Raw genomic sequence first — 172405 nt, forward strand, 5'->3', positions numbered from 1 at the left:
GGCGGCCTGCGCGGGCGGCCTGCGCGGGCGGCCTGCGCGGGCGGCCTGCGCGGGCGGCCTGGCTTTCGCCATGCGCCGCAGTCCTTAAACGGCTGCGGGCGTGCCCTTCTCGCGGTCGGCGAGTTCGGACTTCCAGGCGCGGAAGCCTTCCTCGGTGCGGCCGCGACGCCAGTAGCCGGAGATCGAGGACGCCCACTCGGCCGGGACGCCACGCTCCTTGCGGATGTACGGGCGCAGATCGTGCATGACCGCCCGGGCTTCGCCGTGGATGAAGACCTGAACCAGGCCGTCACGCCACGGCGCATTGCGGACTGCTGCGGCCAGCCGCTCCCCCGGGTCGGCGTCGCCGCGGTGAATCCAGGTGAGGTGCACGCCCTCCGGATGTGCGAAGGCGATCTCGTCGGCGGGACCGAGGACCTCCACGAACACCTGCCCCACCGCGTCGGCGGGCAGGGCCGCGCACGCGACGGCGATCGCGGGTAGGGCGGATTCGTCACCGGCCAGCAGATGCCAGTCGGCGTCGGCGCGCGGGGCGTAGCCGCCACCGGGGCCGAACAGGTCGATGGTGTCGCCCGGCTGGGCGGCCGCGGCCCAGGGCCCGGCCACGCCTTCATCGCCGTGGTGGACGAAGTCGATGGCGATCTCCTGGGCGGCACGATCCACCTCGCGCACGGTGTAGGTGCGCATGATGTCGCCGTCGGCGGACGGGAAGATCAGTTTGACGTAGGAGTCGGTGCTGTCGCTGGGCTGGAAGGCCGCGAAGCCAGGGCCGCCGAGCCGGACCCGGATCAGGTGATCGGTCAGCCGGATCGTGTTCTGAACCACAAGCGTGATGCGTGTACGCGCCAAAGGACACCTCCATAATTAGGATTACCTAACTGACGCTAGCAGACACTCCGATAGGTCGTCGATAACATTTCGATAGGTCGTTGGTCACTGGACCCCGGCGATGAGCGCGGCCAGTACGGCGGCCAGCCGATCGAGCCCGGGGCCTGCCGGACCGCCAGGTTCGGCCATATAGAGATCGCGGCGGATCTCCACCATCAACGCGGTGACCCGGGGCTCGCGGCCGTAGAAGTCCAGCGGCACATAGGCGCCCGCGAACGGGCTGTTCACGCCGACGCCGAAGTCGGCGAAGACGCCGGCGGCATGCTCGACCAGATCCGGCGGCGTATGAAAAGCATCCACGCCCAGGCAGATCGGCGGACGCGGGCCGTCACCGTGCAGTTCGTAGGGCAGACGCTGGGCCGGATACGAGTGCACGTCGATGATCAATACCCGGCCCACAGCCGAAAGCCGTTCGGCCACCAGATCGGTCATGGCCAGCGCGTAGGGGTGGAAGTAGCGATCCAACAAGGGCGCGGGATCGAAATCCGGCCGCCGCAACGCCATCCGGTCAGTAGTGGCGGTGTACACCGCGCCCATCCCGGCCGCCAGCATCTCCTCCCGCTCGTCGGGAAACCGCTCCGGGTCAACGACCAGACGCGACAGCCGATTCACGAATTGCCATGGCCGAGTGGGCGACACCTCCGCAGCCACCGCAGCCAGCCGCGCGGTGTGCGCGTCGGTGATGGCATCCAGCTCACGCTCGAGCGCCCGGTCGTCGAGCAGCAGCTCCGCCCGCACGCGTGCGGGAATCGCGCGCGCGGAATGCGGAACATGCAGCACCACAGGCGAATCGGCAGCCCCCTGCAAGAGCCGCACCGAATCCGGGACGGACCTCGGGGCCAACGGCAATGCCGCCGGCCCGGCGACCGTAGGCCATGCCGTGTGCCCGGAGGCCGAAAACGGTGCCGTGTGCCCGGAGGGCGAAGGCGGTGCCACAGGACCGAGGGCCGAAGGCGGTGCCGCGGATGTGGGAGCGGAAGGCGGCGCCGCTGGCCTGAGGGGCGAAGGCAGCGCCACCGACCTGGCGGCCGAAGGCGGTGCCGCGGGGCTGGGAGTCGAAGGTGGCGTCGCGGGGTTGCCGGGCCGGGCGGTCACGCGCGGGGGTGAGCTTGGTCGTGGACCTTCTTGAGGCGGTCGATGGAGACGTGGGTGTAGAGCTGGGTGGTGGCCATGCTGGCGTGCCCGAGGATCTCCTGCACCACTCGCAGATCGGCCCCGCCCTCCAGCAGGTGGGTGGCCGCGGTGTGGCGGAATCCGTGCGGGCCCATGTCGGGTGCGCCCGGAATCGCGGAAACCACTTCGTGCACCACGGTTCTGGCCTGGCGCGGATCGATCCGGCGGCCGCGGCGGCCGAGTAGCAGCGCCCGCCCCGAATCCGGGGTGGCCAGCGCGGCACGACCGAATCGCAGCCAAGCCTCCAATGCCTGTTCGGCGGGCCCGCCGAAGGGAACGGCCCGCTCCTTGTTGCCCTTGCCCAGCACCCGCACCAGCCGCCGCTCCCGATCCACGTCCTCGATGTCGAGCCCGCACAGTTCGCTGACTCGGATCCCGGTGGCATACAACATCTCGACGATCAGCCGATCCCGCAGCGCCATCGGATCCTGCTGCGCCGCCCCCGATTCCGCCGCCTCCATCGCCGCCCGCGCCTGTTCCTTCCCCAACACCGACGGCAACACCCGATGCGCCCGAGCCGACCCCAGCCGCGGCCCCGGATCCACCCCCAGCCGCCCCGTATGCGTCAGCCACGCGGTGAACGTCCGCGCCGACGACGCCCGTCGAGCCATGGTCGTCCGAGCCGCTCCCCCCGCCGCCTGCGCCGCCAGCCACGACCGCAACAACGCCAAATCCACTTCCCCCACACCGGAATCCACCGCCCGCCCCAGCAAATGCTCCAGCAACCCGCGCGCATCCCCCACATACGCCCGCACCGTGTGCTCGGACCGATTCCGCCCCAACCGCAAATGCCGCCCATACTCGGCCAGCAACGCTTCCAAATCCTCGGGCAGCCCACTCATCCCCCCACGCTGACCCCATTCCGCCCCTATTTCAAGCACCACGCCACCCGAGCCCCTCACACCGGCCAGGCGGCGGTCTAGGTGGGCGAGGGCGGGTGCATGCGGTACCAGCCGTTGCTGTCACACGCGACCAGGCCCGCGATCTCGAGCGCCGACAGGGTGGCACGGACCGTTGGCAGCGGGAGGCCGGTATCGGTGACCACGGCGCGGGGCAGGCGGGAACCGGTGCCGGGGAGTGAGGCGAAGACGAGGGCCTCGTCGCCGGACAGGTTGTCCTCGGGGTTCGGCGGGACCGCACCCGGCAGGGAGAGTCGCAATGGGCCCGCCTCGTCGAGGATGTCCTCGGCGCGGGTGACGATGAATGCCTCCCCCTCACGGATCATGCGATGGCACCCGACCGATGCGGCCGAGGTGATCGGGCCCGGCACCGCCATTGCTGGACGTCCGAGTCGGCGACACCATTTCACGGTGTTGCGGGCGCCGCTGCGGACACCGGCCTCGACCACGACGACACCGTCCGCGAGACCGGCTATGAGTCGATTCCGGGCCAGGAAGTGGTGCTTGCGCGGCGATGTGCCGGGTGGGTACTCGGTGACGACCAGACCGCGCTCGGCGATCTCGCCCAGCAGGTGGTCGTGCTGCACCGGATACGGGCGATCGGGCCCGCAGGCGAGCACCGCGATGGTCATCCCGCCTACCGCCAGCGCGGCCCTATGGGCCATGCCGTCAATTCCGAACGCTGCCCCGGAAACAATCGTCCAACCACGCGCGGCCAACTCCCCCGCGATCTCCCCGGTCGCGTGGTTCCCGTACCCGGTGCTGCACCGAGCCCCCACCACGGCGATCGACCGCTCGGTCGCCTCCACCAGCGACCGCTTCCCTCGCACCCACAACACCAGCGGCACAGCCGCATCCGCGTCATGCCCCGGATCCAGCTGCCCCAACCCGAGCATCCGCCAAGCCGGCCACTCCGCATCGTCGGGCGTCACCACCCGCCCGCCCAACCGCTCGATCTGCGCCAGGTCCGCTTCCGCCCGATCAACCCCGCGCCGCAGCTCCGTCGGCCCCCGCAACACCTCCGGCAACGCACATTCCCGCACCGCCCGAGCCGCCTCCAGCACCCCCACCGACTCGATCAACCCAGACAACGCCGCACACGGCCCCTCCACCACCCGCGACAAATAGACCCAAGCCAACCGCCGCGCATCCGCGTCACCGCCGCCGAGCGAACCCGAAGCACGCGTTCCATTCCCGTGCGACAGCCCGGTCCAGCCGGAGCCACGGCCGTGTTCGGGACGGTCGGCCGCACGCCTCCCGTCGGCACCGACCCCGTGGTCGATCGCCACGCCGGACTCGAACTCAGGCAGTACACCGCCCGGCCCGAGCAGGGCAGTATTGTCCGACCGCGGCACAGTCGCCTCGGTATCTCCGGCGTCACCCGCCGCTGGGGCGGGTCGGGGTGTCGTATCGATTGGGAGCGAAGCAGATTCGTCGGGTTCGGCCGTGCACCGTGCCGGGCTCGGTCCACTCGTGATGTCGCTCATGCTCCACCTCGCTGTCGGAAGCTCAAGGCCTGCAGGACATCCTGGGCGTTGGGGATGTCGCCACCGCGGAGGTCGCTGACCGTCCAGGCGACTCGGATGGCGCGGTCCGCGCCGCGGGCGGACATACGACCGTGCTGAAGAGCATTCTCGACGGGGGCCAGCGCCTCGCGGGGCAGGCGGAAGCGTTGGCGGAGAACGTGGCCGGGAACTTCCGCATTCGTGCTCATCCCCAGGTCGGCCCATCGTTTCGCGGCTGCCGCGCGGGCGGCGGTGACGCGGGCGCGGACAACCTCGCTGCTCTCCACCTCGTCGCCGGTGAAGGCCCCTGCCGCTTGGGCGTGCATTTGCACCGCGATATCGATGCGGTCCATGAGCGGGCCCGACAGCTTACCCAGGTAGCGGCGGCGGGCCAGGGGCGCGCAGATGCAGTCGATGTCCCGGGCGGGGGCACACGGGCACGGGTTGGCCGCGAGAACGAGTTGGAAGCGGGCCGGGAAGCGGGATACGCCGTCGCGGCGCGCGATGCGAACCTCGCCCTCCTCCAAGGGAGTTCGCAGGGCCTCGAGGACTTTCGTACCGAGTTCCGCGCATTCATCGAGGAACAGAACACCGCGGTGGGCACAGCTCACCGCCCCCGGTCGCGCGGAACCCGAACCGCCGCCGATCATCGCCGTCACCGATGACGAGTGATGGGGAGCCACGAACGGTGGGGCGGTGATCAGCGGAGCATCACCGGACAACGTGCCCGCCACCGAGTGAATCGCGGTCACTTCCAAGGAATCCCGCTCCCGCAGCGGCGGCAGCAGGCCCGGGAGACGTTGCGCCAGCATCGTTTTCCCGATCCCGGGCGGACCGGTCAGCAGCAGGTGGTGGGCGCCGGCGGCGGCCACTTCCAGGGCCCAGCGCGCCTCGTCCTGGCCCACCACCTCGCGCAAGTCCCCGATCGACGGTGCGACCACCGGCTCGACCAGATCGGGGAGGGTGAGTTCACCGCCGCCGCGCAGCCAGTCCAACAGTTCGAGCAGGGTTGCGGCGCCGAGCACGCGGATTCCGTCCACCAGGCCCGCCTCCGGCAAGGCCGCGGTCGGGACGATCACCGTGCGGCGGCCCGCGGTGCGGGCAGCCAGGACCGCGGGCAGGATGCCTCGAACACGGCGGATCCGGCCATCCAACGCCAGTTCGCCGAGCAGGACGGATTCGGACAAGCGGTTCGAGGGGATCGCACCTGCGGCGTCGAGGACCGCTCCGGCCAGTGCCAAGTCGTAGACGCTCCCGACTTTCGGGAGGGTGGCCGGGGACAGGGCCAGGATCACTCGGCCGTCGGGCCATTTCTCTCCGGTGTTGGAGACGGCGGCTCGGACTCGGTCGCGGGATTCCTGGAGGGTGGTGTCGGGGCGGCCGACCAGGTGGACGGAGGGGAGGCCTTGGCCGATGTCGGCTTCGATCTCCACGAGTTGGCCCTCGACGCCGTTGACGGCGACGGAGTAGGCCCGGCCCAGCGGCATGTCAGAACGCCGCCTTCAGGTGCAGGATCTCCGGTGGGCGGCCGGGGCGCAGGATGATGGACACCACGTCGAAGCGGACGCGCTGGAACGGGCCGGGATGCTCGTGCAGCCAGCGGCGGGCCAGGGCGCGGATGCGTTGCTGTTTGAGGAAGGTGACGGCCTCCTCGGGCCGGCCGCAGGTCAGGTTGCGGCGGGTTTTGACTTCGATGAAAGCGGTGATGTCGCCTTCGCGGGCGATGACGTCGAGCTCCCCGAAGCGGCATCGCCAATTGCGGGCGATGATGTCCAGCCCGGCCGTGCGGAGGTAGTCCGCGGCCAGGTTCTCCCCCTGCGCTCCCAGCGCCAGATGCTGTGCCATTCAGCCAGCATGGCCGTGCCCGTACCGGACCCGGCCATGCCGAACTGGGAAAACGGCAAGGCTGTGGATAACCTCGGGCCTGTGGATCAGTCGGGAAGCCGCAGGTCGGTCTTCTCCAGTTCTTCGATATTCACGTCTTTGAAGGTGATCACGCGAACGTGCTTCACGAAGCGGGCCGGCCGGTACATGTCCCACACCCATGCATCCGACATCCGCACCTCGAAGTACACCTCGCCATCGGCGTTCTGCGGTCGCAGTTCGACGGAATTGGCGAGGTAGAAGCGACGTTCGGTCTCCACCACGTACGAGAATTGCCCGACGATGTCCTTGTACTCGCGGTACAGGGATAGCTCCATCTCGGTTTCGTACTTCTCGAGGTCCTCGGCGCTCATCGGGTGGAACGTCCTCCTTGTCGCCCAACTGGGTGTAGAGACATCATCCCGCATACGCCGTGTCGGTAGCCACTCGGCCGGTCTCCCGGACGTTTCGCCACGATCGACGGTGCTCCGGAGTGATGCCGAGGCGGGTCAGCGCCTCATTGTGCTCGGGGGTGTTGTAGCCCTTGTGGGCGGCGAAACCATACCCGGGATACTCCCGGTCCATTTCGACCATCATGCGGTCGCGGGTCACCTTGGCCAGCACACTGGCCGCGGCGATGCAGGCGGCCGACGCGTCGCCGCCGATCACCGGCAGCGACGGCACCGGAATGCCCGGCACCCGGAAACCGTCGGTGAGGACGTAGCCGGGCACCGGATCGAGACCGGCCACCGCGCGGCGCATGCCCTCGATATTGGCGACGTGAATGCCGATGGCGTCGATCTCCCACGCCGGGATCACCACCACCGACCAGGCCAGCGCCACCCGCTTGATGACGGGAAACAGCTGTTCGCGGGCGTTCTCGGTGAGCCGCTTGGAGTCGTCGAGACCGGCGAGCGAGGTGTAGGCCTTGGGCGGTAGCAGGCAGGAGGCGACGACCAGCGGGCCCGCCGCGCAGCCCCGCCCGGCCTCGTCGACGCCCGCGACCGGGCCCAGACCGCTGCGGATCAGCGCGGCTTCGAGCGTGCGTAGCCCGCCCGCCGGGCGCATGACCACGCGCGGCGGCCAGTCACCGCGGTCGATCCGCTGAATCTTCTTGCCGCCGCTTACCTTCCGGCCCGCGCCGGCGACACCGCTCGCCATCTTCCCCACCGGTCGATTATCCCGCTGTTCTCAGTTCGTCTGGGGGTCCTGCGAGCGGACCGGTCCGATCCGGCTCGGCGGCCAGATCTTGAACACCGCCTTGCCGCGCACATCCTTGACCGGGACGGTGCCGTTGAGCTCGTCCTTCATGTGGTAGCGGGAGTCCGCGGATTCGGCGCGGTTGTCGCCCATCACCCACAGGTTGCCGTCCGGCACCTTGACCTCGGGGAAGGCGCGTCCGCCGGCATTGAACTGGATGTCGGGGTTCTGCTCGCTGAACGGGTTGTTGTGCAGCACGTACGGCTCGTCGAGCGGCTTCCACTCCGAACCCGGTGCGCTGTCCTTGACCAGGATCCGGCCTTGCGCGTCACAGCATTTCACCGACTGGCCGCCGGTCGCGATGACTCGCTTGACCAGATCGTTCTCGTCCGGCGGCACCAGGCCGAAGAAGGACAGGAAGTTCTGGACGCCGCGGCCCACGGTGTTGGTCGAACGGATCGACTTGTAGTGGCGGTTCCAGTCGTCGGTCGGGCCGACGAACACCACCACGTCACCGGGCTTCGGATCACCGAAGTAGTAGCTCAGCTTCTGCACGTAGATGCGGTCGCCGGTACAGCCCGCGCAACCATGCAACGTCGGTTCCATGGACTGCGACGGAATCACATAGGGCCGGCCGATGAAGGTCACCAGCAGCGCCACGATCAACGCCGCGAAGCCGATCAGGATGGGCAGCTCTTGCCAGAACGGGCGCTGCTTCTTCTTCGGCTTCGGCTGGGGGGTCTCGGGCGTCTCGGACCCATTGTCATCGCCCGACCCGGACATCGTCACCGACTCGCTCTCGTCTGCCACCGGAACAGAGTAGCCCGGCACCGCGAAGAACCATGCGGTGCCGGGCTACTCGGCGTCGGCGAGCCGACAATGAAGCATTGTGGCGAGCCGACAATGGAGCATTGTGGCGAGCCGACAGTGATGCTCTGTGAGAACCGATCCCCGACAAGGTCGGGGCGGTTGCTACCTCAGCGCTTTTCCTTGATCTTGGCGGCCTTGCCGCGCAGATCGCGCAGGTAGTACAGCTTGGCGCGACGCACGTCACCGCGGGTCACGACCTCGATCTTGTCGAGGTTGGGGCTGTGCACCGGGAAGGTGCGCTCCACGCCGACACCGAACGACACCTTGCGCACGGTGAAGGTCTCGCGGATGCCACCGTTCTGGCGGCGGATGACGACGCCCTTGAAGACCTGGACTCGCTCCTTGTTGCCTTCAATAACCTTCACGTGCACGTTGACGGTGTCACCCGGGCGGAAGTCCGGGATGTCGTTGCGCAGCGAGCTTGCGTCGACGAAGTCGAGGGTGTTCATGTCCGTCCTTATTGGTTTTCGCGCGAACAGAGGAACCTGGCGGCTACCCCCGGAGGGATGCTCTACCGGTTCGTGCTCCGGATAATGGGCGGTGCCCCGGCGCAGAGCGCGCAAGGCAACCTGAGCATTGTGCCAGACGACGCGGCCCGGGCGGGAATCGGGGTCATGCCGGATGCGCCGGAAACCCGGCAGCCGCGCGCCGAAATACCTCCATAGCCGCCCGCAATCTATTGGCTATCGACGTGCTCGGTCGGGCGGTCGACGGGCTTGCGGACCGGGAGCAGATGGATGTGGGTCGGGGGCGGGGCGGGCGGGGCCGGGACGACGGTGCGGCTCAACTCCTCCTCGGCGGCGCGCAGCACGTGGGCGGTGTCGGGTTTCCCGGCGAGCAGATCCTGGACGAAGATCTTGGCGCGGATCATCGGACGGCGGTAGCGACGCTCACGAATGATGGCGCGGCGCATGAGACCCGAGCGGGAGCCGTAGCGCCAGCGGGCCCAGGGCGCGCCGGGACGGCTCAGGCGCAGCGCGCCGATGAACAGCAGCGGCGGGAAGAACATGCCGAACAGACCGGTCCAAATCTTGCCCTTGGCAATGACGATCGCCGCGAGCAGCAGGTTCATCAACGCGAACGCGATGGTGAACAACCGCTCGGGCACATTCGGATCGGCACGTAGTTCCCGCACATCGCCGATGTCGAGCAGCCACAGCGGATGGAATCCGAGCAGCAGCAGTCCGGTCACCGCGAGCGCCACGAAGACCGCGTCCACCGAAGTGCGGCCCTGCTCCTCCCAATAGACGTCACGCAGGTAATAGATGAGCGCGAACTCGTCGAGCACCAGGGCGGCGCCGAGCCCGAAAACCGCTGCGAGCGCACTGATCACGCCGACGGTGCTCTGATACAGCGCCACCAGCCCCATCCCGGAGCCGAGCACCAGCACCACCCCGAAGACCATGTGATGAATGTGCACGTCCCCGGCGCGGACATTGCCCGGCCACCACCGCACCTGCTTGCGGATGAGCCGCACACTGATGCGGATCAGTACGAATCCGACGATGAACCCCAGCAGCAGGCATGCCAGCGGCAATCGGCCGTGCGCCACCACGACATCTTCCCACCACCGCCGCACATGCATGCCCGTGTCGCCTCCGGAATCCTCGCGCGAACCACAACCCCCGCCACGCTACCCGCGTCCAAGATCGGCACGCCGAGATCACAATCTCCCCGCAGCCCGATCGAGCAACCGACCAGTCAACCCGGCCGCGACTACCCTGACCACCATGCGACTGAGTACACGAAACCAACTCGATGGAACGGTCACCCAGGTCACCCGCGGCGAGGCCATGGCCGTCGTCCGCATCCGCCTCGCCGGCGGTGACGAGATCACCTCCTCCATCACCCGCGACGCCGCCGACGACCTCGGCCTCGCCGACGGCACCCCCGTCAAGGTCCTGATCAAGTCGACCGAAGTCTCCCTCGGCGTCGAATAGCCGCCCTGGACCGGCCGAGACGGACCCCGGATTGCCCTCGGCCGCTCCACTTTTCACCATCGTTCGGCTGTGCGGCCCCCTTTCCCGGCCACCTGATATCCCGGCCGATACCCACCGCGCCTCCGCGAATTCCCCTACGTCGACTCCGCGGCACCCTGCACCGAGTCGACTCCCGCTCCCCCGCCGGCGACTCTCGACCCGTGAGCATTCGCCGCGGGCGGCTTTGCGCAGGCGGGGCGCCACGGATACGTTGGAGGGATGACGACACCTCACCATGCCTCGACGGTGAGTTGACGGACGGCAATCCTGCCGTTGTTTCCGGTCGCCTTCGTGCGATCGATCCTCAGAATCACAGTCCCGTTGTGTTCGTCGGTGTCTGTACCGGTTGATATGCGCTTCTCTCCCGCGCGCCACCGGTCGGCAGGTCGCGAGTTTCCGGGCTGGTCATGGAACGGGAACGGACCGTCATGTTCGAACATCTTTCGGCGCAGCCGTGCTCGCGCGCGGCCACCCACACCATCGAGACCACCGTGCGGTGGGTCGAGGACGATGAATGCTGGAGTGCCCTGTGGCGCTCCGCGAACGGGACGCCGCCACCGGCGGAGGTGGTCGCCGTGGACGACCGGCTCACCGCCGATGCGGCGCTACGACTCGCGATGGCCGGGAAGGCCATGCTGTGGCGCGGCGACTTCCACGGCGCGAACCAGCTGCTCAACGCCCTCGACCGGCGACTCGACCGGGGTGACGCCCGACGACCGGTCACCGATTTCCACGCCCACCGGCAGCGCCAGGCACGGCGGGCACGGATTCTCGGCATGGTGCTGGTGCCCTTGGATCCCGGGCACACCGTGCCGCTGCGTCGAGCGCCCGATGTGCGGCAGGCGTGTCTGGATGCCTACGGCGAGGCGGCCGATCCGGCGGTGGTGTCGCTGCGCGAATTGCGTGGTGTGACAAGCGCATACGAGTGGCGGCGCACGGGGGTCGCGGTGCGGGCGCTGGGGGCCCGCATCCATCCGCACTACGGCGTGTTCGCACCGGTGCGTGACGAGTACGTCGACCTGGTCGCCGACGCGCCGCTGCCCTCGACCCGGCTGGCCTTCGACATCGGGACCGGATCGGGGGTGCTGGCCGCGGTGCTGGCCCGGCGCGGGGTGGCGTCGATCGTCGCGACCGACGACGATCCGCGGGCCCTGGCGTGCGCCCGCGAGAATCTGGACCGGCTCGGCTACGGCGACCGCGTCGAGCTGCTGCGCACCGATCTCTATCCGCCGGGGCGGGCTCCGCTGGTGGTCTGCAATCCGCCGTGGCTGCCCGCGAAGCCACGATCACCACTCGACCATGCGGTGTACGACCCGGGCGGGCGGGTCCTGCGCGCCGTGCTCGACCGCATGGCCAAGCACCTCACCGCTGACGGCGAAGGCTGGCTGGTCATCTCCGACCTCGCCGAACGGCTGGCCCTGCGCGCACCCGGCGAGCTGCGGGCGGCCTTCGACTCGGCGGGACTGCGGGTGCTCGACCGGATCGATACGCTGCCCCGCCATCCGCGGGTCCACGATGCCGAGGATCCACTGCATGCAGCGCGGGCCGGCGAGATCACCTCGCTGTGGCGGCTCGCTCCGAACTGACCGGCGAACAGCCCGAAAAACCGTGCAGGCCCCGGAGATTCCGGGGCCTGCACGTCGGTATTACTTGCCGAAGCCGGCGCGGCGCAGCGCGTCGGCCATCGAGCCGCTCGCGGCGGGCTGGTTGCGGCGGTCCTGGTTGCGGTTGCCGCCGCCCTGACCGTTGCCGCCCTGACGGCCGCCGTTGTCACGGCCGCCACGCTGGCCGCCGCCCTGGTTGTTGCGGGGGCCGCGGTCGCCGCGCTCCTGCTTGGGCTTACCGGGCTCGTCGTCGAGACGCAGGGACAGGCCGATGCGCTGACGCTGGACGTCGACCTCGAGCACCTTGACCTTCACCACGTCGCCGGACTTCACGACCTCGCGGGGGTCCTTGACGAAGTTGTGGGACAGCGCCGAGACGTGGACCAGACCGTCCTGGTGGACGCCGACATCGACGAAAGCACCGAAGGCGGCCACATTGGTGACGACGCCCTCGAGCACCATGCCGGGCTTCAGGTCGGCGACCTTCTCGATACCCGCTGCGAATTCGGCGGTCTTGAACTCGGGGCGCGGGTCACGGCCGGGCTTCTCGAGCTCGGCGATGATGTCGGTCACCGTGGGCACACCGAACTGCTCATCGGTGTAGTCGGCGGGGCGCAGGGCGCGCAGGGCCGAGGTGTTGCCGATGATCTCCTTGATGCCCTTGCCGCTGCCGTCGAGGATGCGCCGCACCACGGGGTACGCCTCGGGGTGCACGCCGGAGGTGTCGAGCGGATCGTCGCCCTCGCGGATGCGCAGGAAGCCGGCGCACTGCTCGAAGGCCTTGGGGCCCAGGCGCGGAACATTCTTGAGTCCGGCGCGGCTGCGGAACGGGCCGTTGGCATCGCGGTGCGCCACAATGCTTTCCGCGATCGAATTGGAAATGCCCGACACTCGCGACAGCAGCGGCACCGAGGCGATGTTCACGTCCACGCCGACCGCGTTCACCGCGTCCTCGACCACCGCGCCCAGCGAGCGGGCCAGCAGGGTTTCGGAGATGTCGTGCTGGTACTGCCCGACGCCGATGGACTTCGGGTCGATCTTCACCAGTTCGGCGAGCGGGTCCTGCAGGCGGCGGGCGATGGAGACCGCGCCGCGCAGCGACACGTCCATGTCGGGCAGTTCCGCCGAGGCGTACGCCGAGGCCGAGTACACCGACGCGCCCGCCTCGGACACCACGATCTTGGTGGGCTTGTTCTCGGGGATGCGCGAGATCAGTTCGGTGGCAAGGGCGTCGGTCTCTCGGGAGGCGGTGCCGTTGCCGATGGCGATGAGCTCCACATTGAAGCGGGCGACCAGTGCGCCCAGCACCGCGAGAGACTTCTCGGTCTGCCCCTGCGGCTTGTGCGGGTAGATGACCTCGGTGGCGACGGCCTTACCGGTGGAGTCGACCACGGCCACCTTCACACCGGTGCGGTAGCCCGGGTCCAGGCCCATGGTGGTGCGGGTGCCGGCGGGCGCGGCCAGCAGCAGGTCGCGCAGGTTGGCGGCGAACACGTCGACGGCGTCGCGTTCGGCGGACTGCCGCAACCGCATCCGAGTGTCGATGCCCAGGCTCACCTGCAGCTTGGTCCGCCACGCCCAGCGCACGGTGTCCAGCAGCCAGGAGTCGGCGGCGCGGCCCCGGTCGGCGATATCGAACTTGACGGCGATGCGGCCCTCGTAGATCGAGCGCTGCCCGTCCGCGAGCTCCTCGGTGTCGGGTTCCAGGTGCAGGTTGAGCACCTCTTCCTTCTCACCGCGCAGCAGCGCCAGGATGCGGTGCGAGGGCAGTTTGCTGAACGGCTCGGAGAATTCGAAGTAGTCGGCGAACTTCGCGCCCGCCTCCTCCTTGCCGGCGCGCACCGACGAGGACACCTGGCCGCGCTCCCACATGAGTTCACGCAGTTCACCGACCAGGTCGGCGTCCTCGGCGAAACGCTCCACCAGGATCGAGCGCGCACCGTCGAGCTGTTCGGCGTTGTACTGCGCGGGATCGGTGGTCGGGTCACCCAGCAACGCATCGGCGACCGGCTCGTGCCCGGCCTCGCGCGCGATCTGCGCCTTGGTGCGCCGCTTGGGCTTGTAGGGCAGGTAGATGTCCTCGAGGCGGGCCTTGGTGTCGGCGAGCATGATCTGCGCGTGCAGCGCGTCATCCAATTTGCCCTGGCCACGGATGGATTCGATGATCGAGCCCCGGCGGTCGTCGAGTTCGCGCAGGTAGCTGAGGCGTTCGTCGAGGGTGCGTAGCTGCGCGTCGTCGAGCCCGCCGGTGACTTCCTTGCGGTATCGGGCGATGAACGGCACGGTCGAGCCGGCGTCCAGGAGTTCGACGGCGGAGCGCACCTGCTCCTCGCGCACGCCCAGCTCGTCGGCGATACGCCGGCCGACGCTGGCGAGGCGAACGGTGCCGGTGGCACCTGCGGATGCTGCGCTGACGGTTTCGGAGGCTGTCGTCACGCCCGCAGACACTACCGCCGCCGCCCGACACCCGATGCAACCCCCACACGCGATTCGGTCCGTTCTGTCCCGCGAGTCTCAGATCGGCGCGCCGCGAGGCCGGTGGCAGGATCGCCCCGTGCCGATCCCGACTCTGCGCGAACGTGTTCCACGTCGAGTGTTCCGGGCCTGCGCCCGCGTCGCCCTCGCGGCGGGGCTGACGGCGGCCGCGGCGGGCTGTGGTTCGAGTGGATCCGCCTCTATCGCCGAGGTATCCACGGTGCCCGCCCTGGACCTGAGCGCGGTCAAGATGCTGCCGCTGGGCCCGAACGAATCCTTCGGCGTCATGTCCACGGGGGTATACGCCCTGGCCGACGACGGGATCACCCGCGTGGATATCCGTACCGGACTACAGCTTTGGAAGATCGCGTCGACCGGCGCTCCGCCCGAGCAGGGCAAGATCCAGGTACTCGACCGCGGACATGTGCTGCTGGCCGGATGGCAGGGCACCCCGGGACTGACCGCCTACGACACCACCTCCGGCAAGCGGATGTGGGACACCCAGGCCGAGCAGTGGTTCGAGTCGGATTCCGCCACCGGGCAATTCGTCCACTTCGATCCGCGCACCGGCGAGCAGCGATGGTCGGTCGATCCGGCAACGCTCGGTTGCGCCACACCGCTGCCGAAAGATCTTCCGGCTCTGTTCGATTCGGATGTGCCCAGCCTGGCCGAAGGACCCGGCGTGGTCGTGTTCCGCTGCGCCGCGCCGGACAGCCGGACAATCGTCGGCGGACTCGATCGCACTACCGGATCCACCGTCTGGCATCGCGACCTCCCCGAGAAGGGGAACTTCCTACGCGGGCCCGGCCGGATGGCCATCGTGATGACAGAGGGCACCGTCGACACCGTCGACATGGCCGACGGCGCCTCACTCGGCACCCGGAAAGCCGCCTCCGACAAGGAATTCCGCGCACTGCTCGCCGACGGTTCATCACTCACGATGGACAGCTACGTCATCGCCGACAACACGGACATGCGGCTGCAAGCGCCAGACGGCACCGTCCGCTGGAGCGTGCCGCTGGACGCGACCAAGGAGGAGATGCAGCCGCTGATGGTGAGCAGCCGCAACGCGGTCTTCCTGCTCATGCGGGAGAACAGCGGCGCCAAGGTGTGGCTGGTGGCCTACGACACCAAGAGCGGTAAACGCACCGTCGTCATCGGTCCGGGCCCGACCGCGGCGGGCGAAAAGCCCAGCCTCACCATGAATCTGGATATCTCACGCACGCGGCTCTACCCCGCGCCGTGGGGCCTGCTCGTCACCGGCCCGGACAACGGTTACGCGACGATCCCGAAACGCTGACGCCGCACGGGGTCAGGCCGGTTCGGTCTGCTCCGGCAGCAGGTCAGGGCGGCGTTCGGCCGTGCGAGTCAAGGACTGCTCGTGCCGCCACTGCGCGATCTTGGCGTGATTGCCGGACAACAGGATGTCGGGCACGTCGAGCCCGCGCCAGCTCACCGGGCGGGTGTAGGACGGGCCTTCGAGCAGGCCGTCGGAGAAGGAATCCTGTTCGTGGGACTGCTGATTGCCGAGCACGCCCGGGATCAACCGGACGAACGCCTCGGTCATCACCAGCACGGCGGCCTCACCACCGATGAGGACGTAATCGCCGATGCTGACCTCTTCGACACGCACCCGCCGCGACGCGTCATCGAAGACGCGCTGGTCGATGCCCTCGTAGCGGCCGCACGCGAACACGATGTGCTGTTCGCCGGACCACCGTTGCGCGGTCTCCTGCGTGAACGGGACACCCGCCGGGGTGGGCACCACCAGCAGCGCGTCGTCCGGGCACACCGCGTCGAGGGCGTCGCCCCAGACGGTCGGCTTCATGACCATGCCCGGACCGCCACCGTAAGGGGTGTCGTCCACGGATTTGTGCACGTCGTGGGTCCAGCCACGCAGGTCGTGCACCTCGACCTCGAGCAGGCCCTTGTCGATCGCCTTGCCCAGCAAGGCCGCTCGCATCGGCTCGAGATACTCGGGAAAAATGGTGACCACGTCGATACGCATGCCGCTACTCCGGGTCCAGCAGACCTTCGGGCGGGTCGATGACGATCAGCCCGTCGGCGACCGACACCGTCGGCACCATGGACAGCACGAACGGCACCAGCAGTTCGCGGCCCGCGGGCGGGAACGCGTCCCCGGCCTTGATCGACAGCAGTTCTCCCGCAGCCGAATGCAGCACTTCGTTGACGACGCCGACGAGCGTGCCGTCGGTGAGTTCGACGCGCAGCCCTTCGAGCTCGTGGTCGTAGTACTCGTCCGGATCCTGCGACGGCGGCAGATCCGCGGTGTCGACGACGAACAGCATGCCCCGCAACGCGTCCGCGGCCGTGCGGTCGTTCAGACCCACCAGACGCAGCAGAAGCCGGCCCGAGTGCTCCCGGGCCGACTCCACTACGAATTCCTGCGTCTGCTTCGCGCGCGGCAGCTTCCCCTCGAGGACGCTGCCGGGCGCGAACCGCAAGTCCGGTTCGTCGGTGCGGACATCTACGACGAGTTCGCCGCGCACACCGTGCGACTTGGCGACCCGCCCGACGACCAGTTCCATCTACTGATCCGTGTCGACCACGTCGACGCGGATGCCCTTGCCGCCGATGCCGGCGACGAGGGTGCGCAGCGCGGTCGCGGTGCGACCGCCGCGACCGATCACCTTGCCCAGATCGTCGGGGTGCACGTGCACCTCGACGGTCCGGCCACGACGACTGGTGATCAGCTCGACGCTGACGTCGTCAGGATTGGCGACGATGCCGCGAACCAGGTGTTCGACGGCATCAGCCACGACGGCGCTCATTACTCGGCAGCTTCGGTGGTGGCCTCAGCGGTCTCGGCCTCGGCGGCCTCGTCCTTCTTGGCGGCCTTCTTCTTGGGGGTGACGGCCTCGGCGACCGGCTCGTTCTCGGCGGCGGCCAGCGCGGCGTTGAACAGGTCCAGCTTGGACGGCTTCGGGGCCGCGACCTTCAGGGTGCCCTCGGCGCCCGGCAGGCCCTTGAACTTCTGCCAGTCGCCGGTGATCTCCAGCAGACGCTGCACGGACTCGGTCGGCTGCGCGCCGACACCCAGCCAGTACTGAGCGCGCTCGGAATCGATCTGGATGAGCGAGGGCTCCTGCTTCGGCTGGTAGATGCCGATGGACTCGATCGCGCGGCCGTCACGACGGGTACGGGCGTCGGCAACGACGACGCGGTACTGCGGGTTGCGGATCTTGCCCAGACGGGTCAGCTTGATACGAACAGCCATGAGCTGCTTCCTTTCAAAGGTTGGTCACGTCGCAATTCAGCGACCCACGCGAGGTGGGCCCGGTTTTGCGTCAAGTGCTGTGACCGCCGCGCGGTACGTAACCGGAGACGGGCTGACACTGTCCTCGATGAGGACGGTCGTTCATTCTGCCAGACGGCCCGTCACCGGAAGAAATCGCCCCGAATCCCCCGGGAAAGGCGACAGCCCACCGGGGATTCCCCGATGGGCTGTGACCGTACCCCGAGCTCAGTTCGGGTTCGGCCCCGAGCTACCGGCGGTCAGCAGCTTTACGATCAGTCCGGCCAGCACGCTGATAGCCAGGGCTTCGATGGAACCCACGGTCGTCTCCTCATCGGGTCGAGATATGAAACGTGTGAAGCATGCACGATTCACTATCCCGGCGCAGGGGAATCGACAGAACAGTCCTAACGGAGACGCATACAGATGGTGAGACCGGCGGTAGTGCCGGGGCTGTAGCCGAGGCTGAGCCTGGTACCGGGCGGGCACACGTTGTCGTTCGAGTCGTGACGGTCGGTGACCTGATACTCGGCCCTGGGGTCCGAACAGTCGACCCGATGGGTGTCAGCAGCCGCACCACGGACGTTGTTGTCGACGATGCAGTCACCGACGACCGCGTACCGCGAATCACTGAGATCCGCCGGGCCCATGCAGACCACCAACACCAGATCCGTCTTGTCGTTGCCGCGCGTGAACACCGCATTCGCACCCAGATCATCCGGGCACTCCGGGTGCGCGGGCTTGCCGAACGCGGTCCGCACCGACAACACCCGCTGCGAGGCGTTCGGATCTGTGCACGCCACCTTCTTCATGGTGTTGCGGTCACCGCAGTCACCCAGCTTCGCGGTCCCCATCGACGACGCGTCGATGTCATTGGTGCACACCACGATCGCCCGGCCACCCAGCGACGACTGCGCGAACGCCATCCGCGCCGCCGGATGCTGCTTGCACGCCTGATCGGTCACCGGCAGCTTGGTGTGCAGTTCGACGCCGACAACCTTGGCGGGCGACGACGGCGCGGCACAGTCGACACGAGTCATGGTCTCGCCCGCATTCTTCACATCGACACAGTCCTCGGCCCGCAGCGCACCCGGGTCGGTGGTGTTGAACCGGGTCGGAGCCAGACACAGGATCGTGCCCGACTTCTCGCCGTTCCCAGCCGGATCGGTCACCGCCCGCGTCGCATCCGGATACTTCGCGCACGCCCCGTCCACCGGGAACACCAAACCCTCCCGCCCCACGATCGAGAACAGCGACTTCCCGTCACCGCACCCGTACACCACCGGCTGACCCGGGACCTCGAGCGAAACACACGCACCGACCGGGAAAGCCGCCGGATCCGGCCGCGTCAGCACCCACCCGAACAACCCCGCGGCAGCCCCGACGATCACCACCGTGAACACCACGAACCACACCCACCACCTGCGCTTCCGCGGCGCCGGTACGGGAATCCCCGCCGCGCCCTCCGGCGGCAGCGCTCCCCCCGGCGGTGGCGGATACCCGTTCGATTCCGGCGCAACCGGCTGCCCCCAGCCGGGATTCGGCTGAGCCTCCGGCGGGGACGCTACGGGGGTGGCGGGTTCGGATGGTTCGAGCATGGTGTCCCTCCCACGAACTGCTGCGGAAATGCTCCGCGACAAAACAGGAGGTGATCGTAAAATCCGGCAATTCGAGTGGCGGGGTGCGGATTCGGTTACCGATACGCGGTGACCGGGTCGCGGCGGTCGTAGACGCGGCCGCGGAGGACGACCCAGGATGGGGTGGTGAGGATGCGGAGGTCTAGGCGGGGGTCGGACTGGTAGACAACGAAATCGGCGGGGGCGCCGGGGGTGATGCCGGGATGGGAGAGCCAGGTGCGGGCGTTCCAGGCGGAGGCGCCCAGGGCGTCGTGGGGGGTGAAGCCGGCGTCGGTGAGGGCGAGGATTTCGTCGGCGATGCGGCCGTGGCGGATAGAGCCGCCGGCGTCGGTGCCGGTGTAGACGGGGACGCCCGCTTCGTGGGCTTTGGCGACGGTGTCGCGGGAGCGGCGGTGCAGGTCGCGCATGTGGGCCGCGTAGGTGGGGAATTTGGTTGCGCCGTCGGCGATTCCGGGGAAGGTGTCGATGTTGATGAGGGTGGGGACCAGGACCGTGCCTTGGGCGGCCATGGTGGCGATGGTGTCGTCGGTGAGGCCGGTGCCGTGTTCGATGCAGTCGATGCCCGCGGCGAGCAGGCCGGGTAGGGCGTCCTCGCCGAAGACGTGGGCGGTGACGCGGGCGCCTTCGCGGTGGGCGGCGTCGATCGCGGCCTTCAGGACCGGGTCGGACCAGAGCGGTGCGAGGTCGCCGACGGTGCGGTCGATCCAGTCGCCGATGATCTTGACCCAGCCGTCGCCGCGGCGCGCCTGTTCGGCCACGATCTCGGGCAGGTCGCGCTCGTCGTCGACTTCGATGCCGAGCTCACGGATATAGCGTTTCGGGCGGGCGATGTGGCGGCCGGCGCGGATGATGCGCGGAAGGTCCTCACGCTCGTCGAGGAAACGGGTGTCGATGGGCGAGCCCGCGTCGCGCAGCAGCAGCGCCCCGGCGTCGCGCTCCACCTCGGCCTGCGCGATCGCCCCATCGGAATCCTCGTGCCCGCCACCGTGTTTGATGCCGACATGGCAGTGCGCGTCGACCAGGCCGGGCACGATCCAGCCGCCGGCGTGCACGGTTTCCGCGCCGGGAATCGGCTCCTCGGAGATGACGCCGTCGCGGACCCACAGATCGCGGAGTTCGCCATCGGGCAGGATCACGCCCCGGAAATGCAGCCCCATGCCGGCCTCCTCTGCGGACGGAGTGTCTCGGCACAAAACTAGCGCACGGTCACCGCATCGATCGGTTCCGAAGCAGCGCCCCGCGGGACTCTCATGACCGCGCGAAAGCGTCCAGCAGCGCGGGCAGATCCTTCCGAATCGGCAGTCCGTGTCCGGGCACGAGCACCTCAGCCCCCAGCGTGGCCAGGCCGCGCGCACTGTCCAGCGTCCCGTCCTCGTCATGGTTGAACACACCCGGCAGCAATTGCACACCGGTCCCACACACGATGGGGTGCCCGGTGACCAAGGCATCACCGGAGAACAACACCCCCTCCGACGGCATGAAATACGCGGTGTGACCGTTCGTGTGACCGGGCGTCGGAACCGCCACCAACCCACCCGGCAACGCCGCCAGCGTCTCCGCGTCGGCAGCCTCGGCCATCGGAACACTCATCCCGATATGCCCCGCCACCGCCCGCAACGTCTGCGCCACCCACACCGCTCCGCGCCGAGACCCCAACAACCGCACCATCTGCACCGGCGTGATCTGCTGCAAATACTCCCGCTTGGCGTGCCGAACCTCCTCGGCCCCGGTATACACCGGCACCCCGAGCTTCTCGACCAACGCCGGAATAGCCCCGATGTGATCCAGATGCGCGTGCGTCACCACAACCGCCACGACATCACCGAGCTCATGCCCGATCTGAGCCACCGAACTCAGCACCGAAGCGGTATCGGCCGGATACCCCGCGTCCACCACGGTCACACCGCGATCATCACTGACCAACGCCCAGTTGACATTCGTCCCCGCCACGACATACACGGAGTCGGAAACCTGATCGATTTTCACGCCCGAACCGTACCCACGATCCGGGCGGCGCACCCGCCGAGCCGGTCCGAACGGCCTGGCGGTGGCAGGCGACCTCCGATGACCTGACCCGCAACGCAGTTCGGCCCCGCCCGGGTGGGCGAGGCCGAATCGGATAGCGGCGGGTCAGTTCTTGGGGAAGTTCAGCTTCGAGAGGTCGAAACCTTCGAGGCCGGGCGGCAGTTCGTTGAGGCCTGCCGGGAGGTTGGAGAGGTCGGGCATGCCGCCGGGCATGCCGCCCGGGAGGGCGGGCATGCCGGGGAAGCCGCCGCGCATCTTCGGCGGGGTCGGGCCGCGGCCGCCCTTCTTGCCCTTCTTGCCACCCTTTTTCGTGTTCTTGCCGCCGCGGCCGGAGCCGGGCAGGCCGAACTGGCGGCTCATCGCGCCCATCATCTTCTTGGCTTCGAAGAAGCGGTCGACGAGCTGGTTGACGTCGGAGACCTGGACGCCGGAACCGTTGGCGATGCGCAGGCGGCGGGAGGCGTTGATGATCTTCGGGTTCGCCCGCTCGGCGGGGGTCATGCCGCGGATGATGGCCTGCACGCGGTCGAGCTGCTTGTCGTCGACCTGGGCGAGCACGTCCTTCATCTGGCCCGCGCCCGGCAGCATGCCGAGCAGGTTGCCGATCGGGCCCATCTTGCGGATGGCCAGCATCTGCTCGAGGAAGTCCTCCAGGGTCAGCTCGCCCGAACCGATCTTGCGGGCGGCCTCCTCGGCCTGCTTGGCGTCGTAGACCTGTTCGGCCTGCTCGATCAGGGTGAGCAGGTCACCCATGCCGAGGATGCGCGAAGCCATGCGGTCGGGGTGGAAGACGTCGAAGTCCTCGAGCTTCTCGCCGGTGGAGGCGAAAAGGATGGGCTGGCCGGTGATCTCACGCACCGACAGCGCCGCACCACCGCGGGCATCACCGTCGAGCTTGGTGAGCACGACACCGGTGAAGCCGACGCCGTCGCGGAAGGCCTGCGCGGTGGAGACCGCGTCCTGACCGATCATGGCGTCGAGGACGAACAGGGTCTCGTCGGGGTTGACGGCGTCGCGGATGCCCGCGGCCTGCCGCATCAGTTCCTCGTCGATGCCGAGGCGGCCGGCGGTGTCGACGATGACGACGTCGTACTGCTTGGCCTTCGCCTCTTCGATACCGGCGCGCGCGACGTCGACCGGGTCGGACGCCGAGACGCCGAGCGGGTTCTCGCCGCCGCCGATGGAGGTGCCCGGGTGCGGCGCGAAGACCGGCACCCCGGCCCGTTCGCCGACCACCTGCAGCTGGGTGACCGCGCCGGGACGCTGGAGGTCACAGGCCACCAGCAGCGGCGTGTGTCCCTGTCCCTTCAGGTATTTGGCGAGCTTGCCCGCGAGGGTGGTCTTACCGGCACCCTGCAGACCGGCCAGCATGATGACCGTGGGCGGGTTCTTGGCCAGCCGCAGTCGCCTGGTCTCGCCGCCGAGGATGGTGATGAGTTCCTCGTTGACGATCTTCACGACCTGCTGGGCCGGGTTCAGCGCCGCGGAGACCTCGGCGCCCTTGGCGCGCTCCTTGACCTTGGCGACGAAGCCGCGCACGACGGGCAGCGCGACGTCGGCCTCGAGCAGGGCCAGGCGGATCTCCCGGGCGGTGGAGTCGATGTCCGCCGGCGACAGGCGTCCCTTGCCACGCAGATCCTTGAGGGCACCGGCCAACCGGTCGGAAAGGGATTCGAACACCGATGCTCCTGATCTCGAGGGACGTCACTCGAGATACCAGGGTAGTGGTTATTCGAGCGACCGCGGCCGGGGGCCGGGGCGGTGCAGGTCGTGCGTCTCGATGGCAACCATGCCGAGCGCCTCGCGGGCGGTGAGTCCCAGCTCGAGGGCGAGCCCGTCGAGGATCGCCCATTGGGCGTCCGAGGGCGCCTGGCCGGTGCCCGCGGAGGCGATGGTCATGGCGGTCACGGCCTGCTGGCCGCTGAGCGTGCGGCCGGGCAGCCAGGAAACCACCCAGCGGTCACCGCCGACACAGCGGGCGATGTGTGAGGTCAGATCGCTTGTCATCATCGACGCGGAAACGACTTCGATTGCCACCGACGTGCTCCCCTCGTGCTCGCGACTCGTGCATGACACGTGCACGCGAATACTAGGATGTGACCCCGATCACTCGACCGCTATTGCAGCAAATCTCCTGCAACATTCTGATCAACTGCCGAACATATGGTTTGCCGGTTAATCCCAACCCCTGGCGATTAATCGGAAAACAGCTGGAAGAACCAATTCAGCTGTCCGATTCGAGAGGTTTCTTCGGTTGTTGCGGCGGAACCACCGCCAACACCGACGCAGCGATCTCCGCGCGGCGTCCGGGCGTGTCGGAAGCCCCCAGATCCAGGCAGAACGTATCGATGACCGCCGAACCCATGGTCATCACCTTCGCCCAGGAGACATTCACCCCGGATTCCGCGAGCGCCGCCGCCAGCCGATTCAACAATCCGATCCGGTCCTCCGCGCGCAATTCCAGCAGCACCCGCCCCGGCTCGGCGGTTTCGTGCCAGAACACCCGCGGTTGCGCCTGCGCGAAAGGACTCGGCTGCGTCCCGACCGCGTCACGTTCCTTGCGCGCCAGCACCGAAGCCAGATCCAGATCGCCATTGATGGCACGGATCAATTCCTGACGCAGCAGACCCGGGTCCGGCGGATCACCGAAACGCGGTGCCACCACGAAGGTGTCGATGGCCGCGGCGCCCACACTCGCCAGCTCGGCCGAGAGCACCCGCAGCGAATGCACCGCCAGCACGCCCGCCGCCTCGGACAGCAGACCCGGACTGTCGGGGGCGACCACGGTCACCACATGGTGGTAGCGCCCCTCCCCCGGCTTCAGATCCACGTGCACGCCACCGGATTCGGCGCGGGTGCGCAGCTCGTCGGGAATCGGGGTCGGCTCGGGCAGCTCGTCCCCGGCCATGGCGGTCCGGCAGTTGCGGACCAATTCGCCGATCAGCGAGGCCTTCCAGTCGTTCCACACGCCCGGCCCGGTGGCCAGCGCGTCGGCCTCGGCCAGCGCGGCCAGCAGATCCAGCAGGTGCTGATCACCGTCGAGGGCTTCGATCACCATCTTCACGGTGTCGGAGTCGGAGGTGTCGCGGCGGGTGGCGGTGTCGGGCAGCAGCAGGTGGTGGCGCACCATGGCGGCCAGGGTCTGCACATCGGAAGGCCACAGCCCCAAGCGATTTCCGATCGACACGGCCAGTTCCGCGCCGACCACGCTGTGATCCTCGGTGCGTCCCTTGCCGATATCGTGCAGCAACGCGCCCAGCAACAGCAGGTCCGGGCGGGCGACCCGGGTGGCCAGCGCCCCGGCCTGGGCGACCGTCTCCATCAGGTGACGGTCCACTGTCCAGGTGTGCATGGCGTCGCGCGGCGGCAGGTCCCGCACCACGCCCCATTCCGGAAACAGCCTGCCCCACAAGCCCGTTCGATCCAGCGCCTCGACCGCGTCGACGGCGCCGCGGCCCGCGCCCAGCAACACCAGCAGGTCGTTGAGCGCTTCCTTGGGCCACGGCTCACGCAGTTCGGGCGCGTCCTCACCGAGCCGGTTGAGCGTGGTCGCCGACATCGGCAGCCCGGTCTGCGCGGAGGCCGCGGCCACCCGCAGGATCAGGCCGGGATCGCGCTGCGGGCGGGCGTCGCGGGCGAGTACCACTTCTCCGGAGTGCTCGACCACCCCCTCATCGAGTGGTCGGCGCACCGGAACGCGGCGCAAGCGCGCGAGCCCGCGCCGGGGCAGCGCGTTCCCGGCGGTCCGCAGCCCGACATCGGTGGAGTAACCGATGGTGCGGGCCGCGTCACTGAGCGTGCGGGCCAGATCGAAACGGTCTCCGATCCGCAGGGCCGCCCCGATCTCGTCGGCGTCCTGGGCCCGCAGCTGATCGCGGGCGCGGCCCGCCACCCGATGCAGCTCGGTGCGTACATCGAGCAGGCGGCGGTGCGCCTGCTTCAGCCCGCCGCCCGGCACTTCCGGACCGAGCCCCGGCATGGCGTCGGTCAGTTGTGCGATGGCGAGGGCGTCCAGCAGTTGGATGTCCCGGAGCCCGCCGCGCCCGTTCTTGAGATCGGGTTCGGCGCGGTGGGCCACGTCCCCGCTTCGGCGCCAGCGGGTTTGGGTCTGCTCGATGAGACCGTCGAAGCGGGACCGGATTCCGGCCCGCCAGTCCCGGCGGACACCGCCGATGAGCAGGGTGCTCAAGTTCTCGTCACCGACGATGTGCCGGGCCTCGAGCATGCCGAGGGCGGCGGTCAGATCGTCGGCGGCGACCCGCAGCGCCTGCGGGACGGTGCGCACGCTGTGATCGAGCTTGATGTGGGCGTCCCACAGCGGATACCAGAGCTGATCGGCGACCTCGGCGACCCGGGCGGGGTCGACGTCGTCGTAGAGCAGCACCAGATCCAGATCGGAGTAGGGCAGCATTTCCCGGCGGCCCAGGCCGCCCACGGCGACCAGGGCGAGCCCGCTGTCGGCGGTGATGCCAACCTCGTGGCCCTTGGTGGTCAGCCACAGGTCGTAGAGATCGACCAGGGCCTCGCGCAGAGCTTCGGCGTCGAGCCGGGCGGCGCGGCCGTGCGCACTGTGCTCGGCGAGCAGTTGGTCGCGGGCCCGGACCAGGTCCGAGGCTCCATCGGAGACCTTCTCGGCCTTGGCATCACTGCCGCCGGCCTTGTCGTCGCGTGCCTGCTGGAAACCCACAACCGCCCCTCTCGATTCACTTTGCCGCGATTCACCGCCCCGACACGGGGACGGCCCCGCCACCGCCGGTTCGACACCGACGGGGCCGGGGCCGCCACGGGGATCCCGCTCGAATTACAGAGCGTCGGAACCGCGTTCGCCGGTGCGCACCCGGACGATGGCGTCGACCGGGGTGACCCAGACCTTGCCGTCGCCGATCTTGCCGGTGCGAGCGGCTTCCACGATGACCTCGACGACCTTGTCGACGGAGGCGTCGTCCACCACAACCTCGACCCGAACCTTCGGGACGAAGTCGACCGAGTACTCGGCACCGCGGTAGACCTCGGTGTGGCCCTTCTGACGGCCGTAGCCCTGCACTTCGCTGACGGTCATGCCGAGCACGCCCGCCTGCTCCAGGCCGGTCTTCACGTCCTCCAGGGTGAACGGCTTCACGATCGCAGTGATCAGTTTCATGTTCGTCATGCCTCCTTGACGGCGGTAGTGCGCGCCGCACCACCCACAGCAGCGAAATCGTATGCCGATTCTGCGTGCTCGGACTCATCCAAGCCCGTGAACTCGGATTCTTCGTTGGCGCGCAGGCCGATCGTGAACTTGATGGCGAGAGCGATGATCAAGGTCAGGATGCCCGAATAGGCAAGCACCGCACCGGCTCCCACGGCCTGCTTGATCAGCTGATCGAAGCCACCGCCATAGAACAGGCCCTTTACCGCGGCGGGGGCCTCGGGCGCGGCGACCAGACCGACCATCAGGGTGCCCGCGATACCGCCGACCAGGTGGACGCCGACCACGTCGAGCGAGTCGTCGAAGCCGAACTTGAACTTCAGGCCCACCGCCAGGGCGCAGAGCACGCCGGCGACCACACCGATGGCCAGTGCGCCGACCACGTTGACCGAGGAGCAGGAGGGGGTGATGGCAACCAGACCGGCCACGATGCCCGAGGCGGCGCCGAGCGAGGTGGCGTGGCCGTCACGGATCTTCTCGACCAGCAGCCAGGCCAGCATGGCCGCACCGGTGGCGACAGTGGTGGTGACGAAGGTGGTACCCGCGATGCCGTTGGAGCCGACGGCGGAACCGGCGTTGAAGCCGTACCAGCCGAACCACAGCAGGCCGGCGCCGAGCATGACGAAGGGCAGGTTGTGCGGACGCATCGGAGTCTGGGGCCAGCCCTTGCGCTTGCCGAGCACGATCGCCAGCACCAGACCGGCGATACCGGCGTTGATGTGGACCGCGGTACCACCGGCGAAGTCGATGGCCTTGAGCTTGTTGGCGATCCAGCCGCCGTGCTCACCGGTGACGCCGTCGAAGGCGAAGACCCAGTGCGCGACCGGGAAGTAGACCACGGTGACCCAGATGGCCGAGAACAGCATCCACGCGCCGAACTTCAGGCGGTCGGCGACCGCACCGGAGATCAGGGCGACCGTGATGATCGCGAACATCAGCTGGAATGCCACGAAGACCGTAGCGGGCACGGTGCCGGCCAAGGGAATCGCCGACTTGATCGACGGGTCCGTGGTGCTGGCCAGATAGGTGCCGCCGAACAGCGTCTTCAATCCGAAGTACTGCGTCGGGTCTCCGATCAGGTTCTTCTTGTCGTCACCGAACGACGTCGAAAAGCCGTACAGCACCCATAGGACGGTTACCACGCCCATCGAGCTGATGCTCATCATGATCATGTTGAGCACGTTCTTCGAGCGGACCATACCGCCATAGAAGAATGCGAGCCCGGGTGTCATCAGAAGCACGAGTGCTGAACTGGCCAGCATCCATGCGGTGTCGCCGGTGTCGGCTGCACCGATTACAGGAAACGCCACCTTTTGTCCTCCTCATCGTCAGCCCCGCAGCAACCTGCGCTAAGCCTGCAATGAGATTCACCAGTCGGTGTTTCCTCCGTGATCCTGCGGCGTTTCGCGTAGGTGAACGGATGAGATTGCAGTGTTGCGGTCACGTTTCCGAAACCGCACCACGGTTACGGCGACCCGGTGAGGACGGTGTTGATTTCGATATCGGCGCAGGTCAGCGTGGGTTAACCGAGCAGCGCGTCGACGAATGCGCCGGGTTCGAAGGGAGCAAGATCATCCGCGCCCTCACCCAAACCGACCAGTTTGACTGGAACGCCGAGCTCATGCTGAACCTGGAACACGATGCCGCCCTTGGCGGTTCCGTCCAGCTTGGTCAGCGCCACCCCGGTGATGTCCACGACGTCGGCGAAGACCCGCGCCTGCATCAGACCGTTCTGGCCGACCGTCGAATCCAGCACCAGGATCACCTCGTCCACGGCGGCCCTCTTCTCCACCACGCGCTTGACCTTGCCCAGCTCGTCCATCAGGCCGGTCTTGGTGTGCAACCGGCCCGCGGTGTCGATGAGCACGACATCCACGCCACGCTCGATACCGGCGGACACCGCGTCGAACGCGACGGCCGCGGGATCCGCGCCCTCCTTGCCGCGCACAGTTTCCGCGCCCACCCGCTCGCCCCAGGTCTGGAGCTGATCGGCGGCCGCGGCCCGGAAGGTGTCGGCGGCGCCCAGCAGCACGCGGCGGCCGTCGGCCACCAGCACGCGCGCCAATTTGCCGGTGGTGGTGGTCTTTCCGGTGCCGTTCACGCCCACGACCAGCAGGATCGACGGGTGATCGGCGTGCGGTAGCGCACGGATGGAACGGTCCAGCTCGGGCCGCAGCGCGTCGATCAGCACCTCCCGTAGCACAGCTCGCGCCTCGGCGGCGGTGCGGACGCTGCGCCCGGCCATCTCCTCGCGCAGGCGCTCGACGATGGCGGCGGTGCTGCCGGTGCCCAGGTCGGCCATGACGAGGGTGTCCTCGATCTCCTCCCAGGAGTCCTCGTCGAGATCGCCGCCGCCGAGCAGGCCCAGCAGGGACTTGCCGACGGCGGTCTGGGAACGGGACAGCCGCCCGCGCAGCTTGGTGAGGCGGCCCGCGGTGGGCTCGATCTCGGCGATTCCGGGCACGACCGGAGCCGTGGCCTCGGGGGCGGCGGCGTGGGCGCCGGCGTGGGCGGCGACCGCGGCCTCGGCACCGGCGGCGATCTCGGCGGCGGCGACCGCGGCCTCGGCGGCTTCCTCGGCCGCGGCCTCCTGTGCGGCGGGCTGGGCGGCGACATCGGCCGCTGCCTTGCCGGCGGCGATCTCCGCGGCCTCTTCGGCGGCCTCGACGGCCTCGGCGCGCGCCTGGTCGTCGTCCGACACGGCGGTGTCGGGAGCGGGAGCAGGCGAAGCGGAGTCACCCGCGGCCGCGCCGGTACCGGCCGCGCCGGTACCGGCCTCGCCGGTCACGGCAGCCTCGCCCGCCGGGGCGGTGGCGTCCGTCGTGGCGGCCTCGTCGACGGCCGCGGCGATGTCTGCCGGGGCGGACGCGGCAGCGGTGTCCGTCGCGGCGGTCGCGTCGGTCGCGGCGGCGCTCTCGGCGGGCGTGACGGTCTCCGCGGCCGGGGCGGGTTCGGGGCCCTGGACAGGATCGGGCAGGCGCACATCGTGGATGCTGCGCTTGCCCGCGTCGCGCGGGATGGCGGCATCGTCGCCGATGTGGGGCTGGCCCTCGTCGTCGGTGCGCTCGGGCGGGAGCGGCACCGGTTTGGCCTTGGTGGCCGGGACCTTCTCGCGTTCGGCGGTGGCCGCGCCCTGGCTGAAGCTGAATCCGCTCGAGGCCTGGTATCCGCCGGAGCGGTCGGTGACCTCCTTGGTCTCGGTGACCTCCGGGGTCAGCGAGATCCGGCGGCGCTTGTTCAGGGCATATCCGGCAACCAGCGCCACGAGCAGCACCGCCGCGATGGCGGCGAGGAGAATCCAAACTTCTGCAGTCGTCACCTCCCCATCCTTTCAGAGGTGCTTGCCATGTCGGATTCACGCACCTACCGTCGCGTCGGGGGCCGTGGCCGATATCACAGAGTTTGGTCGTGTAATGCAGCGACACGCCGGGATGTGGCCTGAAAATCCGACCAACTACCAACCGGTCTGCTCGACTACGTGCCACAGTGCGGAAGGAGCGGCGAATGCGACACCGAGACAATAGGATCGGCGACGTGACCGATCGAAATGTGCTTGGGGGACCGCTGGAGGAGTGTGGCACCGATCCTCTCACCGGCTTCTACCGGGACGGATGCTGCAGCACCGGTCCCGAGGATTTGGGCAGCCACACCGTCTGCACGGTGGTGACGGCGGAGTTCCTGGAGCACCAGAAATCGATCGGCAACGATCTCGTCACCCCGCGGCCGGAGAACAACTTCCCCGGCCTGCAACCGGGCGACCGCTGGTGTGTGGTGGCCGTGCGCTGGCTGCACGCCCACGAGGACGGGGTGGCCGCACCGGTGGTGCTGGCGGCCACCCACGAGAACGCGCTCGAGGTGGTGCCCATGGAGACCTTGCGGAAATACGCGGTCGACGTCCCCGACGACGTCAGCGACCTGCTCTAGTCATTCACGCCGCCCTTGCGCAGCAAAGCCTCGGTGGCGCTGCGCAATTCGACGCGGGCCGCGCACAGTTGCGGGTCGGAGGCGAACGCCACCCGGTCCGCGCCGGCGTGCAGCGGGCCGTTGAGCACCTGCAGCCCGATGGCGGCGGCGATGGCGCCGAAGAACAAGGCCACCAAGGCGGGTCGCTCCCCCGCCAGGGTCAGGGTGAGCGCGGCCTGACCGCCGAAGACGGCCGCGGTGGCCGCCGAGAGGACCAGCGAGTGCGTCATGTCGGCGCGCAGCTCCTCCCCCTCGTCGTAGGCGTCGAGCACCGCGATGCCCAGACCCAGCACCACCAGGTCGGCGGCGGTCACCGACAGCATGGCGGTGCGCGGCAGCACATTCAGGCCGAGCAGGATCAGCGCCGAGCTGAGCCCGAGCAGTAGCGCGCCGACGGTGAGCAGTCCGGCCGCGGAACGTCGTGCGTCCTCGGCCCATTCGGCGTGCTGGCCGAGCATGCCCAGCATGGTGCCGAGCAGCGCGAGCAGGGTGATCGCCCCGAGCAGGTAGCCGGCGGGCAGGAAGCCGCCCGCGGCGGGCAGCGCCAGCAGCGCGCACAGCGGTAGCAGTCCGGCCCGCCACCAGCGGTCGACGCGTTCGACCCCGGCGGGCAGCAGCCGCACGAAGACTCCGCTGAAGGCCAGGACCGGCGCGCACACCAGCACGATGCGCACTCCGTCGAACCACGGATCCGCGCCGGCCATCCGGTCGGCCACCACCGCCACCGCGAAGGCCAGCAGCCCCGTCGCCGCTCTGCGTAACAACAGCTTTCGCGGATCCCGCGCGAGCAGATACAAACCGAGCCACCATGCGGCACCGAACGCCGCGGCCGACACCCAAACCACGCAGGGAGCGTACTGCCCCGCTACCGGTTCGCGGGTCCATACCGAAACGTCGTATATGGCCTTCTATCAGCATTTTTCGCCAATTCCGGGCCTCGTCACACCTTCGCATCCGTTCGGACACACCCAGGTCACGAAGTGCCCCAACGGCTTTCATCGGGGAGTCGATTAGGGGGTCATACGGGGATAGCGTGGCGACGTCGGTGAGCCTTCTGCCGACAGGCGGCTGAGCAGTAGCGGGCGGGCCGCCCGGTTCCGGTCGGGTGGATCGGGGTGGTGCAGATCGGGCAGCGCGGGGTGGGAGTTTCGTTACCGGGGGCGCTTTCGTCACGCGGGGTAGTTGCGTTCCGGTGTTTCGTTACGGGTCGTCCGGGGTGGTGGGAGCGCATCGCGTCGAGGATCAGGGCCGCGGGGCGCGCCAGCTCGTGATCGGGGGCCTGTCGTTGGATCGCAACGCATCCGGTGAACAGGGCGAGGACGTCGGGCACGGTGAGGTCGGCGCGGACCGTGCCCTGCCGCTGGGCGTTGGCGAGCAGGTCGCCGAGCGCGGTGTGGAAGCGGGCGCCGGCGTCGCGGACCAGTTCACGCGGCCAGCCGTCGTTGCTGACCATGTCGCACACGGCCTGGTTGCGGTGGCTGGAGGTGATCACCTCGGCGCAGAAGCTGAAGAAGGCGACGCCCGGGTCGGGGGCGTCGCGCAGGCGGTGGGCCAGGCCGGTGAGGCGGTCGATGCGTTGCTGCATAACGGCTTCCAGCAGCGCGGTCTTGGTGGGGAAATGGCGGTACACGGTGCCCGCGCCGACACCGGCGCGGCGGGCCACCTCGGCCAGTGAGACCGCGAGTCCGCCTTCGGCGAGGGCACGTTGCGCGGCGGCCAGGACCAGGGCGCGGTTGCGGCGCGCGTCGGCCCGGCCGTTCGGGGTGCTGCGGATGCTGGTCGGCGTCGACATTTCGTTACGCGGGTCCTTTCCGGTGCTGGCCAACGGAAACGGAGCGGTTCTAGCGTTCGTATCCGGGTCGACCGACCCGAATACTACCGAACGAACGGGTGACAATGTCTTCTCGTAACGACCTGATCCTGGTTACCGGCGCGACCGGCAAGCAGGGTGGCGTGACAGCGCGCCGACTGCTCGACACCGGCCGGTCGGTGCGCGCGCTGGTCCGCGATCCGGAATCGGCTGCGGCGCAGGAACTCGCGGCGGCGGGCGCGGAGCTGGCGGTCGGAGATTTCGACCGGCCCGCGACCATCGCCGCGGCGCTCGACGGCGTGGGCTCGGCCTTCCTGGTGCCGCCGGCCACCTTCGGCCCCCAGGGCTGGGACGTCGAATTGGAGGTGGAACGCGGAGTCCGGTTCATCGAAGCCGCCCGCGCCGCCGGGGTGGAATTCATCGTCTTCACGACCGTCGCCTCCCTGACCGAGGACGGCAAGTGGGGCGCCCAGGGCAAGCGGCGCGTCGAGGACGCGCTGCGCACCAGCGGACTGCACTGGACGATTCTGCGCCCGGCCCGGTTCATGGAGAACTACTTGATGCGGGGATTCCCGGTGGACGGCATCACCGACGGCGTCCACCGGCATCTGTTCCCGGCGGACAAGCCGATCCAGTCCATCGCCCTGGCCGATATCGCGGTCTTCGCGCAGTTGGCCTTCGACGATCCGGCCCGCTTCCACGGCGAGGTCCTCGAGCTGGCCGGTGACGATCTCACCATGGCCGCGGCCGCGACCGCCATCACCGCCGCGACCGGTCACCCGGTGCGCTATGTGGAGGCGACGCGGGACGAGGCCGAGGCGATGGGGCCCGAGGTCGGGGTGGTCTGGCAGCTGTCGCGGTCGGGCCGGGGCTGGAACGCCGATATCGCCGCGCTCCGCGAAATCCATCCCGGCCTGCGGACTTTCGAGGAGTGGCTCGCCGAATCCGGTGCGGCGCGGTTGAAGTCGCTGGTGGATTCCGCACAGTGAACCACCCCGGCGGTTCCGCCGTATCCCGTCGGTAAGGACTACACGATCGGGGGGACCGCCATGCCGGCTCCAGTCTCGCGTCCGCTGCGGCTCGGTGGCGCGCTCGCCGCGGCGGCGCTCGCCGTGCTGCTCTCCGCGTGCACGGACCCGAGCACCACGCCCGCGGCGGGCACCAGCACCGGTGCCGCCGCGGCCCCGATTTCGAGCCCGAGCATCGGGATCACGGGCACCGGCAACCTGACCTTCGCGGGCAGTGTGGACGAGGGCCGGGTCAAGGCGTACGCGTTCGGCGTGACGGAGGGCCGGACCATCGCGTTCACCGTGACCTCCACCGCCGGCGACGCCCGGATCTCGGTCATCGATCCGGACGGCAGCACCCGTGCGACGGAGGAGGTCTCGGCGACGTTCGAGAAGGCCACCGCGGGTGCGTGGACCTTCCATGTCACTTCGCGTGCGGGGACCGCTCGCTACCAGCTGAACATCACGGTCGGATGAGGATCAGTTCAGCGCGCCGTTGTAGTCGGGCAGCTTGAAGGTCTGCTGCGCGTGGCCGCCGGAGAGGTCGGAGGCGCTGTTGCCGATATTGGCGACGATGGTGTAGCCCTGGGCCTCGATGGCGGCCCGGGTGGAGGTCTTGTAGTCGGCCAGGGCGCCCGCGCCGCTGGAGCCGGTGGTGAGGCCGCCGCCGTAGAGGCCGTCGACGGGGTAGCCGACCGCGCCGAGGTTGAGCTGGGTGTAGAGGTTCATGACCGAGGGGCGGCCGGTCACGAAGATGATCGCCGCGCCTTGGCTTTTCGCCCATTTTGCCAGCGCCAGCATGGGCGGGATGGCCGGGGTGATGGGGGCGGCGTGGTAGCTGGTCTCGAGCGAGGTGTTGTCGATGTCGAGGACGATGGCGGGCTTGGTGGCGCCCGGCAGCGCGGTGGTCAGGTAGGCCTGGGCGGCGTTGGCGACGGTGGTGACGTCGCTGATCCACTGGCTGTAGGGCGGCAGGTTGCTGTTGCCGCCGCCCGAGCCGGACAGGGAGCCGGAGGCCGATCCGGATCCGAGGCCGGAGGATCCGGTGTCGGCCAGGGCGAACGGGACCGGGGCGGCGAGACCGACGGCGAGTCCGGCGGCCAGGACGGCGATGGAGCGCTTCATGGGGCCGGACGCTAGCGGCTGCTTAATGGGACGCGCAGGTGTTTCACTCCGACATCGAGATGAATTCCCGCTGAGCGGGACGCGCGAGGATCGAAGCCGCTCGCACGGCCCGCGACCGGACTACGGTGTCGCGCCGACCAGATTCTCCCCGCGCATGCGCTGCGAGATCACCTGGGTGATGCCGTCCCCGCGCATGCTGACGCCGTAGAGCGCGTCGGCGATCTCCATGGTCGGCTTCTGGTGGGTGATCACGATGAGCTGGCTCTTCTCGCGCAGCTGCTCGAACAGGCCGATGAGCCGGCGCAGGTTGGTGTCGTCGAGAGCGGCCTCGACCTCGTCCATCACGTAGAAGGGCGAGGGCCGGGCGCGGAAGATCGACACCAGGAAAGCGACCGCGGCCAAGGACTTCTCGCCGCCGGAGAGCAGCGAGAGCCGCTTGACCTTCTTGCCCGGCGGGCGGGCCTCGACCTCGACGCCGGTGGTGAGCATGTCGGCGGGGTTGGTGAGCAGCAGCCGTCCCTCACCGCCGGGGAACAGGCGGCCGAAGACGCCGGTGAACTCGCGCTCCACGTCCTCGTAGGCCTCGGTGAAGACCTGCAGGATGCGCTCGTCGACCTCGGCGACCACGTCGAGCAGGTCCTGGCGGGCCTTCTTGACGTCCTCGAGCTGGGTGTTGAGGAAGGTGTAGCGCTCCTCGAGGGCCGCGAACTCCTCCAGCGCAAGGGGATTCACCTTGCCGAGGGTGACCAGGTCCTTCTCGGCGCGTTTGGCGCGGCGTTCCTGGGTGGCGCGGTCGTAGGGCATGGGCTGGGGTTCGCTGACGGCTTCGCCGCGTTCGCGGGCCTGCTCGTATTCGATCATCTCCAGCGCGGTGGGCGGCATGGGGACGTCGGGGCCGTATTCGGCGATGAGGTCGTCGAGGCTGATGCCGAACTGTTCGGAGATGGTGGTCTCGACCTGTTCGATGCGCAGCGCGGCCTGTGCGCGGGCCACTTCGTCGCGGTGCACGGCGTCGGTGAGCTGGGCGAGCTGGGTGTTCAGCGCGCGCGAACGCTCCTTGGTCTGTTCGACCCGGGCGGCGAATTCGGTGCGGCGGCGCACCAATTCGTCGCGGCGGGTGGCGGCCTGGGCGACCACCTGCTCGAGTTCGGCGGCGATCTTCTCCGCGGAAGCGGCGACCACGGCGGCCAGCGCGGAGGCTTGACGGCGAGCGGCCTGGGCGCGTTCGGCGCGGGCCCGGTTGTCGCGTTCGGCGCGGGCGGCGCGGCGCAGCGAATCCGCTTTGCCGCGTACCGATTCCGCGCGTTCCTCGGCGGTGCGGACGGCGAGGCGGGCCTCGACCTCCATGGAGCGGACCTCGGCGAGGGCGGCGGCGGCTTCTTCCCGGGCGTAGCCGGCGGTCTCGGTACCGGCGGCTTCGGGGTCCATATCGGCCTGTTCGAGTTCGGCATTGCGCAGCCGGTCCTCGAGTTCGGCGAGCTTGGACAGGGTTTCCTCGCGGCCGGTTTCGGCGTCGGCGCGCTGGGCGAGCAGGCGGTCGCATTCGCGTTGCGCGCCGCGGGCGGAGTGGCCGAGCCGGCCCAGGCGGTCGTAGATGGCGACCAGGGCCTGGTCGGATTCGTGCAGGGCGAGCAGGGCGTGGTCGACGGCTTCCTTGCGGTCGGACTGCTCGGCGAGCGCACCGGCCAGCGCGGCTTCGAGTTCCTCGGCCTGTCGCTGCCAGGACGCGAGTTCCGCGGTGGCGGAATCGATGTCGGCCTGTACCTCGAGCAGGCTGGGGGCGCGGTCGGAGCCGCCGAGCAGCCAGCCGCTGCCGGTGACGTCGCCGTCGCGGGTGACGACCCGCAGTTCGGGGCGGGCGGCGATGACCTGGGCGGCGGCGGTGAGATCGTCGGCGACGGCGATGCCCGCGGTGAGGGCGGTGATCGCGCCGCGCAGGTTGGCCGGGCAGTCGACCACGTCGGCGAGCCAGCGGGCCGTGCCGGGCAGCGTCGAATCTGCCTGTGCGGCAGGGAGGTTCGCGGCATCGGCGTAGACGAGGGCGACGCGGCCGCCGTCGGTCTCCTTGAGCGCGCGCACGGCGGCGTGCGCGGCGGGACCGGTGTCGGCGGCCACGGCGTCGGCCAGCGGGCCCAGCGCGGCGGCGACCGCGGACTCGAATCCGCCGTGCACGCGGATCAATCCGGACAGCGGGCCGAGTAGTCCGTCGGCGCGGTGTTCGAGCAGCCAGGCCGCACCGTCCTTGCGGCGCAGACCCATGCCGAGGGCTTCGATGCGGGCGGTGAGGGAGGCGACGCGTTTGCCGGCTTCGCGGTCCTTCTCGCGCAGTTCGGTGACGCGCGCGTCGGCCAGTTCGAGGGCTTGGGCGGCGTGTTCGTAGGCGTGGTCGAGGCCTTCCTCGCCCGCGTCGAGTTCGTCGAGTTCGCCTTGGACGGCCTCGAATTCGGCGTTGGCCTCCTCGCCGCGGCGGCGGGCCTCGGTGATGCCGGCGGACATGCGGGCGACCTCGCCGTCCACCGATTGCGCGCGAATGCGCAGGGAGTCGACCTGGCCGGAGAGCCGGGCGAGTCCTTCGCGGCGGTCGGCGACGGCACGCACGGCGGCCAGGTGGGCCTGCTCGGCGGCCTTGGCGGCCTGCTCGCGTTCGTAGAGTTGCTCGCGGGCGGCTTCCAGGGTTTCGGTGGCCATTTCGACGGCTTCGCGCAGTTCGGCCTCTTCGGCCTCGACCCGATCAGCTTCGCGCTCCAGTTGTTCGGGGTCGCGGCCGGCGCCGGTGGGTTGCTCGATGGTGAGGTTGCGGGCGCGGTCGCGCGCGATGCGGATGGTGGCGTTGACGCGTTCGGTGAGCGCGGAGAGCTGGAACCAGGTCTGGGCGGCGGCCTCGGCGCTGGGGGTCAGCTTGGACAGCTCGAATTCCTGCTGTGCCAGCGCGGCATTGGCGGCATCGAGTTCGGCTTGCACGGTGACGTGCTGTTCACGCGCGTAGGCCTCTTTGCTCTGCTGGCTCTCGAGTTCGCGGCGGCGGGTCACCAGATCGTCGGCGGCGAGCCGCAATCGGGAGTCACGCAGTTCGGATTGGACGGTCGCGGCCCGGCGTGCGACCTCGGCCTGCCGCCCGAGCGGCTTCAACTGCCTGCGCAGTTCGGTGGTGAGGTCGGTGAGGCGGGCCAGGTTGGCCTGCATGGCGTCCAGTTTGCGGACGGCCTTCTCCTTGCGCCGCCGGTGCTTGAGCACGCCCGCGGCCTCTTCGATGAAGGCCCGCCGATCCTCGGGCCGCGATTCCAGGATCGCCGACAACCGCCCCTGACCGACGATGACGTGCATCTCGCGGCCGATGCCGGAGTCGCTGAGCAACTCCTGCACATCCATCAACCGGCAGGAGTTGCCGTTGATCTCGTATTCGCCCGCGCCGTCGCGGAACATGCGGCGGGTGATCGACACTTCTGAATACTCGATGGGCAGCAGCCCATCGGAATTGTCGATGGTCAGCGTGACTTCGGCACGACCGAGCGGGGCGCGGCCCGCGGTCCCGGCGAAGATGACGTCCTCCATCTTCCCGCCCCGCAGCGCTTTCGCGCCCTGCTCACCCATCACCCAGGTGAGCGCGTCGACGACATTCGATTTCCCCGACCCGTTGGGCCCCACCACACAGGTGATCCCCGGCTCTAATCGCAGCGTCGTCGAGGACGCGAAGGACTTGAACCCCTTCAACGTCAGACTCTTCAGGTGCACAGCGGCTCAGACTACCCGCTCCCCCAGGATTGCCCCGAGTATGCCAACCCCGCGTCCCTTCTGCGCCAACGCCCGCGTCGCGCTTGACTCTCCAGCAAGGGGAAGCACGAAGGTTGACGCATGGACGACGAAACGCTCTACCCGATCGGGGCGCTGGCCGAGCGCACCGGACTGACGGTCAAGACCATCCGGTTCTACTCCGACAAGGGGATCGTTCCGCCGACCACCTACAGCCCCGGCGGCTACCGGCTCTACGACCTCGAGGCGCTGGCCCGACTGGAACTGGTTCGCACGCTCCGGGAACTGGGCATGGATCTGGCGACCGTCCGCCGCATCCTGACCCGCGAGGCCTCCCTGCCGGAGGTTGCCGCCGCCCACGCGGAAGCGATCGACATTCAGATCCGCGTCCTGCGGCTACGCCGCGCGGTCCTGCGGACGGTGGCGAGCCGGGGCTCCGATCAGAAGGAGATGGGATTCATGCACAAACTGGTGCAACTGTCCGAAGCCGAACGCGACCGCATCATCCACGACTTCATCGACGACACCTTCGGAGCGGTCGAGGGCAATCCGGCGGTGCTCGAGCTGCTCCGCTCGAGCATGCCCGAACTTCCCGACGACCCCACCCCCGAACAGGTGAGTGCGTGGATGGAGCTGGTGGAACTGGTGCGGGACAAGGAGTTCCGCGACGCCGTCCGGCGCATGGCCGAGTATCAGGCCCGGGAACGCGCGGCGGGTGACGACACCGGCCTGCATCACGACCTGACCGAGGCCGTCCGGGACGGGGTGGGCGCGGCCCTGGCCGAGGGCATCGCCCCGGACAGTCCCGGCGCGGCCGGAATCCTCGACGACCTGACGGCCCGCTACGCGGCAACCTTCGCCAGGCTCGACGATGCGGCCCTGCGCCACTGGATCCTGGACCGCCTGGAGGTCGCGAACGATCCTCGTACGGAACGTTATTGGCAGCTGGTCGCGACCATCAACGGCTGGCCCCCGCTGCCCGACCTCGGCCCCACCTTCGCGTGGTTCTCCGCGGCACTGCGCGTGACGCTCGGCCGGTGATCGCACGGGGAGGCGCGTTGACCGCCTCCCCGGCTCAGCGAGCGTGGTAGCGGTTCCAGGCGGTGGATTCCCAGCCCATGACGACACGGAAGACCAGGACCGCGCCCCAGGGGGCGATGACCCAGATCGGCCAGGGGTAGGTGAATTCGCCTGCGGCGAGGGAGATCGCGGCCCAGATGAACAGGGTCAGCAGGCTGACGCCGAGCCAGGCGCTGCCCTCGATCCGCTGCCAGATGGGCAGGCGGGTGCGGGAAGTGGACTGGGCCGCAGCGGTCTTCGGGAGTTTCGGGAGGTCGCCGAGGACCAGCTGGAGCTCTTCGCGGGTGGCGGTGGCGTAGACGCTGGTCAGGCGGTCGTTGTATTCGGCGAGGTCGAGGCGGCCTTCGGTCAGGTGGCGGCCGAGGAGGTCGGCGATCTGCGCGCGTTCGGCGTCGGAGGCGCGGGTGCCGGTGGTGATGTCCATGTCGATCCTTAACGGTCGGGCACTGCCGGATATTCCATTGTGGAATGTAAGTCCAGGATAAACCTCCACATTGGAATGTCAAGAACATCGAAGTGAGGGCAGGTGCCAGCACATTTGCCAGCAGGGGGTATGCGGTGAGATGGTTGATGCCAGTTCTCGGACAAGGAGTCATCGTGGACCTTGACTGGTCGCCTGCTGATCTGGCGTTTCGTGATGAAGTGCGCAGCTTTCTCGACGAAAAGTTAACCGAAGATCTACGCCGAGCGGGACGGTTGGCGACCAGCGTCTACCCGGACCACGAAGCCAGCATGGAGTGGCAGCACATCCTGCACGAACGCGGCTGGGCCGCTCCGGCGTGGCCGGTGAAGTACGGCGGCTGCGACTGGAGCCTCACCCAGCACTACATCTTCGGCCGCGAATGCACCCTGGCGGGCGCACCGAACCTGTCCCCCATGGGGATTCGCATGGTCTCGCACGCCATCATGGCGTTCGGCACCAGGGAGCAGAAGGACTACTTCCTGCCCGGCATCCTCACCGGCGAGGTGTTCTTCTGCCAGGGCTATTCGGAGCCCGAGGCCGGTTCGGACCTGGCCTCGCTGTCCATGGCCGCGGTCGCCGACGGCGAGGACCTGGTGGTCACCGGCTCCAAGATCTGGACCACCCACGCCACCGAGGCCAACTGGATCTTCGCCCTGGTCCGCACCTCCAAGCAGGCCAAGAAGCAGCAGGGCATCACCTTCCTGTTGATCGACATGCGCGCCCCGGGCATCGAGATCCGCCCGCTGGTCATGACCTCCGGCGAGCAGGTGCAGAACCAGGTGTTCTTCGACCAGGTGCGGGTGCCGAAGGCGAATGTGCTGGGGCAGATCGACGACGGCTGGACCGTCGCCAAGTTCCTGCTCAACTTCGAGCGTGGTGGCGGCGCGGTGTCCCCCGCACTGCAGGTCATGGCCGAGGAGCTGGCGCAGGCCGCGACCGAGCAGGTGGCCCCCGATGGCGGTGCGCTGATCGACGATCCGGCTTTCGCCGCCAAACTGGCCGACGCCCGCCTGCGCGCGGACGTGCTGGAGATCCTCGAATACCGCACCCTCGCACTGGTTTCCAGCGGCAAGGACCCGGGTCCGGCCGCGTCCACCCTCAAGATCCTGGGCACCGAGCTGAGCCAGGCGCTCACCGAGCTCGCGCTGGAGGCGGCCGGTCCGCGCGGCCGCGCCTATCAGCCGCACGCCGCCATGCCGGGCGGTCCGATCGCCGACTTCACCCCGCCCGCAGACGGTTTCGTCGCGGGCGAGGACTGGCAGGCGGTCGCCCCGCTGCGGTACTTCAACCACCGCGCCGGCTCGATCTACGCCGGCAGCAACGAGATTCAGCGCAACATCATCGCCAAAGCCACCCTGGGACTGTAGCCATGGACTTCACTTTCACCGCCGAGCAAGAACTGCTGCGCGACACCGTCACCGAGTTCCTCGCGGCCCGTTATCCGCTGGAGCCGAGCCTGGCCGCGGCGCGGACCGGGGCCGGGTGGCAGCCGGAGATCTGGCGCGGACTGGCCGAGGAGGTCGGGATTCTCGGGGCGAGCCTGCCGGAGTCGGCGGGCGGGATCGGGGGCGGCCCGGTCGAAACCATGATCATCGCCGAGGCCCTGGGCGCGGCGCTGGTGCTGGAGCCGTACGTGGACACCGTGGTGGTGGGCGGCGGGCTGCTGCGCCGCGCCACCGGCAAGCGCGCCGAGGATCTGTTGTCGGGCATCGCCGCCGGTGAGGTGGTGACCGGATTCGCCGCGCTGGAACCGCGATCCGGCTACGACTACACCGCGGTCAGGACCGGCGCGGTGCGCGACGGCGACGACTGGCTGATCACCGGTGAGAAGACGGTGGTGACCGCCGCGCCGCTGGCCACCCACCTGCTGGTGACCGCGGTCGCGGACGGCGAGAGCGCGCTGTTCGTGGTCGATGCCGACACCGCCGGGCTGACCATGCGCACGTACCGCACCATCGACGAGCGTCAAGCCGCCGACCTCACCTTCGACGCGGTGCGGGTGCCCGCCGATGCCCTGCTGCTCGCACAGGCCGGTGAGGCCGTCGCCGCGACCGTCGACGAGGCCATCGCCGCGGTGTGCGCCGAGGCGGTCGGGGCGATGCGCAAGGTGGTCGACGACACCGTGGCCTACGCCAAGCAGCGTCGGCAGTTCGGTGTCGCGATCGGCAGCTTCCAAGCCTTGCAGCACCGCATGGTGGACATGCTGCTGGAGCTCGAACAGGCCGTGGCCGCAACGTATCTGGTGACGTTGAAGCTGGACGCCCCGGCTGCCGAGCGGTCCCGTGCGGCGTCGGCCGCCAAGGCCACGATCGGCCGCGCGGCGCGGCGGATCGGCCAGGAGTCGGTGCAGTTGCACGGCGCCATGGGCATGACCGAGGAGCTGGCCATCGGCCACTTCTTCAAGCGTCTGACGGCCGTCCAGTATGAATTCGGTACCACTGACCAGCACATTGCTCGCTACGCCGCACTGACGCGGCCGTAGCGAGCCCCGCGAGCGTGCCGGCTCAACGGTGACCGGCGCCGGACCAGGTTCCGGTGGATCCCCGCGCGGATCCGCCGGGACCAGGTTCACCCCCGCCACGCCGGAGTTCGGTCGCGACATGCCGGGTGGACCCGCGCACGGCGAATACGATTACCAGCGCCAATGCGGGTCCGGTGACGAAGCACAAGAGCCCCAGCGCGATCAGCAGAACTGTTCCCACGTGCGGATTATTGTCTGCTATGGGGTGTTTCAGCGAATTGCGGCAAATGCAAGGCTAAGGCCGCGCGGAGGCGCCCCGGCGGGCGTGATCGAGGACACATCGCGCGCCCGTCACGTCCCCGGCACCTGTCTCGTCCAAGGGTTATCCACGATCCGAGGAAGGACGACACCATGTCGCGATTGACCATGCACGAAGCCGCTCCCGAGGTCTACCAGGCCTGGCTGGCCGCCGAGACCGCGATCCGGCGCGGCCCGCTCGACGCCACCGTGCGGGAACTGGTGAAGATCCGCGTCTCCCAGATCAACGGCTGCCTGTTCTGCATCGACATGCACTCCACCGAGGCGCGCAAGCTGGGCGAGACCGAACGGCGGCTCTGGCACCTCAACGCCTGGCGGGAGTCGGAGCTGTTCACCCCGGCCGAGCGGGCCGCACTCGAATATGCCGAGGCCACAACGACTCTCGGCGCGCACGGGGTGAGCGATGAGATCTGGGCGGAGGTCGAGAAGAACTTCGACGACGGCCGGCGGGCAGGCCTGGTCGCGGTGACCGCCCAGATCAACCTGTGGAACCGCATCGGCGTCCCGCTGCGGCTGGAGCCGCTGGGCGACTAGGCCGGTCGGACCGGGCGACCCCCAGCCGCCCGGGGCCGGGTGACCCGACCCGCGCGACGATCGGACCCGCCGCGACGGCCCGGAGTCGGCAATGGCTCGTGATCCATGGCGGGATCGGGTCCGGCCTCCAGTCCGTGAGTGACACGGCCGCCGTGAGCGCACGGCCCGAATAGCGTTGACACGCCCTGAGGTCGTCTGGCTTGCTGACGGTATGGGCCGTGCCGGGACGAACCGTGGCGAGCGCGATCCCGGACGCGTCCGGGTCGCGGCAGTCGGCGATCTGCACCTGCGCGAGAGCCTGCGTGGTCGGTTCCGGCCCGCCCTGCTGGAGTTGGGCGAACGCGCGGATGTGCTGCTGCTGGCCGGTGATCTGACCAACGGCGGCACGCTGCGCGATACCGAGGTGCTCTGCGCGGAGCTCGACGAGCTGCCCGTCCCGGTGGTCGCGGTGCTCGGCAATCACGATCACGACCGTCGGCTCGGTTTCCGGATCGCGGTGCGGCTCACCGAGATCGGCATCCACGTCCTGGACGGCACCGCGATCACCCTGCCCGTCAACGGGGTTCGCCTGGGTGTCGCCGGAGTCATGGGCGGCAGCGGCGGATTCCCCGGCCACCCCGGCACTCCCGACGAGGGCAGCGTCGAGCACCGGGCCCTTCACCGCCGCGGCCCCGCCGACGCCGCCCGCCTGCGGGCCGCCCTCGAATCCCTCGACTGCGACCTGCGGGTCGCGCTCATGCACTTCTCGCCCGTGGTCGACACCCTGGTGGGCGAGGCGCCCAAGATCTTTCCGGGCCTGGGCTGTTCCGAGCTGGCCGACGCGGTGGAGGCGGGCGGCGCGGAGCTCGCGATTCACGGGCACGCCCACGGCGGCACCGAATTCGGCCGCACGCCGGGCGGCGTGGAGGTGCGCAATGTGTCGTACCCGGTGATCCGCGCCGCGTACCGGATCTACGAACTGACACATCCGCGCGAGGCCTGAGACCGTTCCCGGTATCCTTTACGCAATCTCTACTCATGGCGTGCCGGGAAGTCTGGTCGGCCGGTCCGAAACCTCGGGCCGTATGGTCCGACCTGGGAGTTTCGATGCGGCGCCAGTTTTCGATCTTGACGTATATTGCTGCGGTGACCGCTCGGCGATCCGCCGTATCCTGCACTTATGCATGCTGCTCAGATTGCCGAGGAATACCCGGTGATCGACCTGGACTCCGACGCGATCGACGCCGCGCGACTGCTGGCCGAGCATCGGCTGCCGGGCATCCTGGTGACCGACGCGAACGGTTCACCGCATTCGGTGCTGCCCGCCTCGCAGGTGGTGTTGTTCATCGTCCCGAAGTACGTGCAGGACGATCCGTCGCTGGCCGGGGTGCTGAACGAGTCGATGTGCGGCCAGGTGGCGAAGCGGTTGCGCGGCAAGAAGGTCCGCGACGTCATTCCCGAGCGGCTCACCAAGATCCCAGCCGCCAAGGCCGACGACAATATCGTCGAGGTCGCGGCGCTGATGGCGAAGTACAAGTCGCCGCTGGTGGCGGTGCAGGACGGCACGACGCTGCTGGGCGTGATCACCTCCTCGCGATTGCTCGAAGTGGCGCTCGCGAACTGAGCCCGCCGGGGCTGCGGCCGTGAACGTCGCCATCGCGATCACGGTCTTCGCGATCGCCTACGGGCTGATCGCCTCCGAACGCGTCCACAAGACCGTCGCCGCGCTGGTCGGCGCGGGCGTGGTCATCGCGGTCGGCATCATGGATTCCGACGATGTCTTCTTCTCGCACGAGACCGGCATCGACTGGAACGTCATCTACCTGCTGCTCGGCATGATGATCATCGTCGGGGTGCTGCGGCAGACCGGCATCTTCGAATACGTGGCGATCTGGGCGGCCAAGCGCGCCAAGGGTTCGGCGCTACGGGTGATGATCCTGCTGGTCCTCATCACCGCCACCGCGTCCGGCTTTCTGGACAACGTCACCACCGTGCTGCTCATCGCCCCGGTCACGCTGCTGGTGTGCGAGCGGTTGGAGGTGTCGCCGACGCCGTTCCTGATCGCCGAGGTGCTGGCCTCCAATATCGGTGGCGCGGCCACCCTGATCGGTGATCCGCCCAACATCATCATCGGCAGCCGGGCGGGGTTGTCGTTCAACGACTTCTTCCTGAATCTGACCCCCATCGTGCTGATCGAGCTGGCGGTGTTCACGCTGCTGCTGCCGCGCCTGTTCCGGGGTTCGTTCGACGTCGATCCCGAGCGCGCGGCCGACATCATGGCCTTGAACGAGCGGGAGGCGATTCGCGATCCGAAACTGCTGATCAAGTGCGGAATTGTGCTGGCGGCCGTTTTCGCGGGATTCTTCGGCCACCCGGTTTTCCATGTGGAGCCGGCGCTGGTGGCATTGCTCGGCGCGGGCGCGCTGGTGCTGATTTCCGGTCTGCCGCAACGCGATTACCTGTCCGCGGTGGAATGGGAGACGCTGCTGTTCTTCGCGGGTCTGTTCGTGATGATCGGGGCGCTGGTGAAAACCGGTGTGATCGGCCGGTTGGCGAAATTCGCGACCGAACTCACCGGCGGAAACGCGCTCGTGGCAACCATGCTGATACTGGTCGTGTCGGCGTTGCTGTCGGGTGTCATCGACAACATCCCGTACGTGGCGACGATGAGCCCACTGGTGGCGGAGCTGGTGGAGCACGTGGATCAGCCGGGGCGGGCGGACGCGCTGTGGTGGGCGCTGGCGCTGGGCGCGGATTTCGGCGGCAACCTCACAGCAGTCGGGGCCAGCGCGAACGTGGTGATGCTGGGAATCGCCCGGCGTTCGGACCATCCGATCTCGTTCTGGGAATTCACCCGCAAGGGCATTCTGGTGACCGCAGTCACCATTGTGGTGGCCGCTCCCTATCTCTGGCTGCGCTATTTCGTATTCGCCTGACCTGCACAAATTGGTGCATTCCGGACACCTTCTGTGTGGCGATTGGCGATTTTCACGGCCCCTGACCGACAATGGCAGCCGCCATGTCCATATCCAGTACCGATCATCCGACCGCGCCCGACAGCGACCGCAAGGCGGCGCCGGGCGCCCCCGTCAGGCCCGGCGCGTACCGGCACGATCTGGACGGACTGCGGGGCGTGGCTATCGCCCTGGTGGTCGCCTTCCACATCTGGGCCGGGCGGGTGTCCGGCGGTGTGGACGTGTTCCTGGTGCTGTCGGGCTTCTTCTTCACCGGCATGCTGGTGCGGCGCGGCGAGGGCGGCTCGGTGGGTGTGCTCGCCACGGTGCGGCGCACGCTGCGCCGGCTGCTACCCGCCATGGTGGTGGTGCTGGCCGCGGTGGTGGTGACGGCGGTGCTGCTGCTCCCCCACACCCGCTGGTCCGGTATCGCGAGCCAGACGCTGGCTTCGCTGTTCTATTACCAGAACTGGTATCTGGCGCTGTCCTGGTCGGACTATCTGGCCGCCGATCCCTCGGTGAGCCCGCTGCAGCACCTGTGGTCGATGTCGGTGCAGGGGCAGATGTATCTGGCGTTGCTGCTGGGGGTCGCGCTGGTGGCGTTCGTGCTGCGCCGCGTCGAATCCTGGAAACCGCTGGCCGAGCACCCCTTCGTGCGTCGCGCGGGCCGTGGCGGCCTGCTGCGGCTGACCTTGGCCGTGGTGTTCGCGGCGGTCGCGATCGCCTCGTTCCGTCATGCCACCGAGGGTGTTTCGACCCAGCAGGGCTGGAACTACTACGACACCTACGCGCGCGCCTGGGAGCCCCTCGCCGGTGGTTTGCTGGCGCTGGTCGCACCGTGGGTCCGGTTGCCCGGACCGACGCGGGAAGCGCTGGCCTGGATGGGAATCGCGGTCATCGGCTGCTGCGGCTGGCTGGTGAACGGCGCGCTGGTGTTCCCTGGCCCGGCCGCACTGATTCCGGTATCGGCCGCGGTCGCACTGATTCTCGCGGGCGCGGGCCGCGACACCGCCGCGCAGCCGGTGGTGAACCGGCTGCTGGCCACCGCTCCGATCGTGCAGCTGGGCAGTTTCGCGTACGCGTTGTACCTGTGGCACTGGCCGATTCTCATCTTCTACCTGGGTGAGCAGCATCAGCGCCGGGCGGGAGCCTTGGACGGACTGGTCATCATCGTGGTGTCGCTGGTGCTGGCCTTCGCCACTCATCATCTGGTGGAGGAGCCGCTGCGGGAGCGCTCCAAGCCGGTGGCCGCGCGGGTGCGCCGCCGGGCGCGCACCGCTCCCGGCCGTCTGCTGTCCGGTCCGGTCCGTCTGCTCGCCGACCGTCGCCGCCTGCTCACCGGTATCGCGGTGTCGATTGTCGGTGTGCTGCTGCTGGGTTCGACGGTGGCCTGGCAGTGGGACAACAGCGCGAAGGCGCACGCGGTCGGCCAGCTGGATCCCACGAAGTATCCGGGCGCGGCGGCGCTCACCGATCACGCGCTGGTGCCGCGCGCCCCCATGCGCCCCACCACCGAGGAAGCCCCCGCCGATATCGCCTACCCCACCCGCGACGGCTGCATCTCCGATTTCGACACCCGCGCGGTCATCACCTGCACCTACGGTGACCCCAATGCGCACCGCACCATCGCGGTGGTCGGCAATTCCCATGCCGAGCACTGGATTCCGGCGCTGCAACTACTCGGCGAGCAGTACCGTTTCCGCGTCGTCGTGTATTTGAAGATGGGTTGTCCGCTGACGGTCGCCGAGGAGCCCATGTACAAGGGCCAGCAAAATCCGGACTGCAAGGACTGGTCGGCGGAGGTGATCGACCGCCTCGGCGTGGAGCGCCCCGACTTCGTCTTCACCACCGTCACCCGCCCCAGCGACAACGGCGGCGACGAAACCCCCCAGGACTACGTGGACGTCTGGTCGGCACTGTCCGACCGCAACCTGCAGATCATCGGCATCCGCGACACCCCGTGGTTGCGCCGCAACGGCATCCGCTACCGCGCCATCGACTGCCTGGCCGGCGGCGGCGACCGAATCAACTGCGGCCTGGACCGCTCCGAGGCCCTCTCCCCCCAGAACCCCGCCGAGCCCCCCGCCTCGGTCTTCCCCAACATGCACCTGATCGACCCCAACGACGCCGTCTGCGAACCCCAGCACTGCGCCGTCGTCGAGGGCAACATCCTCGTCTACCACGACGAACACCATTTGACCGCAAGCTATTCACGCTCCCTGGCCCCCGAACTCGGCCGCGAGCTCCGCCCCATCCTGGACTGGTGGTGATCCCGCTTCAGCAGAGCGCGGCGGCCGTGGCCCGCACGGCCTCGGCGACCGCGTGGAAGTCCTTGGCCAGGATCTTGGAGTGATTGCTCGCGACCTTCGCGGTGACCGTCAGATTCGGGTTGGTGACCAGCAACGGTTCGAGCGAGGCCCGCACCGTCTCGATCTCTTCCTCGGACGCACCGAGATTGGCGCCGGTGGCCAGCACGTACCGCACCGGACAGCCGATCCGATCGAGCACCGGCCCCAAGGCCGCGCACAACTGGTTGAGCTCGACATTGACCTCGGCGTGCTGTTCGGCGCTCATCCGCGCGGCCAGACCCAGCGGGCGCAGCAGCGGCATCATCGGCCCCATCTTGCGAAACATCACCCGAATCCGCTCGAGGTTCTCCGGATCGGTGTAGCCCCACGGCATCGCGCCGTCGGCCGACACCACACCGGCGATCCGATCGGGATTCCGGTCGGCCCAGTGCACCGCGACCAGCGCACCGTAGGACCAGCCCACCAGAATCGGCTTCTGCTCCACCCCGCGCGCCGCGAGCACGGCATCGACATCACGCACGCAGGCGTCGAACGAGTAGTCCGCCGACTGCCCCGACTTGCCCCGCGCCCGCTCGTCGAAGCTGATGTGCCGGAAGCCGGGACCCAGATCGGCGATCACCTTCTTCCAGTTCTTCCGGGTGGCGTAGGAGCCGTTCAGGTACACGACGGGAATGCCGGTCCCGCCGGTGTCGGTGACCGCCAGCGCCGTGTCCTCCACCGGGACCATGCCGGTCCAGGTCGAATCTGTTTGGGAGATGCGGTTGTTCGTCATGGCGGGTTACTCCTTGGTCTGCTCCTGCCGGCCGCTTCGACCGGTGCACACGACAAGAATCACCGGCCCGCCTGCCATGGACCTGATACCGACCTGACACGGCACTCGCGGTGAGAGTTCCCGTCCGTCAGCGGATCTCGGTGAGCGATGCGGCCGGCCGGTGGGGTGACACCGTCAAGGAATCGAAAATCCGGAATGCGCTGCGGTTATGGATGTGTAAAAAGCCGCCGGGCGTGCCCGGTCCCGGAGGTTGAATCGAGGTTCGAGTCGAGAACCAGTAGAAGAGGCAACGATCATGGGCATCATCGACACGGATGTCTGCCTGTCGTCTTTCCAGGTGTTCCGGGCGCCCTCGGACGGCGCCTTCATCGCCCTGTCCGACCGATATCCGGGTCTGGTCGCACGCAACGAGTTCTCCTCGCTGGCGGCAGTCGACGAGCTGATCGAGATGATCGAACGGCAACGGCGGCACGACCATTCGGCCGGTCGGCCCGCCGCCTGAAGGCCTACACCTCGATCCATGAGCCCATGGTGACCGTGCGGTCCCGGGGCAGGGCGAAGTGTTCGGCGGCGTCGGAGGTGATGTGGGAGGTGGCGATGAACAGGCGTTTGCGCCACAGCGCCATGGTGGGTTCGTCGCCGCGCCGCAGTTCGATCTTGGACAGGAAGAACGACGCGTGGTCCAGGTCGAGAACGCCTTCGGTTTCGGCGGGGTCGAGGAGTCGTAGCGCTGCGGGGACGTCGGGTGTGTCCATGTATCCGTAGCTCGCGGTGACGTGGATGATGCCGTCGTCGGCGTAGCCGAGGTGGTCGATCGAGATGCGTTGCGCCGCAGGGACGCGCGGCACCAGGCCGGTATGGATGGTCAGGATGACGACCTGGCGGTGGCGGACGTGATTGTGTTCGACGTTGGCGCGCATGGCCAGTGGCGCGGTCTCCTTGCCGCGATTGAGGAAGATCGCGGTGCCGGGGACGGTGGCCACGGTCGCGTGATCGGCGCGCACCCGGTCCACGAATTCGCGCAGGGAGCCTTCGCGGCGTTCGCGTTCGGCGGTGACCACCTCGCGGCCGCGCTGCCAGGTGGTCATGATGGTGAACGCGACGACGGCGATCAGCAGCGGCAGCCACGCGCCGTGCACCAGCTTGGTCAAGTTCGCGGTGAAGAACAGCAGGTCCACCGTGAGCAGCGGGATCGCGCCGAGCGCGATCAACCACAGCGGGGTCCCCCACTTCGCCCGCGCCACATAGAAGAACAGCAGGGTGGTGATGGTGATGGTGCCGGTCACCGCCATGCCGAAGGCGTAGGCCAGGGCCGCGGACGTGCGGAAGGCGAAGACCAGGGTCAGGACCGAGACCAGCAGCAGCCAGTTGATCCACGGCACGTAGATCTGGCCGATGGTGGATTCGGAGGTGTGCGCGACCCGCAGTCGCGGCAGGTAGCCGAGCTGTGCGGCCTGCGCCGTGACCGAGAACGCTCCGGTGATGACCGCCTGGGAGGCGATGACGGTGGCCGCGGTGGCCAGCAGCACGATGGCCAGCCGACCCCAGCCGGGCGTGAGCAGGAAGAACGGGGCGCTGATATTGGCGGGGTCGTCGAGGATCAGCGCGCCCTGCCCCAGGTAGCTCAGGACGCAGGCGGGGAAGACGAGCGCCAGCCAGGCGCGGGTGATCGAGCTGCGGCCGAAGTGCCCCATATCGGCGTAGAGCGCCTCGGCGCCGGTGACCGCGAGGACGATGGCGGCCAGCGCGAAGAAGGCGATTCCGAAGTGCCCGACCATGAATCCGAGTGCGTAAGTGGGTGAGAGCGCCTTCAGGATCTCCGGATGTTTCGTGATGCCCCCGACGCCGCAGGCGCCGATCACCAGGAACCAGCCGATCATGATCGGGCCGAACACCCGCCCGACCGCGGCCGTACCGCGCCGCTGCACGAGGAACAGCACCAGGATGATCACGGCGGTGACCGGCACGATGAAATCGTCCATCCCGGACGAAACGGTCTTCATGCCCTCGACCGCCGACAGCACCGAGATCGCGGGCGTGATCATGCTGTCGCCCAGGAACAGTGACGCGCCGAAGATGCCCAACGCCGCCAGCATCATCGCGGTCCGCCGCCCACCCGGCAACGTCCACCGCCGCAGCAGCGTGATGAGCGCCATGATGCCGCCCTCACCGTCGTTGTCGGCGCGCATGGCCAGCAGCACGTAGGTGACGGTCACGATGATCATCACGGACCAGAAGATCAGCGACACGATGCCGAAGATGTTGTCCCGGCTGACCGGAACCGGATGCGGGTCATCGGGATTGAAAACGGTCTGCAGGGTGTAGATCGGGCTGGTCCCGATATCCCCGAACACCACCCCGAGCGCCCCGACCGTCAGGGTGAGACGGGTTCCGGCATGCCCACCGGAGACCGGCGCCGCCGATAGGTTGTCCGCCATCGTGCCCGGGGAATCCGCCACGCCCATCCTCCTCCGCGCGGATCAGAACGGGTGCCCGCGCATCGATCCGGACAGTACCGGTCGATCGCGCGCCGTCTGGGAGGGCATGCCGATCAGCGTGGACGGTTCAGCGGTCGCGAGCCGGGTCCTGCTGCTCGTAGAGCGCTTCCCAGACCGCGAAGCTGGACAGCAATTCGACGGTGCGCCAGCCGCTTCCGGTCAGCCGAACGGGACCGCTGATCGCCGATGTCTCGTCCCAGCTGCCCTCCACCTCGACGGTGACCAGTCGGTAGGCCGCCAGCAGCCTCAGCACGCGCGACACCCCGGGCCGGCGCAGTCCGACCTCGCCCCGCAATTCCCGCACCGTGCGCGGGCTGCGGGCGAGCAGGTCGAGCACTTCGACCACGCCACGGTGGTTCACCAGCTGACGCAGAGCGGACAGCTCGTCCGCCGGGTTCTCCATGGCACCGACGCTAGGCGTGCGATGCATCCCGGACGGCCTACCTTGACGGCACCTGTTCGCCACGCCCCGGCTTCTTTACCGATTCCTGACGCCTCTACCCTCGACCGGCAAGGCTGGAAGACAACAGAATTCGGGGTTTTCGGTGAACGGTTTTCCCCTCGAGATCATGCTGGCCATCATCGGCATCGCGGTGCCGATCATGGCTTTCGTCTGGGAATTCGCGCTGGTGGGGCGGAAACGGCTCGGGTATCGGGTACAGATGGACACGCCGGTGACCGGTGAGATCGAATCGGTGTTCCCGGGTGTGCTGCCGCAACTACGGCCCGAAGGTGACGGGGCGGCGCCCGAGTTGCAGGACCTATCGGTGGTCCTGGTGCGGATCGAGAACAACGGTCTGACCGACGTGGACGGCACGGATTACGCCTCTCCGGCCAGTGATCAGGTCGGATTGCACATCCATTTCCCGCATCGACGCGTAATCGGGATGGCGGTGACCGAACTGTCCGACGATGCCTTGGGTGACAGCCTGAAACCTGGAACCGGCATCGGGAGCCGCGAGGACGCTCAACATCGCGTCGGGATCGTCGATCTGCCGAAGGTGCCGATGGATCGCGGCGATCACTACAAGATCCTGGTGATCCTGCAGCGGACGGCCGGGGCGGGCGAGTATCCCGCGCCGATGGTTCGGGCCAAGCTGAAGGGCGGACGGGTCTCGGAGACCCGTAGCCGCAGCGGGGTGTCGCCGAAACTGCTGGGGCTCATCGGTTTCCTGGTGGCGGTCATCGCGGTGCAATTCGTGGTCGGCCTGAACGACCAGGACGCGCCCGATGCCGCCGACTGCGGGTCCGGCAAGCTGACCCTGGTGGGTTCCACCGCGTTCGAGCCCGCGGTTCGCGATGCCGCGACCGCCTACGCGAAGCACTGTTCCAGCACGGCGTTCACCTTCGAATTCGATGGCAGCGACCGGGGTTTGAGCCGGGTGGACGAGGACGGTAAGAACGATCCCGGGTTGCTCGCCATCACCGACGGCCCCAAAGGCGTCGGCTACCCGAATCTGCTCCCCCGCGCCCTGGCCCTGTCGCTGTTTACGGTGATCGTCAACCCGGGCGTGGGCGTCCACGACCTGTCCGCCCAGCAGATTCGCGATATCTACGCGGGCCGGGTCGACAACTGGCAGCTGGTCGGCGGCCCGGATCTGCCGGTGCGCGTGGTGCATCGGGCCCTCGGCTCGGGCACCCGCGAAACCTTCCGCAAGCACGTACTCGGTGACGACCAGCCCCCTGCGCCGGCCGCCACGAGCTGCCGAACGCTCGCGGCCACCAATCCGCCCGGAGCCTCCTTCTGCGAGGCCCCGGTCACCAACGACATGCTGAAAACCATTGCCGACCTGCCCGGTTCGATCGGCTACAGCGAATACTCCGACGCCGCCAAGACTCCCGGGGTCAAGACGGTGACCATCGACGGACACCGGCCCGCCCGAGACCAGGTACTCGACCGCACCTACCCGTTCTGGAGCGTCGAATACGCCTACAGCAACGGCGAACTCCCGGCCGACTCACCGGCCGCGGCGTTCCTGCGCTTCCTTACCGGCGGCACCGGCAAGGATGTGCTGCGTTCACACGGCAACACCCCGTGCGGCGAACTGCCCAACCCGACATCATGCTCGCCGGAGAAGTAATAGCCCGGGACATGCCAAGGGGCCCGGTCGCCTTCGTGAGCGAAGCGACCGGACCCCAGTAATCGGCTGATCAGCCCTTGAACGGGTACTTGCTGTCCAAGTCGTAGTTCAGCTCGACGACATTGACCGTGGGCTCACCCATGAAGCCCAGGGCCCGCCCGCTCTTGTGGGCATCGACCACGGCCTTGATCTGGTCGACGGACACGTTGCGCGCCTTGGCGACTCGCGCCACCTGGATGGCCGCGTACTCCGGGGAGATCTGCGGATCCAGGCCGGAGGCCGAGGCGGTGACGGCGTCGGCCGGGACGGGGGTGTCGACCGGCGCGGCGCCCCGGATCGGCACGATCTGGCCGGCCGAGTAGTCCTCGCCGCGCTTGGCGCACTCCACCTTCACGCCCTCGTACGCCTCCTGGAACGGGGTGGTCGCGTGCTTCGGGTCGGTGGAGCAGGGCTCGTTGACGCTGATCACCCGGGTCGGGTGGGTGACCAGGCCGTGCGCGTCACGCTCGCCCATGACTGCCAGCACCGAGCCTACGCCGCCGGAGGTGCAGTAGGGCCGGCTGCCGTCCACGCCCTCGAGGGCGGCGACCGCCTGGCTGCGCGCGCAGACGGTGGAGAGCAGGCTGTGCTTGTCCTTGCTCGCGTCCGCCGCGTCCAGGGTGTCCACCACGGACTCTGGGCCGCCGTTGCCGAAGGCGGAGTTGCCCGGGTCGTAGCCGTCGGGGATGCTGCCGTCGGTCGGGGCGGAGTTGGACGGGCGGGTCTGGAAGTACTGCACCAGCGCGTTGCCCTTGCCGTCGGTGAACGCCTGCCCGATCAGGCTGGAGCCCACCAGCTTTCCGTCCTTGGTGATCAGCGAGCCGTCGGCCTTGTCCTTCAGTCCCGGCAGCTGCGAGACACCGAGAACCACGGCGGGATAGACGATTCCGGTGATCACGGTGAGCACCAGCAGCGCTCGCAGCGCCGCGATGTGTTGCCTGATCCAGGCTGACATACGCATTAGGACATCCCGGGGAAGAATTGAATGACAAGGTCGATGAGCTTGATCCCGATGAACGGCGCGATGATGCCACCGAGTCCGTACACATAGAGATTGCGGCTCAACAGTTTCGACGCGCTGGACGGCCGGTAGTTCACGCCGCGCAGCGACAGCGGGATCAGCGCCACGATGACCACGGCGTTGAAGATGACCGCCGACAGGATCGCCGACTGCGGCGAGTGCAGCCGCATGATGTTCAGCAGATCCAGGCCCGGGAAGATAGACACGAACAACGCGGGAATGATCGCGAAGTACTTGGCGATGTCGTTGGCGATCGAGAACGTGGTCAGCGCGCCCCGCGTGATCAGCAACTGCTTGCCGATCTCGACGATCTCGATCAGCTTGGTCGGGTCGGAATCCAGATCGACCATGTTGCCCGCTTCTTTCGCGGCGGACGTACCGGTGTTCATGGCGACACCCACGTCGGCCTGCGCGAGCGCGGGCGCGTCGTTGGTGCCGTCACCGGTCATGGCGACCATGCGGCCACCGGCCTGTTCCTTCTTGATGAGCGCGAGTTTGTCCTCGGGGGTCGCCTCCGCGAGGAAGTCGTCCACGCCCGCCTCGTCGGCAATGGCCTTGGCGGTCAACGGGTTGTCGCCGGTGATCATGACGGTGCGGATGCCCATGCGGCGCATCTCGTCGAAGCGCTCCCGCATGCCCTGCTTGACGACGTCCTTGAGGTGGATGACGCCCAGCAGCGCGGCGGTACCCTTCTTGATCTCCGCGACCACCAGCGGGGTGCCGCCGGAGGCGGAGATGCCGTCGACGGTCACGCCGACCTCGTTCGGAATCTTGCCGCCATTGGCGCGCACCCATTCGGTGACCGCGCTGGCCGCGCCCTTGCGCAACTGGTGCCCGTCGGCCAGGTCCACACCCGACATGCGGGTCTGGGCGGTGAATTCCACCCAGGTCGCCCCGGTGAGCTCACCGGGGGTGCGCTCCCGCTTGTTGTACGCCTGCTTGGCGTACACCACGATGGAGCGGCCCTCGGGGGTCTCGTCCGCGAGGCTGGAAAGCTGTGCGGCGTCGGCCAGTTCGTCGGCGGTGACGCCCGGCATCGGCACGAAGTCCGAGGCCTGGCGGTTGCCCAGGGTGATGGTGCCGGTCTTGTCCAGCAGCAGCGTGTTCACGTCGCCCGCCGCCTCGACGGCGCGACCGGACATGGCCAGCACATTGCGCTGCACCAGACGGTCCATGCCGGCGATGCCGATGGCCGACAGCAGCGCGCCGATGGTGGTCGGGATCAGGCAGACCAGCAGCGAGACCAGCACGATGCCGGTGACGCCGTTGCCGTCGAGCGCCAGATTGTCCAGCACGCCAGGGTTGTTCGACTTGGCGAAGATGGCCAACGGCTGCAGCGTCGCCACCGCGAAGACGAAGATGATGGTGAGCGCGGCCAGCAGGATGTTGAGCGCGATCTCGTTCGGCGTCTTCTGCCGCGAGGCGCCCTCGACCAGCGCGATCATCTTGTCGATGAACGAGCCGCCCGGCTCCTGGGTGATCTTGACGACGATGCGGTCCGACAGCACCGTGGTGCCGCCGGTCACCGCCGAACGGTCACCGCCGGATTCGCGGATGACAGGTGCGGATTCACCGGTGATGGCCGATTCGTCCACGGAGGCAATGCCTTCCACGACATCACCGTCACCGGGGATCACCTGCCCAGCCTCGACGACCACGAAGTCGCCGCGCTGGAGTTCGGGAGCGGCCACCCGCTCCTCGACCACCCGCGCACCCGGCGACCAGTTGGCGAGCCGGCGAGCGACGGTGTCCGTCTTTGCTTTACGCAGGGTGTCCGCCTGCGCCTTGCCGCGACCCTCGGCCACCGCCTCGGCCAGGTTGGCGAAAATGACCGTCAGCCACAGCCATACGACGATCGCCCAGGCGAAGAACGTCGGATGCGCGATCGCCAGGATCGTGGTCCAAACCGCGCCGATCTCGACGATCAGCATCACCGGATTGCGCCACATGACGCGCGGATCCAGCTTCTTCAACGCGTCCGGCAGCGACTTGATCAGCATCTTGGGGTCGAACAACCCGGCCGAGACACCGCGTTTCGGGTTGCTGTGCGCCTGTTTCACCGGCGCCGAGTCCAGGGTGGTCATGAGTGGATTCCTTCAGCGAGCGGGCCGAGCGCCAGCATCGGCAGGAAGGTGAGCGCGACCAGGATGACGGTGACGCCGGCGACCATGCCGACGAACTGCGGCCGATGCGTCGGCAGCGTGCCCTCGGAGGCGGGGGTGTGACCCTGCGCCGCCAGCGAACCGGCCAGGGCCAGCACGAAGATCATGGGGATGAAGCGGCCGAAGACCATGGCCAGGCCGAGTGCGGTGTTCCACCACACGGTGTTGCCGGACAGACCGGCGAAGGCCGAACCATTGTTGTTGGCCGCGGAAGTGAAGGCGTACAACACTTCCGAGAGCCCGTGCGGGCCCGAGTTGGCCATGCCCGCGCGTTCACCCGGCAGGGCCATGGCGACGGCGGTGCCGGTCAGCACGATCAGCGGCGTCACCAGGAAGTACGCGGCGGCGAGCTTGATCTCCTTCGGGGTGATCTTCTTGCCCAGGTACTCCGGGGTGCGGCCGACCATCAGGCCCGCCACGAACACCGTGATGATCGCGAGGATCAGCATGCCGTACAGGCCCGAACCGGTACCGCCGGGCGCGACCTCACCGAGCTGCATGTTGAACATGGTCATCATGCCGCCGAGGCTGGTGTACGAATCGTGCGCCGAGTCCACCGCACCGGTCGAGGTGAGTGTGGTCGCGGAGGCGAAGGTCGCCGAATTCGATACGCCGAAGCGGGTTTCCACGCCTTCCATGGAAGCTCCGATGGCACTGGGGACGGTGCCGTGGTGCTGCAGCTGGAAGAGGTTCATCACGGTGACGCTGAGCACGGCCAGGGTCGCCATGACGGCGGCGATGGCCAGGCCCTGCTTGTTCGAGCCGATCATCCGGCCGAAGGTGCGCGGCAGCGAGAAGCTGATCACCAGCAGCATGAAGATCTCGACCCAGTTGGTCCACGCGGCCGGATTCTCGAACGGGTGCGCCGAGTTCACGTTGTAGAAGCCGCCGCCATTGGTGCCGAGCAGCTTGATCGCTTCCTGACTGGCAACGGGTCCACCCGGCAGGGTTTGTGAACCGGTGTTGCCCACCGTCTGGGCGATCTGGTCGTACACGTGCAGGTTCTGGATGACGCCGCCCGCGACGAGCACGAGGGCGAAGAACACGGCCAGCGGCAACAGGATTCGGGTGGTTCCCCTCACCAGATCCACCCAGAAGTTGCCCAGCTCGCCGGTCCGGCGCCGGATGAACCCTCGCACCAGCGCGACCGCCACCGCCATGCCCACGGCCGCCGACACGAAGTTCTGCACGCTCAGGCCGACAGCCTGGACGACATGCCCCATAGTCGACTCACCGGCATAGTTCTGCCAGTTCGTGTTGGTGACGAAGCTGATGGCGGTGTTCCACGCCAGATCCGCGGTCATCTTGGTGCCCGGATCGTTCAGGTGCCACGGCAGCGCACCCTGAATCAGCTGCAGGAAGAACAGCAGCAGCACGCTGATGGCCGAGAAGGCCAGCACGCTGCGCGCGTAGACGGCCCAGGTCATCTCGACGCCCGGCTGCACGCCGATCAGTCGATAGATGCCCTTCTCGGCCTTGGAATGCTTCTCGCTGCTGTAGACGCGGTACATGTAGTCGCCCAGGGGCACATGCACGGCGGCCAGCGCGATGATCAGGGATACGACGAAGAGGATCCCCGCGACAGTCGTGCTCACTCAGAACCTCTCCGGATACAGCAGCGCCGCCACCAGATAAATGGCGATACCGACGGCCAGGACCAGACCGATAACGTTCTGCGTCACAGCCGTTCCACCCCGCGTTGGATCAAGCCGAACAGCGCGAAGAGCGCCACCGTCAGCACCGTGAACACCACGACGGACATCACTCGAAACCTCTCTCTAAGCGGCACGTCCCAAGACGCGCCGGAGTGAGTCAAGCGCCCGATAAGCCCATATTCGAGGTCCTTTACGCCTTCTTAGCGTCCCAGGCGGCCGCGTTGACGCTCCGCTTACAGCGTCGCGCCGTGTGTCGTACCGATGTCGTCCACATCCCGCCCGAATCCATCAGGAAACCGTCAGGACCTGCTGTTTCGGGCAGCCGGAACGTCCGAAGACCCCGGAGAGGCATGCTCTTCGGGGTCTTCGCGGGCGACGGGTCAGCCCAGCGCGTCCGCCGTCTCCGGTGCCGGGACCGCCACCGACACCGTCGTGCGGTGACCGAGCAACAGGCAGGCCCCGATGCCGACGATCAGCACCGCAGAGGGCAGCACCATCGTTTGCGCCAGTGCGGCGCTGAACGCGGACCGCATCGGTCCGGACAGTGCGGCGCCCTCGACGGACGGGATGCCGTGCGCGGCAAGCCGGGCCGGGATCAGCGCGCCGATACCCGCGCTACCGAGCACCAGACCCACCTGGCGCGCGGTGTTGTAGACACCCGCACCCACCCCGGCCTGATGCATGGGCAGCCCGTAGGTGGCGATGGCCGCCAGCGGCGACCACACGCACGCGTTGGCGACGCCCATGCACACCAGTGGCAGCAGCAATTGCCACAACGGGGTGTCGGGCTTCATCACCAACCCGAACCAGGCGATACCGAGAGCGAATCCGGCGAACCCGACCGTCGGCACCAACCTCGGATGAACCCGATCGACCAGCTTGCCGACGATCGGCGAGAACAGCGCGGTGAGGAACGCCATCACGATCCACACCGTCGCGGCCCGGGTCGGCGACATGCCGCGCACATTCTCCAGATAGAAGTAGCCCGGCAACATCATGCCCGTGGTGGCGACCCCCATCGCGGTCATGGCCAGCGTGCTCAACGCGAAGTTCCGATCCCGGAACAGCGACAGCGGCACCAGCGGCTCGCCGGAGTCGCGGGCCTGTACCGCGAGGAAGGCGAGCAGCAGGATCACCCCCGCCCCGATGCACAGCCAGATCCGCCCCGACCAATGCTCGGCATTCCCCTGCTGAATTCCGAAGACCAGCAAGAACATTCCGCCCACACTGAGCGCCACCGACGGCAGATCGAACCGGTGCCGATGCGTCGGCAACGACGGCACGAACACCACCGCCAGCACGAACGCCACCACCCCGATGGGCACATTGACCAGGAAGATCCACTTCCACCCCAGCCCGTCCACCAGCACACCGCCGATGATCGGACCGATCAGCGAGGCCACCCCCGCCACCGACCCCCACGCGCCCATCGCAGCACCGCGCTTGTCGGCCGGGAAGATCCGGGTGATGACCGCCATGGTCTGCGGCGTCATCAGCGCCGCCCCGATCCCCTGCACCGCCCGCGCCGCGATCAGCATCGTGACGCTGGTGGACAAACCACACCCCAGCGAGGCGAGGGTGAACACCGTCAGCCCCACCAGATAGATCACCTTGGGCCCGAACTGATCCCCGAGCCGCCCGGTCACCAGCAACGGCACCGCGTAGGCGAGCAGGTAAGCACTCGTCACCCACACGACGGTCGAGACGCCGGTATGCAATTCGGCCATGATCGCCGGATTCGCCACCGCCACAATGGTCATGTCGACCAGCAGCATGAAGAATCCGAAACACAAGGCCCCCAGCGTCGCCCACGGGCTCCGTTCGGTCTGGGTGGTCATACGATGCCAACTCCTTCTACCCGGGCGGGGCTCAATTCGCAGATGAGCACCGGCACTTCACGTTCGGCCCACCGCTGCATCCAGGCGAACTCCTGGTTCTTGCGTGCCAGCAGGGACCAGGTGTGCTTGCGTTCGTCGGATCCGGGCTCGAGAATCCGCGCCCTGGTCTCGTACTTGTCACCGGCGATCTGCACGGTGACATCCGGATTCCGCTGAATGTTGCGGAACCAGTTCGGTAGCGTCTCCTGTCCGCAATGCGATGCGGCGAAAGCGATTCGGTCATCCTCGAGCGGCAGATAGACCACCGCGACCGTCCGCGGCACGCCGGATTTGCGCCCGACCGTGGTCAGGACCGCGATGGGCAGCGGGTCCTTGCGGAAACTGCCGAAGAAGTCCCACTGCGCGGCCCGGCGGCCGTCGGTCTTGACGTAGATCCAGGTGTTGAGCCGGGTGACGACCTTGAGAATGCGCGCGTAGGCGCGGGTGTTCAGCCAGAAGGGTGTGAATCTCATTTCGCGCGCCCCCGCATCATCATCGGCAGACCGTTGTCGGGCCCCAGCACGCCGCGCATCCGCCACTGCGGCCGGTAATTCGGCACCGTCACCGGCGCGAACCTGCGGGCCAGCAGGATCACCAGCAGGTGGGTCTCCATGAAGGTGAAGTTCTTTCCGATGCACACCCGGTTGCCACCGGCGAAGGGGTGGTAGGCATACGGGTGCATGCCGTACTCGGCGTCGTTCATCCAGCGCTGCGGGTCGAATTTCTCCGGATCCGACCAGAAGTCGCGATGCCGGTGCGTGAAGTACGGCGCGACCAGCACGGTCGAGCCCGCCTTCACCGTGTAGGGCCCGAACTGGTCGTCCGCGACGACATCACGCAGGTAGATCGGCGCCGGCGGGTACAGCCGCAGCGTCTCCTTGATCACCCCGAGCGTGTAGGGCGCGTCCTTCAGATCCTCGAGCGAAATGTCCTGCGGCAGTGCGTCGACCTCGTCGTGCAGGGTGGCCGCCACCTCCGGATTGGTGGCCAGGACGTACCAGACGAACGCCAGGGTGCGCGCGGTGCTCTCGTGCCCCGCGATCAGCATGGTGACGCACTGATCGCGCAGCAGCTTGTCACTGAGCGTGGTCTCGCTCGACATGATCTGCGACAGCAGATCCGCGGGCCGCTGATCGGCCGGCAGCTTGCGGCGTTCGGCGATCACGTGCAGGACGAACTCGTCCAACCGCTGCCGCGCCACCTCGTACTCGTGACGCGCCGGGGTCGGTACCCACTCGGGCGGGCGGAAGCGGTTGAGCTGCCGGCCGGAAGTGTACTGGATCATGGTCTCCACCGCGTCCTGCAACTGCTCACGGACGTCCTGGGCGGTGGTGCTGAACAGGCTCTTCAGAATGATCGACGCGGTCAGAGCCGCCATCTCCGAAAGCATTTCGACCGGCTCGTGGCTACCGGCCCGGCCTTCCCACCGGCGCGCGAACCACTCGGCATCCTCCATCATCAGCGGCGCGTACCCGCGGACCGCCTTGGGAGTGAAGAAGGGCGACAGCATCTTTCGCTGCTCCTTCCACTCCCGGCCGACGCTGGTCACCAGACCGTCACCGATCAGCAGCGTGCGCGCGCCGTCGTAACTGGGGCCCTTGGTGTATTTGTCCATGCGTTCGACGTTCACCGCGCGGGCGTGGTCGGGATGCGCCAGCACCACAATGCGTTTGGCGGCGACGCGCAGTTCGGAGATGTCACCGTGCTCACGCCACATGCGTTCGATGATCTCCAGAATTCCATTGCGCTGGAAATCGATCGCGGTACGAATACCGATGCGGTCGTAATTTCCGGGAATCGGACGAGATTCCCCGGACCCGATATCCGTCGCCGCGCTCCCGTGCGCGACCGGGCATTCGTTGACGCTAGTCATCTGCTCCACCATTCTCGATGTCACGAACAAAGCTGGCGACAGCGGCAGCGACAGTGCGTGGTTGTTTTCTCCAGGAGAAGTGCCCGAGCCCCTCGTCGATGACGCGGCGGCGAATCGCCGCGCTGCGGAACTTGCTCAACAGGACGTCGGTCTGCCAGGCGGGGACATTGCGGTCCCCGGTGAAAGTGATCGCGAGCATCGGTGTCTCGCTGTCGGCCATACCGGCCTCGTAGTCGTAATCGGCGCCCCCGAGCTCGTATCGCCCGGTCTTGGCGATGCGCACGATATCGAGCACGAGTCCCCGGGTCGGCGCGCCGAGCAGTTTGGTGCGCGGCACCACCCCGATCGCACCGACGAGCTCCAGCACGAGCTTCGTGAGCACCGTGCGGAAAACGGTCACGTTCCGCATCTGGTCGACCGGGGCGGTACCCGAGGCGACCAGCACCAGCCCCGCGATGTTCTTCTCACGCGCCGCGTAGCAGGCCGCCAGCTGACCGCCGAAGCTGTGTCCGAGGACGTACAGCGAGGAGCCCGGGAACAGCCCACGCGCTCGTTCGGCGACCAGGTGGTAGTCGTTGATCACTTGGTCGTGCATGCCGTAGCGGCTCGTCCGGGCCGGCTCGGGCCGGGATTCACCCTGGCCGTGCAACTCGCCCACAACAACCGTGTAACCGAGTGCACACAATTCACCGGCGAATTGATGGTATTGCGCTCCCCGCGCACCAATTCCGGGCCACACCACGATGACCGGCGCGTCCGCGTTCTCGGCGCGAAGCACTTCCAGTTCGGTGCGGACACCGTCCGGCATTTCGACAGTCCCCGACCGGTTTTCACCAGGATCCATCATTGCCCCCATTCACGAAATTCGGGATATCTCGATCCCTTTCCGACCATAAGGGCCACCCGGTCCGCGGAAAAGTTCCACCGAGCGCGGTCCGTTACCACCGACAGCGGCCACCGGGGGCGAATTCCACGATTTCGCAGGTCATCCGGGTGCACCGGACGCGGCGACGCTGTTACGAAATGTCCCGCCCCAGGCCAGAACTGCGTAACGAAACGTTGAATTCGTAACACGACCGTCCGGATAGGCGACTCGCATCGCTTTCCTTGTGTGGCCGAGGCTTCCGGAGCGTGAGAGCATCGGAGAAACCCGACCTGCGACCCAGGAAGGTCAGCGCACGCCATGTCAGCCCGACAGACACGCACCGCCACCGTGCCGCGGCTCGCCCAGCGCTCGGAGGCACGAGCCACCTATGCCCGGATCCTCGACGCCGCACAGCACGCGTTCGCGGAACAGGGCCCCTCGGTGTCGCTGGCCGAGATCGCCCGCCGCGCCGGGGTAGGCGCCGGAACGGTCTACCGCTGCTTTCCGACCAAGGCCGGGCTACTGGAAGCCGTTCTGGAACAACGGATCGAACGGCTCAACGCGCTGGCCGCCAATCATCTCAAACATCGCGATCCGGGCGTGGCGTTCTTCGATTTCTGCATCGAGGTCGTGTCGTCGGCACCCGTCGAGGAGACGCCCTGCGATCTGCTGACCCTCGGCGACGGCTGGCCCCGCGCCCGGGTGCACGGCGCGGGCATGCGGTTCCACCAGGGCCTGACCCTGCTGCTGGCCGCGGCCCAGCACAACGGCGCGGTACGCACCGACATCTCGGTCTCCGACGTGCTCGGCCTCTTCACCGCATGCGTGGCCGCCCAGCGTCTCCCCGGCCAGGCCGCGCCGATCGGGCGGACCGCCGCCCTGATCCTGGATTCACTTCGGGCCGACCGGAATTCGACCGCGACCCTCACCACCGCCTCCGGCCGAGACGAGCGGGACGGCGATCGCGACGGGCACGGCTGCCACATGTGCGGCAGCGTGCTGTCGCAGTCGGGAACCGGCCGACGGGCGCGATACTGCTCCCCCGCGTGCCGGCAGAAGGCGCACCGCGAGCGGACCCGGCTCGCGGGGCCCTCCTCGACGGTGGCATGAGCGCCGTCGGCTACCTCACGTAGGTCCGCCGACCTAGTGGCCCATCACCCTGAGGATGGTGCCGTCCAGGGCCGCAATGACGTAGCCGCCGTCGTGGTATTCGTTTGAGATGTAGACGCGGAAGACCTGTTGGCCGTCGCTGAAGGTGCCGCGGGTGTCGACGATGATGTAGCGGCTCGTCGGGTTGGAGACCTTCAGTTGCTGGGCGGCGGTGGCCAGCAGATTGGGGATAATGTCCCAGTTGATGGAGCTCAGGTCGATGGTGTGGCCGGTGAGCTGGCCGCCTACGCTGTCGCGTTTGGCGGCGCCGGCGCGGTAGATGTAGTTGTCGTAGTGGTTGGGCTGGTTCGCGACGGGGGCGCCCGTGGACACGTGTTCGGGGTAGATAGTGGTTTCGGTGAATTGCTTTCCGCCCGTAGCCTCCTCCAAGGCAGCGACGGCCTTGCGTACTCCCTCGGGGGTCAGCAGGTCGGCGGTGGGGTCGCCGTTGGCGGTGGTCGGCGCGATGACAGTGGGCAGGGCTACATCGCTGCTCAGGATGATGCCGGTGGGCGGAACCGGGGCGGTGGGCAGGCTCGATCCGCCTTGGTTGCCGGAAGAGGGCCACAGGGCGATGGCGGCGACGACAGCGACGGCCAGACCGGCGCCGACGACGGCCAGAATCCACGGGCGCGTATTGCGTTGCGGCACAGCCGGTGTGGGATTCGGCGGCATTGGCACGAACGCCTGGGGCGCGGTGAACCCGCCGGGATGCTGAATGGTCGTCGCGAATCCCTGGGGCGGCATCTGCGGGAATGACTGCGGCTGGGCCACCGTCGCGAACCCCTGCGCGGATTGGGACCCGGTCGCGAATCCCTGTGCAGGCTCGGCCGCGGTCGCGAATCCCTGCGCGGACTGGACTGTCGCAAACCCCTGGGGCGGCTGGACTGCGGTCCCGTACCCCTGTGGCGCGTGGAAGGGCTGCGGGGGCGGGGTCAGGTCCTGGGGCGAGGTGGTCGTGCGGAATGAGTCCGACAGCTGTTGGTGGGCAAGCTGTTCCGGGGCGGTGTCGCCGGTGGCGATGGCCTGGGCGAGCATGCGGTCGACCTGGTCGGCGGGTGGGCGGTGGCCGGGGTTGGGGACCAGGAGGGCTTGGATGACGGGGCTCAGGGCGCCCGCTTGGCGTGGGGGCGGGACCGAGCCCATGAGGACGGCGGCGAGGGTGGCTACGTCGGTGTCGCGGCGCATGGGCTGGTAACCCTCGACGGCGGCGAACATTACGAGGCCGAGGGACCAGAGGTCGGAGGCGGGGTTGCCTTCGTGGCCTTGCAGGCGTTCAGGGGCGACGTAGGGCAGGGAGCCGACGACGCTGCCGGTGGACGTGAGGCCGGTCAGGTCGTTGACGGCGGCGATGCCGAAGTCGGTGAGGACGGGGGAACCGTCGGTGCGCAGCAGGACATTCGGGGGTTTCACGTCGCGGTGCAGGACGCCGACGGCGTGCGCGGCGCGCAGGCCGGCGAGGATGCCGCGGCCGACCCAGGCGGCCTGGGCCGGGGTCATGGGGCCGTCGTCGAGGCGGTCCGCGAGCGAGCCGCCGGCGACCAGTTCCATGACGATCCACGGATGTTTCTCGGCCGGGGTGTCCACGATGTGGTGAATGGCCACCACATTCGGGTGGGCGATGCGGGCCAGTGCGCGCGCTTCGCGCAGCACGCGTTCGCGCTGCACCTCGGCCGCGGTCGCTTCGCCGTCGGCCTTCACCTCTTTCAGCGCCACTTCGCGGTGCAGTGCGACGTCGTACGCCCGCCACACCGTGCCCATGCCACCGCTGCCGAGGGGCTCGATCAACTCGAAACGCCCGTCGACCATTGACCGCCCGGAATTCACGGACGTCAGCTTAGGGTTCCCACACTGCCTACGCGAGATCTGGTACCGGTCGGCCTTTTCCGGCCCGGGTCAGCGGTGGCGGTCGCTGCCTCAGCCGCCCTGCAAAGCGTTGCCGAGCCCGGTGGCCGCGCCGAGCTCGTAACCGACAGCCGCGCCGATGGCGCCGATGGTGACACCGGCCACGATCGCACTGAGCACAGCGCCTATCACGGCACCGATGCCGGCCCCCGCGAGGGCGCCACCCCCGGCCCCGATAGGCGCACCCACTCCCAGGGTCGGAACGCCCATGGCGAGACCACCCGCTACCCCGCCGATGGCCGCACCGACCGCAGCCCCGACGAGCGCCCCTGGCACGGCCCCGATCACCGCGCCCGATACCGTCCCCACGACCGCGCCGATGATGAGACCGGCGGCGCCGCTGCCCACGATCAGGTTGGTGGTGTTCTGCGAGTAGTTGCTGTCGACAGGGACCGTGGGCAGTCCGTCGCCGACGGCGGCCTGGGCGGCGGCCGCGGCGTTCTTCACCTGATCGAGGACTGCGGCGGGAATCGCCGGCACGCCGGGCTGCACCGGGCCGGCCTGAATCTGTTGGAAGAGCGCGGCGGCCGGGTCGCTGGGCTGCGCCGCGGCCTCGGCCGTGGCGACGGAGCAGGTCACGGCGACGGCCAGTGGTATCGCGCCGACAATCGGCAACAAGGCGCGTCGCGACGCGCTGGTCCGGGATCCTCCATACCGACGAGCCATTCGACCACCCTCTCGCTGGATTCGACTTGGGAATCTGCTGCAGCAGGCGAGAATGCTCCCCTGGCTACCGGTGATACGACGCGTGCGTCACGAATGGTAGCTGATCAGTAGCTATTTTCGGCCGAAGGACATGGCCCATCTCGGATCCTGCCCGCGCGACCAGGTCACGATGCCCCCGGGACCGCTCGGATCCTGTCAACAACACCGGACACGGCCGTAAAGAAACCGTCAGGACCGCCGACCTGACCAGCATCGGAGGTAAGAAGTGGGAACCCGGCCACGCGCCCGCGCGCGGCCGGATGCACCTGTCCATATCCAAGGAGAAGCCGTGCCACACATCGCCGTCACCCTGATGGTGATCTTCGGGTTCCTCGGTTGCGCCCTCATGCTGCGCATGCTGGCCAACGCCGAAACCACCCGCGAACCCGTCCGCACGGCGCAGCAGGGCATCCGCGCACCGCGCGCGATGATGGACGAGTGAAACGCGGCGAGGGCGAGCGCCGTGCCCGGGCTCGCCGCAACGGCGGACGCCTCCTCAGGCCTCGTCCGGGTGCCGGGTGAGCAGCCGCTCGGTGGCGTCGTACTCGTAGAGTTCGGCATAGCGTCCCCAGTCGATGGCGATCCGCAGTTGTCGCCGCGCGGCGTGCTCGGTGAAGCCCCGCCGCAGCAGGTCGAGGAAGAAGCCGTCGCGCAGCCGCTGGTTGCGCGCACCGGCCAGCGCGTGGTCGATCGCCGCGACCAGAGGCGCCTTGGCCCGCGCCAGCCGCGCGAAAATGGCCTTGGCACTGTCGATATCGGCCTCGGTGAACAGGGTGCCGTCGAGGGTGAGCTCGATATCCCCGTCGGCGGTGGTGGCCAACCCCAGCATGGTGGCGGCGTCGACCAGCGGCATCAGATCGTCGACCTCGAAGCGCAACCCGCCCGCCAGATCCGGCAGGTCGGCCCGCCCGCCTCGGGCGGCAACAAAATCCAGCATGCCGCCGATTCCGTCCACCCCGGCATCGGGCAGCGGCCGGGTAGTGGGGCTGGGGGTGATGCTCGGCCAGCTGCCATCGAAGGTGACGTCGGTGAGCATCCGATAGGCCTGGTCCACCAGCGCCTGGAACCCCGCGCCGCGCGGGTCTCGCGGCTGCGGGAGACGCACCTGGATCTCACCCTTGATTCGCCCGGGATTGTTGTCCAGCACCAGGATTCGGTCGGCCAGCTGCACGGCCTCCTCGATGTTGTGGGTGACCATCAGCATGGTCTTGGTCGGGAAGGCAGTCTCCGCCCGCAGTCGCATGAGCTCGCCGCGCAGGTTCTCGGCGGTCAAGACGTCCAGCGCCGAGAACGGCTCGTCCATCAGCAATACCTCCGGCTGCACCACCAGGGCGCGGGCGAATCCCACCCGCTGGCGCATGCCGCCGGAAAGCTCCTTGGGATAGGCGTTCTCGAAACCGTCCAGGCCGATCATGTCGATGGCGTCGGTGACCCGCTCGCCGCGCTCCCAGGCCGAAATCCCTTGGGCGCGAAGGCCGAGTTCGACGTTCTGCCGCACAGTCAGCCACGGCAGCAACGCGAAGGTCTGGAACACCATGGCGGTATCGGCATTCGGCTCGGTGATCTCGGTCTGCCGGATGCGCGCGGACCCCGCAGAGGGGAGCGTCAGGCCCGCGATGATCCGCAGCAGCGTGGACTTGCCGGAGCCGGATTTGCCCAGCAGCGCGACGATTTCGCCCTCGCGCAGCTCGAGGCAGACATCCGAGAGCACAGGCAGCTGCTCGCCGGAGGGGTTGGTGAAGTTCTTGGTGACACGATCGACGGTGATGATGGGGGCGGACACGATGGGTCCTCCTTTCGAAAAGTGTTTCAGCTCAGCGAGAATCGCCGTTCGGCGGTGCGCTGCAGGCGTCGCCACAACAGGCGGTTGATCGTCACCGTGACCACGCTCATCACCACGGTGCCGAGCAGCACCCTGGCGAAGACGTCGTCGGTGGTGGCGTTGGTGATGTACGCGCCCAGGCCGTAGGCCTCCATACGCGTGTTCCCGGCCTCCACGACCTCGCCGACCAGCGTGGCGTTCCACGCGCCGCCGAACGCGGTGATCGCGCCGACCACGTAGCCGGGGGCGATCGCGGGCAATATCAACGACTTCCAGCGCTGCACGCTGTGCACGCCGAGATCGTCCATGGCCTCGCGCAGGTCCGTCGGGATCTGCCCGGCCGCCGCGATCACGTTGAACAGCACGTACCACTGCGCACCCAGCGCCATCAGCACGATGCCGCCGACATTCAGTGAGATGCCGGTGTAGGTGAGCGCCGCGATGACGAAGATGAACAAGAACTGGGCCGGGAAACTGGCCAGCACCTGCACCACCGGCTGAGCGAACCGGCAGACGCGCGGATTCATCCCGATCCACACGCCGACCGGCACCCACACGATGGTGGAGACCACCAGCAGCACTATCACGCGGCCGAGGCTGGCTAGCCCCATCAGCGAGGTCGGCCCGAATTCGGCCAGGCCAACGGTTCGTTCGAAGTAGGAGGCGAGTGCCCAGGTGCCCCAGGCGAGCGCGGCGAAGAGCAGTCCGAAGAAGAGCACATCGCCGATGCGGCTGCCCGCGCGCTCGTCGTAGGCGGAACGGGTGCTGCGCCCGAAGACCCGCATGAGGCGATCGACGTGCTCACCGACCGGTCGTAGGACCCGTGCCAGCCGGCCCGGCACCGTGCTGCGGCGCAGCAGGTCGAGCACCAGACTCCTCGGGGCCTGCGCACTTTCGGTGTGCTCCACCCGGAATCGCTCCGACCACGCCGTGAGCGGCCGCCAGAACACCACGTTCACCAGGACGATGGTGAGCACCATGACCAGCGCACCCACGATGAGATTGCCGACCTGAGCCTCCGAGGTGGCCGCCGCGATGAAGCTACCCATGCCGGGCAACGCTTCGTCCCGGCCGGATACCGTGATGACCTCCGAGGCCGCGAGCATGAACCACGCGCCGCCGAAGCTCATCATGCCGTTCCAGATCATCGGCACCATCGCCGTCGGCACCTCCAGCTGCCACAGCCGCTGCCAGCGGGTGAGCCGCATCATGCGGGCCGAATCATCCAGCTCCCGGGGCATATTGCGCAGCGCCTGGTAGTAGGCGAAGGTCATGTTCCAGGCCTGCGCGGTGAAGATGGCGAAGATGCACGCCGCCTCCGCGCCCAGATACGAGCCGTGGAACAGGCCCACGAACGCGGTGACCGTGATCGAAACCAGCGCCAGCACCGGCACCGACTGCAGCACGTCGAGGGCCGGGATGAGCACCTTCTCGGCTCGCCGCGAGCGTGCCGCCCACTGGCCGACGATCAGTGTGAAGAGGATGGACGCCGCCAGGCCGATGAACATGCGCAGCGTGGTGCGGGCCGCGTAATAGGGCAGATTCGCGGGATCGGTCGATACGGCCTCGGTTCCGGTATCCGGCGTCCAGGGCACCGACATGTCCCGAAACAGCCGCAGCACCAGCAGGATCAGCAGCACGCCCGCGCCGATGATCAGGTAGTCCACCGCTCGGAGCCGGCCGCGTACCCGCGGTACCTCGGGAGTCGTCTTGGGGCGGTCCGGAATTGTCAATTCAAGAGTCATTGCTGTTCACCTCGCTCCGAGCGGCTTCGTCGCAACTCAGTTGGTCGATTCGGCGGCGACCGCGGGCGGTGCGGTCATGACGTTGTAGGCGTGGACGGCCGAGGCCAGCACCGCCGGTACGCCGACGAGCAGGTTGAAAACCACGACGCCCATTCCGGCCCCGACCACCGCGCCTTCCAGACAGCCGGTGATGGCGCCGGGAATCGCCAACGTGCCCAACGTCAATGCGCCGACCGCGAGACCTTGGCCCGCGCCCAGCAGGACGCAGCCCAGCGGCGCGCCGATGACGGCACCCAGCAGCGTGCCCACCGCCAGGGCCACGGTGAGCTCGTTGTTGACGTTCTGGAAGACGGTATTCATCCGATCCTCGAAGCTGTCGGGATCGGCAATCTGCTGTGCCGCAGGGCCTTCGGCTTGCGCCTCCGCGACGGCGTGCAGCTCCGCGGCGATGCGTCGTTCCTCGGCGCTGACCGGTCGGGCCCGATCCGGGCTCGGGGTGAGGGTGGCGCTGTCGCCGTCGATGCGGGCGTCGATCGGGTACGTCGTGTCCTGCTTCGTGATGGTCAGCGGGATCGCCCCCACCACCACGCCCTGCGGATCGAGGATCTGCAGCTGGTCGGCGGTGGTTCGGAACGTGCCGAGGTCGGTGTGCAGCACCACCGATCGGTCCACGATCCGGGCGTCGCCGGACACGGCCTGAACGTTCACAGCGTCGGCGAGCCGGACGTCCGGTCCGGGTGCTGTGGCCGAAGCGGCAGCCGGGGCGACCAGTCCGGCGGCGGTCAGCGCCGCGGTGGCGAATGCGAGCAAGCGAATTCTCATCGGGATGTTTCCCCTCGGGATACCGCTGCCCGCATCGGTTTCCGGGCAGCATCGAATACCGTCGAGCACGGTGGTGCCGACGGGTCGGATATATATGCGAATCTCCGAATTCATTCGTAAAATGTGCACGCGAATAATCCGGTGCCGCGCAGGCGGCATCGTGATATCGGAGAATTACGTGCGTCGAGATATCGACGCGGTGTTGGTGTGCTGGCTAGCGGCCCGGACCGAGGCGGAGGGGCCGGCCCGGAGATCCCGGGTCATCATCGGGTGCCATCTTGCTACCCGACCTCCTCACTGGTAGAACGCGATTCGTCAACGCACGCGGGGAGGTCGCCCGGAACTCTCGGGGCGGACGCACACCCCTCTCGTCAGAGTTTTGGCACTGCACGACGTGTTCCGAATCGGAAAGCCACTTTGGATTACCCCTTGATCCGGAGAAATCTGTCCTAACCTTGGGCGTCTCTCGACGTCGTCAGATCAGTGGCCTATGTTCGTGCAGGAGCCTCGCCTATCGAGGTGCAACAGGGAACCTAGTTAACGACTCGTTAAAAGTCAAAACCGCTATTCGCTCATTCTTCGACCGTGGCCGACGCCACTGACAGGGCACCGGGCGGATGGCGTTGCGGAGCCGGTGGCCCCCGCCAAGACCACCGATGTCGGATTACCTACCCAACGTTGCGTGACGCGGCAGCAGCGGTCAGCCGTTCGGCTCCACGCTGGGATGCCGTGACGGCCTCCCGGGCATAGCGATGCATGCGCTGCTCGTAGTCGGCAACGGCGCTGAGCAGCGTGCCCCGGCCGGAGCCGAGACACATGGACAGGGTGGCGGCATCGCGCAGAGCGGTGTTCGCGCCCAGTCCGCCGGCCGGGCTCATGGCGTGAACGGCGTCGCCGAGCGCGGTCACTCGGCCGCCCGGCCAATCCGTCAGCGTCTGGGCCGAGCGAATCGGCAAGACTGCCAACGCGTTCCGATCGGAGGCAGTGAAAACAGCCCGCAGTCCAGGATGCCAATCCGCGCTGATGCCGACGGCCGTCTCGAGCATGTCGCCATCGAGTTCTCCGCTGTCGGCGAATCCGAGGGCCGTGCGCGTTCCGAAACACGCCCAGTACAGATAGTCGTTCACCGGTGTGAGGCGACGCCCGTCGAAAGCGCTCGCGCGGAATGCCATCGCATCCACGATGACGGCGAATCCCTCGGCGAATACCACCGACGTTCCGTCGAGCAGCGTTTCGGCGACCAGAGCGCGGGTGCGGGGAGTAAGCGTGGTTCTGCCGTAGAGACAGACCATCCCGGTGTCGACCGGATCAGCTGCGGGTACCAGTTGCCTGCGTACCGCGGAGTTCACCCCGTCGGCCGCCACCAGCACGTCGCACACCGTACTGGTCCCGTCCCTGAATCGCGCCGTAACCCCGCCCGCGCTCTCGCTGACATGTATCAGCTCCTTGCCGAACCGAATTTTATCGGTGATGCCGGTCATCAGAATCTCGCGCAGGGTCTGCCGGTTCACACTGAGATCACCATCCTCGGCCGTGTCCGCGCCCTCGACGGCCGAGGGCCGCCACGTATCCACCACCCGCCCCGATACCTCGTTCAACTCCACGTCGACGAACCGTCCGCCCGACCCGGCCACCGCGGACGTGTCCCGCAACATCTCCACCAGTTCCCCCGGCAAACACTCGGCCAAACTCTGCTGCCCGGTCTCATCGATCCGAATGCGGTACCCCTGAGTTCGGCTATCCGCCTCCGCATCCCGTTCGTACACCTCGAACTCCATGCCGTTCCCGCGCAGCCCCTGTGCCAGGCACAACCCGCCCAGCCCCGCTCCGGCAATCACAACTCGCACTATCGCACGCTCACTCTCACAACAAGATCGACCACTCACACCGAACCGGTGCACAGCCACGCTCGCTGTCTTCGCTTGCGCCGGGCTTGCACCACGCTGGCGCGTCCGGCAATGGACCACCGCGGGCAGCTGTCCATCCCGTCGACCACGCAGCATCACGGCAAGCGACGACCGATCAACCCCACGCTCGCCGTAACAACCCGCAGGATTAACCGGTCAACCGCCCATACGTGCCGTGGCATGCTCGCGTCGGCGAACAAGCCCAGCGCGCCACGGGTGATCCTTGACGTCACACGAACAGTCGGTGGCGGACGTTTCGGCGAGGATGCGCTGCCCGAGAATTGACCCTCGCCCGACGTAGTGCTGAAAGGACTGCCTGAACGAGGTCCCATGTAATGAGAGCGTCAAACGGCTAGCCCCGTAGTTTTCATCTGCTTCGGTCTGCTTCGGTCCGCTCGGATGGCGTCAACAACCCGACACACCGTCGTAAAGAAACCGTCAGGATCGGCGACTTGACCAGCATCGGAGGTATGAAGTGGGGAGCCCGGCCACGGCCGGGGCGATACCCGCACATATACAAGGAGAAACCGTGCCGCACGTCGCCGTCACCCTGATGGTGATCTTCGGGTTCCTCGGTTGCGCCCTCATGCTGCGCATGCTGGCCAACGCCGAAACCACCCGCGAACCCGTCCGCACGGCGCAGCAGGGCATCCGCGCACCGCGCGCGATGATGGACGAGTGAAACGCGGCCAACTACGCATCTACCTGGGTGCTGCCCCGGGCGTGGGCAAAACCTACTCGATGCTCGGCGAAGCCCATCGGCGGCTGGAGCGTGGACGCGATGTGGTGGCCGCGGTCGTGGAGACCCACGGCCGCAGCAAGACCGCGGAGCTGCTCGCCGGGATCGAGCGCATCCCGCCGAAGATGGTCGAATACCGGGGGGCGACGCTGCCCGAACTCGACGTCGAGGCGGTGTTGCGGCGCGCGCCGGCCGTGGTGCTGGTGGACGAGCTGGCGCACACCAACATTCCCGGCGGCAAGCACGAGAAGCGGTGGCAGGACGTGCAGGAGCTGCTGGACGCGGGCATCGACGTGGTGTCCACGGTCAATGTGCAGCACCTGGAGAGCCTCAACGACGTGGTCGAGCAGATCACGGGCGTGGTGCAGCGGGAAACCGTGCCGGACTGGGTGGTTCGCGCCGCCGACCAGGTGGAACTCGTCGACATCACCCCGGAAGCGTTGCGGCGCAGAATGTCCCACGGCAACGTGTACGCCGCCGAGAAGGTGGACGCCGCGCTGCGCAACTACTTCCGGCCCGGCAATCTGACCGCCCTGCGGGAGCTGGCGCTGCTGTGGCTGGCCGACCAGGTCGATGCCGCGCTCGCCAAATACCGTGCCGACCACCAGATCACCACCACCTGGGAGGCGCGCGAACGCGTCGTGGTGGCGGTGACCGGCGGCCCGGAATCGGAGACCATCGTGCGGCGCGCCAGCCGCATCGCCGCCAAGTCCAGCGCCGAACTGATCGTGCTGCACATCGTGCGCGGCGACGGCCTGGCCGGGGTGTCGACGCAACGGCTGCACCGGCTGCGCGATCTTGCCACCGGTCTCGACGCCGAACTGCACACCGTGACCGGCGAAGACGTGCCGACGGCGCTGCTCGATTTCGCCCGCCAGGTCAATGCCACCCAGCTGGTGCTGGGCACCTCGCGGCGCTCGCGCTGGGCGCGCATGGTCGACGAGGGCATCGGCGCGACCGTGGTGCAGGAGTCCGGCAAGATCGACGTCCACATGGTGACTCACGAGGAATCCAATCAGGGCGGCTTCCGCTGGTCGGCGCTGACGCGGCGGGAACGCAATCTGGGTTCCTGGTCGGCGGCGTTCTTCGTGCCGTCGCTGATCTGCGCGGTCATCTACTTCTGGCTCGACCGCCTGCTGGATCTCAGCGGTGAGAGCGCCCTGTTCTTCATCGGCGTCATCGCGGTGGCGCTGCTGGGCGGCGTGGCCCCGGCCGCCCTGTCCGCCTTGCTGTCCGGGGTGTTGCTGAACTGGTTCTTCACCGAACCCCGCCACAGTCTCACCATCGATCAGCTCGACAATTTCCTCACCATCGTGGTGCTGCTGCTGGTGGCGGTCGCGGTGGCGGCGCTGGTGGACGTGGCGGCCAAGCGGGCGCTGGAGGCGCGCAAGGCTTCTCGCCAGGCCGAGCTGCTGACCTTGTTCGCGGGCTCGGTGCTGCACGGCGCGAACCTGCAGGATCTGCTGGAACGCGCGCGGGAGACCTACGGCCAGGACGCGGTCAGTCTCGTCACCGATGACGAGGTGCTCGCGTCGGTGGGAGATCAGCCGCCGACGAAGGTCGGTGACGCCGAGACCGCTGTGGAGGCGGGCGATGACATGCATTGGCTGCTGTTGCGAGGACGAGCCGTGACGTCCGGGGACCGCCTGGTGCTGGGCGCGGTCGCGAATCAGGCGGCGGGACTGGTGCAGCAGAAACAGCTGCGCGCCGAGGCCAGTGCCGCGCAGGCGGTCATGGAGGCCGACAAGCTGCGCCGCGCCCTGCTGTCGGCGGTCAGCCACGACCTGCGCACGCCGCTGGCCGCGGCCAAGGCGGCGGTGTCGAGTCTGCGCAGCGACGACGTCGAGTTCTCCCCCGAGGACACCGCCGAATTGCTGGAGACCATCGAGGAATCGGTGGATCAGCTGACCGCGCTGGTCGGCAATCTGCTGGACTCCTCCCGCCTGGCGGTCGGGGTGATCAAACCGCAGATGCGCAAGGTCTACCTCGACGAGGTGGTGCATCACGCGCTGATGGGCATGGGTACCCGCGGGATGCGCCGCACCACCATGGACCGGGTGAAGGTGGATGTCGGGACCATCGCGGTGCGCGCGGATTCCGGTCTGCTGGAACGGGTCCTGGCCAATCTGATCGACAATGCCGCCCGCTACTCGCCCCGGGATTCGATGGTGCGGGTGGCGGCCGAGCAGGTCGGCAAGCGGGTGGCGGTTACCGTGGTGGACACCGGCCCCGGCGTACCGACCGGCCTGGAGGATCAACTGTTCGAGCCCTTCCAGCGGCTCGGCGACCGCGACACCTCCACCGGCGTGGGCCTGGGCCTGTCGGTGGTGCGCGGCTTCGTGGACGCCATGGGCGGCACCGTACACGCGGAACCCACCCCCGGCGGCGGACTGACCATGGTGATCGACCTGCCCGGGGGCGACGACCCCGCGGACACTGAAGAGGAGAACGGGTGACGAACGCGGCGGCGGCGCCGATCAAAGTCCTGGTGGTCGACGACGAACCACAGATCCTGCGCGCCCTGCGCATCAATCTGTCGGTGCGCGGCTACGAGGTGACGACCGCGTCCACCGGCGGTGCGGCCCTGCGCGCGGCAGCCGAGAAACACCCCGAGGTCATCATTCTCGACCTCGGCCTGCCCGATATCGACGGCATCGAGGTGCTGGCCGGACTGCGCGGCTGGTCCACCGTCCCGGTCATCGTGCTCTCGGCCCGCACCGACTCCTCCGACAAGGTGGAGGCGCTCGACGCGGGCGCGGACGACTACGTCACCAAACCGTTCGGCATGGACGAACTGCTGGCCCGCCTGCGCGCCGCGGTCCGCCGCTCGGCGACGACCGCCGACACCGCCGAGCCGGTCATCGAAACCTCTTCCTTCACCGTCGATCTGGCCGCGAAGAAGGTCACCCGGCACGGGCGCGACGTGCACCTGACCCCCACCGAATGGGGCGTGCTGGAGATGCTGGTCCGCCACCAGGGCAAACTGGTCGGCCGCCGGGAACTGCTGCGCGAAGTGTGGGGCCCGTCGTACGCGACCGAAACCCATTACCTGCGTGTCTATCTCGCCCAGTTGCGCCGCAAGCTCGAGGACGACCCCTCCCAGCCCAAGCACCTGCTCACCGAGGCGGGCATGGGCTACCGGTTCCAGTCCTAGGCCCGCAGACAAGATCAGGGGGCTCTCACCGCGTGGAATCGGACAGGATTCCACGCGGGAGAGCTCCCTGCTCTCGTTCGGAACCCGTCAGCTCGGCAGGGACGCCGTGTGTTCGGATTTCACGGCGTCGAGCTTGCCGGGGTCCAGGCCGAGACGGGCGAGCATGGTGGGCGCCACCTGGGTCAGCGAAACCTGCTCGGCGACATCGTGCTTCGCGATGCCCGAGCCCACCACCAGCAGCGCGACATGCCGGTCGTCGGGGCTGTCGCCACCGTGCTCGGCGATCTTGGACTTGCCCGCGGTGTAGACCGTGCCGACGGTGCCCGCGAACAGGTCCGGCACCCGGGTGTCATCGGCGGCCGCGCCGAAGAACTTGGCGGCCTCGGCCCCGGCGAAGACGTGGCTCGGGTCCACGCCCGACGCCGTGAAGGGCTTCGGGTTGCCGTTGATGTCGGTGCCGGTGCCGTTGGTCTCGAGCACCTTCCGCTTCGCGAAGGCGGTGGCCTCGGGCGAGCGGTCGGCCAGCCACCAGACCAGCGCGGCGTCGTCGATGGAGTGCTCGATCAGCTTCGGGGTCTGCGGATGGGTGGCCGCCCATTCCTTGTTGACGGCGTCGACGATCGGCTTGTCGTCCACGCGGGTCAGCGCGTCCGGCTTGATGGGTGACTGCCCGTGCTTGGCGGTCACCACGATCGTGGTCTTGTCGCCCAGACCCGCCTTGTCCAGGGCCGCGACGAAGCGGCCGATCTGCTGATCCACGAAGTCCAGCGAAGCCGCCAGCGGCGCACCGGGTTTGCCGTCCGAGCCGTACCCCTTCGACACGGGCAGCTTCTGGGTGACCGAGACCGCCTGGAAGTTCATGCCGAACACCGCGGGCACCCCGGGCGACTGCGTGCCGGAGTGGTCCTTGCCGCCGATCTCGTTGACGATGGCGTCGGCCTTGTACGTGTCGTACTGCTTGACTGCGTCGACGTCCTTGGTCCAGGCCGCGCCCTTGGGCGACTTGCTGTCGATCTCGGGGGTGAACAGGTCGTCCACCGAGCGGCCGCCCTTGCCGTTGACGATCTGATACGCCGGATGCTTGTCCGACCAGGCGGTGCGCTGACCGGCCTCGTGCACCACCGAGAAGACGGTGTTCACCTTCAGATAGTCCGACGGCGCAATCGGCTTGCAGGTGGCCGGATCCACCGGCAGCTTGGCCGGATCGAGCACCGCGCTCGGGTCGCCGGTCATGGCGGCGATGCCGTTCGGCAGGCCGGACAGGCCCTGGCCGCCGTCGAGCTGATCGGTGTCCTTGTCGATCTCCTCGGTCAGCGCGACCTGCGCGCCCTTCTTGGCGGTCGCGCAGTCCTTGGTGCCGGCCGGCAGCAGGTCGCGGGCCCAGGTGTCGTCGTAGTAGACGCCGGTGGTCTCGGGGCTGCCGCCGGTGAGCAGGGCCACCATGCCGGGGAAGGAGTCGGCGGGTGCGGGAGCCTGCGCGTTGGTGTAGTGCGCGCCGCGCGCGGCGAGCTTCGCCAGCGCCGAATCCTGGTGTGCGGCCACATAATCGGCCAGATCCGACTCGTGCATGCCGTCGATCGACAGCAACAGCACATGCTGATCGTGCTGCGCCGCGTCGCCGCCGGACCCGCAACCGGCGACCGCCAGCCCCAGCACCGCACACGCGCCGGCCGCCGCCAGCCGGTATCCCATACTGCTCACCCTGACACTCCATTCCGCACCTGCGGCCACCCGAACGGGCGGGCCGAGACCCGGAAAGGGTTGCGGGCGTGGGTGACGGCCGGGCGTCGGCCCGGTGATGGGCGCGCGAACACTGGCTGGGAGTTCGCGCCCGATCCGAGCGGTTCAGCGCAGCGGCGGCGCGGCGCTCACCTGGTCATCCGGACCGGCAGCGACTTGAGACCGTTGTTCAGGTTCGAGCGGATCCGCCGGGCGTCGCCGGTCTGCTCCAGTTTCGGGAAGCGGGTCAGCAGCTCCTCGAAGAACACCCGGCCCTCCAGCCGCGCCAGGTGCACACCCAGGCAGAAGTGCTGGGCCAGGCCGAAGGACAAGTGCGGGTTGGGATTGCGGCGGATGTCGAAGCTCTCGGCGTCGGCGAAGACATCCTCGTCACGATTGGCCGAGGTGTACCACATGGCCACCTTGTCGCCCGCCTTGATCGGGACGCCGCGGATCTCGGTGTCGGCGGTCGCGGTGCGGCGGAAGTAGTGCAGCGGGTTGGCGTAGCGCAGGATCTCCTCCACCGCACCGGGAATCAGCGCCGGGTTCTCGCGCAGCGCGGCCAGCTGTTCGGGATGCGCCAGCAGCAGTTGCAGACCCGAGGACAGCATGGTCTTGGTGGTGTCGTTGCCCGCGGTCACCAGCTGGGTGAAGAAGCTGCCGAACTCCAGATCCGACATGGCCTTTCCGCCGAAGGAGCCGCCCAGGATGAGCGAGGTCAGATCGGCCTGCGGCTCCTGCTCGCGCCGGGCCATGGAGAACTGGATGGCGTAGATGGCCATATTGGTGAGCTCGGCGGTCACGTCGAAATCGCCGACCAGGTCCGGATCCTGCTGGCTGACCGACTGTTCGGCCCAGCGCCGCAGGCTCGGCCAGTCCTGCGCGGGAATCCCGAACAGGCCGCCCACCACCTGGCTGGGCAGCACGCCCGCCACGTCGTGCACGAATTCCACGTCGCCGTCGACACTGTCGAGCAGGCTGCGGGTCAGTTCCCGGACCCGGTCCTCCATGTCGCCGACCACCCGCGCCTTGAAATGCTCGGCCAGCGGCTTGCGGTACTCGGTGTGCCGCGGCGGATCCATCATCAGCAGCATGTTGCGGGTCTGCTCGAGCCGTTCGGGCGGCTGGTTCTCCAGGATCACGCCCTCCACCTCGGCGGAGAACAGTTCCGGATTGCGCGCCACGTGCGCCACATCCGCGTGCTTGAGGATCGCCCAGTATCCGGGTTCGCCCGGCATCTCCTGCCAATGCACCGGATCCGTGCGCCGCAGTCCGGCGAAGATCTCGTGGATCGGCCCGGCCACGTACAGCTCGGGATCGTAGATGTCACTGACCGTGCCCACGGTCCACCTCGGTATTCACTTGCGGGTATACGTCTTTCGTTCGGACGCTAACCCCGGGCCGGACCCGGCGGCGCGGTTCGGTGCGGCGATCCCAGTCAGTGGACACGGTGTCACCCAGCACCCCCTGTCCGCGGCGACGGGGGCGATGAACCACCATGGTGGCCATGTCTGTTGCCGCGATCGTGTTCGACATGGACGGTGTGCTCATCGACACCGAACCCATCTGGGAGGAGGTGCGACGCGAGTACATCGACGAGCTGGCCGGGCGCTGGCTGCCCGACACCCAGGACCGGTTCATGGGTATGAGCACCGCCGAATGGTCGCGGTACACCAGCGCGGACCTGCTCGACGGCCGCCGCACCCCCGACGAGGTGGCCGAGGACGTGATCTCGCGAATGGCCGCCCGCTACGCCGCGCACCTGCCGCTCATGCCCGGCGCGGTCGCCACCGTGCGACGCCTGGCCGCGGACTACACCCTCGGGCTGGCCAGCTCCTCCCCGCGCCGGCTCATCGACGTGGTGCTCGACCACATGGGCGTCACCGACCTGTTCGCCGCCACCGTCTCCACCGAGGAGGTCGAGCGCGGCAAGCCCGCACCCGACGGCTACCTCGAGGCGGCCGCCCGGCTGGGCATCGAACCGGGCCGGTGCGTGGCGATCGAGGACTCCAGCAACGGACTGCGCGCCGCCCACGCCGCGGGCATGACGGTCATCGCGGTCCCCCACCCGAAATATCCGCCCGCCGCGGACGCCCTCGCGGCGGCCGCCTACGTCGCCGGCAGTCTGACCGACGTCACACCGGAGCTGGTGGCGGAATTCCGCTGACCACCCCGGTGTTCCGAACGAGCGGCGACCAGATGGTTGTCCCGAGTCAACAAATGGGAGGATCGTCCTATGTCCGAACAGACCGCCGCACCGCAGACCACCGCCACCGACCCGGCTGCCGAGCCGGTCAAGTTGTGGGCCGAACGCACCGGCACCCGCGCCTACACCGGCCGCAACAACCGGGGTGGCGAGGTGCTCATCGCGTCGGCGGGCGTGCCCGGCGCGTTCACCCCGGGTGAGCTGCTGAAGATCGCGCTCGCCGGCTGCACCGGCCTGAGCTCCGACTTCACCCTCTCGCGCCGCCTGGGCGACAACTTCGACGCCACCGTCCACGTCTCCGGCGACGCCGACCGCGAGAACGAGCTCTACCCCGAGCTCACCGAGGAAGTCGAGCTGGACCTCAGCGAACTCGACGCCGAGTCGCGCCAGCGCCTGCTGGTCGCCGCGCAGCGCGCCATCGACAAGGTCTGCACCGTCGGCCGCACCCTCAAGGCGGGCACCACGGTCAACCTCACCTTCCGCGTCGACGAATGAGCGCTGACCCGGTCCGGCTCAGCGCCTGGGTGCACGGCATGGTCCAGGGCGTCGGCTTCCGCTGGTGGACTCGCGCCCGCGCCCTGGAACTGGGCCTGACCGGTTACGCGCGCAATCACCGCGACGGCCGGGTACACGTCATCGCCGAAGGACCCCGCGATGCCTGCGAATCGCTGCTCGACCTGCTACGTTCCGGTACAACACCGGGTCGGGTAAACCTGGTGGTGGAAGACTGGGGTCCCGCCGCGGGCGGAATGACAGGATTCGAAGAACGCTAACGCGCGGCGAGCCCACGGAGTCGACGAATGGCCACTGACCGTACCGGCGGTCCGGAGCACCCGGACCGCCCCACCCCCGACCCCGCGCGCTCCACCGAACCTCCCAGTCCCCCAACCGATCCCGAGCACCGGGGCGACGCGGAACCCGGCAGCGAGTCGACGCCGCCGCACAGCGACCGCAACGCACCCACCGTCCGGGCCCCGATCGGGTCCAACCCCACTGTCCCCTTACCCGGTGGATCCCACGGCGACGCGGACGAGTCGAGCACCGAAGGCACGCCCGACGTACCTGGTGAGTCCGCCTCCGGCGCTTCAGGGCCCGCGCCCACTCTCCGTTTTCCGGTCACGGGGGCGCCGGGCGGGAACCAACCGACGCTGCCGCTGCCGGGGGCATCCCCGCACCAGCCGGGCACGACCGAACCGCACCCGCCGCATCCGATCGCCGGTGAATTCCACGGCGGCGCAGGAGCTTTCGGGAGCCCCGGCGCCACACCGGGCGGGCCGTTCGCGCCCGGCGCCGAACCACCGTTCACACTGCCGATGCCGTCGCTGGAGCCGGACGCGCCGCCCGTGCCCGCCGTCCCGGAGCCGCCGCGGCGCGGGAGCATGATCACGCAGGAACCCGGGATCACCCAGCCGCGGCCGCCGACGGTGGCCGAGGCGCGGGCGCGGGAGAAAGCGCGCAAGCGGGCCGAGGAACAGGCGCAGGCCGAAGCCGACGCGACGGAAGCCAAGCAGCGCAAGAAGAAGCGGGTCCTCATCGGCGGGGCCGCGGTGGTGGGCATCGCGGCGCTGGTCGGCGGCGGATACCTGGTGGCGTCGGCGTGGAACGGGCCCGAGGTCACCGCGTCCTGCACGGTCGTCGCGAAGAAGGGCGAGGTCGTGCCCATCGGTCCGGGGCAGACCATCACCGCCGACAAGGACAACCAGGAGATCGTGGTGCCGGACAACTACTGTTCGGACGCCCAGTCGCGCGGCACCACCAGCGGAGTCAGCCCCGGCTTCTTCCTCCTGGCGGGCCACTCCTACCGCTACTACTACGGCGGCACCGGCACCATCGGGCACGCGCCGTCCGGGGGCACCACAGTGGCCCCCAAGGGCGCGACAGTGAAAACCAAGAGCGGCGGCACGATTCAGCGCGGCGGGCTCGGAGCGAAGATCGGTGGAGGTTCCTAGTGCGGCGGGTACGCAGCACTCCGCGGCCGGGCTGGCAGCGGATCATCGAAAGTCAGGGCCTGGTCTACGGCTCCCCCGGGCAGTACCCGAACGGGCAGCCGCGTCCCTACTGGGACGAATCGGTGCACTACGAGTTCGACATGGACGAGATCCTCGCCATGGAGGCGCAGGTCGAGGTACTGCACTCGATGTGCCTGCACGCCGTGGAGCAGGTGGTGCTGACCGAACGGTTCGCCGATTTCGGTCTGCCGCAATGGAGCTGGGAACCCATCACCAAGTCCTGGCATCGCTCCGACCCGCACGTCTACGGCCGCTTCGACCTGCGCTACGACGGCCGCGGCCCCGCGAAACTGCTGGAGTACAACGCCGATACGCCCACCTCCCTGCTGGAGGCGGCGATCGTGCAGTGGCACTGGCTGACCGACACCCACCCCGACGACGACCAGTGGAACTCGCTGCACGAGAAGCTGGTCGAGCGCTGGGGTGAGCTGCGCGAATCACTGCCGGGCAGTCAGCTGCACTTCACCTGGTCCGGGTCGGACGGCTCCGGCGAGGACAACGTCACCACCGCCTACATGCAGGAGACGTCCGCCGAGGCCGGGTTCGACACCATCGCCCTGCCCATCGAAGAGGTCGGATTCGACACCGAACTGCACCGTTTCGTGGATCTGGCCGAAGCCCCGATCGAGGCCATCTTCAAGCTCTACCCGTGGGAATGGGCCCTCGACGACGACTTCGGCCGCCGCGTGGTGGAGTCGCTGCCGGAGACCATGTGGATCGAGCCCCTCTGGAAGACCCTGCTGTCCAACAAGGCGATCCTGGCGGTGCTGTGGGAGATGTACCCCGGCCACCCCAACCTGCTGCCCACCTACCTCGACAACCCGCACGAGCTCACCGAATACATCCGCAAGCCGAAACTGGGCCGCGAGGGCGCGAACATGACCATCGTGGGCGCGGGCCTGGAAACCGCGACCGGCGGCGTCTACGGCTCCGAAGGCTACGTCTACCAATTGCTGGACCCGCTACCGGAATTCGACGGTATGCGACCGGTTCTCGGTGCTTGGATCGTGGGCGACACGTCGGCGGGACTGGGCATCCGGGAGACCGTCGGCCTGATCACCGATGACAGCTCCACCTTCGTCCCGCACCGCATCCCGCAATAACGACCCCCTCCGGAGGACCACCGATGACCACCGCTCTCGCCCTCGAAGCCGGGTACTGGCATTCCCTCGGCCGCGGCGTAGGCGCCATCCTGGCCTACGCCCTGCTCGGCCTGGTGCTCATGCTGATCGGCTTCCAGGCCGTGGACATGACCACCCCGGGCCCGCTGCGCGCCATGGTGGCCCGCGGACTGCCCAACGCCGTCGTGATCAGCGCCGCGGCCATGGTCAGCATGGCGTTGATCGTGGTGCTGGCCATCTACGCCCAGGCCGGCAAGCTCTCCGAAGGCCTGCTGGCCGCCACGGTCTACGGCCTGGTCGGCATCGTGGCCCAGGTGATCTCGGTGCGCGTGCTGGAATTCGTGCTGGGCATCGACATCGGCGCGCTGCTGAAGAAGCCGGAGTTCAGCACCGAATCCGTGGTCGTGTCCGCCGCGCACGTCGCCATCGGTCTCGTGGTGGCCGTCGCGATCCTCTGACGCTCAGCTGAACTGCGGCGACCGCTCGACCGCGCGTCCGGCCGTCGCCCGCAGCCACCACGCCAGCCAGATCATGCCCAGCCCCGCCGCCAGGTGACCGATCCGCACCACCGGCGCGGGCAGCAGGAACGTCAGCGACAACACCGTCAGACCCGCCACATACAGCGCGAGCGCGACCGGCGGCACCGTCCGCGCTCGCCACAAGGCCGCCGCGAACAACCATGTCCCGAGCAAGGTCAGCGCCGCGGTGGCGAGAAAAGCCCAGCGCGCGGGCCCTTCCAGCAGCAGCCTCACCACCGCCGGATCCTCGTGCACCAGTACGAAATTCATGGTGTACGCCACGCCCGCGAACAGGCCGAAGCTCAGCAGATGCACCGCGAAAGCCCCCGCGCCGAACCGCCCCATCCGCTCGTACCCCGCCAGATACAGCCCCACCGCGAACGCGATCCCGAACGGCACCGACCCGCCGTTGAGCAGCTCCGTGGCCGGAAACTTCTGCCCGGCAACGGTCTCCAGCACCCCGGCGACCGCGATGGCCGCACCGCACACCATCCCCGCGACCGCCGCGAGCCGGAACAACGATTGACTGTTCATGATGAAATTCCCTCCGGGACAAACGAACTCGTACTGCGGCAACGCTACGAACCGGCTCCCGACGCGGTAAGTGCCACACGACCGGTGCCGCCCGGCACAGCGGCGGTGACGAAACCATGACCTTCGACCTATTTCCGCGCCCGGCCCTCGCCTGATCCCCGGCCACACCCCTACCCTCGGTCCCATGCTCCGCCCGCCCGCACTCACCTGGGTGACCTGCTCCACCTACACCTCGGTGCTGTCCGCCGGCTGGTTCGCGGCCCTGTCCTCAACGGCCCCCACCACCGCCCCACGCTTGGCCACCTTCACCACGGCCCTCTTGGTGCTCGCCGCCATCGATCTCCGCTCCGCCCAGGTGGAGCGGGCCGTTCGGTCGGCAGCTGCGGGGGTCGGGTTGCACGCGGTGTTGTTCGCGGTGGCGGCGGCTGCCGACTCGGCGGGCAATGCCAAGGTGTTGTTCGCGCTGCTGCCGTTCGAAGCTTTTGTGGCCCTGGGCCGTCGGGCCGCGATCGGGGTGGCGGCGGTGATCCTGGCGGCGGTCGCCGGGGCCGTGGTACTCCAGGCGCCGAGCCGGGCCGGAAGTGCGCGACTGGCCGAGCTGGTGATGTTCTCGATCGGGGTGGTGTTCGCGCTGGCATTGGGAGCGCTGACGATGCGGGCCGAGGCCGGGCAACGGCGGGCCGAGGGGCTACTGGCTCAGTTGTCGGAATCGCATGCGCGGCTGCGGGAGTACGCGGATCAGGCGGCGACGCTGGCCGCGGCCGCCGAGCGGGCGCGGGTGGCGCGCGATATCCACGACACTGCCGGACACCATCTAGCGGTGGTGGCGATCCAGTTGGAGAAGGCGGCCGCCTATCGGGAGCTCGATGCCGCGGCGGCCGATCGGGCGCTGGCCGATGCCCGCGATTCTGCGCGGACCGCGCTGGCCGAGGTGCGCACCGCGGTCGGGACTCTGCGCGCCGAGGCCGACGGCTTCACCCTGACCTCCGCGCTGCGAACGCTGGCGGAGCGCTTGGACGGCAGCGGGTTCGGCGTGCGCGTCGAGATCGACGGCGCCGAGGAACCCGGCGAATCGGCGGCGTTCGCCCTGTATCTGGCCGCGCAGGAGGGCCTCACCAACGCGGTCCGGCACTCCGGGGCGGCGACCGCGACGGTCCGGGTCGAACAGCGCAGCGCGCACAGCCTCCTCGAAATCTCCGACAGTGGCGGTGGTTTCGTACCCGGCACGGTGGAGGGGCACGGTCTGCGCGGCATGCGCGAGCGGCTGGCCCTGCTCGGCGGCGAGCTCCGGGTGGACACCGGGCCGCACGGCACCCGGCTGCGGGCGCGACTGCCCCGGGTCCCGCGATGACGGCGACGACCGTCCTGGTGGCCGACGATCAACGGCTGATCCGCGAGGGCATCGCCTCCCTGCTCGCGCTCCAGCCCGGGGTGCGGGTGCTCGGCACGGCCGAGAACGGTTCGGCGGCAGTCGATCTCGCTCTGGAACTCGCCCCGGACGTGGTCCTCATGGACGTACGCATGCCGGGCATGGACGGGCTCGCCGCCGCCGCGGCGCTGCGCGGCCACACGAAGGTCCTGATGCTCACCACCTTCGACGACGACGAGTACGTCATCGCCGCCCTGCACGCGGGAGCGCACGGCTACCTGCTCAAGGATCTCCCCGCCACCGAACTCGCCGCGGCGATCCGGCTGGCGCACGCCGGCATCGATCAGTACTCGGCGACCGTGTCCGCCCGCGTGCTCCGCATGCTGCGGGCGCCCACCAGTTCCCCGGCAGCCGTGCCCACGCTCACCAAGCGGGAATCGGAGATCCTGCGCCTGCTGGCGACCGGCGCGTCCAATCGGGAGATCGCCCGCGCCCTCTATGTCAGCGAGGGCACGGTCAAGAACCACGTCTCGAGCGTCCTGACCCGCCTGGGCGTCCGGGACCGAACCCAGGCCGCCATCTACGCCCTCGACCGCGGCCTGGCGTGACCGGGCTCAGCGCACCCGGCTGTATTTGATGAAGGCCACGCCGTCCTCGAAGATGCGGCTGGTCAGCACCCGGAACTTGGCCGGTTCAGGCAGCCCGCCGCCAGCACCGAACAGCGGACGCCCCTGCCCCAGCACGATCGGATACAGCTTCAGGAACACCTGATCGATCTCCGGCAGCAGCGCCTGGGCCAGCTCGCCGCCCCCGCACAGCCAGATCCCGAGCCCCTTCTCCCGCTTGAGCTCCCGCACCCGCGTCAACGGATCCTCGGCGATCAACTCCACATCGGGGTCCGGCTTCTCCGGCAGCGTCGTGGACACCACGAACTGCCGCAGGTGCGCGTACGGACTGGAAGTCCCGGTCCGAACCCCGAAGTCGTGGGTCTTGCGCCCCATGATCACGGTGTCGAAGTTCTGACAGGGTTTGTCGACGCCGAGCACCTGACGAACCTTGGTCGGCAGCGTCTCGGGATACTGCGCGATGATCGCCGGCCCGTGATCACCCCCGACCGGAAAGAAGTCGACCGAACCGTCATCGGTAGCGATGAATCCGTCGATGGTGGCCGCGACGTAGTAAGTCAGTTTGCGCATCTATCTTTTTCCTCCAGCCGGCACCACGCGTGCCGCTACTGAAAAAGGTAGCGCCTGAACCTGAGGGAATGTCCGGGTCCGACAAGATCGGATTACCCGACCCTGAAGAAAACCTGCTGGTCTCAGCCGCGCGGACGCGGCTGACAGCGGGGGCAGGAGAAGGACGAACGGTTCATGAACTTCTCCCGACGCATGATCGCGCCGCAGCGACGGCAGGGCTCGTGCTCGCGGCCGTAGGCGTTGAGGGAGCGCTCGAAGTAGCCGGACTGGCCGTTGACGTTCACGTACAGCGCGTCGAAGGAGGTGCCGCCGGCGCGCAGGGCCTCGTCCATGACGACCCGGGTCTCGGCGAGGAGGGTGTGCAGGGCGGGCTTGGTGAGCTTGGCGGCGGGGCGCTCGCCGTGGATCTTGGCTCGCCACAGGGCTTCGTCGGCGTAGATGTTGCCGACGCCGGAGATCACCGTCTGGTCCAGGAGTAGGCGTTTGATCTCGGATTGCTTGGCGCGCAAGGTCTTCACCACGGACTCGGCGTCGAAGCGCGGGTCCAGGGGGTCGCGGGCGATGTGGGCGGCGGATTCCGGCACCCAGGTGCCGTCCACCTCGACCAGGTCCGAGAGCTGCCAGCCACCGAAGGTGCGCTGGTCGACGAAACGCAGTTCGTTGCCGTCGTCGAGGGTGGCGATGATGTGCGCGTGCTTCTCCAGCGGGGCGGCGGCGGGCTGCACCAGCATCTGCCCGGACATGCCGAGATGCACGACCAGAGAGGTATCGGGCTCATCGAAGGTGAGCCAGAGGAATTTGCCCCGCCGCTGCGCGCTCTGCACGCGCAGACCGGTCAGCCGGGCGACGAGATCGTCGGCGCCGAACGCGTGCCGCCGCACCGAACGCGGGTGCTTGACGGTCACGCTGTCCAAGACGCGGCCCACCACATGCTCGGTGAGCCCGCGCCGGACGACTTCGACCTCGGGAAGTTCGGGCATCTAGCTCTGCGAGCCGTCAGCCACGGTGCCCTCGGGCGCGTTCTCGGCGTTCAACGCCTTGTAGGCCGCGCCCGCGGCCTTCTGCTCCGCTTCCTTCTTGGAGCGGCCCACCCCCTGGCCGTAACCCTTCCCACCGATCACCGCGGTAGCGGTGAACTCCTTGTCGTGGTCGGGTCCGGTGGAGGTGATCTCGTAACTGGGCACGCCGATACCGCGCTCGGCGGTCAGCTCCTGCAGGCTCGTCTTCCAGTCGAGCCCGGCCCCCATCCGGGGACCGCGCTCGAGCAGAGCGGCGAACAGGCGCAACACCACTTCCCGCGCGACATCGATGCCGTGCTGCAGATGCACCGCACCCAACAGCGACTCCATGCCATCGGCGAGAATGCTGGGCTTGTCCCGGCCGCCGGTGAGCTCCTCGCCCTTGCCGAGCAGCAGGTGGCAGCCGAGACCACCGGGACCGAGTCCGCGGGCCACCTCGGCCAGCGCGTGCATATTGACAACGCTCGCACGCAGTTTGGCCAGCTCGCCCTCGGACTTGTCCGGGTGCTCCAGATACAGGCGCTCGGTAATGCTCAGGCCGAGCACCGAATCGCCCAGAAACTCCAGGCGCTCGTTGGTCGGCAACCCACCGTTCTCGTAGGCGTACGACCGGTGCGTGAGCGCGAGGCGCAACAGCTCCGGCTGCACGTCTACGCCGAGTGCCTCGAGTAGCTGGGCATGGTCGGCGGCGTCACCTACGGCGGGAATATCCGCAGCGTCCTTGCTGGCGGTCACGGTCGGCAGAAACCGAATCAGATCGCGGAGGTGACCTGACGGCCCTTGTAGGTGCCGCAGCTCGGGCACGCGATGTGCGGCAGGGTCTGCTGACCGCAGGCACGGTTTGGGCAGGTGATCAGGGTCGGCGCGGTGGCCTTCCACTGGCTGCGACGCGCGTGGGTGTTGGCACGGGACATCCGGCGCTTCGGAACGGCCACGACTAGCTCTCCTCTGTCTTACTTGCGGCACCGTTGTGTCCCGCAAGGGTGGAATCGGTTGATGGGTCCGACACGGCGTCGTCGAACGCCGCCGAATCGGGGGACTCAGCATTGAACTTGGCGAGTCCGGCCCAGCGAGGGTCAAGTATCTCATGACCGTGGCCGGAACCCGCAATCGCCATCTTGACGCCGCATTCCGGGCACAATCCCGCGCAATCCGGCTCGCACAGCGGCTGCAACGGCAGCTCCATGCCGACCGAATCGACGATCACCGGCTCGAGGTCGATGAAATCGTCCACCAGACGCGGGATCTCGTCGTCCTCGGTGGTCTGATCGGTGGCGCTGTTCGGGTAGGCGAACAGCTCGGTGAGGTGCAATTCGATGTCGTCGGTGAACGATTCGAGGCACCGCGAGCATTCGCCCTGGACGGGAGCGCTGACCGTGCCGGTGACGAGGACACCCTCGGACACCGACTGCAGCGTGAGATCCAGCTCGACCTCCGCACCGGCCGGGATGGCGATCAGATCGAGGCCGATCTTCTCCGCCGGCGTCACGATGCGATGGAACTCCTTGATGGAGCCCGGGGCACGTCCGAGACTGCGGACGTCCAGCACGAAGCCCGCGTCCGTCAACTTGTGACGATGACGCGAACCATTACCGGAATCGGCCGACATCTCTGAACTCACCTTCGCACTGGGTGGGGAATGGGCAACCACCCCACAATACCGAAAGCCCCGCTCGCGACCCAATTGGGGCGAACGCGGGGCAATCCGATCGGATGTGGGCGGCGGACGCCCGGACTCAGCGGCGGAAGCCCGGGGACTCCGCACGGAACTCCGAGGCGTAGTCCGGCACCGACGAGCCCGAACGGACCTGGTGGCGGCCGCGGCCGATGATGCGCAGGGTGCTGTGCAGGGTCTCCTCGAAGTCGGCGAGCTTGCCGTCGACGTAGTCGTCGCATTCCGAGCGCAGGCGGTCGGAGTCGGCCTGGGCGGCGTCGATGAGCCGGGCGGATTCGGTGTGCGCGGCGCGCACCACCTCGGTCTGCGAGACCAGGCGGTCCTGCTCGGCCTTGCCCTCGGCGACCGAGCGGTCGTAGGAGGCCTGGCCCGCGGCGGCCAGCCGGTCGGCCTCGGCGCGGGCGCGGCCGGTGAGGGCGTCGTACTCCTTCTTACCGTCGACCACCGTGCGCTCGGCCTCCTCCTCGGCCGAGCCGACCAGGTGTTCGGCGTGGGCGCGGGCCTCGGCGACCATGCGGTCGGCGTGCGCCTTGGCGTCGGCGAGGATGCGGTCGGCTTCGTCGCGCGCCGAGGTGACGGTGTGGTGCGCCTGGTCGTTGGCGGTCTTGACGGTGGTCTCGGCGCCGGTGCGGGCATCGGTGACGATCTTGTCGCGGTGATCGAGCACGTCCTGGGCGTCGTCGAGCTCGCCGGGCAGCGCCTCGCGGACGTCGTCGAGTAGTTCGAGGACCTCGCCGCGCGGCACGATGCAGTTTCGGGTCGGCGGGATGCCGCGGGCCTCTTCGATGATGGCCACCAGCTCGTCGAGCGCTTCGAATACCCGGTACATGTGCTACTCCACTCTTCTTCCAGGACTCACGGCGAGACTCTCCGCTTCAGCCAGTCTGCCAATCTCCGCGCTGTCAACAAGGTCCGACACGGCGTGTCGCCGGTTTTCCGAACTGTTTCACAGACCACAAAAACAAGTGGAGGAAACTGCTCCACTTGGTGTTACCTTGGAAGAGCAAGACAAGTAGCGGTGTGTTTCGGATGGGGTAGACGATGGCTGTCCACGAGATTCAGCGGGCGACGATGCCCGTTCCAGGTCTGGTGCACACCTATACGTTGAGCTCGGAGGCCATTGCCTACGGCTCGGAGGCGATCGCCCAGGGCACCGGAGCGCTACGCGCGACCGGCGTCCGCTGGTCCGCCCGCCTCGGCGCGTGGCTACGCGGTGACGCGGCCTTCGCCCAATTGATTCGTTTCGCCCTCGTCGGCGGCCTCAGCAACGTCGGATACATCCTGCTGTTCCTCGCGCTCTACGGCGGCGGCCCGCAGGTGGCCAATCTGGCCGGATCCGTCGTGAGCACCGCGCTCGCCAACGAGATGCACCGCCGGCTCACCTTCCAGGCGGCCGACCGGGTGCGCTGGCACACGGCGCAACTGGAGGGCGGCGCGCTGGCGCTGGCCGGGCTCGCCATCACCTCGGGCGCGCTGGCGATCCTCGAGGTCACCGCGCCGGGCATGGGCGACATCACCGAAGCCGTTGCCGTGCTGGCTATTACCGCCGTCGTCGGCACCATCCGCTTCCTCACCCTGCGACTCTGGGTCTTCTGAGCCCCCTCCCCCGATCTTCTCCGCATACGCGGGAACCCCTTTCGGCCTGTCGGCGTCCAAACAAGCATCGACGACGAAAGGGGTTCGGACATGGACCGTTGGCGCGGATGCCTTGGGGGACGGCGGGATACGAGCGGGCCGCGGCCCCAACGACCGCCGAGCCGAGCCTGCGGGTCGTGCGTGCGCCCCCGCCGGCCGCAGCCACCCCGCCGGGAGAGCGAATGACCAGCACAGCCGAGAGCACGACCGGGCCGGCCACGGTGACGACGCCGGTCGGCGGACGCCATTGCGGGGCAAGGGGATCGCGGCGAGCGCTACTCGAGGGGCACGGCGCGCAGCGCAACCTGCGGCAGCAATCGGACCCCGGGCATCGGCGCGCCCCTTCGCAGATGCGCAACTCCGGGCACCAGACACATGACCCGGCGCTCAGGACCTCACTGGACCGGCGTGAACAGCATCGGAGGCTGATCCGCGCCCTACTGCCGGAGATGGCGCCGGGCACCGTCGTGAGTCATCAGTCGGCGGCCGTGCTGTACGGAACCACGCTGTGGCGGACGCCGCTGGACCGGGTATGTGTCACGCGCAATCGCCGCGGCGGTGGACGGACCAGGCCGTTCGCGAAAGTGCATGGCTCACCGGTGGATTCCGCGGTGGAGATCGACGGGTTCGCGGTCACCACGCCGGCGCGGACCGTGGTGGATCTGGCGCTGACCCTGCCGTTCGAGGCGGCGGTGGTGGCGGGCGACGCCTTGGCGGGCATGTTCGGCCTGGGCGCGGCCGAACTCGGCGAGGAGGTGGCGCGGGCCAAGGGGCGATACGGGATCGGGCAGGCGAAACAGGTGATCGCGATCCTCGACGGGCGCAGCCAGAGCATCGGGGAGTCGCTCAGCCGCACCATGATTCACCAGCACGCGCTACCGCTGCCCCGCTCCCAGGGCAATGTCCTGACCCCGGACGGCCGCTTCGTGGCCCGGGTCGACTTCTACTACGAGTCCGCGGGCGTGCTGTGCGAGTTCGACGGCCCCACCGAATACGGCCGCCTACTCGGCCCGGGGCAAGACTTCGCCACCACCGTCGGACGCGAACGCACCCGCGAAACCTACCTGCGCGCCTTGGGTTTCGAAGTGGTGCGCTGGACCTGGGACGACCTGATCCGCGATCGAGCCGCCCGCCGCCTGCGCGCCGCGTTGTCACGCTCGCGCCCGCAGCCGGACGGCCACATCGAACCCGCGCCCGCCTTGCCGACCCGCCCGGCCCTGATCCACCCTCTATGAGACGGCGGCGCGGCTGGGAGATTCGCCGAGCCGGAAATTCGGCCATCCGCTGAGCCGTATGGGGTTGCGGCTCAGCGGGGGCCAGTCGGTCAGGCCTTGGCCTGGCGTTCGGCGATGCGGGCCAGCAGGCGCTTGTTGACGACCGGGGGCAGCAGGTCTGCGATGTCGCCGCCGTAGGCCGCCACCTCCTTGACCAGGGAGCTGGAGACGAAGCTGTAGGCAGGGTTGGTGGCGATGAAGTAGGTGTCGACACCGGTGAGCTTGCGGTTCATCTGCGCCATCTGCATCTCGTAGCCGAGGTCGGTGGCGTCGCGCAGGCCCTTCACGATGGCGGTGATGCCCTGCTGCTTGGCGAAGTCCACCAGCAGTCCGCGCCAGGATTCGACGCGGACGTTGGGCAGGTGCGCGGTGACCTCGCGGATCAGGTCCATGCGCTCCTCGACGGTGAACATCCCCTGTTTGTTGGGGTTCACCACGACGGTCACGACCACTTCGTCGAATTGCTCGGCAGCGCGGGCGATCACATCGAGATGTCCGTTGGTCACCGGGTCGAACGACCCCGGGCACAGTGCTCCAGCCATGGCCGCACGCTACCGCATCCCGGGGTACGATCCGCCCGCGCCCCAAACCTCACAAATCGGGCATGCCTGGTCAGCTATGGTTTTGCAACCCAGCAACTGCTTGCTCGCCGTTAGGGAACTGTTCGGTTTGCTCCCATTGATCGTTTGCGAACTCAATTGCGAAGCTGCATCGGCAATCTCGCTCGTTACAGAAAGCAGTGATATGTCAAGCGCATCGTTGGGTCGGAAGATCGCAGTCACCGTGGCTGCGACCGTTAGTGCGTTCAGCGGCCTGGTAGGCGCGACCGCGCATGCCGATCCGGGCCACGGCCAGGGTGCGGCTCCGGAGCACGTTTTCTACATCATGATGGAGAACCAGGGCGACGACGACATCCTCGGCAACACCGCCGATGCGCCGTTCATCAACCAGCTGGCCAACGACTACGGCGTGTCGACCGGGTTCCACGGCGTGACCCACCCGAGCCTGCCCAACTACCTGTCGATGTTCTCGGGCGACTTCCAGGGCATCTGGGACGACTGCAAGGCCGGCGCCGACTCCAAGTGCGCCCCTGAGGAATTCGTCCCGGGTTCCGGCGACGGCACCTCCACCGCCGCGCTGACCCCGGAGCAGTTCGCCAGCGCGAGCGCCAAGCCGCACCTGTTCGGCGGCAAGAACCTGGTCGACCAGCTCGAGGGCAAGGGCAAGTCCTGGAAGGCCTACATGGGCGGCATGCCCTCGGCCGGATTCCAGGGCGAGTTCGCGCCCGGTGACGTCAACGGCACCATGGTCAAGCTGTACGCCCAGAAGCACAACCCGTTCATGTACTTCTCCGACGTCAACTCCCCCGGCAACGCCCGCCTGCAGAAGGTGGTGCCGTTCGAGAACAACTTCGACGCCGACCTCAAGAGCGGCAACGTCCCGAACTTCACCTGGATCAGCCCGGACCAGTGCTCGGACATGCACGGCATCTCGCACGCCGCCGCCACCCTGATCAACAAGCCGGCCTGCGAGGAACCCGCTTCCGGTGTGGCGCACGGTCCGATCCACACGGGTGACGACTACCTGAAGGACACCGTCACCAAGATCATGAACTCGGACACCTGGAAGAATTCTCGGTCCAGCATCGTGATCGCGTGGGACGAGAACGACTACTCCGGCTTCACCGGCGGCCCGGGTAGCCCGGTCGGCGCCAACGGCACCGTGCTCGGTGGCGGCGACGCCCCGCTGCTGGTGATCAACTCCGACAAGGTGCACAAGGAGAAGGGCGAGAAGGGCAAGCCCGAGGCGCACCACAAGGTTTCCACCGACGTCTCCGACCACTACTCGGTGTTGTCGGCCATCGAGCAGCTGTGGGACCTGGGCTGCCTGGCCAACACCTGCGAGCACAAGGCCCCCGAATCGCTGCGGGACCTGTTCGAGAACTGACCTCCGCGTACTGCGCAAGCTGCCCGCCGGTTCGACCGGCGGGCAGTTCGCGTTCGGTACCTGCCGTCCCGAATCAGGTTTCCACCGCGACCGCGAAGCCGAAGGCCGGGACCAGGGAGGGGTTGTTGAAGGCGGTGATGCGGGCGACCTTCGAGCCGATCAGGGTCAGGACGTGGATGCCGTACGCCTCGTAGCGGTGTTCGGCCGCGCGCTTGTAGACGACGAAGGCGGGCTGGCCGTTCGCCCGGACCGGGATCATCCGCCACAGGCCGGGGTTCAGGATGCGGGCGGTGAGGAAGCCCAGTACCGCGTCGCGACCGGTGAACCAGGTTGGGGTGGGCGGCATTTCCATTTCGACGTCGGCGCGCAGCAGTTCGACCAGGGCGGCGTGGTCGGCGCTGGTGAACGCGGTGACGTAGTCGTCGAGCAGGCGGCGCTGCACCAGCTCGTCCGGCTCGGCCAGATCCGTCTCCACCGGGCCGGCTTGGGCCAGGCGGGATCTCGCCCGGCGGAGGGCGCTGTCCACGGCGGTCGGGGTGGTGTCGAGGATGGCGGCGACCTCGGTGGAGCGGAACGCGAGCACGTCGCGCAGGGTGAGTACGGCGCGCTGGCGGGCGGGCAGAAGTTGCAGTGCCGCAAGGAAAGCCAGCCGGACGCCGGTGCGGCCGGCCACGATGGCGGCCGGGTCGTCGAAGCCGAACCGGGCGTCGGGTGCGGGTTGCAGCCAGGGCACCGTGGGTTCGCGGGCGGCGACGGCCACCCGGTGATCGTCCTCGGGCGCGCCCAGCCCGGACGGCAACGGCCTGCGGGCCCGGCCTTCCAACGCGGTCAGGCACGCCATGGTGGCGATCTTGTACAGCCAGTTCCGCAGCGACGACCGCCCCTCGAACCCGCCGAATCCCCGCCAGGCTCGCAGATAGGTCTCCTGCACCAGATCCTCGGCATCGTGGATGGACCCCAACATCCGATAGCAGTGCGCGAGCAGCTCCGGCCGGAATCGCTCTGCGAGACCGGCGAATTCGCGCTGCGAGTAACGCTCGCCCGCAGCGGACCACCCGGTCCCAGCGGACGGCTGGGACCCAGGGTTCAGCTCGGCCTCCACGGGCACCCCGGTCCCGGCGGGCGGCTGGGCCCCAAGGGGCAGCTCGACCTCCATGGGCACCCCGGTGCCGGCGGGCGGCTGGGCCCCAAGGGGCAGCTCGACCTCCATGGGCACCCCGGTGCCGGCGGGCGGCTGGGCCCCAAGGGGCAGCTCGACCTCGACGGGCACCCCGGTGCCGGCGGGCCGTTCGGTCCCAGCCGGTACCGTGGCCTCTGCAGGCAGCTCGGTCTCGGGCGGCTGCTCGGTGCCAGGTGGTCGTTCGGTGTCGTGCGGTCGTTCGGTGTCGGAGGGCATGGCCGATACTCCCGCGGGTGCGTCGGTTGTCATGGTTGCGCCACCTCAGCCGATCTGCCGTAGCCCGGCGCCGCTCACCAAGTATTCCGCCGCGCTGTCCGGATCTCCGGCAAGTTCGACGACGGCCTTGCCGACCTGGTCGGGTGTGAGCACCGGTCCCATGCCCACGACGTAGGCGTCGACGTCGATTCCTTCCCGGGCGGCGTAGCCGGCGACCGCGTCCGCGCCGAGTCCGGTGGCCGGTGTCAGTCGGGGCAGCAACGCCACGAAGCGGATCCCGAGCCCGGCCCGCTGCGATTCGTCGGCCGCGTAGGTGCGCAGGAACCGGATGGTCGCCTTGGCTCCCGCGTATCCCCCGCTGAGCGGCGACCCGTTGAGCGCGGCCCCGCTGGACATGGCGATCACCGCGCTGCCCGGCGGCAAGGGCGCCCGCAACGCGGCCCCGATCCACACGAACGCCTGTTTGGTGTCGGTCTCCCAGTTGCGCCCGAACGTCTCCCAGCTCTGTTCGTGCACGGGGGCCAGCCGCGGTCGCGCCCCGGCATTGAGCACCAGCAGCTCCGGCCGGTACTCGCGAATCACCTGTTCGGCCACCGTGTCCTCGGTGGCGTCCGCGGCGAACGGCACGAACCGTTCCCCGAGTTCTGCCCGCAGCTCCCGCAGCGCCTGTTCGTCCCGCGCCACTCCGACGACCCGGTCGCCCGAGGCGACGAGCGCCGCGGCGATCCCCCGCCCGAACCCGCGGCTCGCTCCGGTGACCACCGCGGTCCGATTCGATTCCGACATCACGCACTCCCAACTTCGGTCTGAACCTGTCAGGAATGAAGACCGCCGGGAGCCGCGAAATCCGTCGGCTCTGAGCCGTCCGCTTCAGGACCGGGCCACCGGCAGGTCCTCGAGGTGGATTCGGTTCTGAATGAACCCGGTGAGCCAGACGTCGTCGAGCGTGGAGTTGTGCTCGGCGGCGAGCATGCCGGGTGCGGCGTCCGGGACGACCGGGCGTTCGCTCATGATGGCGCGGCCGAGCAGGTGTGAGCCGTCCCACGTCTGCCGGATCCCGAAACCGGAGTGGACATCACGGAAGGTCTGCATCTGCGGGAAGATCTCCGAGCAGCTCGGCTCGGTCCCATCCGCTCGCGTGAAGTTGATGAACATTCGATTCGTGCGTATGCCGACCTCGGCGTTGTAGACGTGACCGACACGAGCGAGATCGATGAGAACTATCGGTGTCGTGATCGTGGCGGGACTCGTGCCCGTGTCCAAGGGGAATATCGAGTACAGCCACCGCAATTCACGCCCGGCTTGGGTTACGTGATAGTGATGCCACACCTTCCGAAGCGGTGCGAGCTGAAGTTCGTCGGAGACGAATCTCGCCGACATGGAGCCGGCCAGCGTGTCCCGCATGCTGTCGTGGGACGCCCGGGCGGAGCTGCCGATCCCATCGGCGATATCGGTCAGCCGCATGGTGGCAGCGGCCATGACCCGGGAGTTTTCGGCGACGACATCGGACATCATGCGAGACACCGCGCTCAGGCCTCGATCGACGTTCGTCCGGGAGAAGAGGTCCTGCATCGACGAGCCCACGATTCCGCCGCCCAGCGCGGTCAACGCTCCAGCGATGATCGTATTGATGGGCAGCACCTTGCCACCCGAATTCGACACGATGCCCCACAACGAGCCCAGAATGGTGACGAGTATTCCGATGATCAGCGTGACTTTGGCTGCGGTGTTACTTCTGCTCGGCAGCGCCGGCGAAGTCGTGGTGGTCATGATTACGCCTTGGATGAGACGGCGGAAAGCTGAAATCTGGGTACCGGCGGTGCGTCCGTGCACGCGAGCTGTGCGGCCAGGTAGCCGCTGGTGATGGTGAACTTGAATCCGTGCCCGGAACACGCGCTCAGCAGCACCGTCGAACCTCCCGGTAGACGGTCGATCACGAAATCCTTGGACGCCGTGTTCGTGTAATGGCAGGTTCGAACTTCGCGCAGGGTGAGCTGCCGGGAGTTCAGGGCCAGGCGCTCCCGCAGATACTCGAGTTGGACCTCGACGGACTGCCGCAATTCCGCGTCGTCGATCGGTTGATCGGGGTCCACGACGGTCGCCGGCTCGTGGACCCCCATGATGTGGATGCCGCTCCCGGCATTGACCATCCCGTACCACTCGTCGGCCGTCACGTCCATCCAGCTGCAGGAGTGACCGCTCGCCACGAGTTCGGGCGAGCCGCAGACGATCTGATACTGGCGAGTGACAGTGAGCTGCGAGGCCGCGGCCGGTGCGAATCTGCCGAATTGCCCGCCGGCGGCGATGATCACCCGATCCACGATCACCGGTCCGTTCGATGTCATCACCGTGACGCAGGCGCCCGTGTCGTCGATCGCCGAGACGGCCGTGTTCTCGTGGAGGGTCACCCCGAGCGCGCTCGCTCTGGCCGACAGCGCCTGAAACACCGACGCCGGGGTCATCATCCCCGCATTGCGCTCGTACACACCGATTTCCCCGGTCCGCAGGTGTAGCCCGGTCCGCCCGGAGGTCTGCGCGGCGGCGAGGATTTCACAGTCCTGGCCCGACCGTTCGAGCGATTCGATGACGGCATCGGTCCCCGTCGCGCCGCCGACCCCGAAGTGCAACATGCCGCACAGGTTGATCAGCGGCGATCCGGTGTCTCGTTCGAGCCGCTCCCAGCGTGGGCGGGTGTCGCGCATCAGTTCGGCATAGAAAGGATCCGTATACCCGAACCTGATGATCTTCGATCGCCCCGCGCTTGCCGCGGCCTCGCCGCCGATGGTGCTGCGGTCGAAACCGATGACCGACCACCCGAGTTCGGCTGCCGCCAGGCATGCGGACAGGCCCGCGGCCCCCAGCCCGATGACGGCAATACGTCCTTCGTGAACCACCCGAACCCCCAGACCGCGATCACTCACCGTCCAAGTGATTGTATCGAGCGCGGCCGTGCCGCACCGGCCGAAGCCGCGAAAACCCTTGTGTCAGTTGGCTTCGGCGTATTCGGCGAGGTCGATCCGGGTCTCGCCGTAGGTGCGGGATTTGAGTGGGGAGAAGCCGTCGGGCCAGGTCACTTCGGGTGAGCGGATGGAGCGTTCGACGACGATCAACGCCTCGTCGTGCAGCCAGCCGCGGTCGGCGAGGGCGCGCAGGTCGGACTGGACGTCGGCGACGTCGAGGTCGTAGGGCGGGTCGGAGAAGACCAGGTCGTAGCGTTCGGGGGCGGCGCCGGACAGGACGCTGGTGACGGTGTTCTGGCGGAGTTCCGCGCCCGGGAGCCCGAGGTCGTCGATATTGCCGCGGATGATGGCGGCGGCTTTGCGGTCGGCTTCGATCAGCAGGGCGTGGGAGGCGCCGCGGGACAGCGCCTCCAGGGCCAGAGCCCCCGAACCCGCGTAGAGGTCGAGGACGTGCAGGCCGTCGAAATCCATGCGGGCGTGCAGGAGGCTGAACAGCGCCTCGCGCACGCGGTCGGAGGTGGGGCGGGTGCCCGCCGGGGGGACGCGTAGGCGTCGGCCCCCGGCGGTACCTGCCACGATGCGGGTCATTCGGCGGCGGCCTCGTTGAGATTCACGTCGACGAGCAGGTCGCCGCCCTCCACCTGCTGGACCTTGGCGATGGCGACGCGGCGGACGATGCCGCCGCGCGGGGCGGTGATGGCGGCTTCCATCTTCATGGCCTCGATGGTGCCGATGGTGTCGCCGGCGGCCACCGAATCGCCTTCGGAGACAGCGAGAGTGACCACACCGGCGAACGGGGCCGCGATGTGCCCGGCGTTGGTCTTGTCGGCTTTCTCCGCCGTCGGGATCTCGCTGGCGATGGAGCGGTCGCGCACCTGGATGGGACGCAGCTGCCCGTTGAGGATGCACATGACCGAGCGCATGCCGCGCTCGTCGGGCTCGGAGATGGCTTCGAGGCCGATCAGCAGGGTGACGCCCTTGTCCAGCTGGACGTGGTGTTCCTCGTCGTGGCGCAGGCCGTAGAAGAACTGGTTGGCCGAGAGCCCGGTGGTGTCGCCGAACTTCTCGCGGTGGGCGAGGAATTCGGCGGTGGGGCCGGGGAACAGCAGCCGGTTGAGGGTGGCGCGGCGTTCGGCGGAGGTGCCGTTCAGTCCGGCCTCGTCGGCGGCGGTGAGCTGGGTTTCCGGCTTGGCGGGGCCGCGGCCTTCGAGGGCGCGGCTGCGGAACGGCTCGGGCCAGCCGCCGGCCGGGGTGCCGAGTTCGCCACGCAGGAAGCCGATCACCGAATCGGGGATGTCGTAGCGGGCCGGGTCGGCGGCGAAGTCGTCGACGTCGACGCCGGAGCCGACCAGCGCCAGCGCCAGGTCACCGACCACCTTGGAGGACGGGGTGACCTTGACCAGGCGGCCCAGCATCCGGTCCGCCGCCGCGTACTTCGCCTCGACCTGCTCGAACTGGTCGCCGAGACCCAGGGCGATGGCCTGCTGGCGCAGGTTCGACAGCTGACCGCCGGGGATCTCGTGGTGGTAGACGCGGCCGGTCGGGCCCGGCAGCCCGGACTCGAAGGGCGCGTACACCTTGCGCAGCGCCTCCCAGTACGGCTCCAGGTCGCACACGTTCTGCAGGTTCAGACCGGTGTCGTAGGGCGAATTCGCCGCTGCCGCAACGATGGCCGACAGCGCGGGCTGGGAGGTGGTGCCCGCCATGGGCGCCGACGCGCCGTCGACGGCGTCGGCGCCGGCCTGCCAGGCGGCCAGGTAGGTGGCGAGCTGGCCGCCGGGGGTGTCGTGGGTGTGGACGTGCACCGGCAGGTCGAATTCCCGGCGCAGCGCGGTGACCAGGGTGTGCGCGGCGGGGGCGCGCAGCAGTCCGGCCATGTCCTTGATACCGATGACGTGTGCCCCGGCCTCGACGATCTGCTCGGCGAGCTTGAGGTAGTAGTCGAGGGTGTAGAGGTCCTCGTTCGGGTTCGACAGGTCGCCGGTGTAGGACAGCGCGACTTCGGCCAGGGCGGTGCCGGTTTCGCGGACGGCGTCGATGGCCGGGCGCATCTGGTCGACATTGTTCAGCGCGTCGAAGATGCGGAAGATGTCGATGCCGGTGGCGGTCGCCTCGGAAACGAAAGCGCGCGTGACCTTTTCGGGGTACGGCGTGTAGCCGACGGTGTTGCGGCCGCGCAGCAGCATCTGCAGGTTGATGTTCGGCACCGCTTCGCGCAGCGCGGCGAGGCGCTCCCACGGGTCCTCGAACAGGAATCGCAGCGCCACGTCATAGGTTGCGCCGCCCCAGCATTCGATGGACAGCAGTTCCGGGGTCATGCGCGCCACGTGCCCGGCCACGTCGAGCAGGCCGTTGGTGCGGACGCGGGTGGCGAGCAGCGACTGGTGCGCGTCGCGGAAGGTGGTGTCGGTGACGGCCACTCCCTCGCGGTTGCGCAGCCACTGCGAGAAGCCTTCCGGGCCGAGCTCGAGCAGCCGCTGCCGCGAGCCCGACGGCGGCGGCACGGTCAGGTCGATGGCGGGCAGCTTGTCGTGCGGGTACACCTTGGTCGGCCGCGAGCCGTGCGGCTTGTTCACGGTGACGTCGGCCAGGTAGTTGAGGATCTTGGTGCCGCGGTCGGCGGAGCTCTTCAGGGTGAGCAGCTGCGGCCGCTCGTCGATGAAGGAGGTGGTGACCTTGCCGGCGCGGAAGTCCGGGTCGTCGAGCACCGCCATCAGGAACGGGATGTTGGTCGTCACGCCACGGATGCGGAATTCGGCGACCGCGCGGCGGGCGCGCGCGACCGCGGTGTCGAAGTCACGGCCGCGGCAGGTGAGCTTGACCAGCATGGAGTCGAAGTAGGCGCCGACCTCCGCGCCGACGTTGGCGCCACCGTCGAGGCGCACGCCCGCGCCGCCCGGGGAGCGGTAGCCGGTGATGCGGCCGGTGTCGGGCCGGAAGCCGTTGGCCGGGTCCTCGGTGGTGATGCGGCACTGCAGCGCGGCGCCGCGAATGTGGATGGCGTCCTGGCTCAGGCCCAGATCCGCGAGGCTCTCCCCCGCCGCGATCCGCAGCTGCGACTGCACCAGGTCGACGTCGGTGATCTCCTCGGTGACCGTGTGCTCGACCTGGATGCGCGGGTTCATCTCGATGAACACGTGGTTGCCGCGCTCGTCGAGCAGGAATTCCACGGTGCCGGCGCAGGAGTAGCCGATCTGCTTGGCGAACGCCACGGCGTCGGCGCAAATGCGGTCGCGCAGTGCGGGATCCAGGTTCGGTGCGGGCGCGAGCTCGATCACCTTCTGGTGGCGGCGCTGCAGCGAACAGTCGCGCTCGTAGAGGTGGATCACATTGCCGTGCTGGTCGGCCAGGATCTGCACCTCGATGTGGCGCGGGTTGACCACGGCCTGCTCGAGGAACACGGTCGCGTCACCGAAGGCGGATTCGGCCTCACGCGCGGCGGCCTCGATGGATTCGCGCAGCTGGGCGGGATCGGCGACCCGGCGCATGCCGCGCCCGCCGCCACCGGCGACGGCCTTGACGAAGATCGGGAACTCCATCGACTCCGAGGCGGCCATCAGGGTGTCCACGTCGGCGGACGGCTCGCTCGAGCGCAGCACCGGCAGGCCGGCGGCCTTGGCGGCGGCGATGGCGCGGGCCTTGTTACCGGTCAGTTCGAGCACCGAGGCGGCGGGGCCGATGAAGGTGATGCCTTCGCGGGCGCAGGCGGCGGCCAGGTCCGGGTTCTCCGAGAGGAAGCCGTACCCGGGGTAGATGGCATCGGCGCCCGCGCTCTTGGCGGCCTCGATGATTCCCTCGACCGACAGGTACGCCCGCACGGGGTGGCCGGGCTCACCGATCTGGTACGCCTCGTCGGCCTTGAGCCGGTGCACGGAGTTGCGGTCCTCGTACGGAAAAACCGCGACGGTACCGATGCCGAGTTCGTAGGCCGCGCGGAAGGCGCGAATGGCGATCTCGCCGCGGTTGGCGACCAGGACTTTGGAGAACATGCGTAGAAGGTACCTGCCCCGGGATACGGAATAGGCATCGAAGTCCCGATCGGTGCAATCTTCACAGCATGGACTGTTCGGTTGCGAATTTGTGTTAATCACCGCGATACATGCCTGCCGGTGAGGGTTACGGGGCTCCGACCATGGAATTCGCCGCCGTGTTAAGCAACACGGCTCCGCGGCGCGCCGCGGCGGCCGCGCGGACCGAGACATCGCGGTGCCCGGATCGCCGCCCGATCGTGTCCGAGACCACACTGCCCGCCGCCGAAGATGCGCGAGAAGTCTTGGGCGACGGTAAAATCCGGCTGGGAGGAGGGGACGGTGAGAGTTTTCGCGTCACGGGGGCTGCCGCTGCTGTTCCTCTCGGTCGCGCTCGTCGCCGTGACGGGCTGCGCGACCAGCGTCGCGGGCCATCCGGTCCGGCAGCCGACCGATCCGGCGAGCCTCGAGGTCGGCAATTACCAGACCACGCCGCGGGTGGTGGGAAACGCCAAGACCGGCAAGCAATCCCGGATCCGGGAGTCCCAGCGGCTGTCGGATTACGTGGCGTTGCCGTTCGAAGCCGACCACGACTACGCCTTCGAATGCTCCGGCAATGTCCGCCCGCACGTGGTCACCAACCACAAGGGCCTGGGCGACATCCTGATCAACGACACCTTCGACGAGGTCGCCCATGATCTGCGCGGCGGCTGGGTGGACACCTGGTGCACCGGCGCCGAGACCGAGGAGAAGCACCGCAGACTCAGTATCGCGGTGCTGGAGTTGCCGGACCCGGACCGGGCCGCCGCGGTCGGTCCCACCCTCGAAAACGACGACTTCACCTACAACAACGGCAACCAGCCGGTCTCGCTGCCGAAATACCGTGCGAGCAAGGCGCATTGGCGTCCCACCGTGGCCTCGATCGGCTCCTGGACCGTGCACGACCGCTACGTCGTGTACGTCAAGATCGTCGACGAACTGGCCGCCGCCCCCGACCTGGCCGACCTGACCGGACGCACCGAACGCATGCTCGACGTGGCGCTGCCGCTGCTCGACAAGTTCCAGCCCACGCCGGACGACAAGTTCGAGCACATGCCGCTCGACCCGGACGGCATCCTCGGCCGCACCCTGCCGACCAATCCCGAACTGCCGCTGCGCCCGGACCCGGACGGGGTGTACACCGGCCGCGGCGCCTTGCAGAGCCTCGACAGCGCGGACCTGGACTTTCTGACCATCGGCGATGTCGACCTGGTCGGCTACGGCGACGCGCTGGTGTTCCACAGTCGCACCGGCCGCGCCGCCCGCGCGCTGTGGGACAAGTGGAATCCGGCTCAGAACTCCCCCGACAAGCATCGGAGCATCGACCCGCCGCCGGGCTTCCCCGGCGACGTCGGCTGCTTCGCGGATCTGGAGAACGGGCAGGTCATGTTCCACCAGTGCACGTTCCACGTGGACAAGTACAACGTGCAGGTCGGTGCGCGCAATGTGGCGGAGCTGTATCAGAAGACGGCCGCCGAGTACGTGCTGGTGACGAGCCGGTGAGGCGCAGGCGATGGTCGCGCGGATTCCGCAGGCTCCGAACGGTTCTCGGCACCCGCGGGATGGCGGCGTGCGCGATCGCGGTGACCGCGGTCCTGGTCGTCGGGTTCGTCGCCGCGACGTGGTCGGTTCCGGGGCATCCGGTCCCCGGCATGACTCCGACGGATCTGTCGAAACTCCAGGTCGGACCGTATCCTTCGGCTCCGGCCGAGTTCACGCCGTTCTACGGCTCCACCGCCGACGCGTACGCGATCGAATCGCGCCGCATGCTGACGTATCTGGCCGGGCCCGACGTCATCGATCCCGACATCCGATACCTGGGCGGGGCCCGCCTGCTGAGCAGCTCCGGCGACTTCGACGACACCAACGGCCCTTTCCCGAAGAACTGGCAGCCGGTCGCCGAACGCAATCGACTCATCGCCGGCGCGTACATCTGGCGCAACAACGACAGCGTCCGGGCGCGCAAGCACATCACCCTGGCGATCCAGCGCTTCCCGACCGAGCAGGCCGCCCGCGCCGCCACCGACGGATACTGGGACGCCCTGAACTCTCCTGAGCGGCACACGATCCCGATCAGCGCCGCCGATCTGCCCGCAGACACGCGCGACAGTGTCCGCGCTTCGTCCCGGACCGACGACAGAGGCGAACTGGTCGCGGCGCACGGCGTGTACGTGATCATCGGCCACGCCGTGATCCCGCAGACCGATCCGGCCGCCCTCGGCGCCCGCCTACAGGAGATGCTGCGCGCTCAGCTCACCGCGATGGCCGACCTGAAACCCACTCCACTCGAGGATCTTCCGGACCTGCCGAGCAATCCGGACCACATCCTGGACCTGACCCTGCCCAACCAGTACGACATGTCCGATTCCGATCGGGCGTCGGGCGGGGGCCGAGGCGGGATCTACACCCCGGCGGGCGCACTGCACTTCGAGCGCGACACCGCGGTGGCCCGCCCGGCGTTCGCGGCGGCGGGGGTGGATCTGGTCGCCCGCAACGGGGCCACGGTCTACCGCACCCGGGATCTGGCGGCGGCCTTCGGTTTACAAGCCGCCCTCACCCGCCTGGGCCGCGATGACGACGAGGTTCCGAACCCGGCGGGCGTCACCGACGCACACTGCGTGCGGCTCGACGAACCGGAGCCGATCCGCGATGCCACCTACCTGTGCGCGGTGGTCTACGGCCGGTACGTGGCGGTGATCGGCGCGCAGGCCAGGTTCAGCGGCGGCGCGCCCGCCTCGTTCGAGCAACGGGTGTCGGCACAGTATTCGATGCTGGCCAGGAGCGGATAGATGGGTGTCGCGCGATCGAGAACCCGTCCCGGCCGCATCCTGGCGCTCGCCCTGACCGCCGTGCTGGCCGGCGCGTGCGGATCCGGCCCGTCCGAGCCCGCCGCGCCCGCGTCGCAGGCCGCGACCGTCGATGTGTCCCGATTGGATCCGGGCAACTATCCGGTGGTGCCGCGGGCCATCACCAACAAGAAGCCCGACATCACTGTCGGGGACGTGATCCAGGAATCGATCCGGCTGGCCGAGCACACCCCGATCCCCCTCGAAGTGGACGATCGGCTGGTGTTCGGCGGCAACGGGCGCGCGATCACCGCGGACTACCCGCCGATGGGCATCGACGGCTTCAACGATCGGGCGCCGGGCCTGGTCGCCGGATGGCAGACCAACGGGCGGCACCGGTCGGATATCTCGCTCGGGTTGAACGTGCACCTCAGCGTGCTGCGGTTCGCCACACCGGCGCAGGCGGTGACAGCGGCGGATTTCCTGCTGGGGCAGACCAGTCCGGAGTATCCCGACAAGGGTCCGCTCCAGATTCCCGGCTATCCCGCCGCCAAGGCCACGCTCACCTCGCTCGACTGGGTGCGGGTCTACAACGCCCAGGGTGAATACCTGTACTGGCTGACCATCGAGGACGACCTGACCGTGCCCGACGGTCCCGGATTCCTGCTGGACGTGGCGAAACGGATGCTGGACAAGGCGATCGAGTCCGTGCGCGACTATCACCCGACCCCGCGCGATCAGCTCGCCGGGCTGCTCGCGGACCCCGACGATCTGCTGAGCCGCACGCTGCCCGCCGGCAAGGGCCAGATCCGGGCGACCGAGGGACTGTACGGGCCGCACGGCGCGCTGACGCTCGACGATCGGCCGGCGGTCTCGCGGGTCGTGTTCGCCGACACCGGAGTCGACCTGGTGGCCAGTTCCCTCAGCAATATCTATCGCACCAGGGACGACGCGTCCGCCCAGCGCTTCACCGCCGCCTTCGGCGACGAACTGCTCGACCGGTACCGCCCCATCGATCCGCCGCCCGGCCTGGCGACCGCACGCTGCCTGCAACTGAAGGACGTGAAGTACGCCATCGGCGCCAAATTCATGTGCTACCTCCCGTACCACCGCTACGTGGCCGAGGTGAGCGCCGACCAGTCCCAGGATCTGCGCCAACGACTTTCGGCCCAGTACGAGCTACTCGCCCACGGCCACATCTGATACCGGGCCGGGTCCGGCGAACGTTGCTACATTCCAAGGGTTCTGGACAACGGCTGGAGGCGGCCGCTGGGGGCTCGGAGAGGTGGGGAAGCATGCCGTTGCGGCCCGGCACAATTGTGGGCGGCCACCGGGTGATCCGGGTGCTGGGCAGCGGCGGGATGGGGACCGTCTATCTGGTGCAGGATCCGATGTTCCCGGGGCGGCTGGATGCGTTGAAGGTGCTCAGCACCGATCTGTCGCACGACGAGGTGTATCGGGCCCGGTTCGCGCGCGAGGCGAATCTCGCGGCGGAGATGGATCATCCGAACATCGTGACCGTGTACGCGCGCGGCGAGGAGGACGGGCGACTGTGGATCGCCATGCAATACGTCCCCGGCACCGACGCCTCGGTCGAATTGAAGCAGCATCCCGAGGGGATGACGCCGTTGCGGGCGCTGCGCATCGTCACCGAGGTGGGCAAGGCGCTGGACTACGCGCACCGGCGCGGACTGCTGCACCGGGACGTGAAGCCCGCCAACTTCCTGCTCTCCCGTGACGAGAACGGTCACCCCGGCGACGAGGAACGGGTGCTGCTCACCGATTTCGGTGTGGCCAAGTCGGTGACCGACGGGCGGGAGCTCACCGCGACCGACGCCATGATGGCCACCCTCGCCTATGCCGCGCCGGAACGGCTGGTCGCGGGGCCGCTGGATCATCGCGGCGACATCTACAGTCTCGGCTGCGCTTTCGTGAAGCTGCTCACCGGGCGCACCCCGTTCCCGGTGAACTCGATCGCGCAGGCGACGCTGGGTCATCTCCAGGATCCGCCGCCCGCGCTGGGCACGCTGCGGCCCGACCTGCCGCCGGCCTTGGACGCGGTGATCGCCAAGGTGCTGGCCAAGGATCCGGACCACCGCTACTCCACCTGCCGTGACTTCACCGATGACGTGGCGCTGGCGCTTGCCGGCCGGGTTCCTTCCGCCCCACCGATTTCCACCGCACCGACCTCCGGCCCGGGAGTGTGGGCACCGTCGGTCGCCGGGCAGGAGCCGCCGACCGAACGGATCACGCAGCCGCAGCCGACCGCTCGGGGACTGTCCCGGCGCACCCGACTACGCACCCTCATGATCGCGGCGGCCGTTGCGGTGCTGGGCGTTTCGGGCACCGGCGTCTACTTCGCCACCCGGCACGATTCCGGTGGCGACAGCGTCGCCCAAACCACTTCGACGCCCACCGATTCCCCCGCTCAGGTGCGGGCCGCGCACCCGGGCTTCCAGAACAAGACGGTCGCCGCCTTCAACCTCGGCGACAGTTCGCTCTCGGTCGACCTGGACACCAGTGAGCAGGCGAAGTTCCTGCAGGACATCGGTTTCCGCTACGCCACCGAGTATCGCGCCAAGCAGGACGAGACCTCGCCGCGGCCGCTGTCGGCCTCCGGGGAGACGGTGCCCGACGTCGACCTGGTCATTATCGTGCGCACCGACAAGCAGGCGGGCAACGGTGGCCTGCGCGGCCTGCCCAGTTCGTTCCTGTCCTCCAGTCTCACCCACGCCCGGCTGCTCATCGTCGATGATCCGGCGACCGCCCAGGCCTTCCAGACCTGGACCCCGCGCTCCACCGATGTCGCGATCACGAAGGTCGTCCCCGCCATCGCCAAGGTCCTGTGAGCGGCTCCCGTTGATCGCTCTCCGGAAGTCACTGCGCGCCAGCGTGATCCACGTCTCGAGCGATCTTGGGCGGCCAGGCGCAAGTGCGCCACGACGGTTGGCGCGACACCGCCATCCTGTTACGCTGCGCCCCGAAAAGGAGGTCATGGTGTTCGGAAGACGGTGGGGGATCCTCCGATGCCTGCTGGTAGCAGCCGTATTCGCGCTCACCGGCTGCGGCTCGTCCACACCGGCCCCCTCCGACCCCGGCTCCACGCCCTCCGCACACTCCAACAAGGACGTGTGCAACCGCATGCTCGACTTCTTCCACACCACCCTCGGCGTCCCCGAAGCCCAGATAGCCGAACTCAGCCAGGGCACCATCAACGCCACCATCGGCATGACCGGCTCCTGCTACCTCAACCTGAAGCCCCGCGCCCCCTACGTCGCCTGGATGACCTTGCGCAACATGCGCAAACCCGACCACACCGACCCCGAAGGCGGCCGCTACCACCGCCTCGACGGCTACGACGAAGAAGTCTGGCGCTCCGCCGACGACTCCTTCCTCACCCGCATCGGCACCTGGGAAGGCATGATCGCCATCGACGACAAAATAGCCTCCACCAGCTCGGTCCCCCTCAAAATGACCGACGCCAAAGTCCGAGACACCATCACCTTCCTGATCGCCGCCACCCGCGAACTGCAGTAGCGCACGAAAGACGCTGAACTGCAGCCACTCGACCGACGAGCCGTAGCCGTCAGGAGGGGAGGCGGTGGAGGCGGGAGGGGACCGACTCCAGGCCGTCGCCGATGCGGCGGGCCGCGGCTGAGAGTTCGGTCAGGTAGTGGTGGCGTTCGGGGCGGGTTACGTCGGGGCGGAGGGGGCCTATCTGGAGTTCCATGACGGCGTGGCCGTTGTCGTCGAAGACGGGGGCGCTCATGTAGCTGAGGGGGAGGGTGGCTTCGGAGTCGAAGGTGGGCTGGTCGTAGGCGCTGCCGCCGAAAGTGGCCAGCTGGGCCAGGACTCGGCCGCGGAGGTCCTTGTCGCCGGGGTGTTCGGCCAGGTGGGTGGCCACGTCGGAGAGGACTCGGAGGCCGGGGAGGCTGTCGGGTTCCAGGCGCCAGGCGCAGAAGCCGGCGGTGCGGAGGGTGTCGAGGACGGCGCGATATTCGTCACGTCGTTCGGAGCCCCGGGTGTCGAGCCAGTCGCGTTGGCGGGCCTTGCCGGTGTGGGCGATGATCGCGGCGCCGGCGGGGGCCAGCAGCGGGATGCGGACGCCGGACTCCATGCCGATGGTGAGGCGGTCACGGGTGACGGCGACGAACTTGAGGTGGCCGCCGCTCAGGGCGGTGAGGGCGGCGCCGCAGTTGACGCGGTCCGCCAGCTCCTCCAATTCCCGCTCCAACCAGGCCCGATCGTGACGGCTGGCGGCGGCCCGGGCGCCGATGGCCGCGAGGCGGCCACCCAGTTCGTAGCTGAGGTTGGGGAGGCGGCGGACCCAGCCGCGGTCGGCGAGGGCGGCCAGGATGGAGCCGGCGGTGGAGCGGTTCAAGGCGAGGGTGTCGGCGATCTCGGCGGCGGTGAGCGAGTCACGTTGGGCGGCGAGCAGTTCCACGATGGCGATCACGCGCTGGGTGGGCGGTGAGGGGTCGGTCTTGCCTGTGGGCACCACGGTCTCCTAGCCTGAGCCGCGGCACAAATAGCCGTACGGCTGGGTACGAATAATCGCATCGAGGAGCGGGACATGGCAACCAGGGCACAGGGGCCGAGCGGGTCGTGATCGCGGATTTCGCCGACCATTGGCTGCTCTACTGCTCCATCCCGCTCGTCGCGGCGCTCATCGGCTGGGTGACCAAGATCGTCGCCGTGCAGATGCTCATGAAGCCGCTCGAATTCAAGGGCATCCCGCCGTGGCTGGGCTGGCAGGGCGTCATCCCCCGGTCCGCGCCGCGCATGGCCACCATCGCGGTGGACCTGATGTTCGGCAAGCTCATCGATCCGCAGGACATCATCGCCCGCATCGATGTCATGGAATTGACCACGCGGCTGCGCGAACCCCTCGACGCCGGTGTCGACTACATGGTGCGGGCCATGATGATGAAGCATGAGCCGCGGCTCTGGGTGAACATGCCCGAGGCCGCGCAGCGCGCCATCATCGAACGCGCGCAACGGGATCTGCCGCAACTGATCGAGGACATCGTCTTCGATCTGCGCACCAATATCGACCAGGTGATGGATCTGCGCGGCATGGCCATCAGCGCGCTGGTGGACGACAAGTCGCTGCTGGTGGAGATGGTGCGCCGGGTCGGCAACAACGAACTGCGCTTCATCGTGCGGTCGGGGCTGATCTTCGGCACGGTGCTGGGTTTCGTGCAGATGGTCACCTGGTCGCTGACCCACAACCCGTTGCTCATGCCGGCGTTCGGCGGTTTCACCGGCCTGCTCACCGACTGGCTGGCGTTGCAGATGATCTTCCGGCCGATCCGTCCGGTCGGTATCGGCCCGTTCAAGTGGCAGGGCCTCTTCCACAAGCGCCGCGATCAGGTCTGCACCGACTACGGCGATCTCATCGCCACCGAGATCCTCACCCCCGCACGCATTCTCGAGGCTGTCCTGAACGGCGAGCGCGCCGACCGGTTGGCCTCGCTGCTGAGCCGCCACGTCAGCGAGTTCCTCGAACTCCAGACCGGCCCGGCCCGCCCGCTGGTCATGATGGTCGCGGGTGACAGCTACACCGCGATCGAACGCGACGCCGTCACCTTCGTGCTCGACCACGTCAAGGCCGCCGCCCACTCCGGCTTCGATCAGCACGCCATCGAGGCCCTGGATGTGCGCAGTCTGGTCATCGAGAAGACCAAGCAGTTGACCGACGACGAGTACGAGGGCCTGCTGCGCCCGGCGTTCAAACAGGACGAATGGAAGCTGGTCGCGATCGGCGCGGTGCTCGGATTCCTGGTCGGCGAACTCCAGGTTCACCTGATTTTGGGGTGAACCCGCCGATTTCGGCGCACTTTCCGACCGCCGTTCCAGCCCGGCGGCGGCACGGTGGTCGTACGATGGGCACTCGCGCGCAAAACCGCCGATAGTCTCGAATTCGCATGCTACGCATGTCGGTCGGCTCGGCGAAGTGCCACGCAGAATCCGCGAAATCGCCGCGAGTCTCCTCAAATTGCGATGTTTGCGAATTCGAATCGGTACCATCCCCCACGTGCGCAAGATGTATGCGGGGGCCCGACTACGGCGGTTGCGCGAGGAACGGCGGATGACCCAGGCGGCCTTGGCCAAATCCCTGGACCTGTCCCCCAGCTACCTCAACCAGCTCGAGCGTGATCAGCGACCGCTCACGATTCCCGTGCTGCTCAAACTGAATTCCACCTTCGACCTGGACGTGCAGTTCTTCGCCGCGGACTCCGACGCCCGGCTGGTGTCGGACCTGCACGAGATCCTGGTGGAGGCCGCGGGCGGCAATGCCGCGCCGGTGGCCGAGGTCGAGGATCTGGCCACCCGCATGCCCGAGGTCGCGAAAATCGTTGTGGCCATGCACCGCCGACTACGGGCCGCGACCGACCAGTTGGATCTGTTGTCCGCCAAGGTCGCCACCCCCGCCGGCGCGCCCGGCGTCCCCATGCCCTACGAGGACGTGCGCGACTTCTTCTACGACCACCACAATCACATCGCCCAGCTGGACCTGGCCGCCGAGCGGCTGTTCGAGGAGAGCGGGCTCACCATCGGTTCCCTGGACCGCCAGCTGGCGCGGGTGGCCGAGGAACGCGCGGGCGTCACCGTGCTGGTGCGCGGCGACGGCGCCGACCCGAACGTTCCCAAGCGCCACTACGAACCCGAGACCCGCACCCTCACCCTGGCCCGGCGGCTGCGGCCCGGGCAGCGCGCCTTCCAGATCGCGACCACGCTCGCCTTCCTGTTGCACGGCGCCCTGCTCGACGAGGTGCTCGACGAAAACCCCGCGCTCACCGGCGAATCCCGCACGCTGGCCCGGGTCGGGCTGGCCAACTACTTCGCGGGCGCGCTGGTCCTGCCCTACGGCAAGTTCCTGCGCTCGGCCGAGGAACTGCACTACGACATCGACCTGCTGGGCCTGCGTTTCGAGGTCGGTTTCGAGACCGTCTGCCACCGGCTCGCCACCCTGCAACGCCAGGGGCAGCGCGGGGTGCCGTTCTTCCTGGTCCGCAGTGACCGCGCCGGCAATATCTCGAAACGCCAGTCCGCCACCGCCTTCCACTTCTCGCGGGTGGGCGGCAGCTGCCCGCTGTGGGTGGTGCACGAGGCGTTCGACCATCCCGGCCGGATGCTGTCGCAGGTGGCGGCCATGCCGGACGGGCGGCGCTACCTGTGGGTGGCCCGCACCACCGCACCGGTCCCGACCGGATTCGGCGGGGCGGAGAAGGAATTCACCATCGGACTGGGCTGCGATATCGAATACGCGGACCGGTTGGTCTATTCGCGCGGCATGGAGATCGAGGATCCGGCCGCGGCCATCCCCATCGGCGCGGGCTGCAAGGTGTGCGAGCGCCCCGGCTGCGCCCAGCGCGCCTTCCCGCAGATCGGGCGGCCACTGGCGATCGACGAGCACACCAGCTCGGATCTGCCGTACCCCCGCATGCCCCACTGACCTTCCCCGTTCGCCCCACCGAACTCCCGTGCGGGCGGCGGGGTTTCGCTGTGCAACCTTTCATCCATTTTGGATATCCATATCGCACATTGCATCGAATACCGAAAGGTATTAATACTGTCTAGTATTCTTGATCCGGCACCCGGGGAAATGATGAGTTACCCGGATTAATCCGGCGTTTGCTACCCATCACGCGCACATCATGTGTAGCGTCTGGATTCGCTCGAAGTCTCTCGGAACAAGCGGTGGGCGGCAGTGATCGGTATCGACGGATGCCTCAAACGCATCATGGACATTCCCGGTGCGTGCAGCGTCACCCTGGTGGACGGCGCAAGCGGGCTGGCTATCGCCGCCGCCGGTCGTCACGACCTGGTCGATCAACACGAAGATGCCGCTGCCGCAACCGATGTCGTGCGCTCGGTGCTCACCTCCCCCGCCCTCGCCACCGGCCGTCCCGGCGACGACATCACCGAGATCATCGTGTGCGGAACCCGCGGATATCACCTGCTGAATTTGATCGACGGCGATTTCGACGGACGACTTTTCGTGCACGTCCTCTTCGACGGCGACACCGGAAATCTCGCCATGGCCAGATACCAGCTGCGATCGATTCTCACCGAATTCGCCGAGGACGATCATGGACAGTGAACTCGTCATCGAGTTACGGCGACTCGAACAGCAACGCGGCACCGGCGTACTCACCGTGGGCGACGGCGCCTTTCATCTCGTCGAGGGCGCGATCGTGGCCGCCGACTGCCGGCGCACCACCGGACTCGATCGCCTCGCGATAACCGCCGGCCTCACCGACGCCGAAGGCTGGCGCCGCGCCCGCGCGGGCACGGCCGACCAGCTACCGTCCGGCCCGCGCCTGGAAACCCTTGCGCTACTGGCCGTCTTCGACGCCGCCTACCTGCTGCTCGCCGCGCCCGCACCGGTGGAATTCCGCCCCGGGCCGCCGCACTGGCTCGCCTACGCCTGCCGGATCACCCCGGGCGCGCTGATTCACGAATGCGCCCGCCGCGGCGATCCGGCCGCGGGCGTGTGGCCGGTGGAGCTGGTGGATCGCGTCGCCGTGGTGCCGGTGCGCCGGGTCCGGCGCCGCCGCGTGGTCCTCACCGGCGGACAGGCCGAGGTGCTCGCCGCCGTCGACGCCCGGCACAGCATCACCTGGCTCGCCGAACATCTCGGCCGCACCACCTACGGGTGCCTGCTCGCGGTGCGCGAACTCACCGCGGCCGGGCTGATCGAACCACCGGTCACGGTGGCCCTCGCCGAGCACATCGCGCAGCCGCCCGCGACGGGCGACACCGCCGGCTGCGACCCCGCCGCCGCGGACCCGGCCCCCGCCGCCCCGGCCCGGAACCCCGGCGCGGCACCGAGTTCCACCCCGCCACTACGCCGCCGGGTCCGCCAGACCGCGGCGGTCGCCGTCCCCGATCGCTGGGAGCCACCCGACCGGGACGTGCTCATCCGGCTACGGGCGGCACTGGAGGAATTTGCATGACCGCGAACGGATAGGGAGGCGGCCTTGGAGGAGCTCGCGTGACCGCGCGGCGAAGGCGGCTCGGTGAATTGATAGGAAGGTTGACCAAAGTGGCGATGTCCGGCCCAGAACCGAACACGCAGGTACACAGGGAGCTGAAGTCGCTGCGGGATCGGGTGCCGCAGCTGACGGGCACGCTGGTGGCATCCACCGACGGGCTGCTCATCGCACACGATCTGCCCGCCCACATCGAGCCCGCGGGCATGGCGGCCCTCACCGCCGCCCAGCTCTCGCTCTCGCACCGGCTCGCCGCGACCGCGCACGGCGGCGGCTTCCACGAGGTGGTGGTGCACGGCGAGAGCGGCGACGTGGTGATCTACGCCGTCGGCTGGACCGCCTCGCTCACCGTGCTCGCCGCGCCCGGCGCCAATATCGGCCGCGTGCACCTGGAATCGCGGCCCGCCGCCCGCGCCATCGCCGACCACCTCGCGGCCGTCACCGGGGAGGCCGACGCCGCCTCCGCGACGCCGCCCGGAACACAGACTTCGAACCCCAAGTGAAACACCGATTGAAAGGAAACCCCATGTCCAACATGGATATCGCACTGAAGGACATGATGGTGATCGACGGCGCGCTCGGCGCGGCCGTGGTCGACTACAACAGCGGCATGGCGCTCGGCATGCTCGGCAGCTCGAAGGCGCTGGACCTGCAGGTCGCCGCCGCGGGCAACACCGAGGTGGTGCGCGCCAAGATGCGCACCATCGACCAGCTGGGCATCAAGGAGGAGATCGAGGACATCCTCATCACCCTGAGCAGCCAATACCACATCATCAGGCCCATGACCGGACGGAAATCCAAGGGCCTGTTCCTGTATCTGGCCCTCGACCGCGGCCGCGCCAATCTGGCCATGGCGCGGCACCGCCTCAAGGGCATCGAGGAAGACCTCGAGGTGTGACCGTTACCGAGCCACGCCCGGGTGCCCGTACGGGCGACCTCGCCGAATCCCCGTACGGGCGAACACCATTCTGAATCCCCATGTCGGGTCACCGTTCTGACAACCGATATCGGGCACACCGTCGGCATCCAGCCGGTAGGGTGAACCACATCAGCCGATGCCCGACGGCGTTGTCCCGCATCGAGGACCCCGGCTGCTCTTCTTCGCCTCGCGTCCGAACCCGACTGTGAAAGGACGAAGGGAACCCGCACATGACTACCAAGGCAGACCTGCCGGCCGGACTCCAAATGCGGACCAGTACCGCCGGCGGCGTCCACGGCAGCTGTGTCCAGGTCGGTTACTGGCCCGGCCGCGGCATCGTGGTCGCGCACAGCAAGGAAGGCGGCAACGGCGCGGTCCTGCTCTTCACGGTCCGCGAGTGGGAATCCTTCATCGAGGGCGTGAAGGCCGACGAATTCCCCGCGGCCGTTTAGCCCGCCGAATAGGACGCTCGCGCCGCGAACGAGTTAGGTTCGGTGGCTGTGACGTTCGAATACCGGGTCGATGACATCCTCGAGCTGTCGTGCCCGTTCACCGCGGCTCGGGTGACCGAGCTGACGGCCGACGAAGTCTTCGTCGAATGGCCCTGGTGGGCCGTCGATCCGGACAGCGACGGCGAGCGCTGGAACGGCGTGGTCGCGGTCGCGACCGGACCGGGCGCGCCCGGATGGGACCGCGAGGTGTTCCGGATCCGGCCCGGCGACGGCGAACTCGCCGCCGACGCCCCGTGCCGGATCGGGATTCCGCCGACCGTCGTGCGCGTGATCGGACTGCGGCGGCACGAACCGCCACGCGAGACCGGATGGCTGCCGCGACCGCGACGGGAGATCGTCTACGTCCGCGCCGGTCACCCCGACGCACCCGACGTCACGGACCAGGGCGCGGTGTTCGATCCCGACGACGACATTCCCCGCAAGGTCGAATTACGCTTCCGCCCCTACGCTTTCCTCGAGATCGGCGACGAGATCGCCGACGCCGCGGGCCGCGCCTGGCGGTTCGGCGGACCCTGGAACTGGGAGCCGTTCGGCACGGCCGAGACCGCGGAGCCCGCGTGGCCGCTGATGCTGCTCACCCGCGACGGGGACAGCGAGGACGCGGCCGCCGTCGACGTCACCGAGGCGACACTGTCGGGTTCACACCAGGAGGAACTGGCGCGCTGGCGCGAGCTGGCCGGGCTGACCCCGACCGACGCCACCACCGACTGACACCGGTCAGGACTTCGCCAGGTACTCCAGTCGTTCCCCGTCCACGGCCGCGCGCATCATGCTCGCCAGGCCGGGATGGTTCTTCAACCCCGGATCGCCGGCCACGATCTCGCGCGCCACTTCCTGTGCGGCGGTGATGACTTCCAGATCGTCGAGCAGCGACAGCAGACGCAGACTGCGCGCGGTGCCGGACTGCGCCGAACCCAGCACATCGCCCTCGCGACGCTGCCGCAGATCCAGCACCGCCAGTTCGAAACCGTCGGTGGTGCCCGCCACCGCCTCCAGCCGGGTCATGGCGGTACCCATCGGATTGGTCTCGGTGATGAGCAGGCACAAACCCGGATGCTGACCACGGCCGACCCGGCCGCGCAGCTGATGCAGCTGACTGACGCCGAAGCGATCGGCGTCCACGATCACCATGACCGTGGCATTCGGGACGTCGACACCGACCTCGACGACGGTGGTGCACACCAGCACATCGATCTCGGCGTCGTTGAACGCCCGCATGACCCGGTCCTTCTCGTCCGCGGGCAGGCGGCCGTGCAACAGACCCACCCGCAGATCCCCGAGCGGACCCGAGCCGAGCATCTCGTACATGTCCACCGCGGAATGGGTGGTCGGGCCTTCCTTCTCCTCCTCGGCTTTCGCCTTGCGGCCCTTGCCTTTCCCGTTCTCCTCCTCGTCGCCGATGCGCGAGCACACCACGTACGCCTGCCGGCCCTGGGAGACCTCTTCGTGGATCCGCTCCCACGCCCGATCCACCCACGCCGGTTTCACCTTGGCGGGAACGACTTTCGAGGTGATCGGGGAGCGGCCGCGCGGCAACTGGGTCAGCACCGAGGTCTCCAGATCACCCAGGGTGGTCATGGCGATGGTGCGGGGAATCGGGGTGGCGGTCATGACCAGCAGGTGCGGGCTGGCCGCGCCCTTCGCCTTGGCGCGCAACGCATCTCGCTGCTCCACACCGAAGCGGTGTTGCTCGTCGACCACCACCATGCCCAGGTCGAAGAACTCCACATTGTCCTGGATCAGGGCGTGGGTGCCGATCACCAGACCGGCCTCGCCGGTGACCGCGTCCAGCAGGGCGGCCTTCTTCTGGCCCGCCGACATGGAACCGGTCACCAGCACCACCTTGGTGGCGTTCTCGTCCGCGCCCAGCTCTCCGGCCGTGCCGAGATCGCCGAGCATCTTCTTCAACGACCGATAGTGCTGTGCGGCAAGCACTTCCGTGGGGGCGAGCAGCGCCGTCTGCTGACCGCTGTCCACCACCTGCAGCATGGCGTGCAGAGCCACGATGGTCTTGCCCGAACCCACCTCACCCTGCAGCAGCCGGTGCATGGGGTGGGTGCGCGACAGATCCGCGGAGATCTCGTCGATGACCGTGCGCTGCCCCTCGGTCAGCTCGAACGGCAGCCGCTTGTCGAAGGCGGCGGCGATACCGTCGGTGCGCGGCGGGCACGGCTTGGCGATGCGGCCCTCGGTCTGATGGCGGCGTTCGGCCAGCACCAGCTGCAACGCCATCGCCTCGTCGAAACGCAGGCGGCCGCGGGCGGCTTCGATATCGGCCTTGTGCTCGGGTAGGTGGATCAGGCGCAACGCGTCCGACACCGGCAGCAGGGCATGCTCGGTGAGCAGGGATTCCGGCAGCGGGTCGTCGATGGGGTCCAGCTGGTCGAGCACCTGGCGGATGCAGCGCAGCAGGTCCCAGCTCTGCACCTTCGCCGTCGACGGATAAACCGGGATGAACTCGCGCTCGAAGAACGAGACATCCACTCCCCCAGTGCCTTTCGCGGTCTGCGCCAGGCCGCGCAGCGCGCCGCCGCCGCGCACCGAGGTGAGGTTCTCGATCGACTCGCCCTGCTCGGGCAGGATCAGATAGTCGGGGTGCGAAAGGTTCCAGCGGTCGGGCCGCCACCAGTGCACGGTGCCCGACATCATCGCCCGCACACCGTCTTTCACCAGATAACGGACCTTGTCGCCATTGAAGAAGGTGATCTCCACCGGGCGCGGGCCGCCGGTGTCCAGGTTCACCTTGAGCAGGCTGCCGCGGCGATTCTTCATCGGCCGCAGGTCGGTCTTGGTGACCCGGCCCATCACGGTGATGTGCTGGCCCTCCTCCGGCGCTTCCTCGGTGAGCGGCTGCCCCTGGGTGGCGTAGCGCAGCGGATAGTGCCGCAGCAGGTCCTCGACGGTCTGCATGTCGAAGTGCTCCTGCAGCGATTCCGCCGCCTTCACCCCGAGCACATGGTCGAGCCGATCAGCCAGTGTCGCCATCTATTCCACCCCGATCTGCACCAGGTCGCCCGCCTGCCCGCCCGGATACACCACTACCTCCACACCCGGGAAGCCCGCGGCCACATGCGCGGTCAAGTCGTCGGAAAGCCCTTCGGGCGCATCGCCGCCCAGGAGCATGGTCACCAATTCCCCACCCAGGCCCAGCATTCGGTCCAGCAGGGTGCGCCCCGCCGCCCGCACATCGGAATCGATGACGACCACATCGTGGCCGACCAGACCGAGCCCGTCCCCCGCCTCGCACATCCCCACCATGGTCAGCGACCGCTCCGGCGCGACCCGCAGCGCACCCCACCGGGTCCCGGCCGCCGCCTCCGACATGGCGAACGCGTCATCGGCCGCGGCGCGCCCGGCATCGTGCATCGACAACGCCGCCAGCCCCTGCACCATCGACCCGCACGGCAGCATCAACACCTCCCGCTGCCCGTCGCGCCCCGCCACACTCACCGCCACCAGCTCGTGCGCCGGCAATGCCCCGTTCGGCAACACCAGCACCTCCCGCTGCGGCACCCGCCGAATGGCTTCCAGCAGCACATCCGCGGTGACCGCCCCCTCGAGCACGACCGCCCCCGCGTCCTCGAACAACCGCACCGCACCGGTGCCCGACGCCACCGCGAGGATCGCCCGATCGGCCTTCCCTGTCGGCGTATGACCGGAATCGTCGAGGATCTCGATCCGGATCCCACTCAGCACGCCCGCCGCCAGCCCGGCCTCGACCGCCGCGCCCGCGTCACCGCAATGCACATGGGCGGACCAGGTTTCATCGCCGTCACCTACGACAACCACCGAATCCCCGAGCGCCCCAAGCTGATCCCGCAGCTCGCCGATGCGCAGCTGGTCGCTCCCACGCACCAGGAACATCACCTCGTAATGCGGTGCGCCGGAGCCCCACTCGGAACGCGGAGCCAACTCCCCCGCAGGACGAACCGCCGAAGTCGGCAGCACCGCACCCGGGTTCGGCACCGACGCGATCGGATTCGACGCGGCTTCCCCGGACCGCGCCACCTCCGCCGGATACTCGACACCGCCGCCAGAACCATCGGTGCCGAAGTCGGACCGGTCGGCGGCCGATTCCTCCGAGATGACCGATACATCTGTGACCGCGCGATCCGGCACTCGCGACGGCCGTTCCTCCGGGGCGCCGCGGCGGTAGACCGGCCGTGCCGGCGCGCTTCCCCCGGCCGCCGCCACCAACTCGTCCAGCAACACCAGCAATCCGCGGGCCCCGGCATCGACGACACCGGCCTCCCGCAGCACACCCAGTTGCGCGGGCGTCTCCCCCAATGCCTTGACGGCGCCGTCCGCCGCCGCGAGCGCGACACCGAGCAGATCCCGCTCCGAGGCGTCGGCGGCCCGTTCGGCAGCCCGATCCAAGATGGTGAGCATCGTCCCCTCGACCGGCGAACTCAATGCCTCTCGCACCAGCCGAGCGGCCTGCCGCAAGGCGAACCGCAGCGCCTCGGCCGTGAGCGGCCCCTCGGCAACCGCGTCGGCGACGCCCCGCAGAACCTGCGACAGGATGATTCCCGAGTTCCCCCGCGCACCCATGGTCGCCGCACGAGCCATCGCCGCCATGACGCCGTGCGCCGATAGTGGCCGGTGGTCAGCGATCGCCGGACCCCGATCGGGCGATGCGGGCGTCGCCATATCCGTGGCCCCGACCTGTAGTCGCAGGGCCTCCGTCTGGGCGGCGGACTCTCCGCCGGCGACGCGGCCTCCGTACGCACCGGCCGACGGGATCGGGGTGTCGATCGCCGCTTCGGCCCCGCGCACGGCTGCCCGCATGGTGCTCAGCAGGTTGGTGCCGGTGTCGGAGTCGGCGACGGGGAAGACATTGAGGGCATTGATCTCGTCCCGGTGGCGTTCCAGGGCGGTGAGGGTGTGGCGACCCCAGTTCAACAAGGCCGTACCGTCCAGCGCGTCCGCTACCCCGGGCACCGTCACCGTCCTTCCCACACGTCATGGCCTCACCATCGAAAGAAACCCGTCGCCAGCCTAGTCGGGGCGGCCGACACCGTGCCGTCACCTGGCATTCGTACGCCGCATACGGGATCGGTGCCGGGGGGCTGATTGGACACGCCCGGGACGGGTTGGCTACTCTTGTGCGGTTGCCTCACGCAGGCATGGTCCTGCCCGCTCAGGTATCAGCCCGCGTTCACCAGCCATTCGCTGGTAGGTACGTCCAAAACATCAGGCTTTCGGACACGCTGTACATGGTGCAGTGCGTCCCTCTATGACATGAAGGAGCTCGCGACTATGGCTGCCGTCTGTGACGTCTGCGCCAAGGGCCCCGGCTTCGGTAAGTCGGTTTCGCACTCGCACCGGCGCACCAACCGTCGCTGGAACCCGAACATCCAGACCGTGCGCGCGCAGGTTGCCCCCGGCAACACCCGCCGCATGAACGTCTGCACCTCCTGCCTGAAGGCGGGCAAGGTCGTTCGCGGCTGATAATAGCTTTCCGACAGCAGCCCCGGCACCCAGAATGATGGGTGAACCGGGGCTGTTGTCGTTTCAGGGAGAGAACCATGAGTGACTGGCAGGTCGTTCCCCTCGAACCGAAGTACGTCTACAGCATGTCCGAATGCCATATCGCGTGCTGGCGGGAGGCGTATCAGGGCCTGGTGCCCCAGCATGTGCTCGACGCCTTCGACGTGGACCGGCGGGCGGCGGCGTGGGGCAAGATCCTGTTCGAGTATCCGGGGCGGATTCGGGTCGCGGTGCTCGACGACGACACCGTCATCGGCTTCGCGGGCAGCGGCGACAACCGCGAGGAATCACCCACCACGGAGTACGAACTGAGCGCCCTCTACGTGCGCGCGGCCTATCACGGCACCGGGGTCGCGCAGGCCCTCATGGACGAGGTGCTGCCCGAAACCGGCGATGTCGCGCTGTGGGTGTTCGAGGAGAACCCGCGAGCGCGGGCCTTCTATACGAAATACGGCTTCGAACCCGACGGTGAACGCCGAGTCGAAGCCTTCTCTCCCGCACTGCAAGTGCGGATGGTGCGCCGGGCCCTGACGGGGTGAGGCCCGGCGCCGTGGCTCACGCCGCGCCGTTGAGGCAATCCACCTGCTGGCTGATCGACTGCAACAGGCACGCCGTACGCGAGGTGACGTTGGACGACAGTCCGCTCACGCTATTGGTGTCGAGCAGGCTGCCGACGGGCGTGACCGAGGTGGTGGTCTCGGGGACGTAGGGGTCCAGCGTCAGCGGCGCGGCACCGGCGACGGCCGGAGCCGAGGCCAGCGCGGCACCCGCGGCCAGCGCGACGAAAACACCACGGGCAGTCTTCTTCTGCATACACATGCTCCTGAATCAGGTAACGGATCGGCGCTACGGCAGACGCCAGTCCACCGGCGCGGCACCCAGGGTACCCAGCAATTCGTTGGTTCGGGAGAAAGGACGAGATCCGAAGAATCCTCGTGAAGCCGACAGCGGTGACGGATGGGCGGATTCGATGTAGGGAGTGTCGCCCAGCAGCGGCTTCAACGTGGACGCGTCGCGGCCCCACAGAATCGCCACCAACGGCTGATCACGGGCAACCAGCGCGCGAATTGCCTGCTCGGTCACCGCTTCCCAGCCCTTGCCGCGATGCGAGGCCGGCTGCCCCGGCTGCACAGTCAGGACTCGGTTGAGCATCAGCACGCCCTGATCGCACCACGGCGACAGATCGCCGTTGGACGGCATCGGCAGACCCAGATCCTTGGTCAACTCCGAGTAGATATTGGACAGACTCCGCGGAATCGGTGAAACGTCCGGCGCCACCGAGAAACTCAGCCCCACCGGATGCCCCGGCGTCGGATACGGATCCTGACCCACGATCAGCACCCGGACCTTGTCGAAGGGCCGCTGGAAGGCCCGCAGCACGTTCTCCCCCTTCGGGAGATAGCCACGCCCCTCGGCGTTTTCGATACGCAGGAATTCACCCATCGCGGCAATGCGGTCGGTCACCGGCTCGAGGGCCTCGGCCCAGCCCGTGTCGATGACTTCCGACAGTGGTTTCGCACCCATGTCGGGAAAACTTATCGTGTCGAGATTCATCGCGATACCGGGCCCGGCTATGCGAAGGATTCCCAACCGGCGGGTCCCGTCCGCGCGGTTCCGTCGACCGTCACACCCGAGCCCGCACGAACGGATCCGACCCGCATCCAACCCTCCGGCAAATCACCCGAATCGGCGAAAGTCGCGGCGAAAGCGTGGTCCTCGCCACCCGCCAGAATCCAGTCCAGGGGGCTGACGCCCAGCGCCTTCCCGACCGCCTCCAAGGCAGGGTCGGACAGAGCCGCCGAGTCGAGATCGATGGCCACACCCGAGGATTCGGCGATATGCCCGAGGTCGGCCAGCAATCCGTCCGACACGTCGGTGAGCGCGGTGACCTCGACCGTGTCGGGCAGCTCCAGCACCGCCTCGTAGGGCGGCTGCGGAACCCGGTGCGCGGCAACCATCTCCGCGAACTCGGCGGTCAGCTCCGCCGACCCGGCCGACAACACCGCCAGCCCGGCGCCCGAATGACCCAGCGGTCCGGCCACTGCCACCACATCACCCGGGCGCGCGCCCGACAGTCTGATCGGGGCGCGACGCGGATCCCCGAACGCGGTCACCGAGATGATGATCAGCGGACTGCGCACCATGTCCCCGCCGGCGATGGACGCCCCGGCCCGCCCGGCCTCGGCCCACATGCCGTCCGCCAGCGCGCGCACGAATTCGACCGGAGTATCGGCCGGACAGCCCAGCCCGACCACGAAGGCGCTCGGCACCGCGCCCATGGCCACCACGTCGGCGGCGTTCTGGGCGATGGCCTTGCGCCCGATCTCCTGCGGGCTCGACCAATCGACGCGGAAGTGCCGGTCCTGCACCAGCATGTCGGTGGTCACCACGAACCGGCCCTCGGGCGCGGCGATCACCGCGGCATCGTCACCGGGACCCAGCAGCACCCCGGGGGTCTGCGTCCGGCCCGCGTTCACCAGCGCGATGAGCCCGAACTCCCCCAGCTCACCCACCGTGCGGGCGGCCGGAACTGACTGCGGGTTGCTGCCGGTGGTGATGGCGGTCTCCTTCGGGAGTGTGATGCGGGCGGCCGACCGCTCGACGGTACCCTCGAAGCCGCAATCGACGACCAGCAGCCGGGATGCGCGCACCGAGGACGTGCGGGCCCGGCACGGCACGATCGGGGATCGACGACCGGATGAGCAACGACACCCGCGGCAACGAAGCGGACCACAGCGACGCGGCCCTGCCCGAGCAGGCGACCGACGCGACCGACGCCGAGCCGACCGGCGACGCGCAACCGGAGCCCGCGAACACCGCCGACGCGGACGAGGACTACGGCATGCGCCGCTCGCCCGCGCTCATCGCCACCGCCGTCGCCCTGCCCGTCGCCCTCGTCGTCGGACTGATCGTGATGGGCGTGCTGGCCAACCGGCACCACAGCCGCGATCCGCTGGCCCTCGGCGCGGTCCCCGCCCCGGCCGCCGCGGGTCCCGAATGCACCGCACTGCTCCCCGCCCTGCCCGGCACGATCGGCGACTACACCACCGCCGAACTGGTGCAGCCCGCGCCGCCCGCCACCCACGCCTGGCAGCTGCCCGACGGCGGCGACGCCATCGTGGTGCGCTGCGGCCTGGACCGGCCCCTGGAATTCACCAAGTCCTCGCCGCTGCAGGTGGTCAACGGGGTCAACTGGTTCGAACTGCGCGACCAGACCAGCGGTGTCACCTCCGGCACCTGGTGGGCCGTGGACCGCGGCACCTATGTCGCGCTGACCATGCCCGACAATGCCGGAGCGACTCCGCTGCAGGAGGTTTCGGAGGCCATCAAGAAGGCGATGCCGGAGAAGCCGATGGACCCGAATCCGATCCCCAACTGACGCATATATAGGGACCGAGCCCGACGCTCAGAGCTTGCGGAGCTTGGCCTTTCCGGCGGCGAGGTCGATCTCGGGTCCCTCGTCGCCGTCGCCCGGGTTCTCCCGGTGCATGAGCACCGACTGCCGTTGTTCCATCTCCAGCCGCTTGCCCGAACTGAAGGCCGCGTCGAATTGCTCCAGGCCGATGGCGGCCGCGTTGCGGTCTTCGTCGTTGCGCATCCACGGCAGCGCGGTGCGCCCGGTCAGTTTCCGGTAGGCGACATCGGCGAAGGCCACCGCGATGATCAGCAGTGCCAGCCCGGGAATCGTCAGAGCCACGATCACGCCATCGAGGCTACGCGCGGGCGACGGCGCCGACGTCGCTCTCCGGTCGCACCGAAACGGCCCGGTCCATCATCCGAAATGATGAACCGGGCCGTTCCTGGTCATGATCAGCGCAGGCCGGTGCCGCGGGCGCGGGCGGTCTCGATGAGGGTGCTCACCAAGGTCCGGTTGTCGATCCCGGTGGCCTCCCACATGCGCGGGTACATGGAGATCGAGGTGAAGCCGGGCATGGTGTTGATCTCGTTGATCACCGGGCCGTCGGCGGTCACGAAGAAGTCGACGCGGGCCAGACCCTGGCAGTCCAGGGCGCGGAACGCACGCACCGCGAGCTCCCGGATCTCCAGCGACACAGCGTCGTCCAGCTTGGCGGGGACGTCGAACTCGCAGACGTCGTCGAGGTACTTGGTGTCGAAGTCGTAGAAGTCGGGGGCCTGCGAGTCGTCCTCGGGCATCCGGATCTCGGCGACCACACTGGCTTCCACCCGGCCGTCCGGGAATTCCAGCACGCCGCACTCGACCTCACGCCCGACGATGCCGGACTCGACGATCACCTTCGGGTCGTGGCGGCGCGCCTCGACGATGGCGGCGTCCAACTCGTCCCAGCTGTCCACCTTGGTGATGCCGATCGAGGAACCGCCGCGGGCGGGCTTCACGAACACCGGTAGCGCCAGGCGGGCGCGGTCGGCCTCGGCGACGGTCGCCGCGCCGGGGCGCAGCACCACCTGCACACCGACCGGAAGGCCCTCGGCGGCAAGGAGTTTCTTGGTGAACTCCTTGTCCATGCCGGCCGCGCTGGCCAGCACGCCGGGACCGACGTAGGGCAGTTCGGCCAGTTCGAGCAGGCCCTGCAGGGTGCCGTCCTCACCGAACGCGCCGTGCAGCACCGGGAACACGATGTCGACCGCGCCGAGCACGGTCTCCGCGCCGTCGAGCGGCACCAGCGCGCCCGCGCGCGAGGGGTCCGCGGTCAGCGCCAGCGCGGTGCCCTTGTCGTCGACCATGGGCAGCGCCCGATCCTGGGCGGACAGCGTCCGCGGATCCGCGTCGCCGAGCACCCAGGTGCCGTCGCGCGTGATACCGATCGGAACCGCCTCATAGCGTTCGGGATCGAGGCTCGCCAACACGGTGCGCGCGGACACGCACGACACCCCGTGCTCATTGCTGCGGCCGCCGAACACCACCGCCACCCTGGTCCTGTTGGTCATGCCCCGAACCGTACCCGGTCGAATGTGGCGGCAGTGTTACGCGGTCGTCCCGGCCCCTCGACACGGTCGCCCGCGGCCGGGGGCGGGTTCACTCGGATTTGAGGCGACGCCCCTGCAGTTGCCCGACCGCCTCGGCTGCGGAGAGACCCTCGTGGCACACCTGATGCACCGCATTGGTCAGCGGCATCTCCACGCCGTGCGCCGCGGCCAGCGCCCGCACCGATGTGCAGGACTTCACACCCTCGACGACCTGGCCATGAGTCGCCTGCAGCGCGGTCTCCATGGTGCCGCCCGCGCCCAGTGCGCGCCCGAAGGACCGATTGCGCGACAGCGGCGAGGTGCAGGTAGCCACCAGGTCGCCGACACCGGCCAGACCCGCGAAGGTGACCGGCTCCGCGCCGACCGCCACCCCGAGCCGGATGATCTCGGCCAGCCCGCGCGTGATGAGGGTGGCAACCGAGTTGTCGCCCAACCCCATTCCCGAGGCGATACCGCAGGCGAGCGCGATGACGTTCTTGCACGCCCCGCCGATCTCGCAGCCGATCACGTCGGAATTGGTGTACGGCCGGAAATAGCCGGTGGCACACGCGTGCTGCACCGCCTCGGCGCGCGCCACGTCCGGGCAGGCGATCACGGTAGCGGCGGGCTGCCCGGCCGCGATCTCGTGCGAGAGGTTCGGGCCCGACAGCACCGCGATGCGGCTCGGGTCGGCGCCGGAGACCTCCGCGATCACCTGGCTCATGCGCAACAGGGTGCCGGTCTCGATGCCCTTGGCCAGACTCAGCAGCGTGGATTCGGGCGGGATCAGGTCCTTCCAGGCCGCCAGATTCGTGCGCAGCGACTGCGAGGGCACCGCCAGCACCACGATGTCGGCCCCGTCGAGCGCGACCGCCGGGTCATCGGTCGCGGCCAGCGGCGGCAACGCGACATCCGGCAGATACCAGGGATTGCGATGCTCGGTCGCGAGCACCTTCGCCACCTCCGGCCGCCGAGCCCACATGGTGGTCTCGGTTCCCGCCTCCGCCAACACCTTCGCGAACGCGGTCCCCCATGACCCCGCTCCCAACACCGCTGCCCTTGCCATGTGACAAATATATGCGCGCGTCCTGTGAGCCACGCCCGTTGTGACGTCAGCGCGGAATTCGACGCCGCTCACACACCCGTCATCTTGGAGTGGGAGGATTCGGGCATGCACCCGTCCGTGCACGCGGTCATCGCTGTGAAGAGCCTGGGACTGGCCAAGAGCCGGCTGGCCGATGGGCTGGCTCCCGAGTACCGGCCGCGACTCGTGCTGGCCATGCTCGAGGACACGGTGACCGCGGCGGTGTCGACACCGGCGATCGCCTCGGTGACCGTGGTGACGCCGGACCCGACCGTCGCCGGCGTGGTCCGCGCCCTGGGCGCGCGAGTCCATCCCGAGCCCGAGGTCATCGCCCCGCACACCAGCGGACTCAACGCCGCCTTGGCCGCGGGCGCGGAGGGGGTGCGGCGCGCGCACGGGGCCGTCGATCTGCTTGCCCTGCAAGCGGATCTGCCCGCACTGCGCGCGGCCGAACTCGGCGAGCTGCTGCGCAGCGCCCGGCATCACCGTTCGGTGGTCACCGATCACGACGGCAGCGGCACCGTCGCCCTGCTGGTGCGCGGCGGCGGTGACGATCCGCTGAATGCCGCGCTGAACCCGCTTTTCGGTCCGGACTCCGCGCGCCGCCATATCGCCGGCGGCGCGGTGGAGGTGCTGGGCGAGTGGCCGGGGCTGCGGCAGGACGTCGATACCGCGGCGGATCTCGAGCGCGCCGTGGCGCTCGGCGTCGGGCGAGCCACCAGCGCGCTACTCCGAGAAATCGGCGTGTCGCAGGCGTGTCATGGAACCGGGGACAGGTGCCGGGCCGAGTCGTCACTGTCCTGACGCAGCGTGATCTGCACTGCAATGGACGGTGTCAGAACGGCACCCCACCCACGACATAAGGAATGATCGTGAGAGTGAGCGATACGGAAACCGTCAAGCAATCGCCGCTACTACCGGCGGCGCCGCCCGCGGCAACCCCACCGCCCACCGCGATACCGCCGCTGCCCGCGGACCGGTACGTCAACCGAGAACTGAGCTGGCTCGATTTCAACGCCCGCGTGCTGGCGCTGGCCGAGGACCATTCCCAGCCCTTGCTCGAACGCGCAAAGTTCCTCGCCATTTTCGCGTCGAATCTGGACGAGTTCTACATGGTCCGGGTGGCGGGCCTGAAGCGCCGCGCCGAGACCGGCCTGTCGGTGCGGTCCTCGGACGGGCTGTCCCCCACCGAGCAGCTCGAGATGATCGCCGTGCGCACCCAGCAGCTCGCCGAGCGGCACGCGCACGTCTTCCTGGACCAGGTGCTGCCGGCACTGACCGCCGAGGGCATCGACATCATCCGCTGGGCCGAGCTGGACGACGCCGAAAAGCAGCGCCTGTCCGGGTATTTCCAGGATCAGGTGTTCCCGGTGCTGACCCCGCTGGCGGTCGACCCGGCCCACCCGTTCCCCTACATCAGCGGACTGAGTCTCAATCTCGCCGTGACCGTGAAGGATTCGGCCACCGGGGGCGAGCACTTCGCGCGAGTCAAGGTGCCCGACAACGTAGATCGCTTCGTACGGGTCCGCCGCACCGGCGCGGGCAGCACCACCTCGAACCGTGATTCCGCTGCGGCACAAGGCCCGTCCACCGCCGCGTTCCTCCCCATGGAGGAGCTGATCGCCGCCCACCTGGATCAGCTGTTCCCGGGAATGGAAGTGGTGGAACAGCATTCGTTCCGCATCACCCGCAACGCCGGACTGGAGGTCGAGGAGGACCGCGACGAGGACCTGCTGCAGGCTCTCGAACGCGAACTCGCTCGCCGGCGCTTCGGATCCCCGGTGCGGCTCGAAGTCTCCGACGACATGACCGAACACATGCTCGACCTGCTGCTGCGCGAACTCGACGTGGACCCGGCCGACGTCATCCAGGTCCCCGGCCTGCTCGACCTGTCGTGCCTGTGGCAGGTCTACGGCGTGGACCGCCCCCTGCTCAAGGACGCCCCCTACGTCCCGGCCACCCCGCCCGCCTTCGGCGAACGCGAAACGCCCCGAAACGTTTTCGCCGCCCTGCGCGAGGGCGACGTGCTGGTGCACCACCCCTACGACTCCTTCTCCACCAGCGTGCAGCGGTTCATCGAACAGGCCGCCGCCGACCCGCAGGTGCTGGCCATCAAGCAGACCCTGTACCGCACCTCCGGTGACTCCCCCATCGTCAACGCGCTCATCGACGCCGCCGAGGCGGGCAAGCAGGTGGTCGCGCTGGTCGAGATCAAGGCCCGCTTCGACGAGCAGGCCAACATCAAATGGGCTCGGGCGCTGGAGCAGGCCGGCGTGCACGTGGTCTACGGCCTGGTCGGGCTGAAGACGCACTGCAAGACCTGCCTGGTGGTGCGGCGCGAGGGTGCCACCATCCGTCGCTACTGTCACATCGGCACCGGTAATTACAACCCGAAGACCGCGCGCCTGTACGAGGACGTCGGATTGCTCACCGCCGCACCGGAGATCGGCGCCGACCTCACCGACCTGTTCAACTCGCTGACCGGCTATTCGCGAAAGGCCAGCTACCGCAACCTGCTGGTCGCCCCGGTCGGGGTGCGGGCCGGGATCATCGAGCGCATCGAACGCGAGATCGAACTGGCGCGCGAGGGCGCGGACGCGCGAATCCGAGTGAAGGCCAACGCCATCGTCGACGAGCAGGTCATCGACGCGCTCTACCGCGCCTCCCAGGCCGGGGTGCCCGTCGAGATCGTGGTGCGCGGCATCTGCGCGCTGCGCCCCGGCGTCCCCGGCATGAGCGAGAACATCGAGGTGCGGTCGATTCTCGGGCGCTACCTGGAACATTCGCGCGTGCTGCACTTCCAGGCGCAGAACGAATACTGGATCGGCTCAGCCGACATGATGCACCGCAACCTGGACCGGCGCGTGGAAGTGCTGGCCCAGGTGAAGGATCCGCGCCTGTGCGATCAGCTCGGACAGGTGTTCGACTCCGCCACCAACCCCGCCACCCGCTGCTGGGTGCTGGGCCCCGACGGCGGCTGGCAGGCCCAGCCCGGCCCCGACGTGCCCTCCGATCAGATTCGCGACCACCAGGAGTACCTCATGCGGCTGCGTCGTCCGGACCGCCAGTGAGCCGAGCTGACAAAGCGCCCGCCGCCGAATTCACCGACCCACCGGTCAAAGCGAATATCCTCGCGGCGGGCGCCGTGTTGTGGCGGCACGCGCCCGGGACCGACACCGTCGAGATCGCGCTGGTACACCGCCCCAAATACGACGACTGGTCGCTGCCCAAGGGCAAGCTGGATCCCGGTGAGACGCCGGTGATCACGGCCGTCCGCGAGGTCGCCGAGGAAACCGGCCTGAATTCGCGCCTGGGCCGCTATCTCGGCCACGTGACGTATCCGATCCCCGGGCATCGGAAGTTGAAACGGGTCGACTACTGGGCCGCCGAGGTCCTCGACGGGGCGTTCGAGTCCAACCCGGAAGTCGACGTCCTGCACTGGTACCGCCTCGACCGGGTGATGGACGCCGTCTCCTATCCCATGGATCGCAGCATCATCCGGAATTTCCAGCGCCAGCCCGCCGATACCGCCACCCTGCTGCTGGTCCGGCACGCCAAGGCCGGTCGTAGCTCCCGCTACGGCGGCGACGACGACCTGCGGCCACTCGAAAAGGCCGGTCGCGCACAGGCTCGCGCCCTGGTGCCCAACCTGCTCGCCTTCGGCGCGACCGAAATCGTCTCCGCCCCACCGGTCCGCTGTGTCCAAACCGTGACCCCACTGGCCGAAGAACTCGGTACCGACATCGAATTGGAACCGCTGTTCTCCGAATCCGGTTACGCGGCAGCACCCGATGCCGCCCGCAAACGCGCCCGCGACCTGGTCTCCGGCGACTCCGTACGGGTGATCTCCAGTCAGGGCAAGGTGATTCCCGATCTCCTGGAGTGGTGGGCCGCCGAGGACGGCGTCAGCCTGCCACCGGCCCGCAACCGCAAGGCCAGCGTCTGGGTGCTGTCGTTCAACGGCGGCCGCCTGATCGCCGCCGACCATCTCGACCGCGTCCTGACGCCGACCGATCTCCCCGAGGCTTGAGGCGTCAAGCGGGTTCCCGACGGGCCACGTGACCGGTGGGGAACCCGCGGCCGGTCCGCCGAGAATCCTTGGAACGCTGCCGTACCGGTCTCTGTCCGGCCGAATCCACCCCGCGCATAGCCGATTCCACCCCCTAATCGGCCCCCACCGGCCCCCAGGCGACCGGAAACCTGCCCCCGGACATGCGAAACGGCCCGGCGCTGCCGGGCCGTTTCACGTGTCGTCCTGCTCGAAAACCCCCGTCAGAGACGGGTTGTGGCCGTATTAACGGCGCGCGGTGCGCTTGGCCGCGGTCTTCTTGGCGGGAGCCTTCTTGGCCGCCTTCTTGGCGGTGGTGGCCTTCGAAGCGGCGACCTTCTTGGCAACCACGGCCTTCTTGACCGCAGCGGCCTTGGCCGGAGCCTTCTTGGCGACCGTCTTCTTGACGGCGGCCTTCTTGGCGACCGTCTTCTTCACGGCGGCCTTCTTGGCGGGAGCCTTCGACGCCGCCTTCTTGGCGGTGGTCTTGGCCGGAGCCTTGGTCGCGGCCTTCTTCGCCGTCTTCTTGGCGGTGGTCTTCTTCGCACCGGCCTTGCCCGAAACCGGGGCAGCCACACCACGCTTCACGGCCGGGCCGCTCGAGGCGATCTTCTGCTTGCCCGCGATGATCGCCTTGAACTGCGCGCCGGGACGGAAGGCCGGGACCGAAGTCGGCTTCACCTTGACGGTTTCGCCGGTGCGCGGGTTACGAGCAACCCGAGCCGCGCGCTTCCGCTGTTCGAAGACACCGAATCCCGTGATGGTGACGCTCTGACCTTTGTTCACAGCACGCACGATCGTGTCGACCATCTGCTCGACTGCAGCGGTAGCGGTGCGCCTGTCAGTACCCAACTTCTCGGTCAGAACATCGATCAGTTCCGCCTTGTTCATTGAATCCTCCGCAGACTAATGGCCCGTCGTCGGACCGACTAGGTACCACGGTAAACCCTTTCCGGGCAAGAGTCTATGTGCCACGCGGAAATACATGACGCATGGCACACGCTCAGCTACCGGGTTTGAGGGCGTTCAGCTAACGCCCATCAATGATTACGTCTGCGAAATACGGGCCGGAATGGTTGCGGGTTTCCATGTCGGCCTTGCGTTTTCGAACTGGTCGATCTCGTCGCTGTGCCGCAGAGTGAGACCGATGTCGTCCAGGCCTTCCAGCAGCCGCCACCGCGTGTAGTCGTCAATATCGAACGGCAACACGACGGTTCCGGCCGACACGGTGCGCGCCTCGAGGTCCACCGCCAATTCCAATCCCGGCTGTTCCTCGAGCAACTTCCAGAGCAATTCCACATCGCTCTGCGCCATCCGGGCCGTCAGAAGCCCGTCCTTGCCCGCGTTCCCGCGGAAGATGTCGGCGAAGCGAGAGGAGATGACGACCCGGAACCCGTAGTCCTTGAGGGCCCAAACCGCGTGCTCACGTGAGGATCCGGTCCCGAAATCCGGACCAGCGACCAGCACACTGGCCCGGTTGTAGGGCTCGGTGTTCAGAATGAAGTTCGGATCGGTCCGCCAAGCGGCGAACAGGCCGTCCTCGAAACCCGTTCGGGTTACGCGCTTCAGATAGACCGCCGGGATGATCTGGTCGGTGTCGACATTGGATCGGCGCAACGGAACACCGATCCCCTTGTGGACCTTGAAGGCTTCCATCGTTGATTCTCCTGAGTCAGTGGGGGCAGCGGATTCTGAGCCGCTACCGGCGGGCGATCAGTTCAGATCCGCAGGTGAGGACAGGGTTCCGCGCACCGCGGTGGCCGCGGCGACCAGCGGCGAGACCAGGTGCGTACGGCCGCCCTTGCCCTGTCGCCCTTCGAAGTTCCGGTTCGAGGTGGCAGCACAGCGCTGACCGGGGGAAAGCTGATCCGGGTTCATACCCAGGCACATCGAGCAGCCCGGCTGACGCCATTCCGCGCCCGCGGCGGTGAAAATCTCGCCCAGCCCCTCCTTTTCCGCCTGCACTCGCACCCGCATCGAGCCCGGGACGATCAGCATGCGCACCCCGCCCGCGACCTTGCGGCCCTTCAGAATGTCCGCGACCGCGCGCAGATCCTCGATCCGGCCGTTGGTGCACGAACCCACGAAAACCGTGTCCACGGCGACGTCCCGCAGCGGGGTACCCGGCTGCAGGTCCATGTACTGCAGCGCCTTCTCGGCCGCCGCACGCTCGTTCTCGTCGACGATCTGCTCCGGATCCGGCACCGAGTCGCCCAGCGGCGCACCCTGTCCCGGGTTGGTGCCCCAGGTCACGAAGGGGGTCAGCGCCGAGGCGTCCAGGTGCACCTCGACGTCGAAAACCGCACCCTCGTCGGTCTTCAGGGCGTCCCAGGCGGCCACGGCGGCATCCCAGTCCGCGCCCTGCGGGGCGTGCGGACGGCCCTTCAGGTACTCGTAGGTGATCTCGTCGGGGGCCACCATGCCCGCGCGGGCGCCGGCCTCGATCGACATGTTGCACATGGTCATCCGGGCCTCCATGGACATGGAGCGCACGGCCTCGCCGCGGTACTCCAGCACATAGCCCTGACCGCCGCCGGTGCCGATCTGCGCGATGACCGCCAGGATCACGTCCTTGGCGGTGACGCCGTGCGGCAGCTGCCCGTCGATATTGATGGCCATCGTCTTGAACGGGCGCAACGACAAAGTCTGCGTCGCCAGCACGTGTTCCACTTCCGAGGTGCCGATACCCATCGCCAGCGCGCCGAACGCGCCGTGGGTGGAGGTGTGCGAATCACCGCACACCACCGTGGTTCCCGGCTGGGTCAGGCCCAGCTGCGGGCCCACCACGTGCACGATGCCCTGCTCGAGATCACCCATCGAGTGCAGGCGGACACCGAATTCCTCGCAGTTCTTGCGCAGGGTCTCGACCTGCAGGCGCGAGATCGGGTCGGCGATCGGCTTGTCGATGTCGACGGTCGGGACGTTGTGGTCCTCGGTGGCGATGGTGAGGTCCGGGCGGCGCACCGGGCGGCCCGCGGCGCGCAGACCGTCGAACGCCTGCGGGCTGGTCACCTCGTGCACCAGGTGCAGATCGATGTAGATGAGATCGGGCTGGCGGTGCTCGCCTTCGCCTTCGCCGCGGACGACGACGTGCTCGTCCCAGACCTTCTCCGCCAGAGTGCGTGGCCGGTCGGCCATAGCTCCATCACCTCTCGATAGACATTCCGTGCCCGGGCTGGTGACACGGGGCTCGCGTCCGCGCCGGGGAGCGGCCGGTTTGCCGCGCGGTCAATTTGACCTTCCCAACATGCGAGACGCTAATATCGTTCTATGAGACAGCATAGCGGTATCGGTGTTCTGGACAAAGCGATGGCCGTCCTGCACGCCGTAGCCGAGCAACCCTGCGGCCTCAACGAGCTCTGCGCCCGCACCGGCCTGCCCCGGGCCACCGCGCATCGCCTGGCCGTGGGCCTGGAAACGCATCGGATGCTGGCCCGCGACAGCCAGGGTCTGTGGCGTCCCGGACCGGCCCTGTCGGAACTGGCGACAACCGCCAGCGATCCCCTGCTCGACGCCGCTTCGACAATTCTTCCGCGCCTGCGCGAGATCACCGGCGAGAGCGTTCAGCTCTACCGCCGCGACGGCAACGCCCGGGTTTGCGTGGCCGCCATGGAACCGGCCGCGGGCCTGCGCGACACCGTGCCCATCGGCGCGCGACTACCGCTCACCGCCGGCTCCGCCGCGAAGGTACTGCTGGCCTGGGCCGATCCCGAATCGCAGCGGACCATCCTGCCCGAGGCCGTCTTCGGCGAGCGGGCGCTGGCCGAGGTCCGCCGGCGCGGCTGGGCGCAGAGCGCCGCCGAGCGCGCGGCCGGCGTGGCCAGCGTGTCCGCGCCGGTCCGCGACGCCGCGGGCACGGTCATCGCGGCCGTCTCGGTCTCCGGACCCATCGACCGCATGGGCCGCCGGCCGGGCGCGCGCTGGGCCGCCGATCTGGTGGCCGCCGCCGATGCCCTCCACAAGCGCCTCTGACGGACTTTGAGCGCCCGGGGTAACCCTCGGGGTGGCCGCAGCCGTCACGACAGCCTCAGTCGCAGCTCGACAGTCCCGGTGACCCACCCGGGCGCCGATCGCGGCCCCCGCCGATTCCCGGCGGGGGCTGCGGCGTTTCCGGCAACCGGTTCCACTCGGCAGGAAATGGCCACTGTGACCGCGCTCATACGCCGTAAATTACAGTCGGCCCATGGGAGTTAATCAACGCGCGCAGATCGTGATGTCCGACGAGGAGATCGCGGGATTCCTCGAGCGCAGCCGGGTCGCCACCATGGCCACGCTGAGCGCCGAGGGCAGGCCACACCTGGTCGCCATGTGGTACGCGCTCATCGACGGCGAGATCTGGTTCGAGACCAAGGCCAAGGCCCAGAAGACGGTGAATCTGCGGCGCGATCCGCGGATCACCGTGATGGTCGAGGCCGGCGAGACCTACGACCAGTTGCGCGGCATTTCCATCGAGGGCCGCGCGGAGGTCGTCGAGGACCCCGAAGCGCTGTTCAAGGTGGGAATCAGCGTCTGGGAGCGCTACACCGGGCCCTACAGCGAAGAGATGAAGCCGTTCGTGGAGCAGATGCTGCACAAGCGGGTCGCCGTGCGCGTGGTGCCGGAGCGGACCCGCACCTGGGATCACCGCAAACTGGGCCTGCCCGCGATGCCGCTGGGCGGCAGCACCCACGGCCAGGAGCCGTAGAGCCACGGAAACAGTGAAGGCCCCCAGCCGATCGGCTGGGGGCCTTCACTTTGTAGTCCCGACGGGATTTGAACCCGCGCTACCGCCTTGAGAGGGCGGCGTCCTAGGCCGCTAGACGACGGGACCAGGATGAGATTCCGGCAGATTTCACAACCAGCCGGAGCTTCTCGAATTCGAGAGCCGGAGCTCTCTCAGCTGGGGTACCAGGACTCGAACCTAGAATGGCTGAACCAGAATCAGCTGTGTTGCCAATTACACCATACCCCATTGACCTGGGCTTTCAGGCTCTCCCCGGGGGAAGTTCCTGACCGCTTTCCGGCCGAGAAGAAGATTAGCAGCATCCCCCGGTAGATGCACAAACCGGCTGGTCAGAGGCCGGTTTGTGCATCATTTCCGACTATCTCAGGCGATCTCGGCCAGCGCCGCGCGCAACCGGTCCATGGTGACCTCGCGACCCAGCAGTTCCATCGACTCGTAGAGCGGCGGGCTGATGTGGGATCCGGTCACCGCGACGCGCACGGGCGTGAACGCCTTGCGCGGCTTGAGCTCCAACTCGTCGATGAGCGCGGTATTCAGCGCCGTCTCCAGCGGGGCCGTGGCCCATTCGGAGACGCCTTCCAGCGCACGCACCGTCGCTTGCAGCACCGGAACGGCGTCGACGCCCAGGTTCTTTTCCTTCGCCGCCGGGTCGATGGCGAACTCTTCGGGCGCGATGAACAGGAACTTCAGCAGATCCCAGGCATCGCCGAGCACCTTGATCCGGGTCTGCACGAGATCGGCCGCGGTTTCGAACAGCTTCTCGTCGATCTCGGCGCCGATATGTCCGTGTCCGGTGAGGTACTCGCGCAGCCGGTGAGCAAAATCACCGGGGTTCAGCAACCGAATATGTTCGGCGTTCAAAGCGTCGGCCTTCTTCTGATCGAATCGGGCCGGATTCGAATTCACCTTCGAGATATCGAAGGCCGCCACCATCTCCGTCATGGAGAAGACGTCATGATCATCGGCGATGCTCCAGCCGAGCAGCGCCAGATAATTCAGCAAACCCTCGGGAATGAACCCGCGGTCGCGGTGATGGAAGAGATTCGACTCCGGATCGCGCTTGGACAACTTCTTGTTGCCCTGCCCCATCACGAAGGGCAGATGCCCGAACTCCGGGGTGAACTCCGCGACGCCGATTCGGCGCAGCGAGTCGTAGAGCGCGAGCTGGCGCGGGGTGGACGAGAGCAGGTCCTCGCCGCGCAGCACGTGGGTGATCTTCATCATCGCGTCGTCGACCGGGTTGACCAGCGTATAGAGCGGATCGCCATTGCCGCGGGTGAGCGCGAAGTCGGGGACCACGCCCGCGCGGAAGGTGGTCTCACCGCGCACCAGGTCGTTCCAGGTGAGGTCGCGGTCGGGCATGCGCAGGCGGATCACCGCGGGGCGGCCCTCGGCCTTGTAGGCGGCGATCTGCTCGGCGGTCAGGTCGCGGTCGAAGTTGTCGTAGCCCAGCTTGGGGTCGCGGCCGGCGGCCTTGTGGCGGGCCTCGACTTCCTCTGGAGTGGAGAAGGATTCGTAGGCCTCCCCCGCCGCCAGCAGGCGCCGCACCACGTCGAGGTGGAGGTCGCGGCGCTGCGACTGCCGGTAGGGCTCGTAGGGGCCGCCGACCTCGGGCCCTTCGTCCCAGGTCAGGCCGAGCCAGCGCAGGGCGTCGAGGATGGCCGCGTAGGACTCCTCGGAATCGCGTGCGGCGTCGGTGTCTTCGATGCGGAAGACGAAGGTGCCGCCGTGGTGGCGCGCGAAGGCCCAGTTGAACAGGGCGGTGCGGACCAGGCCCACGTGCGGTGTGCCGGTGGGTGACGGGCAGAAACGAACCCGGACGTCAGACATGGCTCTCTTTCGTTCAGCGCTTGGCGGCAACGGGATTGGACAGGGTGCCGATACCGGACACGGTCACCGACACGGTCTGACCGGCCTGCAGCGGGCCGACGCCCTCCGGGGTGCCGGTGAGGATGACATCGCCCGGGAGCAAGGTCATTACGGTGGTGACCCACTCGATGAGCTTCGGAATATCGTGCAGCAGAAGTGAAGTGCGACTGCGCTGTTTCACCTGGCCGTCGACCTCGGTGACGATCTCCAGATCCGAAGGGTCCAGGGCGGTCTCGATCCAGGGGCCGAGCGGGCAGAAGGTGTCGTAGCCCTTGGCGCGGGTCCACTGGCCGTCGTGCCGCTGCTGGTCGCGGGCGGTGACGTCGTTGGCGACGGTGTAACCCAGGATGACCTCGTTGGCGCGGGCGGCGGGCACGTCCTTACAGGGGCGGCCGATCACGATCGCCAGTTCGCCCTCGTAGTCCACCTGAGAAGAACTGGGCGGCAGGATGATCGGGGCGTTGGGGCTCTGGATCGAGGTGCTGGGCTTCATGAAGATGACCGGGTCGGCCGGGGCCGGGCCGCCCATCTCCTCGGCGTGCGCGGCGTAGTTCTTGCCGATGCAGATCACCTTGCTGGCCAGGATGGGGGCCAGCAGGCGCACATCGGCCAGCGGCCAGCTGCGACCGGTGAAGGTCGGGGTACCGAACGGGTGTTCGGCGATCTCGCGGGCGACGGCGTCGGAACCGTCGCCTTCGATGCTGACGAAAGCGACTCCATCTGGGCTGGCAACTCGACCTAGGCGCATGGTTGGCATCCTATCGACCGGCTTCGACCTGCCCGAACGCGCCCGACCGCGGGGCGGGGACGGGCCGCGGCCGAGTGGCCGAGCGGGGGCGCGCGAAGGCCCTGGCGGCGGGCGGCATACCGGCCCGCAGCGCCTCGTCCGAAATGTGGAAAGCCCTTATACGCAACCGAACTCGGGGTGCGCCCGAGGCATCTCGAGATCACCTCGGAGGTGTGAGCAAATCGACAGCTCGCCCCGGAAATCGGCTTGCGCACCAGGTGTACCGTAAGACCCAATGTTCAAAGAGTAAGACATCAGTTCCACATAGTGAGACGCGAGGTGAAGTCATGACCACCGTGACGGAGATGGGTACGGCTCGACGGTGGACCATGCTGGGCCTCGGCGTCTTCGCCCAGAGCGCCAGCGCCGTGATGGTGAACGGCGCGGCCTTCCTGCTGCCCGCGCTGACCCAGCGCGGACTGTCGCTGACCACCGCGGGCCTGCTGGTCGCGATGCCGCTGGTCGGACTGTGCTGCACGCTGATCGCGTGGGGCTGGGTCGTCGATCAGGTGGGCGAGCGCAAGGCGCTGGTCGCCGGCCCGGCGGTGATGTTCGTGGCCGGCGTCGCGGCCGCCGGCGTCTCGAACTACGTTGCGCTGGGGGCCTTGCTGTTCCTGGCCGGGGCGGGCGCGGGCAGCACCAACGGCGCCAGCGGACGGGTGATCGTGGGCTGGTTCCCGCCCGATCAGCGCGGGCTGGCCATGGGGATCCGGCAGACCGCGCAGCCGCTGGGGGTGGCCATCGGGGCGATGGCGATCCCCGCCGTCGCTGCGGCGCACGGGTTCTCGACGGCGGTGCTGGTGCCCGCGGTGATGGCGGGCGCGGCCGCGATCAGCTGCCTGATCGGGATCGTGGATCCGCCGCGGCCCGAATCCGCCGGGGGCTCAGGGCGTCCCGCCAATCCGTACCGCGGCGACTCCACGCTGCTGCGCATCCACGTGGTGTCGGTGCTGCTGGTGATCCCGCAGGCCACCATCTGGACGTTCGGCCTGTTGTGGCTGCACCGGGATGTCGGCCTGTCGCTGGCCGCGGCGGGCGCGCTGGTCACGGCCACCCAGATCCTGGGCGCGGGCGGGCGCATCGGCGCGGGCGTCTGGTCGGACCGGGCGGGCAGCCGGTTGCGGCCGCTGCGCACGGTGGCGGTCGCGGCCGCAATCTGCCTGTCCGCCTTCGCGGTAGCGGCCTGGACCCAGCAGTGGTGGGCGGCGGTGCCGATCCTGATCGCGGCCTCGGTGATCACCGTCGCCGACAACGGGCTGGCCTTCACCGCGGTGGCCGAGATCGCGGGCCCGTATTGGTCGGGTCGCGGACTGGGTATCCAGAACACGGGCCAGAATCTGGCGGCGGCCGCGGTCGCCCCGGTGTTCGGCGCCTTGATCACCGCGGCCGGTTTCCCGGTGACGTACCTGCTGACGGCGCTGATCGCGCTGGCCGCAGTCCCGTTGGTGCCCAGGGGTTCCCGGTAGCCGCTGATTCGCGGCAAATCCGGAAGAGCTGCACCCGTTACGTTTTCGCATCCGAATGCAATTGTGCGATGCGCCTCACTATCCGGGCGAAACGGGCAACTGCCCCAGCCGATTTCACGAAACCGTCTCCCAGGATGGCATGTCGGCCGGGCCGGAGGTACGACGAAGCCCCCGTCCCGCGGCGCGGGAACGGGGGCTCAGTCGTCTGTTTCGGGAGCGGCGCTCGTAATCCCTAGAGCGACGCGGCGATCCGGTCGCCGACCTCGACGGTCGACGCGGCGCCCGAGCGCGACGCCAGATCCTTGGCGACGGCGGCCTCGATGCGGACGGCCTCCTCGGTCTTGCCGAGGTGGTTCAGCAGCAGCGACACCGACAGGATGGCGGCGGTCGGGTCGGCCTTGGACTGGCCCGCGATGTCGGGGGCCGAACCGTGGACCGGCTCGAACATCGACGGGTTGGTGCCCGAGGCGTCGATATTGCCCGAGGCGGCCAGGCCGATGCCACCGGAGACGGCGGCGGCCAGGTCGGTGATGATGTCGCCGAACAGGTTGTCGGTGACGATCACGTCGAAGCGGCCCGGGTCGGTGACCATGTGGATGGTGGCGGCATCGATGTGCTGGTAGGCGGTTTCGATGTCCGGGTACTCGGCGCCGACCTCGGCCACGGTGCGCGACCACAGCGAGCCGGCGAAGGCCAGCACGTTGTTCTTGTGCACCAGGGTCAGGTGCTTGCGGCGCTTGCGGGCGGTCTCGAAGGCGTAGCGGACCACGCGCTCGACGCCGAAGCGGGTGTTGGTGGAGACCTCGGTGGCCACCTCGTGCGGGGTGTTGACGCGGATCGCGCCGCCGGTGCCGGTGTAGGGGCCCTCGGTGCCCTCACGCACGACCACGAAGTCGATGTCCGGGTTCGAGGCCAGCGGGCTGGTGACGCCCGGGTACAGCTTCGAGGGGCGCAGGTTCACGTGGTGGTCCAGCTCGAAGCGGGTGCGCAGCAGCAGGCCGCGCTCGAGCAGGCCGGACTGCACCGACGGGTCGCCGATGGCGCCCAGCAGGATGGCGTCGTGCTGCTTGAGCTCCGGGATCACGTTCTCCGGGAGGATCTCGCCGGTGGCATGGAACCGCTTGGCTCCCAGGTCGTATTCGGTCTTCTCGACACCGGGCACCACCACGTCGAGCACCTTGAGCGCCTCGGCGATGACCTCGGGGCCGATACCGTCGCCCGGAATGACAGCCAGTTTCATGAAATCCATGCTCCGTTTCGAATGATCCGCTCCGCTGGCAGGAGAGTCCACGCGTCACGATAGCGGGTAGGCCCACAACCCCTTTCACCAGGGCGAATCACTCCCAACCAGTGGGATCACCCGAGATTCGCGCCCGATGGCGTTGCTGGAGTTCACGGCTGCGGACGAGGAAGTCCAGAATGATGCGCAGTTCCGCTTCGCGGTATCCAGCCATCTCCGACGCACCCTCCTCGGCGATCGGACCGTAGATCTGCCACGCCTGCGCCATGGTCGCGGGCGTGATCCGGACCAGCACCTTGCGGCGGTCCCCCGGTTCCGGCTCCCGGGTGACGTGGCCGAGTTTGACCAGCCGATCCAGCATCGTGGTCACGCTGCCGCTGGTGAGGCCCAGTTCCGCCGCGAGCGCACCGGGGGTGGATTCGCCTCGGACCAGCACTTCCAGGCACCGCAGGTCGGTGCGATTGACGCCGAACGCGGTGGCGGCGGCCTGATCGACATCGTCGACGGCCGCCTGCAGGGCCTGGGATTCCCGCCCCACCTGCGCGATCAGCTCCTCCAGATTTTCTCTTGACATTCAAACCTCTTGACAGTCAAACTATCTATATCTTGATTACCAAGATACATCACGACCAAGAGACTTCAGAGGGAGACACGGCCATGAAGAAAGCGCTGATCATCGGCGGCGGGATCGCCGGACCCGTGACCGCCATGGCCTTGCAGAAGGCCGGCTGGGAACCGGTCATCTATGAGGCATACGAGGACGCGGCCGCCGAACAGATCGGCGCGTATCTGACGGTCGCCGTGAACGGACTCTCCGCGCTCGCCGAGATCGACGCCCACCACCTCGTCATGAATGTCGGCCACCCGACCGACACGCTGTCGTTCTACACCAGCGGCGGCAAGCACATCACCGACATGCCGATCGGCGGCACCCTGCCCGACGGCACCGTCACCCACAGCGTCAAGCGCCGCGACCTCTACCGGGCGCTCAATGCCGAAGCGGTGCGCCGCGGTATCCGCTACGAATTCGGCAAGCGCCTGGTCGACGCGCGGCCCACCGCCGGCCACGGTGTCGTCGCGACCTTCGCCGACGGCAGCCGGGCCGAGGGCGATCTGCTCGTCGGCGCGGACGGAATCCGTTCCCGCACTCGGGAGATCATCGATCCGACCGCACCGCAGGCCCACTACCTGGGCGTCTACGGGCTCGGCGGCTTCGTGACCGACCCGGAGCTGCACCGCGAACTCGGTTTGCGCCCCGGCGTTTACAACATGATCTTCGGCAAGAAGGCCTTCTTCGGCTATCTGGTCGCCCCCACCGGCGAGATCTGGTGGTTCGCCAATATGCCCGGCGAGCAGGAGCTTTCGAAGCAGGCCCTGACCGACACCTCGCCCGCACAGTGGCGCGAAGATCTGACGCGCCTGCTCGCCGCCGATCGCGGCCCGGCCGCCCGCATCGTCGCCGCCACCCCCGACGCGGGTTTCGTCACGGGCTTCAACCAGTACGACATGCCCTCGGTCGCCACCTGGCACTCCGACTCCATGGTCATCATCGGCGACGCCGCCCACGCCGTCGCCTCGTCCTCGGGCCAGGGCGTGTCCATGGCCGTCGAGGACGCGGTCACCCTGGCCCTGTGCCTGCGCGATCAGCCCGATACCGCAAGCGCGCTGGCCGAATTCGAGCACCGCCGCCGCGACCGCGTCGAAAAGGTGGTCGCGCACGGAGCGGAGACCAGTGGCGACAAGGCCCAGAACGGCCTGGCCCGCCTCCTCGTCCGACTGCTGACACCCTTCTTCCTGAAGCGAGCGGCCAAGCAGGGCGTCGGCTCACTGAACTGGATGTTCGACCACCGAATCAGCTGGTCCGACGCCGCCGAGCAGGTCCGCGCCGGAAACTAGGGCGCGGACGGCAGCACCCCGGCCCGACGGCACTCCTGTTGCACCTTCACCGACACCGCGTCCTGCTGCGCCGACACCGTCCGGCACCACTCCTGGGCTTGCGCGCCACACGCCCGCTGCTGCTGGCCGCCCATCGTCCCCGCGGAAAGCACTGTCACACAGCCGTTCTCGGAGCGCGAATAGTCGGGTCGATGGTCGAACACCGCCCACGCGGCCACCCCCGCCGCGATCAGCACGACCACGACAGCGCTCCCGATCAGCAGAGTGCGCCGTTCCCGCACGGACAGCGGTTCGGTCGGCGGCGTCTTTCCACGCATCGTTCCATCATCGCGACGCCGGTAGGGTCGCGTGGCCGAAACGCACCGGGCCCCCTCCACTTTCTGTGGAGGGGGCCCGTTTTCGCTATGCGAGGGGTGCTCAGTCGAGGCTGACCAGGGCGACCTTGGCCGCGCCGACGGCCTCGGCGATGGCGGACTGGATGTCGGCCGGGACCTCCTTGTTGACGCGGAGGATGACGGTGGCACCCTCGTCGCTCAGGTCCTGGGTGAGCTGGGCGGCCAGGATGTCGATGCCCGCGTCGCCGAGCTTGGTGGCCAGGCGGCCGAGCTGACCCGGCTTGTCCTCGTAGGCGAGCACGGCCAGGTTCAGACCTTCGGCGCGCATGTCGTAGTTGCGGCCGTTGATGTTGACGATCTTCTCGACCTGGGCGGGCTCGGTCAGGGTGCCGGCCACGTTCAGGGTGCGGCCGTCGCCGAACACGGCGCGCAGGTCGACCAGGCTGCGGTGGGTCGGGCTCTCGGTGTGGGTGGTGACCGAGGCCTCCAGGCCGCGCTCCTTGGCCAGCGACGGGGCGTTGACGAAGGTGACCGAGTCCTCGATCAGGGCCGAGAACACGCCGCGCAGCGCCGAGAGTTCCAGCACCGCAACGTCTTCCGAGGACAGCTCGCCGCGCACCTGGACCTCGATGGAGACCGGCAGCTCGTCGGCGAGGGCGCCCAGCAGCGCGCCCTGCTTGCGGACGATGTCCAGCCACGGGGCGACGATCTCGTTGACCGCGCCACCGGTGACGTTCACCGCGCCGGGCACGAACTCGCCCGCGAGGGCCAGCTGCACCGACTTGGCGACATCGGTGCCGGCGCGGTCCTGGGCCTCGGCGGTGGAGGCGCCCAGGTGCGGGGTGACGACGACCTGGGGCAGCTCGAACAGCGGGCTGTCGGTGGACGGCTCGGTCTCGAACACGTCGATACCGGCGCCGCGCACGTGGCCGGAGATGATGGCGTCGGCCAGGGCCTGCTCGTCGATCAGACCGCCACGGGCGGCGTTGACGATGATGACGCCCTTCTTGGTCTTGGCCAGGGTCTCCTTGTTCAGCATGCCCTTGGTCTCAGGAGTCTTGGGCAGGTGAATGGAGATGAAGTCGGCGCGCTCGAGCACCTCGTCCAGGGTCAGCAGCTCGATGCCCAGCTGGGCGGCGCGGGCCGGCGAGGTGTAGGGGTCGTACGCGACGATCTTGGTCTCGAAGGCGGCGAGACGCTGCGCGAACAGCTGGCCGATGCGGCCCAGGCCGATGACGCCGACGGTCTTGCCGAAGATCTCGACACCGTTGAACTTGCTGCGCTGCCAGGTGTGCTCGCGCAGGGTGGCGTCGGCGGCCGGGATCTGGCGCGCGGCCGAGAGCAGCAGCGAGACGGCGTGCTCGGCGGCGGTGTGGATGTTGGAGGTCGGCGCGTTGACGACCATGACGCCGCGCTCGGTGGCCGCGGGCACATCGACATTGTCGAGGCCGACGCCGGCGCGCGCGACGATCTTGAGGTTCTTGCCCGCCTCGAGCACCTCGGCGTCGACGGTGGTGGCCGAACGGACCAGCAGCGCATCGGCTTCCGGCACGGCGGCCAGCAGCTCCGGACGGTTCGGGCCGTCGACCCAGCGAACCTCGACGCCGGAGCCCAGCGCGTCGACGGTCGACTGGGCGAGCTTGTCGGCGATCAGAACAACAGGACGGCCTGCTTGGCTCACGGTGGGTTACTCCTGAGGAAGGGATCCGGGATTTACGGGCGTCAGCTTAGTGGGCTGAGAATCGCGGCGCTGTACCGCCTGGTAGGCAACCGCCATCACAGCCGTGAACTGCGGGTTTCGGCGTGGCCGCGGCCGGTGCCGACCGGAACGGGCCGCGCGGTACGGCTTCGGCGGGCCAATGTGATTCCGGCCGCTGTCTCGATGGACGGCACCGGACCGGCGACCGTGAATATGGGCAACTGTCCAGGTCGAGGCGTTGCCGGGCACGCCGCACACGCAAATTCGAGTGCGAATTTCCGCTGATCATCAGCTCATGGAAACCCGAAAGCCCGGCGTCGGAGCTACGGAGTCCGAGGCCGGGCTTTCGAAAGTCGATTGAACGACGTCAGCAGTCCTTAGCGACCGAAAGAACCGGTCCACAGCGTGTTCAGGATGCCGTGCAGCGCGGCCGAGCCGGTGTCGAGCAGGCCACTGAGAGCAGCGGAACCGGTGTCAATGATAACGGGGATCATGGGAATACCTCTTCTGAAATCCGTACGAACTTTCTGACGTGGAGCCTATCGGGCGTGTTTCGCGACTCGTTACGGGGTATTTACACGATGTGACCGGCGTCACGGGATCCGAATTCTGTGGCCTCGTTCATATTGTGTCGAATTACCGCCATATAACACGACAATCACGCCCCTAATTCTGGGGTCTCGGGCGCACGGAAAACCGATGGACCAGCACGATCCCGCGCACTACCGTCGCCTGCCATGACCCTGCGCTCGATCCCCGCTTCCATGGACCCGGCGGTGGTCGCCACGATCGACGGCGAACTCGACCGGATCGTGCGCGAACACCGCGTCGACGTGCTGCTCGCCGTCGAGAGCGGCAGCCGTGCCTGGGGGTTTCCGTCACCCGACTCGGACTACGACTGCCGTTTCGTCTACCTCCGGCCGGTCGACGACTACCTGACGCCGTGGCCCGGCCGCGACGTCATCGAGACGCCCTTGGTGGGCCTGCTGGATGTCAACGGATGGGATCTGGTGAAGGCGCTGCGCCTGCTGGCGAACGGCAACGCGGTGCTCATCGAATGGCTGATGTCGCCGACCACGTATCGCGGTGACAGCGGATTCCGGGACGAATTGCGCGCGCTGGCGGACGAGGTCGCGGACCGGGATCGGGTGGCTCGCCATTACCTGCATCTGGGCCGCCGGCAGTGGCGTCTCTTCGATTCCAACCGCTCGTTGAAAAGGTGTTCTATTCTTTGCGCCCCGCAATGGCATTGCGGTGGCTACACGAACATCCGGACAATTCGGTCGCCCCGATGCATTTACCGACCCTGCTCGGCGAATGTGAGCTGAACAGCGATTTCGTGGAGTCCGTCCGGGAATTGACGGAATTGAAGGCCCACACGCGCGAAATGGGTTCCGGGGAGGTGCCCGCACCGATTGCCGAGTTCATCTCGGCCGAGTTCGAGCGGGCCGCCCTGGAGTTCGTGAAGGTGGATCCGGCCCGGCGCGAGCAGGCACAGGCCCGCTCGGCCGACTTCTTCCGGCATCACGTGCGCGGCTGACGGAATCCGCCGCGGAGCACCCGCACCGGCTGGCCGGTTTTGTCCCGGCGGCCGGTGCGCGCGGGCGTCAGTGGTCGGCGCCGGCGATGACCCGCACGGCCACCGCCTCCGGCCCCGGCTTGCAGCCGCGCACCTCGAACTCGACGCGCTGGCCCTCGGCCAGCGACCGGAATCCGGCGCCGGGTAGCGCGGTGTACTCCACGAACACGTCGGGGCCGTCGACGTCCGGGGTCAGGAACCCGAACCCCTTCTCGCTGTCGAACCACTTCACCGTGCCGTGCACCATTACCGAACCTTCTCGAACCGACCGGACAAATCGCGTCCCCGCGCGCGTCGCGGTCCATGGTGTCACGGCCGCGGTTCTCGCGGGTGGTCGCGCGCTCTGCCAGCCCTGATGCGACTGTGCTTCGCCCCGCGCTCCCTTGCACAGTTATCGAGAACCGGAGCCGCCGCGTATCAGCGGCCACCCTCGATTACTGCTGTGTGCGCGTCCGGCCGCCGGACCCGCACGCGTGCACCAGGTTTCGCGGCACGCCGGGGCGGGTGTCCGGGCCGGCCCTTCCCTGCGACCCGGACACCCGCATTTCCCGCACCTCGCACCGCCGCCCTCTCCCGGGTCGCGCCCATCCGGCCCGGTGCGGCGGTGCGGCGCGGTGGCCGTTCAGCCCGCTCTCGTATTCGAGGCCGCGTCCCCCGGCGGCTCGGAAACGCGCATGGCGTAAACCCGTTCGAGGAAGTCGCGGTGTGCGCGCAGGGTGGCGTCGAGCAGCTCGCGCCAGGTGCGGCGGTCCACGCGCTGGTCGCTGACCAGGGAGGACAGCGACGCCGGGCCGAGCCGGTCGATGTGGTCCACGATGAAGGTGAGCCGCCGGCGCGGGAATTGCGCACCGATGCGCGGGTTCTCGTCGAGGAAGTGGTCGAGTTCGTACAGGTAGTTGACCGCGCGGTTGTACTCCTCGTCGGTGAGGTGGTAGTCCATGCGCTTGATCTCGACGATCCACAGCTCGCCGGAATCGTGCAGCAGCACGAAATCGGGTTCGCGTTTCTCGCTGCCGATCGTGGTGGTCAGCAGCGGGGCCCCGAATTTCTGTGCGTACCAGCGTTCGAAGCTGGCGCGCACGCGTTTGAGGGATTCGTTCATGCCCAGCGGGGTCCATTCCGGCGCCAGCAGCCAGGGCGCGGATTCGATCAGCTCCTGGAAGGGCCGTTCCAGGGAGCGGCGGTCGTCGATGAGCGAGCGCAGCCGATCCACCACCGCGACCCGCTCGCTGGCGATCTGGCCCAGCGAATAGATCTCGGCCACCCGGGCCCGCTCGAACAGCGCTACCACCACATCCAATTCGGGGTCGGCGTCCTCGGCGATCTCCTTGAGGGTGTCGAGCAGGCTGCGCTGCGGGCCCAGCGACAGCGCCAGCCGCAGCATGTTCTGCAGGTGCGCGGGATCGTCGAGCGAGGCTCGATCCTTGTGCGCCACCAGGATTCGCGCGGCATCGAGCACGGACTCGCGGAACAGGCGGTCGCCGGGGGCGATGGCGTCGAGGGTCTCGTGGATGCGGGAGCGTTCCACGAATTCCTCCCAGACGCGACGGCGAATGGATTTCTCGCCGAGCCGGCCGATCTCCTTGATCAGGGCCTGACCCCACTGGGCGAGGGCCTCGCCGCGCGGGGAGTTCCAGATGATGTCCTGGCGGTCGGAGCGGACCAGGTCGTCGTCATCGTCGAGCCAGTCCACCTCGATCGCGCCGACCAGGTAGGAGCGCAGTTTGAATTCGCCGGTGAATCCGGAGGAGATGCCGAAATCCCGGGTCTGCGCGACGATCTTGCCGCGCGCGTAGATGCGCACCCCGGCCATGGCCTCGTCGCGGTAGGGCTGTTTCGAGTAGGCGATCCAACCAGTGACGGGCAGGAATTGCCGTCCGAATCGCACCGGGACGCGGCTGACGTCGATGCGGGTCTCCTCGATCACGTCGATCGGTAACCGGCTGAGTACGAAGCTCTCCCGGCCGATCGCGTTGCGCACCTCCACCCGCCAGTCCGTGCGCTCGATGCCGAACCGCGCGGCCAGCTGACGATTCAGCTCGGTCCCCGAATTCACCCGTTTGCGAAAGAAGTCGCGCAGGATGATGGTGGTGCCGCGTTTGGCGGTGTACGTGCCGTCGAGGGCGCCGGGGCGCGGGAAGTAGTCGCTCTCGGTGTCGGAGAGCATGTCGTCGAGGTCCATGACGATATGGGAGACGGTCCAGCCCAGCGGGGTTCGGTCGGCGTCGCGGCTGCCGGCGGTGATCACCTCGATGGTGCGGCAGATGCCGAAAGCGGCGAGCTTCCCGATGCCCTTGCGCCCCATCACCGGACGCCGCCGCTCCCGCGACAGGTCCGAGCCGGTCCGGACCCGCCGATCCGATCCGACCAGCAGATAGTGCTCGTTGATCTCGGCGGCCGTCATGCCGTGCCCGTTGTCGGACACCACGATCTCGTAGGCGGGTTCGTCTGCGGCTCTGATGGTTCCGGCCAGCATCGCGCCCCACGGCAGCACCACCTCGACCTCGGTGGCGTCCGCGTCGTAGGAATTGGCGATCAGTTCGGCCAGCACCGCCGAGACCCGGTCGTAGAGCCGGATACCGAGTTTGTCGATCGCCAGCCGGCTGATGCGCATCGTGTATTTGCGGTCCTCGCGATCCTGCGCGGCCACATGCACGTCGTTGTACATGGTGGGCCCCCAATTGCCCTCGGGGCAGCCGCCGTTCAGCTACCTCTGAATACGATGCAACGCCGATTGATTAACAACGGGCTGAACATTCACCCACCACTTCGTCACGGTGTGATTCCAGGATTCACCTGGGGATAGCCCACGGCAACGGCAAGGTCTCGGCAACCTGTGTTGTGGCGCTATGGAAACCATTGAGTGACAGTCCGGTCGGTTCCGGGCAGAATGCGTGGCGGCGGACAGCGTGGTCCGCCACCCAGTCCGACGAGGGGAATCCAGGTGGCCGGTAGCGAAACGATCGCCGCACGCCGGCGCTTCTTCGGCGACGACGCGGTCGATCCGGTCAGCGGGGCGGTGCGGGCGGACCGGGTGCTCGTGTCCTGGTTCGGGTGCGCCAGTTTCGCGGTCGCCCTGGGCGGGGTGGTGTTCCTGCTCGACGCGTGGGTGCCGCGCGGCCTCACCGCCGGATATGTTCCGACGACGCCCGACGAGGTCGCGGCGCTGGATCCCGCGGCGATCTTCATCGGCCACGGGCATTTCGACCACGCCGCGGACGCCGGGGCCATCGCGCTGGCCAGCGGAGCGGTCGTGCACGGGACGGCCGAGCATTGCGCGACCGCCCGCAAGCAGGTCGGTGGGGCCGAATTGGCCTGCCACGAACTGGGTTCCGCCGCTTCCGCGCCCGGCGATCGCTACGACTTCGACCTCGCGCCCGGCCTGTCGGTGACGGCCGTGCGCCACCTGCACTCGTCGCGCACACCCCGCCACGAAGGCGCGGACGCCTCGACACCGGTGCGCCCCAAGCCGTGCCTGTGCGACATCCGGGCCTATCCCCCGGGACGATCCGAGGCGGGCCATCTGGCGCGCAACCTGCTCGCACCGGAGGGCGGGGTGCTGCTGTACCAGTTCCGGGTCGGTGATTTCACGCTGACCTGGCACGATTCCTCGGGGCCACTGCTGGACAAGGCTCCGCACGTCCTCGACGTGCTGCGCACCCTCCCCGCCTCCGACGTGCATATCGGCGCGGTCCAGGGCTACAACCAGTTCACCAACGGCCTGCGCGACCCGCGCAGCTATATCGAGGCCCTGCGTCCGAAGGTGTTCGTGCCCAACCACCACGACAATTGGCTGCCGTTGATCACCGCGCGGGGTGAGGCGTTCGTGTCACCGCTGCAGGCGGAGCTGGCGCGGATGCCGGAGGGCACGCGTCCGGAGGTCCGCATGCTGCTGGACCGCGACGATTACCTCGCGCCCGGACGGCTGGTCTTCGACCTTCCGGCTTCCTGATCGCCGGTTACCGCGGCCAGGCCGGGCCGGTGTTCAGACGTGACGTCGGGTGCGTCGAGTTACTTTCCGCACGAGTCGCATTCGAGCGGTACGTGGGCCGGCACAGGTCGTGACCCGGGTCAGCGAAAACGGAGAACCATTGTGACGCTGGTAGTTCCGGCCGGGTTGACCTTGCCGGAACCCTCCACCTCGACGAAGCCGAGTCGTTGATACAGCCGCACCGCCGGATTCTCCAGCCGCACACTCAAACTGACGGCGTCGAATTTCTCGCGGGCGGCATCGAGGAGCGCGGACATCAGGGCGGTTCCGAGCCCGGTGCCGCGGGTCTCGGGCGCGACACCGATGGCAAGCTCCGGAGTGTCGGCGTCGATCCAGCCGTAGGCCGGGTCCTCGGCGTCGAACAAGCGCAGCCACGCCGCACCGAGCGCGACGCCGTCGAATCCCCCGACCACACCGAGATCGTCTGCGGCTCCCCAGCCCTCGACGTAATGCGCCAGGGTGGGCACGTCACGGAGCTGGTCCGGCGAGTCCATTCCGCCGTCGCGGGCATAGGACGCCTCGTAGAGCATCGCCCAGAGCAGCTTCTCGTCGGCGATCTCGGCGGGTCTGATGAACATGACCTCAGCCGATCACGAATTCCGCTGATGTTCCAGTGAATTCATGGTTGACGCCCGTGCCGTCGCGGCTGTCACCGGTGTACTGGATGCGATAGGTGCCCGCGGGGGCGCCGTCCGGCACCGTCCACTGGATGGCGATGGTGGACGCGGCGTCCTGACCGGCGGGACGCGACCAGTGCAGCTCGGTGCACCAGTCGTTGTCGTCGTAGACGCGCCGCCAGTCGCCACCCGAGCTCTGCTGGATCTCGAAGTAGGTGCCGTCGAGCCGGAAGTTGTTGTTCGGGTGCGCGCCGACGAACTCCACCGAAACCGTCTGTCCCGCCGCGTAGTCCGCCTGCGGCTGGGTCAGCACGTCGCCATAGGCGCGACCGGCGTGCGGGGTGTCGGCCGGGACCGGGGCAAGCAGGTTGGGCTGCAATCCGAAGGACCAGTCCAGCGGCGCCGGCCCGCGCCCGAGGTCGATGCGCGCCGCCAAAGCCTTTGCGAGACGGTCGAATTCCTGCATGTGTGCCGACAGCGTCCACCGGCCGAACAGGGTTTCGCCGCCCTCGTACTGCTGGGAGGCGTATTCCTCAGGGGTGGTGACATATCCGCAGTAGCCGTTGGCGTACCCCTGCAGGAGCACGTTCTCCAGCGGCACATTCAGAGCCCGCGCCACCAGTCGCCGAATCCGCAGACCCGACACCACGGTGTACTCCGCCGGCCCCGAGGCCAGCACCAGGTCGCCGATCCGCATCAGCTGCAGCGGCACCACCTGCGGCACCCACGGCCGCGGCGGCAGGATGCCGAGCGGGGCCAGAACCAGCTTGGGCGCCTGCACATCCTGCATCCACTGCTCGACCGGCGAGTTCAGTCCGCCGAGGGCCGCCACCATCGGGTTGGCGTCACCTTCCTGCAGGAAAGACAGCTGCGAGTTCCAGTTGTCCTCGGTGCTGGTCGCCATCGCGGCCGCGCCCATCATGGCGGGCGCGGTGCGGGCGGGCTTGCCGTCGGGCGTGTAGTCGCCGTCGATGGCGGTGTCGGCCAGGTTCACGTAGTGCAGGACGGAGTCGACACCGGTGCTGCTCATCGGCGTCGCGGCATCGAAAGCCTTTCGCCCCGCCTGATATTGGCGTTCACCGATCATGGCGCAGTTGGTGCGATTGTCCTCGGTGGGCCCCGAGGGATGCATCTTCTTGATCCACAGGTTCGGCGTCATGTCGCCGGCATTGGTCTGCGGGAACGCCGCCACGAACGCGGGCGCACCGTCGAGGTGCCGCACCCCCATCTCGTCGTGCTCCCAGCGGTAGCTGGCGTACCCCTTGTTGTCGGCCGAGATCAGCGTGTTCCGGTCGGTCAGCGAGGTGCCGTGGGTGGCGAACCAGGTGATCGCCCCGACATCCTTGCCGCCCTGCCGGAATCGAAGCACCGTCAGCATGGGATCGATGGCATCCGGGAACGCCGCCTTGTCCTCGGCCGGGTTGTCCTCGAACGCGCCCCGCGACCGGTTGACGCTGGCGTCGTGCAGCTCGCCGCGCCCGAGCATGATCGACCCCGGCCCGAGATTGTCATGCGCGGCGACGATCGCCTTGACGATCCCGTTCACCTCGGCATCAGCCGAGTTCTGCTGAAAACCCATGGCCGCAAGCGAATACGCATACTCCCGCGCCGTACCACCACACGAGTTGTGGTTGTGCGTCGCATTGAGGTTGACGTTCCGCTCGGTGTACATCCCCCCGAACCGCTGCTGCAACTGCTGCATCACCACCAGATGCACCGACTGGAACAAACAGGCGTTGTCGGTGTTCACGAACACCACCCGATCCCCGGTAGCCTGATCCACCACCACATAGGCGCGCGCATAACACCGCGACAACAACCCCGAAGTGACCTGATCAGCCTCGGAATACCCCATCATCCCCTGCCCCGCCGGGGCACCGGTGATATCCGCGATCCCCACCCCGACGAGATACCCCTGCCCAGCTTCCCGATGCTTGATGGGCTGCGCCCCAACAATATTCGCACCGAATGCCACACTGGCCCCCACGCCGCCAACAGCAGCGCCGGCCAACACAGCCCGCCGGGACAGACTCATAAGACCCTCACTATCCTTCACCGCGCCGACACGACCCCAGCCGCTGGACGCCAAAGAGTGAACCTGTTCCATTTCAGGTTGCCCGAAGACTAGTCGGTCACTTGACCAATTTCTAGCCATCCGTCCAGAATCACCGCCGCCACCCTATCCGCGCCAACGCTGTCGACGCCCCCGCACACGCCGACCTCCCCAGGTCAAACCCACTTCCCTCCACCCCCAGCAACCCGATGCGTCAGCGAGCCCCACCAAAGAGTTTGCAGGCCCGAAACGTCACCGCGTGGCCCGATCCAGCTCCACCAGCCGCTCCCGAACCAACTCCGGCCGCTCATCGACAATGAAGTGCCCACACCCCTCCACCAACTCCAGCGTGTAGTCATCCGCCCGAGCAGTCTCCGCCGCGGCCAACGAGTAATGCACCGCCGCATCCCCCTTCCCGAACAACGCCCGCACCGGCACAATCGCCCGCCGCGTCTCCGGCGCACGCACCGAGGCCGGAATCTCCTTCAACAAGAACGTCCGATATGTATCCCGAGCCGTCCGAGCCACCAGAGGATCCCTGAACCGCTCCGCGAAAATCCCGGCAGTCTCCCGATCCATCCGATTCCGCCCCGCGGTCCCCGCCTCGAACAGCCTCTCCAAGAACCGAGTCCGCCGCTGCAACGGCACCCCCACACTCGCCATCAACGGCTGATAAGCCAACAACCGCCAACCCTGCCGAGCCACATCCCCCTTCGGCGCCCAAGGATGCGCCATGTTCAGAACGAGAAATCCCCGGAACCTCTCCGGCTCCCGAAGCACCATCCGATACCCCACAAACCCACCCCAGTCATGCCCGACCAGCAACACATCCTTGCCGAGCCCCATCACATCCATGAGCGCCAACAGATCCGAGGCCACATCATCTTTCGCCCACCGATGCGGCGCCGGCCCCGACCACCCATACCCCGGCAGATCCGGCGCGATGATCCGCAACCCCTCCGGCGGATCCGCCAGCAGGTCCCGATAGACGTAGTGATGCTGCGGCCACCCATGCAGCGCAACCACCGGCCGCCCTTCCCCCGCCTCGGTTACGTGAAATCGCACCCCACGCGCCTCAACGAAACTCCGACGGACGTTCGGAATGACAGGTGGTTGATCAGCAGCCATAGTCCACGCTAACCCAGCAGACAAGCCCAGAGCACGGCCTCTGCCAGCGTATTTGCAGCGATTATCCACAACCCGGCCTTATCCACACCCTCCGAGAATCCTGAGTTCGGCGCCCATCCGTTGACGTGCCCCGCTGCCACCCTCAGCACATGATCGTGACCAGGGCAGAACTGTCAGCCGCCGGCATTCCCACCTCCACCATCGACAACAGATGCCGAAGCGGCACCTACGTCCGCCTGCTCCCTGGCGTGTACAGCACAAATACGCCGGACTCCATCGCCCGATGCCGCGCCATCGCCACGTGGCTCCCCCAAGCCCTGCTCAGCCACCGCACCGCAGCGTGGCTGCAAGGCATGCACCCCACCGAACCCACCCTCTTCGAAGCAACCGTCCCGAAACCCCTGTACCGCAAAATCCCACCCTGGCTCCACCTCTATCGCCGCAACCTCCCCGCCGGCTGGGCCACCGAAACCCGCGACCTCCCCACCACCCACCCCGCCCTCACCCTGCTCGACTGCATCGCAGTCCTCCCCTGCCCCACCGCGGAAGCCATGATCGACGAGCACCTCGGCCGCACAGTGAGCCCCCACGACGCACTCCGCCTGTCCCACTGCAAAATCCCAGGCCGAACCGCCTTCAGCCGCCACCTCCGCGAAGCATCAACCCGCGCCGCCTCAGAACCCGAACGCCTCTTCACCCGAGCCCTGCACCACCGCGGCCTCACTCTGCTCGCGAACCACCCAGTGGGTCAATACATCTGCGACTTGGTAGACGAACGCTCCCACACCATCATCGAAATCGACGGCCGCGAATTCCACAGCGCTCCAGCAGTCTTCCGCCAAGACCGCCGCCGGCAGAACAGCCTGCTGCTCGCAGGTTGGCTGGTCCTCCGCTACGCGGCATCCGATGTCTACGGTTCTCTTGACAGGTGCGCAGATGAGGCGTCGGCGGTCATCAAACTTCGCCGCCGCCGATACCGCAGCAGCTGAATGGGCCTATTCATGCACAATCCGCGCTCAAATGGCAGCTCCTGCCATCTCGGCCCAAGCTGTGCACGAATAAGCCCATGTACGAGTGCAGAAGACCCGGAACCAAACCTAACCGCGATCGAACTGGCCGCGAGCTATGACGTCCGTGAGAAGATCCCATTCCTCCGGCGCAAATACGAGGACGGGACCGTCTACGTCCTTGGAATCACGGACCCCGACGCGACCGTCAGCAAGGAAAGCAACCTCGACGCAGTCCGCCTTGTCCCCGCTATAGCTGCTCTTGAACCACTCCGCCGCGGATAGGTCGTCAGTCACGCTGAAACTCCTTCGCTACCTGCCGCAGCAGGCCCCGACTGACCGTCTCGTCCAACGCCGCCCGCTGGAGGCTGTCGAGAACCCGATAGTACCGCCGCACGTCCCCGTCCTTCTCGAGGTACATGCACCCGATGAAGTTCTCCAGATACACCACCGGCGGCCACACGCGCTCGCCGCGGAAGTCTTCGTCGAACTCCAGAATCGCGAACTGCCCCACAGGATCTCCAAGCGGCGCGCCCGCGTCGAAAGGAAGCACGCGGACAGAAATGTTGGGCGCCTTCCCAACCTCCGCGAGCCGCCGCAACTGAGCCGCCATCACAGCTTCCCCACCGACCTTGCACCGCAGCGCAGCCTCGTGAAGCACAACATCAAGCACAAGCGGCTGATACTTCCGAAACACCTTGGCCTGTCGCCTCATCCGCAAGTCGACCCGCCGCTGGTGGTCCGCTGGCGACTCCTCAGGTTTGACGCCACGAATGAGCGCGCGGGCGTAATCGGAAGTCTGCAACAGCCCCGGCACCAGCGCCGGCTGATACGTGGTCAGCCTTCGTGCCGCGGTCTCGAGTCCCACATACACGTCGAAGTTCGCCGGTATCACGCTGTCGTACTCGTGCCACCAACTCTTCTCACCCGCTTGTTGCAACAACCCAACCATGGCATCGGCCGCGTCGCCCTGCATCTCCAGAACCTCGCAAATCGCCTGCAGATCCCGAACTTTCAGCCGTGTAGGTATCCCACCTTCCAACCGCTGCAACACCGACGTACTCACGTCCGCAGCCTTCGCCACCCGGTCCTGCGACATCCCCAGCGCGCTCCGAGCCTCCCGCAGATACCGCCCAAGCTGCCTCCTGGGCAGAGTCGAGCCAGTCTCCGACATGACTTCCCCTCATCGGCGAGCACCCGAACTGGGTGAAAGGAACCCCCAAACCGACCGCAGTCCAGGGCGTTCGATCACACCCAACTGACTTACCCAGAACAGGGTAACCACTTCACCCAGCAACTGATGCACTTTCAACATAACCACTACCGCCCCAAGGGAGGCCACCATGTTCGACCACCTGACCATCGGCGCCTGGGTCATCACCACCGCCGACTGCCCAGTCCGCTTCGTCCCCAACCCCCAAGAACACCAAGTCACGCTCATCCTGGGTGACCTGCATCGAGAGATCGAAATCTGCCTCGACGCAACAACCCTCGCCGCCATCCTCGAACACGGCCACGACGCCTTGGCCAGCATCTCCGAGAGCCTCACGAGTACAGCACCGAAACGCATCCGTTGAAGATCAACTCTTCACCCTGATCCCATGACAAACTTCCACCATGGAAAGGGATGCCGAGGCCATCCTCCGCGAGGAGATCTTCCTACATCTGGAGGAACTGGTCGGAGACACCGGAGTCGTTACCCGCGAACAACTGTGGGACTTCACGCTCAACGGCCAGACCCACCGTCTCATCGACCGGAACCGCGGCATCCGCAACCCCAAGGACATGCTCGCAACCCTGTCGATCCTGTCCGACCCCAAGGGCAAGTACGCGGACGAGGAACTGCACGACTCCCTGTTCGCCTACGCCTACCGCGAAGGCAGCGTCGAAGGCGACAACAAGAAGCTCCGCGCCGCCCTCACCCACAAACTGCCCCTCCTCCTACTGCGCAAGATCGCCGACGGCGTCTTCGTCCCGGTACCACGCGTCTACGTCGTCGCAGACGACCAACCGAACCGCCAGTTCCTCATCGCCTTGAACGAAGACCTCCGCATGGTCAGCGATCCCCTGAAACTCCAGCCTCTGGAACGCCAGTACGCCGAGCGGGTCACCAAACAGCGTCTACACCAACCAGAGTTCCGCGGCCGCGTCCTACGCGCCTACGAATGCCGCTGTGCCGTCTGCCATCTCAAGCACGCCAAGCTCCTCGACGCCGCCCACATCATCGCCGACGGCAAGCCGAACGGAACGCCAACAATCGACAACGGCCTGAGCCTATGCAAGATCCACCACGCCGCTTACGATGAGAATTTTCTAGGCATCACACCCGATGGTGAAATCCGGATCAATCGGGCACTGCTCCAAGAAGTCGACGGGCCAATGTTGCGCCACGGACTTCAGGAAATGCATGGCCTTCACATAAACACTCCGGCCAGGAAGAACGACAGACCGTCTCGCGAACGGTTGGCGTACAGATTCAAGGAGTTCAACCTGACAGGCTGCTAGCAGGGGAACCACTAAAGACCTCGAGTTGCGCCGATCATTCCGGCGACAATTCCTCAGGACGGTCGGGACGATCATATGTAGCCATCGGGGAGATTCGACTCGCTAGGTTGGTAGATAACCGGATGGCGGATCGCACACATCAATACAAGACCGAACGTCGGGGTATTGGCTCACCTGAGCATGGAGAGGAACCACGTGATGCCATTCGATGTAGTCCTCGACACGGATGCAGCAGACCGTTTCTAAACTGTCACTTCAGATCTGGCTCAAGGTGGCCTTATACAGCGACCTATGCAAGGTCAACCGTCCCCAGCTTCGAGACGTGGACTCTGACACGACGGGCGCCAACGACACCGCAAACATCGGACATCGACGGCGACCTCCTCCACAGTTTTAGCCCACGCTAACCCAGGCGGGTGGAAGCCACCAGCGGTTTCGCTCTGCAGTTAACGCGGCTTCGAGGCCGGCAGTAGATCCCCAGAGAATACCGAACCGTTGGTATATAAATTGCGAGTGACTCAAAACGAGCCACGCTATTTGCAACGGACACAGGACTCCGCAATGCGATCGTAAGCTTCTGAATCTACGAGTAGCATCGCCGCCACGAACTAGCTCCGACTGGGAGCTAGTGCCGGCCTCCTAGCTCAGCTAGGGGAAAGTGATTCAGCAATGGGTAAGATTGTCACGGTTCCTGACGAGAACGTGCATCACCTGATTCGGCAGGCGTACAACGCAGGTGGACCCTACCAGTGGGCGCGAGAAGCCCTTGTGAACTCCATTCAGGCAAAATCAACCTGGGTCAACTTTGGAGTTGATGAGGAGTCTTTTACAACACATGGCGTCGCCAGGCGCTACGTGGCCGATAACGGCGTTGGAATGAATGAGGAAAATCTCCAACTTTTCCTTTCATCTTTCGGCGGAGGCGGTAGGACCATCTCGCTTACCGAGAACTTCGGACAAGGATTCAAAGCATCCTGCTACGAGTGGAATCCGTACGGGATTGTTGTCATGTCCTGGACCGAAGAGACTCCAGACGGCCGAATGATCTGGATCCATTTCGACCACCGGCACGACAGATGGCAGCTGCGAGACTTCGATTTCTATCTACCTGGATCCGATCCCGACGAGGACCTCGGAGAAATAGGTGACTGCATACCGCCCTCCTACAATCCGACCCTTGGTATTGATCTCCGAAAGTTTCATTTCAATGAAATCAAGGAAGCTGGTCACGGAACGGTCTTCCTATTTCTCGGCGACGGCCCTCATCGTGACACAGTGAGCGGCGACTACAAACGGGGTGAAGACGATTCAAAACGCGGAATCGTGAACTACCTAAACAGCAGGTTTGTCGCGATACCTAACGACATCACAGTTCGAGTTGCAACACTCGAGCCGAAACCTACGGAGACCGACCGACGCGAAAGCAAGGACCGCGTGCTCGTCGCCCCTAATGGAGAGCGATATGCGGTCCACCCTCGACTGGTAAAAGGCATAAAGCCTGTGATCTCGCCCAACAATCACCACGGTACGGTCATGGTCAAACATGGGACGAAGATCGAGTGGTATCTAACCGACAAGCCCGAGGACGCCCTGAATCCCGAGAAGGGCCCAACCAAGCCGCTTATTGCAGTTCAGTACGAGAACGAAGCCTACGATCGTAAAGATCGACCGCAGCAATATCGCCAATTCGGCATACCGGACTCCATCCGTTCGCGTGTGTGGATGTTCATAATTCCACCACGCTATGACGAGTCCGAGCCCACACGTTGGGGAGTGATGCCCCAGGCATCTCGAGGAATGTTGATCGGAAAGGGGAGCACCAGCCTCCCCTGGGAGGACTGGCAGGACAATTTCTATCAGCAAATGCCGGGACCAATAAAGAAGGCGATCGAGGAGAGCAGATCCGGGGACACCGACAGTAACGACCAGGACCGGCGTGAGCGCCTGAAGAGGACGATGGAACGTTTATCAACACGGTTTCGCCCTCCACTCCTGATTCAGAAAGACACCGGTCGGGAATCCGGCAATCCAGCATCGTCTAAGACAGGCACCCCGAGAGTCGGCACAGGCAGCTCACATGAAAAGAAGCCGGCCTCCAATATGCCCAGAAATCGATCAGCTGATTCGGGCGGTGCGGGAGACAAGATTATATTGAATAATGACGAAGCGGGAGAGTTCGCGGGTTCAGTGCGCCGAAAGAGCGATGGACTTCCGGATGTAAGATGGGAGACATTCAGAGATGATGACGTCGAACATGCCGCACGGTTTGATCGACTCATATCCGAAGGAGGATCGTCATTCGGCACGATCAGCATAAACACTTCATTTCCATTGTTTAAGAACGAGTTCAAATTCTGGATGGAAGAGTATCCCCGCGCCGACCAGGATGAGGTGATATCTCTCGTCAAGCAGGTGTACGAGGATGAGTTGGTCTCCAAGTTGATGCATGCCTACAAGCTCAAAGGGCAGGAGTTGGGCATCGATGAAGATGGCAACAGCATTCGCGTCAAAGACGAGAATATCCAGAAGTGGATAAGTCCACAGGCTCTGACTACGGCGGTACTCGGGCTTGTGAATGTCGAACAGAGGATTCGCGTCACTGGTGGCTCCCGTTTCGGTAGCGGCAGAAGAGCGCAAAGACCACAGTCGAAGATACATAAGTAGCTAACGCGTACTAACCAAAGCCACCCAGCCTCGGCCCGCCGCCAGCCGGCGGGTCGCAGGAAATCGAACTGCGCCAATAGACCTCGCCCCCACACACGACAGTTAGTAAGCGAAACAACAGGATTCGAGCATGACGATGCCATCCATTCAGACGGGTTTACGCTTGCCTGGACCGTGTTCCCAGATCTTATGCGTGTTCGGCTACAGATCGATGCGAAGATGGCGGCCGAGGTCGTTCGCATAATTCGGGATACCTACGGAGACAAGGTGCTTCAGATCCAATCTCGATGATTTGAAACGAAGCCTCGAGCCGCAGATGGCCTGATAGGCGTCGAGCTTTCTGCCGCAGCCTACCCGAGCCCTAGGCGATCACCTCCGACAACTACTTGAGCGAGCCAAGTTGATCGTAACAGGCACTACTACAGTGCATCCGGAGGGCGCGGCGGTCAGCGGTTATGAGCCATGACCAGGTCTCGCAATTCGTTCGGCTGTATCCAACGCGGTGGCTGGTGGATCATGCGGTGGCAGTTCGCACACACGAGTACGAGGTCGGCGGTACGGGTGTTCGTTTCTCCCGACACATGAAGCGGAACCACGTGATGGCATTCGATATATCCTTTGCCGCGCACTCCGTAGGCCGCTTCGAAGTCGAAGTTACAGACCTCACAGAACACGCGGTCATTGTCACGGAGAAACTCATCGATCTTCTTGCGACGTAGTTTCGGATCGCGCTCGCGACGGGTTCGGAGCGCTGTGATCAGCCGGCCTTCTCGAGCCGAATCAACGTCGTCGATTGCATAGGCCTCGGCGGCCACGGCGTCGTCGAAGCTGCCCGCGGCAGCGGCTTTTCGGATGACATGGGCCACGGCGTGCATCTCAGCGGGCGCGTCGAGAAAGTCTTGCAATACGATCTTGTCGAGCTTGCCGCCTCGGGTCGGCTTGCCGACATAACCCGGACGGCCCGTGGCGATGTCAGTTGTCTTGCGGGACACGCTGTTGGCGGTGCGGAAGCTGTCCGGTCGGGTGACCGGCGGATGGATCGGCAACGAGCGCAGGAGGTCGGATAGTTCGACTACTCGCCGATCACCCGGACGCAGCTCACGCCAGTCGTTCTGGACGACCAAATCGCAGGCCAGGATTAATTCGTCCCGGGTCCACGCCGGACTGAGAACCATGTGACCCAACGTAGCTTCACACAAACCACCTGGCAAACAGTCCAGTCTGGTTTGTCGAGCGCTAGGCAGCGACGTGCAGTTGGCGCATGCACCGAACGACCAGGTCAGCTGGAGAGTTCAGACCTTCCGCGGGGCCGTTAGCGGCAGCCCAAAGTTCCAGTGCCACACGGATTGCGCCGGCTGCTGCGGCAGCGGTGACGCGAAGCCTGAACGGATCCGTTTGGGGGCCAGCCAAATTCGACAGGGTTCGATGGAGGTCACGCTCGGCCTCCATATTGATGCGGTGCCAGATGGCACGCAAAGCCGGGTCGGTGCCCATGGCTTGAAGGAGACCTCGAGTTATCTCCAGGTCGTCCGGACTGTCACCGAGGGCCAGGGAGCGGACGGCCGCAGATTCGAATTCATCGGGGGTGGGGAGGCGGTGGGGGCCCGCGGCGATCTCGGCCAGCCACCGTTGCGCTCCCGCAGCGAGCATTGGCTCGACCGACTCTTCCTTGGTGCGGGCGTAGCGGTAGAAGGTGCGCAACGCAACGCCCGATTCGGATGCGATTTGTTCTGCCGTCACTGCTGCAGTGCCGTGTTCCGCGAACAGGCGGGCTGCGGTTCGGGCTATGTCCATACGGGTTTCTTGTTTGCGGCGTTCCGCGAGGGTCGGGCGGACCATGGGGTGGGTGGCGGACATTTTCACCTCCTTTGGGCGGGCTGGATGGGTCAATCCTAGTCGACGGGATGCCACTGTGGCATGACATGCCATGTGGGCGTACCGTGTCAGGCAGAGGCTGGAACATAGCTAAGGAGAGTCGCAATGGAGCGTTTTGACGGGCGTCGAGTAGTGATCACCGGGGCTGGGTCGGGGATCGGTCGCGCTACCGTGCACCGGATCCTGGCCGAGGGTGGGCAGGTTGTGGGGGCTGACGTCAATGAGGCGGGGCTGGCCGAGACTGCCAAGCAGGCTGCTGAGAATGGGAATGGGGATCGGCTTACGACCCTCACTGTGGACATCTCCGATGAAGCATCGGTGAAGGCCGGGGTTGCTGCTGCTACCGAGGCGCTCGGCGGGATCGATGCGCTTATCAATGCGGCCGGCATTCTGCGGTCTGCGCATACGCATGAGCAGCCGGTCGAGGACTTCAACAAGATCATTGCCATCAATCTGACGGGCACCTTCTTGATGATCAAGGAGTCGCTGCCGCAGTTGCTGGCTTCGGACAAGGGTGTGATCGTCAACTTCACCTCTACGTCCGCGTTCTTCGCGCACCCGTACATGTCCGCGTATGCCGCGTCCAAGGGCGGGATCATGTCCATGACCCACGCGCTGGCGGCGGAGTACTCGAAGCAGGGTCTGCGTGTGGTTGCTGTTGCGCCGGGGTCGATTTCGAGTGACATGACCTCCGGCAAGGGCCCGGGTCTGCCGGCGGATGCCGACTTGAGCCTGTTCATGAAGCTGGCCCCCGGTATCGGGCAGGGCTTCGCGTCGCCGGACACCGTGGCCGGTGTCGTCGCCATGCTGGCGTCGGATGATGGTGCGTTCATCACCGGTACCGAGATTCGGATCGACGGCGGCACGCACTACTGATATACCTGACTGCCACAGTCGAATTGCGAACGGCCCTGCGGGAGGAATTCTGCGGGGTCGTTGCCGTGCAATGGGTTTCAGGGTTGCTCAGGGTGGGCGGTCATACATGAGGACCATTCGGCCCTGAATTCACAGGAAAAACGTTCCTCATTCAGAGGTTACTGGGGCAGTGTTGCTCACCATGAAGTCGACATTTCTACGCCGGACCGCGGCTCGCGTTGCCGTCGCCGGTGCCATTGCTCTGATTCCGCTTGCGGCGGTGACGATTCCGGCCAGCGCGGACGTTCCCGTCGACAACGCGCCGGCGGATGTTGCGTGGCCGCACCAGCCGAGCAACCCCTGGTGGGACCGCGGCCGCGATCGAGACCGGGACCGCGACGACTGGCGTCACGACCGCGACCGCGACCGCGACGACTGGAACCGCCACCGCCACGACGACAACTGGTGGTGGCGGCACCTGCTGCCGGACGCCCTCGGCAGCTGGTGACGAGACCCACTCGCGCGTAACCCCCTTCACGCGCGAACGGCGAAGGCCCGGCAGGACAACCTGCCGGGCCTTCGCCATGTCGCGACCTCAGATCAGGGCAGCGGTGATGGCGTGAGCTGTCCACTGCGCGTAGCGATCCAGCGACCAACCGCGGGCCAGCACGAGCAGTTCGTACAACTCGACGGCGATGTAGGGAAACCGCGCTACGTGATGGTGACCCGCGCCGGTCAGCCCCCGCTGATGACCCACTCGCTGCGGGTGACCTGCGGACGGTCGCGAATCGCGCCGCCGCCCGGTCTTGACGGTGTCCGGCCGGGGCGGGGACGGCCGGACGCACAAGGGCCCGGCATCAGCGAGGATGCCGGGCCCTTCAGCGTGACGAAACCTTACGCGGTTTCGGTGATCGGGCGGTCGACCCAGCTCATCAGGCTGCGCAGCTGCGCGCCGGTGACCTCGATCGGGTGCTCGGCGTTGGCCTTGCGCAGACCCTCGAGCTCCTTGTTGCCGCCCTCGACGTTGGCGACCAGGCGCTTGACGAAGGTACCGTCCTGGATGTCGGTCAGGATCGCCTTCATGCGCTCCTTGGTGCCGGCGTCGATGACGCGCGGGCCCGACAGGTAGCCACCGAACTCGGCGGTGTCGGACACCGAGTAGTTCATGCGGGCGATGCCACCCTCGTACATGAGGTCGACGATCAGCTTGAGCTCGTGCAGGACCTCGAAGTAGGCCATCTCCGGCGCGTAACCGGCCTCGACCATGACCTCGAAACCGGTCTTGACCAGTTCCTCGGTGCCACCGCAGAGCACGGCCTGCTCACCGAAGAGGTCGGTCTCGGTCTCTTCCTTGAAGGTGGTCTTGATGACGCCCGCGCGGGTGCCGCCGATGCCCTTGGCGTAGGACAGGGCCAGCGCCTGGCCGGTGCCGGTCGGGTCCTGGTCGATGGCGATCAGGGCCGGAACGCCCTTGCCGTCGGCGAACTGGCGACGCACCAGGTGGCCGGGGCCCTTGGGGGCGACCATGCCGACGGTGACGTTGGCCGGAGCCTTGATCAGACCGAAGTGGATGTTCAGGCCGTGGCCGAAGAACAGCGCGTCGCCGTCCTTCAGGTGGGGCTCGATGTCGTTGGTGAAGATGGACGCCTGCGCGGTGTCGGGCGCGAGGACCATGATCACGTCGGCCCACTCGGAGACCTCGGCGGGGGTGCCGACGGTCAGGCCGGCCTCTTCGGCCTTGGCACGGGACTTCGAGCCCTCCTTGAGGCCGATGCGCACGTCGACACCGGAGTCGCGCAGGCTCAGCGAGTGGGCGTGGCCCTGGCTGCCGTAGCCGATGACCGCGACCTTCTTGCCCTGGATGATCGACAGATCGGCATCGTCGTCGTAGAACATCTCGACTGCCACTTTGGGTGCTCCTTCTTGGATTCTGTGTTCAAAACGTTGGTCCCGGCCGAAATAATGCCGGGCGAGCGGACTGGCGGCCGCTGTGACTCCCGGTAACCGGCGAGTCGCGGCGGCCACGGTACTAACGAGTCGCGGTGATGGACTTGGGTCCACGACCCACGGCGACAACTCCGGACTGCACGATCTCACGGATGCCGTACGGCTCCATCATCCGCAGCAGCGCATCCAGCTTGGACCGGGTGCCGGTGGCCTCGATGGTCAGCGCGTCCGGGGAAACGTCGATCACCTTCGCGCGGAACAGGTTCACGGCCTCGATCACCTGGGTGCGGACGCTGGCATCGGCGCGCACCTTCACCAGGATCAGTTCGCGGGCGACGGAGGAGTCCGTGTCCTGCTCCACGATCTTGATGACGTTGACCAGCTTGTTCAGCTGCTTGGTGACCTGCTCGAGCGGCAGATCCTCCACCGTCACGACGATGGTCATGCGCGAGATCTCGGGGATCTCGGTGCCGCCGACCGCGAGGGACTGGATGTTGAAGCCGCGCCGGGAGAACAGGCTGGCCACGCGGGCCAGCACGCCCGGCTTGTCCTCCACCAGCACGGAGAGGGTGTGGGTGGTGGTCATTCCTCGGTCCCCTTCTGGGAGGCGCGCTCGTGGGCGGCCAGCGAAGCCTTCTCGTGCGACATGGCCTCGTGTATGACGGCCGGCTCGGAAGCCTGCTCGTCCTCGTCGAACAGCGGGCGGATGCCGCGCGCGGCCATGATCTCGTCATTGGAGGTGCCGGCGGCGACCATCGGCCACACCTGCGCGTCCTTGCCGACGATGAAATCGATCACCACGGGACGGTCGTTGATCGACTGCGCCTCGCGGATCGCGGCCTCCACGTCCTCTTCCTTCTCCACGCGGATGCCGTGGCAGCCCAGCGCTTCCGCCAGCTTCACGAAGTCGGGGATGCGCAGGGTGTGGGTGCCCAGGTCGGTGTTGGAGTAGCGCTTCTCGTAGAACAGGGTCTGCCACTGGCGGACCATGCCCAGGTTGCCGTTGTTGATCAGCGCGACCTTGATCGGCACGCCCTCGACGGCACAGGTGGCCAGCTCCTGGTTGGTCATCTGGAAGCAGCCGTCGCCGTCGATGGCCCACACCTCGGAGTCCGGCATGCCCATCTTGGCGCCCATGGCCGCGGGCACCGCGTAACCCATGGTGCCCAGGCCACCGGAGTTCAGCCAGGTGCGCGGGTTCTCGTACTTGATGAACTGCGCGGCCCACATCTGGTGCTGGCCGACGCCGGCGCAGTAGATGGCGTCGGGACCGGCGAGCTGACCCAGCTTCTCGATCACGAACTCCGGCGACAGCGAACCGTCCGACGGGGTCTTCCAGCCCAGCGGGTAGGCGTCGCGGATGCCGCTCAGGTAGCCCCACCACTCGGTCAGATCCAGCAGCGGCGTCTTGCCGCCGGTGGCCGGATCGGCCTTGAGGGTCTCGATCAGCTCGGTGATGACCTCGCGGCAGTCACCGACGATCGGCACGTCGGCGTGCCGGTTCTTGCCGATCTCGGCGGGGTCGATGTCGGCGTGAATCACCTTGGCGTTCACCGCGAACGAGTCCAGCTGGCCGGTGACGCGGTCGTCGAAACGCGCGCCCAGGGTGATCAGCAGGTCCGAACGCTGCAGTGCCGCAACGGCTCCCACGGTGCCGTGCATACCCGGCATACCCATGTTGAGGGTGTGGGTGTCGGGGAACGCGCCGCGCGCCATCAGGGTGGTGACCACCGGGATGCCGGTCAGCTCGGCCAGTTCCAGCAGCTCGGCCGAGGCGTCGGCCTTGATCACGCCGCCGCCGACGTAGAGCACGGGAGCCTTGGACTCCATGATCATGCGGGCGGCTTCGCGGACCTGCTTGCCGTGCGGCTTGGTGACCGGACGGTAGCCGGGCAGCTTCATCTCCGGCGGCCAGGAGAACGTGGTCTGCGCCTGCAGCACGTCCTTCGGGATGTCGACCAGCACCGCGCCGGGACGGCCGGTGGAGGCGATGTGGAACGCCTCGGCGATCATCCGCGGGATGTCCAGCGGGTCGGTGACCAGGAAGTTGTGCTTGGTGCACGCCATGGTGATGCCGGAGATGTCGGCTTCCTGGAAGGCGTCGGTGCCGATCAGCGAACGACCGACCTGGCCGGTGATGGCCACCAGCGGCACCGAGTCCATCTGCGCGTCCGCGATCGGGGTGACCAGGTTGGTCGCGCCCGGACCGGACGTGGCCATGCACACACCGACCTTGCCGGTGGCCTGCGCGTAGCCGGTCGCGGCGTGACCCGCGCCCTGCTCGTGGCGGACCAGCACGTGGCGGACCTTGGTGGAATCGAACAGCGGGTCGTAGACGGGAAGAATCGCACCGCCCGGAATACCGAATACCGTGTCGACGTCCAGCTCCTCGAGCGATCGGACGACCGACTGCGCGCCGGTGACCCGCTCGGGCGGGACCTGGCGGCGGTTCGGGGTCGCGGCCGGAGCCGCGGTCGGCTGAGTGGCCGAAGGCGCGGGCCTGCGGGCCGAGGGCCCGGGCCGGGCGGTAGGTGCGCTCACCGTCTTGGTTCCTTACTGCTTGTCGTTCCAGTCATGGGACTTGCCTGAACACAAAAAAGCCCCCGACAGCCAAGGCTGTTCGAGGGTGGCGCGTCGCAGCTGCGAGCTGACGTAATAGACCTGAAGTCGTCGGCTCAGCGCTGGACGCGCCGGCCGATTACGAGCAACTCGATTCGATTCACGCGCTCGACGGTATGCGCGCGCTAGTCGTTCAGTCAAACAGCTGACCAATGGGGTCTCATTATGTGAGACAGTGCGGTTGTTCGGGTCCGTTCACCATGATGCGAGGATATGGGTGTGTCCTCACAGCATCAGTCCGTGCCACCTGCTCGATCGTCCCATACCCCCGGTGCCGAATCGGACGCGGGTCGCGTGATCCGCATCCCGCGGCTCGCTCACCTCGGGGTGTTCATCCTGCTGTTCTGCGTGGCCTTCCCGTTCTTCGGGGCGCCGAAGGTGCTGTGGATCCTGTTCGCGATCCCGGCCGCGATGGTGCTCTGGGTCGAACGGACCCGCACCACCGTCTCGGACAACGGCATCGACACCCGCACCCTGGTCGGCTCCCGGCACATCGACTGGGCCGACGTCCGGGGCCTGCGCATCCCCAAGCGCGGGTACCTGCGGCTGCACCTGGCCGACGACACCGATGTGACGTTGCCCGCAGTCGGCTACAACCGGCTCGCCGACCTGGTCGACGCCTCCGGCGGACGCATCCCGGATCCGTTCGCGCAGGAGCCCGAGGACGCCGACGCGGCGGCCGAAACCGACGAAACCGACAGCGAAGCCCCTGACACCGAGACCGGAACCGGCAAGTCGTAGGCGTTTCCGGGGTGCAGAGTTTCCACCGGCGGTATTCGAGGTCATAGGCCGGGAGTAACGTTGAGTCCCGCCGGAAGATCGACGCGAGCCCCTGATTCTCGTGTCGCACACCACCGGCCAGTCGCTCAACAGCCCCCCTGCGACACGAACCGAGGACCAATGCCACCGCTTCGCTCACGCACCACCACCGTCGGACGCAATGCCGCGGGCGCTCGCTCGCTCTGGCGCGCGACCGGCCTCACCGACTCCGACTTCGGGAAGCCGATCGTCGCCATCGCGAACTCCTACACCCAGTTCGTACCCGGCCACGTGCACCTGAAGGACGTCGGCGAGATCGTGGCCGAGGCGGTGCGAGCGGCCGGTGGCGTCCCGCGCGAGTTCCACACCATCGCCGTGGACGACGGCATCGCCATGGGCCACGGCGGCATGCTGTACTCGCTGCCCTCGCGCGAGATCATCGCCGACTCCGTGGAGTACATGGCCAACGCCCACACCGCGGACGCGCTGGTGTGCATCTCCAACTGCGACAAGATCACCCCCGGCATGCTGAACGCCGCCATGCGGCTCAACATCCCGGCCGTGTTCGTCTCCGGCGGCCCGATGGAGGCCGGCAAGGCCGTCGTCGTGGACGGCGTCGCGCACGCGCCGACCGACCTGATCACCGCCATCTCCGCGAGCGCCTCGCAGTCGGTGAGCGACGAGGGTCTGGGTGAGGTCGAGCGCAGCGCCTGCCCGACCTGCGGTTCCTGCTCCGGCATGTTCACCGCCAACTCGATGAACTGCCTCACCGAGGCGCTGGGCCTGGCGCTGCCGGGCAACGGCTCCACGCTGGCCACCCACGAGGCCCGCCGCGCGCTGTTCCAGCGGGCCGGCAAGGTCATCGTGGACATCGCCACCCGCTGGTACCAGGACGACGACGCCTCGGTGCTGCCGCGAAATGTGGCCAACGCCAAGGCTTTCCGCAATGCGATGGCCCTGGACGTGGCCATGGGCGGATCCACCAACACCGTGCTGCACACCCTGGCCGCCGCACAGGAGGGTGAGATCGACTTCGATCTGCAGACCATCGACGAGATCTCCCGTCGCGTGCCCTGCCTGTCGAAGGTCTCCCCCAACTCCGACTACCACATGGAGGACGTGCACCGCGCCGGCGGCATCCCGGCTATCCTCGGCGAGCTGCGCCGCGGCGGGCTGCTGGAGACCGACGTGACCACCGTGCACACCGCCTCCTTCGACGAGTGGCTCGACTCCTGGGATGTGCGCTCGGGCAAGGCTTCCGACGAGGCGATCGAGCTGTTCCACGCCGCGCCCGGCGGTGTCCGCACCACCGAGCCGTTCTCCACCGCCAACCGCTGGTCCTCGCTCGACACCGACGCCGAGGGCGGCTGCATCCGCGACGTGCCGCACGCCTACACCGTCGAGGGCGGCCTGTGCGTGCTGCGCGGCAACATCGCTCCCGACGGCGCGATCCTCAAGACCGCCGGCATCGACGAGGAACTGTTCACCTTCGAGGGCCCAGCCGTGGTGGTCGAGTCGCAGGAGGAGGCGGTCTCCAAGATCCTGGGCAAGGAGATTCAGCCCGGCGATGTGGTCGTGGTCCGCTACGAGGGCCCGAAGGGCGGGCCGGGCATGCAGGAGATGCTGCACCCCACCTCGTTCCTCAAGGGCGTCGGCCTGGGCAAGGTCTGCGCGCTGATCACCGACGGCCGCTTCTCCGGCGGCACCTCGGGCCTGTCCATCGGCCACATGTCCCCGGAGGCGGCCTCCGGCGGGTCCATCGGACTCATCGAGAACGGTGACCGCATCCGCATCGACGTGCACACCCGCGCGCTCGAATTGCTGGTTCCCGAAGACGTTCTCGCGGAGCGTCGCGTGAAGATGGAAGCCTCCGAGCGGCCCTGGCAGCCGGCGAACCGGGAGCGCCCGGTGACGACCGCGCTGCGCGCCTACGCCGCGCTCGCCACTTCCGCCGACAAGGGTGCCGTCCGGCGCGTGCCGTAATCGAAGAAAGCAAGGGAATGACAATCGAATACATCGGCCAGACCGACGCCGAATTCGTCGGCAAGGCCGATTCCATGCTGGCCGACTACACGGCGATGCTGCATCGATCCGATGTCCGCAATGCCGAAGCGCGGGCCCTGCTCGCCGAGGCCGAGGCGCTGGCCGCCGAGGTGCGCGAGCTCGATAACTCCGAGTTCATGGCGACCCCCGAGGAGCAGCTGCAGATCAGCGCGCATCGAGTGCTGCTGCAGCGGGAGATCGACGAGAAGTCGAGCCGGGTGCTCCAGCTGCACAACGAGACTTTCCAGGAATGGGAAGCCTGGACGGCACGTCAGTGACAGACGAAGCGGCCG

At 67.9% G+C, this 172405-nt stretch carries 162 protein-coding genes, 2 tRNA genes and 1 riboswitch; of the genes, 68 read left to right on the forward strand and 96 right to left on the reverse strand.

Going from position 1 to position 172405, the window contains the following annotated elements:
* Positions 1-84 precede the first annotated feature (84 nt).
* The 11 genes from ACYVKL_RS34600 to ACYVKL_RS34650 all read right to left on the reverse strand — a co-directional run bounded on the left by ACYVKL_RS34600 (position 85) and on the right by ACYVKL_RS34650 (position 9977).
* The gene (locus ACYVKL_RS34600) at positions 85-849 is read right to left on the reverse strand and encodes a siderophore-interacting protein (protein WP_379171785.1); all 765 of its coding nucleotides are present in this window, start codon (positions 847-849) and stop codon (positions 85-87) included.
* Between the two features lie 84 nt (positions 850-933).
* Positions 934-1671: an N-formylglutamate amidohydrolase gene (locus ACYVKL_RS34605; RefSeq protein WP_379171787.1), complete on the reverse strand. Its 738-nt coding sequence runs from the start codon at positions 1669-1671 to the stop codon at positions 934-936.
* Between the two features lie 308 nt (positions 1672-1979).
* Positions 1980-2903 (reverse strand): tyrosine recombinase XerC, encoded by a 924-nt coding sequence (locus tag ACYVKL_RS34610; protein WP_357193659.1) that lies wholly within the window; start codon positions 2901-2903, stop codon positions 1980-1982.
* A 77-nt stretch (positions 2904-2980) separates the two neighbouring features.
* Entirely contained in the window at positions 2981-4165 is a 1185-nt protein-coding gene (gene dprA, locus ACYVKL_RS34615; protein WP_379172074.1) for a DNA-processing protein DprA, read from the reverse strand.
* 278 nt (positions 4166-4443) lie between these two features.
* Complete coding sequence (locus ACYVKL_RS34620; RefSeq protein WP_379171789.1) at positions 4444-5952, reverse strand: YifB family Mg chelatase-like AAA ATPase; 1509 nt, start codon at positions 5950-5952, stop codon at positions 4444-4446.
* Position 5953: 1 nt separating this feature from the next.
* Positions 5954-6310 carry a YraN family protein gene (locus tag ACYVKL_RS34625; protein ID WP_379171791.1) on the reverse strand — a complete coding sequence of 119 codons (357 nt, stop codon included), beginning with the start codon at positions 6308-6310 and terminating at the stop codon, positions 5954-5956.
* 86 nt (positions 6311-6396) lie between these two features.
* On the reverse strand, positions 6397-6702 hold the full coding sequence (locus ACYVKL_RS34630) for a DUF2469 domain-containing protein (protein ID WP_040859817.1): 306 nt from the start codon (positions 6700-6702) through the stop codon (positions 6397-6399).
* A 43-nt stretch (positions 6703-6745) separates the two neighbouring features.
* Entirely contained in the window at positions 6746-7489 is a 744-nt protein-coding gene (locus ACYVKL_RS34635; protein WP_379172076.1) for a ribonuclease HII, read from the reverse strand.
* A gap of 30 nt (positions 7490-7519) precedes the next feature.
* On the reverse strand, positions 7520-8338 hold the full coding sequence (gene lepB / locus ACYVKL_RS34640; protein ID WP_379171795.1) for a signal peptidase I: 819 nt from the start codon (positions 8336-8338) through the stop codon (positions 7520-7522).
* Positions 8339-8505: 167 nt separating this feature from the next.
* Positions 8506-8847 (reverse strand): 50S ribosomal protein L19, encoded by a 342-nt coding sequence (rplS, locus tag ACYVKL_RS34645; protein WP_120737548.1) that lies wholly within the window; start codon positions 8845-8847, stop codon positions 8506-8508.
* A 227-nt stretch (positions 8848-9074) separates the two neighbouring features.
* Positions 9075-9977, reverse strand: coding sequence for a hypothetical protein (locus ACYVKL_RS34650; RefSeq protein WP_379172078.1), 903 nt, complete (start codon positions 9975-9977; stop codon positions 9075-9077).
* 151 nt (positions 9978-10128) lie between these two features.
* Here ACYVKL_RS34650 and ACYVKL_RS34655 point away from each other — a divergent pair, with 151 nt between their 5' ends.
* Entirely contained in the window at positions 10129-10338 is a 210-nt protein-coding gene (locus ACYVKL_RS34655) for a TOBE domain-containing protein (protein WP_213557048.1), read from the forward strand.
* Positions 10339-10856: 518 nt separating this feature from the next.
* The gene (locus ACYVKL_RS34660; protein ID WP_379172080.1) at positions 10857-11963 is read left to right on the forward strand and encodes a methyltransferase; all 1107 of its coding nucleotides are present in this window, start codon (positions 10857-10859) and stop codon (positions 11961-11963) included.
* Between the two features lie 60 nt (positions 11964-12023).
* Here the strand turns inward: ACYVKL_RS34660 and ACYVKL_RS34665 are convergent, their stop codons facing one another.
* A complete protein-coding gene (locus ACYVKL_RS34665; protein ID WP_379171798.1) occupies positions 12024-14417 on the reverse strand; it encodes a Tex family protein in 2394 nt (797 codons plus the stop codon).
* Positions 14418-14535: 118 nt separating this feature from the next.
* Here ACYVKL_RS34665 and ACYVKL_RS34670 point away from each other — a divergent pair, with 118 nt between their 5' ends.
* On the forward strand, positions 14536-15756 hold the full coding sequence (locus ACYVKL_RS34670; RefSeq protein ID WP_379171800.1) for an outer membrane protein assembly factor BamB family protein: 1221 nt from the start codon (positions 14536-14538) through the stop codon (positions 15754-15756).
* Positions 15757-15768: 12 nt separating this feature from the next.
* Here ACYVKL_RS34670 and trmD read toward each other — a convergent pair whose 3' ends face one another.
* From trmD to ACYVKL_RS34695, 5 genes are all read right to left on the reverse strand, one after another.
* Entirely contained in the window at positions 15769-16464 is a 696-nt protein-coding gene (trmD, locus tag ACYVKL_RS34675; RefSeq protein WP_379171802.1) for a tRNA (guanosine(37)-N1)-methyltransferase TrmD, read from the reverse strand.
* A 4-nt stretch (positions 16465-16468) separates the two neighbouring features.
* Positions 16469-17005, reverse strand: a complete 537-nt coding sequence (gene rimM, locus ACYVKL_RS34680) for a ribosome maturation factor RimM (protein ID WP_379171804.1) — start codon at positions 17003-17005, stop codon at positions 16469-16471.
* The gene (locus ACYVKL_RS34685) at positions 17006-17248 is read right to left on the reverse strand and encodes an RNA-binding protein (RefSeq protein WP_213557053.1); all 243 of its coding nucleotides are present in this window, start codon (positions 17246-17248) and stop codon (positions 17006-17008) included.
* Positions 17248-17694 (reverse strand): 30S ribosomal protein S16, encoded by a 447-nt coding sequence (gene rpsP / locus ACYVKL_RS34690; RefSeq protein ID WP_213557054.1) that lies wholly within the window; start codon positions 17692-17694, stop codon positions 17248-17250. Before rpsP ends, ACYVKL_RS34685 begins: the two co-directional genes overlap by 1 nt.
* Before the next feature lie 425 nt (positions 17695-18119).
* Positions 18120-19118, reverse strand: coding sequence for an LppU/SCO3897 family protein (locus ACYVKL_RS34695; RefSeq protein ID WP_379171807.1), 999 nt, complete (start codon positions 19116-19118; stop codon positions 18120-18122).
* Here ACYVKL_RS34695 and ACYVKL_RS34700 point away from each other — a divergent pair.
* On the forward strand, positions 19108-19260 hold the full coding sequence (locus ACYVKL_RS34700; RefSeq protein WP_379171809.1) for a hypothetical protein: 153 nt from the start codon (positions 19108-19110) through the stop codon (positions 19258-19260). The two genes, ACYVKL_RS34695 and ACYVKL_RS34700, sit on opposite strands and share 11 nt — an antisense overlap.
* A 145-nt stretch (positions 19261-19405) precedes the next feature.
* Here the strand turns inward: ACYVKL_RS34700 and ACYVKL_RS34705 are convergent, their stop codons facing one another.
* The 8 genes from ACYVKL_RS34705 to ftsY all read right to left on the reverse strand — a co-directional run bounded on the left by ACYVKL_RS34705 (position 19406) and on the right by ftsY (position 29881).
* Positions 19406-20506 (reverse strand): metal-dependent hydrolase family protein, encoded by a 1101-nt coding sequence (locus tag ACYVKL_RS34705; RefSeq protein ID WP_379171811.1) that lies wholly within the window; start codon positions 20504-20506, stop codon positions 19406-19408.
* A gap of 91 nt (positions 20507-20597) precedes the next feature.
* Positions 20598-21335: an MBL fold metallo-hydrolase gene (locus ACYVKL_RS34710; RefSeq protein WP_379171813.1), complete on the reverse strand. Its 738-nt coding sequence runs from the start codon at positions 21333-21335 to the stop codon at positions 20598-20600.
* Between the two features lie 144 nt (positions 21336-21479).
* The gene (ffh, locus tag ACYVKL_RS34715; protein WP_379171815.1) at positions 21480-23054 is read right to left on the reverse strand and encodes a signal recognition particle protein; all 1575 of its coding nucleotides are present in this window, start codon (positions 23052-23054) and stop codon (positions 21480-21482) included.
* A gap of 48 nt (positions 23055-23102) precedes the next feature.
* Complete coding sequence (locus ACYVKL_RS34720) at positions 23103-23411, reverse strand: hypothetical protein (RefSeq protein WP_246597995.1); 309 nt, start codon at positions 23409-23411, stop codon at positions 23103-23105.
* A 187-nt stretch (positions 23412-23598) separates the two neighbouring features.
* Positions 23599-26061, reverse strand: coding sequence for a [protein-PII] uridylyltransferase (locus tag ACYVKL_RS34725; RefSeq protein WP_379171818.1), 2463 nt, complete (start codon positions 26059-26061; stop codon positions 23599-23601).
* Positions 26062-26175: 114 nt separating this feature from the next.
* On the reverse strand, positions 26176-26514 hold the full coding sequence (locus ACYVKL_RS34730; protein WP_040859831.1) for a P-II family nitrogen regulator: 339 nt from the start codon (positions 26512-26514) through the stop codon (positions 26176-26178).
* A 5-nt stretch (positions 26515-26519) separates the two neighbouring features.
* Entirely contained in the window at positions 26520-27824 is a 1305-nt protein-coding gene (locus tag ACYVKL_RS34735) for an ammonium transporter (RefSeq protein ID WP_379172083.1), read from the reverse strand.
* Positions 27825-28084: 260 nt separating this feature from the next.
* Positions 28085-29881 (reverse strand): signal recognition particle-docking protein FtsY, encoded by a 1797-nt coding sequence (gene ftsY / locus ACYVKL_RS34740; RefSeq protein ID WP_460773932.1) that lies wholly within the window; start codon positions 29879-29881, stop codon positions 28085-28087.
* Between the two features lie 215 nt (positions 29882-30096).
* On the opposite strand from ftsY, the gene ACYVKL_RS34745 reads away from it, so the two are divergent.
* Positions 30097-30486 (forward strand): DUF2237 family protein, encoded by a 390-nt coding sequence (locus tag ACYVKL_RS34745; protein ID WP_326357779.1) that lies wholly within the window; start codon positions 30097-30099, stop codon positions 30484-30486.
* Here ACYVKL_RS34745 and ACYVKL_RS34750 read toward each other — a convergent pair.
* Both ACYVKL_RS34750 and ACYVKL_RS34755 read right to left on the reverse strand, forming a co-directional pair.
* The gene (locus ACYVKL_RS34750; RefSeq protein WP_357193615.1) at positions 30483-31370 is read right to left on the reverse strand and encodes a hypothetical protein; all 888 of its coding nucleotides are present in this window, start codon (positions 31368-31370) and stop codon (positions 30483-30485) included. The genes ACYVKL_RS34745 and ACYVKL_RS34750 overlap by 4 nt on opposite strands.
* 173 nt (positions 31371-31543) lie before the next feature.
* Positions 31544-32317: a TetR/AcrR family transcriptional regulator gene (locus tag ACYVKL_RS34755; protein ID WP_379171823.1), complete on the reverse strand. Its 774-nt coding sequence runs from the start codon at positions 32315-32317 to the stop codon at positions 31544-31546.
* 104 nt (positions 32318-32421) lie between these two features.
* Here ACYVKL_RS34755 and ACYVKL_RS34760 point away from each other — a divergent pair, with 104 nt between their 5' ends.
* A complete protein-coding gene (locus ACYVKL_RS34760; RefSeq protein ID WP_379171825.1) occupies positions 32422-33324 on the forward strand; it encodes an NmrA family NAD(P)-binding protein in 903 nt (300 codons plus the stop codon).
* 60 nt (positions 33325-33384) lie between these two features.
* Positions 33385-33819 carry a hypothetical protein gene (locus tag ACYVKL_RS34765; RefSeq protein WP_379171827.1) on the forward strand — a complete coding sequence of 145 codons (435 nt, stop codon included), beginning with the start codon at positions 33385-33387 and terminating at the stop codon, positions 33817-33819.
* A gap of 3 nt (positions 33820-33822) precedes the next feature.
* On the opposite strand, the gene ACYVKL_RS34770 is transcribed toward ACYVKL_RS34765, so the two are convergent.
* Both ACYVKL_RS34770 and smc read right to left on the reverse strand, forming a co-directional pair.
* Positions 33823-34467 carry an HAD family acid phosphatase gene (locus tag ACYVKL_RS34770; protein ID WP_379171829.1) on the reverse strand — a complete coding sequence of 215 codons (645 nt, stop codon included), beginning with the start codon at positions 34465-34467 and terminating at the stop codon, positions 33823-33825.
* Between the two features lie 120 nt (positions 34468-34587).
* Positions 34588-38199 carry a chromosome segregation protein SMC gene (gene smc / locus ACYVKL_RS34775; protein ID WP_379171831.1) on the reverse strand — a complete coding sequence of 1204 codons (3612 nt, stop codon included), beginning with the start codon at positions 38197-38199 and terminating at the stop codon, positions 34588-34590.
* A gap of 120 nt (positions 38200-38319) precedes the next feature.
* Here smc and ACYVKL_RS34780 point away from each other — a divergent pair, with 120 nt between their 5' ends.
* Positions 38320-39258, forward strand: a complete 939-nt coding sequence (locus tag ACYVKL_RS34780) for a helix-turn-helix domain-containing protein (protein ID WP_379171833.1) — start codon at positions 38320-38322, stop codon at positions 39256-39258.
* Positions 39259-39292: 34 nt separating this feature from the next.
* Here the strand turns inward: ACYVKL_RS34780 and ACYVKL_RS34785 are convergent, their stop codons facing one another.
* Positions 39293-39721, reverse strand: a complete 429-nt coding sequence (locus ACYVKL_RS34785) for a DUF1707 SHOCT-like domain-containing protein (protein ID WP_379171835.1) — start codon at positions 39719-39721, stop codon at positions 39293-39295.
* Between the two features lie 173 nt (positions 39722-39894).
* Between ACYVKL_RS34785 and ACYVKL_RS34790 the strand changes: the two genes are divergently transcribed.
* The 7 genes from ACYVKL_RS34790 to ACYVKL_RS34820 all read left to right on the forward strand — a co-directional run bounded on the left by ACYVKL_RS34790 (position 39895) and on the right by ACYVKL_RS34820 (position 48276).
* Positions 39895-41127, forward strand: a complete 1233-nt coding sequence (locus tag ACYVKL_RS34790; protein WP_379171837.1) for an acyl-CoA dehydrogenase family protein — start codon at positions 39895-39897, stop codon at positions 41125-41127.
* Positions 41128-41129: 2 nt separating this feature from the next.
* Positions 41130-42242: an acyl-CoA dehydrogenase family protein gene (locus tag ACYVKL_RS34795; protein WP_379171839.1), complete on the forward strand. Its 1113-nt coding sequence runs from the start codon at positions 41130-41132 to the stop codon at positions 42240-42242.
* A 390-nt stretch (positions 42243-42632) separates the two neighbouring features.
* Positions 42633-43073: a carboxymuconolactone decarboxylase family protein gene (locus tag ACYVKL_RS34800; RefSeq protein WP_379171841.1), complete on the forward strand. Its 441-nt coding sequence runs from the start codon at positions 42633-42635 to the stop codon at positions 43071-43073.
* Between the two features lie 211 nt (positions 43074-43284).
* Complete coding sequence (locus ACYVKL_RS34805) at positions 43285-44055, forward strand: metallophosphoesterase family protein (RefSeq protein WP_379171843.1); 771 nt, start codon at positions 43285-43287, stop codon at positions 44053-44055.
* 177 nt (positions 44056-44232) lie between these two features.
* On the forward strand, positions 44233-44676 hold the full coding sequence (locus ACYVKL_RS34810) for a CBS domain-containing protein (RefSeq protein WP_357193584.1): 444 nt from the start codon (positions 44233-44235) through the stop codon (positions 44674-44676).
* Between the two features lie 19 nt (positions 44677-44695).
* The gene (locus tag ACYVKL_RS34815; protein ID WP_379171845.1) at positions 44696-45988 is read left to right on the forward strand and encodes an ArsB/NhaD family transporter; all 1293 of its coding nucleotides are present in this window, start codon (positions 44696-44698) and stop codon (positions 45986-45988) included.
* 83 nt (positions 45989-46071) lie between these two features.
* Positions 46072-48276: an acyltransferase family protein gene (locus ACYVKL_RS34820; RefSeq protein ID WP_379171847.1), complete on the forward strand. Its 2205-nt coding sequence runs from the start codon at positions 46072-46074 to the stop codon at positions 48274-48276.
* Positions 48277-48283: 7 nt separating this feature from the next.
* On the opposite strand, the gene ACYVKL_RS34825 is transcribed toward ACYVKL_RS34820, so the two are convergent.
* On the reverse strand, positions 48284-49087 hold the full coding sequence (locus ACYVKL_RS34825) for an alpha/beta fold hydrolase (protein WP_379171849.1): 804 nt from the start codon (positions 49085-49087) through the stop codon (positions 48284-48286).
* 295 nt (positions 49088-49382) lie between these two features.
* Between ACYVKL_RS34825 and ACYVKL_RS34830 the strand changes: the two genes are divergently transcribed.
* Complete coding sequence (locus ACYVKL_RS34830; RefSeq protein WP_379171851.1) at positions 49383-49589, forward strand: hypothetical protein; 207 nt, start codon at positions 49383-49385, stop codon at positions 49587-49589.
* A gap of 4 nt (positions 49590-49593) precedes the next feature.
* On the opposite strand, the gene ACYVKL_RS34835 is transcribed toward ACYVKL_RS34830, so the two are convergent.
* Positions 49594-51525 (reverse strand): potassium transporter Kup, encoded by a 1932-nt coding sequence (locus tag ACYVKL_RS34835; RefSeq protein WP_379172085.1) that lies wholly within the window; start codon positions 51523-51525, stop codon positions 49594-49596.
* Positions 51526-51652: 127 nt separating this feature from the next.
* Positions 51653-51988 carry a hypothetical protein gene (locus ACYVKL_RS34840; protein ID WP_379171853.1) on the reverse strand — a complete coding sequence of 112 codons (336 nt, stop codon included), beginning with the start codon at positions 51986-51988 and terminating at the stop codon, positions 51653-51655.
* Between the two features lie 142 nt (positions 51989-52130).
* Between ACYVKL_RS34840 and ACYVKL_RS34845 the strand changes: the two genes are divergently transcribed.
* Positions 52131-53666 (forward strand): substrate-binding domain-containing protein, encoded by a 1536-nt coding sequence (locus ACYVKL_RS34845; RefSeq protein WP_379171855.1) that lies wholly within the window; start codon positions 52131-52133, stop codon positions 53664-53666.
* A gap of 70 nt (positions 53667-53736) precedes the next feature.
* Here ACYVKL_RS34845 and ACYVKL_RS34850 read toward each other — a convergent pair whose 3' ends face one another.
* From ACYVKL_RS34850 to ACYVKL_RS34885, 8 genes are all read right to left on the reverse strand, one after another.
* Positions 53737-54666, reverse strand: coding sequence for a potassium-transporting ATPase subunit C (locus ACYVKL_RS34850; protein WP_379171857.1), 930 nt, complete (start codon positions 54664-54666; stop codon positions 53737-53739).
* Entirely contained in the window at positions 54666-56810 is a 2145-nt protein-coding gene (kdpB, locus tag ACYVKL_RS34855) for a potassium-transporting ATPase subunit KdpB (protein ID WP_379171859.1), read from the reverse strand. The genes ACYVKL_RS34850 and kdpB overlap by 1 nt, the downstream gene beginning before the upstream one ends.
* Complete coding sequence (gene kdpA, locus ACYVKL_RS34860) at positions 56807-58483, reverse strand: potassium-transporting ATPase subunit KdpA (protein WP_379171861.1); 1677 nt, start codon at positions 58481-58483, stop codon at positions 56807-56809. Before kdpA ends, kdpB begins: the two co-directional genes overlap by 4 nt.
* Positions 58484-58570 carry a K(+)-transporting ATPase subunit F gene (gene kdpF / locus ACYVKL_RS34865; protein WP_213561363.1) on the reverse strand — a complete coding sequence of 29 codons (87 nt, stop codon included), beginning with the start codon at positions 58568-58570 and terminating at the stop codon, positions 58484-58486.
* A gap of 353 nt (positions 58571-58923) precedes the next feature.
* A complete protein-coding gene (locus tag ACYVKL_RS34870) occupies positions 58924-60381 on the reverse strand; it encodes an MDR family MFS transporter (protein ID WP_379171863.1) in 1458 nt (485 codons plus the stop codon).
* Positions 60378-60893, reverse strand: coding sequence for a nitroreductase/quinone reductase family protein (locus tag ACYVKL_RS34875; RefSeq protein ID WP_357193537.1), 516 nt, complete (start codon positions 60891-60893; stop codon positions 60378-60380). Before ACYVKL_RS34875 ends, ACYVKL_RS34870 begins: the two co-directional genes overlap by 4 nt.
* The gene (locus ACYVKL_RS34880; RefSeq protein ID WP_379171866.1) at positions 60890-62293 is read right to left on the reverse strand and encodes a cytochrome P450; all 1404 of its coding nucleotides are present in this window, start codon (positions 62291-62293) and stop codon (positions 60890-60892) included. The genes ACYVKL_RS34875 and ACYVKL_RS34880 overlap by 4 nt, the downstream gene beginning before the upstream one ends.
* A complete protein-coding gene (locus ACYVKL_RS34885) occupies positions 62286-63101 on the reverse strand; it encodes an alpha/beta fold hydrolase (RefSeq protein ID WP_379171868.1) in 816 nt (271 codons plus the stop codon). The genes ACYVKL_RS34880 and ACYVKL_RS34885 overlap by 8 nt, the downstream gene beginning before the upstream one ends.
* A gap of 375 nt (positions 63102-63476) precedes the next feature.
* Between ACYVKL_RS34885 and ACYVKL_RS34890 the strand changes: the two genes are divergently transcribed.
* Positions 63477-64268, forward strand: coding sequence for a TetR/AcrR family transcriptional regulator (locus tag ACYVKL_RS34890; protein WP_379171870.1), 792 nt, complete (start codon positions 63477-63479; stop codon positions 64266-64268).
* Positions 64269-64301: 33 nt separating this feature from the next.
* Here ACYVKL_RS34890 and ACYVKL_RS34895 read toward each other — a convergent pair whose 3' ends face one another.
* Complete coding sequence (locus ACYVKL_RS34895; protein WP_379171871.1) at positions 64302-66134, reverse strand: serine/threonine-protein kinase; 1833 nt, start codon at positions 66132-66134, stop codon at positions 64302-64304.
* A 90-nt stretch (positions 66135-66224) separates the two neighbouring features.
* Positions 66225-66878 (reverse strand): hypothetical protein, encoded by a 654-nt coding sequence (locus tag ACYVKL_RS34900; RefSeq protein ID WP_379171873.1) that lies wholly within the window; start codon positions 66876-66878, stop codon positions 66225-66227.
* 328 nt (positions 66879-67206) lie between these two features.
* Here ACYVKL_RS34900 and ACYVKL_RS34905 point away from each other — a divergent pair, with 328 nt between their 5' ends.
* Positions 67207-67359 (forward strand): hypothetical protein, encoded by a 153-nt coding sequence (locus ACYVKL_RS34905; protein ID WP_357193526.1) that lies wholly within the window; start codon positions 67207-67209, stop codon positions 67357-67359.
* A gap of 54 nt (positions 67360-67413) precedes the next feature.
* Here the strand turns inward: ACYVKL_RS34905 and ACYVKL_RS34910 are convergent, their stop codons facing one another.
* The 4 genes from ACYVKL_RS34910 to ACYVKL_RS34925 form a co-directional block, all read right to left on the reverse strand.
* Positions 67414-68700 (reverse strand): ABC transporter ATP-binding protein, encoded by a 1287-nt coding sequence (locus tag ACYVKL_RS34910; RefSeq protein WP_379171875.1) that lies wholly within the window; start codon positions 68698-68700, stop codon positions 67414-67416.
* Positions 68701-68726: 26 nt separating this feature from the next.
* Entirely contained in the window at positions 68727-70484 is a 1758-nt protein-coding gene (locus tag ACYVKL_RS34915; protein ID WP_379171877.1) for an ABC transporter permease, read from the reverse strand.
* A 36-nt stretch (positions 70485-70520) separates the two neighbouring features.
* Positions 70521-71306 carry a DUF8020 domain-containing protein gene (locus ACYVKL_RS34920; RefSeq protein WP_379171879.1) on the reverse strand — a complete coding sequence of 262 codons (786 nt, stop codon included), beginning with the start codon at positions 71304-71306 and terminating at the stop codon, positions 70521-70523.
* 356 nt (positions 71307-71662) lie between these two features.
* Positions 71663-71832: riboswitch (M-box (ykoK) riboswitch) on the reverse strand.
* A gap of 142 nt (positions 71833-71974) precedes the next feature.
* The gene (locus ACYVKL_RS34925) at positions 71975-73213 is read right to left on the reverse strand and encodes an FAD-dependent oxidoreductase (RefSeq protein WP_379171881.1); all 1239 of its coding nucleotides are present in this window, start codon (positions 73211-73213) and stop codon (positions 71975-71977) included.
* Between the two features lie 529 nt (positions 73214-73742).
* On the opposite strand from ACYVKL_RS34925, the gene ACYVKL_RS34930 reads away from it, so the two are divergent.
* From ACYVKL_RS34930 to ACYVKL_RS34940, 3 genes are read left to right on the forward strand one after another with little or no spacing between them, the layout of a single operon-like run.
* Positions 73743-73895, forward strand: coding sequence for a hypothetical protein (locus ACYVKL_RS34930; protein ID WP_379171882.1), 153 nt, complete (start codon positions 73743-73745; stop codon positions 73893-73895).
* Positions 73892-76408 carry an ATP-binding protein gene (locus ACYVKL_RS34935; RefSeq protein ID WP_379171884.1) on the forward strand — a complete coding sequence of 839 codons (2517 nt, stop codon included), beginning with the start codon at positions 73892-73894 and terminating at the stop codon, positions 76406-76408. Before ACYVKL_RS34930 ends, ACYVKL_RS34935 begins: the two co-directional genes overlap by 4 nt.
* Positions 76405-77106: a response regulator gene (locus ACYVKL_RS34940; protein WP_379171886.1), complete on the forward strand. Its 702-nt coding sequence runs from the start codon at positions 76405-76407 to the stop codon at positions 77104-77106. The genes ACYVKL_RS34935 and ACYVKL_RS34940 overlap by 4 nt, the downstream gene beginning before the upstream one ends.
* 87 nt (positions 77107-77193) lie before the next feature.
* Here ACYVKL_RS34940 and ACYVKL_RS34945 read toward each other — a convergent pair whose 3' ends face one another.
* Positions 77194-78798: an alkaline phosphatase family protein gene (locus ACYVKL_RS34945; RefSeq protein WP_379172088.1), complete on the reverse strand. Its 1605-nt coding sequence runs from the start codon at positions 78796-78798 to the stop codon at positions 77194-77196.
* 176 nt (positions 78799-78974) lie between these two features.
* The gene (locus tag ACYVKL_RS34950) at positions 78975-80168 is read right to left on the reverse strand and encodes a cytochrome P450 (protein ID WP_379171889.1); all 1194 of its coding nucleotides are present in this window, start codon (positions 80166-80168) and stop codon (positions 78975-78977) included.
* Between the two features lie 164 nt (positions 80169-80332).
* Here ACYVKL_RS34950 and ACYVKL_RS34955 point away from each other — a divergent pair, with 164 nt between their 5' ends.
* From ACYVKL_RS34955 to ACYVKL_RS34980, 6 genes are all read left to right on the forward strand, one after another.
* Positions 80333-80992 carry an HAD family hydrolase gene (locus ACYVKL_RS34955; protein ID WP_379171891.1) on the forward strand — a complete coding sequence of 220 codons (660 nt, stop codon included), beginning with the start codon at positions 80333-80335 and terminating at the stop codon, positions 80990-80992.
* Positions 80993-81061: 69 nt separating this feature from the next.
* The gene (locus ACYVKL_RS34960) at positions 81062-81526 is read left to right on the forward strand and encodes an OsmC family protein (protein WP_213557096.1); all 465 of its coding nucleotides are present in this window, start codon (positions 81062-81064) and stop codon (positions 81524-81526) included.
* Complete coding sequence (locus ACYVKL_RS34965; protein ID WP_357193510.1) at positions 81523-81804, forward strand: acylphosphatase; 282 nt, start codon at positions 81523-81525, stop codon at positions 81802-81804. The genes ACYVKL_RS34960 and ACYVKL_RS34965 overlap by 4 nt, the downstream gene beginning before the upstream one ends.
* Before the next feature lie 27 nt (positions 81805-81831).
* Complete coding sequence (locus ACYVKL_RS34970) at positions 81832-82980, forward strand: hypothetical protein (RefSeq protein WP_379171893.1); 1149 nt, start codon at positions 81832-81834, stop codon at positions 82978-82980.
* Positions 82980-84143 carry a glutathionylspermidine synthase family protein gene (locus tag ACYVKL_RS34975; RefSeq protein ID WP_213557098.1) on the forward strand — a complete coding sequence of 388 codons (1164 nt, stop codon included), beginning with the start codon at positions 82980-82982 and terminating at the stop codon, positions 84141-84143. Before ACYVKL_RS34970 ends, ACYVKL_RS34975 begins: the two co-directional genes overlap by 1 nt.
* A 23-nt stretch (positions 84144-84166) precedes the next feature.
* Positions 84167-84619, forward strand: coding sequence for a DUF350 domain-containing protein (locus ACYVKL_RS34980; protein WP_379171895.1), 453 nt, complete (start codon positions 84167-84169; stop codon positions 84617-84619).
* Between the two features lie 3 nt (positions 84620-84622).
* Here ACYVKL_RS34980 and ACYVKL_RS34985 read toward each other — a convergent pair whose 3' ends face one another.
* Entirely contained in the window at positions 84623-85213 is a 591-nt protein-coding gene (locus ACYVKL_RS34985) for a hypothetical protein (RefSeq protein WP_379171897.1), read from the reverse strand.
* A 184-nt stretch (positions 85214-85397) separates the two neighbouring features.
* Between ACYVKL_RS34985 and ACYVKL_RS34990 the strand changes: the two genes are divergently transcribed.
* Both ACYVKL_RS34990 and ACYVKL_RS34995 read left to right on the forward strand, forming a co-directional pair.
* On the forward strand, positions 85398-86564 hold the full coding sequence (locus ACYVKL_RS34990; protein ID WP_379171902.1) for a sensor histidine kinase: 1167 nt from the start codon (positions 85398-85400) through the stop codon (positions 86562-86564).
* On the forward strand, positions 86561-87190 hold the full coding sequence (locus ACYVKL_RS34995) for a response regulator (protein ID WP_379171904.1): 630 nt from the start codon (positions 86561-86563) through the stop codon (positions 87188-87190). The genes ACYVKL_RS34990 and ACYVKL_RS34995 overlap by 4 nt, the downstream gene beginning before the upstream one ends.
* A gap of 6 nt (positions 87191-87196) precedes the next feature.
* Here the strand turns inward: ACYVKL_RS34995 and ACYVKL_RS35000 are convergent, their stop codons facing one another.
* From ACYVKL_RS35000 to ACYVKL_RS35025, 6 genes are all read right to left on the reverse strand, one after another.
* Complete coding sequence (locus ACYVKL_RS35000) at positions 87197-87778, reverse strand: dihydrofolate reductase family protein (protein WP_379171906.1); 582 nt, start codon at positions 87776-87778, stop codon at positions 87197-87199.
* A 122-nt stretch (positions 87779-87900) separates the two neighbouring features.
* Positions 87901-88758, reverse strand: a complete 858-nt coding sequence (gene mutM, locus ACYVKL_RS35005) for a bifunctional DNA-formamidopyrimidine glycosylase/DNA-(apurinic or apyrimidinic site) lyase (RefSeq protein WP_379171908.1) — start codon at positions 88756-88758, stop codon at positions 87901-87903.
* Positions 88759-89532 carry a ribonuclease III gene (gene rnc, locus ACYVKL_RS35010; protein ID WP_357193500.1) on the reverse strand — a complete coding sequence of 258 codons (774 nt, stop codon included), beginning with the start codon at positions 89530-89532 and terminating at the stop codon, positions 88759-88761. It lies immediately after the preceding gene.
* 17 nt (positions 89533-89549) lie between these two features.
* On the reverse strand, positions 89550-89732 hold the full coding sequence (gene rpmF / locus ACYVKL_RS35015; RefSeq protein ID WP_033088742.1) for a 50S ribosomal protein L32: 183 nt from the start codon (positions 89730-89732) through the stop codon (positions 89550-89552).
* Between the two features lie 2 nt (positions 89733-89734).
* Positions 89735-90406, reverse strand: coding sequence for a YceD family protein (locus ACYVKL_RS35020; protein WP_379171913.1), 672 nt, complete (start codon positions 90404-90406; stop codon positions 89735-89737).
* Between the two features lie 127 nt (positions 90407-90533).
* On the reverse strand, positions 90534-91301 hold the full coding sequence (locus ACYVKL_RS35025; RefSeq protein ID WP_379171915.1) for a DivIVA domain-containing protein: 768 nt from the start codon (positions 91299-91301) through the stop codon (positions 90534-90536).
* Positions 91302-91513: 212 nt separating this feature from the next.
* On the opposite strand from ACYVKL_RS35025, the gene ACYVKL_RS35030 reads away from it, so the two are divergent.
* Entirely contained in the window at positions 91514-92068 is a 555-nt protein-coding gene (locus ACYVKL_RS35030; RefSeq protein ID WP_246598003.1) for a GtrA family protein, read from the forward strand.
* 221 nt (positions 92069-92289) lie between these two features.
* Positions 92290-93342, forward strand: coding sequence for a hypothetical protein (locus ACYVKL_RS35035; RefSeq protein WP_379171918.1), 1053 nt, complete (start codon positions 92290-92292; stop codon positions 93340-93342).
* Between the two features lie 89 nt (positions 93343-93431).
* On the opposite strand, the gene coaD is transcribed toward ACYVKL_RS35035, so the two are convergent.
* On the reverse strand, positions 93432-93923 hold the full coding sequence (gene coaD / locus ACYVKL_RS35040; RefSeq protein WP_213557108.1) for a pantetheine-phosphate adenylyltransferase: 492 nt from the start codon (positions 93921-93923) through the stop codon (positions 93432-93434).
* 241 nt (positions 93924-94164) lie between these two features.
* Between coaD and ACYVKL_RS35045 the strand changes: the two genes are divergently transcribed.
* Complete coding sequence (locus ACYVKL_RS35045) at positions 94165-95328, forward strand: alkaline phosphatase family protein (protein WP_379171921.1); 1164 nt, start codon at positions 94165-94167, stop codon at positions 95326-95328.
* Positions 95329-95401: 73 nt separating this feature from the next.
* Here ACYVKL_RS35045 and ACYVKL_RS35050 read toward each other — a convergent pair whose 3' ends face one another.
* The 6 genes from ACYVKL_RS35050 to ACYVKL_RS35075 all read right to left on the reverse strand — a co-directional run bounded on the left by ACYVKL_RS35050 (position 95402) and on the right by ACYVKL_RS35075 (position 103673).
* A complete protein-coding gene (locus ACYVKL_RS35050; RefSeq protein WP_379171924.1) occupies positions 95402-96757 on the reverse strand; it encodes an RNA polymerase subunit sigma-70 in 1356 nt (451 codons plus the stop codon).
* Positions 96758-96769: 12 nt separating this feature from the next.
* Complete coding sequence (locus ACYVKL_RS35055; protein ID WP_379171926.1) at positions 96770-97510, reverse strand: SDR family oxidoreductase; 741 nt, start codon at positions 97508-97510, stop codon at positions 96770-96772.
* Positions 97511-97594: 84 nt separating this feature from the next.
* Complete coding sequence (locus tag ACYVKL_RS35060) at positions 97595-98494, reverse strand: hypothetical protein (protein ID WP_379171928.1); 900 nt, start codon at positions 98492-98494, stop codon at positions 97595-97597.
* Between the two features lie 2 nt (positions 98495-98496).
* Complete coding sequence (locus ACYVKL_RS35065; RefSeq protein ID WP_379171930.1) at positions 98497-99645, reverse strand: FAD-dependent oxidoreductase; 1149 nt, start codon at positions 99643-99645, stop codon at positions 98497-98499.
* Between the two features lie 63 nt (positions 99646-99708).
* Complete coding sequence (rsmD, locus tag ACYVKL_RS35070; protein ID WP_379171932.1) at positions 99709-100272, reverse strand: 16S rRNA (guanine(966)-N(2))-methyltransferase RsmD; 564 nt, start codon at positions 100270-100272, stop codon at positions 99709-99711.
* Positions 100269-103673 carry a pyruvate carboxylase gene (locus ACYVKL_RS35075; protein WP_379171934.1) on the reverse strand — a complete coding sequence of 1135 codons (3405 nt, stop codon included), beginning with the start codon at positions 103671-103673 and terminating at the stop codon, positions 100269-100271. Before ACYVKL_RS35075 ends, rsmD begins: the two co-directional genes overlap by 4 nt.
* A 321-nt stretch (positions 103674-103994) precedes the next feature.
* Between ACYVKL_RS35075 and ACYVKL_RS35080 the strand changes: the two genes are divergently transcribed.
* From ACYVKL_RS35080 to ACYVKL_RS35100, 5 genes are all read left to right on the forward strand, one after another.
* Positions 103995-105194: a DUF7373 family lipoprotein gene (locus ACYVKL_RS35080; protein ID WP_379171936.1), complete on the forward strand. Its 1200-nt coding sequence runs from the start codon at positions 103995-103997 to the stop codon at positions 105192-105194.
* The gene (locus ACYVKL_RS35085; RefSeq protein WP_379171938.1) at positions 105191-106480 is read left to right on the forward strand and encodes a DUF7373 family lipoprotein; all 1290 of its coding nucleotides are present in this window, start codon (positions 105191-105193) and stop codon (positions 106478-106480) included. Before ACYVKL_RS35080 ends, ACYVKL_RS35085 begins: the two co-directional genes overlap by 4 nt.
* Positions 106481-107680 (forward strand): DUF7373 family lipoprotein, encoded by a 1200-nt coding sequence (locus ACYVKL_RS35090; RefSeq protein ID WP_379171940.1) that lies wholly within the window; start codon positions 106481-106483, stop codon positions 107678-107680.
* Between the two features lie 92 nt (positions 107681-107772).
* Positions 107773-109326 (forward strand): serine/threonine-protein kinase, encoded by a 1554-nt coding sequence (locus ACYVKL_RS35095; RefSeq protein WP_379171942.1) that lies wholly within the window; start codon positions 107773-107775, stop codon positions 109324-109326.
* 148 nt (positions 109327-109474) lie between these two features.
* Positions 109475-110014 (forward strand): hypothetical protein, encoded by a 540-nt coding sequence (locus ACYVKL_RS35100; protein ID WP_460773965.1) that lies wholly within the window; start codon positions 109475-109477, stop codon positions 110012-110014.
* A 49-nt stretch (positions 110015-110063) separates the two neighbouring features.
* On the opposite strand, the gene ACYVKL_RS35105 is transcribed toward ACYVKL_RS35100, so the two are convergent.
* The gene (locus ACYVKL_RS35105; protein WP_357193468.1) at positions 110064-110975 is read right to left on the reverse strand and encodes a helix-turn-helix domain-containing protein; all 912 of its coding nucleotides are present in this window, start codon (positions 110973-110975) and stop codon (positions 110064-110066) included.
* Between the two features lie 107 nt (positions 110976-111082).
* On the opposite strand from ACYVKL_RS35105, the gene ACYVKL_RS35110 reads away from it, so the two are divergent.
* The 8 genes from ACYVKL_RS35110 (at position 111083) to ACYVKL_RS35145 (ending at position 117618) form a co-directional block, all read left to right on the forward strand.
* Positions 111083-112297: a DUF445 domain-containing protein gene (locus ACYVKL_RS35110; RefSeq protein WP_213557117.1), complete on the forward strand. Its 1215-nt coding sequence runs from the start codon at positions 111083-111085 to the stop codon at positions 112295-112297.
* A 217-nt stretch (positions 112298-112514) separates the two neighbouring features.
* Positions 112515-113936 (forward strand): short-chain fatty acyl-CoA regulator family protein, encoded by a 1422-nt coding sequence (locus ACYVKL_RS35115; protein ID WP_379171946.1) that lies wholly within the window; start codon positions 112515-112517, stop codon positions 113934-113936.
* A 255-nt stretch (positions 113937-114191) separates the two neighbouring features.
* Positions 114192-114584 carry a hypothetical protein gene (locus ACYVKL_RS35120; RefSeq protein ID WP_213557119.1) on the forward strand — a complete coding sequence of 131 codons (393 nt, stop codon included), beginning with the start codon at positions 114192-114194 and terminating at the stop codon, positions 114582-114584.
* Complete coding sequence (locus ACYVKL_RS35125) at positions 114574-115440, forward strand: hypothetical protein (protein ID WP_379171949.1); 867 nt, start codon at positions 114574-114576, stop codon at positions 115438-115440. Before ACYVKL_RS35120 ends, ACYVKL_RS35125 begins: the two co-directional genes overlap by 11 nt.
* Before the next feature lie 95 nt (positions 115441-115535).
* The gene (locus ACYVKL_RS35130) at positions 115536-115979 is read left to right on the forward strand and encodes a roadblock/LC7 domain-containing protein (RefSeq protein WP_213557120.1); all 444 of its coding nucleotides are present in this window, start codon (positions 115536-115538) and stop codon (positions 115977-115979) included.
* 23 nt (positions 115980-116002) lie between these two features.
* Positions 116003-116374 carry a hypothetical protein gene (locus ACYVKL_RS35135; RefSeq protein WP_213557121.1) on the forward strand — a complete coding sequence of 124 codons (372 nt, stop codon included), beginning with the start codon at positions 116003-116005 and terminating at the stop codon, positions 116372-116374.
* A 251-nt stretch (positions 116375-116625) separates the two neighbouring features.
* Positions 116626-116847, forward strand: a complete 222-nt coding sequence (locus ACYVKL_RS35140; protein ID WP_213557122.1) for a DUF397 domain-containing protein — start codon at positions 116626-116628, stop codon at positions 116845-116847.
* Between the two features lie 48 nt (positions 116848-116895).
* Positions 116896-117618: a hypothetical protein gene (locus ACYVKL_RS35145; RefSeq protein ID WP_379171952.1), complete on the forward strand. Its 723-nt coding sequence runs from the start codon at positions 116896-116898 to the stop codon at positions 117616-117618.
* A 6-nt stretch (positions 117619-117624) separates the two neighbouring features.
* Here ACYVKL_RS35145 and recG read toward each other — a convergent pair whose 3' ends face one another.
* Both recG and ACYVKL_RS35155 read right to left on the reverse strand, forming a co-directional pair.
* Positions 117625-119892, reverse strand: coding sequence for an ATP-dependent DNA helicase RecG (gene recG, locus ACYVKL_RS35150; RefSeq protein ID WP_379171954.1), 2268 nt, complete (start codon positions 119890-119892; stop codon positions 117625-117627).
* Positions 119893-121848, reverse strand: a complete 1956-nt coding sequence (locus ACYVKL_RS35155) for a DAK2 domain-containing protein (RefSeq protein WP_379171956.1) — start codon at positions 121846-121848, stop codon at positions 119893-119895.
* A gap of 318 nt (positions 121849-122166) precedes the next feature.
* Here ACYVKL_RS35155 and rpmB point away from each other — a divergent pair, with 318 nt between their 5' ends.
* Positions 122167-122358 (forward strand): 50S ribosomal protein L28, encoded by a 192-nt coding sequence (gene rpmB, locus ACYVKL_RS35160; RefSeq protein WP_011210730.1) that lies wholly within the window; start codon positions 122167-122169, stop codon positions 122356-122358.
* A 77-nt stretch (positions 122359-122435) separates the two neighbouring features.
* Complete coding sequence (locus tag ACYVKL_RS35165; RefSeq protein ID WP_379171959.1) at positions 122436-122936, forward strand: GNAT family N-acetyltransferase; 501 nt, start codon at positions 122436-122438, stop codon at positions 122934-122936.
* 16 nt (positions 122937-122952) lie between these two features.
* Here the strand turns inward: ACYVKL_RS35165 and ACYVKL_RS35170 are convergent, their stop codons facing one another.
* From ACYVKL_RS35170 to ACYVKL_RS35180, 3 genes are read right to left on the reverse strand one after another with little or no spacing between them, the layout of a single operon-like run.
* Entirely contained in the window at positions 122953-123210 is a 258-nt protein-coding gene (locus tag ACYVKL_RS35170) for a hypothetical protein (protein WP_213557125.1), read from the reverse strand.
* Positions 123211-123243: 33 nt separating this feature from the next.
* Positions 123244-123921: a uracil-DNA glycosylase gene (locus ACYVKL_RS35175; RefSeq protein ID WP_379171961.1), complete on the reverse strand. Its 678-nt coding sequence runs from the start codon at positions 123919-123921 to the stop codon at positions 123244-123246.
* A gap of 47 nt (positions 123922-123968) precedes the next feature.
* Entirely contained in the window at positions 123969-124910 is a 942-nt protein-coding gene (locus tag ACYVKL_RS35180; protein ID WP_379172089.1) for a thiamine-phosphate kinase, read from the reverse strand.
* 185 nt (positions 124911-125095) lie between these two features.
* Between ACYVKL_RS35180 and ACYVKL_RS35185 the strand changes: the two genes are divergently transcribed.
* A complete protein-coding gene (locus ACYVKL_RS35185; RefSeq protein WP_379171963.1) occupies positions 125096-125776 on the forward strand; it encodes a DUF3515 domain-containing protein in 681 nt (226 codons plus the stop codon).
* A 27-nt stretch (positions 125777-125803) separates the two neighbouring features.
* Here the strand turns inward: ACYVKL_RS35185 and ACYVKL_RS35190 are convergent, their stop codons facing one another.
* From ACYVKL_RS35190 to ACYVKL_RS35200, 3 genes are all read right to left on the reverse strand, one after another.
* Positions 125804-126100 (reverse strand): DUF6191 domain-containing protein, encoded by a 297-nt coding sequence (locus tag ACYVKL_RS35190; RefSeq protein WP_379171965.1) that lies wholly within the window; start codon positions 126098-126100, stop codon positions 125804-125806.
* A gap of 107 nt (positions 126101-126207) precedes the next feature.
* The gene (locus tag ACYVKL_RS35195) at positions 126208-127305 is read right to left on the reverse strand and encodes a D-alanine--D-alanine ligase family protein (RefSeq protein ID WP_379171968.1); all 1098 of its coding nucleotides are present in this window, start codon (positions 127303-127305) and stop codon (positions 126208-126210) included.
* An 88-nt stretch (positions 127306-127393) separates the two neighbouring features.
* Positions 127394-128389 carry an NAD(P)H-dependent glycerol-3-phosphate dehydrogenase gene (locus tag ACYVKL_RS35200; protein ID WP_379171971.1) on the reverse strand — a complete coding sequence of 332 codons (996 nt, stop codon included), beginning with the start codon at positions 128387-128389 and terminating at the stop codon, positions 127394-127396.
* Positions 128390-128494: 105 nt separating this feature from the next.
* On the opposite strand from ACYVKL_RS35200, the gene cofC reads away from it, so the two are divergent.
* From cofC to ACYVKL_RS35215, 3 genes are all read left to right on the forward strand, one after another.
* Positions 128495-129211 carry a 2-phospho-L-lactate guanylyltransferase gene (gene cofC / locus ACYVKL_RS35205; RefSeq protein ID WP_379171973.1) on the forward strand — a complete coding sequence of 239 codons (717 nt, stop codon included), beginning with the start codon at positions 128495-128497 and terminating at the stop codon, positions 129209-129211.
* A 62-nt stretch (positions 129212-129273) separates the two neighbouring features.
* A complete protein-coding gene (locus ACYVKL_RS35210; RefSeq protein WP_379171975.1) occupies positions 129274-131478 on the forward strand; it encodes an RNA degradosome polyphosphate kinase in 2205 nt (734 codons plus the stop codon).
* Positions 131475-132437 (forward strand): NUDIX hydrolase, encoded by a 963-nt coding sequence (locus ACYVKL_RS35215; RefSeq protein WP_379171977.1) that lies wholly within the window; start codon positions 131475-131477, stop codon positions 132435-132437. Before ACYVKL_RS35210 ends, ACYVKL_RS35215 begins: the two co-directional genes overlap by 4 nt.
* Positions 132438-132701: 264 nt before the next feature.
* On the opposite strand, the gene ACYVKL_RS35220 is transcribed toward ACYVKL_RS35215, so the two are convergent.
* The 3 genes from ACYVKL_RS35220 to leuC form a co-directional block, all read right to left on the reverse strand.
* On the reverse strand, positions 132702-133346 hold the full coding sequence (locus ACYVKL_RS35220; protein WP_357193438.1) for an HU family DNA-binding protein: 645 nt from the start codon (positions 133344-133346) through the stop codon (positions 132702-132704).
* A gap of 156 nt (positions 133347-133502) precedes the next feature.
* Positions 133503-134111: a 3-isopropylmalate dehydratase small subunit gene (gene leuD, locus ACYVKL_RS35225; protein ID WP_379171979.1), complete on the reverse strand. Its 609-nt coding sequence runs from the start codon at positions 134109-134111 to the stop codon at positions 133503-133505.
* A gap of 57 nt (positions 134112-134168) precedes the next feature.
* Complete coding sequence (leuC, locus tag ACYVKL_RS35230) at positions 134169-135593, reverse strand: 3-isopropylmalate dehydratase large subunit (RefSeq protein WP_379171982.1); 1425 nt, start codon at positions 135591-135593, stop codon at positions 134169-134171.
* Positions 135594-135725: 132 nt separating this feature from the next.
* Here leuC and ACYVKL_RS35235 point away from each other — a divergent pair, with 132 nt between their 5' ends.
* Together ACYVKL_RS35235 and ACYVKL_RS35240 are read left to right on the forward strand one after the other, a co-directional pair.
* On the forward strand, positions 135726-136427 hold the full coding sequence (locus ACYVKL_RS35235; protein WP_213557136.1) for an IclR family transcriptional regulator: 702 nt from the start codon (positions 135726-135728) through the stop codon (positions 136425-136427).
* Positions 136428-136638: 211 nt separating this feature from the next.
* A complete protein-coding gene (locus ACYVKL_RS35240; RefSeq protein WP_213557137.1) occupies positions 136639-137139 on the forward strand; it encodes a pyridoxamine 5'-phosphate oxidase family protein in 501 nt (166 codons plus the stop codon).
* Between the two features lie 53 nt (positions 137140-137192).
* On the opposite strand, the gene ACYVKL_RS35245 is transcribed toward ACYVKL_RS35240, so the two are convergent.
* From ACYVKL_RS35245 to ACYVKL_RS35260, 4 genes are all read right to left on the reverse strand, one after another.
* A tRNA-Glu gene (locus ACYVKL_RS35245) sits at positions 137193-137265 on the reverse strand.
* A gap of 69 nt (positions 137266-137334) precedes the next feature.
* Positions 137335-137406 (reverse strand) — tRNA-Gln (locus ACYVKL_RS35250).
* A gap of 135 nt (positions 137407-137541) precedes the next feature.
* Positions 137542-139008, reverse strand: a complete 1467-nt coding sequence (gene gltX, locus ACYVKL_RS35255) for a glutamate--tRNA ligase (RefSeq protein ID WP_379171985.1) — start codon at positions 139006-139008, stop codon at positions 137542-137544.
* A 13-nt stretch (positions 139009-139021) separates the two neighbouring features.
* Positions 139022-139795: a fumarylacetoacetate hydrolase family protein gene (locus tag ACYVKL_RS35260; protein WP_357097586.1), complete on the reverse strand. Its 774-nt coding sequence runs from the start codon at positions 139793-139795 to the stop codon at positions 139022-139024.
* 326 nt (positions 139796-140121) lie between these two features.
* On the opposite strand from ACYVKL_RS35260, the gene ACYVKL_RS35265 reads away from it, so the two are divergent.
* The gene (locus ACYVKL_RS35265; RefSeq protein ID WP_379171987.1) at positions 140122-141300 is read left to right on the forward strand and encodes an MFS transporter; all 1179 of its coding nucleotides are present in this window, start codon (positions 140122-140124) and stop codon (positions 141298-141300) included.
* Between the two features lie 232 nt (positions 141301-141532).
* On the opposite strand, the gene ACYVKL_RS35270 is transcribed toward ACYVKL_RS35265, so the two are convergent.
* Positions 141533-142540: a 3-isopropylmalate dehydrogenase gene (locus tag ACYVKL_RS35270; RefSeq protein ID WP_379171989.1), complete on the reverse strand. Its 1008-nt coding sequence runs from the start codon at positions 142538-142540 to the stop codon at positions 141533-141535.
* 97 nt (positions 142541-142637) lie between these two features.
* Entirely contained in the window at positions 142638-143114 is a 477-nt protein-coding gene (locus ACYVKL_RS35275) for a MarR family winged helix-turn-helix transcriptional regulator (RefSeq protein ID WP_379171991.1), read from the reverse strand.
* Positions 143115-143197: 83 nt separating this feature from the next.
* Between ACYVKL_RS35275 and ACYVKL_RS35280 the strand changes: the two genes are divergently transcribed.
* A complete protein-coding gene (locus ACYVKL_RS35280) occupies positions 143198-144436 on the forward strand; it encodes an FAD-dependent oxidoreductase (RefSeq protein ID WP_379171993.1) in 1239 nt (412 codons plus the stop codon).
* Here the strand turns inward: ACYVKL_RS35280 and ACYVKL_RS35285 are convergent.
* Together ACYVKL_RS35285 and serA are read right to left on the reverse strand one after the other, a co-directional pair.
* Positions 144433-144753 carry a hypothetical protein gene (locus ACYVKL_RS35285; RefSeq protein WP_379171995.1) on the reverse strand — a complete coding sequence of 107 codons (321 nt, stop codon included), beginning with the start codon at positions 144751-144753 and terminating at the stop codon, positions 144433-144435. The genes ACYVKL_RS35280 and ACYVKL_RS35285 overlap by 4 nt on opposite strands.
* Positions 144754-144853: 100 nt before the next feature.
* Entirely contained in the window at positions 144854-146452 is a 1599-nt protein-coding gene (gene serA, locus ACYVKL_RS35290; RefSeq protein ID WP_379171998.1) for a phosphoglycerate dehydrogenase, read from the reverse strand.
* Positions 146453-147207: 755 nt separating this feature from the next.
* On the opposite strand from serA, the gene ACYVKL_RS35295 reads away from it, so the two are divergent.
* Complete coding sequence (locus ACYVKL_RS35295; RefSeq protein ID WP_379172000.1) at positions 147208-147798, forward strand: nucleotidyltransferase domain-containing protein; 591 nt, start codon at positions 147208-147210, stop codon at positions 147796-147798.
* Positions 147714-148010, forward strand: a complete 297-nt coding sequence (locus tag ACYVKL_RS35300; RefSeq protein ID WP_379172002.1) for a DNA polymerase beta superfamily protein — start codon at positions 147714-147716, stop codon at positions 148008-148010. Before ACYVKL_RS35295 ends, ACYVKL_RS35300 begins: the two co-directional genes overlap by 85 nt.
* A gap of 67 nt (positions 148011-148077) precedes the next feature.
* On the opposite strand, the gene ACYVKL_RS35305 is transcribed toward ACYVKL_RS35300, so the two are convergent.
* Both ACYVKL_RS35305 and ACYVKL_RS35310 read right to left on the reverse strand, forming a co-directional pair.
* Complete coding sequence (locus tag ACYVKL_RS35305; protein ID WP_379172004.1) at positions 148078-148296, reverse strand: cold-shock protein; 219 nt, start codon at positions 148294-148296, stop codon at positions 148078-148080.
* A 375-nt stretch (positions 148297-148671) separates the two neighbouring features.
* The gene (locus ACYVKL_RS35310; RefSeq protein WP_379172006.1) at positions 148672-150717 is read right to left on the reverse strand and encodes an ATP-binding protein; all 2046 of its coding nucleotides are present in this window, start codon (positions 150715-150717) and stop codon (positions 148672-148674) included.
* Positions 150718-150993: 276 nt separating this feature from the next.
* Between ACYVKL_RS35310 and ACYVKL_RS35315 the strand changes: the two genes are divergently transcribed.
* The gene (locus ACYVKL_RS35315; protein ID WP_379172008.1) at positions 150994-152001 is read left to right on the forward strand and encodes an MBL fold metallo-hydrolase; all 1008 of its coding nucleotides are present in this window, start codon (positions 150994-150996) and stop codon (positions 151999-152001) included.
* Positions 152002-152120: 119 nt separating this feature from the next.
* Here the strand turns inward: ACYVKL_RS35315 and ACYVKL_RS35320 are convergent, their stop codons facing one another.
* The 3 genes from ACYVKL_RS35320 to ACYVKL_RS35330 all read right to left on the reverse strand — a co-directional run bounded on the left by ACYVKL_RS35320 (position 152121) and on the right by ACYVKL_RS35330 (position 155838).
* Positions 152121-152618, reverse strand: coding sequence for a GNAT family N-acetyltransferase (locus ACYVKL_RS35320; protein ID WP_379172010.1), 498 nt, complete (start codon positions 152616-152618; stop codon positions 152121-152123).
* 4 nt (positions 152619-152622) lie between these two features.
* Positions 152623-154692 (reverse strand): neutral/alkaline ceramidase, encoded by a 2070-nt coding sequence (locus ACYVKL_RS35325; protein WP_379172012.1) that lies wholly within the window; start codon positions 154690-154692, stop codon positions 152623-152625.
* A gap of 270 nt (positions 154693-154962) precedes the next feature.
* Positions 154963-155838, reverse strand: coding sequence for an alpha/beta fold hydrolase (locus tag ACYVKL_RS35330; RefSeq protein WP_379172014.1), 876 nt, complete (start codon positions 155836-155838; stop codon positions 154963-154965).
* Positions 155839-155963: 125 nt separating this feature from the next.
* Between ACYVKL_RS35330 and ACYVKL_RS35335 the strand changes: the two genes are divergently transcribed.
* Positions 155964-156827 (forward strand): DUF559 domain-containing protein, encoded by an 864-nt coding sequence (locus tag ACYVKL_RS35335; protein WP_379172016.1) that lies wholly within the window; start codon positions 155964-155966, stop codon positions 156825-156827.
* Between the two features lie 108 nt (positions 156828-156935).
* Here ACYVKL_RS35335 and ACYVKL_RS35340 read toward each other — a convergent pair whose 3' ends face one another.
* On the reverse strand, positions 156936-157142 hold the full coding sequence (locus ACYVKL_RS35340) for a DUF397 domain-containing protein (RefSeq protein WP_379172019.1): 207 nt from the start codon (positions 157140-157142) through the stop codon (positions 156936-156938).
* Entirely contained in the window at positions 157135-158019 is an 885-nt protein-coding gene (locus ACYVKL_RS35345; protein WP_379172021.1) for a helix-turn-helix domain-containing protein, read from the reverse strand. Before ACYVKL_RS35345 ends, ACYVKL_RS35340 begins: the two co-directional genes overlap by 8 nt.
* Before the next feature lie 169 nt (positions 158020-158188).
* On the opposite strand from ACYVKL_RS35345, the gene ACYVKL_RS35350 reads away from it, so the two are divergent.
* The 3 genes from ACYVKL_RS35350 (at position 158189) to ACYVKL_RS35360 (ending at position 162014) form a co-directional block, all read left to right on the forward strand.
* The gene (locus ACYVKL_RS35350) at positions 158189-158422 is read left to right on the forward strand and encodes a hypothetical protein (protein ID WP_379172024.1); all 234 of its coding nucleotides are present in this window, start codon (positions 158189-158191) and stop codon (positions 158420-158422) included.
* A gap of 40 nt (positions 158423-158462) precedes the next feature.
* Complete coding sequence (locus tag ACYVKL_RS35355) at positions 158463-159350, forward strand: HNH endonuclease (RefSeq protein ID WP_379172026.1); 888 nt, start codon at positions 158463-158465, stop codon at positions 159348-159350.
* A 669-nt stretch (positions 159351-160019) separates the two neighbouring features.
* On the forward strand, positions 160020-162014 hold the full coding sequence (locus ACYVKL_RS35360) for a hypothetical protein (protein ID WP_379172028.1): 1995 nt from the start codon (positions 160020-160022) through the stop codon (positions 162012-162014).
* A 446-nt stretch (positions 162015-162460) separates the two neighbouring features.
* Here ACYVKL_RS35360 and ACYVKL_RS35365 read toward each other — a convergent pair whose 3' ends face one another.
* Positions 162461-163189: an HNH endonuclease gene (locus tag ACYVKL_RS35365; RefSeq protein ID WP_379172029.1), complete on the reverse strand. Its 729-nt coding sequence runs from the start codon at positions 163187-163189 to the stop codon at positions 162461-162463.
* A gap of 61 nt (positions 163190-163250) precedes the next feature.
* Complete coding sequence (locus ACYVKL_RS35370; protein WP_379172031.1) at positions 163251-163871, reverse strand: TetR/AcrR family transcriptional regulator; 621 nt, start codon at positions 163869-163871, stop codon at positions 163251-163253.
* 123 nt (positions 163872-163994) lie between these two features.
* Between ACYVKL_RS35370 and ACYVKL_RS35375 the strand changes: the two genes are divergently transcribed.
* Positions 163995-164765 (forward strand): SDR family NAD(P)-dependent oxidoreductase, encoded by a 771-nt coding sequence (locus ACYVKL_RS35375; RefSeq protein WP_213557158.1) that lies wholly within the window; start codon positions 163995-163997, stop codon positions 164763-164765.
* Between the two features lie 181 nt (positions 164766-164946).
* On the forward strand, positions 164947-165252 hold the full coding sequence (locus ACYVKL_RS35380; protein ID WP_379172035.1) for a hypothetical protein: 306 nt from the start codon (positions 164947-164949) through the stop codon (positions 165250-165252).
* Positions 165253-165339: 87 nt separating this feature from the next.
* On the opposite strand, the gene ACYVKL_RS35385 is transcribed toward ACYVKL_RS35380, so the two are convergent.
* The 4 genes from ACYVKL_RS35385 to ACYVKL_RS35400 all read right to left on the reverse strand — a co-directional run bounded on the left by ACYVKL_RS35385 (position 165340) and on the right by ACYVKL_RS35400 (position 169232).
* A complete protein-coding gene (locus tag ACYVKL_RS35385) occupies positions 165340-165501 on the reverse strand; it encodes a hypothetical protein (protein WP_379172037.1) in 162 nt (53 codons plus the stop codon).
* Positions 165502-165638: 137 nt separating this feature from the next.
* A complete protein-coding gene (ilvC, locus tag ACYVKL_RS35390) occupies positions 165639-166640 on the reverse strand; it encodes a ketol-acid reductoisomerase (protein ID WP_213561376.1) in 1002 nt (333 codons plus the stop codon).
* Positions 166641-166773: 133 nt separating this feature from the next.
* On the reverse strand, positions 166774-167277 hold the full coding sequence (gene ilvN, locus ACYVKL_RS35395) for an acetolactate synthase small subunit (RefSeq protein WP_040860049.1): 504 nt from the start codon (positions 167275-167277) through the stop codon (positions 166774-166776).
* Positions 167274-169232 carry an acetolactate synthase large subunit gene (locus ACYVKL_RS35400; RefSeq protein ID WP_213557160.1) on the reverse strand — a complete coding sequence of 653 codons (1959 nt, stop codon included), beginning with the start codon at positions 169230-169232 and terminating at the stop codon, positions 167274-167276. The genes ilvN and ACYVKL_RS35400 overlap by 4 nt, the downstream gene beginning before the upstream one ends.
* A 318-nt stretch (positions 169233-169550) precedes the next feature.
* Between ACYVKL_RS35400 and ACYVKL_RS35405 the strand changes: the two genes are divergently transcribed.
* From ACYVKL_RS35405 to ACYVKL_RS35415, 3 genes are all read left to right on the forward strand, one after another.
* Positions 169551-170051 carry a PH domain-containing protein gene (locus tag ACYVKL_RS35405; RefSeq protein WP_379172039.1) on the forward strand — a complete coding sequence of 167 codons (501 nt, stop codon included), beginning with the start codon at positions 169551-169553 and terminating at the stop codon, positions 170049-170051.
* Positions 170052-170210: 159 nt separating this feature from the next.
* Complete coding sequence (gene ilvD, locus ACYVKL_RS35410; RefSeq protein WP_379172041.1) at positions 170211-172052, forward strand: dihydroxy-acid dehydratase; 1842 nt, start codon at positions 170211-170213, stop codon at positions 172050-172052.
* Between the two features lie 17 nt (positions 172053-172069).
* Positions 172070-172390 (forward strand): hypothetical protein, encoded by a 321-nt coding sequence (locus tag ACYVKL_RS35415; protein WP_379172043.1) that lies wholly within the window; start codon positions 172070-172072, stop codon positions 172388-172390.
* The last annotated feature ends 15 nt before the right edge of the window (positions 172391-172405 follow it).

The sequence above is a fragment of the Nocardia tengchongensis genome, assembly GCF_054781395.1.

Excerpts from the sequence above, each read along its gene's own strand:
- ACYVKL_RS34610 (WP_357193659.1), bottom strand. The coding sequence starts at position 2,903 with ATGAGTGGGCTGCCCGAGGATTTGGAAGCGTTGCTGGCCGAGTATGGG.
- ACYVKL_RS34620 (WP_379171789.1), bottom strand. The coding sequence starts at position 5,952 with ATGCCGCTGGGCCGGGCCTACTCCGTCGCCGTCAACGGCGTCGAGGGC.
- ACYVKL_RS34625 (WP_379171791.1), bottom strand. The coding sequence starts at position 6,310 with ATGGCACAGCATCTGGCGCTGGGAGCGCAGGGGGAGAACCTGGCCGCG.
- ACYVKL_RS34630 (WP_040859817.1), bottom strand. The coding sequence starts at position 6,702 with ATGAGCGCCGAGGACCTCGAGAAGTACGAAACCGAGATGGAGCTATCC.
- ACYVKL_RS34635 (WP_379172076.1), bottom strand. The coding sequence starts at position 7,489 with ATGGCGAGCGGTGTCGCCGGCGCGGGCCGGAAGGTAAGCGGCGGCAAG.
- rplS (WP_120737548.1), bottom strand. The coding sequence starts at position 8,847 with ATGAACACCCTCGACTTCGTCGACGCAAGCTCGCTGCGCAACGACATC.
- ACYVKL_RS34655 (WP_213557048.1), top strand. The coding sequence starts at position 10,129 with ATGCGACTGAGTACACGAAACCAACTCGATGGAACGGTCACCCAGGTC.
- trmD (WP_379171802.1), bottom strand. The coding sequence starts at position 16,464 with ATGCGTATCGACGTGGTCACCATTTTTCCCGAGTATCTCGAGCCGATG.
- rimM (WP_379171804.1), bottom strand. The coding sequence starts at position 17,005 with ATGGAACTGGTCGTCGGGCGGGTCGCCAAGTCGCACGGTGTGCGCGGC.
- ACYVKL_RS34685 (WP_213557053.1), bottom strand. The coding sequence starts at position 17,248 with ATGAGCGCCGTCGTGGCTGATGCCGTCGAACACCTGGTTCGCGGCATC.
- rpsP (WP_213557054.1), bottom strand. The coding sequence starts at position 17,694 with ATGGCTGTTCGTATCAAGCTGACCCGTCTGGGCAAGATCCGCAACCCG.
- ACYVKL_RS34705 (WP_379171811.1), bottom strand. The coding sequence starts at position 20,506 with ATGGGGCTGCATTTCCGGGGCGTGATCCTGCCCGATGGCGAACTCCGC.
- ACYVKL_RS34730 (WP_040859831.1), bottom strand. The coding sequence starts at position 26,514 with ATGAAACTGATCACTGCGATCGTGAAGCCGTTCACCCTGGAGGACGTG.
- ACYVKL_RS34735 (WP_379172083.1), bottom strand. The coding sequence starts at position 27,824 with ATGCTGGCCAGTTCAGCACTCGTGCTTCTGATGACACCCGGGCTCGCA.
- ACYVKL_RS34755 (WP_379171823.1), bottom strand. The coding sequence starts at position 32,317 with ATGTCGACGCCGACCAGCATCCGCAGCACCCCGAACGGCCGGGCCGAC.
- ACYVKL_RS34760 (WP_379171825.1), top strand. The coding sequence starts at position 32,422 with ATGTCTTCTCGTAACGACCTGATCCTGGTTACCGGCGCGACCGGCAAG.
- ACYVKL_RS34765 (WP_379171827.1), top strand. The coding sequence starts at position 33,385 with ATGCCGGCTCCAGTCTCGCGTCCGCTGCGGCTCGGTGGCGCGCTCGCC.
- ACYVKL_RS34770 (WP_379171829.1), bottom strand. The coding sequence starts at position 34,467 with ATGAAGCGCTCCATCGCCGTCCTGGCCGCCGGACTCGCCGTCGGTCTC.
- ACYVKL_RS34780 (WP_379171833.1), top strand. The coding sequence starts at position 38,320 with ATGGACGACGAAACGCTCTACCCGATCGGGGCGCTGGCCGAGCGCACC.
- ACYVKL_RS34785 (WP_379171835.1), bottom strand. The coding sequence starts at position 39,721 with ATGGACATCACCACCGGCACCCGCGCCTCCGACGCCGAACGCGCGCAG.
- ACYVKL_RS34795 (WP_379171839.1), top strand. The coding sequence starts at position 41,130 with ATGGACTTCACTTTCACCGCCGAGCAAGAACTGCTGCGCGACACCGTC.
- ACYVKL_RS34800 (WP_379171841.1), top strand. The coding sequence starts at position 42,633 with ATGTCGCGATTGACCATGCACGAAGCCGCTCCCGAGGTCTACCAGGCC.
- ACYVKL_RS34805 (WP_379171843.1), top strand. The coding sequence starts at position 43,285 with ATGGGCCGTGCCGGGACGAACCGTGGCGAGCGCGATCCCGGACGCGTC.
- ACYVKL_RS34810 (WP_357193584.1), top strand. The coding sequence starts at position 44,233 with ATGCATGCTGCTCAGATTGCCGAGGAATACCCGGTGATCGACCTGGAC.
- ACYVKL_RS34820 (WP_379171847.1), top strand. The coding sequence starts at position 46,072 with ATGTCCATATCCAGTACCGATCATCCGACCGCGCCCGACAGCGACCGC.
- ACYVKL_RS34825 (WP_379171849.1), bottom strand. The coding sequence starts at position 49,087 with ATGACGAACAACCGCATCTCCCAAACAGATTCGACCTGGACCGGCATG.
- ACYVKL_RS34830 (WP_379171851.1), top strand. The coding sequence starts at position 49,383 with ATGGGCATCATCGACACGGATGTCTGCCTGTCGTCTTTCCAGGTGTTC.
- ACYVKL_RS34835 (WP_379172085.1), bottom strand. The coding sequence starts at position 51,525 with ATGGCGGACAACCTATCGGCGGCGCCGGTCTCCGGTGGGCATGCCGGA.
- ACYVKL_RS34840 (WP_379171853.1), bottom strand. The coding sequence starts at position 51,988 with ATGGAGAACCCGGCGGACGAGCTGTCCGCTCTGCGTCAGCTGGTGAAC.
- ACYVKL_RS34850 (WP_379171857.1), bottom strand. The coding sequence starts at position 54,666 with ATGCGTATGTCAGCCTGGATCAGGCAACACATCGCGGCGCTGCGAGCG.
- kdpB (WP_379171859.1), bottom strand. The coding sequence starts at position 56,810 with ATGACCACCCTGGACTCGGCGCCGGTGAAACAGGCGCACAGCAACCCG.
- ACYVKL_RS34870 (WP_379171863.1), bottom strand. The coding sequence starts at position 60,381 with ATGACCACCCAGACCGAACGGAGCCCGTGGGCGACGCTGGGGGCCTTG.
- ACYVKL_RS34875 (WP_357193537.1), bottom strand. The coding sequence starts at position 60,893 with ATGAGATTCACACCCTTCTGGCTGAACACCCGCGCCTACGCGCGCATT.
- ACYVKL_RS34880 (WP_379171866.1), bottom strand. The coding sequence starts at position 62,293 with ATGACTAGCGTCAACGAATGCCCGGTCGCGCACGGGAGCGCGGCGACG.
- ACYVKL_RS34885 (WP_379171868.1), bottom strand. The coding sequence starts at position 63,101 with ATGCCGGACGGTGTCCGCACCGAACTGGAAGTGCTTCGCGCCGAGAAC.
- ACYVKL_RS34890 (WP_379171870.1), top strand. The coding sequence starts at position 63,477 with ATGTCAGCCCGACAGACACGCACCGCCACCGTGCCGCGGCTCGCCCAG.
- ACYVKL_RS34900 (WP_379171873.1), bottom strand. The coding sequence starts at position 66,878 with ATGGCTCGTCGGTATGGAGGATCCCGGACCAGCGCGTCGCGACGCGCC.
- ACYVKL_RS34915 (WP_379171877.1), bottom strand. The coding sequence starts at position 70,484 with ATGACTCTTGAATTGACAATTCCGGACCGCCCCAAGACGACTCCCGAG.
- ACYVKL_RS34920 (WP_379171879.1), bottom strand. The coding sequence starts at position 71,306 with ATGAGAATTCGCTTGCTCGCATTCGCCACCGCGGCGCTGACCGCCGCC.
- ACYVKL_RS34945 (WP_379172088.1), bottom strand. The coding sequence starts at position 78,798 with ATGGGATACCGGCTGGCGGCGGCCGGCGCGTGTGCGGTGCTGGGGCTG.
- ACYVKL_RS34955 (WP_379171891.1), top strand. The coding sequence starts at position 80,333 with ATGTCTGTTGCCGCGATCGTGTTCGACATGGACGGTGTGCTCATCGAC.
- ACYVKL_RS34960 (WP_213557096.1), top strand. The coding sequence starts at position 81,062 with ATGTCCGAACAGACCGCCGCACCGCAGACCACCGCCACCGACCCGGCT.
- ACYVKL_RS34965 (WP_357193510.1), top strand. The coding sequence starts at position 81,523 with ATGAGCGCTGACCCGGTCCGGCTCAGCGCCTGGGTGCACGGCATGGTC.
- ACYVKL_RS34970 (WP_379171893.1), top strand. The coding sequence starts at position 81,832 with ATGGCCACTGACCGTACCGGCGGTCCGGAGCACCCGGACCGCCCCACC.
- ACYVKL_RS34980 (WP_379171895.1), top strand. The coding sequence starts at position 84,167 with ATGACCACCGCTCTCGCCCTCGAAGCCGGGTACTGGCATTCCCTCGGC.
- ACYVKL_RS34985 (WP_379171897.1), bottom strand. The coding sequence starts at position 85,213 with ATGAACAGTCAATCGTTGTTCCGGCTCGCGGCGGTCGCGGGGATGGTG.
- ACYVKL_RS34990 (WP_379171902.1), top strand. The coding sequence starts at position 85,398 with ATGCTCCGCCCGCCCGCACTCACCTGGGTGACCTGCTCCACCTACACC.
- ACYVKL_RS34995 (WP_379171904.1), top strand. The coding sequence starts at position 86,561 with ATGACGGCGACGACCGTCCTGGTGGCCGACGATCAACGGCTGATCCGC.
- ACYVKL_RS35000 (WP_379171906.1), bottom strand. The coding sequence starts at position 87,778 with ATGCGCAAACTGACTTACTACGTCGCGGCCACCATCGACGGATTCATC.
- mutM (WP_379171908.1), bottom strand. The coding sequence starts at position 88,758 with ATGCCCGAACTTCCCGAGGTCGAAGTCGTCCGGCGCGGGCTCACCGAG.
- ACYVKL_RS35020 (WP_379171913.1), bottom strand. The coding sequence starts at position 90,406 with ATGTCGGCCGATTCCGGTAATGGTTCGCGTCATCGTCACAAGTTGACG.
- ACYVKL_RS35025 (WP_379171915.1), bottom strand. The coding sequence starts at position 91,301 with ATGTACCGGGTATTCGAAGCGCTCGACGAGCTGGTGGCCATCATCGAA.
- ACYVKL_RS35030 (WP_246598003.1), top strand. The coding sequence starts at position 91,514 with ATGGCTGTCCACGAGATTCAGCGGGCGACGATGCCCGTTCCAGGTCTG.
- ACYVKL_RS35035 (WP_379171918.1), top strand. The coding sequence starts at position 92,290 with ATGACCAGCACAGCCGAGAGCACGACCGGGCCGGCCACGGTGACGACG.
- coaD (WP_213557108.1), bottom strand. The coding sequence starts at position 93,923 with ATGGCTGGAGCACTGTGCCCGGGGTCGTTCGACCCGGTGACCAACGGA.
- ACYVKL_RS35050 (WP_379171924.1), bottom strand. The coding sequence starts at position 96,757 with ATGACAACCGACGCACCCGCGGGAGTATCGGCCATGCCCTCCGACACC.
- ACYVKL_RS35055 (WP_379171926.1), bottom strand. The coding sequence starts at position 97,510 with ATGTCGGAATCGAATCGGACCGCGGTGGTCACCGGAGCGAGCCGCGGG.
- ACYVKL_RS35060 (WP_379171928.1), bottom strand. The coding sequence starts at position 98,494 with ATGACCACCACGACTTCGCCGGCGCTGCCGAGCAGAAGTAACACCGCA.
- rsmD (WP_379171932.1), bottom strand. The coding sequence starts at position 100,272 with ATGACCCGCATCGTGGCAGGTACCGCCGGGGGCCGACGCCTACGCGTC.
- ACYVKL_RS35075 (WP_379171934.1), bottom strand. The coding sequence starts at position 103,673 with ATGTTCTCCAAAGTCCTGGTCGCCAACCGCGGCGAGATCGCCATTCGC.
- ACYVKL_RS35090 (WP_379171940.1), top strand. The coding sequence starts at position 106,481 with ATGGGTGTCGCGCGATCGAGAACCCGTCCCGGCCGCATCCTGGCGCTC.
- ACYVKL_RS35095 (WP_379171942.1), top strand. The coding sequence starts at position 107,773 with ATGCCGTTGCGGCCCGGCACAATTGTGGGCGGCCACCGGGTGATCCGG.
- ACYVKL_RS35125 (WP_379171949.1), top strand. The coding sequence starts at position 114,574 with ATGGACAGTGAACTCGTCATCGAGTTACGGCGACTCGAACAGCAACGC.
- ACYVKL_RS35130 (WP_213557120.1), top strand. The coding sequence starts at position 115,536 with ATGTCCGGCCCAGAACCGAACACGCAGGTACACAGGGAGCTGAAGTCG.
- ACYVKL_RS35135 (WP_213557121.1), top strand. The coding sequence starts at position 116,003 with ATGTCCAACATGGATATCGCACTGAAGGACATGATGGTGATCGACGGC.
- ACYVKL_RS35140 (WP_213557122.1), top strand. The coding sequence starts at position 116,626 with ATGACTACCAAGGCAGACCTGCCGGCCGGACTCCAAATGCGGACCAGT.
- recG (WP_379171954.1), bottom strand. The coding sequence starts at position 119,892 with ATGGCGACACTGGCTGATCGGCTCGACCATGTGCTCGGGGTGAAGGCG.
- rpmB (WP_011210730.1), top strand. The coding sequence starts at position 122,167 with ATGGCTGCCGTCTGTGACGTCTGCGCCAAGGGCCCCGGCTTCGGTAAG.
- ACYVKL_RS35165 (WP_379171959.1), top strand. The coding sequence starts at position 122,436 with ATGAGTGACTGGCAGGTCGTTCCCCTCGAACCGAAGTACGTCTACAGC.
- ACYVKL_RS35170 (WP_213557125.1), bottom strand. The coding sequence starts at position 123,210 with ATGCAGAAGAAGACTGCCCGTGGTGTTTTCGTCGCGCTGGCCGCGGGT.
- ACYVKL_RS35175 (WP_379171961.1), bottom strand. The coding sequence starts at position 123,921 with ATGGGTGCGAAACCACTGTCGGAAGTCATCGACACGGGCTGGGCCGAG.
- ACYVKL_RS35185 (WP_379171963.1), top strand. The coding sequence starts at position 125,096 with ATGAGCAACGACACCCGCGGCAACGAAGCGGACCACAGCGACGCGGCC.
- ACYVKL_RS35195 (WP_379171968.1), bottom strand. The coding sequence starts at position 127,305 with ATGACCAACAGGACCAGGGTGGCGGTGGTGTTCGGCGGCCGCAGCAAT.
- ACYVKL_RS35200 (WP_379171971.1), bottom strand. The coding sequence starts at position 128,389 with ATGGCAAGGGCAGCGGTGTTGGGAGCGGGGTCATGGGGGACCGCGTTC.
- cofC (WP_379171973.1), top strand. The coding sequence starts at position 128,495 with ATGCACCCGTCCGTGCACGCGGTCATCGCTGTGAAGAGCCTGGGACTG.
- ACYVKL_RS35210 (WP_379171975.1), top strand. The coding sequence starts at position 129,274 with ATGATCGTGAGAGTGAGCGATACGGAAACCGTCAAGCAATCGCCGCTA.
- ACYVKL_RS35220 (WP_357193438.1), bottom strand. The coding sequence starts at position 133,346 with ATGAACAAGGCGGAACTGATCGATGTTCTGACCGAGAAGTTGGGTACT.
- leuD (WP_379171979.1), bottom strand. The coding sequence starts at position 134,111 with ATGGAAGCCTTCAAGGTCCACAAGGGGATCGGTGTTCCGTTGCGCCGA.
- leuC (WP_379171982.1), bottom strand. The coding sequence starts at position 135,593 with ATGGCCGACCGGCCACGCACTCTGGCGGAGAAGGTCTGGGACGAGCAC.
- ACYVKL_RS35235 (WP_213557136.1), top strand. The coding sequence starts at position 135,726 with ATGAGACAGCATAGCGGTATCGGTGTTCTGGACAAAGCGATGGCCGTC.
- ACYVKL_RS35240 (WP_213557137.1), top strand. The coding sequence starts at position 136,639 with ATGGGAGTTAATCAACGCGCGCAGATCGTGATGTCCGACGAGGAGATC.
- gltX (WP_379171985.1), bottom strand. The coding sequence starts at position 139,008 with ATGTCTGACGTCCGGGTTCGTTTCTGCCCGTCACCCACCGGCACACCG.
- ACYVKL_RS35260 (WP_357097586.1), bottom strand. The coding sequence starts at position 139,795 with ATGCGCCTAGGTCGAGTTGCCAGCCCAGATGGAGTCGCTTTCGTCAGC.
- ACYVKL_RS35265 (WP_379171987.1), top strand. The coding sequence starts at position 140,122 with ATGACCACCGTGACGGAGATGGGTACGGCTCGACGGTGGACCATGCTG.
- ACYVKL_RS35270 (WP_379171989.1), bottom strand. The coding sequence starts at position 142,540 with ATGAAACTGGCTGTCATTCCGGGCGACGGTATCGGCCCCGAGGTCATC.
- ACYVKL_RS35275 (WP_379171991.1), bottom strand. The coding sequence starts at position 143,114 with ATGTCAAGAGAAAATCTGGAGGAGCTGATCGCGCAGGTGGGGCGGGAA.
- ACYVKL_RS35280 (WP_379171993.1), top strand. The coding sequence starts at position 143,198 with ATGAAGAAAGCGCTGATCATCGGCGGCGGGATCGCCGGACCCGTGACC.
- ACYVKL_RS35285 (WP_379171995.1), bottom strand. The coding sequence starts at position 144,753 with ATGCGTGGAAAGACGCCGCCGACCGAACCGCTGTCCGTGCGGGAACGG.
- ACYVKL_RS35295 (WP_379172000.1), top strand. The coding sequence starts at position 147,208 with ATGACCCTGCGCTCGATCCCCGCTTCCATGGACCCGGCGGTGGTCGCC.
- ACYVKL_RS35300 (WP_379172002.1), top strand. The coding sequence starts at position 147,714 with ATGGCATTGCGGTGGCTACACGAACATCCGGACAATTCGGTCGCCCCG.
- ACYVKL_RS35305 (WP_379172004.1), bottom strand. The coding sequence starts at position 148,296 with ATGGTGCACGGCACGGTGAAGTGGTTCGACAGCGAGAAGGGGTTCGGG.
- ACYVKL_RS35310 (WP_379172006.1), bottom strand. The coding sequence starts at position 150,717 with ATGTACAACGACGTGCATGTGGCCGCGCAGGATCGCGAGGACCGCAAA.
- ACYVKL_RS35320 (WP_379172010.1), bottom strand. The coding sequence starts at position 152,618 with ATGTTCATCAGACCCGCCGAGATCGCCGACGAGAAGCTGCTCTGGGCG.
- ACYVKL_RS35325 (WP_379172012.1), bottom strand. The coding sequence starts at position 154,692 with ATGAGTCTGTCCCGGCGGGCTGTGTTGGCCGGCGCTGCTGTTGGCGGC.
- ACYVKL_RS35330 (WP_379172014.1), bottom strand. The coding sequence starts at position 155,838 with ATGGCTGCTGATCAACCACCTGTCATTCCGAACGTCCGTCGGAGTTTC.
- ACYVKL_RS35345 (WP_379172021.1), bottom strand. The coding sequence starts at position 158,019 with ATGTCGGAGACTGGCTCGACTCTGCCCAGGAGGCAGCTTGGGCGGTAT.
- ACYVKL_RS35350 (WP_379172024.1), top strand. The coding sequence starts at position 158,189 with ATGTTCGACCACCTGACCATCGGCGCCTGGGTCATCACCACCGCCGAC.
- ACYVKL_RS35355 (WP_379172026.1), top strand. The coding sequence starts at position 158,463 with ATGGAAAGGGATGCCGAGGCCATCCTCCGCGAGGAGATCTTCCTACAT.
- ACYVKL_RS35360 (WP_379172028.1), top strand. The coding sequence starts at position 160,020 with ATGGGTAAGATTGTCACGGTTCCTGACGAGAACGTGCATCACCTGATT.
- ACYVKL_RS35365 (WP_379172029.1), bottom strand. The coding sequence starts at position 163,189 with ATGGTTCTCAGTCCGGCGTGGACCCGGGACGAATTAATCCTGGCCTGC.
- ACYVKL_RS35370 (WP_379172031.1), bottom strand. The coding sequence starts at position 163,871 with ATGTCCGCCACCCACCCCATGGTCCGCCCGACCCTCGCGGAACGCCGC.
- ACYVKL_RS35375 (WP_213557158.1), top strand. The coding sequence starts at position 163,995 with ATGGAGCGTTTTGACGGGCGTCGAGTAGTGATCACCGGGGCTGGGTCG.
- ACYVKL_RS35380 (WP_379172035.1), top strand. The coding sequence starts at position 164,947 with ATGAAGTCGACATTTCTACGCCGGACCGCGGCTCGCGTTGCCGTCGCC.
- ilvC (WP_213561376.1), bottom strand. The coding sequence starts at position 166,640 with ATGTTCTACGACGACGATGCCGATCTGTCGATCATCCAGGGCAAGAAG.
- ilvN (WP_040860049.1), bottom strand. The coding sequence starts at position 167,277 with ATGACCACCACCCACACCCTCTCCGTGCTGGTGGAGGACAAGCCGGGC.
- ilvD (WP_379172041.1), top strand. The coding sequence starts at position 170,211 with ATGCCACCGCTTCGCTCACGCACCACCACCGTCGGACGCAATGCCGCG.
- ACYVKL_RS35415 (WP_379172043.1), top strand. The coding sequence starts at position 172,070 with ATGACAATCGAATACATCGGCCAGACCGACGCCGAATTCGTCGGCAAG.